The following is a 230686-nucleotide window of genomic DNA, read 5'->3' as shown; positions in this document are numbered from 1 at the left end:
TCGGCACGATTCTGGGCACCGTGATCGGCGTCTTCATCCCCGCGGTGCTGCAGAAGGGCTTCAACATCATCGGCGTGCAGCCGTACTGGCAGATGATCGCGGTAGGGGCGGTCCTTGTCGCCGCAGTGTGGTTCGACCAGCAACGCAGGCGGGCCAACAACAAACGATAGTAGGAGGTTCGTAGTGTCAACGAGGACGCTCACTCTGGTGCTCGCCACAGGCGCGTTACTGGCCGGTTGCGGCGGTCAGATCGGCCAGAACAACGCACCGGCCCAGTCCGGCAGCGGCACGGCGCCGTCCAACAAGAACCTCGAACTGGTCGTCGGCGTGAAGAACGAGCCGTTCTACACCTCCATGCAATGCGGCGCCGAGGCAGCGGCCAAACAGGCCGGTTACACGTTGAACACCCAGGCCCCGGACGAGTTCGACCCGACCATGCAGGGCCCGATCGTGACGGCGCTCGGCGCCAAGAAGCCTGCCGCGCTGCTGATCGCGCCCACGGACGACAAGACCATGGCGCCCCAGATGAAGCAGATCAAGGACATGGGCGTGAAGATCATCGAAGTCGACACCGCCCTGCAGGACACCTCGGTCGCGGCCTCCTCGATCTCCTCGGACAACACCCAGGGCGGCCAGCTCGCAGCCCAGACCATGGCCAAACTGAACAACGGCAAGACCGGCTCGGTACTCGTGCTGGACACCAAGCCCGGCACATCGACCACAGCCGCCCGCGCCAAGGGCTTCGAGGAAGAACTGAAGAAGGTGGCGCCGAACCTGAAGTCGATCGGCATCCAGTTCACCGACAACGAGCCCGCCGTGGCCGCCCAGAAGGTCACCGCGGCCGTCTCCAGCACCCCCGACCTGATCGGCGTCTTCGCCACCAACCTCAACAGCGGCGAGGGCGCCGCCACCGGCCTGCGCAGCGCAGGCAAGGTCGGCCAGGTCCAGCTGATCGGCTTCGACGCAAGCCCTTCCGAGGTGGAGGGCCTCCGCAGCGGCGCCTTCCAGGCCCTCATCGCCCAGGACCCGGCCACCATCGGCAAAGCCGGCGTCGAACAGGCAGTCGCCGCCATCGAAGGCAAACCCACCCAGCGCAACATCTCCGCCCCGCTCATCGCCCTGACCAAACAGGACATGGACACAAAGTCGGAGTTCTTCTACAAGACCAAGTGCTGAGGATCTCTCTCCAGCAGGGGGTGCGCCCGAGCCGGGTGCACCCCCTGCTTATTTTTGGCACGCCGAAACACCCACAATGCCAGCAGCTCATCGGACATAACATCGGGACCGGTGTACCACCCTGGCCGCCGCTCGTTGCGCCGGGCGGGCCTGAGCGATCTGCCGGATCAACGCTGGTTACTCGCATGTCTCTTGAAGGACATCGGGTTCAGGGGATCAGCCGTGGTACCGGAACTTCTGAGTTCGGAGCGAACAAGTGGTGCCAGATCCGCCCCGGGTCTGCGAACTCGGACCCGTTCGACGGCGCCACATAGACGTCGCCTTCGGTACCGCGTACAAACACGACGATGTCGTCCTTTCCGTCACCGTCGAAGTCACCGACACCAGGGATCTCGTCGTCGATCGCGAAGTAGTTGTGCCACAACGGCGCGAACGGGGTGTCACCGAACTTGGACCCAGTCGACAGCGCCACATAGACGTCGCCACGCTGTGCATTGCCAGCCTGGCCCCGGAAGAAGGTGACGATGTCGTCCCTTCCGTCGCCGTTGACGTCGCCGACAGCCGGGAACTCGGCGTTGAACGCGAAGTTCTCGTGCCACTTCTCGGACGTCATGAACGCGCTGCCGGTCGACAGTGCCACGTAGACATCACCGCTGGAGCCCTGGGTGAACACCACGATGTCGTCCTTGCCATCACCGTTGACGTCACCGACCGCGGGAACTTCCGAGCGGAAGGCAAAGTCTCCGTGCCACAACGTCGTGGGCTGGAAGCCTGTACCGGCGGACAACGACACCCAGGCGTCACCAGTGTCGCCACGGGTGAACGCGACGATATCCGCCTTGCCGTCGCCGTTGAAATCACCGGACAGCGGGAGTTGTCCTGGTTCCGCGAAGAAGTCGTGCCATATCTGGTTGTCCTCTATGAAGTTCTGGCCGGTCGAGCGGGAGACATATACGTCCGAGCTGCTGCCTTGCACGAAGGTGGCGACATCTTCCTTGCGATCACCGTTGAAGTCGGACTGCAGGGCACCGGTCGTCTTCGCGGACACCACCGGTGAGACGGGGCCGTCCAAGCCGGTGGCGGGATCGACCATGACGACCTTGTAGTACCAGGTCTGCTTCGGTTTGAGGCCCTGGTGTGTGAAAGCGGTCAACCGGCCGGGACCAGCCAGCAGTGTCTGCTGCCCGATCGGCACCGCCGGGTCGGTCGATCCGTGGAGTTTCAGGTTGGGGACGAGTCCCGAGACAGTCGGCACCTTCCAGCTCGCGGTGATCGACTTCGCCTGCGGGACGGCAACCGGGTCGAATTGGTTGGTCTGGATCCAGCTGACGATGTCGTCGAGCCGGGTGGCCACACCGCCGCGACGGGTCTCCGTCTCGCCGAGACAGCCGCCCTGCCACGACGTGCTCGTGATGCCGATCAGCTGGAAAGTCCCGTTGTTCTCACGGAAGACCGGGCCGCCGCCATCGCCCCGGCAGATCGACGGCTGCCCAGTAGCCGCACTGTCGACCGCGAACGTAGTGGGAGTCACGTTCTGCACCGTGAATGTCCCGGCGTGCAGCCGATCCGGCAGCCATTCGGTGTTGGTGCGGCCGTAGCCCGCGATCCTCAGTACGTCATTGGTCGCCGCGGGTGAGGAGCCGAACTGCAGCGTGGGGACGTTCACCGGTCGCGCCAGCTTGGCCAACGCGAGGTCTCGGTCGCCGCGGGGGATCACGTGCACGACGTCGACGACCTCGCCGGCTGACGACGACAGCCTGGTTTTGCCGATAGTGGCCTTCGTCGCGTGCGCGGGCGCGCCTGGAGCGGTGTTCTCCACGAAACATTGTTTCGCCGTAAGCAGCCAGTCCTGCGAGATCAACGCACCCGAACAGTTACGGACACTGTTGCCGACCTCGATCTTGGCCGTGAACCGGTAATTGCCGTCGGCGACCTCGTCGCCGACGAGCGCCTGCGCGGAGCTCGCACCCAGCACGATCGCCGCCGTCGCCGCCACCAGACTGGCGACGCGCACATTTCCACCCCGCACCGGGCACACTCCCCTATTTGTTGTCATGGCTGCACGCGCCTGGACCGAAGCGGTCACACGCTTCCAGAAGTCGGAATGTGTCCCCCCGAATCAGCCAGAACGATGCAGACCCTACCGCTGCCCTCACGAAAAAGGAGCGGCCAAACGGTGTTTATACAGCTCCAAACGGGACAGGCGAACGGCCGACATACACTGCACCGTTCAGTGGATCACTACCATGTACAGCATCACCGATAGCCACCCGAGAGCTGCCTTGACCGGCTTGTCCACCTCGACCGAACGACGCGAACGTCTCCCTGTCGAGCGGCTCACAACTGCAGGCTGCGGCGCTGTGGCACGACTGGTTCGCCCCGTTCACAGAAATACCCCAACCACGATTCGCCCCGTTGACGTGAATCAGATAGGGATTGGCGGAGGTTCACTCGATACGGCTGCGATTGCAGGTACCACAGGCACAACCGCCTTACGATTCAGGACTACCGTGCTGCCAGTCAACTGTGCACTGCCATGATGCTTCGCGTGACAGCACCTGGAACACGACGGTTGCTGCTGATCGGGGGCCTGGTTGCGGTTGTCGCGGGAGCCATCGCCGCGCTGCTGCTGTTCAGATCAGGCCCTGATTCGGCGGAATCCCGCGGGCCGATGCCACTCGGCGATCACCAACCCTGCACCGACCAGGTCCTTCTCTATTTCAGGGAGGACGTCGAAATGACGCGTGCCGCTGCCATGCTGGCAAACGACACACAAATCGCGAAGATCTACACCGAGACCACTCAGGAGGCTGACGACCGATTCCGGCGAGTCTTCGACTTCCGGCCGGACATCCTGGAAACGACCCCAAAAGGCCTGATGGGCGCCATCCTCCATGTGGCGCCGGCATCCCAAGTCGGCACGCGCGACCTCGCGGACCGACTACGCAACCAATTCCCGGAAGCGCGGCAGGTCGGACGAGGACAGACCGTCAGATCTCGATGGTCGGGTTCGCCGGCGACAGGAACGGGTCGTCATGTTCGGTGACAACGCCGCGAGCAAGCCTCCTGACCCGGAACGCGTTCCCGCCAGGAGGCTCAGTCATCTCGTCGTCCCGCTCGTACATCAGACCGTACGAACCCGGCAGATGCTCGGCCAGGAACGCCAAAACGTCGTCCACTGTGGCCGCTTCGCCAGGGAAACGACGACGATTCGTGGATCCGTTGATCCACAGGTAGTACTCGCCATTAAGAGCCTGGATCTCAGCAACCGCGTTCAGACTGCCGTCGAACTCAGCTACCACAGTCCTCAGCCCGTCGACGCCGTCCTCCAGCGGCGTGCCATCAAAGGTGTCCTCGACTGTGTCCCGCAGTTGGAACCAGCCATGGAATTGATACATGTCAACCTCACAACGGTCGGACGTCGAGTACATAGCCCACCCCGTACCTCGAGGCGTACTCGTCCAGCTTACGGATGACGCCCGGGTCCGGCGGTCCTTCAAAGTGGAAATACGGTTGTCGTTCGGTACTCATCGCGTATTCGAAAGTGGCCTTTGCCTGGTCACGGAACTTGGGGCCGACAACGAAGCCGGCTGGCTTGGTCTGGGCGATGTAGAGGTCTGAGATGGTATCGAACTCTCGCCGTTTTGGATCTGCCTGGAACGCCACTTGTGCCTCGCCACCGAGCCGCGCCGCCAGCTTTTGGGCCGCCTCGTCAAGCTTGTCACCGGTTTTGACCACCGTGCCGAGCAGATCCCAGGCATGCTCGCCGGCCTTGAGCAGATGTGTGAACTGCCACCCAAGGCCAACGCCCAGGTTAGGACCGGAACCAAAATCCGCCAACGGAATTGTTGGCAGGTTCATCGACTTGAGCGCCTGGCGCAGCACATCGCTGCATTTGCTGTCGCGGTCCCTACAGTACAGCTTGAGCACGATGGCCGCGGCGTCGTCTCGATCCTTGATGCTGTTGAAGTCGAAGAACGGTCCGATGTCGCTCAGAAACTTGTCGAAGGACGCTGCGAACTCGTCGCAGTTGGCGACGCCGACCGCGTGCACCCCGTTGACGAAACACTGACCGTTGAGAACGGCGGCCATGACGCCATTCTCGTACGTACGGACCGAGACGGTGCCGATCGGATCGTCACCAGGAGGGCCGTTCTGGGCCGCCTGACTAGCCGCTTCTTCCCTCTGCTGCAACGCTTGCGCCGCTTTCAGAGCGCCCAGGGCCGCTTCAGCTGTCAGGATGAGATCCTGGCTGGCCTCCCATTTCGCGATACGCGCTCGCTCAGCAGAAGCCGCGGCGTTCGCGGCGTACGCCCGCGCCTGGCCCGCTGAGGCTTCCGCACGAGCGGCCGCCGCTGCCGCTTGGCGTGCTAACTGTTGCGCTGCAGCAGCAGCGTTACGGGCGATTCTCGCCGACTCGGCGGCACTTGCCGCGCTCGCCTGAGCTTGATCGGCGGAGGCCTTGGCTTCGTTGGCGGAGTTCGCTGCCTGGTTCGCCCATTCGAGTGCGTCCTTGGCATGCTCGGCAGCTTCGGTGGCGGCGTTGCGTGCTTCGGCGGCCACCTTCGCGGCCAACGCCGCGTTCTGTTGCGCAGTGTCCACGATCTTCGTCGCCTCGGCGAGGTACTGGCCGACCTCAGCGACGTGTGCCGCGGCGTCTTGGTCACGGCGCCGCGCCTTGTGTTGCTCGACGTCCAGGAACTGCTTCTGGTAAGAGGACGGGCCCAGCATCGCTATCCGGCCGGCGGCCCGGACCTCCGGCCCACCCGCACTCATGATCTGCGTGATCTTGATCCGGTCGTCCTGTTCCGCGGCGATGTACTGCCCGGTGCGCAGGAAGTACTCGCGGTCCACAGCGGACCCTTCCATGGCGCGCCGTCCAGCGGCCTTGAGGGCCGGCCCACCGTCGGACATGATCTGGGTGATTCGCACCCGGTCGTCGATGTCCTTGCCCGGGTAGTCCAGAGTCCGCAGGAATTCCTTGACCGCGGCATGGTTGCTCGCAAGCGCCGCCACAGCGGCCGTTTTCAGCGGCGCGACTGTGGTGGTGGCGGCAATGTGGCTGACCCTGGTCCGGTCGTCCTGTTCGGCACCCAGTGCCAGACCAGAGGTGACGAATCGGCGAACATCCTCGCTGGTGCCAGTCAGCGTCGTCTCCGCAGCCGCCCTGGTCCACTGGGCGCCAGTGTGCAGCATTCGGACCGCCACCCGCCGACCATGGCCCACGACCACCTCGGTGGGCGCACCAGGTGCGGTGGCCTCGGCCAGCAGCCGTCTGGTCTCCTCGTCGCGCCGCGTTTCCTCGGCCTCTTCCCAGGCCTGCGTCGCCTTGCGGTTCTGCTCGGCTTCCTTCGCCAGCTCCGCTTCCTGGACTGCTTTCTCGGTCTGTGTGGCGAGTCGTTCCGCGTCGGCCCTACGGGCTGCTTCCTGAACCTGGTGCGCCTTCTCGGAGGCAACCTCAGCCGCGTCGGCGGCGGCTTTGGCTGCCGCAGCGTGGTTGGCTGTCCCTTGGGCCATCTGATCGGCGTGAGTGGCTTGATCTGCTGCCAGTTTGGCTGCCGTTGCGGCTGCCTCGGCATGCGTGGCAGCGTCCAATGCCGCCTGACGGGACTCGTTCGCCGCTTGTGCCGCTTCGCGAGCGAGCGTCTCGGCCGCATTTGCCGCCTGCGACGCCGTTTGCGCCGCCTTACGGGCCTGTTCAGCAGCCCGACGGGCCTTGGTGGCGTCACCGCCTGCCGCTGCCGCGTGCCCGGCCGCCGCGTCAGCTGCAGCTGCGGCCTGGTCCGCATACGTGGACGCGTTCTTCGCGGCACCGACCGCGGTATTCAGCTGGCTGAAGGCCTCATGCACCGCCGTCCACGACGCGGCCGCGTCCCGGGCAGACTGAGCCGCCTTCTGTGCGTTCTCCGCCGCTACCCGAGCCTCGCCAACCTTGCTCCGGTCCACCACCGCACCGGCAGCCGCGTTGTATGCGCGAGCAGCGGCGTCACGAGCCAATACGGCTGCGGCGGCCGCTCGAGCCGCGAGAGAAGCCGCCGCACGAGCGGCCCGTGTGGCCGTGCTCGACGCTTCGATCGCGATCCGGACAGACTCTGCCGCCCGCTCGGCTGCGCTCGCCGCACGACCTGCGGCATCGCTCGCCTGCCCGCAGAGTCACGTGCGGCAGCAGCCTCGACAGCAGCTTGCTCAGCAGCCTTTTTGGCCAACGCAGTGGCCTGGACGGCCTGCGTCGCGCTCTCCTTAGCCGCCTCGGTCTCCGCAGCCGCCTGGGCGCCGGCCTCCCTGGCCAATGTGACCAGGTGTTGGATGGTCACGACTTCCTGGTCACGCTCCCGGGCGACATACTGACCAACCTCAAGGAACTCGACGTCGTCGGGCGTCCCCTCCAACAGCGCGGTCCGGGCAGCGCGTTGCACGGCCGGACCGCCGTTAGACATGATCTGCACGGCACGGACCCGGTTGTCTTGGTCGCGGGCCGTGTGCTGCCCGGACACAAGAAAGTCGAGTAGGTCGTCGCGGCTGCCATCCAACGCGGCCTGCCCCGCGAGGCGCACACCGCGACCGCCCGCATTCATCACCGCGACAGTCCGGACCCGTTGATCCTGCCAGTACGAGTCCTGCCAGCCGGTCGCCAGGAACTGGTGAATATCCTGAGACGAGCCGGCGAGTGCCTGCTGGGCCAATGCCCGAAGACCACGACCGCCCACACTGAGCATGTAAGCGACCTGGAGCCGTTCGTCATGCTCGCGTGCCGCATGCTGACCGGTGGTCAGGAATGCCCGCACGTCGGCGTCCGACCCGATCAAAGCGGTCTCCGCTGCGGCCACCAGCCCAGGACCGCCGGACTTCAGCAACGCCAACGCTTGCATACGTTCTGGCGCAAGTTGTTCCGTCGGCCACCTGGTGGAACGTACTTCACCACACAATATTTCCGCATATCGCGACAGAACAGCCCTCGGGAAACTTCAAAACTCGACAAGTGGCGGTGGGATGACCGAGTGGGAGTTACGGCAGTTCGAGAAGCGTGGACTGCTCAAGTACCTTGACTTCTACTATGGCGCCTATGGCGGCGGGCCGTTGCCGAATCCCTACAGATAGGTATATCGAAATGTCGGAAGAGAACATCGCGTTGCCGCTCCAGTTCGGGCGGGAGTTCGAGCTGTGGTCCTACGGGGTGTCGCACTGCCTGCTCCTGCTGCGCAGCAAGAGGAACATCGACGACCCCAACTCCACCAGGTTGGATGTGTTGTTTCGCGGTGTGAAGGAGATGAAGGTGCCGCGCTCGCTGAACAACATCTCGATCGACCTCATCCACAAGGGCGATCCGCTGCTGGACAAGCTCGGAGTGGAGCGTGAGCCTGAGTTCTATGTGTTCTCGCTGACCGCAGATGACTACCAAAGCGGCTATGTGGTTGCCTGGAGTGTGTCCTTTGCCGAGGACGACTTGGATTTCGAATATCCGTGCGCGATCGAGGACAGCACCTTCTGGCCACACGTGATCAAGTACGGCCAGTACCAGTAACCGACGCAGGGGTAGGGATAGCCCCACCGCCAACTCGGGGGTTTGAGCCATTCAAATGGGTCTGCCCTGGTCAATAGCGTTGGCGGTATGAGAACTGAGGCGACACTGCAGGCGCCGGTGGGCACTCCCGCGCTCAGGATGAACGGCGTGAGCAAGGTCTACGGCTCCGGGGATGGGGTTGTGCACGCGCTGCGGGATGTGAGCATCGAGTTGAGGCGGGGCACGTTCACCGCGGTGATGGGGCCGTCGGGTTCGGGCAAGAGCACGTTCCTGCACTGTGCGGCCGGGCTTGACAAGCCGACGTCGGGGCAGGTGTGGCTGGGGGACGCCGAGCTGTCGCGGTTGAAGGAGACCCAGCTGACGACGCTGCGGCGGGAGCGGATCGGCTTCGTCTTCCAGGCGTACAACTTGCTCACCACGTTGACTGTGCAGCAGAACATCACGTTGCCGTTGCGGCTGGCGGGTAGGAGGGTGGACAAGGCGCTGCTGGCGGAGGTTGTTCGCGCGGTTGGGCTCAGTGATCGGTTGAATCGGCTGCCGAGTGAGTTGTCGGGTGGTCAGCAGCAGCGTGTGGCGATCGCGCGGGCCTTGGTGACGAGGCCTGACGCGGTGTTCGCCGACGAGCCGACGGGGGCGTTGGACACGCGGACCGCGCGTCAGGTGCTGGAGCTGCTCCGGCACGTCGTCACCGGTATGGGGCAGACGGTTCTGATGGTGACGCATGATCCGGTGGCGGCGTCGTACGCGGACTCGGTTGTTTTCCTGGCGGATGGGCAGTTCGCCGGCGAGATGCACCGGCCGACGCCGGAGCGGATCGCCGAGCGGATGACTCATCTGGGTGACCGCGCGACGTGATTTGGTGTAGCCCGTACCACTGTGCCGGCGGAACTCGGGCGGCAGACTGGGGACATGCTCAAACAGTGGGGGCGAAGCGCCGGGTACATGGCGTTGGCCGGGTTCAGTGCACCGTTCTCGATGGCGTTTTTCCTGCTCATCCTGATGTGCGGGGTGGCGCTGTTCGCGGCCGGGCTGGGGTTTGTGCTGTTCCCGATCGTCATCATGACCATCCGGCTCTGGACGGACATGCACCGCGGCCTTGCCGGCTGGGTCCTGGGGGCGGAGATCCAGCCGGCGTTCCAGCCACTGCGCGGGGGTGTGCTGGCCCGGGTCCGTCAGGTGATCACCGACTCGACCACCTGGCGGGACCTGGCGTGGCTGGTCGTCCACATGTTCCTGGGTTTCGGTCTCGGCATCCTCACGATGATGCTGACCGTCTTCGCGGTGTTCACCACGTGGATGACGGTCTTCTGGTGGACCTTGGCGCCGCAGGACACCGGGCAGATCTTCGACATACGGATCGACAACTGGGCGATGGCGCTGGCGGTCGGGGCACCGATTGCGGTTGGGGCGCTCGGCCTGGCCTGGTTCGGGGTGCCGTTCATCGCTCGTGTGCACGCGATCATGTCGAAGTTGCTGCTGTCGCAGTCGAAGCTGGCCGCACGAGTGGAAGAACTCGCCGAGACCCGGGCCGGTGCGGTCAACGCACATGACGCCGAACTGCGCAGGATCGAGCGCGACCTGCACGACGGCACGCAGGCACGGCTCGTGTCGATCGCGATGCGGCTGGGCGTGGCCGAGAAGTCCCTCGACGACAAAGATCCGGTGTCACACCTGGTCAGGGAGGCGCGGGAGGGCGCCGAACAGGCCATGGGCGAGCTGCGGGACGTGATCAGGACGATGTATCCGCCGATCCTGACCGACCGGGGCCTCGACGGAGCACTGGCAGCTTTGGGGGCGCGCTGCCCGGTGCCAACCGTGGTCGAGACGTCGGATCTGGGCCGGGTTCCCGCGCCGGTCGAGGCCGCCGCGTACTTCGTGGTTGCCGAGGCGTTGACCAACGTCACCAAGCACAGCCATGCCACAGCAGCGGTCGTACGTGTGACACGCGATGAATGTCTGCGAATCACGGTGTCCGACAACGGGTTCGGCGGCGTGAACGAGTCACATGGGACAGGCATTCTCGGGATGCGGCGACGAGTCGCGGCGCTGGACGGTACGTTGGCCGTGGACAGCCCGCCCGGCGGGCCGACTGTGATCTCCGTGGAGGTGCCTTGCGTGTCGTGATCGCGGAGGACAACATCCTGCTCTCCGAAGGCCTCAACCTCTTGCTGCGCTCCGCGGGCATAGAGGTTGTCGCCACAGCAATCGACGGCAAGGCATTCGTCGCGGCAGTCCGCGAACACAAGCCGGATGTGACCATTGTGGACGTCCGGCTGCCACCGAGCTTCCGCGACGAGGGCCTGCGCGCGGCCCTGGAGGTACGGGCCGAAATGCCCGGCCTGCCGGTACTGGTTCTCTCCCAATATGTGGAAGAGACCTACGCGGGCGAACTGTTGGCCGACGGCGCAGGTTCGGTTGGCTACCTGTTGAAGGACAGAGTGAGCAGGGTCGACGAATTCGTGGACGCGTTGCGGAGGGTCGCGGCTGGCGGAACAGTGATGGACCCCGAAGTGGTCGCCCAGCTACTGGTCCGCCGCCGCACCCAGGACCCCGTCGGCACCCTCAGCCCCAGAGAGCGGGAAGTCCTCGGCCTGATGGCAGAAGGCCACGCAAACGGAGACATAGCAACAAAACTGACGGTCACCGAAAGAGCCGTGCACAAACACATCGGCAACATCTTCGCCAAGCTGGACCTACCACCCAGCGACGGCGGCCACCGAAGAGTCCTGGCGGTCCTCGCCTACCTCAACCGCTGAGGCCGCCCAGGAAAGATCGCCAAGCCCCATCGGGGAAGGCAAGCATCCCGGCAGCCGGATTCTTCGAGTCGCGGACTGCAGCAGCCAGCGGTAAACACGCGACCTCAACACAGTCAGCGTTGCCGCCGTCGTCGCTATAGGTGCTCTTCCGCCAGGTCAGTCCGGAGTGGTCCACGTGCATGCCTCACTTGTCGGGGGCCATACAGCTCGGTCGCCAGTCGCTCGATCAGTGCAACCGAATCGGTGGGGCTCAGTGCATGGATTCGCAACTGGTCGAACACAAGTCTACCTTCGCGCACCTTTGGCGCCTCCTCAATGTGGTGGGCTCCGCCGGGGTGCTCGATGTAGAGCAGCTCAGGATCCTCTGGATCTGGGAATCTCAGCAGATTGAACGGCCCATACGGCACCATGTAGCTGCCTTCGTCAAGCGGAATCACCTGAAGAGTCACGGTGGGAAGTGCGGCTGCCTTCACCAAATGCCGCATTTGCTCGCGCATGACCCTCCGGCCGCCCACGACGCGACGAAGCGCGGCCTCGTGCACGACTGCGACCAGTTGCAACGGCCGCTCCTCACTGGTCAACCGGAGCTGCCGGATCCCCCGCACCTTGACATCACAGTCCAGCTCCTCCGGGCTCCGGCTGCGACCAACGTGGAACAGCGCTCTTGTGTATGCCTTGGTTTGCAGGAGACCTGGTATACCAACCAATTGTACCTGGTTGACTTCCTCGGCCTCAGTTTCGACATCGACGTAGCCCTTGTCCTTCACTCCGTAGGCCCTGTACCAGGGAGGTTTGAGGGCGTGCCTGGCTTCGTCGAGGAGGTTTGGGTCGAAACAGTCGTAGATGTCCATCATTGTGCGTACAAGATGTACGTCCGCTTTTGTCTCGCCGGTTTCCACACGATGTAGTGCGCTTTTTGTCCTGTCCAGTCTTGGGGCCGCGTCGGCCAGCGTGAGCTCTGCCCGCTCACGCAGGCGACGGAGTTTGGCGCCCAGCTTCCGGCGCACGAAGATGGGTCGTGCCGGTTCTGTCATGAGAACTCCCCTAATGGTCACCCGGGGTGTTCATTGTGGCATTTGGGACTCACATGACTGGGATTTCCAGTTTCAGCTATCGACGTCGAGTTCGAGAATCGCGCTCGCTACCTCTGATGGGAACAGTGTCGACCAGATGATCTCGCCTGGCGACGGGTCCATCGCCGCAAGCTGAGATGGCTCAGGCTGCCATTCGTCCGGTGCGATGCCGGGAACACAGTCAAGGAGCAGAGCAAAGATCGCAGGGTCGGGGATACCTTCGGCAATGATCGCCAAGTAGGCCTCGTGGCCGTCGTCGACACGGACAAGAGCCTTGATGCGATGGTGCCGGAATTCGGCCACTGCAAGACTTCCCGTTGTGAGAGACATGGCGATAAGGCGGGTCACGATTCGCTTCATCTCGCGTCGCCAGGCAACCGCTTGCTCGGCGGTGAAGCGCTTCCAGTCCCAATCGTCAGGGAGGAGGCGAGCGGTCGAGACAGTCTTGCCGACGGTGCACTCGCGCCTGATCGATTCGTAGAAGTCGCGCTGTGGACTGTCAGCCTGACGGTGTCCGGCCGCGCCGATCCACCACGTGCCGGCACCCCACGGAACTCCGTCCGGCACGTCGTCACCATTCATTTGGGTGACAACGGCTCGCTGATCGCCGGTCTTGACCTTGAACCACACACGGTCGCTCAATGACAAGATCCGTCGGGCTCCGCCGGCGTCCCGCTGTACCGGGACCGCCTGGGCGGCGGCAACGACGGAATTCTCCATCTCTTCGAGAGGTTGGCCAAGGTCTGGCAACGATAGGCCGAGATCGGCAAGGCATCTTTTGGTTGGGCGTACACCGACCGGGACCTGAGTCATGTTCTGAATGCTAGAGAACCCTGCCGTGACAGAATCGACCGCCATGCGCCAAGCTATTTCGGCAGGCCACCGAGGTCGTCAAGTTCGTCAACGCTGAATCCGGTCATCATGGAGATGGCGGCAGCATCAGAGCCATTGAGCTGACCGAGCGCAGCTTTGATCCCAGCATTGATCTCGTCGCGGTGAGCGTCGATGTATTCGCGTACGGCAGCATCGACGATGTCCTTCTTCGAGCGCGACAGGAAATGAGCTGCGTGGGACACGAGTTCATCGGTCGCGATGTCTACCTTGATAGGCGCGGTGGCGGCGGCCATGACCGAACCCTCCTTGGGCGATGCGAGCGACCTTGCCGGGTACCAGAGTACCAGCGACTACCCCAGAAGGGTAGTGAGCGTGCTCCCACCGGTGCCCTGCTTGCAGAAACACACAGGTCACGGCATGAGCCGCCTCAGTCTCGCCGCCGCACACTCAACGTGCCGATCCGATCGTCGTAGCGGCACAACTGGGGTTTCAGCCTCGTTCATAATCGGACACTTTGGCGGCGTACTCGTCGAGCAATTTGAGGGTCTCGTCACGCGGACGAGTCGGCAAGAACAGCGCCACCTGGCCAAAGCCGAGAGCCGCGCAGGCACGCCAGTAGTCCAAGTCCTTCGGCGAGCCGAACATGGCCAGGGGGACATCGCGGCCTGCACCGTCACGCATCTGGGCAACGGTTTTTGTGAGCACCTCTACGGGGAACGGATTCGCGATCCAGCCTGCGTCGTGCTTTATCACTCGACGCACTGTGACGTCGGAGGCGCCGCCGATGTAGATCGGTGGGTGTGGCTGCTGGACTGGCTTCGGGCGGGAGAAAACCGGGTCGAAGTCGACATATTTTCCGTGGTATTCCGCCGGTTCTCCGGTCCAGAGGGCCTTGATTGCCTCAATACGTTCGTCCAGCAGGGCACCGCGCGCGCGAGGGTCGGTGCCGTGGTTACGCATCTCTTCGAGGTTCCAGCCAGCTCCCACTCCGAAGACGAGCCGACCGCCGGAGATCAGGTCGAGAGTCGCGGTCTCTTTCGCCGTGATGATCGGGTCGCGCTGGATCAACAACGTTATGCCCGTGAACAGCTGGATCTTTGTGGTCACGGCGGACGCCGCGGCCAGCGTCACGAACGGGTCCAGGGTCCTGTAGTAGACCGGCGGCAGGTCGCCGCCTCCCGGGTACGGGGTTTCACGACTTGCCGGGATGTGGGTGTGTTCTGGGACCACGAGTGAGACGAACCCGCGTTCTTCGACCGCTCGCGCCAGGTCTGCTGGGCTGATGCTCTCGTCGTTGACGAACGTGGAGATCCCGAACTTCATCCGCCGCCCCAATCTGCCGGTTTCCTCGGTGCGACGACGGTCAGGGCCGGGATATTCCCGCTACCAGCCGATCGGCCGCCGCGTACGGGTCCAACTCCCCCGAGGCTACCCGTTTGGCCAGGTCAGCCAGCACGTCCTCACCGGGCCCCGCGAAACTCGCACGCACGGACTCCAGGGCGATCGCCTCCACCTCGGCGCGGGCCCGGCGGTCACGGCGCTGCTCCAGTTCGCCGTAGGAGGTCAGCCAGTCATGATGCTTGTCCAGCGCGGCGACAACCTCCTCTACACCATCCATTTCGGACGCAATGGTCCGGACAATGGGCTGACGCCAGGAAGTTCCACCAACTCCTCGACGGGCCATGGCGACCATGTTCTTCAGGTCTCGCACGGTCGCCTCGGCGCCGTCACGATCTGCCTTGTTCACCACGAACAAGTCCGCGATCTCGAGAATGCCCGCCTTGGCGGCCTGGATTCCGTCTCCCATTCCCGGCGCCAGCAACACAACCGTCGTATCAGCGAGTGACACGACGTCCACTTCGGACTGTCCAACCCCGACGGTCTCGATCAGCACGACGTCGAACCCGGCCGCGTCGAGCACGCGCAAAGCCTGCGGCGTCGCCCAGGAAAGTCCGCCCAAATGCCCTCGAGTGGCCATCGAGCGAATGAAAACACCGCGATCCGTCGCATGTTCCTGCATACGAATCCGGTCGCCGAGCAAAGCACCGCCGGAAAATGGCGAAGAAGGATCCACGGCAAGCACTCCGACGCGTTTTCCTTGCCGCCGAAGGCTAGTGACCAGCGCGGATGTGGATGTCGATTTGCCGACCCCAGGTGGACCGGTCAGGCCGATTACCCGAGCACGCCCGGAGTAAGGCGCCAGCGCCGCAGCCACGGACCGAAGCTGCGGGCTGGCGTCCTCGACGAGCGAGATCAGCCTGGCGACCGCGCGCGGTTCAGCGTCCCGCGCGCGGCTGACCAGGTCGTCTACATCACTTGGGGACACGAATGATCAGCGCGTCGCCCTGGCCGCCGCCACCGCACAACGCAGCCGCGCCGACACCGCCACCACGGCGCTTGAGCTCCAGCGCAAGGTGCAGCGCCAGCCGCGCGCCGGACATGCCGATCGGGTGGCCCAGCGCGATCGCGCCGCCGTTGACGTTCACCTTGTCCGCGCTGATGCCCAGCTGCTCGATGGACACCAGGCCGACCGCGGCGAAGGCCTCGTTGATCTCCACCAGGTCCAGGTCGGCCGGGTTGAGGTTCTCCTTGGCCAGCGCGGCTTTGATGGCGTTGGACGGCTGCTCGTGCAGCGAGGCGTCCGGACCGGCGACCACGCCGTGCGCACCGATCTCGGCCAGCCAGGTCAGGCCCAGCTCCTCGGCCTTTGCCTTGCTCATCACCACGACCGCGGCCGCGCCGTCGGAGATCGGCGACGCCGAGCCTGCCGTGATCGTGCCGTCGCTGGCGAACGCGGGACGCAGCTTGGCCAGCGTCTCCGGCGTCGTGTCGCCACGGATACCCTCGTCGGAGTCCACGATCAGCGGGTCGCCCTTACGCTGCGGGACCGCCACCGGGACGATTTCCTCCGCGAACAAACCGTTCTTGACCGCCGCGGCGGCCAACTGGTGCGAGCGGGCCGCGAACTCGTCCTGCTGCGCGCGGGTCACGCCGTAGCGCGAGTTGTACTTCTCGGTCGACGCACCCATGGCGACCTGGTCGAAGGCGCAGAACAGACCGTCGTGCGCCATGTGGTCGACCATGGTGACGTCGCCGTACTTGAAGCCGGACCGCGACTTCGGCAGCAGGTGCGGCGCCTGGGTCATCGACTCCTGGCCGCCGGCCACGACGATGTCGAACTCGCCCGCCCGGATCAGCTGGTCGGCCAGCGCGATCGCGTCCAGGCCCGACAGGCAGACCTTGTTGATGGTCAGCGCGGGGACGTTCATCGGGATACCCGCGGCGGAGGCGGCCTGCCGGGCGGGGATCTGGCCCGCGCCCGCGGTCAGCACCTGGCCCATGATCACGTACTGGACCTGCTCCGGAGCGACACCGGCCCGCTCGAGCGCGCCCTTGATGGCGAACCCGCCGAGCTGGGTACCGGAGAAATCCTTGAGCGACCCGAGCAGCCGCCCCATCGGCGTACGTGCTCCAGCGACGATGACGGAACCGGCCACAACTTCCTCCCAATGCAAGCGCTCGTTAACTCTGGACGATACCCACGTCCAACCATCTGCACCGATTCCGTGTAACGGCTTATGTCACGCACACCACAGAAGTCTCGCTCACAAGCCGCCGCGCATGCCTATTCTCAACGGCATGCCGAATGAACCTGCCGCTCGTGCCAGCGCCATCGACCACGTGGGCATCGCGGTGCCCGACCTGGACGAGGCGATCGAGTTCTACCAGGCGAAGTTCGGCCTGGAAGTCGCCGTACTGGAGGTGAACGAGGAGCAGGGCGTGCGGGAGGCGATGCTGCGCGCACCGGGTGACGACGGCACAGGCACCGCGATCCAGCTGCTGGCGCCGTTGAGCCCGGACTCCGCGATCGGCAAGTTCATCGCCCGCAGTGGCCCGGGGCTGCAGCAGCTGGCCTTCCGGGTGAACGACGTCGCCCAGGCGGGCGACGGACTGCGGTCCGCCGGGGTGAAAGTGCTCTACGACGAGCCCCGGCACGGCACCTCGGACAGCAAGGTCAACTTCGTGCACCCGAAATCCGCAGGTGGAGTACTGGTCGAATTGGTAGAACCGGCAGCGGCCGACTAGGTCTCTGAATCGGTCCGGGTGGCGCACCTCTCACATTTGTGGTGATCTCTGATTACTCGTGGGTAACCTCCGGAAATTCGCGACGTTGGAGGAGATCGTGGAAAAGATCCGTGACGCCATTCTTTCGGGTGATCTGGCCGCCGTCGCCGGCCTGGACGTGCCGGATCACTACCGTGCGGTGACAGTGCACGCCGACGAGACCGGGATGTTCGCCGGACTGTCCACTCCGGACAAGGACCCGCGCAAGTCACTGCACGTGGAGGACGTGGCCACGCCGGAGCTGGGGCCGGGTGAGGCACTGGTCGCGGTGATGGCCTCGGCCATCAACTACAACACGGTGTGGACGTCGATCTTCGAGCCGCTGGACACGTTCGGCTTCCTGCGCCGCTACGGCAAGACGTCCGAGCTGGCCAAACGGCACGACTTGCCGTACCACGTCGTGGGTTCCGACCTGGCCGGCGTGGTGCTGCGGACCGGTCCGGGCGTGGGCGCGTGGAAGCCCGGCGACGAGGTCGTCGCGCACTGCCTGTCGGTGGAGCTGGAGCACCCCGACGGCCACAACGACACGATGCTCGACCCTGAGCAGCGGATCTGGGGCTTCGAGACCAACTTCGGCGGCCTGGCCGAGCTCGCGCTGGTCAAGTCCAACCAGCTGATGCCCAAGCCGGCCCACCTGAGCTGGGAGGAGGCCGCCTCCCCCGGCCTGGTCAACTCCACGGCGTACCGCCAGCTGGTGTCCCGCAACGGTGCCGGCATGAAGCAGGGCGACACAGTGTTGATCTGGGGCGCTTCCGGCGGCCTCGGCTCGTACGCCACACAGTTCGCGCTGAACGGTGGCGCGACGCCGGTGTGCGTCGTGTCCAGCCCGCAGAAAGCCGAGATCTGCCGCAAGATGGGCGCCGAGCTGATCATCGACCGGTCGGCAGAGGGCTACGAGTTCTGGTCGGACGAGCACACCCAGAACCCGCGTGAGTGGAAGCGTTTCGGCGCCAAGATCCGCGAGCTGACCGGCGGTGAGGACCCGGACATCGTCTTCGAGCACCCAGGCCGGGAAACCTTTGGTGCCAGCGTGTTCGTGACCCGCAAGGGCGGCACGATCGTCACCTGCGCGTCCACCTCGGGCTTCATGCACTCCTACGACAACCGCTACCTGTGGATGAGCCTCAAGCGGATCGTCGGCTCGCACTTCGCCAACTACCGTGAGGCCGCCGAGGCGAACCGTTTGATCGCCAAGGGAAAGATTCACCCGACCGTGTCGAAGGTGTACCCGCTGGCCGAGACCGGTCAGGCCGCCTACGACGTGCACCGCAACGCCCACCAGGGCAAGGTCGGCGTGCTCTGCCTGGCCCCCGAGGAAGGCCTCGGGGTGCACAACACCGAACTACGCGCCAAGCACATCGACGCGATCAACGCCTTCCGCGGCGCCTGATCCCAGGGCTTTCAGCCCTTTGCCAGGAAAAGCGAAGCCTGGCCGGAGAGTGCTCCGGCCAGGCTTTCCGCGCTGCAGGTTCAAGGTCGAAATCTATGTGGTGACAACAATTCTGTCGACCGCGGGAAGAAAAGCCGGCGGCTCATCCCCGTACCAAGCATATTCGAGCCCGGACAGCGCACCCGACTGAGTCCAGAGAATGATCTCTCCGACGAGTTCGCCGGACTGGTCAACCACCGTGGCCTCCACTGGAGCGACTCCCGACGGGACCGGGGCCACGGGGAAGTCCCCTCGAACCACCAGGTCCACACTCACCGATCCGACCCCCCATTGCGCCACCACCTCGACGTTGTCGAGCTGACAGCGCAGCTCTTCGGAACCGGGGAAATCCGCCGACAGCACATGCCCCATCACTGCCCGCTCCCCGGAATTCAGCGGTCGAGGCTCAACAGGAACGGACATCAGTCACACCACCAGTTCGTCCCCCGGCTCTCACCCCGGGAATTTCCCAGGAATGAACGCCGTTCCCAGCCTGGGAACTCCATCGACCACAGCCCCTCGAATTGTGACGCTTTCACCGTCGATCACCCGGCCGACCTCGAATTTCCCGGCCTGCGGCAGATCGTCCACATCGCCAAGACTATCCACAATGCGCCGCATCGCTTGCTCGCGACCACCAGAACGCTGGACCAGGTCGGCGAAGCCGTGCTTCGCCGGGTCGATCACATGTTCAAGCTTTGCCGGGGTACTGGCCGATTTGTAGGCCTGCTCCAGGATTTCCGGAGTGCAGTTCAAGTTGTGGACGAGTACCGGCGTGTTGCCTGCCAACACGTAGTACGTGTGGGTGTTGGCAACCGTCAGGTCGTACATCGTGGTGGCGCCAAGGAAGTTCGCCTTGGCCGCCAGCGTGGCGTGCTGCCCTGACGGCGTGCGGAACCGGAGTCCTGGCCGCAGTTGCCCCGCGGGCAACCACTCACGGGCCGTCTCGTCCCAGATCTCGTGGTGCTGGGTCGTGTGCAGTATCGCCTGGGTGCCTGTCCCGTCGGCGACTGTGAGATCGGTGAGTTCGGTGTCGTGGTTGGTGTGGACAGCGACCACAGGCCGGGAGGTGGTCTCGCTGGTCTCTGGGTCGGTGGCGAGAACCTCGTCACCGGGCTGGATGTCCTTGATGGCCTTGGTTGAGCCGTCGGCCATCAACACCTTGGTGTCCGGGGAGAAGCTCTTGCCACCCAGACATGTCTTGGCGACGTTGGCTGCGCCGTTCTCGGTCTTGGCGCCGGCCTTGAGGGCGTCGTCGATGACGTCGATGCCCTTGACGGTGGCGCCACCGGCGATGACGACGCCGGGTGCCGCGGGAGCGACGGCCATGGGTGGGCCGACGGCCTCCAGGGCGCCGAGAGCGATGGCGCCGCAGGGTTCGACGACGGCGCAGGCGATGCCGGCGACGACGCCGCCGAGGATCAGCCAGCGGGTGCCTTCACTCAACTCCTCCGGCGGGGTGTAGCCAGGCAGGGGGTCGAGGATGCCCTCTTCGCCCTTGAGCGGGTACCACTCACCGAAGTCGTAGTAGAAGTGCCGTTGGAGGTCACGGATCAGCGGCGGCTTGGCGACCTTGGACAGGTCCAGGGCCAGCTTGCCGTTGGAACCGGCCTTCGACGGGTAGTTGCCGTGCGGGGTGGCCCAGCCTTTTCTGTTGTTGCACCCGTCGCAGTAGTGGTCGTAGGTGTTGTTGGACTTGGGACTGCTCGCGGGCGGGCTGCCGCCGCACGGCGGGCAGTCCACGCCGACTGTGCCGCTGCAGCCGTCGCAGAACAGACCCGTCGGGTCGCTGTGGTCGACCGGGTTGTTGTTGGCGTACGCGTAGCCGTTCCACGACTGCGAGTCGGCCAGATCCAGCATCGGGTCGACGGCTGTGAACCGGCCGAGGGACGGGTCGTACTCACGCGCTCCGATGTGGACCAGGTTGGTCGTGTCCTGGTAGCCGCCGATGAAGCCGTGTTTGTCAGGCCACGACAACGGGGCCGTGCCACGGATGTTGCCGTAGGGGTCCTGGTAGCGGCGGGTCACCGACAGGTTGGACGCCAGGATGCTTGCCGTGGATGTGCCGTGGTGGTCGGCGACCTTCCACGTCAAGCCCGTACCGTTGCGGATGGCGACGGACTTGCCACCGTGGTTGTAGAACCGTGTGCCGGTCGCCGTGCTCGTGCCCGTCGCGACGAACAACTCGACGTCGCCGACGAACAGCGTTGTGCCCGTGGGGTCGCGTGTGATGAGGCGGGTGCCGTCAGCGTCGTACAGGTACGACGAGGTCTTGCCTGCCTCGGTCGCGGTAGCTACGCGGCCTTCGATGTCGTAGGTGAAGGTCTGCGTTGCGCCGGCCTTCGTACGCGTGAGCGTGTTGCCTGCGGCGTCGTAGGTGTACGAGTCGTTGGTCGTGGTGAGGCCCGTCGTGGTCGCCGAGGTGACGGCGTGAGGACGGGGCGAACCCGGGTTGGGGTAGGTCAGCGTGGTGACGGTGTCGCCTGCGGTCGCGTGGTCGGTCTCCTTCACGCGGTTGCCGGTGACGTCGTGGGCCCACTCTGTCCAGAACGGTGCCGCGCCACCCAAGGAGCCTGTGCCCTGTGGTGCGGCGCAGTCACCGGAGGCAGGTGTCCAGGCCTGGGTCAGGCGCTGCAGGTAGTCGTACTTGAAGCACTGCGTGTCGGAGACGTCGGAGATCTTCGTGAGCGCACCCGACGGCGTGTAGGTGTACGCGCGGTTGGTCACCCACTGGTCGTTCTCGGTCGCACGCACGGTGGCCGACGAGCTGAGGCGGTTGGTGCCGTCCTCGTACGTCCACGTCGTCGACACCTGCTTCGGGTCGTTGACGTCGGCGTAGTTCATCCGCAACGGCAGGCCGAACGCGTTGTACTTCGTCTCGGATACGAGACTCGTGCCCGCGCCGCCACCTGCGTTGGCCGCGTACAGCTGGCTCGGTTTGCCCAGCGCGTTGTAGGTATGGAAGACCGTTTCCTCAGGCAGTCCACCCACACCGGGTGAGGTCTCTCGAGCCACAGCACCGGTCAACGGGTCGTAGGCCGTGGTGAACGTGTACGTCCCGGACAATCCCGTTTCGTTGCTCGGGATGGTCACCTTCGTACCGGTGGGGCGGCCCGCCGCGTCGTAGCCCGCGACGGCCTTGACGTACGCCTTGCCGGACACGAACCGCACGGAGGTGGTCGGCGCGCCCTTGAGCAACGTGTCGTAGGTATACGCCGTGAGACGCGTTCCTGTGGTGGCGGTGTCGTACGAGCCCGTTTTACGGCCAAGGTTGTCGTAGGTGTAGACGACCTTCTTGCCGCGTGCGTCGGTCGTCGACAGCAGTTGCCCGAGGGCGTCGTAGGTGGAGCTGGACGCGCCCGCGTCCGGGTCGTTCTGCGCGATCTTGTTGCCGCGCAGGTCGTAGTCGAACGTCCAGGTGTTCTGGCCGGTCGCGTCCTTCACCGTGGCCAGCTGACCCGCCCGGTTGTAGGTGTAGGTCGCGGCGTCGGCGGGGTCGTTCGGCCCGGTATGCGCGAGGTCCTTGTAGAGCAGCGTCTTGACCTTCTGGCCCAGACCGTTGCTGATCGCCGTGGATGCCGTACCGCCCGCGGGCGGAATCGTGGTGACGCGGTCGCCGTCGTGCTTGGTTGTCGTGCGCCACTTTTCCGTGCCGTTGAGCAGGAAGATGGACGCGACATTGCGGTTGGCCGAGTCGAAGTTCGACACCGTCGTGTTGGGGACGGCGTTCTCCTGCACGACGAGCAACTCGCCCTGTGGTGCAGCGCTGTTCCAGTACGGGTTGTGCACCTTCCACGGACGGCTCTGCGAGTCGTACAGCGTGTCGACCACAACGCGGCCGCCGTCAGCGTACGAAGTCGGTTCCTGCACCTGGACCGTACGGCCCAGACCGTCGACGATCGTGTACGTCGTGGCGTACTGCCCCGAGGACAGCAACCTGTTGGACGTCACCACGCTCGGCGTGGAGGTGTTGACGGTGTAACCGAACGTTGTCTGCGCGGACTCGCCCGCGGCCTTCGAACGGCCCGGCGCCCAGACCGCGGTGACGCGGCCGAGCGCGTCATACGTCGTGTCGGTACGGAGCCCAGCCGCGTCCACCTTGGATGTCGCGAGGCCGGAAACGGGGTCGTAGTTTGTGCTTGCCGTGAATGATGTGGGTACGCCCGCGATCGTCACGGGTGGGCTGGTGACCGTGACCTGGGTGATCGGGCCGCCAGTCGACGGCGTGTAGGTCGTCGTCGTCTCACGGTTCAGTGGATCGGTGACCGTCAGCGGACGCCCGTAAACCGTGTCGTAGGTGGTCTTCGAGGACTGGAATGTCGGAGGACCGTTGGCGGGCCACTTGTCCACGGTGTCGACCTGGGTCAGCTTGCCCGCGACCGGCGCAGCCTCGAAGTCCTTGCCGTCATAGTGGTTGCGCTCGTACGAGATGATGTTCGCGCTGGTCGCCGGATTGCTGTCAGCACACGGGCCGGCCACCTTTTGCACCGAGCTCGGAGCGCTGTGCAGCCACACATCGGTGTTGGCCACATAGGTGGTGCGCGTGCACGTTGTCTGCGCGGGATCGGCGATGTCGCCGTCTTCCTGCACAGCGGTCGGCAGACCTTTGTCGTTCAACGTGGCCGTGCTGCGGGTCTCCCGCCACGAGTTCGTGGCCGCGATCCAGCTACGCGTGCGGGTGCCGCCCGTCCCGGTCACGAAGGACTGGACACTGTTCGCATCGGTCGCAGTCGCCGCGCTTGACCACGGATCGGTGATCGTGGTCGACATGACGTTGCCGTCCCAGTAGGACAGCGCCTCACGCTTGAATCCCTGGAACTGCTTGGCGTCCGGAATGGACTCGTTCAACGAGTTGCTCACCGAGACGCTCTTGGTGCCGCTCGCCGCCTTGTCACCGTCCATGCCACGCATGAACTTGTCCTTGACGACCGTACGCGGACCGGATGGGTCACCGGGGTTTCCGGTCGTCGTGGTGACGTCGCCGTAGCCATGCCACTGCGACCACGTCCGGTATTTCTCTTCGACAAGGCGGTTCTCGTCGAAGTGCCAGGCGCCACCGCCCTCGTAGTCGTAGTGCGTGCGGTTCTGCACCGAATTGACCGTGCGGCCGTCGGAGTACACGTCGGTGACGACGTACTTGTTGAACCAGTCCAGGATCGGGTCGGTTTTCCCGCCTGGCGTCCAGTACATCGGGTAACAGCGAGTCGTGTTGGTCGCTGGGTCGGGCGCGCCGCCCTGGCAGTCCGGAGCCGAGTAGTCGACCGTTGTCGAACCGCCGAGCTCACCGGTGATGGACGTGATCCGGTAACGCGACAGGCTCGTGTAGTCCTGGCTGGCGAACGTCCGGTTCGACTTGGCCGTACCGCCGAACGTTGTGGCGGGCATGGCGAGCGGGCCACCCGCAAGTCCGGTGTGGACAATGTTGTCCAACCACAAGACCGGATTGTTGCCGTCCCCACTGACCGGGAACGTGTGTGCGAGAGTCCACTTGTCGCGGTTGTTCCAGCCACCCGAGCCGTTGGCGACCTGGGTGGTCACGGTCGTCAAACGCTTGCGGGTGAAGAACGTCGGGGACACGCTCTTGCAGGTCGCGCCCTGGTTGCAGATCTGGTCAGCCGGGACATCCGGCCATGAGGAGGCCGTGCCGGAGTTCAACTGGCCGGGGTCACATGTGATCGTGCCGGACGGCAGGCACCGTTCGGCTGTGTCGAACACGACCCGGGCAGGCGCTTGCGCATAAACACCGCCTGCCTTGGTGTTGAGGCCGTATTCCATCCGCAGCAGATAGCCGCCACGGACGTACGGCGTGCCCGCGGTGGTGGTGTTGAGATTGAGCCCGTAGTAGTTGGTCTCGGGCTGGTAGTAGTAGGCGATCTCGTTGCCGTGGGGATCCACGACGTAGTCAAGGTTCCAGCGGTAGGCCTGCTGACACCAGGACGCGGCGAACGTCGCCTGGTTGCACGGTTCGCCCGCGTGGTTGCCGAACACCGGTGCGGTGAAGGCGGACTGGGTCTCCGGCCTGCCGCTCGCCCAGCCGGGCAGGTGGTTCAGGCCGAAGAAGTACTGCGTGCCGTCGGTGGTCGTGACCTTCCAGTACTCACCGTCGCGAGCGCCGTTCGACGCACCGGTGAGCTTCTCGACCTTGGCACCGTCGTCGCGCTTCGGGTGCCACGCGCCGGTGGTCTGGTCCTTGACCAACGGACCGCTGCGTGCGCCGAGCGACAGCGTGGCGTTGTCCGTGGCCCAGCACTGGTCGCCGGTCTTGGTCTGACTGTTGTTACCGCCGAGGTCTTTGGCGCAGGACTTGTAGGAGCGCTCGATGTAACCGCCGACCGACATACCCCAGCCGTCGCCGACCCAGGAGGGCTGGTTGTTCGTCGCGGAGGTGGCGCCGTCGACGCTGCCCGAGGAGTAGCTCAACGACAGGCCAGGCGCGTCGCCCACAGGCGGGGACGGCATGGTGATCGGGTACTCGTAGGTGAACTCGCCGCTCGACCCACCCGCCGACCACGTTCCCGCCGGGGACAACGAAGTCGCGGTCAGGTCGCCTCCGCCGCCCTTGGTGCCGCCGACCGCGGCGACCACCATGGGTGCGGCGATCGCATTGGCTTCTGGCCGTGCGTTCCCGATCCGGACCGCTTTGCCCGGCAGCGTCACCTCGCTGCGGATGTGCTTGTCCGAGGTGTTGGTGGTGGCCAATGGCGTTGCCACCCGACACTGCGGCTGATCCGGTGCGGACAGTACGCAGTCCGGATAGGACACAAGGGTAAGCCGGTCACCGAAGCCACCGCCGTACGCCGAGGCAATGCCCGCGTAGTCGATGTCCACCGACAACGGCCCCGACACGTCACCCGAGGCCGGCGCGATCTTCATCAGCACACCGGCCACACCGGCACGGTCCGACGCCGCGCGGTCCAGCGTCTCGATCCGGACCCGGCCCGGCAAGTCCTTGGCCGCCTTGCGACCGACCGCCAACGGTGCGACCGTCTTCGCCTTGGCGGCCACGTCGACCTCGACGGACGTCGTGGCAGGCCACGACACCGCCTGCGGGGCCTTCAGCGCCTTCTGCGCGGTCTCGCTGCGCGGCGCCGGACGGGTCGGTTCCGTACTTCCCGGCACGGACTTGGGCTTCTGCAGGCCGGGCAGGTTCCAGCCCAGTCCGTGCCAGCCGCCCCTTGCCGGCGCCGCGATCGCGGTCGTCGTCGTCCCCACCATCAGGACTGAGACGACCGCGGCCAGAGTTCTGCTACGCCACCGTGCTCGCACGGCTCCCCCTCGACAGATCGGTGTGGGTCTCAGTTCTTGATTTCGAAAAGGGCGCCCGGGTCGTCGGCCGTCCGGTCGTCCTTGATCTGGTTGGCGGTGCGAACGCCTGAGTACAACCGGATTCCAGCCAGGCCGCCGCGCCACGGATTGACCAGCTGGCCGCCGTTCCAGTAGCCCGCGCCCGCTACGACCGAACCCCAGTTGTTCTTGGAAACCACGCCCGTGGAGCATCCCTGGACGGTGGTCGCGCCGGAACTGGTCAGCTCGGTGTTCTGCAACTGGCCGTCGACGTAGAAGCACGCACGGTTGGTCGCGGCGTCATACGTTCCCGCCAGATGCGTCCACTTACCCTCGACCGGGCTGGCGTCACTGACCAGAATCCGTGAATCAGCCAGCATGAAGGTCCACTTGCTGCCCCACTCAGGGTGGTAGTCCAGCGATACCGGCATCTTGTCGCCGTCCACAAAGGTCGCTGCAGTCGCAGTGCCACCGGCGAGTGCGTCGTCACGGACCCAGGCCTCGACAGTGAAGGACTTGTCAGTACGGAAGAACGCCGGCCGCGGCCACGTCACCCGCGCACCGATCTCGCCCGGGTACTTCGCGTATGCGGCGCCGTTGTCAGCGACTGGGTTCACCGTTCCGGTCGACGCACCGTCGGACGGACCGTGCTGCCAAACACTGTCTTGATAGGACAGCCCAGCTAGTGCCGCGACCTGACTGGCGGTCAGCGCCCGCTGCCATAGCTGCACGTTGTCGATCGTGCCGTTGAAGAAATGCGTCGCGGCACCGTTCAGCTCGTACGTGCCGACCGTGACGTGCCCGGTGGCGTCCCACGGGACACCAGTGAACGTCCGGGAGCCCATGAGCTTGCCGTCGACGTACAACTGGATCTGCTTGGTGTCGTTGTTGTAGACACCGGTCACCAACGTCCACTTGCCCGTTTCGCTGACCGATTCGCCACGGTAGGTCCACTCGGTGAGCGCGTCGTTCGCGTCCGACCGGTTCAGGCCGAAGATCCACGCCTTGACGTCCGGCGAATAGCGGATCTGGAATCCGGGCCGTTTCGTGCCCGACTGACCGACCACGGCCTGGTAGGCGTTGAGGTCGTCGAGCTTGACCCACGCGGAGACCGTGAACGACTGTGACGTGTTCACCGCGCGACCCGCGGAGTAGCTGTAGCTGCCCGAGGTTCCGTTGTATTTCAGGGCGGTGCCCGTCTTTCCGGGAACCCAGGCAGCGTTCGTGGTGATCAGGTTGTTCTCGTAGCCGGCGCCGTTGTTGCTGGCGTCGGACACCGTGGTCCCCGATCCCTCGTCGAACTTCCAGTAGCCCTGCAGTGAGGGAACCGGGGCGGGCACGTAGTTGCCGTTGAGCTCATCACCGGTCGCACCCGTTGCCAGCTTCGCCCCGGCACCTTCGGCCAGGCCGTAGCCCGCACGAGGAACCGCCACCGTGGCGAGGTCGTGCACGTCCTGCGCGGACAGAACTCGCTGCCACACCTGGACATCGTCGACAAATCCGGGGAAATGGTCCACCCGGCCACCGTTCCATTTCGCGCCGCCGACCACGAACGGGCCATTGGCGCTCCACAGTGGATCTCTCAGTACTGTCGTGCCGACCCGCTTGCCGTCCACATACATGGAAAGCTGCTTCGCCTGCGCGTCATAGCTGCCCACGAGATGGGTCCACGTGTTCAACTCCGGGACAGCCGCGTTGTCCGCCGACGTCGTGCGGTACGGGGTGTCGGTGATGGCGTCGGTCGGCGTGGTGGAGAAGGTCCACTTGCCTACGTCGGCCGAGTACTGCAGGTAGAACCCGCCGACATTGGTGCCGTCCTGCGAGGCGACTGTGTAGTACGAGTTCTTGTTGGTCAGCTGTACCCACGCCGCCACGGTGAACGACTGCGAAGTGTCGATCACCTTCTCCGACGTCTCCATGTAGCCGCTGTTGGTCAGGTACATGCCACCGCGCGTGCCTTGCTTGGCGTCAAACGCATCAGCCTGCGTCCACGAGTTGCCGCGGTTGTAACCAAGCGCCCATGCAGCACCGCCGCGGAGGCTGAGCGGATGCGCGGTCTCGCCCGGGTTCAACGTGGCTACCTGGTCCGACGCTGAGGTACCCCACGTGTCGTCGATAGCCCACGCACCCTTGAGGAACTTGGCGGACGTCAGCGGCGCGACGGTGTAGCCGCACGCTGTGCCGACCGTGACCAACGGGCTGGCGCAGGTGCCATTCGGGCCAGGAGTGCCTGCTTTGTTGACAGCACGGACTTTCACCAGGTTCTGGTTGGCGTTGACCGCGGTCGTGTTCAGCACGGCGGACGCGAAGGCCTTGCCCGTACCGGCATCCACGGTCCGGACTGCCGCAATGCTCGGCGAACCCTGTGTCGACGGCTCACTGCCGTCCGTGGTGTAGACGAACCGGTCGATGTCGTAGAGGCCGTCCGTGGCCAGGTCGACGTTCACGCTGAACGACGCTGTGTCGCCCTGGTTGACCGGCGCGGTGCCCGCCCGGGTCACCTTCGGCGCCAACGGAGGCGTGCTGTCCACATAGAACTCGCAGTCCCAGTCCCAGCGCGGTGAGTAGATCTCGCCGTCGGTGACCCGCATAGCCCACTTGTAGATGCCGTCCGTGGTGATCCAGTCCGGCGGGATCTGGACCTGCGCCAAGGCCTGCTGGTTCTGGCCCGGTGTACCGATCCACGGCAGCGCGCCACCGTTCTCATGCCAAGTTCCAGGCACGTCGGCGCCGTAGGGCCCGCCGGTGGTCGCGACGTTCACGCCGAGGCTGCCACCGTCCGGATCGGACACACGGGCCTGCACAACCGGCGTCCTGGTGGCGATCCACGGCCGGTTGTCACCCTTCACGCACGGCACCGTGCCGTTCTGCATGGCGTGCCCGACGGGGTCGTTCGGGGTCGAGTTGTAGCGAACTTCGAGATACGGGTTGAGGCCGAATCGGCGCCACGAGGTGGTGTTGTCCTCTCGGCTGCCCTTGAGCAGGAAACTCACCGAACCCCAGGACTTCGAGGCGGCATAGGCCACCGCACCGGTCGCGCCGAACTGCATCGACACGTTCGACGCCTTGCCCTGGTTGGTCACGTTGCTCGACGACTGGTACGCGGGAACGTTGGGGATGTTGGCCACCCAAGGCTGGGTGTTCCAGTCCGTGCCCCCGCCGAACCCGTTGGCCAGGTACAACTCTGTGTGCGTTGCCGAACCGTCGCCCCACCACGAGTAGAGCAGCGTCGTGTTCAGCGTGGCCCACTTGATGTTCTTGCCCGCGAGCGCACCGGTGTACATCTCGACGTAGGAGCGGGAGGTGCCGGACGAGTCGGTCGTCTGGAGTCCCGCTTTCAGGTCGTTGAGGGAACCGCTGGTGGCGTCGTAGTTCTTCGCGGTCTTGTAGCCCGACTGCACGACGATGTGGTGCGCCTTGCCGCACGCGGTGCAGGAATACTCGGGATCGAGGTAGACCGGGTACTTCGTGGCCTTGTCCGCCAGGAAGCCCTGGTCCGGAATGATCGACACCTTCTCCGGCGTGACCTCGGTTCCCATCACCGCAGCGCGCTTGCCCTCGCCCTTGCCGGCCAAATGCTCGGCCGGCGTCGAGTCCCCGCTGGAGTCCCACATCCGGGTGGCGTCACCGGTGAAGAACGGCGTTCCCTTGGCGTCGACCACCTCAAGGTTCGGCTTGGCCGCCGCGGTCTTCTGCCGGACCTGCGTGTTGCGCGTGTGCGAACCGAAGGTGACCTTCTTGAGGCCCGGGTTGCGGGCCGCCTCAGCCGACTTGATCACCAAGACCTCGGAGAACCCGAGCACGTCCGCGGTGACCTTGAGATCGACGCCGGGCAGCACCTCAGGGTAGGTCGCGGTCGAGCCGTCGAGCACGGGTTCGGGCAGGTCGGACTCCCAGTTGAGACCGATCTCGTTACCCTGGTGCGCCAGCCTGGCCAGCGGACGTCCCTTGCCACCACCGGAAAGCGCGATGTCCACAACGGTCGCTTTGGGTGCGACAGTCCCATCAGGACGTTTGACCAGTGTGGTGTCCACCGGCGTCCACTCGCTACCGCGCTTGATCCGGACCGGACGCTCATGCTGCCGATACGTGAAAGACCCGTCGGGGTTGGCGAAGAACTCCTCGGTCTGCGACGTCTTGCCGGTGATCTCCACCGGCTTGCCGAGTTTACGGGCCGCGACCTGCGCGGACGCCTCGTCAACAGCCTTGTCGGAGACCGCCGGTGCGGCCGTGGCCGTCACCCCGGACTGGACGGATGCCAGCACGACGGCCGCAGAAAGAAGTACCGACCAACGGCGGCGCGATCTGGACGCGCGCATGCCAGAACGAACGATCACTTAGAAATCCCCCACGTTTCACGGCCCGCCCCCCACCGGACGGATATCAGCCACGCGCACTAAACCACGCCATAAGCCAAAAGTAACTAGGCCAAAAGGCGTAAGAGTCCACTGTGAACCGTCAAATCGGACATTCGAATCGGACGTTGCCAGAACGCCACACCCTTCCTTGATCAACCGAAAATGGGCCACCGCAGCGTGCCGGGGCGGCCACCCGCAACACCGGCTTGAGACTTTCCCTGGAATCACCCCTCGGTTACAGGGAAAAGTCTCCGGGACGGCTTCAATGACAGCCTGGATGACATGGGTGATCTTCAAGAGCTGAGCAGCCCGCCGCGGTGGCGCGAGCTACTGGGCGCCGGGCATCTCGGCGCGGTGACCGTACTGGCGGGCGGAATTCTCGTCGGTGCGGTGAATATCTATCTGGCGTCCAGCCTTTTGCCGACGGCCGTGGCGGAACTCGGCGGTGCCGGTTTCTACGCCTGGAACATGACGATCTATCTCGTCGCGATGGTCGTCGCGACGATGCTTGTCAGCCGGGTGCTCGCGCGGTGGGGCAATGTCGGCGCGTACCTCGCCGGGTTCGGTCTTTTCCTTGTGGGCTCGCTTGTTTGCGCGCTGGGTCCCGCGATGCCGGTGTTGCTGGTTGGTCGTGGCGTTCAGGGAATCGGCGCCGGTTTGCTTTCAGGGCTTGGGTTTGCCGTGATCCGCTCTGCCTTGCCTGCCAGGTTGTGGACACGCGGCAACGCACTGATGTCGGCGATGTACGGAGTTGGCAACTTCGTCGGCCCCGCGCTCGGCGGCCTGTTCTCACAGTTCGGTTCGTGGCGCCTTGCTTTCGTGGTGATGGCGATCTTCGGCGCGGTGTTCGGCGCGATCGTGCCACGGGTGTTGCCTCGCGGCGAACGCACTGACACACGCGTGCCCATCCCTGCTATATCTCTGGCGTTGGTCACAGCTGCAACGGTCGCTGTCAGCGTGGCGAGCGTTCTTCCTGGAACGCCGACCAAGATCGGCGTGGTCAGTATCGGGCTTCTTCTGCTTGCCGGGCTCGTCGTTCATGAGCGCCAGAGTTCACAGCGAGTGTTCCCGCGCTCGGCCTATCAACCAGGCTCGCCACTGAAATGGGTCTATCTGACGCTCGGGCTGCTGGCCTTCGGTGTGGCCGTCGAGTCCTTCCTGCCGCTGTTCGGGCAACGGCTGGGCGGCCTGGCCCCGCTCGCGGCCGGCTTCTTCGGCGCGGCCATCTCGCTGGGCTGGTCCACGGCCCAGATCGTCAGCTCATCCGCCGTTCACGAACGGGTGATCAGGCGTTTGCGCATGCTCGGCCCGATCCTGCTCGCATCCGGCTTTCTCATCTTGGGCCTGCTGCAACGCGAGGACGCGCCGCTCTGGCTGGTGATCACATGGGTGCCGGTGCTGTTCCTGGCCGGGTGCGGCATCGGCGTCGCCTATCCACACCTTTCCGTCGCCGCGATGGCAGACGGCCAGCAAGCAGCAGCGGCCGTCGCCACCGTGACGACTTTGTCGACCGCGTTCGGCACAGCCGTCGCCGGAGTCCTGATCAACATGGGCGAGCCTGCACTGCTCGATTCGGCCCGCTACCTGCTGTTCGGCTTCGCGGTCGTCTGCGCTCTCGGCGTTGTCACGTCTTCGCGCCTGCGCCCAGCGTCAGAGCGTCGGCAATGAAGTCGACCTCGCGGTCCATCATCGGGGTGTCCTCCGGGTGGCGGGCCACCGAATGCCGGTAGCTCACCGCCAGGGCGAACAGTCCCGACGCGCTGTCGACGTCCGACATCGCGATCGTGCCCGCCCCAGCCGCGATGATCACCGCTTTGACCTGGCGGACAATCGACTGGAAGCGGGACTGCAGTGCCTCACGGACATCCTTGTGGGTGTCCGCCTCACGCCACAGCAGATGTGAGAGCAAGTGGGACTCGTTGAGCCGGGCGTCCAGTTCGGCGACCAGGCGGCGCAGGCTCGCGGCCACGTCACCGGGCACGACCACCCGTGACGGTTCGATCCGTTCGTCCGGCAGCCGCTTGACCAGCGCGGTCAGCAGGTCGGACTTGCGGCGGAAGTAGTAGTGCACAAGGCCTTTGGGCACTCGTGCGGCTTCGGCGATCCGGGAGGTCGGCGTGGCGTCGAACCCCGTCTCGGCGAACAGTTTCTCGGCTGCGGCGAGGATCCGCTCCCGCGCGGAGGGATCGTCGTCACCGGATTTCGACCGGGCCACTGGCCACCCCCTCAAGCGGAAAGCGCACCGGAATCACACCAAGTCCGGTGCGCTGTCCGCAAGGGCTGGAACTCTCAGTGCTGGCCCGCCATACCCTGGTGTGCGGTGTTGGCAGCCGGCAGTGCGGCCGCGCCGGCGATGATGGTCAGCGCGCCGATGATGAACGCACTCCACATGGCGCCTGTCATGTCAGTGAAGCCCATCACCCATGGCGAGATGAACAGCAGCACTCCGAGCACCACCTGGACGTACTCGCCGTAGACCACACCCGGCATGGCCAGCGAGAACAGACCGTCGAGGGCGATCAGGGCGCCGAGCACGATCATGGTCCACATCACGGTGTTCGTCGTGTCCATCCAGAGCGGCGAAAGCACCGCGACCACTCCGAGCACCACCTCCGCCCAATCCTGCCAACGGGTCCACGCGCGGGCTGGGGCTGACGTGTCGCTCATGGCGATCACCTCCATGAAGGAGAAAGGTCCTACCAATTCATGGTGCGCTTGGTTGGCCGGCCGGTCAAGACTTGTGACGTGGTATACGGCGATGGGTTTGTGGGCGGCCGACGCGCGGTAGGTTGTGGGTATGGCTCTAGGCGAGGAGCGCGAGCTCGTACCACTCGGCGTCGGCTTCGACATCACGAAGCGCGGCTACAGCAAGATGCAGGTCGAGGAACACCTCGAACGCGTGGAACGGGATATGCGCCTGCTCGCCGCCGACCGGGACGCGGCGGTCTCGCAGGCTGCGGATCTGGCCCGGCAGCTGGAGATCTCCCGCTCGGAGATCGACGACATGCGCGGCCAGATCGAGCGGCTCTCCCTGCCGCCGACCACCCTGGAAGGCCTGAGCGAACGGCTGCAGCGGATGCTGCGCCTCGCCCAGGACGAGGCCACCGAGACCAAGGCCCGCGCCGAGGCCGAAGCCGGGCACATCCGGGCCAAGGCCGAGACGGACGCCAACGCGCTGCGGGCCCGTTACGAGGAAATGCTGCGCGGCCTCGACACCCGCCGAGCCGAGATGGAAGCCGAACACCGCGACGTGCTGGCCAAAGCCCACGCCGACGCCGCGGAGATCACAACCAAGGCGACCGACGAGCGTAAACGCCTCGACGCGGAGTCCGAACAGCGCCGCGCCCAGGTCGAAGAGGACTTCGACATCGCCATGGCCTCCCGCCGCACCGAGTCGATGCGCGCCCTCGCCGAGCAGGAGGCCACCAGCAAGTCCGAGGCCGAACGCCGCGTCCGCGAGGCAACGGAAGAAGCCAACCGCCGCCGCCACGACGCAATCACGGAATCCAAGGCCCGCCTCCAGGAAGCCAGCGAAGAAGCCCACCGCCGAGTCCGCGAGGCAACAGAAGAGGCCAACCGCCGCATCAGCCACGCAGCCCAGCGCGTCGCCGCCCTACGGCAGCTCCGCACCCGAGTCGCCAACCAACTCCGCCAGGCCCGCAGCCTGATCCAGGACGCGGACGTAGTCCTGGAGAACGCGACCCCGGTCCTCGACCCACTGCCGGAAGAACGCCGCCCCTCGGAGTCCCCGACCACAGCCTTCAAGGTCCCCTCCCAAACCGAAGCAGCCGGCGGCCCACCCAAAGAGCACTGGGAACCAGCCGAACCAGAAGACGCAGTCAAAACAGCAACAAAAGGCGACCTAGCCGACAAAACCAAGCCCGTCGCAAAACCAGTCCAGAAACCCCGCCCCTGAGACCCAGCCAGTCGGCGAGGTGAAGGTCCGGCACCCCTGCTCAGCGCCCCTGAGCAGGGAGCGAGCCCGGTTGCTGAGCTGGAAGGTGTCTGGCGTGCCCGGTCAGCGCCCCCGGACGCAAACCCCAGCCCCGGTTACCAAGCCCCAGCAAGGAAAAAGCGCGTCAGCGCACCAGAGATCGGCTCTGAGTGTCCTCACCCTCGGTCGGCAGTGCGAAGCCTGATCACACAAGTCCAGGGCACCACAGAACGACGGCGACCAGCCCAAGCTCGGCGCCCCGCAACGAAACCCGGCCCAAACTGGTGTCGCCTTCTCGGTGGAAAGCCTGGTGATGGGAGGCGCCGGCGAGCGCACGCGTGCGGTGTCCTGGGCTTGTGTGGTTACCCTGGGGCAGGCCGACCGAGGGTGCGAACCGCTTTTCCGTCCTCATCTAGGGAGGTTTGCCCGCCCGGCCAGGGCACAATCCCTCAAAGAAAAGGACCCACAATCACCAGCGCCCAAGCCCCACGCAAACCAGCCATGACCAGCGCAAAATACGAACCCACCCAGCCCTTGCATAAGTAGACAGCCCCCACCCGCCACTGGGGGGCGTCCCTGCTCCAGTCTACAAGGGATGGCGGGTGAGCAGGGGTTTTCAAGAGGCGAACCCGCGCGAAAGGGCCGTTCGTACGGGAAGTACACAACCGGGTGAGCCTGAATCCAGTGCGGGCGTCTGAGGGCAGGGCGAGGGCACGGTGGCGGGTGAGACTGACGCGATCTCCGGTCCGAGTGTCAAACGAGGCTACGGCAGGGTAAGTTACTGGCAGTAGCTTGCCCGAGGAGGACTCGAGATGGCCGCCTACCAGACCATTGTTGTCGGCACGGATGGTTCGGACTCGTCGTACCGTGCAGTTGACAAAGCCGCTGCGGTGGCTGCTGCGACGGACGCGACGCTGGTGATCGCGTGTGCGTACCAGCCTGCGAGCCAGCGTGAAGTGGAGCACGCGCAGGATGAGCTCGGCAGTGATGTGGCGTATCAGGTTGTGGGCTCCGCTCCGGCTGAGGACACCGTCCGGACTGCGTCCGAGCGGGCGGCGAAGGCCGGGGCCACGAAGGTCGACACTCAGATTGTGATCGGTGACCCGGTGCCGACGCTGACCAAGCTGGTACGGGATCGGGACGCCGACCTTCTGGTGGTGGGCAACCGCGGCTTGAACACGCTGGCGGGCCGGTTGCTGGGTTCGGTCCCGTCGGAGGTCGCGCGCAAGTCCGGGGTCGACGTGCTCATCGTGCACACCACTTGACGTCCTCCCCACGGTTGAGCCGGGGATTCCAACCCACACCCAGCACTCAAGGAGCGAGGGATGCGAGTTGAGGTTCGCGGTTCATGGCCCCGCCCAGTGGCTGGAGGGCTCCCCGCGCTGTCACCGCCCGCCCGGCGGCGATGTTGCGAGCCGCGTTCACATCAGCATGGCAGGTGAACCCACAGGCGACACACTGGAACACCGCTTGGCTCTTGCGGTTCTCCGGCGCGATATGCCCACAGGCCGAACACTGCTGCGACGTGTACGCGGCCTTGATCTTCTCCACCCGACCGGGAGCCTTGTGCTCCAGCCGAGTCACCAACATTCCCCATCCATTGGCCAAGATGCCCTGGTTAAGTCCGGCCTTCTGCCGCACACCACGGCCTGGATTCTCCACCGTGCCCTTCGCCGAACGAGTCATGCCCCGAATGGAGAGGTCTTCCACCCGGATTACATCGAACCCGCGCGCCAGACCCGTGGATGTCTTCTCTACCCAATCCTTACGCTGATCCGTGATGCGCACGGTCAGCCGCGCGATCGCGCGTTTAGCTCGTCCGCGCCGGTCCGATCCGCGCTTGCGGCGGCTCAGCGCGCGGCGCACGCGATCCAGTCGTTGCTGCTCGCCGGGTGTCAGGCCGGGCACAGTCAACAGCTCCCCGGTCGACAGTGCCGCCGAGACCACCACACCCCGATCGACCCCCACAACCTTGTTGTTGCCGGGCGCGGGGATCGGAGCGGGAACCGCGGTGAACGCCAGATGCCACTGGCCCGCCCGATCTTGGGTGACCCGATACGACTTCACTCCGTCGGGCACGGCACGCGTCCAACGAAACCGGACCCACCCGACCTTCGGCACCCACACCCGCCCCCATCGGCGGTTGAGCCGCTGAATGTGCTCTGGTTTCACCGCCACCTGCCGGAACCCCTCATGCCGGTCGGCCTTGCGCCAGGTGGGCCTGCGGTGTGTACCACCAAAGAAGTTTCGCATCGCCTGGGCGAAATCCCGCAACGCCTGCTGCTGCACCGTCACCGACCCGGCACGCAACCACACGAACTCCGCCCGTGCCTCGGTCAACTGCCGCGATTGCTCGACATGCCCCGGTGCCGCGGCGCGCCCTGGTCGCCACCACGAGTGTTGCTCGACAGCCAGATTTCACACGAACCGAGCGTGCGCACAGTGTTCCAGCAATCCCGACTCCTGCTCAGGCGTCGGCAACAACCGGTAACGCGACACGCACTCAACGTTAACAGTCGGTACCGACAACTCCGGACACGCCACGCCCGGACCGACCGGCATCGGCTTCCTCCCCACATCTGAAGGCGGAGCCCCGCCAATCGGAGTCACGATGAACGAGTCCCTGCAGGCACGGATCGAGCGGGTCCTGCTGGGCGGCCGTCGCAAGTACACGCGTCATGAGGTCGCCGAAAAGGCCGGGGTTCCGCTGGAACGGGCGACGGATCTGTGGCGCTCGTTGGGGTTCGCGAGTGTCGCCGATGACGAGGTTGTGTTCACCGAGAACGACGTCGAAGCGCTGCGCATGGTGCAGGAGCTGGCTGATCTCGGCTTGTACGACATCTCGGTGCAGAACTCGATCGCGCGGGTGCTCGGCCAGCATGTGTCGCGGATCGCCGAGATGGAGATCCATGTTCTGCGGGAGCTTGTTGCCGCGGAGCCGTCTCTGCTGGCGGACGAACGCGGCTTCGCCCGGTTCGTCGACCGGCTGATCCCGGATTTGGAACGGCTGCACAGCTTCACCTGGCGCCGTCAGCTCGCCGCGTATGCCGGACGAGCGCTCGCGGTGCCTGAGGAGGACTTGGAAACCGCGAGCCAGACTGTCGGCTTCGCCGACATGGTCGGGTATACGAGCCTTACGCGCCGGTCCAGCGAGTCCGAGCTCGCGCATGTGCTTGAACGGTTTGAGACGACCGTGTCCCAGTCGATCGCCGAGAATCACGGCCGCGTGGTGAAGATGCTCGGTGACGAGGTCCTCTTCATCGCCGACAGCCCGGCCGCCGGCGCGGAGATCGCGCTCACCCTGGTGGAACTCGCCGAAGCCGACGAGGACTTGCCGTCCCTGCGCGCAGGCTTGGCTTACGGCCGCGTGCTGAGCAGGTTCGGCGATGTCTACGGCTCGACGGTGAACATCGCCAGCCGCCTGACCTCGATCTGCAACCCCGGTGCTGTGCTCATCGACGCCGAGCTGGCGGCCGCGCTGAAAAACACCCCGGGCTACTCGGTCCGTCACCGGCGGCCGGTGTCGGTGCGCGGCTTCTCCCGGCTGAAACCGTCCGTGCTCAGGCGCGCCTAGTCGGCTTACGCCGCAAACGGGCCTCCCAGCAGGCCCGATGCCAGTGACGCCGCTCGTCCACGCTGCCGTACTCAGCCGCAGGCCACGTGACGAGGTGCGGTGTTCCCGGCCGGATCTCGTGGTCGCAGCCGGGACAACGGTACGTCTTCGTGGTCGCGGTCCCCGAGATCGCCCGGACGTTCCACTCGCCGTCCGGCCCGGATTCACTGTGTTGCGTCAACCCGCCGCCCGGCTGGCGGGGTTCTTCGCGTTTGGTCCGGTTTCGGCGGGGCACGGGCAAGAACTATATTTCCAGCTGTGCCCATGTATGAGTTCAAGTGCCGCGACTGCCACGACACGTTCGAGGTCAACCGGCCGATGAGCGAGTCCAGCGCGCCCGCGACCTGCCCATCGGGCCACTCCGACACAGTGAAACTGCTGTCGATGGCCGGGCTCGCCGGCTCCGCGTCCGCCGCCGGGCCCGCTGCCGGCGGTGGCGGGGGTTGTTGTGGCGGCGGCTGCTGCGGCTAGACCGGTCAGGAATCGAGAAGCACGATCACCGGGCCGCATCTAACGTCTTTCCCATCAACGAGCTGCCCGCTTCGCGGATGGAGACCTGAAGAGCATGGCCACGAGGAAAAAAGCTTCTGAGCAGCATGCCGCTGACAGTCACGATCTGATCCGCGTGTACGGCGCGCGCCAGAACAACCTCAAAGACGTCAGCATCGAGATCCCCAAGCGCCGGCTGACGGTGTTCACCGGCGTCTCCGGCTCGGGCAAGAGCTCGCTGGTGTTCAACACGATCGCGGCGGAGTCGCAGCGGTTGATCAACGAGACCTACAGCACCTTCGTGCAGGGTTTCATGCCGACGCTGGCGCGGCCCGAAGTGGACGTCCTCGACGGACTGACCACCGCGATCATCGTCGACCAGCAGCGCATCGGCGCCGATCCCCGCTCGACGGTCGGCACCGCGACCGATGCCAACGCGATGCTGCGCATCCTCTTCAGCCGGCTCGGCAAGCCGCACATCGGCGGTCCGCAGGCGTTCTCCTTCAACGTCGCGTCGATCAGCGGAGCGGGCGCGGTCTCCATCGAGCGCGCCGGACGGACCATCAAGGAGCGTCGCAGCTTCAGCATCACCGGCGGTATGTGCCCGCGTTGCGAAGGCCGCGGCCGGGTCAACGACATCGACCTGACCCAGATCTACGACGAGAACAAGTCGCTCAACGAGGGCGCCGTCACGATCCCCGGGTACAGCATGGAGGGCTGGTACGGCCGGATCTTCCGCGGTTGCGGCTTCTTCGACCCGGACAAGCCGATCAAGAGGTTCACCAAGAAGCAGCTGAACGACCTGCTCTACAAGGAGGCGACCAGGATCAAGGTCGACGGCGTCAACCTGACGTACCTCGGTCTGGTCCCGCAGATCCAGAAGTCGTTCCTGTCCAAGGACGTCGACGCGATGCAGCCGCACATCCGCGCCTTTGTGGAGCGGGTGGTGACCTTCATGACCTGCCCGGAGTGCGACGGCACGCGGCTGAGCGAGGAGGCCCGTTCGTCGAAGATCAAGCGGATCAGCATCGCCGAGGCCTGCGCGATGCAGATCAGCGACCTCGCCGAGTGGGTGCGCGACCTGAAGGAAGCATCCGTCGCGCCGCTGCTGACCGCGCTGAGCGACACCCTCGACTCGTTCGTCGAGATCGGACTGGGTTACCTGAGCCTCGACCGGCCGAGCGGCACGCTCTCGGGCGGCGAGGCGCAGCGCACCAAGATGATCCGGCACCTCGGGTCGTCGCTCACCGACGTCACCTATGTCTTCGACGAGCCCACGATCGGGCTGCACCCGCACGACATCCAGCGGATGAACAACCTGCTGCTGCGACTGCGCGACAAGGGCAACACCGTGCTGGTCGTGGAGCACAAGCCGGAGGCGATCGCGATCGCCGACCACGTCGTCGACCTCGGCCCGCGCGCCGGCGCAGACGGCGGTGAGGTGATGTTCGAGGGCACGATCGAAGGGCTACGGGCAAGCGGAACCCTCACCGGGCGGCACCTGGACGACCGCGCGGCCCTGAAGCCGTCGGTCAGAACGGCCTCCGAGGTACTGGAAGTGCGCGGTGCCAACACCCACAACCTGCAGAACGTCGACGTTGACATCCCGCTCGGTGTGCTGGTCGTCGTCACCGGGGTGGCCGGCTCGGGCAAGAGCTCGCTGATCCACGGCTCGGTGGCCAAACGGGACGGGGTGGTGGCTGTCGACCAGACCCCGATCCGTGGCTCACGTCGGAGCAATCCGGCGACATACACCGGATTGCTCGATCCGATCCGCAAGGCATTCGCCAAGGCCAACGGCGTCAAACCGGCATTGTTCAGTGCGAACTCCGAGGGTGCCTGCCCCAATTGCAACGGCGCGGGCGTGATTTACACCGACCTGGGGATCATGGCGGGCGTCGCCATCACGTGCGACGTGTGTGAGGGCAAGCGGTTCGACGCATCGGTGCTGGACTACCACTTCGGCGGCCGCGACATCAGCGAGGTGCTCGCGATGTCGGTGACCGAGGCCGAGAAGTTCTTCGGCGCGGGCGACGCGCGCACGCCGGCCGCGCACGCCATCCTGGACCGGCTTGCCGACGTCGGGCTCGGCTACCTCAGCCTCGGCCAGCCGCTCACCACGCTGTCCGGCGGCGAGCGTCAGCGGCTCAAGCTGGCCACCCACATGGGTGACAAGGGCGGCGTGTACATCCTCGACGAGCCGACCACCGGTCTGCATCTCGCTGACGTCGAGCACCTGCTCGGCCTGCTGGACAGGCTCGTCGACGCCGGCAAGTCGGTCATTGTCATCGAGCACCACCAGGCCGTCATGGCACACGCCGACTGGATCATCGACCTCGGTCCCGGTGCAGGTCACGACGGTGGCCGGATTGTCTTCGAGGGCACCCCGGCCGATCTGGTCGCCGGCCGCGACACACTCACCGGCGAGCACCTGGCCGAATATGTCGGCGCCCGGGCCAAGACCGCACGCAAGCGATAAACCACCTTTCTTTCTCGATACTGAGGTGTAGTTCACGCGATTTGAGGCGATCCGCGGGGCATGGTTGTTACCGGACGGTAAGACCCGGCCTTGGAGGTTTCGGTGAGTCGTGAGTTCAGGCAGATCGGCGTGGTTGGTCTCGGCGTGCAGGGGGCCGGGGTCGCGGAAGTGTTCGCGCGTGCCGGGCTTGCGGTAGTCGGCGTCGAAGTGGACAACGACGGCGTCGGCCGGGGCCGCGGCCTTGTCGAGCACTCGACGGAACGTGCTGTGGCCGGCGGGAAACTGACCGAGGACGAGCGCACCGAGTTGCTCGGCCGGATCAGTTACACCACCGACATCGCCGATGTGTCCGAATGCGACATCGTGATCGAGGCGGTGACCGAGCAGCTTGAGCTCAAGGCCGCGGTGTTCGCCGAGCTGGACCGGGTGACCAGGCCGGAGACCATTCTGGCCTCCAACACGTCCTCGCTGTCGGTCACCGAGATCGGCGTCCACACTGGACGGCCGGAACGCGTGGTCGGCACCCACTTCTTCAACCCCGCCCCCGTGCTCAAGCTGGTCGAGGTCGTGCGTACGGTGGTGACCGAGCCGGACGTCATCACCGACGTGACGGCGTTGATCGAGCGGGTCGGCAAGACCGCGCTGGTGATCGGCGACCGGGCCGGGTTCATCTCGAACTCGTTGCTGTTCAGCTACCTCAACCACGCGGTCATGATGTTCGAGCAGCGCTACGCCACGCGCGAGGACCTGGACGCGGCGATGCGTTACGGCTGCGGCTATCCGATGGGCCCGCTCGCCCTGCTCGACCTGATCGGCCTGGACATCGCGTCGGAAATCCTTGACACGATGTACAAGCAGTCACGCGACCGGATGCACGCGCCTGCCCCGCTGCTCAAGCAAATGATCACTGCCGGTCTGCTGGGACGTAAAAGCGGCCGTGGTTTCTACACCTACGAAGAGCCTGGATCGCCGGTTGTCGTGCCGGACGCATGGACCCCGTCAGAGTCCACAGAGGACTCAGTGCGACCGCGGGATATCGCCAGGGTCGGCGTCATCGGCACTGGCACGATGGCCACGGGCATCGCTGAAGTGTTCGCCAAGCGCGGCTTCGATGTCGTGCTCCGCGCCCGCAGCGAGGACAAAGCGACCGCCTCGATCGCGAAGGTCCGCAAATCCTTGGACCGGGCGGTCGCGAAAGGCCGTTTGTCCGAAGAGGACCGCGACAGCACACTCGCCCGGATCGTGCCCGCGGTCGAGTTCGAGGAACTGGCCGACTGTGATCTCGTGATCGAGGCTGTGGCCGAGGACCTGAACGTCAAACGTGCCGTGTTCGGTGCATTGGACGAGGTCTGCAAGCCGGGCACAGTGCTCGCGACCACGACATCGTCCCTGCCGGTGATCGAATGCGCGGCAACGACCGCACGCCCGGCGGACGTGATCGGCCTGCACTTCTTCAACCCGGCCCAGGTGATGAAGCTCGTCGAGGTCGTTGCCACGATCGCGACCAGTGCCGATGTCGTGGCCACCGCGCATGCGATCTGCCAGAAAGTCGGGAAGCACCCGGTGCATTGCGCCGACCGGGCCGGGTTCATTGTCAACGCATTGCTCTTCCCGTACCTCAACGACGCGGTCAAGATGGTCGAGGCGCACTACGCCCCGGCTCAGGACGTCGACACGGCGATGAAAACCGCGTGCGGCCTGCCGATGGGCCCGTTCGAACTGCTCGATGTGGTCGGCCTGGACGTGTCGCTGGCGATCCAGCGCACGCTGTACAACGAGTTCCGCGAGCCCGGATTCGCACCGGCTCCGCTGCTGGAGCACCTGGTCACGGCGGGCCGGCTGGGCCGCAAGACGGGCAAGGGGTTCCGCGACTACACAAGTTCCTAGCAGGTACTTTGGGCGGCGTGCAGCAAAGGTGGATCGCAGCTGGGCTGGCGCTGGTCGCCACCGTGGCCGTCGGGTGCGCGAAAACAGTGCAGGGCAACGCCTTGAGCGGGCCGGAGCCCGTGCGTACCCGGACGACCACACCGACCGAGAACCCGCTGGAGAGCGCACCGCCCAGCGCACCGCCGAAGATGGAGCAGAAACTGTGCTCCCTGCTGACGTTCGACGATCTGCCGTTCAAAAGCCAGGGTGACAACGCCCAGCAGCCGATCGCGCAGACCAACATCGACGAGGATTTCGACCAGTCCTGCCGCTGGACCTACGAGATCCAGAAACCGCAGATCAAGGTCGGTGCGCAGCTCTACTACCGCAAGACCCGCGATCTGACGGTGAAGGACCCCACCGGCTCCTTCACCGTCGGCGGCCGCCAGCTGACCTACGCCCAGACCGGCCCGACCTCGTGCGTGCTGTCCATGAAGTACTCCGACGGGCACGTCGGAGTCGGCGTCATCGACGGTTCCGGACTCTTTGGACCGCAGTGTGAGATGGGCAAGAAGCTCGCCGAGATCATCGTGACCCGCGAGCCGCAGACGTTGTCCTAACGCAGGATCACCGGGAGCTCGTGCACGTCGAAGATCAGAGAGTCCGCACGCACCCGCAGGTCTTCGAACGGCACCGCAAGGCGCATGTCCGGGAACCGGTCGACCAGGCCACGCAACGCCACTCGCATCTCGATCCGGGCCAGTTGCTGGCCGAGGCACTGGTGGACGCCGTGGCCGAACGCCACGTGGCCGCTGCTCTGTCGCTGCACGTCAAGCACATCCGGAGCCGTGAACTGGGCAGGGTCGCGGTTGGCGGCCTGAAGCGACAGCGTGACTGTTTCGCCTGCCTTGATCTCGTGCCCGTCGAGTTCGACATCTTCCAGGGCGACACGCACCAGGAACGGGACAATGGTCAGATAGCGCAGGAGTTCCTCGACCGCCTGGTCGGTGTTCTCCCGCATTGCCTCGAATTGCTCCGGCTGCTGCAGGATGGCGAGCGTTCCCATCGTGAGCATGTTCATCGTCGTACCCAGGCCTGCACCCAGCAGCACGACCGCGATGGTCGCGAGTTCCTCGTCGGTCAAGTCGCTGGTGACCAGGCCGCTGAGGATGTCGTCGCTTGGTTCGGCGCGCTTGGCCAGCACCAGGTTGCGCAGGAACTCCTGCAGCCGGCCGTAGGCCGCGTAGAGCTCCTCGGTCGGGTCGCTCGACCCAGTGATCAGCTCGGCGTCGTGCTGGAAGATCTCGCGCTGGTCGTACGGAACGCCCAGCAGTTCGCAGATCATCAGCGCCGGAATCGGCCGCGCAAACGCTTGCACCAGGTCGACTACCGGACCGGTGCGGTCCATCTCGGCAAGCTGCTGTGCGGTGATCTGCTCAATGCGGTCGGTCAGCGTCCGCATCCGGCGGACGGTGAACTGGCCGGTGAGCAGTCGCCGGTAGCGGCTGTGCCGCGGGTCGTCCATCCCGGTGAAGTCGCCGGGCTCGGCAGGCGGCGGCTGCGCGCTCGTCGCTCCCGGTGTCGGCAGATTCATCAGTTCGGTGCGGGCGCTGAAACGCGAATCGGCGAGTACCGAACGGACAGTCGCGCGGCCGGTGGCGAGCCAGCCGACGTGCCCGCTGGGGTATTTCATCCGGCTGAGCGGGCTCACGTCCCGGATCCGTGACAGGTCCCCCGGCGGATCGAACGGGCACTTTGCGTTGCGTGTCATCGGCATTGCGTCCAACATGTCCTGTCCTCCCTTTAGACATTGCCGAACGCTACGTTGCATTCACCAAACGGGCAACGAAGTTGCCCTGCGTATGTACTATTTTCGTGGAATCATTGCAACGATATTGCGAGTGAATGCAACGGCCATTGCAATGACGGTGACACTGAATGCACGGAGGCGGGTATGCCGGGTGGCCGACTGACCTACGAGGACCGGCTGCGGATCGCCGCCGGGCTCGCCGACGGACTCGGGTACGCCGAGATCGCCCGGCACCTCGGCCGTCCGACGTCCACGATCAGCCGCGAGGTGTCCCGCAACCTGGGCACCGACGGCTACCAGCCCGAACGCGCCCATCAGGCCACCGAGCAGCGCGCCCGCCGCGACAAACCCGTCCGGCCGGAGGCGCCGCTCGCGACCGGCGAACGCTACGGCCGCGATCCGCAGGCCATCCAGGATTTCGCCGGCCAGTTCACCGGCCTGATGGTGGAGACCGGTATGCCACGGATGATGGCCAGAGTGCTCGCCTGCCTGCACATCACCGACAGCGGCAGCCTCACCGCGGCCGAACTCGTGCAGTTGCTGCAGGTCAGCCCGGCGTCGATCTCGGCGGCGATCAGCTACCTGGAAGGCCTCGAACTCGTCGAACGGCACAAAGATGCCAACCAGCGGCGGGAGCGGTACGTCATCGACGACGGCATCTGGTTGCGTTCCCTGCTGGCCAGCGCGAAAGCCACCGGCTCATGGTCGTCGGTCACCCGGCGCGGCGTGGCGATCTTCGGCCAGGACACACCCACGGGCACCCGGCTCGACGAGATCAGCCAGTTCTTCGACTACATGACCGAGCAGATGGTCAAGGCCGTGCACGACTGGCAGGAGCGACGCGGACAGAGCACTATGGACTGATCAGGAAGGCGCCGGAAGTTTGCTCCACACCTCGGCGGCGACGCCCCGGGCCGCCACACAAGCGGCCTCCTGACTGCCCGGGGCAAGGCGGACGATCACTTGCGCGAGCTCCCGGCCGGTGCCCTGCTTGACTTCCGCGACACAGAGCGTCCGGCCGTTGACGTCGACGTTGTAGACGCCGGTCTGCCGGCCGGAGATGTTCTCGTGCTGGACGTTCGAGGCAGTCGACGGTTCACTGAGGACATACCGCAGCGTGAGCGAAGGCACAGTCTCGCTGCCCCACCGGCATTGGTGCGTCGCGGGGTAAGTGGTGACCTCGCCCGCGGCCAGACCCGGGACTTGAGGCAGCGAAACGGTCACCGCCGCACAAGCATTCAGCGGGCCCAGAGAAGACGCCGCGTACTGATGATGTGTGACCTTGCGGGCGGCGACGTTCTCGGCAATCACGGTCGCTGCCTTCTCGGTCACCGAGCACAGCTGAGAGATGTTCTTGCCTGGCGTGTCACGGGTGTCCGCGGACACAGCCAATGTGACGTTGTCACTGAACAAAATGTACCGGGCGCATCGGTCCGGCAACGGCGGCTCCTCGAAGATCCGCAACCCGGCCACCGGTTCGACCTCTTTGGCCTCCAGATCGCCGACCGCACGAATCCGTTCAAGCAGTCCAAAACGGACCGCCACACTGGACTCACCGGCCTTCATCCGCAGCCAGCAGTAGTCGTAGGACTCCTGTAACGGCACCTCGGCCGTGCCGAACTGGGCCAGGGCAGCGGGTTCCAGCAGGCTGCACGCGTCCAGCGTGTTCGGCGTGCCGATCAGGGCGGAGGTGCTGCCACCACGTTTGGGCGGCAGGTACCCGGGGTCGGACAACGCCGTGCCGTCGACCTGGTTGGTGCAGCCTCCCAGGAAAACGGCAGCGACCAGCACCGCCAGCCGAGCCCTCCGCATCGCGCCCCTCATTCGTCGAAGCCGCGGTCCACAAGGTCATGGACCCGGCGCAAGGCTTCCGCCGCATCAGGGCCGGTGGCGGACACCTCCACCCGGTCACCGCCCCGCGCACCCAACCCCATGAGGGCGAGCACACTGGCCGCGTCAGCCTGCTTCTCGCCGAATCGTACGGTGACTTGAGCGTCCAGTCCGCCAACAGTTCGGGCAAGCAGCGCGGCAGGCCGCGCGTGCAGGCCGATCTCGTTGGTCAATATGAATTCCGTGCCGGATCCGCTTGCCTCCTCCACCGGAGGCGCCCCCGCGGACACGGCCGCCTCGATCACCGCGTCGAGATCTCCGCCACCTTGCGCCGCAACGGCTGCGGCCACAGCGCCTTCGACAAAAGGGGCGTCGACCACGGCGGCCCGGTTCGGGTCGCCCAGCATTTCGACCGCCAGCTCGGCGGTCATCCGTGCGCTGCCAAGGTCGTACAGCAACGCCACACCATCGCCGGACTCGGCACGGTCCAAGGCGTTGGACACCGCGTCGAAATCCGTGCCCAAAGTGCCGTCCGGCAAGCCGCCCGCGGGCACGATCTGCACGTCCGGCGCCATCTGGCCGGCCAGCTCGGCGAGCCCGGCGGCCAGATTCGCGCTGTGGGACACCAGAACTATCCCGATCACGAGGCCGCCTGCGCGAAAGCACGCAGCAGCAACGCGGTCGACCGCGCACCCGGATCCATGTGACCCGCACTACGTTCACCGAGGTACGAAGCACGGCCTTTGCGTGCGACCAACGGCACAGTGTCCTGCGCGCCTTGGTCGGCAGCGTCGGCCGCAGCCGTGAGCACCGCGGCGATATCCGTTCCATCCGAATCCCGCGCGGCTTTCACCGCCGGTGCCAGGGCGTCCACCATCGTCTTGTCGCCGATTTCGGCCTTTCCCCGGGCGACCACGCCATCCAGCGCGGCCTGCAACGCGTCCACAACAGACGAAGCGGTCAACTCGCTCTCCTGACCGAGTTTCGCCGCCGCACGCAGGAAAGCCGTGCCGTACAGCGGGCCTGCGGCACCACCGACCGTGGAGATGAGCGTGCTGGCGACCAGTTTGAGTACAGCACCTGGCGTGTCGCCTGCCGTATCCAATTTGGACACCACTGCGGTGAAGCCGCGCTTGAGGTTCTCGCCGTGGTCACCGTCACCGATCTCACGGTCCAAAGTGACCAGTTCGTCCCGGTGCTCGATGATCACATCGGCCGCCGACCGCACCGCGGCCGCCACCCCGGCGGCGTCGCACGACGTGCCCATCAGACTCCCCATCGCAGCGCGGCGGTCCGCACCGGGGCGTCCCAGAAGCGCAGCATCTCTTCGTCCACTTTCAACACCGTGAGGCTCATTCCCTGCATTTCCAGGCTGGTCACGTACGGCCCGACCAGTCTGCGCTCCACCACGATGCCACGTTCGGCCAGCAGGCGCTCGGCGATTCCATGCGCCAGGTACAGCTCGACCAGCGGTGTGCCGCCCATCGAGTTGGTGAACAGCACCACCCGGTCGCCGGACTCGAACGGCAGGTCCTCGACGATCGGATCCAGCAGCGTCCGGACGAGTTCGTCCGCGGGCTGATGCGGAACGCGGCGACGGCCGGGCTCGCCGTGGATGCCGATGCCGATCTCGATCTCGTCGTCCGCCAGCACGAAGCTGGGCTCCCCCACATGAGGGACCGTGCATGCCGTCAGCGCGACGCCCATCGACCGGACGGACGCGATCACCCTGCGTGCCAACGCTTCGACCTCGTCAAGGCTGTAGCCGGCCTCGGCGGCCCCGCCGACGATCTTCTCCAGCAACGCCGTACCGCCGACACCACGCCGTCCAGCTGTATACAACGAGTCCTTCACGGCGACGTCGTCGTCGATCACGACTGTCCGCACGTCGACATCCTCTGCCGCGGCGAACTCCGCGGCAGTCTCGAAGTTCAGCACGTCACCGGTGTAGTTCTTGACGATCAGCAGCACTCCGGCGCCGCCGTGCACATGCCCGACCGCGGCCTGGACCTGGTCCGGTGTGGGCGATGTGAACACGGCACCCGGTGCCGCGGCGTCGAGCATGCCCAGCCCGACGAACCCGCCGTGCATCGGCTCATGTCCCGAGCCGCCACCGGAGATGATCGCGACCTTGCCCGCTACGGGCGCGTCGGCCCGGTAGATCACGGCCGGGTCGGTCTGCACTTGGAGAATGTCGCCATGCGCGGCGGCCAGGCCCCGCAGCGATTCTTCGACGACGTTCGACGGATCATTGATGATCTTCTTCACGACGGCCTCCAGACGCTGGTGGGCACCGTCTTCCTACCTGATGGGCTGCGATCGCGAAAGTGCGGTGATCAACTTTTGGCCAGTTTTCCAGCCACTGCCCTGGCCGCCTCCAGCGTCTTGGCGCACGGGTCCTCTTTCGGGTCCTCCGGCGTGCGCTCGAACGCCACCCGGACGTTCTCGTTGCGGTTGCCCGACAACGCCCGGTGCACCCATTCGATGACACACCTTTTCTGCGAAATGATGCTGCGGTACTGGGCGGCGCCCTTGATCTTGTCGGTCACGTCGACCCGGACCGCACCACGCGCGCTGTTGCTGGTGTACGGATCGGAATCGATCGTGTAGTCGAGCGCGACCACGGTCAGGTCTGCCTGGTACAGACACGACCTGATGCCGTACGGCGTCTTGGACGCCGCCGCGCCGAAGATGGTCCTGGCCGTCGCGTCGTCGATCGCCGCACACGGCTCCAGCTTCACCAGGCTACCCGGAGTGTCCTGGTAGACCGGTGGATTCCCGGCGATCTGCCTGATCGCCGACTCGAGCAGCTTGGTCGCCGAGCCGCACGTGTCGCCGCCCTCCCAGAACACCTGGGCGGTGATGCCGGTCTCCTTGTTGGTGATCGCGCTCTGCGTGCAGCTGGACGACGCGCTGGTCTCGAACACACCGAGACCGCGGATCGACTTCGAGGTCTGCTTGGGCGCCCCGAGCAGACCGGCTCCGACCTTGATCGTCAGGTTGATGGTCTGCTTCTCGGTCGCCTTGTCGGTGATGGTCATCGAGCACTCCGAGTAACCGGAGCGGTTGGTGTTGCTGCTCGACCGCTTCTTGCCGATGCTGTCGACCACCTGGTCGGTCAGCAGGCCGCACGGCTCCACCATGCGCAGCGCCTCGTCCTCGAAGGACCCACTGGCCTTGACCGTCGTGCGAGGCGTGACCGTTTTGGACAGATCGACCTGGCCGGCACAGCCGGCGAGGGCCGTCACCAGCGCAGTGGCCAGCCAGATACGAGCAGATCGGGACACAGCGTGCACGGTAGCGACCCGAACCGGGCCGCGTGCACGGAACACCTCATTTCGCCTCGTCGGGCACCTGCAGCGGGCGGAGCAGCGCCCACACGGCCATCAACGCGGTGAAGACCAGCATGCCGATGCCGACCCACAGGTTGACGTTGAAGCCGCCGGTCTTCACCCGGTCGGCGTCGGTCTCGAAACCGATCCCGAGCACGAGCAGGACCACGCCGTACACCCCGAACAGCAGGGCGATGATCCATCGCAGGTCGAACAGGCTGCCACGAGCCGCCATCGTGAATCCTCCTCACCAGAAGATGATGTTCAGAACCAAGGTCAGGGCCAGCACTCCGGCGGCGAGCACGCCTGGTTTGCGGGTAGGCCGCGATGAGTGGTGTCCGTTTGGCGGCCGACATGCTCTTCGCGGAGAGTCCACGTTGGACCTCAGCGAAGTTAGTTGTCCAGTAACCGAAGGAGAGTACAAAACCGAGGCCGAACACAATGCCGAGAACCGAGAGCGTTGCGTCGCCGATGCCGGTGATGTTGGTGCCGGGCCAGGAACTGAGCTCGTTGGTCTTGTCGGTGATCCGGTCCACGAGCCCTTCCCAGCCGCCGACCCGGTGCAGGCCGACGACAGTGAGCGGGATGAGCATCGCGATGATCACGAAGAACTGCAGTACCTCGTTGTAGATCGCGGCCGACAGCCCGCCGATCGCCGTGTACGTCAGCACAATCGCAGCCGAGATGACGATCGAGAGCCACAACGGCCAGCCCAGCAGAACGTTGACCACCGAGCCGAGCGCGAACAGGTTGATCCCGGAGATCAGCACCTGCGCGGTAGCGAAACTGATGCCGTTGACCAGATGCGAGGCCGGGCCGAACCGCCGGCGCAGGTACTCCGGCACACTGCGGACCTTGGATCCATAGTAGAACGGCATCATCACGATGCCGAGGAACACCATCGCCGGAATGGCGCCGATCCAGTAGTAGTGCACCGTCGGGATGCCGAACTGGGCGCCGTTCGCGGTCATCCCGAACACCTCGACCGCACCCAGGTTCGCCGACACGAACGCCAGGCCCGTCACCCAGGCCGGCAACGACCGCCCGGACAGGAAGAAGTCCAGACTGCTCGAGATCGACCGGCGCGCCAGCACCCCGATCCCGAGCACGATCACAAAATAGAAACCCAGCAGCACATAGTCCACGGCCTGCGCGTCAAGGCGGAAGTTCGCGTCAGCCAACAGCATCCACTCAACCTAATCACGCCACCCAGTCCCCGCACGACGAAACGCACCGACCGTGACCTTTCACCCAAAACGGTCACACACCCCCGTCCGGACCGACTGTCCACTTCGGTCAGCCCCGCAGCTCCTGACAGAAGTCGACCATGGTGCGCCAGGCTTGCGCGCAACACTGTCGGACCCCACCAGTACCTTGGCTTGACAGGGGGTGCATCAAATGGCGGTATTTGTCACCTTTCGTGCATCAGGAGCATCGCGTAGGCCGCGATCGACTGGGAGTCGGTGACTTCGCGGCGCTGGATCATCTGCTCGAACTCCGAGCGCAGGATCCAGGCTGTGCGCATGTCCTGTTCCTCGTGTTCGCGTTCGTGGGGGCCTTCGGTGAGGTCGGTGGCGAGATAGACGCGGCCGCGCTGGCTGGAGATGCCGGGCGCGACGTCCAGCAAGCCGAGTTCGGCCACGCGGCCCGCCCGCAGGCCGGTTTCCTCGCGCAGTTCGCGGGCGGCCAGTTCGAGCGGGTCGCTTTGGGCCATGCCTGGGGCTGTGCCCTGGGGGAACTCCCAGCGACGCAGGCCCAGCGGGTAACGGAACTGTTCGACCATGTGCAGACGATCGCCGTCGAGCGGGATGATCAGGGCGTAGTCAGGTTTGTCGACGACGCCGTACACGCCCTCGGAGCCGTCCTGGCGCTGGATCTTGTCCTCGCGGACCCGCATCCACGCGTTTTCGTAAACCTGGCGGGTGTCGATCGTCTGCATACGGCCAATCGTGTCAGACCTGGCCGACGTAGATCGCCTTCGCCGATGTGAAGTCGGGCTGGAACGTCAACTGCATCTCGCCCGGCTCGGCGCCGACCGCGAACGCGATCTCGAACGAGTACGTTTTGCCTGGCAGCACAGTCGCGGTGTCCAGTCCGGTGTCCTTGCACGGCCCATCGACGTCGGTCACCTTCTCAGCCTTGGCACCGGCGAACTGGCCGTCGCTGCCGATGGCGAGCATGCCCGCTTCGAACGGCTTCTTGGAGTCGTTGACCACCAGGACCTTGAACTTCGCGGCGCGCTTGATGTCCTCGGGCAACGAGAACTCGCCGGGCTTGCACGCCGCCGGTGCCGCGACCTCGATCGCCACCCCGTCCGGCCACGTGAATCTCTTGCCCCAGGTCGGGTTCTCGGCAGGCGCGGCCGACTTTGCCGAGCCCGACGAGTCGCTGACCGTGCCCGGCTTCGGCGTACAGGCCGAAAGCACCAGAACAACCAGCGTGATCAAGGCGGCGAAGCGCATAGGGATCCTCCCTCGAGTCAATGACACGAGGGATACTGGCGGCGGCCACCACACGCACCATCCACGCAACCGTTACCCTGCCCCGGTGCGTCTAGTGATAGCTCGCTGCCAGGTCGACTACGTCGGACGACTGACCGCCCACCTGCCGATGGCCCAGCGTTTGCTGATGGTCAAGGCGGACGGCTCAGTCCTTGTGCACTCGGACGGCGGTTCCTACAAACCGCTGAACTGGATGAGCCCACCGTGCTGGCTGACCGAAGAAGAAGGCCTCTGGACCGTCCAGAACAAGGGCGGCGAAAAGCTGATCATCAGCATCGAGGAGGTCCAGCACGACTCCAAGCACGAACTCGGCGTGGACCCCGGCCTGATCAAGGACGGCGTGGAGGCCCACCTGCAGGAACTGCTCGCCGAACACGTGATCACCCTCGGCGAGGGCTGGACCCTCGTGCGCCGCGAGTTCCCCACCGCGATCGGCCCAGTCGACCTGATGTGCCGCGACTCCGACGGAATCTCCGTAGCCGTGGAAATCAAGCGCCGCGGCGAAATCGACGGCGTGGAACAGCTGACCAGGTATTTGGAGCTCCTCAACCGCGACCCACTACTGGCCCCGGTGAAGGGCGTCTTCGCCGCCCAGCAGATCAAGCCACAGGCCCGCACCCTGGCCGAGGACCGCGGCATCCGGTGCGTCGTCCTCGACTACGACGCACTACGCGGAATGGAATCCGACGAGTTCCGCCTGTTCTGAGGAAACTCACTGGCAGTGCAGCTCTTTCAAGCTCCCAGGGTGCGGCCGGCCTGCTTGTCTGAGTCGATCACCTGTGCGTTACCGGGGCTGGGTGGGTTCGGTCCGAAGCCACGCGAGGTCGTTCACGTCCAGTTCGGGAACGTCGTCGGCGCGCTCGACGGCCAACTGGCGCATCTGCTCTCCGCTTGGTCCGCCAGTCCACTGCACGCCGTACCGGCCGTCTTGCCGGTAGTAGCGGACGATCACGTCGACGCGGCTGGCCGCGGTGAGGATGGACGCCAGTCGCCGCGCATGGCGTGCCCGGACGCTCACGACGCATCCCCGTGACGGTGGTGGTCCTCGGGTATCTGCTCGCCGACGGCGATGAGGCAGGGCAGGCACCACAACTGCTTGCCGGGGTTCTCCTCGATCCGGCTGCGCAGGACAGTGTGTTTGCACGCCGCTTCGAGGTAGGGCGTTTCGGCTTTGAGGCCGAAGGCGTGGACCTTCTTGCCCCGCTGCTCCGGCGCGAGCCACCAGGTCCAGTCTGCTTCGATCATGCCGCGCTCCTGGTTGCCGGTGCAGCCTGCTTGTGGTCAGCCGCTCCGGCGGCGTCCGGTGCCATGTCGGGGGCACGGCACCGGACGCCTGCTTGTGGGCCCGCGCCCGGGTTGGACAGTGAGGAGGGCCCAGGCGCGGGCTGAGGCTCCACGCTGGCTGGGGGGTCAGCGGAGCCTCGCCGGGCCGCCCGATCGACCCGGAGTTCAGGACCCGCGGCCGGCGCACCGCAAGGCGCGGGGGATCCGGTCGCGGGCTTTCCTCGAGCCTCTGCCCTGGCCCGAAGCTTGCGGTGCGGCACACGGTGGTGTGTGCGGTACCGGCGGACACTGAGGTGGACAGCGATGATCAGATCGGCGACGGCGCCGCCGATGGCCACGGCCAGGAGGTCAGTCAACGCTGTCGCCATCCGCTCGGCGCGGTTGCTGGTGTCACCCACGCCATGTCGTTGGGGGACGTGGACGGAGACCATTCCAGTGTCGTCGGCCTCGGCGAGCCTGACTAGGGGGCCACTGGCCAGGTCGACCGGTTGACATCCGCGATCGGACTTGCGAATGTCCGGATCGGCATCCTGCCCGCGTACCGGCCGATCCCGCACCTGCTGCCGCACGGATTCTGGATCATCGGCACCGAGGTCCGTTCGAAAGCGTGGCCGGAGAGCATCGCACCAACGATCCGGATGAAGTCGCGCTGTACAGCAAACTCACCGACCGGCTGTGGGCGGTTGCCGCGGAAGGTGACGAGGCTCGGACGAGGCTGCTGCGCGTTCTCGATGCCATCGGATCAGGTGGCTGAACGTAGCCCAACCGGCTCGACTGGTGGTTGCCGGCCATTGTCGAGTTCGCACCGATCAACGGGGCGATCCCCGCGACATGGTGGTAGGACCTCCACGTGAGCGACGAGGACATCCCGGCGGCCACTCGACTGCCGGCCAGAGCGATCCTGGCCGAACTCGGCCACCGGCCGAGTTCGCGGTTCCGGCTCATCCACTTGTTCGACACCATGGTCGTGGTGGATCCGGCCACGTTGCCCGATCGCCTCGCCAAGGCCGGGTTCGCCGATGTCGACGTCAAGACGACCGAGACTCGGTTCCGTTTCCACGCAAGGAAATCCTAGTCCGGCCAGACCGGCGGACGCTTCTGAAGGAAAGACGCCATGCCCTCTTTGGCGCCCGGCAGCTGGGACGCGGCCGCCATGACCTCCAACGCGATGGCGTACGCGTCGGCTTCGGGCCTGTCCAGCTGGGCGTAGATCGTCTGCTTGCCCAACGCCTTGCTTGCCCGGCTTCCCTTGGTTGCCCTGGCCAGCAACGAGTCCACGGCCTCGTCGAGCTCGTCGTCCGGGACGACGCTGTTGACCAGGCCCCAGTCCAGCGCTGTCCCGGCTGGAATCACGTCTCCGGTCAGCGCCATCTCCATCAGTCGTTTACGGCCGATGGAGCGGGCGACGGGCACGGCCGGGGTGTGGCAGAACCAGCCGCCTTTTCCGCCTGGCAAAGCGAATCCGGCCGACGAGGCCGCGACTGCAAGGTCGCACGACGCGACAAGCTGGCACCCGGCCGCGGTCGCGAGGCCGTGCACCCGGGCGATCACCACCTGTGGGACCGACTCGATCGTCCGCATCAGGTCGGTGCAATGCCGGAGCAATGCCCGGACGCCGACGAGGTCACGGGCCGCGACGTCACCGAAGTCGTGGCCCGCTGAGAAGACCGGCCCGGCGCCGGCGAGCACGATCCCGGTCGCGTCCGTGTCGCCTGCGGCCCGGAACGCGGTCAGCAGCTCGGTCAAATGCGCGAAGGACAACGAATTGCGCCGAGCGGCCCGGTTCATGGTGATCCGGACCGTGCCGCCCTCGGTCTTGACCAGGATGTGCTCGTAGTCGGTCATGCCCCGACGCTAGCCCGTTCCGCCAGGGCCGCCAACACCGACAGCCGGTCGGCCTCGACGATGCCGCGGGTGGTGATCCGGTCCGGGTAGCAGCGCATGAACATGTTGGTGAAATGCGTTCCGTAGTGAATGTACGAGTCCTGGTCCGAGCCGAGCAGCGGCCTCATACCCGCATCGAAATTGGGCTCATGGAAGTACGCCATCGTGTAACGCTCGCGATCGTTCAGCCGCACTTTATGCGGTGTCGAAAGCAAGGCCCCGCCTGTCAGGAATTGCAGGATATCGCCAGGGAAAACCGTCAATGTGTCGGCGACCGGCCGGACGAGGTTCCACGGCTCGTCATTCTCGTACATTCCGGCCGAACTTTCCGATTCCAGCCAGTTCCGATTTCGTTTCTCACCTTCGACCGGAGGCCTGATGTACAGCCCGCCTACATCGTCCTGCGCCGCTATGACCAGCATTCCGTAGTCGGTGTGTGCCCCGATACCGCGTTCGGTCTGCGAGCTGCGCGCCGGGAAACGCAGTACTCGCATATGGTGCCAGCCATTGTCGGTGAGCCGGGTCAGTGTGTTGATTCCGGGAAGGTCGAGTCCAAGCGCGATCAGCCGCAGAAGTTTCTCGCCCATCATGCCCACTTCGAGCATGTACGCCTGCATGGTCCGCCGGTACTCCGCGCTCGGCCAGGGCACCGGTCCGTGGCACGGCCAGTTCCCACGCACCCTCGGGTCGTCGAGCGAAATGTCCTGACAGACGGTGAATATCTCGGAGTAATCGGCTTCACCGGCGGTTACTTCTTCACCCGATGCGATATATCCGGCGTAGCTGAGCGGGCTGACACATCGTGACTTCATCCCCGCGGCCAGCGCGAAGAATTTTCTGCTCGCCTCGAACGCGTCCTGGATCTTGCGGGCCTGCCACCGGTCGCAGGCGATCTGGAAGATCCCGTCCGTGCGCCACGCGTCGATCATTTCCTGGGCCAGCCGGACATCCGGCGCACTGCCTTCGATGCAACCCGGTAGCCCGAATGTACGAAGATCGGCCATTGCCTTTCCCTTCGTGTCCCGACAGGGTGATCGACACACACGGGCCGCAGGCAGGATCGGTTCACAGATTTGTGTCAGGCCCCGACACTGGCACGTTTCGACAAGCTCGCCAAGATCGATAACCGGTCCTCCACCGCGATCCGGTGGGTGGTCATCCGGTCGGGATACCGGCGCATGAAAACACCGGTGAAATGCGATCCATAGTGGATGTACCCGGTGGCCGGTTCGACCACCGGCCGCATGCCACTGTCGAAACTGGGCTCGTGGAAGTACGTCATGACCTGCTGTTCGCCCTCGCCGACCACGACCTCCAGCGGGGTGGCCACCAGCGCGCCGCCGGTCAGGAACTCCAGGATCTCGCCGGGCGACACCAGTACCGCGCCCTCGTGCAGGGTGATCACCAGCAGGCCGTGGCTGCTGATGTCGCCGGACCGGTTGGCCGGGATCTGCTGGGTCAGCAGGTGGTGCCAGCCGTCCTCGGCCAGCGCGGTGAACGTCTCGAAGTCGGGCAGTTCCAGGCCGATCGCGATCAGGTGCAACAGCCGCTCGCCGATCCGGGCCAGTTCGTCCAGGAATGTCCGCATCGCCCGCCGGTACTCGATGCTCGGCCACGGCACAGGCCCGTGACACGGCCACTGCGCGCCGACGCGCACGTCCTCACGGGGGATGTCCTGGCAGATGGTGAACGTCTCCACGCCGTCCGCGGCGGAGTAACCGGCGTAGGTCAGGTCGCTCACGCATCTGGTCTTGATGTCGTCGGGGAGCGTGAAGAACCTTCTGCTCGCCTCGAACGCGTCCTCGACCTTGCGGGCCTGCCACCGGTCGCAGGAGATCCGGAAGAGGCCGTCGGCCCGCCACGTCTTGACCAGCTCGTGGCCCAGCCGGACGTCAGAGTCAGTCCCCTCGACGTAATCCGGTAGTCCGAACGTACGAAGATCGGTCATTGTCCCTGCCCTTCCTTCCCTTACGGGGCAAGGGACATACGAAGCGGTGAACACGTTCGGTTCACCGCCCCGCCACTACCCGTGGGTAGGTTGCTAGACCTCCTCCAGCACCGAGCGCAGGAAGGACTTGGTGCGGTCATGCTGCGGATCGTTGAACATCTGCTCGGGCGGGGCCTCTTCGAGGATCTTGCCGTCGCCGAACATCAGCACCCGGTTCGAGACGTCCCGCGCGAAGCGCATGGCGTGGGTGACGCAGAGCATCGTGACGTCGCTCGACCTTGCCACGTCCCGCAGCACGTCCAGGACCTCGGCGGCGATCTCCGGGTCCAGGGCCGAGGTGACCTCGTCGAGCAGCAGGATGTCCGGTTCGACAGCCAGCGCACGGGCGATGGCGACCCGCTGCTGCTGGCCGCCTGACAGCTGGGACGGGAAGAAACCGGCCTTGTCCTGCAGGCCGACCATCTCCAGCAGCTCCCGGCCACGTTGCTCGGCCTCGTCCCGGGATTTGCCGAGCACGTGGATCGGCGCCTCGGTGACGTTGCGCAGCACCTTCATGTTCGGGAACAGGTTGAACTGCTGGAACACCATGGTCACGCGGCTGCGGACCTTGCGGATGTGCGCCTCACTGGCCGGGACGAGTTCATCGCCCTGCTTCTCGTGGAACAGGAACTCGTCGGAGATCGCGACCGTGCCGGAGTCCGGTTTGGTCAGCGTCATCAGCATGCGCAGGATCGTGGTCTTGCCCGAGCCGCTCGGGCCGATGAGCGTCACGCGTTCGCCGTTGCCGACCTTGAACGACAGGTCGTCGAGCACGACGTTGTCCCCAAAGCGTTTGCTCACTTGGGAGAACTCGATGAAATTCATACCGCCACCCCCTTGTACCGGCGCTCGACGATCCTGCCCAGGTAGGACAGCACGAGCGCGACGGCCAGATACAGCAGGCCGGCCATCGTGATCGGTTCGAACGGCCGGAAGGTCTCTGAGATCACTTCACGCCCCACGGTGAACGGTTCCGCCACGGTGATCGCCACCAGCTGCGGAACGTCCTTGAACAGCGCGATCGAGTAGTTGGTCAGGGCCGGGATCGACCGCGGCACCGCCTGCGGCAGGATCACACTGGTCCAGACCCGTCGTTTCGGCAGGTGCAACGCCACAGCCGCGTCCCACTGTCCAGGTGGGACACCTTCGATGCCTGCCCGGTACACCTCGGACGTGTAGGTGGCGTAGTGCAGTCCCAGCCCGATGATGCCCGCCGCCAACGGCGACAGGGCCAGACCCAGTTGGGGCAGCACGAAGAACAGGAAGAACAGCTGGATCAGCAGCGGTGTCCCGCGAATGAACTCCACCAGGATCCCGGTCGGCACGCTGATCCACGGCTGGTTGCTGCGCCGCAACAGGGCGAAGACCAGGCCGAGCACCAGCGCGACCGCATAACCGATGACGGTGGCGATCAGTGCGGTCAGCAGGCCGTCGAGCAGTCGCGGCAGGATTTCCACGGCATAGTTCCAGTCCCAGTTCATGCGCGTGCCACCATCCGCTTCCACATCCCCGGCGACGGCGTCCGGCCGGTCGCGGCGGCGACCTTACGTTCGAGCAGCCGCACCAGGACCATGAAGATCAACGCCATCAGGCCGTAGCCGATCAGCAGACCGCCGAAGATCGCGGCCGCGCGGCCGTTGCCGCTCCAGATCAGCTGGCCGTTGAAGGTCAGTTCCGGGATCGACACGACCGCGACCACCGCGGTCGCCTTCAGCTGCTCGATCACGTTGTTGCCGAACGAAGGGATCATCGCGGCCACGGCCTGCGGCAGAACCACGCGCCGCATCCGTTGGGACGCCGTGAAGTTCAACGCGATCGAGGCCTCGATCTGGGCAGGCGGCACGGCCTGGATCGCGCCCCGCACGACCTCACCGGAGTACGCGCCCATGTTCAGGCCCAGCGCGAGAATCCCGGCGAACGTCGGATCGAGTTGCCAGCCCAGGGAAGGCAGCGCGTACACGAACCAGAACGCGAGCACGAGAACAGCCGCGCCCCGGAAGATCTCGACGTACACAAAACCTATGGCACGCAATATCTTGCTGTTGCTCACGCGAGCAAGGCCGACCAGAAAGGCCAGAACTATCGCCAGAGCCATCCCGCCCAGAGTCAGCAGAATGGTCTGCCACGCGCCGTAGAGCAGAAGGCCTACCTGTGCACTGGACATCAGGCCTCCGGCGCTTTGCAGAGATCACGGGCCTTCATGTCGGTCATCTCGGCCTCGGTGAATCCGAACGGCTGCAGGATGCGCAGCAGCTCACCGGATGTTCGCAGGGCCGCGAGTTCCTTGTTGAACGCGGCGACGATGTTGGCCTGGTCAGGCAGGAACGCGAACCCGCCCGACGTCAACTGCGGTTTACCGTCCACTTCGGGTACGAACGGCGTGGTGACCTCCAGTGGCGCACCGGGATTCTTACCCAGCACGTCCCGCAACGAGATCGAGGTCAACGCGAACGCGTCCTCCCGGCCGGTGTTCACCGCCTCCAGGCCGCTTGGCTGGTTCTGGTAGGCCGTGATCCGGTTCTCCGCAACGCCGTTCGCCATGGCGTATTCCTTCTCCACCGCGCCGATCAGCACGCCGAGTCGCAGATTCTGTTGCGCCACTTCGGCGAACGTCTTGATCCCGCGGGGATTTCCCTTCGGCACCAGGAACGCCGCCGGCGCGATGAAGTCCGGATCGGTGAACAACACCTGCTTGCAGCGCTTGGGCAGGATCGACATGCCCGCGCCGATGACGTCGAACAGGCCGACCTTCAACCCCGCGATCAGCGATCCGAACTCCGAGGGGATCGGCGTGAGCCTGGGCACGCCAAGCCGCCGGAACACGACCTTGGCGACCTCGGCCGCCTCGCCGGTCAGTTCCGCGTCGGAGTTGATGAAGCTGTACGGCGCCTCGTTGGCGAAACCGATCCGTACCTCACCGTCTTGTCTGAGCCTGTCGAGCAATGTGCCGCCGTCCGGCTCGGCGGACAAGTCCACTCGGGTACAGCCTGGCAGCACAAAGGACAACGCCCCTGCCGCAGTCGCCTGCAACAGCAGTCTCCTGGAAGCCACGCCCCGACCGTAAGGGGTCGGTTGGACACAGGTCAACACAGTCCACTGTAGACACGTGAAGAACTGCCAGGTCAGAGCGGCAAACCCCGGGTTTCCCGGATCAGGTCCACAATGCCCGACATGATCTCGGTGAGCTCGTAGTCCTTGGGCGTGAACACTCGCGCGATTCCGTTGTCCAGCAAGGACTTGGCGTCTTCGGGCGGCACGATACCGCCGACGACGACGGGAATGTCGTCGGCTCCGGCCGCCCGCAGCCCTTCCACCACCGCGGGCACGACTTCCAGATGTGATCCGGACAGCACTGACAGCCCGACCACGTGGACGCCTTCCTGCACAGCGGCAGCCACGATCTGGTCCGGCGTCAACCGGATACCCTGATACACGACTTCGAAACCAACATCCCTGGCACGCACCGCGACCTGCTCGGCACCGTTCGAGTGGCCGTCGAGCCCGGGCTTGCCGACCAGCATGCGCAGTCGCTCCCCCAGCTCGGCATTGGTCGCCTGCACGCGCTCGCGAACGCGCGCCAACTCGGCACCGGCCTCGCTGCCGACTGAGACGCCGGACACTCCGGTCGGGGCGCGATACTCACCGAACACCTCGCGCAGCGCGCCGGCCCACTCACCGGTCGTCACACCTGCCTTGGCACAGGCCAATGTCGCGGGGACCAGGTTCGCCTCGGTCTTCGCCGCCTCGCGCAGGGCATCCAGCGATTCGTCCACAGTGGCCTGATCGCGGCCGGACCGCCAGCGCTGGATCGCCGCTTTGGCCTGCTGCTCGACCAACGGGTCGAGCTGTTCGATCGCATTGGCACCCTCGGCCTGCAACGGCGACGGCTCGGTGGTGTCGAACTTGTTGACCCCGACGATGATCTCCTCGCCGGCCTCGATGCGCATCCGCCTGCCGGCCAGCGATCCGACGAGCTGGGTCTTCATGTACCCGCTCTCGACCGCGGCCACCGCGCCGCCCATCGCCTGCACGCGGTCGATCTCCGCGCGGGCGCCGCGCAGGATCTCGTCCACTTTGGCCTCGATTACCGGCGAACCTTCGAAAATGTCCTCGTACTCCAGCAGATCCGTCTCGTAGGCCAGCACCTGCTGCATCCGCAGCGCCCACTGCTGGTCCCACGTGCGCGGCAGGCCGAGCGCCTCGTTCCACGCCGGAAGCTGGATCGCACGGGCGCGAGCGTTGCGGGACAACGAAACCGCGAGCATCTCCAGCACGATCCGCTGGACGTTGTTCTCCGGCTGTGCTTCGGTCAGCCCCAACGAGTTCACCTGCACGCCATAACGGAAGCGGCGGTGCTTGGGGTCCTGGACTCCGTAACGCTCCAGCGTGATCTCGTCCCAGAGCGCCGCGAACGCCCGCATCTTGCACATTTCCTCGATGAACCGCACACCCGCGTTGACGAAGAACGACATCCGCGCGACGACCGGGCCGAACTCCTCCTGCGGCACCTGACCGGAGTCACGCACCGCGTCGAGCACCGCGATGGCCGTGCACATCGAGTACGCGACCTCCTGCACGGGGTTGGCCCCGACCTCCTGCAAGTGGTAACTGCAGATGTTGATCGGGTTCCACTTCGGCACGTTGGTGACCGTCCACGCCACCATGTCCGTGATCAGCCGCAGCGACGGCCCCGGCGGGAAGACGTATGTGCCGCGGGACAAGTACTCCTTGATGATGTCGTTCTGCGTGGTGCCGCTGAGCGCCGAGATCTCCGCGCCCTGTTCCTCGGCGACAGTGACGTACATCGCAAGCAGCCACATGGCCGTCGAGTTGATCGTCATCGAAGTGTTGGCCTCGGCCAACGGGATGCCCTCGAACAGCTGCCGCATGTCCCCGATGTGGCTGATCGGCACACCGACCTTGCCGACCTCGCCGCGGGAGAGCTCCTGGTCCGGGTCGTAGCCGGTCTGCGTCGGCAGATCGAACGCGACCGACAGTCCAGTCTGGCCTTTGGCCAGGTTGCGGCGGTACAAGGCGTTCGACGCCGTCGCCGACGAATGGCCGGCGTAGGTCCGCATGACCCACGGCCGGTCACGTTCGCGGTCGGTCGGGTACGGCATGTCTACCTCCGGTAACGCGGGGATTCCCTTACGGTACTGGCCGGTAATCGCCGAATAACGTGCACTGACTCACATGGATCGAGAAAGCACACGACCGGGTGGCGCCCTCAAAGGCCACTTTTGAGGGCGCGTGACCAGCTAGCGGCTGGGAGGCGGACCACCCGGGCCACCGCCGGGTCCACCACCGGCAGGAGGCGCGCCGCCGCCGGTCGGTGTCGTCGTGGTGTCCACGCCGACGGAGAGAGTAACGGCGTAACCGCTGTTGATGTCACCGGTCACGGTCGCGAGCTGCAAGGCGCCGCTGTCGTCACCGAACACGTTGTCGCTGCTCAGGCTCACCTTTTTGAGGTTCGACACGGACTGCTCGTAGCCGGTCTGGGCATACACCGTTTCGCACACGTTCTGCGGCAACGCGACCTGGGAGGTGGCGATCGCCTTGGTGGCGTCGGTGATGCTGGCCTCGTCGGGGTAGACCTCGAAGTGGATGTGCGGCCAGCGGCCGTCGTAGCAGGCCGGGAAGATGCTGGTGTACTTCACGCGGCCGTCGCTGCCGGCGATCTGCACACCGCGCAGGTAGTTCTGGTTCTCGATCCCTTGTGAATAAAGGGAGTAACCGCCGGCGCGGTCGCAGTGCCAGACGTAGACGGCCACGCCGGCGAACGACACGCCGCCCTTGGCCAGGTCGGAGATCACCAGTTCCAGGGTCATCGGCACGCCCTCGGCGGTGCCGCTGAAGTCGCCGAAACTGGAGCGGAGGTCGCTGCGCACCACGCCGCTCTGCTCGAGCACATCCGGCCCGTTCGAGCCGTCGCCCGGGTACGGACCGGCTGTCTCGTCCGGGATCTCACCGGACGAACCGGCCGAAGACGAAGCTGTAGTGGTTGTTGTGGTGGTGGAACCGCCGGCGTCGGCGCCGCACGCGGTCAGCGCGACACCGGCCGCGCCGAGACCGAGAACCCGCAGTGCACGACGACGGCTCAACAGCGTTCCGATGTCGAAACCGAGGCCCTGGTCGACGACCTCGTCCTGCGGGCGGGGCAACCGGCGGCCCTGGTAGGTCAGCTCAGGTTCTGTCATAGGCCCATCGTCACGGGACGGGATTTGAGCCTTCTGTGCGACACCTGTGCGCCCGCTGTGGGGTGCCCCCAATGCCACATTGGGGGCATCTGACGCCCCCAATGTGGCATTGGGGGCACATGAAAACCGGCTAGCGGGAGGGGGCGGCGGCTACTCGCTCGACCTGGGCGCCCAGACGGTTCATGTTCTCCACGAACTCCGGGTAGCCACGGTCGATGTGGAACACGTCCCACACCTCGGTCACGCCGTCAGCGCACAACCCTGCGAGCACAAGCCCTGCGCCTGCGCGGATGTCCGACGCCCATACGGGAGCGCTCGACAGCTTCTCCACGCCACGGATCACCGCGTGGTGACCGTCAGTCCGTGCGTCCGCGCTGAGCCGCATCATCTCCTCGATGAAACGGAATCGCGCTTCGAACAGGTTCTCCGTGATCATGGCGGTGCCGTCGGACACCGCGCACAACGCGATCGCGAACGGCTGCAGGTCCGTGGCGAACCCGGGGTACGGCAGCGTGACGAAGTCCACCGACTTCGGGCGCTCGTTCATCACAACCCGGAACGCTTTGTCGTCGTAGACCGTGATCTCCGCGCCCGCCGTACGCAGCTTGTCGAGCACGAGGTCCAGGTGATGCGGGTCGACGCCACGCACGGTGATGTCGCCACGCGTGATGGCCGCGGCGAATGCCCAGGTCGCGCCGACAATCCGGTCACCGATCACCCGGTGCTCGGTCGGCTGCAGGGACGTGACTCCGTGCACGGTCAGGGTCGACGTGCCCGCGCCGTCGATCTTGGCGCCCATCTGCTGCAGCATCGTGCACAGGTCGACGATCTCCGGCTCACGGGCCGCGTTGTCGATCACTGTCGTGCCGTCCGCCAGAACAGCGGCCATCAGGATGTTCTCGGTCGCGCCCATGGAGGGGAAGTCCAGCCAGATCTGCGCGCCGTGCAGCCCCTCGGCCTCGGCGACGACCGATCCGTGCTCGATTTCGCTTGTGGCGCCGAGTTGACGCAGACCGTTCTGGTGCATGTCCAGCGGGCGCGAGCCGATCGCGTCACCACCTGGCAGCGCGACGACCGCGCGTCGGCACCGTCCGACAAGCGGGCCGAGAACACAGACGGAGGCACGCAGTTTGCCCATGGAGACGGCGTCCGGGCGGTGGTTGAGCTCTGACGGTGTGGTGATGACGACCGTGTCGCCGTCGACCGACACCTCGCAGCCGATGCTGCGCAGCACATCCGCCATGTACGGCACGTCAAGGATCTGCGGGCAGTTGGTGATGGTGGTCGTGCCCTCCGCGAGCAGCGCCGCCGCCATCAGCTTGAGCACACTGTTCTTGGCGCCGACGACATCGACCTCGCCGGCCAGTCTCGCGCCGCCGTGAACCCGGAAGTGCTCAGACACGCACCCTCCTGACAGATGAACCCCTTGGATTGGCGCCAATCGTACGGCTCAGCCGGATTCCGGTACGCCGGCGGCCTCGACTCGCTCGCGCAGCCGCAACATCGGTTTCTCGGCCAGCTCCACGAAGTGGTGCATCGTCAGTTCCGCGGCTCTGGCGGCATCCGAGGTCTCGATGGCGTTCGCGATCTGCCGGTGGTCGTCCAGCGCGCGCTGCCTGATCTCCGCGTCATAAGGCAGTGAGTCCGTCCCGAAAGTGAGCTGGATACGCAACTGCGAGTCGATGCTCACGTAGTACGGATTGCCGGTGGCCTCGGCGATCGCCGAGTGCAACGTGTGGTCGGCCGTACGCATCACGTCGCGGTCCTCGGCGTGCTCGTACGCCTCGACCGCGGCCCAGATCTTGCGGATGTGCTGCTCGGTCCGGCGCTCCGCGGCGATCCCGGCGATCGTCGGCAGCAACGTCCTGGTCAGGTCGAACAGCCAGGTCAGATGCTGCCAGCGCGGCAACAGCATGCTGCGGATGTGCGAGGACGACTCCGGGCCCCATGTGCTGTGCACACGCACGCCGCCGCTACGCCCACGCGTGATGCCGACGTATCCCAGGGATTCCAGCTGGTGCAGGGCGTCACGCAGGGTGGTGCGGCTGACGTTGAGGCGGGCGGCGAACTCACGCTCCGGCGGGAGCTTCTGCCCCGGCAGCAACGCACCGAGGGCGATCGCCGTGATCAGCCGGTCGACCAGCTGTTCGGCCGCGGACTTGACCTTCATAGGTCCGGACGGAGCCATGTCGAGGCTCAGGCGAAGGGACGGCCCGTCGCTCGCACGAGTTCTCAAATTCCAACGCTCCCCATGACGCCGAAAACAGAACATAACCCATCAGGTGATCTCTTCAGAGGACCCTAAAGTTAAGGACCAGTATTTGGCCCGAAAATGGGTGAAGTACCTCGCCACCGGGCCCCTCGGCATGCCTGAGTTGCATAAAGTTCGGGGTATGGCAGTGCACCTGACGCGCATCTACACCCGGGTCGGCGACGACGGCACCACCGGATTGGGCGACATGTCCCGGGTCTCCAAGACCGACCCGAGGCTCGCCGCGTACGCCGATGTCGACGAAGCGAACTCGGCCATCGGGGTGGCCCTGGCAATGGGCGCGCTGCCCGACGACGTCCGCGACGTGCTGCGACGCGTGCAACACGACCTTTTCGACGTGGGTGCGGATCTGTGCACGCCGATCGTGGAGAACCCGCCGTGTCCGATGGACCGGATCACCCAGCCCTATATAGAGCGTCTGGAAACCTGGTGCGACGAGTTCAACGCCCGGCTGACCAAGCTGAACTCGTTCATCCTGCCCGGCGGGACGCCCGGCGCGGCGTTGCTGCACGTGGCGCGGACGGTGACGCGGCGCGCGGAACGCGGAACGTGGGCCTTGATCGAAGCGGAGCCCGAACGGACCAATCTGCTGGCCGCCAAGTACCTCAACCGGCTCTCTGACCTGCTGTTCATCCTCTGCCGCGTGGCCAACCCGGAGGGTGACGTGCTTTGGCAAAGGGGTGGTGGCGGACAAAATACCGAGGACATGCACGCTTGAGGAACGGTTAGGTCTTAGAGTGTTGGTCGCACTCGAGCGCCGAGACGGAGGTGACCATGTCCACGGGTGAACCCGCTGGCAGTGGTCCCACCGCGCGCAGGATGGTGCTGGGCAGCCAGCTCCGCAGGTTGCGCGAGGCCAAAGGCATCTCCAGAGAGGACGCCGGCTACGCCATCCGCGGCTCCGGCTCCAAGATCAGCCGGGTGGAGCTCGGCCGTGTGTCGTTCAAGGAACGCGACGTCGCCGACCTGCTGACGCTCTACGGCGTGACCGACACGTCCGACCGGGAGATCTTCCTGCACCTGGTCCGCGAGTCGAACCAGCCCGGCTGGTGGCAGCGCTTCAACGACCTGATGCCGCACTGGTTCCAGGACTTCGTCGGCCTGGAGGAGTCCGCGTCCCGGATCCAGACCTACGAGGTGCAGTTCATCCCTGGCCTGCTGCAGACCGAGGCCTACGCCCGCGCAGTGATGTTGCGAGGCAGACCGGACGCGCCACCGGAGGAGATCGACCGCCGCGTGAACCTGCGGATGCAGCGGCAGAGGCTGCTCGCCTCGCCGCAGGCGCCGAGGTTGTGGGCGGTCATCGAGGAAGCGTGCATCCATCGGCAGATGGGCGGCCGCAAGGTGCTTCGAGGTCAGCTCGAGCACCTGATGGAGCTCACCCGGATGTCCAACATCTCGCTGCAGATCCTACCGTTCGAGCTGGGCGGGTCGGCCGCCGAGACGCCGTTCACGCTGCTGCGGTTCGCCGAGCCCGAACTGCCGGACATCGTCTACCTGGAGCATCTCTGCGGCGCGCTGTACCTGGACAAGACCGACGAGGTCGAGGTGTACAGCAAGGCCGCGCACCGGCTCGTGGTCGAGGCCGAGACGCCCGAACACACCCGCCGCACGCTCGGCAAGGTCCTCAAGTCGCTGTAACAACGTCCTGTATCCGGGCGTGCCTGTCTGTCTCCACCCCGGCGCACTTGCGCGGTCTGAATGTGGCATAACCCACTACCTACGTCGGCGTAGATATGTAAACGTTCGCACCGTCCGTGACCAGCGATTACGGACTGTCGAGAAAATCCGTGAAGATCTCAGATTTTTATCCAAGTGTGAAATTCGTGCAGATGCACGTGCATGCGCCCGTGCAGTCGCTCGTGCTACCTTGCTTGTGCACGAAGATCCAGACGTGCCGCCGCCAAGGCAAGTCGGGGAACAGGTGGGAGCACTTCATGAGCGCTGTACACAACGGGGTATCCGCAGACCGCCTAGGCGGTGTGGACTGGCGCAAGAGCCGCATGAGCGGCGCGGTCGGCAACTGTGTCGAAGTCGCCTCGCTCGAGTCCGGTGAGATCGCGGTCCGCAATTCCAGGTTTCCGAACGGCCCCGCGCTGATCTACACGCGCGCGGAGATGGCCGCGTTCCTCGCAGGCGCGAAGGACGGCGAATTCGACGACGTCCTGTTGTGAAGCGGGTGGCGACATGGACCAGTTCGAAGAGCAACTCCGGGAGCTGATGGCCCGCGGTTTCAGCTTCGCGCACCCGCGCGACGCGGACGGCGAGATCGCCGCCGTGGTCGGTGTGCGTGTGCACCACGGCGTGATCGATGTGGTGCAGATCTACGGCGAGCAAGATGCCGACGCCACCCGCATCCCGGGTGACGAGTCCGACATCTTCTTTCCGTACAAGGTTTTCTGGCGCTCCAGCGGCCCGTCCGCCGAAGTCGTCGCCCAATTGCTCACCCTGCCGGATCCCGAGCCCGGGGATGTGCCGAACGTCAACGGGTGCTGGGTTCCGGCCCGTCCTGGCAGGTCGAAATGGCTGTCCGCGTCCGCGTGAGCCCAGCCGTGCTGCCACATGATGGCAGCACGGGTCCTCGAGTGTTCATCAGAGAGCTGGGGGTTCGTCTTGCCGCAGGAGTGACCCGGCTCGGGCGCACCCGCGGCAAGGCGGCCTCCGCCGAATCCAGATAGCCCGCGCCGCGTCCCATCCACTAGCGTCTGTGCCTCCGGATTGGCCCGACTGAGACCAATCCGTTCGCCCGTACGGAGCGAATCTCCGGCGTGCAGGCAGAATTGCTAGGAGGGGTGAGGATGCGAGAGCGGGCGCAACGATCACCGCAGGCCGGCGGGGCACAACCCGCCACCCTTGACGACCTCCTGCCGCGGGTGGCCCGCGGCGACGACGTCGCGTTCGAACAGCTCTACCGTCATCTCTCCGCCCCGGTTTTCGGCCTGGTACAGCGGATTCTGCGAGACCCCGCGCAGTCGGAAGAAGTCGCGCAAGAGGTCTTCCTCGAACTTTGGCGCTCTGCCACGCGTTACAGCCCGGACCGCGGCTCGGTGTTGTCGTGGGCGATGACCATCGCGCACCGCAAAGCCGTCGACCGCGTCCGCTCCGCGCAAGCCAGCACAGACCGCGACACACGCGCCGCCCGCGCTGAAAGCGCCCGTCCGTTCGACGAAGTCACGGAAGTGGTCGCGGGCAGGCTCGAGCGCGAACAGGTGCGGCGCTGTCTCGGCAGTCTCACTGATCTTCAGCGCGAGTCGGTGATGCTCGCGTACTACCAGGGCTACACCTACCGGGAGGTCGCGCACCTGCTCGATTCCCCGCTGGGGACGGTCAAGACACGACTGCGGGACGGGCTGATCCGGCTCCGTGACTGCATGGGGGTGACGGCGTGAACAACGATGTGCACACGCTGACGGGTGCGTACGTACTGGACGCGTTGTCTGAAATGGAACGCAGGGCGTTTGAGGACCACATGTCCGGGTGCCCCGCCTGCCACCAAGAAGTCGCCGAATTGCGGGAAACGACCGCGCGCCTCGGCACAGCCACGGCCGCGTACCCGCCGCCACAGCTATGGAACAAGGTGCTGACAGCCACCGTGCAGGCGAGACAGCTCCCCCCGCTGGCCGTAGACCGCGTTGTGGTGCGGCCAAAGCGTTGGGGCACGCGTGTCGCTGTGTTCGCGGCAGCCGCGAGCATCGTCGGGGCCGCAGGTGTCGGCGTCGGGTGGTACGTCAGCAACAACAACCTGCAGGAGCAGTTGGCGCAGTCCCAGAGCGAGTTGAACAAGCTGCAGTCCGTGTTGATCGGCCCGGACGTCAAAGTCCTCGCGTCACCCATCGACGGTGGCGGCACTGCGGTCGCCTTGGTGTCCGCACGCCAGAACAAGATGGTGATGTCCTTGGTGAACGCGGCGCCGCTGCCATCGAACAAGGCCTATCAGCTGTGGTACGTCAAAGGCCAAGGCCAGCCGACCTCTGCGGGACTGATCCATGCTTCCAATGGCAGCATCGCCGCCAATGACCTCTCACCCGCCGCGGGAGCCACTGCGCTGGCGCTGACGGTCGAACCTTCGAACGGCTCGACGAGCCCGACGACCAACCCGGTGATGCAGGTCAAACTCTGACCTAAGACGCGTAAGGAAGGCGACGGCCCGGAGGCGCGGATTCCAGCCACGACAGGAAACCGGTCAGTGCGTCCGGGGTCATCGCGATCTCGACCTCGGTGTCCGGGCCGCCGAAGGCCTTCTTGGAGCGCGGCGGGTCGAGTTCGGCCCGGCAGCGCAACACGATCGCGCCGTTGGGCACGCCGTAAAGCTCCTGGGGATCCGGCTCACGCCGGTCGTCGATCTCGAACCCGTCCCGCTGGATGATCCGGTTCGGGCCGTTGCGCAGGCTCAGCGCCCGGTACCAGGCGAACTCGTCGCCGTGATAGCGGGCCACGCCAAGATGCCAGCCGCGCGGATTGTCCAGATGCGTGCGCAGCGCGACATTGATGCCGCCCATCCGGATCAACCGGAGCCGACGCACCGCCAGCAGGATCAACGTGGCCGCCGTGACGGCCAGGAGCGTCCCGATCAGCCAGAGGATCTCCACGGCCGCTCCCACCCAGTCCCGCGGCCAGTCAGACCGTCTGTCCGGCGGCGCGAAGCCGGCCCGCTGCTCTGGCCCGCTCGTCCTCGTCCTGCGCGCCGGTCACAGCCGCACGCGCCTGCTCTACGTTGATCTCCTCAGCCAGCTCGGCGGACTCCGCGAGGATGCTCACGCCGTCACCGGTGATGGACAGGAAACCGCCGTGGACCGCGGCCACGATCGTCTCGTCGTCGGCCGTCCGGATCTTGACGACGCCACCCTCGACCAGCTGGCCGAGCAGCGGTTCGTGACCGGGCAGCACGCCGAGCTCACCCTCGGTGGTCTGCGCGATCACCATCTTGGCGGTGCCCGACCAGAGGCGCCGCTCGACGGCGACGAGTTCGACGGAAATCTCGGCCACGCGTTTCTCCTTCGTGTCCTGGTGCCGCCAGTCTAAACGCCAGGACTTCGCAACCTCGACGCCCCTCCCGGTGTGATGCCGGGTGAGGATGGCCGTAAGGGGGTTCACCGGGGTGAATGACAAGGGTGAGTTCGAGCTGTTCGTAGCCAGTCGTTCAGCAGTCCTGCTGCGCACAGCGTACTTGCTCTGCGCGGGCGACCGGGGCGCCGCTGAGGATCTGCTGCAGGACGTGCTGGAACGGATGTACCCGAAGTGGCGGCGGCTCAAGGGCCATCCCGAGGCGTACGCCCGGGCGGCACTGGCCAACGCCTCCGCAAATCGATGGCGCAGCAAGTCCAGACGCGTGCATGAGACACCCCTCACATCCGCACCGGCACCCGTCGTAGACGGTCCGGAGAAGGACGTGGTGGACCGCGATCTGGTGGTCCGTGCTCTCGGCGAACTACCCGAGCGCATGCGCGCGGTGATCGTGTTGCGGTTCTTCGACGATCTGAGCGAAGCCGACACCGCCGCGGCGCTCGGTTCCTCGATCGGCACGGTCAAAAGCCAGACATCGCGAGGCCTCGCCAAGTTGCGGGACCTGCTCGGCGACAACGTGGGGAGCAAGCCATGAACACCGAGGAACTGCGGGCTGCTCTGCACGGAGCCACAGCCGAGTTGGAGACCGCACCGGACTTCGCCGGGAAGGTGGTTCGCGGCGGTGCCCGCCGGGTCCGCCGCAGAAGGCTGGTTGTCGCGGGTGTGGCCGCTGCCACAGCGTTGGCCGTCGGCGGCACGGCCGTCTTCGGCTGGCAGTCTCTGTCCGAACCGGCGCAGGTCGCCACCGATCCGCGACTGGACCAGCCGACCCGGGGCGATCTGGCCAAAGACACCGCTTTTCTCAGCGAGGCGGTGCAGGTCTGGGAGAAGGCGATGCCGGACTTGGTCCGCAACGGGGTCCCGGCGCCGCGGCGTGTGACCGGCCGGCCACATGTGTACTGGGCCGGCAACACACCAGCCGGGCGCGCGGCGATCGTGATGCAGTCGGCCCAGGACTTCGCACTCCCAGGACGCGAGACGATCCGCGTGCTCATCGGCATCGATGTCCGCACGGGGATGTTGGGGATGCTGGCCACCTACAGCCAGCCGGTCGAGGGGCCTGGTAACGACCACGCGTTCCGCTTCGGGCCAGGCCTGCGGACTGTGCTCGCGATCGAGCAGGACCAGCCGCTGTCGTTGTCCGCCAAGGCGGACTACGACAAGTCGCCGAAGCGGACCTGGCAACCGATGGCCCCTGCCGATGGCGTGGTGCTCGCGCAACTACCGGACGGCATCGGTGCAGAGGACCCCGCTGTCGCGGTGGGCGACCCGGGCCAGGTCAATTTCCCCGAGAACGTTGTGCTGTTCATCGTGGTCGACGACGGCAGCACGGCGATATCGCCCAGGAGACCGCGCAGGGGTCTGCCCTGGAACAATCCCGGCGAGAGCCACATGATGTGGGCGGGTATCGAACCCGATCGCTGGCGGGACAAGGCCGCGGCAGTCTCGCGGTTCAATGCCGCGGTTCGGATCTCGCCCCTGATGGACCGTGCGACGCCACCTTCCAATGATTCAAGCTCGTGGTATCTGACGGTGGGACTGTCCGACGGACGGATGGCTGTCGTCAGCGAGTACCAGGCACCCAATGAGGCACAGGCCCGAATCTACGTTGTAACCCGCAAGTCCGCCGATGTCTCACAGAGAGGGATCCGCGGCGTCTCGCTCGTCGGGCCGGCCGACCCCACGAAACTGTTGCCCGTGCTTGCCCAACTTCCGGACAACGAAGGATGGGTCGCCGCAGCCAAGGACACGAAGCTCAGCTATAGGACCACTGTGGACGGTCCATGGCAGGGTGAGCGTGCCGAATCCTTGCTGGCGCCGGTCGGCACTGTTCAGATCCTCGTACAGCGGGCCGGCCAGGCACCAGCCATTGTGGACGTCAAGTGAGAGTGGGTGACCCGCACCATGCAGGGCGGCGCGGGTCACCCTTTTCTCAGGAGCCGTCGGCGTTGTAGATGCCGCTCGGCGTGATCACCCAGAGCACGTTGTTCGGTCCCGCGACCTCGTCACGGGTCCGGCCCAGGTTGGTGTAGAGCTTTCCACCCGCGCCGCTGGTGTTCAGCTTGTAGGTGCCGCCCTTGAGGGAAGCCATGAACAGGCTGCCCTTGTAGTAAGTCAGGCCGCTCGGCGTCGCGCTGGACGTGGGCCACGTCTTCACCGGGTTGGTGAAACCCGTGTTGTTGCAGGGGCCTTCACACGTCGGCCAGCCGTAGTTGGCGCCCGGCGTGATCTTGTTCAGCTCGTCCACCTTGCTGGCGCCGATGTCCGCGACGTACAGCTGCGATCCAACCCATGCCAGGCCCTGCACGTTGCGGTGGCCCATCGAATAGACGCGGCTGTTGAACGGGTTGCCCTGCGCCGCTGCGCCGTTCTTGTCCACGCGGAGAACCTTTCCTCCCAGGGAGTTCTTGTTCTGCGCGTTGTCGCCGTTCTGGCCGTCACCGGTTCCGGCGTAGAGGTAGCCGTCCGGGCCGAACTTGATCCGGCCGCCGTGGTGGTACTGGGAGCCGCGCGGAATCCCGGTGACGATGGGAGTCGGGGCCTGACCGAGCTTGAGTTTGGCTATCCGGTTGTCGGAACTTGTCGTGTAGTAGATGAAAACCAATTGATCGGATGAGTACGTCGGTGACACCGCGATGCCGAGCAGACCGGCCTCCTTGGTGACACTGACACCCGAGATGGTCTGCACATCCGAGATCGCGCCGTCCGGGGCGATCTTGCGGATCTTGCGGGAGTCCTTTTCAGTGAACAGAGCCGTTCCGTCCGGCAGGAAGTCCACCGACCAGGCCTGGTTGAGTCCACTTGCGACCTGACGGATCGCCAGTGGCGACACGTCCGCGGACGCGGCTGGGGCCAGTACCGTACCCAGCACAGTCGCCGCCGACACAGCGGCAGTGGCGACTTTTCGACGAATTGTCATGAGTTTGCCTCCTGGAGCATCCCTTGGGCTTCACGGGCGGCAACTGCATACAAGCACACAGAGTGGTGACCGACCTACCTCCGACCGAGTTAAGGATGCCGGAAACATCCGATCACTGCCGTTACAATCGGTGACAAGCAGGACAATGGATGTCCCGTTCACAGGGATCAACGCGTCACCGGAACACAGAAAGCCCTAGAAGACTAGCTTTGCGGCCCGATCAGCTCCTACGCTCAGGATGCTTGACACAAGCCCTTTGGACGACGGTCCACCAAAGACCGTCACCGATCCGAGGAGTGCACAATGATCGAAAGCACGGAGCGCGAGGTCTGGACCACTCCGGACTTCGTCGAGTATGAGACGCCGATGGAGGTCACGGCCTACGCGGCTCGGATGGACTGAGAAAACGTCCTGGTGGCGGGGACCGGTCGCGCCCCGGTCCCCGCCCTTCCCGTCCTGGAGGAACGTGTGTCCACTTCGAACTCTCCGATGCCGGCCGACGAGTTCGTCGGCGCGCTGCGGGGCCTGTCGCACCGCTACTGGGGAAGCCATCCGTTTCACCGCAGACTGCACGACGGCAGCCTCTCGGAGTTCGAGCTGCGCACCTGGGCGGCCAACCGCTGGTACTACCAGAGCATGCTGCCGCAGAAGGACGCCGCGATCATCAGCAACTGTCCCGTGCCGCAGATCCGCCGGGACTGGCTGGCCAGGATCGTCTACCACGACGGCGGCGCCGAGGGCGAAGGCGGCCGTGAGCGCTGGCTGCGGCTCTGCGAGGCCGTCGGCCTGACGCGTGAGGAAGTTCTCGATGAGCGGCACGTCGCTCCCGGCGTCCGGTTCGCCGTCGACGCCTACGTCACCTTCGCCCGCACCAAGCCGTGGGTCGAGGCGATCGCGTCCGGCCTGACCGAGATGTTCTCCGGGCACCTGATGCGTCAGCGGGTCACCGACATGCTGGCGAGCTACTCCTGGATCCGGCGTGAGGACCTGGCGTACTTCACCAACCGGATCGACGCGGTGTCCGGTGAAGGACAGGCCACAGTAGACATTGTGGTCGAGTACAGCAGAACCCTTGTTGAGCAGGAGAAGGCGATCGCCGCACTGTCGTTCAAGTGCGACGTGCTGTGGTCCATGTTGGACGCGATCGAGCGAGCAGCCAGGAAGGAGTGACGCCGGTGACCACGATCGGGCTCGACTCCACGCCAAGATTGCGCCGAGGCGTCAGGCTGACGTACGACAAGACCCGTGAGACGCACGTTCTGTTGTTCCCAGAAGGTGTTCTCGTACCGAACAAGACCGCGGCAGCCGTGCTCGAGCTGTGCGATGGAGTCACCACGGTCGCCGAGATCACTACTTTGCTGGGCAAGAAGTACGAGGGCGTCCGGGCGCAGGACGTGCAGGACGTCCTGACCAGGCTGGAAGATCGGCGGGTCGTGTCGTGGACGTGACCGCGCAGCCGCCGCTGGGCATGCTCGCCGAGCTGACCCACCGGTGCCCGTTGCACTGCCCGTACTGCTCGAACCCGATCGAGCTGGTGACCCGCGACAACGAGCTGTCCACCGCGCAATGGCTGTCGATCATCGAGCAGGCCCGTGAACTCGGTGTCCTGCAGGTGCACATGTCCGGCGGAGAACCGCTGGCCCGCCCAGACCTGCCAGAACTGGTCGAACGCGCGTCAGACCTGGGCTGTTATGTCAATCTGGTGACCAGCGGCCTCGGTCTGACCGAGAAACGCCTGGCAGACCTGGCCGACCGCGGTCTCGCCCACGTACAACTCTCGGTACAGGGCGCCGACGCCGAGATGGCCAACAAGATCGCCGGCGTCAAGGCACACACGCACAAACTCGCGGCGGCGCGAGCGGTCAAGAAGCTGGACATGCCGCTGACGGTGAACGTAGTGCTCCACCGCGCGAACCACCACCAGGTGGCCGACCTGATCGCCCTGGCCGAACAGATGGGCGCCGATCGTCTGGAACTGGCCAACACCCAGTACTACGGCTGGGGCCTGCGCAACCGCGACGCCCTCATGCCCACAGCCGCCCAGCTCGCCTCAGCCGAACCAATCGTGCGCGCCGCAACAGAAAGACTGCGCGACACAATGCAGATCGTCTACGTGGTTGCGGATTACTACTCGCCTTATCCCAAACCTTGCATGTACGGCTGGGGTTCACGTCAGTTGACCGTGGCACCGAACGGCGACGTCCTCCCGTGCCCAGCCGCATCCGCGATCACAACTTTGAAGCTGGACAACGTACTCTCCACGTCCCTTTCGGACATCTGGTACAAGTCATCATCCTTCAACGTATATCGTGGCGAAGACTGGATGCCAGACCCATGCCGCAGCTGCTCACGCCGCGGCATCGACTTCGGCGGCTGCCGCTGCCAGGCATTCCTGCTGACCGGCGACGCGGCGGCCACAGACCCAGTCTGCTCGAAGTCACCCAACCGAGCGACGATCGATACAATCCTGGCCGGAAGCCCGGACACAGCACCGGACTTCGTGATGCGCAAGGTGGTGCGGTGAAAGCCCTGCTGCTCGGAACGGCGGCCGGCGGCGGATTCCCCCAGTGGAACTGCGCCTGCCGAATGTGCAAAGCAGGCCTGCCACCCCGAACCCAGGACTGCATAGCGATAAGCGCGGACGGTGAGGGCTGGTACCTGATCAACGCCTCCCCCGACATCCGCGCCCAGATCCTTGCCGCGAAGCAACTGGCCCCCGGCCCAGGCCCCCGCGACACCCCCATCCGAGGAGCCCTGCTCACCGACGCCGAACTCGACCACACCCTAGGCCTGACCATGCTCCGCGAAGGCGCGGGCCTCCGCGTCTGGGCCCCGGCCGCGGTGTTGCACGCCCTGCAGCACGATTTCCCCTTGCAGGAGATCGTTTCCCGTTACGGCGCGTGGAACTGGCAGCCAGTGACCTCCGCCTTCGAGGTGGACGGCCTCCAGGTGAGCATCCTCCCGATCAGTGACAAGCAGCCCAAGTACGTCCGGTACACAGTGAATGGACCATGGGTGGTCGCCTATAAGATCACCGACCCGGCCGGCGGTATCCTGGTCTACGCCCCCTGTTTGAAAACCTGGCCCCCAGAGTTCGACTCCTTCATCGCGGACGCATCCTGCGTAATCCTCGACGGCACCTTCTATTCCCCTGACGAAATGTCCAGCACCACAGCCAAGGGCATCGACACCAAAGCCCAACACGCCATGGGCCACATCCCCATCGCAGGCCCGGATGGCAGCCTCACCCACATCGCCCGCCACCCCGGCAAGCGCTTCCTTTTTACCCACTTGAACAACACCAACCCGGTTCTCGACCCGGACTCCCCCGAACACCAGGCAGTCCTGACCGGCGGTGCCGAGGCTCCCCCAGACGGCATCGAACTGTCCATCTAGTACATCGCGTCGACGACACGAAAGCTACAAGTAGGCAATCCAACTAGCGCTGACGTCCACCTGACACCTCGGTTGGACCGCCCAGCACCTGCGATTACTCGCCGAAGTCCTGGCCTGTTCGACCCCTGTGACATCTGCCAGGCCCTCCAGCTGTAGCAGTCCATGCTATAGGCCCCCGCGTGTTATGCCACTAGTTGAACATTCGGCCATTAAGGTGTGCTCGCATGACCAGCTCAGCCCTGATCGACCTAGAGTCGGTGACTCTGCGTGACCTTCGCAACCTCCGGAATCCGGAGTTCATAGCAGCTGTCCGGCAGACCATCGACGCCGCGGCCAGGGATTACGCCACCGCTATCCAGATGCAGGATCAATAGCCTCGGATGCGCATACATTCGCTGTCTACCGCCATCCTGGACGAGATCTTCGCCGGACCGGTCCCCGAAGCGACCATGGCCAAGCTCAAGTCGACTCAGTACAGCCTGCGCAAACTGCGCTTGGCCGCACTCGTTCAGGTCATTGCGTCTGAGACCGACTGGGAACACGCCTGGCAGATCCTTGCCGACGCGGACGAAGACCGGCCCGACGTAGTTCGTGACGTCCTGATGCACCCACCAGTTGGCGTGTGGCTGGTCAGTGCTCTGCGCTCGGGCAAAGGGCTGGAGTACTTCGATCGCTTGACCGAGGCGGTCCGGACCGGAATTCCCGGGACACTACATCGTACACAGTCCCAAGGCATCGAGCTCGATGTCGTGATCGACGACTCGGATCCTTATCGGGAGTTCGGTGAACCGCTGCAGCCGCAGCCTCTCGGCCCTGCCGAGCTGGCTGGATGGAGACGCCTGCTCGACGAGGCCTGGGATCTGCTCACCGAACGACACAAGCCCTACGCCAGGGAACTGTCCGCGGGCCTGAGTGCCATAGTCCCCATTTCCTCTGGCCGGAGGATCGCGGGTGCGTCATCGCGAGCAGCCTTCGGCGGAGTTGCCCTGTCTCCAAAGGACAATGCGACCGCGCTCGCCGAGGTGCTCATCCACGAGATGCAGCACTCGAAGATCAACGCCGTGCTCGATCTGCTTCCCCTGCAGGACGGCGATTCCGGCCGGATGTACTACGCACCTTGGCGGTCGGACTCCAGGCCGCTGATCGGTACTCTGCATGGCATCTACGCGTTCGCCAGTGTGGTGGAGTTCTGGGAGGTCGAGCGGTTCGCCGACCGTACCGCCGAGTTCACGTTCGCCTATCGCAGGCATCAGGTGAGTGAAGCGACGGCGAACATCGCTGGGGCACCGGATCTGACTGAGCACGGCCGGCGCTTGGCCGACGCGGTCTCGGCGCGGATGGCCAGGTGTCATGAATCCACTGTGGACCCTGAGCTGATGGAGATCGTCACGCAGATCACTGACGACCATCGCGCGATCTGGGAGCTGCGGCACAACGAGCGGGACCAGGCCGCGGTCGAGCACATGGCGAGTGCGTGGCTCAGTCATTCGACCGCTCCAGAACTTCCCAAGGTCGTCCGGGTCCGGCCGGGCGAGCAGACCATGTCGACGTCGGTCCGGCTGGAGATGTTGAAGGCCAAGGCGCTCGAACAGGATCATGCAGACACCGACGGCCCCGATGCTGCTTACGTGCGTGGTGACCATGATGGTGCCAGGGCCGGCTATGTGGCCAGGATCCGTCAGGAGCCCGGGGACATCCATGCGTGGGCCGGTCTCGCGTTGACGACGAAGTCGTTCGTGCCTGACGCCACTTTCGCTGTGTACCAGCAGATCAGGGCGCGGGGGTGGCAGGCGCCGGACCCGGTGGAACTCGCGGCCTGGATGAACTCAGAGCTGCATCGTGTCGGTGTCGCAGTTGGCGCGGATTGATTGGACGGCCAGTGAAATGGCTGGATGACCGTCGCCGAGTACCCGGCGGAATCCGGCCAGTGTTTTCGTTCGCATGATCGCGGCCTGGTCCTCGTATCCGAGACTGGCCAGGTCGAATGAGAGGTTCAGCTGGATGGCCAAAGTGGACGGATGCTCGGCTCCCAGCATCCGGCTGGATCTTTCGAGTGTGTCGGCGTCCATGTCACGGGCTGCCGAGACCTCACCGAGGGCGGCCAGGTCGCTGGCTGTGTTGGTGGCACTGACCAGGGTGAACGGATGGTCGTCGCCGAAACTCTGCCGGAGCTGGGTCAGGGTTGCCTGGTCCAGCTCGTAGGCGTCGTGCACCTCTCCCATCAAGCGGAGTGTTGTCGCCAGGTTGATCGCGGAGATCAGCGTATAGGGATGAGTCGAGCCATGGGTCTGCACGAACAATTCATGGCTGTGCCGGGCGATCTTCTCAGACTCAGCCAGCTCGTCGAGCCTGCGTAGATCTGCGGACAGACTCATCTCGGCGGTGATCGTGTCGAGGTGACGGTCGCCATGCCTGCGCCGATAACGCTGCACGCATTGTTCGGAGAGGTCTCGGGCTTCCTCGTGGAATCCGGCCATTCGACGGGCGACCGCCAGATTTCGCATGGCGCCGATGGTTCTCGGGTGATCCTCGCCGATCGCGGCACGCTGCCGGATGAGCGTCTCCTCCTGCAGCGTGCAGGCGGCGGACCACTCGCCGCATTCTCTCTGGTCCATCGCAAGCGCGTTGAGCGAGAGGAACGTGTCCGGATGGTCATCCCCCAGCACGGTTTGCTTGCGGAGCAGAGTTTCCTCGTCAACACGTCGTGCCTCGGCGAATTTGCCGTTCAGTCGTAGGCAGGCCGCAAGATTGTTGGCATACCTCAATGTGTCCGGATCGTCCTCGCCCAGCACGCGCCGCGAGCGCTCGAAGATGTCCTGCTGCATCCCAAGCTCTTTGCCGAACAGGCCTTGCGACCGCATGTCAGCCCGGACTGTGTTCGCCACAGTCAGTGTCAGCTCGTCATCCTCACCGAACGCTTGCTTGGCAAGATCGTAGATCCGTTGGTTCAGTGTCTGCGCCTCGACCAGACGGCTGAGGCGGCGCAGCGACTGGCCGCGACGGTTTGCCATCCTCAGTGTGTCCGCGTGTGTCTCACCGAGAGTCTCCCGCCACAGCGACCAGGTGGTGCGTGCGAGTTCCTCAGCGCTGCCGAAATCACCACGGTTCATCAGATAGAGGACCAGGTTGAGCAGCAGGCGGCGGATCCAGTTGTCAGGACGGCTGCAGGTGGCGGCGCCAGAGTTGGTGGCGTGCGACAAGAGCTCGGCGTAGCGCGGCCACGACGAGGGCGGCGCTGGGTCCTGGGGGTCGCCGTTGGCTAGCAGGACGTGGACGGCGTGGGACATGTCGGCTTGTTCGGATGTGGTGAGTTTGCTTTTGACGACGGTTTGGACTAGGCGGTGGATTTGGATGGTTTTGTTGCGGTGGTCGATTTTGGCGAGGCTGTATTGGCTTAGTTCGCGGATCGCGCGGTTGAGTTTGATGGGGTCGTTGAAGGCTTCGGCCAGGGCTTCGGGCATGGGGGCGTCGCGGATGCCTGTGAAGAGGTTGCGGGAGATCGGTTCTGGGCCGAAGAAGGCGCATACCTGCAGCAGTTGCAGGGCGGCCGGGTGTTCGTTGCGTAGGCGGTTGAGCGATACGTTCCAGAGGGCGACTACTGAGGGGCGGTAGCCGGCTGGGCCGAATTCGTCGGCTGGGTCGGCGCCGAGCAGTTCTGGGAGGTGTTCTTCGAGTAGTTGGAGGATCTCGTCGACCGGCATTCCGGTGAGGGCACGCCAGGCGGCGGCTTGTTCGATTGCCAGGGGGAGGTCGCCCAGGGCTTCGGCGAGGCGGTCGGCGTCGGTCTCCGTGATGTCGCCGCCACGGCGGCGTAGCAGTTGGATGCTTTCGTTGCGGGCGAAGACGTCGACCTCCACGGTGCGTGCGACGCTTGCCCATTCGGAGTTGCGGGAGGTGACGACGATATGGCCGGAGGCGGGGAAGAAGGGGCTGACCATGTCGGGACGGTCGGCGTTGTCGAAGACCAGGAGCCAGCGGCTGAAGGGGGGTTCGCCGCGGCGCAGAGCGTCCAGGACGGCCGGGATCGCCACTTCGGCTGAGCCTGAGGGGAGGTCGAAGCGGCGGGCCAGTTCGACGAAGCTGCTGGTTATCAGGGACGCGTGTTCGGCTGGGACCCACCAGACGACGTCGTATTCGGCGGCGTGGCGGTAGATGTATTCGACGACGGTCTGGGATTTGCCGACGCCGCCCATTCCGTGGAGGGCTTCGGGGAGCACCGCTGTGGCACCAGGTTCGATGAGGCGCCTGCGGAGTTGTTCGAGGAGGCCGTCGCGGCCGACGAAGTCCGGGTTGCGCAACGGGACTGCGCCCCAGATTTGGGGTCTGCTGGCGGGGGCACGGGCGGATTGTGCGGGGGCAGGAGATCCGGTCACGCGTTCTCCTCCGGAACTGGCGATCTGGATGGCTTCACGTAGTCGCGCCGCACGAAGGGCGTACCGCCCGCTCAAGGCCCGGAAAGTGACCTGCTGGACCTGGAGGTACGGCAGGTTCGCGGTGACTGGTTCCAGCAGCGGCACTGTGTCGGGATCGTCGATGGCGTCGCGGAAGTTGCGTGCCTCGGGACAGGACGGTTCGTGGCCGAGCACCCGCACGACTCGGACTGTGTCCGCGCGTCGCTCGCCGGCCAGCAGTTCCTGCCGGACGCCGTCGACGAAGTCGAACGTGACCTGGCCTGCCGCGACTCGGCGTAGCATTCCGCCGAGCAGGATCTCCGACAGGATCGACGCGTCCGCCTTGGGGAGCATTTCGCGTTGGACGCGGCGCATGACCGGGATGTTCAGCGGCACCGCGGCCAGGAGTCCGGCCAGCTGGAATGCCTCCACCGATGCGAAAGTGCGGAACGTCAGCACACGTTTGCGGGGTGACAGGCCGACCGGCATCTCGGCCGGTTCCGAGAGGATCTCCATGTCTGGGCGGACCGATTCGGCGGTCATCAGTAAGGGCCGTCCGTAGACGAGCAGGTTTGCCCAGCCGGACCACCAGGCCGGTGCCAGGCCGAGAACCGGCACCGCCTCCCGTTGATTCTTCGCTGTCAGCCGCATGCGTTGCGGTGACAGGCCTCCCCAAGGCCACAATCGTTGTGGGAGAACGTTCACGACCGCGACCGGCATCGCTCCGGCCCACTTCGCCAGTTGTCTTCTCATCGCTCCGGAACGCCAGCCGGGTGCGATCGTGTCGGTCACGACGAGCACCACCTGCCTGCCTGCCGGTCCGCTGCCGGATTCCACGGTCGCGGTCGTACAGTTGATGCGTCGCGTTCGGACAGTGCGGAAACCGTCCTGCCGGGCCAGGATGCCGCAGAGTTCGGCCACCACCGGGTGCCAGATCTCCATTGACGAACCCGAGTCGACCACCACCAGCACATCGAGGTGCTGCCCGGCGACCGGCCTGAGCGCTTCGGAGATACCGGCAAGATTCATTCCGCCTCCCGCACGTCGTGCCAGATCGACGTGGCCACATTCGGCGGCACCACCCGCGCCAGGTGGACGGCGTTGAGCAACTGGTCGGCGCCCAGGTTGTCGCGGGCCAGGAACTCGGCCACGAGCTTGTCGACATCAAGCCCTTCGACATCCCCGGCCTGGGCGGCCACGAGTGCGGTGAGTTGTTCCGGGGTCGCGGCGGACAGCCGCAATCGCAGGCACTGACGCAGGAAACTCGGCGAGAAGGCGCGTTCGCCGGTACCGGTGACGATCACCACCGGGAACTCCCGGCATCGCACCAGCCCTTCGGCGACCGGAATGGGCACGTTGTCATGGGTGAACGCCCGCGCACCGTCCACAATGTATTCACCGGCATAGAGCGTCGCGACGATCTCTTCCGGCAGGTCCAACGGTGCCCGGTCGAGCCCGGTGATCAGCAGGACACGCGGCCGTTCGTACGGCAGCAGAGCTGTGCCGAGCGGGCCGAGCCGACCGGGCCGGCATAAGCCGTCGGCCAACGTGGATCGCGCGGTCATGTTCCACCGCAGCACCGGGCCGAGCGCCAGCTCCCGAGCGATGACATACGCCAGGCTCGCCTTCCCGCTGCCGACCGGACCGGTGACCACGAGCGGGCGGCGGAGCAGGATCCCGGCGTTGACCACGTCCACTTCCTCAGCGAAGGGCACTCTCGGCTGGGCACGGCCGAGCTGCCGATCGGTTTCGCCGCCGTCGTCCACGGGCAGCTCTGTCGATCCCGTGCCGGTGTACCGGCGCCACGGCGGAGCATCGGGAATTGCCGGAATCGGTGCGCGCGCCACCCCGGTGCCGCTGTAAACCTGCCAATCGTGCTGCGCTGTCACGCGACCTCCTCCGGCGGGGCCGGCCGGTCCGGCACCACCACTCGTTTCGGGTCATCCCAGAGGACAGTCATGTGCGCGCCGACATGGCACTGATCAGATTCCACGAAGGCGTTCGACCGGACCACGCGGACCCGGTCGAGCAGGTGCCCGGTGCCCGCAGCATGTAGAAATGCATTGACAGTTGCGACGAACTCCTCGTCAGCGGCGCCCTTGCGGTGCCACACGACAACCGGAATACCGGCTCGCAGGCCGACCATGAGCTCGTCGAAAGCCGGCGGCAATGGTGGTGCGCAGAGCATCAACGCCACGACGTTGCCATGCCGCTCGAAATAGGAAGTGAGCTCACGCAGACCGGGCAGGTCCGCAGCCCGGCTCCAGTAGCCGCATTCCGCGATGACCGAATTGCTGGAATAGACCTGGGATTCCAGCTCGGCCCACCGGGCATACCAGTGCCGGTGCCATTTACGCCATTGCATTCGTTCGAGACTACGGACCACGACCGAGAACCGGCAGCCCATCGGCTGCGGCAGCGGGCTTTCGACCTCCCATTGCCATTGGTCGACCGCGAGATTCAACAATGTCAACGGCAGGACGAACTCGACCCGGATGTCCGGCACGTAGTTCGCCCATTCGGACTCCACACATTCGATGAGCGCGGCGACATGGTGTTTGATCTCGTCCAGGGTGCCGATGAAATCGTCGCCGCGTTCGGGATACCACCCGCCGGTGACGTCGAGTTGGCGCCAGTAGGACAGCCGGTACCGCGAGCCGAGACCTTCGTACTGCAGCAGGAAGACGATGTACGCCGGCAGCCTCGGCTGCAGTGACGTGGGGATTGCCGCGCGGCCCAGCTGCCTGCGGACCTCCTGCAGCTCAGCGAACAGGTTGATCCTCGTGGCCTGCAGGTCGACCCAGTTGCGCAGTTTCGTCGCCAGATCCAGCCGGACCCGGGCGGCGAGGTGTTCGACGAAGACCAGCGGCCGTGGCAGGCCGTCGACGCCGGCATTGAGTGTGTCCAGCGCGAGGAGCATTTCCTCGAAGGTGGTCTGGTCACCCAGTTTCGGGGCGTTCGGCCCGGCCACGAACCGGTAGACCTCGACGATGTCCGGCACGATGATGCCGGCCAGCAGCGCGAACAATTCCCGCTGTTCCTGATGCGTCCAGGAATCCAGCGGAACCATCTGGGTGACGATCTGCCGGACGCCATTCGTCGACAGCGCGCCAGGCTCGACATATTCCAGCGCTTTCACCAGCGCCCGCAACCCTTCCGGCGATTGCCGGCAGGCATCGACAATGCTGAACAAATGCATGGTCGTCTGCGAATGCTCGTCGACCATGAATGGTCTGCCGAGCTCGTCACCGATGATCCTCAGAACCAGCCGTCTGCCATTCGCGTCGGCCATACATGGGACCTTTTGCAGGGCCTCGACGAGTGGCCACAGAACGCTGCGCGCGGGGATCTCCTGGTATCCAGCCATCGTGGCCTCCCGCCTGCGGCAGTGGTCAATATGATACCGACGGGCAGGCACAATGGCACAGATACAGACGACCGTTGCTCAGCGTCACGCGCTTACTCCATCCGCTGGGGCAAAGCCGTAAAAATGCAGATTCACTCCCCCTTTAGGGACGGCAAACCCGGATATCAGGAGGCTGTCCGTACGGGGAGCTGGTAGAGCACCTCGGGCGGGGCGGCGAGACCGGCTTTGACCTGACGGCTGATGTCATCGGCGACGACCTCGTAGGCGCCGGTTTCGATGGCTTCGATGGTCTGTGCGGCAACAAGGGCGGGTGCGGTTTTGGGGCCGTCGACGTGGGCGGCCATGTCGGTCTCCATGTAGCCGACGTGGACGCCGACGACGTGGGTGCCCTGGTCGGCCAGCTCGAGGCGGGAGGCGTTGGTGGCAGCCCAGGCAGCGGCCTTGCTGGCGGCATAACCGCCGACGGCGCGGTGGATCCAGGAGAGCACCGAAAGAACGTTGACCAGTGTTCCGCCGCCGTTCGCGCCGAGGATCGGGGCGAAGGCGCGGGTCACACCGACGAGGCCGAAGAAGTTCGTTTCGAAGTGCCTGCGCAGGGCCGTTTCGTCACCCAGAACCGGGTCGCCCAGCGAGATGCCGGCGTTGTTGATCACGATTGTCACGTCCTGGGCCTGGGCGGCGGCCGCGGCGATCGAGGCCGGGTCGGTGACATCGAGCTGGATCGGGGTCAGCCTGGGGTCGGTGATGGCCGAGATGTCCCTGGCGCCCGCGTAGACCTTTGCCGCGCCCTGGTCGAGCAGGGCCTGGGCGAACTCCGCGCCCAAGCCTCGGTTTGCCCCGGTGACCAGCGCGACTGCACCTGATACCCGCATCGGAGAGTCCTTTCACGGAGTCAGTTCGTTGATGAGACTGACTGTAGCACCAGCCAGTTCGATGACAGGACCGACTCGGTCACACAAAAGACCCCCGTGAGCGGCCTCACGGGGGTCTCGTGCGGTCTCCCCTAGATGACCAGGAGAGTGCCCTTCAGCTGACCATCAGCGGTCTGCGCGCCGGTCCACTCCGAGGAGAGCAGCAGCTTCTCGCCCTGGAGCAGCGTGATCGACGCCGCGTCCTTGCCGAACAGCTCGGCCTTGCCGGTGACCCGCAGCGTCAGGCCGGTGGCAACGGTCTTGGGCCGCCAGTGGTCGGTCACGTCCACCAGCTCCGCCCTGCCGCGGTAGTCCAATGTGGCCAGACGACCGGCCGTCTTGGCACCAAAGGACTCCACGTTGGTGCTACGGATCTGGTAGCGCTTGCCACCGGACTGCAACGACACCAGCGTCGCACCGGAAGTGTTCTTCACGTGGGCGATCGCCAGGCTCAGGCTGGCCTTCGAGCCCTGGTCGGCCGCGAACGCCCCGGCGGACTTGACCGGAGACAGCGTGCCGTCACCGATCACGACCTTGCCCTGGTTCTTGACCACCTCGACTTTGCCAGTGGCAGTGCCGGTGTAGTTGCCACCGACGGTCGCGGTGACGTCGTGCACGCCGACAGGAAGCTGCGCCGTGCAGCTACCCGACGCATCCGTCGCAGCGGTGCCGAGTTCGCCCAGTGTGGCCGTGCAGAGCGTCTGCCCGCCCGCACTGAACGTCAACGTTCCACTCAGGACATTGCCAGGACTGCCGTCCGAGATGTCCTGCACGGTCGCCCGGAGCAACGCGGAATCGCCGTACACCAAGGCATCCCCTGTGTACGTCGCCTGCGCGTCCTCCGGCTTGACCTTGATCACGAACGAGGCCTTGCCCGAGACGCCCGTCGAGTCGGTCACGGTGACCGAAACCGGGTAGTCACCGGGAGCGGCCGTGGTCGTGCCGGACACCGCCCACGCGCCGTCCGCGGACTTCCCGAAGGACAGCCCGGCCGGCAGTTCCGAGGCCGAAGCGGTCAGCGTGTCGAGAGTGCTGTCCGGGTCGGTCGCGGTGACCGGGAACGAGGCCGCATCGCTGTACTGCACGGTCGCGTCCGTCGGCACGGTGATCCGCGGCGAGGCCAGGATGGTGAAGTCGGCCTCGTTCAGGTCGAAGAAGACGTTGCCGACCGCCTCGATCTTGATCCGGGCCTTCTGCGTGGCCACATCCGGGATGGTCAGCGACTCGCTGCCGTCGTTCGGCGTGCTCTCCGCCAGCACATGCGGGAAGGTCACGCCACCGTCGGTCGACAGCGAGATCTTGACGTTCTTCGCGTCGACCGGCGCGACATCCGTACCGGCCACGTTCCACGTGATCGGCTGAGCCGAACCACCGGGGTACGTGGTGCCCGCGCCCTGCGAGGTCACCAGGAACGGGCCGGTGTTCTGCGCCAGCACCAAAGCGGTGTCGCCGAACCCGATGCCGCCGCCGCCTGCGCGGTAGTCTCTGGCAGTGAGCCGGAAGTGCAGCGTCCGGTCGTTGGTGAAGCCCACCCAGGCCGACGTCGGCAGGAACTCCGAGTAGCAGTCCACAAGCGCGGCCGGAACCACTGCGGGCGCAGCCGGAGCGGCCGGGCACGTGCCGGTTTGGGCGTTGGTGTTGTTCGACGCGATCTGCTGTATGTCCGGGAACACCCGCGTGGGGTTGCTGTTCACAGCGTTCTCGCCCGGCGAGTAGTACTTCAGAGTGTCCTCTGCGGACACAATCGCGGCCGTGCCGAACTGACGGAACAGCGGGCCGTTGGTCTTGGTGTTGTTCACCAGAGCCGTGCCGCTCGCGCCACCACGGTCGTTCTGTTCCCACATGTAGGTGAGCTTGTCGCCGTCGGCGTCGGTCGCGTTACCGGTCAACGAGAACGGCGTGCGCAGCGGGATCGTGTACTGCGGAGCAACCGTCACCACGGGAGCGTGGTTGGTGGTGTCCTCGACCTTGATGCCGGTGTTCTCCTGCGGGCCGCCATCAACGGTCTCGCCGACGACGGCAGTGGTCCCGGTTCCGGCGAAGACGAGCGACGCGACGTCCACCGCGGCAACAGGTCCACTTTGGAACGTAACCTGGAAGCCGGTGTCGTTGAGGACACCCGCGCCGAAACCGGTGACGGACACGGTCGCACCGGCGGGCCAGCCCGGGATGCCCTCGATCGCTGCCTTGATACCGGCGGCCGTGTAGTTGGTGCCGCGCGTGATCGGCGCGGAAACCTGACCGTTGAAGGAAAGCGTGAACGAGTCCGTGCCGTCGAAGTCACGCAGACCGATGTTCTGCACCTCGTTGATCGGCGCACGGGGCGTCGAGGTGAACGTGGTGATCTCGGTGTAGCTGCGCTGCGACCAGTACGGGTCGCTGTGCGGCTGCAGGTTGTCCTGCTGGCAGATGCCCGCGTACGCCATGATCGACGAGCCACTGCCCGGCTCGACCGACGTGCCCGGGTTCCGGTTGGAGCCGGAGCAGTTGACCTGGGTGCCGTTGAACGTGTGGTTGCCGGCGAACTGGTGACCGATCTCGTGCGCCACGTAGTCCACGGCGTAGAAGTCGCCGACCGGAGTCGGCAAACCTGTGCAGCCACGGGCCTTTCCGCTGCCACCGACCACGCCGAGGCCGGCAACGCCGCCACCGTTGACGCCCAGACCGATGTGGCCGACGTCGTAGGAACCCGCGCCGACGAGCTGGCCGAGCACAACCTGGTTGCGGTTCAGCAAGGCGCTGGTGCAGCCGGCGATCTGCGACGTCGTGAAGCATGCCGCCGCGCCACAGGGACCGTTCGCGCCGGTCGCTTCGGCAGCGGTGTTCAGGTTCGTCTTGTCCGTGTCGTTGATCAGCACGAGCCGGATCGCGGTCTCGTCCTCGTAGATCTGCGCGACCCGGTTGATCAGCGTCACCTTCGCGGCAGTCACGTTCGCCGCGCCGAAATAGGTCGCGTACGACGGGTCCGTCACGAACGCGAGCCGGTAGGTTCGCAGCTTCACGATCGGGCCAGCGTCAGCCGGGACGGCGTCCTGGACGAGCTCCTCGAGGTCCTCGTTCTCCACCAACGGCCCGGCCGGGTTCTGCAGGTCGTGGCCGTAGTAGCTGGCATAGACGCTCTGGTCCTTGTGGTTACGCGGATCGACGTACCACTGACCGCGCTCGGACCGGACCGAAGCGTGGAACCCCAACGGGGTCAGGTCCGCGCGCACGGTCGCTGTCGGGTCGTCGAGGCCCCGGCCGGAGTAGGTCTTGATCTCCGGGTGGGCGGCGGCGAGCTTCTCCTCCATCACCGGGGCGTTCACCAGCGAGAACCGCTGGAACTGGCCCTCCGGCGTCGGCAGCAGCACCTCGAGTGCCTGAGCGCCTCGGGCCGCGATGCCCGGCGCACGGTCCAGTTTGGACTTCATGAGCGCCCGGTCCAGAGTGAACCCGGCGAACTTGTTGGTCCGGATGTCGCTCTGCTGGACGGACCGGGCCGCGACACCATTGCTTGGGGCCTTGACCCATGGGTTCTCGGGCGCGGCCGGGGCCGTAGTACCGATCACCGGCAGCAACGCGAGCGACATGCCCGCGATCGCGAGTGCGGCGATACTTCTGCCGCGAGAGGGTAACGAGGATCTCGCCAAGTGAATTCTCTCCCTGTGAAGGCGAAAAAACCCTCGTGTGTGGCCGGCCCTGTCAGCAGGACCGGCCACACACGAAGGGACAGGCATGTGCCCCCAATGCCACATTGGGGACATCTGATGCCCCCAATGTGGCATTGGGGGCACAACAACTAGACGATCAGGAAACCGCCGGTTCGCAGCGAGGTCTCCTGGGTCCTGGCTCCCGTCCAGTCGGACGAGAACAGCAACTTGTCACCCTGCAGAAGGGTGATGGCAGTCTTCCCGCCGGACGCGGTCACCCGCAGCGTCAGGCCGGAAGCCACCTGGGCCGGGTAGCCGGTGATGTCCACAAGCGACACCTTCGCCCGGACGTCAAGCACGCCGGATGTCTTGGCACCGAAGGATTCGAAGGAGGTGCCGTGCGCCAGGTACTCCTTGCCGCCGGACCGGAACTTCACGAAGCCGAGTCCGGTCGTGCGGGAGTTGCTGTGCGACACGAGAACCGACACATCGACCTTGGTTCCGTGGTCGGCCTTGTACGCACCGGCCGAACGAGTCGCGGTCAACACCCCGGCTCCGAGCACAGTCCGGCGTTGCGAACGCTGTGTCTCGACCTGAGCCTTGGCGTTCGCGGCGTAGTTGCCGCCGACCGAGACCGCCACCGAATTCACACCCGTGGGCAGCTTGGCCGTACAGCTTCCGGAGGCGTCGGTGGGCGCGGTGCCGAGCAGGCCGACAGTGGCCGTGCAGAGTTCCTTGCCACCGGCGGAGAACGTGACGTTCGCCGTCTTCACGTCACCCGGGCTGCCATCGGTGTTGTCCCGGACAGTCGCCCGGAACTGCACGGAATCGCCGTACACCAACGCATCCCCGGTGTACGTGACCTCAGCGTCCTCCGGCTTGACCTTGATCGTGAACGCGGCGTTCCCGACCACACCGGTGTCGTCGGTGACCGCGACCTTGACCGCGTAGTCACCCGGATTCGCCGTGGTGGTACCGGAAACAGTCCACGTCCGGGTGTTGCCGTTGGCCGCACCCGCCGCCAGCGTCAGGCCCGCGGGCAGACCGGTCGCGACCGCGTTCAGGCCGGTCCCGGCGCTGTCGGGGTCGTTCGCGGTGATCGTGACCGGCGCCAACGCGTCGCTGTACTGGACTGAGACATTGGTCGGCGTGGTCACGCGCGGCGAGGCGTGGATCGTGAAGTCGGCGTCGGACAGGTCGAAGAAGACGTTCCCGACCGCCTCGACCTTGATCCGGGCCTTGGTGGTGGCCACGTCCGGCACAGTCAGCGACTCGCTGCCGTCGTTCGGCGTGCTGTTGGACAGCACGTGCGGGAACGTCAGGCCGCCGTCCACCGACAGCGAGACCTTCACGTTCTTGGCGTTGATCGGCGCTGCGTTGGTACCGGCGACATCCCACGTGATCGCCTGCTTCGAGCCACCAGCCACAGCGGCCGAGGACGCCTGCGAGGTAACCAGGAACGGACCGGCCGTCGGCGCGATCGTCACAGCCGTGTCAGCGATGCCGATACCGCCACCGCCTTGCCGCGCATCCCTTGCGGTCAAACGGAAGTGCATGGTCCGGTCGTCGTTGAAACCGACCCAGTCACTGGTGGGCAGGAACTCCGAGTAGCAGTCGATCAATGCCTGCGGCACGTTGGTCGCGCCGCCCGAGGCCGGAGGTGGCGGCGCCTGCGGGCACGCACCGGTCTTGGCGTTGGTGTTGCCGCTCGCGATCTGCTCGATGTCCGGGAACACGCGCGTCGGGTTGCGGTTCACCGCGTTCTCGCCCGGCGAGTAGTACTTCAGCGTGTCCTCGGCCGAGACGATCGCGGCCTTGCCGAACTGCCGGAACAGCGGACCGTCCTTCTTGACGTTGTTCACCAGGCCGGTACCTTCGGCCTTGCCACGGTCGTTCTGCTCCCACATGTAGGTCACGACGTCGCCATCGGCGTCGGTCGCGCTACCGGTCAACGAGAACGGCGTGCGGGCCGGGATCGTGTACGACGCCGGAACCTTGACCACCGGGGCGTGGTTCGAGGTGTCCTCGACCTTCCAGCCCTTGTTGTCCTGCGCGCCACCCTTGATCGACTCACCGGTGAACCCGGTGCCGCCGGTCACGGTGATGCCGAGCGAGCCGACGTTCTGGCCGGCCAGCGTGCCCTCGAAGGTCACCTGGAAACCGGTGTCGTCGAACGGCATCTCCCGGTAGATCGCGGTGTTGCCGAAGCCCGCGACGGTCACGGTGGCGCCGGTCAGGCCCTCGACCGCGGCCTTGATCGCCTCCGGCGTGTAGCTGGTGCCGCGAACAATCGGAGCGGAGGTCTTTCCCTTGTAGGACAAGGTGAACGAGTCCGTGCCGTCGAACCCGCGCAGCGACACGTCCTGGACCTCGTTGATGGCGGGCAGATCAGCCGAGGTGTACGTGGTGATCTCGGTGTAGCTCTTGTGCGACCAATAAGGATCGCTGTGCGGCTGCAGGTTGTCCTGCTGGCAGATGCCTGCGTACGCCATGATCGACGAACCGCTGCCCGGCTCGTACGAAGTGGTCGGCTCGCGGTTGCCGGTGGAGCAGTTCCACTCGGTGCCGTTGAACGTGTGGTTACCGGCGAACTGGTGGCCGACTTCGTGCGCCACATAGTCCACGGCGTAGAAGTCGCCGACCGGAGTCGGCAAACCGGTGCAGCCCACGGCCTTCTCCGTGCCACCGACCACACCGAGACCGGCGATACCGCCGCCGTTCACGCCCAGGCCGAGGTGCCCGACGTCGTACTTGTCGGCGCCGATGAGCTGGCCCAGTGCGACACCGGTCGCGTACAACGACGGAATATCGCAGAATTCCAGCTCTTCAGGCTTGTAGCACGGCGCGGCACCACACGGGCCATTCGGCTCAGAAGCCAGCGCCGGGGTGTTCAGGTTGGTCTTGTCGGTGTCGTTCACCAGCAGCAGCCGGATCGCGGTCTCGTCCTCGTAGATCTGCGCGACCCGGTTGACCAGCGTCACCTTCGCAGCGGTCACGTTCGCCGCGCCGAAGTAGTTCGCGTACGACGGATCGGTGATCAGCGCGAGGCGGTACGTCCGCAGCTTCACCAACGGGCCCTTGGCCGCGAGCGCCGCGTGCACCTGCTTCTCCAGGCCTGCCTGGAAATCGCGCTCCTTCAGCGGGCCGACCGGGTTACGCAGGTCGTGGCCGTAGTAGCTGGCGTAGAGGCTCTGGTCGCCCTTGAAGTACGGGTCGACGAACCACTGGCCGCGCTCGGAACGGATCGAAGCGTGGAACCCCAAGGGAGTCATGTCAGCGCGGACAGACGCAGTCGGGTCGTCGAGCCCCTTGCCGGAATAGGTCTTGATCTCGGGGTGTGCGGCCGCCAGGCCCGGCTCCATCACCGGCGCGTCCACCATGGCGAAGCGCTGGAACGTGCCTTCGGGCGTCGGCAGCACCATCTCCAGGCCCTGCGTCCGAGCAGCCGCTGTCTTCGGCGCCTTCCCCAGTTCGGACTGCATGGCCGGACGGTCCAAGGTGAACCCGGCGTACCGGTCGGTGCGGATCTCGGCCTGTCTGGCCGATCTGGCCGCGATCGAATTCCCCGAAGGCGCCTTCGTCCACGGGTTGTTCGGCGCGGCAGGTGCCGTGGTGCTCAGCACCGGCAAGAGCACGACCGCCAGAACAGCGATCGCAAGAGCGACCAGACTCCGATACGAAGCCGGCCGTAACGACGAAAAGCCCAACTCACCCCTCCTAAGAACGCGTGCACCCGCATTCTTGTCCCGGGAAGGGCCGCTCATAACAGCCGAAAGTAGGCACCCGAACAGCAGAACGGCGTGGTGATCGGCGTGTCACCGCTGAGCGCTCGCCACCGGCCACTGATGCGCTCCGCGCTTCGCACTCTTGAGCTGCAACTTGATTCCCGCCGTGTGCCGTACCGGCAGGTTCAGACCTTGAAAGAAGTACTGACCGCGGCCGTCGTCACCCACTGCCACATCGACGCTGAAGTTCGGATCCCCGCTTTCGAAGCCCACCGGCTCCCAGTACGCCTCTTGCCCTGCCGGCAGAACGATCTTGTAGCTGACTTTTTCGACTTGTTGCTGGAAGAAGGTGAAACTGAACTGGTCGGTGATCCCGTTCATCAGTGGCGCACACTTGCGGGGCCAGTCAAGGAGCACAATGAACCGAACCTCACTGCCCACAACCGGGGGCGTCGAGAAATGGATCATCGCATCGATCTTCCCGTCCGCCACCCAGGAGAACGTCACGTCCGGACTGGTTCCCAGCACATCAGTGACCAACAGATTCCGGACATTCACTGTGACGCCCCGGCGATAGCGGGCCGGTTGACTCCAGCCGCAGCTGAAGACCAGCCGGACGACCCACATATCCGGCCGTAAGACCCTGGCGCGAATAGTGACGACTTCTTTTGTGTCACCACTGGAATTCGCAACATGCGCAACCTGTTCCCAGGACAACACCTGGTACCGGGGAGAGAGCTCATCGACCTGTTTGGAATACCGCGATACAAGCCGTTTGTGCAGGTTCAGCTGACCGTGCAGTGACCGGCGATCTGCCAAGAGCAACAAGGCAAGGCTCAGCAACGTGAGAAGAACAGCGACAACAACACCGGCTTTGACGGCCACGCTGCCCAACAGCGCACCCAGCAGCGCCGCGAAGGACAGCAAGCCTACGATCCCCCGCACGATCGCGGTTGACCCCTCACCCGCGAGATGGTCGTCCAACCACACGACAAAGCTCCGTAGCATGCTCCCGAACCTCCCTGATCTTGGAGCATGTCCGTAAGCTGCGTGCCTCCCCGACCCGACTGATTGAAGATTACCGGGTCACTCCAGACCCACGTGCAAAGTTGGTACGAACGGGCGAGTGTCGCACCAGATCAAAGGTCTACGGCCATCGACCGGATTCCATCAGGGGCAACGCTCGACCCGATGGCCGCATCCCGTCCTCCACTATCCCAAGGCCACCAGAAGTACAGAATCAGCTTCCGCCGCAGGCATAAGTCCGTCGGTACCATTCTCGCCACCACCCTCGCCTCCCAGTCGGAATAGCAATTCCGCCAACGACATCGTGCATCGCATTATTTCCTCCTTGGACAACCCGACTCCGGGTTTCTTCTCAACCACAAAACCACCGCACCCGGCACTGGGTGCGGTGGAGCCTGCGAAACACAGCACAAATGAGTGCAAAATGCTGGAGAGGTCTTCGCTGGCCGACTCACCAGCGAAGACCTCTCCGATTACTCCCCGCGCTTACTTGCCGGAGAGTTCCTTGGCCTTCTTCTCGAGATCCTCGAGGCCGCCGATGCCCAGGAATGCCTGCTCCGGGACGTGGTCGAACTCGCCCTTGGCGATCTTGTCGAAGGACTCGACGGTTTCCTTGACGGGGACCGTGGAGCCGGGCTGGCCGGTGAAGATCTCGGCGACCAGCATGTTCTGCGACAGGAAGCGCTCGATGCGCCGCGCCCGGTTGACCGTCAACTTGTCCTCTTCGGACAGCTCGTCCATGCCCAGGATGGCGATGATGTCCTGCAGCTCCTTGTACTTCTGCAGGATTCGCTTGACTTCCTGGGCGACGCGGTAGTGCTCGTCGCCGACGATGTTCGGGTCCAGGATGGTCGAGCTGGAGGCCAGCGGGTCCACCGCCGGGAAGATACCCTTGGAGAACACGCCACGGGAGAGCTCCGTGGTGGCGTCCAGGTGGGCGAACGTGGTGGCCGGCGCCGGGTCGGTGTAGTCGTCGGCGGGCACGTAGATCGCCTGCATCGAGGTGATCGAGCGGCCACGGGTCGAGGTGATGCGCTCCTGCAGCTCACCCATCTCGTCGGCCAGCGTCGGCTGGTAACCCACGGCCGAGGGCATACGACCGAGCAGGGTCGAGACCTCGGAGCCGGCCTGGGTGAACCGGAAGATGTTGTCGATGAACAGCAGCACGTCCTGGTTCTGCACATCGCGGAAGTACTCCGCCATGGTCAGCGCGGACAGCGCGACCCGCATACGCGTGCCGGGCGGCTCGTCCATCTGGCCGAACACCAGGGCGGTGTCGTTGATGGTGCCGTCCTCGCTCAGCTCGAGGATGAGGTCGTTGCCCTCACGGGTACGCTCGCCGACACCGGCGAACACCGAGGTGCCACCGAAGTTCTTGGCGACACGGGTGATCATTTCCTTGATCAGCACCGTCTTGCCCACGCCGGCACCGCCGAACAGACCGATCTTGCCACCCTGCACGTACGGGGTGAGCAGGTCGATCACCTTCAGGCCGGTCTCCAGCACGTCGGTGCGGCCTTCGAGCTGGTCGAACGCCGGCGGCTTGCGGTGGATGGTCCACCGCTCGGCGTCCGAGGCGTAGCCGGGCTGGTCCAGGCAGTCACCGAGGGCGTTGAACACGTGGCCCTTGACGACGTCGCCGACGGGCACGGCGATGGCCTCGCCGGTGTCGCGCACCGGGGTGCCGCGGACCAGGCCGTCCTGCGGCTGCATGCAGATCGTGCGGACCAGGTTGTCACCCAGGTGCTGGGCGACCTCCAGGGTCACGGTCTTGCGCAGCTGCTCGAACTCGATGTCGGCCTTGAGCGCGTTGAACAGCTCCGGCACGGCGCCGCGAGGGAACTCGACGTCGACGACCGGGCCGGTCACGCGGACGATTCGACCGGTGGCAGTTGCTTCTTGGGTGGCAGTCATCGCTTAGTCATCACTTCCTGCGGCGGCGGCGAGCGCGTTGGCGCCACCGACGATCTCGCTGATCTCCTGGGTGATCTGGGCTTGGCGCGCCTGGTTCGCCTCGCGGCTGAGAGTGAGAACCAGCTCGTTGGCGTTGTCCGTGGCGGACTTCATCGCGGTGCGGCGGGCAGCGGATTCCGACGCGGCCGCGTCGAGCAGCGCGGAGAAGATCCGGGTGTTGATGTACTTCGGCAGCAGCGCGTCCAGCAGTGTGTCCGCGCTCGGCTCGAACTCGTAGCTCGGCGGGACCACGTCCGGCTTGCCCTGCGAGTACTCCACCGCCAGCGGGGCGACCCGCTTGACGGTGGGCACCTGCGAGAGCATCGACCGGAACTCGGTGTAGACGACGTGCAGCTCGTCCAGGCCCATGATCCCGTCCGGGCCCGGGTTGCCGCGCTCGTCGTCGGCGCCGTGCAGGAACGCCTTGACCAGCATGTTGCCGGCCACGACCGCGTTCTCGTATTTCGGCGTCTCGGAGAACCCGGTCCACGAGGCCTCGAAGGCGCGCTGGCGGAACGTGTAGAACGAGACCGCCTTGCGGCCGATCAGGTACAGGACCGGCTCCTTGCCCTCGGACCGCAGCAAGGAGACGAGCTCCTCGGCGGCCCGGAGCACGTTGGCGTTGTAGCCACCGCACAGGCCACGGTCGCTCGTCACGACCAGCACACCAGCGCGCTTGGCGTCGGTGCGCTTGGTCAGCAACGGGTGATCCAGGGAGGTGGCTGCCTCGGCCAGCGCGGTGAGCACGTTCGTGATCTCCGTCGCGTACGGCCGGGCGGCCTGAACCCGAGCCTGCGCCCGGCTGATCCGTGTGGTGGCGATGACCTCCTGGGCCTTGAAGATCTTGCCCAGGCCCTGGGTCGAACGGATCCGTTGGCGTAGTTCGCGAAGCTGTGCGGCCATGTGGCTACCCGATCACTTCTGGGGCTCGGGCCGGTGAACCTTCACCGACTCCTGCCCCACCTTGTCGGCTTCCATCGCGTCGGCCGGCGTGTCCACGACCGCGGAGCCGTCGGAAGCGGTGAACTGCTGCTTGAACTTGTTGACCGCCTCGTTGAGCCGGTCGATCAGCTCGTCGGACAGGTCCTTGGTGTCGCGGATCTCCTGCAGGATACCCGCGTGCTGGCGGCGGATGTGCTCGACGAGCTCACGCTCGAACTTGCGCACGTCCTCGGTCGGCACCGAGTCCAGCAGGCCGCGGGTACCGACGAAGATCGAGATGACCTGCTCGTCGACCGGCACCGGCGAGGAAGCGTTCTGCTTGAGGACCTGGTAGAGCCGGTCACCGCGGTCCAGCTGGGCGCGGGAGGTGGCATCCAGGTCGGACGCGAACGCGGCGAACGCGGCCAGCTCACGGTGCTGCGACAGGTCGATACGAAGCGAGCCGGAGATCTTGCGCATGGCCTTGATCTGCGCGGCACCACCGACTCGGGACACCGACACCGACACGTTGATGGCCGGGCGCTGACCCTGGTTGAACAGGTCCGCCTCGAAGAAGCACTGGCCGTCGGTGATCGAGATGACGTTGGTGGGGATGTAGGCGGAGATGTCGCCCGCCTTGGTCTCGATGATCGGCAGACCGGTCATCGACCCCCCGCCCAGCTCGTCGGACAGCTTCGCGCAGCGCTCCAGCAGACGGGAGTGCAAGTAGAAGACGTCACCGGGGTAGGCCTCGCGGCCCGGCGGGCGGCGCAGCAGCAGCGACAGCGCGCGGTAGGCCTCGGCCTGCTTGCTCAGGTCGTCGAACACGATCAGGACGTGCTTGCCCTGGTACATCCAGTGCTGGCCCAGCGCCGAGCCGGTGTACGGGGCGATCCACTTGAAGCCCGCGGAGTCCGAGGCCGGGGCCGCCACGATGGTGGTGTACTCCATCGCGCCGTGGTCCTCGAGCGTCTTCTTGACCGCCGCGATGGTGGTGCCCTTCTGGCCGATCGCGACGTAGATGCAGCGCACCTGCTGCTTCGGGTCGCCGGTCTCCCACGCCTGCTTCTGGTTGATGATCGTGTCGACGCAGACCGCGGTCTTGCCGGTCTTGCGGTCACCGATGATCAGCTGGCGCTGGCCGCGGCCGATCGGCGTCATGGCGTCGATCGCCTTGATACCGGTCTGCAGCGGCTCCTTCACCGGCTGGCGCTGGACCACCGTGGCGGCCTGCAGCTCCAGGACACGGTTGTCGTCGGCGACGATGTCGCCGAGGCCGTCGAGCGGCGCGCCCAGCGGGTCGATGACCCGGCCGAGGAAGCCGTCGCCGACCGGCACCGAGAGGATCCGGCCGGTCCGCTTGACCTCCTGGCCCTCTTCGATGCCCTCGTAGTTACCGAGGATGGTGACACCCATCTCGCGCACGTCGAGGTTCTGCGCGACGCCGAGGACACCACCGGGGAACTCGACCAGCTCGTTGGCCATGGCCGAGGGCAGGCCCTCGACGTAGGCCACGCCGTCACCGGTCGAGGTGACGGTGCCGACCTCTTCCTTCGTCACGTCCGGTGTGTAACCGGAGACGTAGTTCTCGATCGCACTGCGGATCTCGTCCGACGAGATCGTCAGCTCCGCCATGTCTTCCCGCTCTCGCTTTCGTTACATCAATGCTTGGGGTTCAGCCGGCCAGCCGGCGTCGCAGGGCGTCGATCCGCCCTGCCGCGCTGCCGTCGATGATCTCGTCGCCCACCTTGACGACCAGGCCACCGAGCAGCTCGGGGTCGACCTCGACATGCAGCGCGATCGGCCGCGAATAGATGCGCTGCAAGGTGGCTGCGAGCCTCTCCTGCTGCTGTTCGGTGAGCGCGACCACCGAGGTCACGTGCGCGACCGAGCGCTCACGGCGCTTGGCAGCCAGATCGGCCAGTTCCTCGAGCCCTTCCACGGCCCGACGGCCGCGCGGGTAGGCCACCAGTGCCTCGGCCAGCTTGGCGGTGATCGCGTCGACCTTGCTGGCGACCAGCGAGCTCAGCAGCGTCAACTTGCCTTCGACCGGAGCCGCCGAGTCCGACAGCAGCCGTTCCAGCTCACCGTCGGCCGCGACGATCCGGCCGAGCCGGAACAGCTCGTCCTCGACCGTGTCGAGCTTCCCGGCGCGCTCGGCGTTGACCAGCAACGCGGTCCGGGCCAGCGACTCGACACCGTCGACCAGCTCGCGCGGGCTGGACCAGCGCGAGGCGACCACGGCGGCGAGCAGTTCGACACTCTCGTCGGCGAGCTTGCCCGCGAACAGGCTTCGCACCAGGCCGGTACGGCGCTCCGGGTCGGCCGACGCGTCGGCCAATGCCCTGCGCAGCCCGGCTTCCCGGGTGAACAGGCCGACCACGGCGAACAGGTCGTCGCCGACTGTGCCGAAATCGCTCGCGTCGAGCAGCTTCAGCTCAGCCGAGGCGAGCGCCTCACGGCTCGCGGCGTGCAGCAGCGTCATCTTTGCCGTCCCCTACTTCTTCGCGGGTGCCGACACGGAGTCCAGCTCTTCGAGGAACCGGTCGACGGTGCCGCGGCGGCGGGCCTCGTCCTCAAGGGACTCACCGACGATGCGGCTGGCCAGTTCGACCGCGGTACGGCCGAGCTCGGCACGCAGTTCCGCGACGATCTGGGCCCGCTGGGCCTCGAGCTGGTTGCGGCCCTGCGCCACGATCCGGGTCGCTTCCTCCTGCGCCTGGATCCGCAGCTCCTCACGGATCTGCTCGGCCTCGATCCGCGCGTCGTCCCGGATACGGGCGGCGGCGGCGTTGGCGTCGGCGAGCAGGTCCTTGTACTTCTGCAGGTTCTCCTCGGCCTGAGCCTGAAGCTTCTCGGCCTTGTCGATCCCGCCTTCGATCTTCTCGGTGCGCTCCTTGTAGGCGGCCTCGAAGCGCGGGACTGCGAACTTCCACATCACGAAGAGCAGCGCGACGAACGCGACAAAACCGATGATGATCTCGGAAGTGTGCGGAAGTACCGGGCTCGGAGTCTCCTCCGCGGCGAGATAGAGCTTTGTCAGCATGACGTCTCCCAACGCTTCCCGGGCCGGATCAGCTGGTCGGGCCGGTGCCCGCGATGAAGAAGAACACCAGGCCGATCAGGGCGAGCACCTCGACCAGAACGAACGTCATCCACGCGATACCCATGAGCTTGCTCTGGGCCTCCGGCTGACGGGCGGTGCCGTTGATGACCGCGGCCCAGATCAGACCCACACCGATACCCGGGCCGATGGCGCCGAGGCCGTAACCGATGAGCGACAGACCGGGGTTGAGGTTGCCGTTGAACGTGTTCTGTGCAAGGACGACAGCTGCACTCACTTGCTTTTCCCTTTCATTCGTCTCCGCGAACTCTCGCGGATCGGGGGTCTTGATGGTGCCGGCGGACTTTCTCAGTGCTCGTCGGCCAGGGCCATACCGATGTAGTTGGCCGTAAGCAGAGCGAAGATGTACGCCTGCAGAACCATGACCAGCGCCTCGAGGAACGTCATGGCGATCGCGAAGGCGAACGAGATCAGCGCGACGGGCTTGAGCGGGCCGCCCGCCTCGATGAGCAGGTATTCGCTGGCGATGGAGAACACCATGATGATCAGGTGTCCGGCGAACATCGCCGCGAAGATCCGGATCGCGAGGTTGATCGGGTTCATGATGAACTTGACGAAAACCTCGACCGGGGTCAGCAGGAAGTAGATCGGCCACGGCGGGCCCGACGGCATGACCTGGTTCTTGACGTACCGGCCTAGCCCGTGCCGGCGGATACCGGCGTAGTTGAAGACCGGGTAGACGATCAGGATCGCGATCGCGAAGGCGTACCCGATGTGCGACATCGTCGGGAACTGCACGATCGGGATCAGGCCGTAGATGTTGTTCACCAGCATGAAGGTGAAGATGGTGAAGATCAGCGGCACGAACCGCTTGAAGTCCTTCGAGCCGATCTGGTCGCGGGCGATGGAGTTGCGCGCCACGTCGTAGATGAACTCGGCGGCGAACTGCACCCGGCCCGGAACCAGTTTCATGCGACGTGTCGCGATCAGGAAGAACGCCGCGATGATGATCACCGAGAGCACGACGAGGATCATCGGCTTGGTGACGCCCGCGAAAATCGGCGGCAGGAAGAAATCCTTCACACCAGGCGGTGTGAACTCGCCACCCTCAGCCAGGAGCATCTGCGCGCCCAAGTGGGCTCCTTCCGGTTCTCCCGGCCGGCCGTTTCACACTGCCGGGGGAATCGTCACGTTCGGGACTTAACGTACCTGACGTACTGCAGGCACTTCGCAGCGGCTCCCCGCTAGTCAGCCGGGAGGGCCGCGGTGCCCTTCACGCGCACGTTACCAACTCGCATAACGGGCGTACGGTTAGGGGTCTTTCCAGCACTCAGCTGGGGATGATCGTAGGCAGGTTGGTCTTGCGGAAGGCCATCATGTCGGCCGCCGCGGCGGTCAGGATGCCCACGAGCATGGTGATGGCCAAGGAATACGAGTGAACGGCCTCGACACCGCGCAGCGGCAGGAACACCACCATCAGGATGATCATCTTGACGATGAGGCCGCCCAGTGCCGCCGCCAGACCGGCGTGCGGGCCGTGCTTGGCTGAAATTCTCATCAACCAGAAGGTGAACATTGAGGACGCGCACGCGGCGACCGCGCCGATACCCGCGCCCAGCAGGCCTGCCATGCCGTTGAGCACCGTGAAGACGACGACAGCCACCAGCAGCGCGGGCACCATCACCTTGGCCTGCCAGCGCAACATCGCCTCGGCCAGCCGCTGCAACGCCTCGGTGTGCGTCTTGGGCAGGTCCGGTACCTCGAAGTTCTCGCTCATCTCGCCCTGAGTCTAGGGATGGCCGAGACGAGCAACGCAACCAGGAGGCCGATCGCCACCCCCCACACCACGACGAGCCCGTCGAACAGGCTCAGCGAGACAGCACCGAACGCGAGCACCGCGGCCCACAAGTAGATCAGCAACACGGCCCGGCGCTGGGAATGCCCGATCTCCAGCAGCCGGTGGTGCAGGTGCATCTTGTCGGCGTGGAACGGGCTCAGACCGCGGCGAGTCCGGCGGATGACCGCCATCAACAGGTCGAGCAGCGGCACGAACAGCACGGCGGCGACCACGATCAGCGGCGACAGCACGGCCAGGGTGTTCGTCGGGCCCAGCTCGTTGGGCACCTGCCGGCCCGCGGCCGACGTGCTGCCCGCGGCCAGGGTCAGACCGATCAGCATCGAGCCGGAGTCGCCCATGAAGATCCGGGCGGGCTGGAAGTTGTGCGGCAGGAAGCCGATGCACGCACCGGCGAGCGTGATCGAGATCAGCGCGGGCGCGTAGTTGACCACGTCGTTGCCGGTCTGGGAAAGCAGGTGGAACGAGAACGTGCAGGTCGCCAGGGATGCGATCACACCTATGCCGGCGGCCAGGCCGTCCAGTCCGTCGACGAAGTTCATCGCGTTGATCAGCACCAACGCCAGCAGCACGGTCAGCAGGCCGCCCTGGTTCATGTCCAGCGAGATGAGTGAACCCGTTGGGCCGTAGTCGTTTCCGCCCCACGGCACCCACACCAGCACCCACTGGATACCGAACAGCACGATGATCCCGGCCGACATGGTCTGGCCGGCGAACTTGGTCAGCGCGTCCAGCTCGAACCGGTCGTCGAGCATGCCGATCAGCATGATCACGCCGCCGCCGACGAGCACCCCGACGGGATCCAGCAGGTAGTCGAACGAGCGGCGCAGCAACGGAAGCTGGTGCGCCAGCAGCATCCCGCCGCAGATACCGAGGTACATGGCCAGGCCGCCCAGGCGCGGGATCGGCTGGGTGTGCACGTCCCGGCTGCGCGGTATGGCCACCGCGCCGATCTTGAACGCCAGCAGCCGGACCGGGCCGGTCAGCAGGAACGTCAGGGCGAGGCTGGTCAGGCCGACCAGCAGGTACTCCCGGATCGGCAGGCCGTTGAAGGGGATGGCGGTACTCGGCACGTTCAGCTCCGTGGATACGCCGGCCGGTCGGTGGCCAGGCGGGACACGCCAGCGATCACCCTCAGGCCGGCCCGCCCAGCGTACGCGGCGGACCCACCGATGATGATCTTGGGGCAGAACGCCACCCAGTACTCCCTCATGCTCAAGCCGGGCTGAGAACCTCGACGCCGAGGGCGTCCGAGACGTCCTGGCGACTGACCGCGCCCTCGCGCAGCAGGACCGGGTCGCTGCCGGTGAGATCCACGATCGAGGACGGCACCGGATCCCCGGTCGGTCCCCCGTCCAGGTATACCGCGACTGACTCGCCTAGCTGGTCACGGGCTTCCTCAGCCGTGGCAGCAGGCGGGTGCCCGGACCTGTTCGCGCTGGACACGGCCATCGGGCCGACATCCCGCAGCAGTTCGATGGCGACCGGGTGAAGCGGCATCCGAAGCATGACAGTGCCCCGCGTCTGCCCCAGATCCCAGGCCAGGCTCGGCGCGTGCGGCAGGACAATGGACAGGTCTCCTGGCCAGAACGCCTCGACGAGCTTGCGCGCGTGATCCGGCACGGACAGCACCAGACCGTCGATGGCCGTCCAACTGCCGACGAGAACACCGACCGGCATGTCGGGGCCACGGTTCTTGGCCTCCAGCAGCGCTCGCACCGCGCCACCGTCGAACGCGTCGCAGCCGATCCCGTACACAGTGTCCGTCGGGATGACCACAAGCCGCCCGGACCGCACCGCGCCCGCGGCAGCCGCGAGCCCATCCTGCCGGTCCTCGGGCAAGGAACAGTCGTACAGGGTGCTCACGCCCCGAACTCTAGTCCTCACCCCACAGCTCGCCGCGACAGCCACCCCAAGTCCAAAATAGCCAAGTGACCACGTACAAGGACCTGTCGCCCTACTCGTACTGGAGGGCCGACGAGGAGCCCGACAGCATGGCGGATCTCAACGTCGGCTGGCTAGGTGGCGCGGGCTTCGACACCGGTCCGGTCGACGCAGCGTTCCTGGCCGCGCTGCGAACGCGCCCGCAGACCAACCAGACGCGCGGATTCCACGTCTGTGGACTGTGCATGCAGTCGGGTTCGGCCGACGACGCGGCGTACGGCAGCGCCGAGATCCACGTCCGTGGCCAGAACGGGGTCGTCTACGGGGCACCGACATTGATCGTTCACTACGTCGAGGCGCACAACTACCGGCCTCCTCAGGCCTTCATCGACGCTGTCCTGGCGAGCTAGGCGACGCCGCGTCGCCACACCACCTGCGCGATCTCTGCCGCGCGGATCTGCCACGCCTGCCGCCGGAACGCCATCACGATTCCGTAGATGGCCAAGCAGGACCTGCTCGATCAGCTCGCGGCCCTACGCACCCAGGTCGAGCCGCTGGACAGGCCCGAGGCCATCACCCGCATCGACGACCTCACCGAAGAGGCGTCGGCCGAGGAACTCGACGAGAAGGGCGGCATCAAGGCGTTCGACCGGCTCAAGGGCGCGCTGGCCGGGGTCGCCGCGGTGACGGGCCTGCTGGCCGGCATCGAGGACCAGGTCAGGGCGCTGTTCTCCTAGCGGTGGCGAAGCGAGGACGGCCGGCGAGGTCCTTGTGGTCCTGGGCTTCGGACAGGACGCGGCGGGTCCTCAGCAGCGCTGGGACGGATTCGCCCTGGGTGTCGTCGTGTTCGATGCCGAGGAAGCCGCCAGGTTTGAGCAACCGGGCGGCGCAGGAGACGACGCTCTTGATCACGTCCAGGCCGTCCGGGCCGCCGAAGACCGCCAGGGCCGGGTCGTGATCGGCGACCTCGGGCGGGACCTCGGTACCGGCAGGCACGTAAGGCGGGTTGCACAGCACCAGATCCACCGTGCCTTCCAAGTCTGCCAACAGTTTCGGGTTGGTGACGTCACCGGAGTGCAGCCGGATCGGGGTGTCGCCGGCCTCGACGCGGAGATCAGCGTTGCGACGCGCCCAGGACAGCGCGACTGAGTCGATCTCGACGGCGTGCACGACCGCGTCTGGCCGGGTATGGGCGAGCGCCAGAGCCAGAGCGCCGGATCCTGTGCAGAGATCGACGACCAGCGCACAGTCCGGCAACACCGAAAGTCCCCACGCCAGCAGCAGATCCGTCTCCGGGCGGGGGATGAACACGCCGGGACCGACATTCAGCGTGATCTCACCGAGCCAGCCGATGCCGGTGATGTGCTGCAGTGGCTCACGTTTCGCGCGTCGCGTGACAGCCTTGCCCAGAGCGTCCACAACGGACGGATCGATCAAAGGTATCAGCGGCAGGCGATTGCGCTCCACACCGAGCACATAGGACGCCAGCAGTTCCGCGTCGGTCCGTGGACTGTCCACACCGGCCTCGAGGAGAATCCGTTCGGCCTCACGGATAGCCAGTCGCAGCGGGGTTCGCGTCATGGCGTCACAGCATAGGTCAGCCGCCCGCGGCGGCCAGACGCTCGGCCCGGTCGGCCTCGGCGAGCGCGTCGAGCACGCCGTCGAGTTCGCCTTCGAGGACCTGGTCGAGGTTGTAGGCCTTGTAGTTCACGCGGTGATCGGAGATCCGGTTCTCCGGGAAGTTGTACGTGCGAACGCGTTCCGACCGGTCGACGGTGCGGACCTGGCTGCGCCTGTCGTCGGACGCCTTCTTGGCGGCTTCCTCGTCGGCGAGGGCCTGCAGGCGGACCTTCAGCACGTGCATGGCCTGCGCGCGGTTCTGCAGCTGGGACCGCTCATTCTGGCAGGAGACGACGATTCCGGTGGGCAGGTGCGTGATCCGGACGGCCGAGTCGGTGGTGTTCACGCTCTGGCCGCCGTGCCCGGACGAGCGGAAAACGTCCACCCGCAGGTCCTTCTCGTCGATCTCGACCTCGGACTCCTCGATCTCGGGGTAGACGAGCACGCCCGCGGCCGAAGTGTGGATCCGTCCCTGCGACTCCGTCACGGGCACGCGCTGAACGCGGTGCACGCCGCCCTCGAACTTCATCCGGGCCCACACGCCGTCCGGGTCCGAGCTCTTGGATTTAACCGAAAGTGTGACGTCCTTGTAGCCGCCCAGGTCCGACTCGTTCGCGTCGAGCACGTCGATCTTCCAGCCGCGGCGTTCGGCATACCGGGTGTACATCCGGAACAGGTCGCCGGCGAACAGCGCGGATTCCTCGCCGCCTTCACCGGACTTGATCTCGACGAGCACGTCCGAGCCGTCGTGCGGGTCACGCGGCAGCAACTGCTCGGAAAGACGCTCCTCCAGCTCAGGGATGCGCTTTGTCAACGCATCGGCCTCAGCGGCGAAAGCCTCGTCCTCGGCGGCGAGTTCCTTGGCCGCGGCCAGGTCCTCGCGGGCGCTGTCGAGCTCGCGAAGGGTCTTCACGATGGGGGTGAGCTCCGAGTACCGGCGGCCGAGCTTGCGTGCGCGCGCCTGGTCGGCGTGCACAGCCGGGTCAGCCAGCTCACGCTCCAGTTCGGCGTATTCGTTCAGCAATTCGTCCACGGTTCACCCTCCTTCGCGAGATCAATCTCTGGACACGACAACGGCGCCCGCCCCAAAGGGGACGAGCGCCGTGGGCGTCGCTACTTCTTGCGCTTGCCGTAACGGGCCTCGAAGCGCGCGACCCGGCCACCGGTGTCCAGGATCTTCTGCTTGCCCGTGTAGAACGGGTGGCAGTTCGAGCAGACCTCGACGTGGATGGAACCGGAAGATTTGGTGCTACGGGTGGTGAAAGTATTCCCGCAGCCGCAGGTCACCTCGGTGGTGATGTACTCCGGGTGGATACCGCTCTTCATGGATCTCGCCTCTCGACTACTACACAGTGGCCGCCGGGTCCCCGCATGGTGTCTGGGGTGAACCGGAGCCGGACTCGACCTACTAGTTTGCCAGACGCGCTGACCAGCTTGTACAACACCTCCCCCGAGGTGTTCATTCCCGCTCGCCCGCTCGTCGCGGGCAGGTCACCAGTCACCGCACAGCCGCGTGTCCTGGCCGCCCCAAGCTTATGACCTGAGGCGACAGCGACCACACTGACCTCGTGCAATGCGCCGTACGCCGTCCGCTCCCGCTGCTCTCCTGGGCAGCGCTCCCGGTCGTGTTCACGGCAGCTGTGCTCGGTCTCACATCACTGGGCCAGCTGTTGCTCGGCCTGCCCGGTGAGGTGCTGGTGACCAGTGCGCATCTGGGCGCGGCCGCCGGTGTGACGGCCATGGTGGGTTACTCGATCGAGTGGCCGCCGCGCTGGCGGTGGGTCCACTGGCCCTATTCGATCGCCGTTCTGCTCGCCGGGCTTGCCCTGCACGGGCTGATGATCCCGGCGGTCATCATGATCGCCGCCGCGATCCCCAGCGGCGCCGTCCTGCTGCGAATGGCGTGGGTACACCGCTCGATCCGCAGGCCACGAACCGTCGTGAGTGGCCAGCCAGGCTGACTGGCCACTCACAAGGGCCGTTCTCAGTCGTCGCCCGCGCCCGGGGTGGTCTTGGCCACCTGCATCAGGAACTCGATGTTGGTGCGGGTCTTGCGCAGCCGGTCGAGCAGCAGCTCGATGGCGGCCTGCGGCTCCAGGGCGTGCAGCACGCGGCGCAGCTTGTGCGTGACCGCCAGCTCGTCCGGCGAAAGCAGCAGGTCTTCCTTACGGGTGGACGACTGGTCGACGTCCACGGCGGGGAAGGTGCGCTTGTCGGCGATCTTGCGGTCCAGCTTGAGCTCCGCGTTGCCGGTGCCCTTGAACTCCTCGAAGATCACGCTGTCACCGGCGGAGCCGGTCTCGACCAGCGCGGTCGCGAAGATGGTCAGCGAGCCGCCGTTCTCGATGTTGCGCGCGGCACCCAGGAAACGCTTCGGCGGGTACAGCGCGGTCGAGTCGACACCACCGGACAGGATCCGGCCGGACGCCGGCGCGGCCAGGTTGTACGCACGACCCAGACGGGTGACCGAGTCGAGCAGGACGACCACGTCGGTGCCCATCTCGACCAGGCGCTTGGCCCGCTCGATCGCCAGCTCCGCCAGCATGGTGTGGTCTGACGGCGGGCGGTCGAAGGTCGCGGCTATGACCTCGCCGTCGACGTTGCGCTGCATGTCGGTGACTTCCTCAGGACGCTCGTCCACCAGGACGACCATGAGGTAGCACTCCGGGTTGTTCTTGGCGATCGCGTTGGCGATCTGCTGCAGAACAGTGGTCTTACCCGCCTTGGGGGGCGACACGATCAGCGCACGCTGGCCCTTGCCGACCGGCATCACCAGGTCGATCACACGGGTCGACAGGATGTGCGGCTCGGTCTCCAGGCGCAGTCGCTCGTTCGGGTAGAGCGGCGTCAGCTTGGTGAACTCCGGCCGGGCCTTGGCCTGGTCGGGGTCCATGCCGTTGACGGTCTCGACACGCACCAGCGGGTTGAACTTCTGCCGCTGCTGCTCGCCCTCACGCGGCTGGCGGACCAGACCGGTGATCGCGTCACCACGGCGCAGGCCGTAGCGGCGCACGAGCGACAGCGAGACGTACACGTCGTTCGGGCCTGCGAGGTAACCGGAGGTACGCACGAACGCGTAGTTCTCCAGCACGTCGAGCACACCCGCGACGGGCAGCAGGACGTCGTCCTCACGGACCTCGGTGTCAGTGCCACCGCCACCGCTGCGGCCTTCACCCTCAGCGCGGCCACCACGACGGCGACGGTCACGGAAGCGACGGCCACGACGGCCGCCCCTCTCGTCGTCGTCATCGTCGTCCGGCGCGTTGTTCTGGTTCTGGTCCTGCTGACGGCCCTGACCACGATCACGGTCACGGTCACCGCGGTTGTTCCGGTCGCCACCGCGCTCGTTACGGTCCCCGCGCTCGTTACGACGGTCGCGGCCCTGGCGCTCACCGCGCTCCGGGCGGTCCTCGCGGGCGGCCTGGGGCTCAGCCTTGGGCTCGGCGGGGGTCTCGGCCTTGGGTTCGGCCTTCACCTCGGCGGGCTTGTCCTGCTTGGCCTCCGAGGACGGCGCTGACGGCGCTGACGGCACGGCCTCGGGGCTGCCCGCGGGACGGCCTGCGCGGCGGCGACGGGGCCGGCTGGGTGCCTGCTCCTCGTCGGCTCCGGCCTTGTCGGCCTTCTCCTCCGCGGCGGCGGGCTTCTCGATGGCCCGCTTGGGTTCCTTGGCGGCGGACCTGGGCGGCTTGGCGGCCGGCAGGTTGTCGAGCGGCAGCGTGTCCGCGGTGCCCCCACCACCGGACCCGCCCTGCCGCTCCTTGATAGCAGCGATCAGATCGCCCTTGCGCATCCCGGTCGTACCGGTGATGCCGAGCGTGCCGGCCAACTCGCGCAGCTCCGCCAGCACCATGCCTGACAGCCCTGCACGGCGGCGCGGGGCACCGCCGTTGGAGCCGGCGACCTGGGACTTGTCGGGAGTGCCCGCAGCCGTATCGCTGCTCAACAGATCGGTGTTGCTCACTAATGTCCTTCCTGACCGGTCCCCGCCTCCTACGTGGACCAGCGGACCGCCGCCCGACGGAACGCGGAACGGCTTGTCTCTCCGTCCTCGGCGAGCCCGGGTCAGCGCGTCGGCCACGAATTGAGCCAGGCGCGAGACTCGGTCGCCAATACGGAGCATCGGTCACCACAGCTGTCGGGAAACCCTTGGACATCGACTCCAGCTTGGTGGGGCCGACATCCTTTAGGCAGATGCGACCCAGGAAGAATTCCCTGGGAAGACACCGGGCGCCCGTGCGCGCGGTGACTGAACGCTCCCGAGGGTAGACGGCGACGCGACGAGGTGCAACAACCACCCCCCGGCGCGTCGCGGCCACTCAGAGCGTCCTGACCTGCACTCCGAGCCGATCCGGTGGCAGCTGAAGGACATCGAAGCCGGTCAGGTCCACACCATCGGGCAATTTCCCGTCCTGGGTGAGCACCATCACTGTCGGCCCGGCACCGGAGACACAGGCCGCGAGGCCGTGCTCCCGCAAGATCCGTACCAGCCGGGAAGTCGCAGGCCAGGCGGCCTCCCGGTAGTCCTGGTGCAGGCGATCCGCGGTGGCCGCGAGCAGCAGATCGGGCCGTGTGGTGACGGCCTGGACCGCGAGTGCGGACCGTCCCGCGGCGAACGCCGCGTCGGCGTGCGGGACACGATCTGGCAACAGTTGCCTGGTCACGGCCGTCGCCGAGGATTCACCCGGAATGAGCAATATCGGCCTGAGTTCCGAATGCGGCTCAAGCCGTACAGCCCGGTAACGATCGTCCTCGGTCCACGCCACGACGAGGCCGCCGAGCAGGCTGGCGGCCGCGTTGTCGGCGTGGCCCTCGAACTCCGCAGCAACCTGCAAAGCCCGGTCGTCGACTTCCAGCCCGGCCAGGCCGTAAGCTGCCGCGACTCCGGCCACGGCGGCGGCGGCCGACGAGCCCAGGCCCCGGGAGTGCGGGATCGCGTTGCGGCAGCGCAATTCCAGGCCAGGTGGCCGCAAGCCGAGCAGCTCGCCCATCGCCCTGATCGCCCGGACGACAAGGTGTCCCTCGCCGTCATCGACCTCGCCGGCGCCCTCGCCCTCCACGGTGATCTTCAGACCGGCGTCGGCCACCCGGACCTCGACCACGTCGTAAAGCCCGATGGCCAAACCCAAAGCGTCGAAACCGGACCCGAGATTGGCGCTGGACGCCGGGACAGTGACCTCGACAGCTGTCACGTCAGGCCCAAAGCGGCAGCGACGGCACCGGCGTCGACCGGTACGGGCTCGACCTCGTGCATCGCCAGCAGAGCTGTGTCCGGGTCCTTCAATCCGTGCCCGGTCACCGTGCAGACCACGACCGATCCGGCAGGCAGCCGGCCGTCCTGCGCGACGGCGAGCAGTCCCGCGACGCCGGCTGCGGACGCGGGCTCGACGAAAACGCCCTCACGGCCTGCGAGCAGGCGATATGCATCCAGAATTTGCTCATCTGCAACCGCGTCGATAAGTCCTCCGGACTCGTCGCGGGCCTTGATCGCCCCGGTCCACGACGCCGGGCTGCCGATCCGGATCGCGGTCGCGATGGTCTCCGGGTGGGTCACCGGCTCACCGCGCACCAACGGCGCGGCACCGGCTGCCTGGAAGCCGAACATCCTTGGCGCGGCAGGGAGTACTCCATCCGTGGCGTATTCACGGTAGCCACGCCAGTACGCGGTGATGTTGCCCGCGTTGCCAACCGGCAGGCAATGCACGTCCGGCGCCCGGCCGAGCACGTCGCAGATCTCGAACGCGGCGGACTTCTGGCCTTCCAATCGGACCGGGTTGACCGAGTTGACCAACGCCACCGGGTGGTCGGCCGCGGTCTTGCGGGCCAGTTCGAGGCAGTCGTCGAAGTTGCCGTCGACCTGGAGGATCTTGGCGCCGTGGACCACCGCTTGAGCCAGCTTGCCCAGCGCGATCTTGCCGCGCGGGACGAGCACCGCACAGGTCAGCCCAGCGCGTGCGGCGTACGCGGCGGCCGAGGCCGACGTGTTGCCGGTGGAGGCACAGATGACGGCCTTGCTGCCTTCGGCGAGCGCGTACGTCATCGCCACGGTCATGCCGCGGTCCTTGAACGACCCGGTCGGGTTCGCGCCTTCGACCTTCAGCAGCACGCGGCTGCCGGTCAGCTCCGACAGGTGCGGCGCCTCCACCAACGGGGTACCGCCCTCGCCGAGCGTGATCACCTTGGCGCCCGCGGGCACCGCGATCCGATCGGCGTAAGCGTTGACGATCCCCGGCCATGCTGGGCTGATCACTGACGTGGTCACGATTCCTCGCCCTCGACGCGCATCACACTGACCACCTCGCGTACCGCGGGCAGCCCGGCAACCTTGTCCACTGTGGATTTCAAGGCGGCGTCGGGCGCCGCGTGGGTGACGATCACCAGGCTGGCGTCGTCGGTCCGCCCTTCCTGGCGCACAGCCGCGATGCTCACGTCGTGCTCGGCGAACACCGCGGCGACGCTGGCCAGCACACCGGCCTTGTCGGCCACGTCCAGACTGAGGTGGTACCTCGTCGAGACCTGCCCGATCGGCCGTACGGGCAGTGCGGCGTAGGCGGATTCCCGGGGCCCGCGGCCGCCGTGGACCCGGTTGCGGGCCACCGCGACAAGGTCGCCGAGCACCGCACTGGCCGTCGGCGCGCCGCCGGCGCCCTGGCCGTAGAACATCAACTGGCCGGCGGCCTCAGCCTCGACGAAGACGGCGTTGAACGCGCCGCCCACGCTGGCCAGCGGGTGGCTGCGCGGGATCATCGCCGGGTGGACGCGGACCGAGACCGAGTCGTCGACCTGCTCGCAGATCGCCAGCAGTTTGATCGTCCGGCCGAGTGTGCGGGCCGCGACGATGTCCGCGGAGGTGACCGCCGAGATGCCCTCGCGGTACACGTCGTTGGCCGTCACACGGGTGTGGAACGCAATGGAGGCAAGGATCGCGGCCTTGGAGGCGGCGTCGTAACCGTCGACATCGGCTGTCGGGTCCGCTTCCGCGTAGCCAAGACGGCTCGCTTCTTCCAGTGTCTCGCCGTAGTTCGCACCGGTCTCGTCCATTGCGGACAGGATGTAGTTGGTGGTGCCGTTGACGATTCCCATCACGCGCGTGATCCGGTCGCCGGCCAGCGACTCCCGCAGCGGGCGGAGCAACGGGATCGCACCGGCGACCGCGGCCTCGAAGTAGAGGTCCGCGCCGGACTCGTCGGCCGCGGAGAACAGCTCGCCGCCGCTCTCGGCCAGCAGCGCCTTGTTCGCCGACACCACGGACTTGCCTGCCCGCAAGGCATCCAGCAACAGGGTGCGGACCGGCTCGATCCCGCCGACCACCTCGACCACAACGTCCACATCGGACGTGACCAGCCCGGCCGCGTCCGCGGTCAGCAGCTCTTTGGGCACCTCGCGGTGGCGGTCCGGCCGCCGTACCGCGATCCCGGCGAGCTCGACCGGCGCGCCGACCCTGGCTGCCAGGTCGTCGGCCTGCTCATGCAGCAGCCGGACCACCTGGGTGCCCACGGTCCCGCAGCCGAGCAGCGCGACCCTGATCGGTTTCACTGGACCTCCAGAGCGAACAGGTCGTCGGTCGTTTCCCGGCGCAGCAACAGCCGGGCCTTGCCATCCTTGACTGCCACCACGGCAGGCCGCGGCAACCTGTTGTAACCACTCGACATCGCGTAGCAGTACGCGCCCGTCGCGGCCACGGCGACCAGGTCGCCCGGCGCGATCGTCTCGGGCATCCAGCAGTCGCGGACGATCACATCGCCTGCCTCGCAATGCTTTCCGACAATCCGGCTGAGTGTCGCCTTTGTGTTGCCGGAGCCTTCGTCGCTCGTCCGCGAGACCAGCCTGGCGTCGTAGACCGCGTCGTACAGCGCGGTACGGATGTTGTCGCTCATTCCGCCGTCCACACTGACGTATCGGCGGTACGCGCCCGCACCGAGCGTGATGTCCTTGATGGTCCCGACTTCGTAGACCGTGACCGTGCCTGGGCCGACGATCGCCCGCCCAGGCTCGACCGCGATCTTCGGCATCTCCAGGTTCTCGTGCTCGCACTCCTTGGACACGATCGTGCGCAGCTGCTCGGCCAGCCAGGCGGGCGGCGGCGGGTCGTCCTGCGGCGTGTAGGCGATCCCCAGGCCGCCACCGAGATCCACAGTGGACAGCCCGGCGATGCCCTCGGCCCCGTGCTCGTCGCGAAGCTGGGCCAGCAGCTTGATCACTCGGTGCGCGGCCACTTCGAAGCCGTCGACGTCGAAGATCTGCGAGCCGATGTGGCTGTGCAGACCGACAAGCTTGAGGCCGCCGGACTTCAGCGTGCGCAGGGCGGCTTCGGCCGCGTCGCCGGAGGCCAGGGAGAAACCGAACTTCTGGTCCTCGTGCGCGGTGGCGATGAACTCGTGGGTGTGCGCCTCGACACCGACCGTGACCCGGATCAGCACCGGCTGCACCACGTCACGCTCCCGCGCGATCTGGTCCAGCCGCGCGATCTCGTAGAACGAGTCGACCACGACCGCGCCGATCCCCGCGTCCACCGCCGCGGTCAGCTCGGCGACGGATTTGTTGTTGCCGTGCAACGCGATCCGCTCCGGCGGGAACCCGGCCCGCAGCGCGATGGCCAGCTCGCCACCGCTGCACACGTCCAGGCTCAGACCCTCCTCGGCGACCCACTTGGCGATCTCGACGGACAGGAACGCCTTGGATGCGTAGTGCACCAGCGACGGGTCGCCGAACGCCCGCGCGTGATCCTGGCAGCGGGACCGGAAGTCGTCCTCGTCCATCACGAACAGCGGCGTGCCGTACGTCTCGGCCAGCTCACGGACATCGACACCGGCCAGGCGGACCGCGCCGTCGTCGCCACGGGTGGCGTTGCGCGGCCAGACCTGCTCGGGCAGCTCATCGATCTCCGCGACGCCGGCCGGGCGCGGCCCGGCGGTGTTCCCGGGCAGCAGGACGTCCGCGTGCCGTGGTCCAGCGGGGTGGGCTCTCACTTCTCACATCCGTTCAGGGGCCGAGACGCCGAGCATCTCCAGGCCGTTCACCAACACTTGGCGTACCGCCAGGGCCAGCCGGAGCCTGGCCAGGTACACCGGGACGACCTCGTCGTCGCCCTGGGGCAGAGTCGTGCATCCGGGAGTGTCGTACCAGCGGTGCAGGCCGGCCGCCAGCTCCTGCAGATACCGCCCGACCCGGTGGGGTTCGCGCAGCTCAGCGGCGGTGGCCACGACTTCGGGGAACTCGCCGAGGGTCCGGATCGCGGCCCCCTCGTACTCGTGCGCCAACAACCCTAGATCGGCCCCGGCGGGTTGCATGCCGAATTTTGTGGAGTTCTCCACCACTCGGCAGATCCGGGCATGGGCGTACTGCACGAGGAAAAGTGGATTTTCCCGGACGCGCCGATCGAGCAGTTGCGGGTCCACCGGCGGCCTGCGGACCTGCGCGAACCGCTCCGCGTCGGTGTCTCCGCCGATCAGAGCCCTGATTGCCGGATGACGGCCGTACCCCGCGCCCGCGCTCTCGACGGCCACCACGATGCTGCCCAGGGCAGCCGGGGCGAGCCGGAGATTGAGGAACCCGGGACCCGCGACCTGCGCTTCGGCGATGTCACCGGTCGAGGTCAGCGCCTGCGCCAGCCAACCGGCCAGGTCCCGCGACGGCACCCCGATCTGGGTGCTCACCTGCAGTGCGAGGTTGGTCGCGTAGTCGCCGTGCGACGGGTTACGGGGCCGTTCGACGAAGACGGTTTCGGGCAGCACGGTACTGTCGAGTCCTCGGTCGGCGAGGACCTCGACGGCGGCAGCCCGGACCTTCCCGGCGAGCACGGCGGGGTTCACTCCGCGAAGTCTAGGTAGAGCGCCCCGACCAGGACGAACCGGCTCTTGATGAAGACGTGACGAAAGGGTGTCGGCAGCGTGCGTATCCCCCCTCTCCGGGTGGCCGTCATGGCCGCTGTCGTCCTGCTCGCCGGTGCGTGCAACTCGTCGGTGTCGGGTCAGCCCAGCAGCGGCTCGAACCTGCCCTCGTCGAACTCGTCCCCGCCGGACGCGTCCATGACCGAGAGCACCGGGACCCCCGAGGCCGCCGGGGACAACGACCCGTCCACGAAGATCAACGGGATCGAGATCAAGCAGTACAAGGGCGGCGACCACGTCCAGGCGCCGCAGCGCGTGGCCTACGACCAGAGCCCGCCGTTCGGCGGTGCCCATGACGGCATCTGGGCGGCATGCAACGGGGTGGTCTACACCAAAGCGGTCCGGTCCGAGCACATGGTCCACACGCTGGAGCACGGCGCGGTGTGGATCGCCTACAACCCGGACACGCTGCCGGCCGCCGGGGTCGAGACGCTGGCCAAGAAGGTCACCGGCGTCCCCTACATGGTGATGTCGCCGTACCCTGGCCTGGACAAACCGGTCTCGCTGCAGTCCTGGGGGCATCGTCTCAAACTGGACGATCCGGCCGATCCGCGTGCCGATGAGTTCATAAAGGCTTTGAAACAGAACAAGTACACCTACCCAGAGCCTGGTGCCACGTGCGATATTCCGACGAGCGCGTTCGACCAGGACAACCCGCCGCCGTTCGACCCCAGCCCTGCCCCTGCCGGGTCGAAGCCGGTCGGTAGTTGACATCCAGCAGACACCTGGTCCTTACACTGTGCTACGGGGTCCTGGGCAAGCGGTGAATCAGTAACGAGAAGAGGTCCGAGAGCGGCATGGCCAGCGGCACGAAGAACAAGAGCGGCGGGAAGTCCGGCGGCTCCAGGGGGAAGTCCGGCAGCGTCAAAGCGGCCCGGTCAGCCGCCGCGGTCAAGAAACCCAAGCCATGGGGCACAGTGGGGATCGTGGTGGCCCTCGTCGCCCTGGCCGTCGTGGTGTTCGGCTACGCGTACATCAAGATCGACGCGGCCACCGCGTGGAAGCCGTCGGACAGCAACAAGGACCCGTCGACTGAGATCCCGGGCATCGTGAAGGTCGACTACAAGCCGGCCCAGCACGTGACCGCGACCCAGCGCGTCGCCTACGACCACTCGCCGCCGTTCGGCGGGCCGCACGACCAGACGTGGGCCAGCTGTGAGGGCATCGTCTACGCCACCCCGGTGCGTAACGAGAACATGGTGCACATGCTCGAGCACGGCGCGGTCTGGGTCGCCTACAACCCGGACCAGGTCAAGGGCGGTGACCTGGACGTGCTCAAGGGCAAGGTCTCCGGCCAGGACTTCATCTCGATGTCGCCGTACCCGGGCCTGGACAAGCCGATCTCGCTGCAGTCGTGGGGCCACCAGCTCAAGCTGGACAACGTCAACGACGAGCGCATCGACCACTTCATCCAGGCGCTCAAGCGCAACGACTACCAGTACCCGGAGCCGGGTGCCCGGTGTGACGCCGGCGCGGAGTTCGACCCGAACAACCCGCCGCCGTTCGACCCGGCCCCGGCGCCGGCCGACGCGGTGAAGATGGACGGCACCGGCTCGCAGCAGGCCCAGGTCAGCAACGGCATGGAGGTGCCGCCGGCATCGGGCGCCACCCCGCCTGCCTCCGGCTCACCGGCCCCGTCCGCGCCCGCCTCCGGCTCGCAGCAGCCAACCCGGTGACAGTGGACGACCGGCTGGACGACGAGGTCTCCGTCGAGGACGACGAGGCCCCGTCGGGCAGCCGGACCCGGATCATCATCTTCTCGGCCGCGGCGCTGGCGATCCTCGTCGTCGGTGCCGCGATCGGGATGCTGATCACACTGGCGACCACCGGGCAGAACCCGCCGCCCGCCGCCGACTCGGTCGACGTCGGGTTCGCGCAGGACATGACCACACACCACCTGCAGGCGGTGTCGATGGCCAGCTGGGTGCGTGACCACACCGCGGACCCGACGATCAAGACGCTGGCGTTTGACATCGAGGGCACCCAGAAGACCCAGGTCGGCATGATGGCCGGCTACCTGGACATCTGGAACCAGCCGGAAAGCCGGCCGCCCAACCGCCAGGCGATGAGCTGGATGGCCACGGACGCCGCGGGCTCCCACAGCCACGGCAGCGTGAGCAACCACCCCGGTATGGAGCCGGGCCAGTTGATGCCCGGCATGGCGACCCAGGAAGAACTGGCCAAGCTGCGCAAGCTGACCGGCAAGGACCTGGACGTCTACTTCCTGCAGCTGATGATCCGCCACCACGAGGGCGGTCTGTCGATGGCCACCTACGGCGAGACGCACGTCCAGCTGGACCCGCTGCGTAACCTCGCCCGGACCATCGTCACCTCCCAGACTGGTGAGGTCTCGTACATGACGAGCCTGCTCGCCGAGCGTGGCGCCAAGCCACTGCCGCCGAACTAAGAGGTTTTCAAGGCCAGGGTTCGGTCGAACACGACTTCACGGGCCGAACCCAGGCCGACGGCGATCGCGCCACTGAGGACCGCGGTCTCGCCCAGCTCCCCGGCCACGATCTTCGGCCGGAGTGGCGTGGTGGCGCGCAGGGCCTGCTCCAACGGCTCCGCGAGCAGATCCGTATTGCTGCCGATGCCGCCGCCGAGAACGACGAGCTCCGGGTCGATCACGGCGGCGACAGCGCCGACGACGAAGGCAAGCTGCTTGGCCTCCTCGGCAACGGCTCGCTGGGCCGATTGGTCGCCGCGCCTGGCCAGTTCGAAGACTTCCTTGGCGGACTTGGCATCCAGGCCAAAGGCATGCGCCTTACGGACCACAGAATGGCCGGAGACCTCGGTTTCCAGCATGCCGCGCTCGGGCGGCTCTTCGCCTTCCGGTCGGCCGTACGGGAGGTAGCCGACCTCGCCCGCGGCTCCGTGGGCGCCTCGGAAGAGCTGGCCGTTCACGACGATGCCCATACCAATGCCCGTGCCGACAGTGATGCACACGAACACCTGCGCGCCACGGGCAGCGCCTGCCGTCAGTTCGCCGACAGCCGCGAGGTTGGCGTCATTCTCCACGACCAGCCCTGGCCCCAACGCGGTCGCGAGCTCCTCCAGCAGGCCTTTGCGGCCCCAGCCGGGCAGGTTCGGGGCGTGGTGCAGCGCGCCGGTCTCCGGGTCAGGGACTCCTGGACTGCCAACGACTTTCGACACGACGTCACCGAAACTGATGCCCGCGGTCGCCACCGTCTGCTCGGCCAGGTCACGGACCAGTTGGACCAGACTGCGGGCAGACCGGCAGCGGTTTCGTTCGTCCACACGGGACACAGTGGCGCCGGAGAGATCGGCGACCGCGAGCCGGATACGTTCCCGCCCGATGTCGACACCGAGCACAAAACCGGCGGCCGGATTCTCCTCGTACACCACCGCGCTTCGCCCTGGCCCGGCCGACGTCCGGCCGACTTCCCGGACCAGGTGGCGTCGCTCCAGGTCAAGCAGGGCCTGCCCGACAGTCGGTTTGGAGAGGCCGGTGTCCTTGGCGACCTGCGGGCGCGTGGCCGGGCCCGCGGAGCGCAGCCGGGCGAGTACCGCGCGTTGGTTCAGCTCACGCATTCCGGACGGTGTGCCCACCTGCGGCGTTGTGCCCACGTATCACTCCTTCAACAGCCTCAGGAGAGTCTACGGGTCGGCGGGGCCGGACGTCGTCCAGCGCGTTAGGAAACCTTCTTAACCATTCTCACCAGCTGAGCTCGCGGCATTTGGCCGACGGCTGCTCAACCTGCAGGGTGGCATGCTCGATGTGATAGCTCTGCGACAGAAGCCCTTGCGCGGCAACGAGAACATCGGCCTGATCAGCACCGTCCACCATGGTCAGATGAGCCGAGACAACCTCCATACCAGAGGTGAGCGTCCACACATGCAGATCGTGAACCTCTGACACACCAGGCAGTTTGGTGAGATCCGACGTCATCTGCGTGACATCGACCCCCTCGGGGGCATGCTGGAACAGAATCCGCAACGCACTGCGACCGAGCCGCCACGCTCGCGGCAGCACGAACAACCCGATGGCCACACCGATGACGGGGTCGGCATACCGCCACCCGAACAGAAGCATGAGCAGGCCGCTGACAAGGACCCCGATGGACCCGATCATGTCCGCCATGACCTCGAGGTAGGCGCCCCGCACATTCAGGCTCTCCTTGGCCCCATCCCGCAGCAGCAGGAACGCGGCCACGTTCATGACAAGCCCAACGGCAGCCACAATCGTCACAGGCAACCCAGGCACCTCAGGCGGAGCCCCAAACCGGCCGATGGCCTCATAGAGCACCCACCCAGCCACCCCGAAAAGAAGCACGGCATTGACCAAGGCAGCAAGCACCTCGGACCGATAAAGCCCGAACGTACGCCCCCGCCCCCGCCCAGACCGCCGCGCGACCACGATGGCCACAGCAGCCAGCGCCACCCCGAACACATCAGTGAAAACATGCGCGGAGTCAGCCAGCAAAGCCAACGACGACGTCGCAAGCCCAACAATCAGCTGAAGCACGAACGTGACGAGCCCAAGGCCCACCGCGATCCACAACCGCCGCAAATGCCGACTCCCCGCCGACACAGCCTGCTCCGCGGACATCCCATGCCCATGTCCCTGCCCCATCAGACCTCCTCACTCCCCCGCAACATATAGCGACATGCGCATGAATGCAACCCGACCATGACAAGGGACACCCCCAACCCACCCCCTCCACCCATACGCTAAGCTTCCCCACGTCCCAAAGAGCCCCCGTAGCTCAGGGGATAGAGCACCGCCCTCCGGAGGCGGGAGCGCAGGTTCGAATCCTGCCGGGGGCACCATCGCTGGCCAGCATAGAACGCTCTCTGACCAGCAACAAAGGGGCCAGAGAGCGTTCTCGCAAGTCCAACCGTGTCCGACTGAATCCGGTGATCTACGGCTGGTTGTGCCAAATACGTGCCAAAGTTCAGCGGACCGGCTGGTGACCTAGAGCTGCCTCGACGCGCCGCTGGACCGTGGCTGTCTCGCCGTCCAGGCACTTGGCGTAGATCTTCAGCAGCACCTCAACCGAGTGACCTGCCCACCCGGCCACCGTCGTAGCCGGGACACCGCCATTGAGCCACGTAGACACCGCTGCATGCCTCAGGTCGTACGGAGTCCTTGCCAGCGGCCCGGCGGCCACTTCGGGCGTGAGCACTGCTGTCCGCGCTCTCTTCCACGCCCGTGTGATGGTGAGCTTCGGCAGCTCCCCCGCGTTCGCTCGCCCGTGAACAGCCGCCCGTCGGCAGCCGTGCCGAACTGGCGCATATGGGAGTGCAGCAGCGTTGTCAGCTCGGGCGGGCAGGGCACCGTGCGGCTCTCACCACGTGCACGTTGCTTGAACTGCCGCCGGTCGCGGTTGTTGCCGCTGTCGGTCCACTCCCGGCCGGCATATGGCTCGGCGGTGTCAATCGTCAGCTCTCCCCACCCCTCCTCAGGCAGGGACAGGTTGTGTTTGGACAGGGCAACGGCCTCCTCAGGCCGCATGGCAGCGAAGTAGAGGCATCCGAAGAACGCCACCAGCCGTGGCCCGCTCCGCTGCTGGCAGCCCACACCAGCAAGGTGACACGTCGGTAGGTGGGCTGTCACCGGCCGACATCGGGACGAAGTAGCGGCCGGTGCCGTCCTTGGTGAGCTGCCCGTCATCCGCCATGCGGAGACAGGTTTGCTTGACGTTGTCGTACGACAGGCCAGTAGCCGTAGCGATCGCCTTTGGCTGGCTGCCAGGGTGTTCCCGGAGATAGCGCAGAATGACCGCCCGCGTATCCGCCACGAGGTGATCGATCGCAGGGCCTTCGAGCATGTTCCACGCACCATGCGCGGGATCGAAGGAAAGCGCGTATTCGCACTCTTCGACGTCGCGGCCGGTGACGTGCAGCTGCCCGTCCGCGTTGTTCCTGCCGCGCTGGAGAACGAGCACAGCGTCTGCTGCTCCGGCGATGCCGTTCGTGCCTGACACGGTCGCCAGGAAGTCCTCCGCAGCAGCCTTGCGGACGTGCGTCACCACGAGCACGGCTACCCCGTAGTGGTCCGCAATCCTTTTGATACGGCCGATTGCGGCATAGTCAGCGGCGTACTGGCTGCCTCCTGAGCTCTCTTGACCACGCACCTTGGCCAGAACGTCTATGACGACCAGGCGGGCGTCCGGGTTGCGGTCGAGCCACCCGGCAATGGCACGGTCACCTCCGTCCGCCAATGGCGGGCACTCTGTGACCAGTGTCAGCCCACGGGGCGCACGTTTCCCGGCAAGCAGCTTCCCCATGCGGGACTGCAACCGCCGCGCAGTGTCCTCAAGCGCGAGATACAGAACCGGCCCGGCTTCCGTTGCGATAGAACCGAATGCCGGTTCCCCAGCCGCGATGGACAGCCCAAGACCGAGCGACAACCACGACTTCCCAACCTTCGGCGGCCCGGCAACAAGGTTGACGCCTTCACAGATGACACCCCGGACTGCCCATTTCGGCTCAGGAAAGTCAGCCGCCATGAGCTCATCGGCTGTCCACGCGGTACGCAACGCGGGAGCGTCATCCCGGGGGCACAGTGAGGTAGACCTCGGGTCTCCGCCTCGGGAATCCGGTCGGTGCGGTACACGTTGGTGTCCGGCACATCGCCGAGTGCCGCCACCTCCTGCCCCGGCTCGATGCGGCGGATCATCTCCACCGACTCGGTTGGCAGCGCGGCGGTCTGGCCCGACATCGTGCTGCCGGGCGCCACGGTGAGCAGGTTCGCGCCGAGTGCGGCGAGCTGGCGGTCCAATTCGGCACGGCTGGAGGACGACACCCCGACCACCGCGGTCATCGCGGCGATGCCGATCGCGATACCCAATGCGGACAGGAACACCCGCAGCGGACGGGTACGCAGGCCGGCGCTACCGACTCCATCCCGGTCATCGTGGTGCTGCTGGAGGTCTGCAACGAATTCGAGCTACCACTGCCCGTAGCTCAGGACCACGACGTCGCTGCCCTGACCATCCTGGCCATCCAGATGCTCGACACCGCCCACGACATCATCACGTGCCCGCGAGACGTCCACCTCGGAGACGAGGGCAACCTGGCCGTCATCCTGGCCCGTGAGAACAACACCACCATCCAGGAAGGGATGGAACTCGCCGAGACCACTGCCGGGGTCGTCGGCTCTCTCTGTCATAGCCGGACGGCGGGCGGGAGTTGTCAGGACTCGTAGAGGTCCGTCTCGCTCAGGACCGGGTTGCTGTTGTATGAGCGTTTCAGGCGGGCCGCTGAACCGAACATGGGGCCTCGGGCGCGCTGGATTCCGGCGAAGCGTCCAAACCCCAGTGGCTTGGGCACATCGTCGTAGACGGCTTCCATGCCGCCTTTGACCGAGTACGTCTCGTGCCAGAAACCTGTGCCGCCTGAGTCTTTCAGGAAATCCAGCCACCACTGCCGATGTGGCTGCGACCGGGCGAAGTCGAGCAGTGAGGGCAGGTCTCGCCAGTACTGACGCATCCCCATGTTCATGGGGAAGAACGAGTAGTAGACGGGCTCATGCAGCAGCAAGCCGTCGGGCTCGTCCGCGACCGACTTGCTGATCTTGCGGCCGAAGCTGAAGAAGGTCCGGATGCCGTACAGATGGTTCACCCGCATGCCGAGGTACAGCACGATGAGGTCCGGGTAGGCGGACAGGTCGACGGTTTGCCGACTCACTTGGGTTGGCATCCAACGCTCCTTGGCTTGGCCTGAGTTCGTTCCGTGCGATCCCAAGGTACGAATGTGCTCTTGACGAACAGTGGACGACGACTTACCTCCGGCTTCGGGAAACAAAAATCACATGATCGCTTGAGCTGCGGAACGGTGGATTGACCGGCTGCGGAGTGCCGGAGAAAATTCGCCATGGACTCCCCATGGCTCCTGGCCAGCCTGCCTTTCGCCCTCGGCGTCGTCATGTTCGGCTTGGGCCTTGCCCTGAGGATGGATGACTTCCGACTGGTGGGCCGGCATCCGAAGGCGGTCGTGGTCTCGCTGCTGTGCCAGGTCTTGCTGCTGCCGGTCATCTGCTTCGGCCTGGTGCTCGCGTTCCGGCTGCCGCCGGAGCTGGCGGTCGGGATGATGCTGCTCGCGGCGTCCCCGGGCGGTCCCACGGCCAACCTGTACAGCCACTTGTTCGGCGGGCATGTCGCGCTGAATGTCACGCTCACCGCGATCAACTCGGTGTTGGTCGTGGTCACCATGCCGATCGTGGTGAACCTGTCGGCCCGCTACTTCTTGTCCGGCGAAGCCGACATCGGGTTGCCGCTCGGCAAGGTGCTGCAGGTCTTCGCGATCGTGCTCGTGCCGGTCGCCATCGGGATGCTCGTCCGCGCGCGAGCGCCCAAGGTGGCGCAGTGGCTCAACCGGCCGGTCCGGGTCCTGTCAGTGGTTGTCCTGGTCGTGGTCATCTCCGCCGTGCTGTACGGGGCGCGGGAGGACCTCGCCGACTATTTCGTCGCGGTCGGGCTGGCCGTGCTGGTCTTCAACATCGTGAGCCTGTTGATCGGCTACGGTGTGCCGCGCCTGGCCGGCGTCGACCACCATGCGGCCACCGCGGCCGGGTTTGAGATCGGCATCCACAACACCGCGTTCGCCATCACGATCGCGCTGAGCCCGGCACTGTTGAACAATGCCGAGATGGCGATTCCGGGTACGGCGTACGGCATTGTCATGTTCTTCACAGCGGCCGGGTTCGGCTGGCTGATCACCCGTCGCCGCACTCAGGAGCCCGTTCCCAGCGCACAGACGCCGGTTGAGCCCGCATGAACTCACATCGGCTCGACCGCGAGGATCCCGCCGGTTTCCCGCGCCTGCTCATCCTCGGCCCGTTACGGGTGTGGCGTGACGGTGCCGAGCTTGATGCCGGCCCCCGGCAGCAGGCCTATCTGCTGGCCCTGCTCCTGGCCCGCGTGGGCCGGCCGGTCACGACGAGCGAGTTGATCGGCCTGATCTGGGGGGACGATGTCCCCACCAGCGCGCTCAACGTCATCCACAAGTACGTCGGAGCGCTGCGGCGCCTGCTCGAACCCATGAACCCTGCCCGGGGTGCCGGCTCATACCTCCACCGCCGCGGCAACGCGTACCTGTTCAGCGCCGGCTCTGACACGCTGGATCTGGTCGCCTTCCGGGAACTCGTCGAAGCCGCCAAGGCGGCTCTGGCGCAGCGTCATCACGAAGCGGCGCTCGATCACTACGTCGAAGCGCTCAGCTTGTGGCAGGGCCCTGCGGGGGACGGATTCACCCACGGAACAACCGCGATGGCGATCTTCACCGCCCTCGACGACGAGTTCCACGCCGCCTGCGAGGCCGCCGCCGACCTGGCCGTGTCGCTGCGCCGGCCGGAGCGGGTGCTCCCGGCGTTGCAGCTCGCCGCGAAGATGGCACCGTTCCACGAACCTGTACAGGCCAGCCTCATCTCCATCCTCGGCGCCACCGGACGACAGGCCGAGGCGTTGTCGACGTTCCGGATGCTCCAGGGCCGCCTGGCCGACGAGCTCGGCATCGCCCCTGGCCCGGCCCTGCAGGACGCCTACCTGCGGGTGCTGACGCAGACCCCGGCGTCCGCACTCAAGCCAGCACCCGCGCGAAGGACCAGCGGTCTGGTCGGACGGGCCGAGGAACTCGCCGTGCTGCGGCAGGCAATGGAGGCGGCGTTCACCGGCCGCACCGGGCTCGGCATCGTCGAGGGCGAACCGGGCGTGGGCAAGACCCGCATCCTTCAGGAGGCCGCCGCGGACGCGAACCAGCGTGGCGCGCTCGTCGTCTGGGCCTCCTGCCTGGAAGGCGATGGAGCACCCTCGATGTGGCCGTGGGAGCAGGCGCTCACCACTGTCCTCGACAGCCTGCCCGCACCCGCGCGGGAGAAGTGGCTGGGCGGCGAACTCGGTGGCCTCATCGAGGCACGAAACGATCACGCCGCACCGGCGGCGTCCGGCAGCCGTGCCCAGTTCCGCCTGTTCGAGCAGGTCGTCACCGTCATCGGCCAGGCCGCGAGCCAACGGCCCATGCTGCTCATCATCGACGATCTCCAATGGGCTGATACCGCCTCGCTCCAGCTGTTCGGCCATCTGGCGACCCGGCTGCCTGCCAGTTCCGCGATCATCGGCGCACTTCGCGACCGCGCACCCACACCCGGCTCCGAGTTTTCACGAGTCCTGGCCGCCGCCAGCCGGCAGCCCGGCCACCGCAGGATCCGGCTCGGCCCGCTCAGCCTGACCGACGTGATCGAACTCGTCCGGCGCGAAACCGGCCACGAGCCCAGTGCGGACATCGCCCGCACAATCCATGCCCGCACCGCCGGCAATCCGTTCTTCGTCCGCGAGCTGTCGCGGCTCCTCAGCGACAGCGGCGCGCTCAGTGACAGCGCTGATGCGTCAGCCGGGGTCCCGTCCACAGTGCGAGACGTCGTCCGCGATCGGATGGCAGGCCTCGACGACAACGCTCGCGACGTGCTGCGGATCGCCGCGCTCATCGGCCGCGACGTCGAGCTAGGTCTGCTCGCCCGCGCCGCCGACATCGACGTCACGGAATGTCTCGAACGCCTCGAACCGCTGCGTGCGCTCGGTCTGCTCGAACCAACGGCGGCAGATCCGTTCTCGTTACGCTTCGCACACGACCTGGTCCGCGAGTCGATCAGTGAGACAACGGCGCAGCAGCAGGCTATCCGGCTGCATCTGCGCATCGCAGACGCGCTCGAGGAACGTCACGCGGACCACGAGTCCATCACCGAACGCCTCGCCTACCACCTGCAGGCCGCCGGCCCCCTCGCCGACCCAGTTCGCACTGCGGAGGCGCTGAAACGCGCTGGCCGTCGCGCATCGGTCAAGCTCGCGTTCGCGACCGCCGACCGGCACCTGCAGTCAGCCGCCCAGATCGCACGGACCGCCGGGCTCCCGGAACTGGAGCTCTCCGCTCTCTCGCTGCTCGCCATCGCCCCGCGCCGGCAGGCCGGGTACGGCGGCACCACGTTCGATCTGCTGGAGCGGGCGGAACACCTGGCCCGCCAACTCGGCCGGGAGGTGGAGGCCGCCGGCCTCCTCTTCGCCCGTCTGTTCGGGGCCTACACCTTCCTGGAGTGGGACCGGGAACGCCTGGTCCGCCGGCTGTACGAGCAAGGGGAGGCGTCCAGCGATCCGGTCGTCCGGGTGTACGGCCGGCAGGCCTGGGGCCTGCATCAGTGGGACATCGGCAACATCGGCGAGGCTTACCGGTGCTTTGAGGCGAACAACCCCGCCGTTCTCGACGGTGTCGTCTCCTCGCACAGCGAGACTCCGATCCGGCGTGACGTCTCAGGTGAGTGGCCCGGCTGGCGGGCCGTCGTGACCGCGTTGCACGGTGATGTCGAGACGGCCAGGACCATGATCGACGAATGGAACGGCCCTGACGACCCGTACGCGGTCGCGACCTGGGCCTACTACCTCACCATCATCGGTTCCATGGCCGGTGACGCGGGCTTGGTGATACGCACGATCGAACGGTGGATCGCCGTGGGCACCGGCCGTGCCGCGGTCCAACAGGAGCACTATGTCCGGCTGAACTGGTTCTGGGCCCGTGCCCTCACCGGCGACGACCCGGCCGGGATCGCGGCGGAGGCCGATCAGCTCCTGGCCGCGACGCTGGTCGACCCGCCGAGGTGGGGCGTCGCGTACCACTATGGACTGATCGCCGAGATGTGGCTGGCCGCCGGGATGACGGACAACGCCGGCGTCGCCATCGAGCGGGCGGACAAGGCACTCGAGGCCAACGGCCAACGCTACGCCGAAGGACTTGTCCGGCTGCTACGGGCGCGCCTGCTGCAGGCCCGTGGCGAGCCCGTTGACGTCGTACGGGCCGCCGCCGAAGAGGCCCGCGCTTGGTCCACCGATCGCGAGGCCCATCTCTTCGCCCGCCGCGCGCAGGAGTTCTTAGCCGAGCTCGACCTGTCCTAGTGCGACGGTCGCTGGAGTACTGGCCGGGCTGTTCAGCCGGGCGACGGTGACCACGTACAGGAGCAGGCCTGCGGCGGTGAGGACGAATCCGGCCCAGACGGTGGACAGGGTGCCCCAGCCGGCGTCGAGGACGATCGCACCCCCGATCGCGCCCAGCGAGTTGGCGAGGTTGAGGGCGGCCAGATTGAGGGCGCCCATCAGGGCCGGGGCGTCCGGGGCGAAGCGGGTCAACCGGACCTGGATGGTGGGGATCGCGAACATCATGGTCGCGCCGACGCCGAACAGGCAGAGCAGCAGGATCGCCAGGTCGCTGCCGGCCACACCGATCAGCGCCAGGAGCACCAGGACCCCGCCATAGCCGTAGGTCAGCCCGCGGTGCTCGTACCGGTCGGCGACGCGTCCGCCGAGGTGGTTGCCGACCGCCATGCCGATGCCGAAGACGGCGAGTGCGATCGGGATGAGTGTGGCGTCGCGCTGGGCGGCGTCGGTGACGAACGGCCCGATGAACGTGTAGACGGCGAAGATGCTGGAGATTCCGAGCGCCGCGACGGTGACCATCAACCAGACACCCCGCCTACGGAGGGCGCCCAGCTCGTTCGTGATGGAGCCACCGCGCAGGTCGTCCGTGCGTGGCAGCCAGGCCACGAGGGCCGCGCCTGCGAGCAGACCGACGGCGGCCACGGTCCAATACATGACGCGCCATCCGGCGTTCTGGCCGATGAACGTGCCCAGCGGCGACCCGAAGATGGTGGCGAAAGTGAGTCCGCCCATCACGGTGGCGAAGGCTTTGCCGCCCTTGCCCGGGCCATATACGTACGCGGCGACGACGGCCCCGGCGCCGAAGAACGCGCCCTGCACACTGCCGGTGAAGAACCGGCAGACGACGAGCAGCGCCACGTTCGGCGCCAGAGCTGAGAGCCCGTTGCCGATCAGGAACAGCGCAATCAGGCCGAGGAGCAGAGCGCGCCGGTTGACCCTGGCGGCCAGCAGGGTGATCGCCGGAGAGCCGATCATCACCCCGAAGGCGTACGCGGTGATCGCGTACGTCGCGACCGGAATCGACACGTCCAGATCGGACGCGAACAGCTGGATGACGCCGTTGCTGCCGAACTCGCCAGTGCCGATCGCAAAGGTACCCAGTGCCAGGGCGAACAACGCCGGCTTCGGATTGCGGATGGGTGATCTCGCGCTGGTGTGCCGCTTTTCCTCGGCGGCGCACTGGCCTTCGTAGGCGTGCTGATGCATCGTCTCGTCCTTGGTAGGAGGAATCCGCGTCAGCACGCGGCGCGCTTGATGAGGTCAGCCGTCGCGGCGGGTTGCGAGATCATCGCGACGTGTGAGGCACCGACCTCGACAGTGCGTGCGCCGGCCCGCCGCGCCACAAACCGTTGCGCCGCAGCGGGAAAGACGTTGTCGTCGCGGGCGACGAGGTACCAGGAAGGAATGGTCTTCCAGGCCGGAACGCCCGACGGCTCCCCCAGTGCACGCACGTCGACTGGCCGCTGGCCGGCCCACATCAGGTCGGTGGTCGCTCTGGGCACGTCACCGGCGAACACGTCGCGGAACACTTCTTTTTTGATGTACGCGTCGACGCTCGCACCGTTGGGACGGAAGTCCAGCGCCGTCTCGTCGACCTTGCTTCCCGGGTACTTCGTCTGCAGGCCTTGCAGCGACTCACCCGCATCGGGTGCGAACGCGGCCACATAGACCAGCGCCTTGACGTTCGCGTTGCCGGTCGCGGCATTCGTGATCACGTTGCCGCCGTATGAATGTGCGGCGAGGACGAGCGGACCGTTGAGGGTGGCGAGGACGCTCGCCAGGTAGGCGGCGTCGGCGGCCACGCCGCGCAGCGGGTTCGCCGGGGCGAGGACCGGATAGCCGGCACGGATGAGCTGAGCGGCAACGCCGTACCAGCCGGAGGCGTCGGCGAACGCGCCGTGTACGAGCACCACAGTGGGCTTCTGCTTGCCGTCGGGCCGGGGATTTGCCTGCGCCTCCGGCGCTCCGACAGCGGCACCGGCCGCGACCGCGGCGGATCCGGCCAGCAGGCTTCGGCGAGATGTGGTCATCGATGTACCCCTCATTGTCCGTTGTTCTCAGCTGTGATCGCGGATCAGCATGCAACCGGGTACTTGACGAACACTGAACGAGCCGACGGGCCGGGTTTCCGTAGTAATTCCGTCCCCGTCAAGTGCGTCGACCTGACTTGTGGCAATGCGATCGAAACAAAAGCGAAACGCCCGGAAATGGGGCGTGCGTGCGCGATCCGCTCGATCGGCGGCCGCCCATGGGGAGCGTTCACCGAGAACGGCCGGCCCGGGTGCTGTCCGCGGTGGTCGTTGGCCTGCCGCTGCGCGGCGTGTTCAGCACGTTCGCCTGCGGTCGGCACTGGTTACTGGCGCACCAGGTCGTGTGGCTGCACGGGAATCGATTCGATGATACTGTCCGGAAGGGGATCAAGGAGTCAAAACGGATCACTCGTTCGGACTGCTGAACGGCCGAATGGTTTGATCCGGATGCCGCGGCTGCCGGGCTTTGATGCGGACAGTGATTGACGTGGCACGCTTGGACAGCAAAGTTGTTCACAACTTTTCTGGGGGAAGCGCAGTGGATCGTGGTTTCGGAAAGTTACTGTGGTGTCACGCTTTCGGGTAGGTGGCACCGATGATGCGGGTGGCGAATGGGTGGCGATCAGCTCGCTTCTCCCTGCGGATTCGCCGAGGCTGGCGGGTGAGAGCGTCGAGCACATCCGGACACTCGCCGCGTCGGATGCGGCGCTGCCGCCGATCGTTGTGCAGCGGGCGAGCAGGCGAATCGTCGACGGAATGCACCGGGTGCAGGCGGTCAAACTCCGCGGCAACGACGAGATTCGAGTGCTGTTCTACGACGGCGACGACGAGGACGCGTTCATTGTGGCTGTGGCGGCCAATATCGCGCACGGTCTGCCGCTGTCGCAGACCGATCGGACTGCCGCCGCCGCTCGCATCCTCGGAATGCGGCCGCAATGGTCAGACCGGAAGATCGCCTCGGTGACAGGTCTTGCCGCGACGACTGTCGGCGGCATCCGCAAGCGTTTAATTGATGCATCTGGACGGTTGAACGCGCTCGAGCGGGTCGGCAAGGACGGCAAGGTACGCCCGGTCGACGCGAAAACCGGCCGGTTGCGGGCCAGCGAATTGATCGCACAGCGCCCGGACGCCCCCATTCGAGAGATCGCCAAAGCCGCGGGTGTATCGCCGGCGACAGCTTTGGACGTACGAAACCGGTTGCGTGACGGCCTGGATCCGATCCCCCGCGGGTACCAGAAGCCGCCTGCGAGTCCACAGGTCAGCTACGACATCCTGCTGAAGGATCTCAAGCGGGATCCATCGCTGCGCTTCACCGATTCCGGCCGCGCGTTGCTGCGCTGGCTGGACGCGCACTCAGTGGACCAGGAGCAATTGCGGCAGTACGCCGATACCATCCCGGCGCATTGCACGCGGGTGATTGCCAGACTCGCGCAACACAACATCACCTGCTGGAAAGACCTTCTCCAGCACATCGAAAGTCGCGACCTCTAGCACATCACCCGGTCCCGCTCTATCTGTTCTCGATGCGCCTGCCTCACGATAGGGACGCCCCTGAACGGAGGAACCGGGATGACCGCAGTCGAGCATTGGAAGAACTCGTCCAGCGTGAGTGCCTACGACCGAGTGGTCGGGCACGAGAAAACCGCTCGGATCGCTGCCCGGTTGCTGTGGGGCACTCGCCTGAAGAAATGGTACGACCAGATCAGATCGCTGAACGAGGACGCACGTGGCAAAACGGTGCTCGACGTGCCGTGCGGTGGTGGCGTCACTTTCCGTGGCCTGACTGGCCTGCCTGCCGAGGAAATCGATTACGTCGCCGTCGACATCTCGAACGTCATGCTTGACCGCGCGCGGGACGAGGCACGCAAACGGGGACTGACAGGAATCACGTTCACCCAGGCGAGTGTGGAGCAACTGCCGTTTCCCGATATGTCGTTCGACATGTGCCTGACCTACAACGGCCTGCACTGTTTTCCTGACCCGGTGGCCGCACTGACGGAGATGACCAGAGTGCTCCGGTCCGGAGGCAGACTGCAGGGAACAGCCATCGTCCGTGGCGCGGGCCGCCGGCAGGACAAGATCATCGAGGTGAACCAGCGGCTCGGAGTGTTCGGCGTGACAGGCACCTATGCGGACCTCGAGCACTCCTTGCACCGCGCTGGTCTTGCCGGCATCCGGATCGAGCGCAGCGGCGCGATGGCGTTCTTCACAGCCACCCGGCCGATGCCGGAATCCGCTGATCAGGTTTCGGACGGAAACGAGAGATAAGGCTTGACCATCGCGGTGGCCGGCCGGTTGTTGCCGAGGATGGACCGGTGCAACTCCTGCAATTCGACGGCCGGTTCGATCCCGAGGTCGTTACGCAGAGTGCGCCACAACGACCGGTAGACCTGGAGCGCTTCGCCCCGCCTACCCACTTTCGCGAGTGCCCGCATGAGCTGTGCGTAGAAGAATTCGTTGAGCGGGTGATCGGCGACGAGCTCCTTCAACTCCCCGATCATCTCACGATGTCTGCCCATCGTGAGGTCCACTGTGATCCGTGTTTCCAGCGCCTGCATCCGGAGTTCGTTCAAATGCGTCACCTGCGCCGAAAGAACCGGCCCGAGCGACACGTTCTCCAACGCCGTACCCCGCCACAACCGCAACGCGTCGTGCAGCAGTGGCGCCGCCTGAGCGGGATTTCCCGCGTCAAGAGCGGTGCGGGCACGCTCCATCAGGTCCTCGAAATCGTTCAGGTCCAGCTGCCCGGCGCCGACATTGAGCATGTACCCGGGTGGCACCGTGGACAACAGTTCTTCGGCACCGCGAAAGCGTCCGATCTCCTTTCGGATCTGGTAGACGTACGTCTGCGCGGTGGTCGACGCGCTACGCGGCGGGACTTGGTCCCACAGCTCTTCGATGATCGCCTTCAGTGGCACCACCCGGTTGGCCCGAAGCGCCAGCAGCGCCAATACCTGGCGCTGCTTCGGCGGATTCGGTGTGTAGGTGACCCTGGGTAAGTCAAGTTCCAAAGCGCCAAGTATTTTCGCCCTCAACATATGTCCCCCAACGCATTTGTTCGAAGCTCAATCCTTCCGCGCGACCGGCAACACCGCCAGAGACTGGCCCCAAGACTACGGCCGGCCAGGCCGGACGATAACTCCGCCAAGTCGATCCAAGCAGTGTATTAATCAGGGGATGACGCGTCAAGCGTTCGCCGAGCCATTAAGCACGGACTGAAGTCGTCAAGAAGTACACGCGCGCAAACACAGCGCAGTCGTGTGGAACTAATCGTCAGGCGCCGGTCATCACCGGCGGCCGGTTGGACTGCCGCAAAATCTCGGGAATCAGCGCCGTTGTGTGCTCGCCACTTCGATAAGCGGGATGCGACAGTACTTCCAGGAGGAATTCCTTGGTCGTCCGCACGCCATTTCCGCCGACGTGGAATTCCGTGAGAGCCCGATTCATTCTGGCCAGCGCCTGGTCACGGTCGGCTCCCCACGTGACGACCTTGGCCAGCAACGAGTCGTACTCACGAGGCACGACGTAACCGGCGCACGCGTGCGTGTCGACCCGGACGAATCCTCCACCGGGCGGCGTGAAAGTGGTCAACGTCCCGGGGGCCGGCGCGAAGTTCAGCCGTGGATCCTCCGCGTTGAGCCGGCATTCGATTGCCACACCGCTTGCGCGCACATCTTCCTGCCTGACGCGCAGAGGGGCACCCGCGGCAATACTCAGTTGTTCGGCGACGAAGTCGATTCCGGTGATCATCTCGGTCACCGGATGTTCGACCTGAATGCGGCAGTTGATCTCCATGAAGTAAAAGCGGGAATCCTCGTCGACCAGGAATTCCAGCGTGCCCAGTCCGGTGTAACCGGTTCCGCGCGCCCCGTCGACAGCGGCTTGTGCCATCAGTGCCGGCAAACCGTCGGGCAGTGTGGGAGCGGGCGTTTCCTCGATGAGTTTCTGATGCCTGCGCTGAACGGAGCAGTCCCGCTCGGGAAAATGCACCACCGAGCCACTCTGGTCGGCCAGCACCTGCACTTCGATATGGCGGGCATTGTCGACATAGCGTTCCAGATACACCCGGCCGTCCCCGAAAACGGCGGCAGCCGTGGCGCGGGCATCGCGATATGCCTGGGTGAAGCCGGCGGCGTTGCGGATCACGCTCAACCCGCGCCCGCCGCCACCGGCGCACGCCTTGAGGATCACGGGAAACCCGATGGCATGGGCAAGATCTCGCGCATCGGTGCTGTCCACGGCGTTCTCGCTGCCGGGCAGCACCGGCAAGCCTGCCTCGGCCATCATCCGGCGAGCTCGCGCCTTGTCACCGAGCGCGGCGATGACCGACGCACGCGGACCCACGAAGACAAACCCCTCGGCCTCGCAGACCTCGGCGAAATCCGGGTCCTCGGAGAGGAAGCCGTACCCAGGGTGAATAGCGTCGACTCCGGTGAGCCGCGCGGCTTCGATGATCGCGGGTACGTTGAGGTAACTCTGTTTGACCGGTGGCGGCCCGATGTGCACGGCCTCGTCGGCGAACCTGACCACCGCCGAGTCCCGGTCCGCGGTCGAGTACACCGCGACCGTGCGCAGCCCCAGCTCCCGGCAGGTGCGGGCGACTCGCATGGCGATCTCGCCACGGTTGGCGATCAGGACGCTGCCGATCATCTCAGTCCGTCTCCTGACCGGTTTCGGCACTAGGCCGGATCATGACCAACGGCTGGTCGAACTCGACCCGCGTCGCGTCGGCCACCAGCACCTTGCACACGGTGCCGGCCACACTCGCGGTAAGCGGCGTCATCAGCTTCATCGACTCGATGATCCCGATCTGCTGGCCGACGCCGACGACATCGTCCTCGGCGACAAAAGGCTGGGCACCCGGCTGTGGTGCCCAGTAGAACGTGCCGACCATCGGCGCACGGATGTAGTCGACGTCCTCATCCAGAGGAGTCTCATCGGGGCTCTCCGGTTCCACCGGGACGGGCTGCGCGGTGCCGCCGGACGATGGCCATTCGATCTCGATGCGTGTCGTCCCGCTGCCGACCTCGATGCGCTGCGGGCGGACCGGCAGTTTGCCGAGCAACTCGATCGCGCCACCGACGACGGCTTCGATCGGATCCTTCTCGTAAGGCTCATCGCGCAACGGGACTCGTTCCCATTGGCTCATGACCGTGCTCCTTCCACGTAAGCCTGCGAACCGAAACCCGCGAACCGCCGTCTGCGGGTCCGGACCAGATCGTCCGGGGGTACGGTCGCGAGTTCGGCGAGGCATGTGGTGACCGCCGCCCGGACGGCATCGGCCACATCCGGGTGATTCACGTGCGCGCCGCCCGGCGGCTCCGGGATGACTCCGTCGACCACGCCGAAACGGAGCAGATCCGCCGGGACGAGCCTGAGCGCCGCGGCGGCTTGACCGGTCGCGGACGGCGTGCGCCACAGAATGCTCGCGCAGCCTTCCGGGGAAATGACCGAGTAGACGCCGTGTTCGAGGATGAACACGCGGTCGGCCACGCCCAGCGCGAGTGCACCGCCGCTGCCTCCCTCACCGGTGACCACCGCGACGATCGGGACACGCAGACTGCACATCAGCCGTAGATTGGCCGCGATCGCCAGCATCTGGCCCTGTGCCTCGGCTTCGACACCTGGATACGCCCCAGGGGTGTCGATCAGCGTCACCACCGGCAATCCCAGCTTCTGTGCCAGCAGCATGAGCCTGGCCGCCTTGCGGTAACCGGCAGGCGTGGCCATCCCGAAGTTGCGGCTGGTCAGTTCACTGGCGTCGTGGCCTTTCTGGTGCCCGATCAGCACGACCGCACCGCCCGCGAGTCTGCCGATCCCGGCCACAACGGCCGGGCAGTCCGCGGACATCCGGTCGCCGTGCAGTTCCTTGAAGCTGTCACACAGTTGGTACGCGTAGTCCAAAGTGGTCGGACGACCGGGATCGCGCGCGGCCCGCACGGGTCGCATCGGGTCCGCCTCGGCCAGCGCGGCCGGATCCGTGATCACCGGCGTCGGGTCCATGGCCACAACGGTTCCTGGCCGCCCCAAAGTGAGCAGCCGGGAAAGGACCGCCCGCAACCGGCGGCGTGGCACGACGTCGTCGATCAGGCCGTGTTCCAACAAGTACGGCGCACGCTGGAAACCTTCCGGCAAGCCCGTGCCCAGGGTCTGCTCGATGACTCTTGGCCCGGCGAATCCCATTCGCGCGCCAGGTTCAGCGAGGATGACGTCGGCCTGGGTGGCGAACGACGCCGCCACTCCGCCGAACGTGGGATCGGTGATGAGGCTGACGGTGAGCACACCGGCTTCGTCCAATGCCACCAACGCCTGGCTGGTACGCGCCATCTGCATCAACGCGAGCGCGCCCTCCTGCATCCGCGCGCCACCGGACGCGGTCACCATGAGCAGCGGAGTCCGCTCCGCGAGTGCGGTCTCGGCCGCCCTGACGACGAGATCGCCGACGCTGGTGCCCAAGCTGCCACCCAGAAACCGGAAGTCCATCACGACGACCACAACCGGATGGCCGCCGATCCGGCCACGCACTTGAATAGCCGCGTCGTTCAGACCAGTCGCTTCCCGCGCCTCGGCAAGCCGTTGCGGATAGGGCATTCGGTCGGCGAAACCAAGCGGGTCGCCGGCTGGTTGCGCATGGTCGATGTCACCCCAACCGGGATCGAGCAGTTGCTCCACCCGCTGGATCGCCGACAGTGGTGCGTGCACACCACATTCGTGGCAGACCCGCAGATCACGGGCGAACCGGTTGGAGTAGATGAGATGCCCGCATCCGGTGCAGCGCACCCAGACCGATCCGTTGCCGCTCACGTCGCCGAGTCCTCGTCAGCCCTTTGCGGGGGCGGGAGAACCACTGCGCACCACGCGGCGCCGAGGCTGATCAGTCCACCGAGGACGAATTCGCCGACGGTACGCAGGATCGGGCGGGGTTTGCTTTCCTGGTCACCGGCAACGCCGGGCATCGTGCCCTGCCCGGTCACGGCAGCAGCGCGACGACCGCGACGTTGGCCGCGAAGGCGACCAGGCCGCACACCGTCCGGCCGAGGTTCCACGCTGCCCATTCCCGACGCGGATCCGTCTGCTCCCAGTCAGGCGGCAGGTTGTGCGGATCCAGTCTCATCACCCGGCGCTTGAGCGGGACGTTGCGGAACTTCGAGATGACGATCACCCCGAGCGCGGTGGCGGCACCCACCACGAAGAGCGACTTGGTCAGTGCGTTCGGTGCGGCCACGGCGAGCACCACGTCGGCGACCAGCGTCGCGGTCACCAGCAACGGCTGCAGGCCGTCGAACCGGCTACCCCAGAACTGGTGTGTTTCGACATATCGTTCCGCGGGCAGGCTGAGCAACAGCGGCACACCGCCGATCACCGACCACAGCAGCACGCCCGCGGCGACGCCACTCATCAACAGGGTGACCGACAACAGGATCGGGAGCAGGTCGCTCACTGGTGCCTCCCCGCAGCCGCCTCGACCTGCTGCTTGATCCGTGCCATCTGGATCGGGGTGTTGCGGTCGATCCGCGCGGCCATGGTCTTCTCGTCCACCGGCGCGTCCGGCTTCATCGCGAACTCCTGGAACCACCGCATCTCGATGCCATCGCCGGTTTCCTCGTACTCCCAACGGATTTCCATGTACTGGAAGATCCCGGTCTCCACACGTCGTGCGTTGACTGTCCGCGTGACCGGGTCAGCGACGCGTTCGGACACCCAGCTCCACTGTTTGCCGTTCTCGTCGGGGTGCATGGTCAGCCGGAACCGGACCTTGTTCGCCGAGGTCTCCAGCACCTCAGCGGCGGAGTACTCGCTGAACAGGTGCGGCCAGGACGCGACGTCGTTGGTCATGCTCCAGACCAGGTCCATCGGGGCGTTGACGACGACGCTGTTCTGCGTGCGGGCGGCCATGGTCAGGCCACCCCCGTGAGTCTGCGGTTGAGGTAGCCGATGGCGGCGCGTGGTGTCGGGAACTCACTGATCACGTCGGACACCTCGACGCCGAACTCGGTCTCGATCCTGACCGCGAGGTGCAGCAGGGCGAGTGAGTCGTATCCCAGTTCGATGAACCCGGTGTCCATGATGTCGCCGCGCAGGACTGCGGGATCGTCCAGTCCCCCCAGGTCAAGCAGGATTCTCCGTAGGTCGTCGAGCGTGCACTCTCGCATCTGTCTCTCCCGAATCGCTGTTCCCCCAACTCGTCGGCCGTCAGCCGATGAGAAAGATCCTGACAACCGGCATTCGGTCCTCGTTCGAGAACCGTTGGGGCACTGTTCAGCTGGTCGCCACCACCGTGGCGGCGTTGAATCCGCCATATCCGCGAGCAAGCACCAGCGCCGTGTCCAATGCGGTCTTGCGAGGCGAACCGACCAGGTCAAGACGATCGTGATACGCGGGATGGCGAATGCCGACAGTCGGCGGGATGACCTGGTGGCGCAGCGCCAGCAATGCCGTGGCCAGATCGAGGGCCGCGCCACCCGCGTACAGCCGGCCGGTCATCGTCTTCGGCGCCGTCACGGGGACTCCGGACGGGCCGAAAACCTCGCTCAGCGCCTCGATCTCGGCCCGGTCAGCGTCAACAGTGCCGTGTGCGTCGGCGAACACGGCGTCAACGTCGTCAGGGCCGATGCCCGCGTCGTCCAACGCGAGTTCCACGCATCGGCGGAGATTGCGTGGCCGTCCGCTGCACGGGGGCGGGTCGAACGTCGCCGCGTAACCCGCTATCACGCCGTATCCGGGTCCATGGGCCTGCCCGGGATCCTGGATGATCATCATCGCGCCGCCTTCACCAGGGAGGTAACCGCGAGCGCGGCGGTCGAACGGCACGTACGCACCAGCTCTGCTGAGCTGCCCGTTGGCCGTCTGCGCGACAAGGCCGTACGGGCACAAGGACGCGTCCGTACCGCCGGCGACCACCATCGGAGTACCGCGGCCGATGACCCGCCGAGCTTCGGCGACGGCGTCGAGCCCGCCTGCCTGTTCGGTCGCGATCACTCGGCAAGGACCACGCATTCCGTGCAGGATCGACACCTGCCCGGTCGTCGCCGCGTAGAACCACGCGATGGACTGATACGCGCCGACCGCACGGGGGCCGGTGTTCCACAGCCGTTCGATCTCGCGCTGGCCGAATTCGGTGCCACCAGAGGAACTCGCGGTCACCACTGCCATGTCGTACTCGTCGAACGCGGCGGGATCAGTCCCAGCGTCGGCGAGCGCCATCGCGGTTGCGGCCAGGCCGAAATGCGTCCACCGGTCGGTCTGGACCACGATCCGGCCCGGCACGTGGTCCTCGGCGACGAACCCGTCGATCTCACCGCCGAACTGCACCGGATAGCGGTCCGCGTCGACCCGCGTAAGCCTTCGGATTCCGCTTCGAGAAGCCAGAATCGCGTCCCAGTACGCCGCGGTGCCGATGCCGTTCGGTGCCACGATCCCGATCCCGGTCACCACCGGCCGGATGGTCATGGCAGCCGTCCTGGCCGCGTGAGGACCATCGCGCTCTGGAATCCGCCGAAGCCACTGGCGACGCTCAGCACCACGTCGGTCTTCTGTTCGCGTGCGGTGAGCGGCACGTAGTCCAGATCGCACTCCGGGTCGGGGGTGTGCAGGTTGGCGGTCGGTGGCACCAGTCCCCGGTCGATGGTCAACGCGCAGGCCGCCGTCTCGATGGCGCCGATCGACCCCAGCGAGTGCCCGATCATCGACTTGATCGAGCTCATCGGCACCCGGCGGGCGTGCTCGCCGAGGCTCGTCTTGACGGCCGAGGTCTCATGCCGATCGTTCTGTTTGGTGCCTGAGCCGTGCGCGTTGACGTAGCCGATGTCCTGCGGCGCAATGCACGCTTCCGCCATCGCGTGCCGGATCGCCTCTGCCATCTCGCGTCCGTCAGGGCGTAGGCCGGTCATGTGGTACGCGTTGCTACGGGTGGCAAACCCGGCCACAGTGGCGTAAACCCGCATTCCGTCGCGGCGAGCGCGTTCTTCTTCTGCAAGCACGAACACCGCCGATCCCTCGCCGAGTACGAAGCCGTCTCGGTGCAGATCGAACGGGCGTGACGCGTGCTCGGGATCCGCATTGTTCGGTGACGTCGCCCTGATGGCGTCGAAACAGGCCACCGTGATCGGCGAAATAGGTGCGTCGGTGGCACCCGCTATGACCACGTCCGCGCTGCCCTGCTCGATCAGCCGCACACCGTGACCTATGGCATCCACGCCGGACGTGCAGCCTGTGGAGATGAGCGCCACAGGCCCTTCGGCACCACACGACCAGGCAACCTCGCAGGCCAATGTGCTAGGCACCATGTAGTCGTAGAGATGCGGCACGGCATAGGCGGGGTCCACTTCCCATTGCCTGCCACGATCGCTCAGCACCACGTACTCGTCTTCCAACCGCATGGTGCACCCGACCGCGCTGCCGATACTCACACCGATCCGATGTGGTGAGATCCCGTCAAGAGCGTTACCCGCGTCCGCGACGGCTTCACGTGCACTGAGGACCGCGAGTTGCGCGGCCCGGTCCATGCGGCGGATCTCCCGTACGCCAAGGCCGAGTTCGGCCGCGTCGAAGTCGCACTCGGCGGCCACACGCGAGCGGAACCCGGAAGCGTCGAACAACGAGATCGTGCGGGTCGCGGTCTTGCCCGAGGTGATCAGGTCCCAGAACGCCTCCCGGCCGGTGCCGCCGGGTGCCATCACACCGATGCCGACGATTGCCGCGCGACGCCTGCTCAAGCCTGTTCTCCCGCACCGGGAAGCGGCTCGGTGTCCACGTGCCCGAGTTCCGGGCGAGGCGCGAGCGGGCACAGGTGGAAGGTCAGCTCGGCCTCTTCGGTGCCCGGGTTCTCCAGCCGGTGCTTGATCCCCTTGGGCACCAGCACAGCTTTGCGCGGGGCGAGCGGGATCGGGTGACCGTCCACTTTCAAAACCGGGTTGCCGCGAATGACATAGATGTACTCCTCGGAGTACGGGTGGTAGTGCTCGCTGACGAACTCACCGGGCGCCAGCAGCACGACACCCATCAGGCCGGTGGTGGAGTTCCCGCTTTTCGGGCTGAGCAGGATATGGATCTCCCCGCCCCGTTTGGTGTTCGTGATCGCGTCCTCGAAGGCGATCGCCTCGGTCGTGGTGGACATGGTCATCCCCTTGGCTCAGGTCGATTCCAGCCAGCCTCGCGACTGTCGTTCGAACTCCGTTGGGGATCCGTTCGGGTGCCCGCTCGAACGCAAGCCCATCGGGACCCGAACCCCTGCTGGTGCAATCCGGGCGAGACGAACAGGAGCGACGAGATGACCTCAGAGGCGTTCGACGTGGTGATCGCGGGCGGTGGGCTCGCCGGTCTGTCGGCGAGTGCTTTCCTTGCCACGCACGGTGTGTCGAGTCTGCTGGTGGAGAAACACCGCGGCCTGTCGATCCATCCGCGAGCACGTGGGCTCAATCCGCGTGCCATGGAGTTGCTGCGGTCACTGCGACTGGACCGCCAGCTGATGGCGGCGGCCGCAGGATTCGCCGGATTCGTGACGCGAGCGCAGGTGGAATCCCTTGCGGGCAGGGAACTCAACAGTGTCACGTTGCCGACTCCTGCGCGGTTGCGCGATATCAGCCCGGCGCAATGGTGCCTGTGCAGTCAGGATCGGGCGGAACCGTTCCTGCGTGCCAAGGCGGAATCACTCGGCGCCAGTATGCGTTTCGGCGTCGAGCTCATGGACTTCGAGCAGGACTCGGACGGTGTCGTGGCCCGGATCCGCGACCGGGACAGCGGCGCCGAACAGCCGGTGCACGCCCGCTACCTCATCGCCGCCGATGGTGCACGGGGAACCATCCGTGAACGGCTGGGCATCGGACTGACCGGGCCGGGCGTGCTCGCACACCAGATGAGCATCCTGTTCCGGGCTGATCTCCGGCCATACCTGCGTGATCGTCGATTCGCGGTGTGTCAGATCCAGAACCAGGACGTACGCGGCATTCTCGCGCACGACGACACACTCCAAGTCGGTACTCTGATCGTTCGCTTCCAGCCGGAAGCAGGGCAACAGCCTGCGGACTTCACCGACGAACGATGCCAGTCGTTGATCCGCGCCGCGGTCGGTGATCCGGATCTGCACACCGAGTTGCTGGCCGTGCTGCCGTGGGAGATGGCTGCCACGTCGGCGGATCGCTACCTCGACGGCCGCGTTCTGCTGATCGGCGACGCCGCGCACGTATTGCCGCCGGCCGGTGGATTCGGTGCCAGTGCGGGGATGCAGGACGCGCACAACTTGGCATGGAAGATCGCGTCAGTACTGCGCGGCACGGCCGGCCCCAGCTTGCTGACCACCTACGACACTGAACGCAGACCAATCGGCGAGTTGACCATGCGGCAGAGTCACCTGCGGATCGCCAGCGGCACGGGAGTGACTGTACGAGCAGCACCTGCCGAGCTCCTCGACGAGCTCACGCTGACGTTCGGCTATGGCTACCGTTCGCCCGCGATCTGCCTCGAGGACGATTCCGACCCCAGCGCGCCGGTGGATCCACGCACCCTCAGCGGAATCCCAGGAACCCGTGCGCCGCATCTCGAATTGAACGACGGCGTCGACCAGATGTCCACACTGGACCTGTTCGGTCCCGGACTTGTCCTGCTGACAGGCAAGGACGGCGAGCAGTGGCTGCACACGGCAGCGGCGGTGACGCGCCGCCTCGGCGTCCCCATCGATGTTCACCTGATCGGCCGTGAACTCACCGATGTGACAGGCGCTTGGGACCAGGCGTACGGAGTCGGTGGCGACGGAGCGGTGCTTGTCCGGCCGGACGGATTCGTCGCGTGGCGGACTGCGCAACCTGGCGCCGGACGCAGCGCGGAAGTCGCGTTGGCCGGCGCGATCAACCACGTGCTGTGCCGAGGACAGGAGACCACATGACGTCAGACGTGAGCATACTCAGATTTCCCTTCCCCTCCGCCTATCCCGGTGAACCCGCGCCGGAGTTCGCACGGCTGCGTGAGACAGAGCCCGTCGTACGCGTGCTCTTGCCGACTGGCGACACCGCTTGGCTGGTCACCGGCTACGAGGACAACCGGACGGTACTCAGCGACCCCCGATTCAGCAGGGCCGCCACAACCGTGCCTGGTGCACCACGCCTGCAACCCATTCCGCCCGACCCGACAGCACTGTTCAGCATGGATCCACCCGCACACACCCGAGTACGCAGGCTCGCATCGCGCGGCTTCACCCCGGGCCGCGTCGCGGCATTGCGCCCGACGACAGAACGAGAAACAGATCAGCTGATCGACGAGCTGCTCGAAACAGGTCCGCCCGCGGATCTCGTCGCCGGGTTCGCCCGGCGCCTGCCGATCGCGGTGATCTGCGAACTACTCGGCGCTCCCGCGGCCGACCGCACTCAGATCGCGGGCTGGGTGGATGTCCTGTTGAGCCTGACCGCGTTCGCACCAGCGGAGATCCGCGCTGCGCGGATGGCTCTCAAGCAGTACATCGCGCAACTGGTGGCCACCAAGCGCCGCTCTCCCGGCGACGACCTGATCAGCGAGTTGATCAAGGTACGGGACGAGCAGAACGACCGGCTGAGCGAAGACGAGCTGATCATGCTCGGATGCACCGTGCTCACCGGTGGTTTCCTCACCACAGCGAGCCAGATCGCGTTGTCCTGGCTGTGCCTGCTGCGGCATCCCGCCGAACTGGCCAGGCTGCGGCGGGAACCGGACCTGCTCGACGGCGTGGTGACGGAACTGCTCAGGTACAACGCGTTGACCACCGGTGGCGGCCTGATCCGGATCGCGCTGGAGGATGTCCGGCTCAGCACGGCGACCATCGCCGCGGGCGAGGCCGTCCTGCCAGCGATCGCGGCGGCCAACAGGGATCCACGTGTCTTCGCCGACCCCGATCGTTTCGACCCGGCACGGACCGACAACCGGCACCTGACCTTCGGTCTCGGTGTGCACTACTGCCTCGGGGCGCAGCTGGCCAAGATGGAGCTGGAAGTCGCGGTGAACGCGATCGCCCGGCGGATGCCCGGACTGCGACCGGCCACCGATGTCACACTGCTCGGCGTCCAATCAGGACACCTCGTACGTGGATTGCCGGAACTACCAGTGAGCTGGTGACCGCGGAAGCCGCGGTCACCAGCAGTGGTCACGAACAGCCGCCGTGCTCCGCGAGCAGGGCGGCTACCGCGTCGTCCGCGGCATCCAGGCCGTCGCTCACATTCGTGGCGGCTTCCCGCGCTTGCGCTTCGGTCATCCCGATGTAGTGCACGACCACCTCGTGGTTGGTCGACGGGATCACGTTCTGCGCACCGGTCCGGTAGTAGAGATCAACCGTGATTCCCGTACCGCTCAGATCGGGTTGCGTGCCGGAGCGCAGAGCCGTGACGATGGCAGGCACATCATGGGCGAGTTCGACGTTCGCCCGGACGAAGAACTCCTCACCCGCGAGTTCGAGGACCGGCAAGGGCTCCATGTGCTCAGCAGCCTTGGGGTGCTGGTACACCGGCAGCGTCAGCAGGTCGTACCGGAAGATCTCGGCAAGCACCGGCGCGTTCTGCTGACTCAGCAACGGCTCGATGGCCTCGGTCCACCATCTTCGCAGCATGCGTTTCGCGGCCGGGTCACCGAACAGGTAGCTCACCGCTTCGCCGTACGCGACATCGCTGTTGGCCTCGATGGCATCGGCCAGCAGCCGACGCAACGGGATCGCTGCCGGATCGTCGGTTTCATTGATCCAGTCACCCAACGCACGCAGCACAGTGGACTGTGTCGTGCCGCCGAGCTCGCGAATCCCGACCCAGATATTGCGCAGCACGGCGTTCTCGGCGACCACCCGGGCCCAGAAGAGGAAGATCTTCATGTAGTCGTTGTCCGCGAATGACACCGTGTCGTGCGCGAGGATGTATTCGAAGTCGTCGGTGTCGCCGCGGACCGAGATGATGCCGTACTCGGACTTCTGCTCCGCGTACTTCGTGTTGGGCAGCAGGTGCAACGGATAGACAGCGATCCGGGACACATGCCGTGACAGCCGGTCGTAACCTTCCATGAAGGTCTTGATCGTCTCGCCTGGCGCGCCCCAGATCAGCTCGGCGTAGGAGTCGAGTCCTTCCTTGTCGAGCCATTCGGCGAGGTCTTCCCAGTCGTTGACCTTCATGTTGCGCCGGTTCATCTGTTTGAGCGTGTTGTCGTCCAGCGTCTGCAAGGCGAGGGTGAACGAACTGCGCAGCCCCGCCTGCTTCATCGTGCGGACGATCTCGTAGAACACTTTGGACTTGTTCTTCGCCCACGAGGTCTCCAACGCCCGTGGGAATCCGAACGCCTGGCGTACTTCCAGGAGGTCCGCCACGAACTCGGCGTCGGTCGGCAGCATGCCGAAGTTGGCGTCGCACAGCACAATCGTGTGGACTTTCAGTTTGGCGAAGAGCTCCAGCTCGGCACGCAGGCGCTCCCTGGAGAAGGCGCGCACCCGCTGCCCGACCGCCCCGCCCCAGTAGCAGAAGGAACACTTGTAGGGACAGCCACGGTTGGTTTCCATGAGCGCCACGTCGTACCGGAACTGGCCGCCGTCGTCGAGAAGTTCGATCGCTCCGGTCAATGTCGGTGACGGGATGACGTCCAGGTCCTCCAGACGTGTCCGTTCGGCGGTGGTCACCACCTCACCCGCACTGTTGACGAAGGAAATTCCCTCGATCCCGCCCAACTGCGAGCTGGGTGTTCCGGCCAGGTGGGCCTTGAGCAGCTCGACGAAGACCTCTTCCCCTTCACCGTTGACGATCACGTCGACTTCCGGGTAGAGCCGGAAGGTGCGTTCTGCCTGGTTGGCGACGTGCGTACCGCCGAAGATGACCAGGCCGTGCGGGTTCATCTGCTTGAAGGTCTCGGCCAGCGCACCGAACTCCCGGAAGTTCCAGCCGAAGACCGAGAAGGCCATCACGTCGGGCGGGCCCTCGGCGAAGACGTCGTTGGCCATCTTGAACAGGGTCACCCCACCGCGGAAGTTGCGGATCCGCACGTCCACCCGGGTGCGCAGGTAGTCGTCGGCGAGTGCCATGGCCTTGAGATAACCGGAAGCCAGCGGCATCGACTCCATGGGCATGTCCCACACGCCCTGCTGGAGTATCTGGACGGACAGTTTGTCCTCTGTGGTCATTGGCCATCTCCCTGACCTCGGCGGAGTGGCTTCACCCCTGAAACCGTTGTATGGATGAACAAGAAAGGCCCGCCCGGCTGTGCTCAACTGGGCGAGACGAAGTCACGAAACCGGCGGGCGACCTCCGACGGATGCACTGTCGGACGGCCGGTACGCCGGGGCGAGCCCGGACGGATCGCGAGGTGGATGAAGCACGGACCGTCGTTGGCCAACGCCAGACGAATGGCGTCGGCCAACTCGCCGACGTCGGCACATCGATAGACCCGCCGATAGCCACAAGCCTGCGCCACCGCAGGAAGATCGATCTGTCCGGACAACGTCCGCTGGCCACCGGTCGAGTCGTGCACGCCGTTGTCGAGCACGACGTGCACCAGGTTGCCGGGCTGCGCCGCGCCGACAGTCGCAAGCGCGCCAAGACGCATCAACGCGGCACCATCGCCGTCGATGACAACGACCGGTCTCGGAGTGTGCAGGGCCACTCCGAGACCGACCACACCGGCCGACCCCATGGCTCCGACGAGGTAGAAGTGCTGCGGTCGATCGGCCAGCTCGAAGAGTTCCCGGCTGGTCATCCCGGTGGTGGAGACGATCGCGGCCTTCTCTGGCACCGTTTCGAGCAAGCACGTCAGCGCGTCCGTCCGCGAGGGCCAGCCGTTCGGTCCTCCGGCGCGCGTCACCCATGCGGCCGGATCCGGCGGTGGTGGTGACGCTTCAGTCAGTTTCTGCTGAGTCATCGTCCCTTCGGAGACAATGAAGGCATGGGGCAGTTCGGATCGCGCCAGCCGTTGCCATCCGTCTTCCAGGACGGCGTCCAGTTCGGCTGCCTCGGCCGGAATCCGGCTCCAGCCCACCTGCATCTTCTCGAGCAGGTGCGTGGTGATCTCCCCCATCAGTGTGTGCTGCGGCTCATCGCGCCGGCCGGGCTCACCGCGCCACGTGACGATCAGTGGAATCGGTATGCGATGCGGGAAAGCAAGTGACGTGAGCGGGTTGACCATGTTGCCAAGGCCGGAGTTCTGCGACAGCACACATGCCGTACTGCCGGCCAGCCAGCATCCCGCAGCGATCGCGAGCGCCTCGCCTTCCTGGGTGACCCGCACGTACCCCACATCCGGATCACCGGCCACATGGTTGAAAAGCGGGATGAGATAAGAGCACGGCACCCCGGTCACCGTCGCCACACCTCGGTTGCGCAGGCCGGTGACCAGCTCGGCGGAATCGATCACAGCGGGTTCCGGTGTTCGTACGAGCCGTAGAGCTGCTCATCGCGTTCCAGTGCGTCGTAGTCGAGCAACGAGAAGACCTCTGGCAGGGAACTGATCGACGAGTCGATGCCGGCCGGCCCGTCGTGCAGTGCCGCGCACACCCGTTTGACGGCCGCCACCGCGGCGCGCATCGCCTGGTTCGCCCAGATCACACCGGAAATGCCAAGCCGCTCGAACTCGGCGATCGGAGTGCGGTGGTACGTGGTCGGCGCGATGATCAACGGCAGCTTGTCGTTCCAGCCAAGGGTGAACTCCGCGATCTGGGCGACGGTCGGCATTCGCGAGTGGATGAAGATGGCATCGGCCCCAGCCGCACGGTAGGCCTCGGCCCGTTCGAGCGCGACGCCCATGCCGGCACCCGCGATGAGCGCCTCCACCCTCGCCACGAGCACGAAGCTGGAATCGCGGACCGCGTCCTTGCAGGCGGCGATCTTGCCGCAGAACTCGGGAATCGGAGCCAGCGCGTGGCCGTCGCCGACGAACGAGTTCATCTTGGGGAAGACCTTGTCCTCGATGCACACGCCTGCGGCGCCCGCTCGTTCGGCGCGCATGGCGAACCTGCGCGCCGTGTTGAAGTTGCCGTACCCGGTGTCCCCGTCGACCAGGATCGGCAGATTGGTCGCCTCGACCATCCGGGCCGTGATGTCGAGCAGTTCGGTCCATGATGCTTCGTCACAGTCACGCAGGCCCAACGCCGTCGACATACCGAGTCCGGATGCCCACAGCGCCGGATAGCCGCAGTCGGCCGCTATCCGCGCGCTCAGTGCGTCGTGAACCCCCAGAAACGTCGACACGCCAGGGGATTCCAGGATCCGCAGCAGCCTGGATCCCGGACTGTGAGTGACCTTGTTGGACAGTTCGTCAACGGTCACGTTTCCTCCCTGAAGTCGCTGACAGCGCACCAGTCTGCGAGCGCACCATCGAGTTTCGATCCAGGCTGAACCTTTGCCGCGTCGGACGAAGTTTTCTCGACCACCGCTCGAACCGGCGGCCCGACGATCAGGCGATGTTCGCACCATTCCGTGGAACACGAGGGAGGCCGACCGCATGGGCGGCATGGCTGGATGGGTCGATTACACAAGGGATCTCAGGGCAGACCGCGACATCGTGGCGACGATGGCGGGCACGGTCGCCTGGCGTGGTCCCGACGCCTCAGGGCTCTGGGCGTCACCGCGGGCGGTGATCTGCCATCACCGGCTCGCGATCATCGACCGCGCCGCCGGAAATCAGCCCATGGTGGCTGAGGAGAACGGCACACCACTGGCCGTTCTCAGCTACGACGGCGAGGTCTACAACTACCGTCAGCTCAGGGACCAGTTGTCCACGCTCGGCCACAAGTTCCGCACCGAGGGTGACACCGAGGTGGTCCTGCGGGCGTACCTGCAGTGGGGCGAGTCCTGTGTGGACCACCTGGACGGCGTGTTCGCGTTCGCCGTGTGGGATGCCCGCACCGAGGAGCTGCTGCTGGTCGGGGACCGGCTCGGGCTGCGGTCGATCTACTACCAGGTGACGCCCTCCGGGGTCCTTTTCGGATCCGAGCCGAAGGCGATTCTGGCGCATCCCTTGGTGGACACCGTGGTCGACGAGGACGGGCTGCGCGACGCGCTGTCGTTCACCGTGGTACCCGGCCAAGCGGTCTACCGCGACATGCGACGAGTCGAGCAAGGGCAATTGGTCCGGATCTCCCGGTCGGGCCGGACTGCCCGCCGTTATTGGGAACTGGTCGCGGCACCGCACACCGACGACACCGCGACAACCGTCGCCACCTGGCGGGAGTTGCTGGAACACGCGGTGGCTGAGCGGCTCGTCGGTGAAGTGGACCATGGCGTGCTGCTGTCCGGTGGCGTGGATTCCAGCGCGATCGTGGCATTGGCAACCCGCGTGCTGAAGGAGCGCGGCGGTCCGCCGTTGCGCACGTTCACCCTCGACTTCACCGGCCCACTAGGCGGCCCCGCGCTGCTGCAGAAGTCGCGTGACCTGCCGTACGCAGCCGAGATCGCGGCGCACTTCGGCACCGAGCACACCGAGATCGTGCTGGACGCCGCCCAGCTGAGGGACGCGGTGCTCGAAGGATCCATGCTGTCGGCCCAGCAGGACCGTCCGACACCGACCGCAGACTTCGCGGTGGCCCTGCGTTACCTCTGCCGCACTGTCGGTTTCACCACGCCCGCCATCCTCAGCGGGCAACAGGCCGGCCTGATGTTCGGCGGCGCGCTCGGGATGAGCGACCCGGCCAGCACCGATTCGGGCACGATGCCGTGGATCGCCTTCACCCAGGGCCGGACCCACAAGTCCGGAATCGGCACCGGCCTGCTTGATCCGGGCCTGCTCGACCGGCTCGACCTGCCCGGCTACTGTCAGCACCGCTACCGGGAGACCGTCAGCACGGTGCCCGTTCTCGACGGCGAGTCCGAAGCCGCTCGCAAGAGAAGGGAAATGCGGTACCTGAGCCTGGCCGGCTGGCACGAGTACGTGACGATCTTCGACACCGCGCTCACCCAGACCGCAGGCGTGATGACCCGGTGGCCGTACTGCACGCCGCAGATGATCCAGTACTGCTTCAACATTCCCGGCGATCTGCGCGACGACGAGGGAAACCCGCTGGAAGTCGCGACCGCCGCACTGGTGGACGTCCTGCCGGACAGGATCCGCAACCGGTCGGCGAGCCCGTTCCCGATCGGCGTTGATCCGGGCAGTGTACCCGTACTTCGCGAGAGGCTGTCGTCCATAGTAGACGATCCAGGCAGCCCGGTGCTCGACCTGATCGATCTGGACGCCGTCAAGCGGATGCTCGCCGGGGCGTCCACGCCCGCCACCGCGTGGCGCGACCGCACCGACATCCAGATGGTGCTGCAGATCAACGACTGGCTGACCCAACGCCGCATCCGGCTCGTCTGAGCCCACGAATCGAGACGAGGACGAATGTCCACTTCCGACTACGACGTCGACCCATCGCCCATCCACCACTTCGGCGACTTCTACTTCGCCTACAACGCGATGCTCGCGGGAATCGAAATAGGCCTGTTCGACCTGCTCGCAGGCGCGCCCGCCACCGCTGAGCAGATCGAGCAACGGCTCGGACTGCACCCGAGGCTGACCGGGGACTTCCTCGACTCCCTTGTGGCGATGGGATTCCTGGAGCGGGACGGCGAACAGTACACAAGCACCTCGTTGAGCGACCACTACCTGCGGTCCGGGTCACCGACCACGATCGTCCGGTATCTCAAAGGCGCGCAGTCACGGTGGCAGCGTCTGCCGGAGGCGTTGAAGACCGGCGAGCCGCTCGTCCGGGTGCCCACTCCCGGTGCGACCATGGACAACCTGCGTGAAGGCAAGGACGACTGGCGACTGTTCTTCGCTTGGGCCGACTACCTCGCCGAACTGCGCAACCGCTGGCTGGCCGGCGAGTTCGACTGGTCGGGGATCACCGATCTGGTGGATTTCGGCGGTGGCAACGGAAGCGCGGCCGCCTACATCGCTCGCGAGAACCCGCACATCCACGCCACTGTGTTCGACCTGCCGAACGCGAAGGTGCCGTTCGACGAGCGCATGGCAGAACTGGATATGACCGACAAAGTCAGCTTCCACGCGGGCGATTTCTTCGTCGACCCGCTGCCGGAGGCCGACGCCGTCCTGCTCGGCGGCATGCTCATCGACTGGAGTGAAGACCAGCGCGCCGACATGCTCCGGGCGGTGTACGACGCGTTGCGGCCGGGCGGGCTGGTGCTGTCCGGCAGCCACCTGATCGACGACGACCGCCGCGAGCACCTCGCGAGTATGACCGCAAGCCTGAACATCGCGCTGGTCTCCCAGCACGGCCGGGTGCCCAGGATCGGCGAAGGCATGTCGTGGCTGCAGCGTGGCGGTTTCCTCGATGTGCGGGCCCAGCCGCTCGGCGAGTTCGAGACCCTGCTCATCGGCCGCAAACCGCAGGGGTCGAGCCGATGACGGGAGTAGCGGACATCAACGGCCGGGACGCGATCTGGCGGCTGGGGATCTCCTTCTTCGGCTACCACGCCATGCTGACCGCGGCCGAACTGAACCTGTTCGACCTCGTGCATGACAAACCGGCCACCCGCGACGAGATCACGCAGTCGCTCGACCTGCATCCGCGGTTCACCGCGGATTTCCTCGACTCATTGGTCGCCATGGGGCTGCTGGCCAGGACGAACGAGCTGTACACGACCACTGCGCTGAGCGCCGAGTACTTCCGGACCGACTCGCCCACCAGTATCGTCCGGTTCTTCCTTGGCGCCCGGCGCCGGTGGGAGCGGCTGCCGGAGGCGTTGAAGACCGGTGAGTCGCAGGCGCTGCGCAAGCCGGGCAGCGACATGTTCACGGCCGCGCACCGCGGCGCGGAGGCCTGGCGTTCCCTGATGTCGTGGTTCGACTACCTCGGCGCGATGAAGAACAGCCAGCTGGCCAAGGACTTCGACTGGAGCGCGGTGACCGATCTGGTCGACGCGGGCGGCGGCAGCGGTACCGCGGCGGCACATGTCGTGCTGGAGAACCCGCATGTCCGGGCCACTGTGTTCGACCTGCCGCACGCCGAACCCGCGTTCGACGCACGGATGGCCGCACTCGGCGTGAACGGCCAGGTAACGTTCCGGCCAGGGGACTTCTTCACCGATCGCCTGCCGGAAGCCGACGCGATCCTGTTCAGCGCGGTGCTGCACGACTGGGACACCGGCCAGCGCGATGCCCTGCTGCGCAATGCCTTCGACGCGTTGCGCCCCGGCGGTGTCGTGCTGGTGACCAACCACATGATCGACGATGACCGCCGCGGCAAGTTGTCGAGCCTTCTGGTCAGTATCAACATGATGCTGGTGACGCCGGGCGGTCGTGGTTACACCACAGGCGAATGCCAGTCCTGGCTGCGTGACGCCGGCTTTGCCGACACCGGCGTCACACAGCTCGGTGAGTTCGAGACGCTGGTGACCGGGCGCAAGCCGGCCACCACGCCTCAGAACACGTGATCGCACCGCCGTCACCGCTGGGCTCGCTCACGCTCCTGGTCGAGCCTGCGGTGTACGGCGGTTTCCCGTGCCGAGATGAACAGGACCTTGCCGAGCCACTTCGGCATCCACCACGTCCGTTCTCCGGTCAGCGCCACCAGTGCGGGCACGAGCAACGCACGCAGAATGGTCGCGTCCAACAGGATTCCCGCGCCGAGGCCGGTCGCCGCGATCTTCAGATCCACCACGGGCAACGCGGCCAGCATGACGAACGCGAGGAACAGGATCAGTGCCGCACTGGTGACCAGTCTGCCGACCCTGCCAAGACCGGTCGAGATCGCCGCGTGGGTCGATCCGCTCACGTCGTATTCCTCCCGCATTCGTGAGAGCAGGAAGACCTCGTAGTCCATGGAAAGCCCGAACAGGAACGCGAGAACCACCAGCGGCACCCACAGCGCGATCGCGCCGGTCGCGTCGATCCCCCAGATCAGGCCCGAGCCATGGCCCTCCTGCCAGATCAGGACAAGCAGGCCGAACGCCGCGCCGATCGAGATCGCGTTGAGCACGATCGCCTGCAACGCCAGCAGAACGGAGCGGAACACCCTGGCCAGCAGGATGAATGTCAGCACCAGCACGACGATGATCATGATCGGCACCTGGTCGTAGAGTGCTTCGGCCGCATCGAGCGTCAACGCTCCACGCCCGCCGACCTGGACACCCGGAGGCAGTTCGGCCACCGCGTCCCGCACCAGCCGCACAGTGGTCTCACCATCGGGCGTGCTTGTTTCGGCCACGGGCAGAACTTCGACCAACGCCGTGCCGTCGCGGCGCCATTCGGGCAGGTCCGGGGCTGACGCCGTGAACACGCCGGGTACGTTGCCCAGCCGATTCGCCACTGATTGCGGGTCGGTTCCACGCGGCACGAGCACCTCGATCGGTGTCATCACGCCACGCGGAATGCCGTTGCTGTCCAGTCTCGCCAACGCCTCGCCCGCGGATCCGTTGGCGGGCAACGAGGACGACGGTGGATCGCCCAGTTTGATGGTGAACGCGGCGGCTGTGAGCGGCGCCAGGATGAGCAGGCCCACCACAAGCGCGATCACCGGGTGGCGGGTGACCACACCGGCCCACCGCGTCCAGACCTTGCCCACGCTTTCCGACTTGTGCAGCCGCGGCCATTCCAGGCGCATCCCTATGGTGCGGAGCAGAACCGGAACGAGCGTCAGCGTGACGACCGTGCTGACCAATGGAATCAGCATGCTGCCGTAGCCGATGCTGCGGATGTACGGCACCGGCAGGACCATCATCGTGCCGAGGCTGACAGCGACGGTGAGCCCACTGAACACCACGGTCCGGCCGGCCGTGCGCATAGCCCGGTGTATCGCCTCTTCCGGATCCGCGCCGGCCGAGCGTTCCTCCCGCCATCGCTTCACCAGCAACAACGAGTAGTCCACCGCGACACCGAGACCGATCAGGGCGACCAGGTACTGGATCGTGGAGTTGATGTCGGTGATCTGGGTCAGTCCCAGCACCATCAGGAACGTCACCAGGATCGACACCGCCGCGATGATCAACGGCAGCAGGGCGAGCAGCGAGCCGAACACCCAGGCCAGCACGATCAGCGCACCGAGCCCACCGATCAGCGTCTCCGCGACGACCCCGCCGCTTGCGCCGCCTTCGATCTGGTCCTCCAGCACGCCCAGCCCGGCGAGGTCCACTTTGGAGCCAGAGGGAAGGGCGCGTTGCAGCACGTCCGAGACGGTCTTTTCGATCTTGCCTTTCCCGCCCCAGCTGCCGGGCGGGAACGCGAGCGCGACCATCGTCGTGCCGTCGGACGAAACGAGGCGCCGGTCGCCGGTATCGGCGTACGACAACATCCGTATCCGGGCCGAAGCCGACAGTTCCGCCGCCGCGGATCTCAGGCCTTGGCTGACCGCCGGACTGTCGGCTGTCGTGCCACTGGGCAGGACGATCACCGGCGCCAACGGCTCGGTAGCCCCACCGTTGCCGTAAGTCCGGGTGATGGCGGCACTCGCCTGGTACGACGGCTCGTCAGGGAACGAGTAGTCGTCGACGAGCCGGTCCGGCACCACAGACGACGCCATCCCGCCGCCGATCGTCGCGGCAAGCCAGAACAGGATCACCATGAGCTTGTGCTTGAGGACAAACGTCGACAACCTTCGCATGACCGTCCACGCTAGGGACGGATGCGGTGGCTGACGTCCGCCTCACGACGTCGCCCACGTACTCCAGTTGTGGTAGTTCAGAGCCAGCCAGGCCGCACAAGTCCCACCTCGTAGGCCAGGATCACCAGCTGTGCACGCTCATGCGCGTCGGTCTTCGTCATGATCCGGCCGACATGGGTTTTCGCCGTCGCCGGGCTCATCCCCAGTTTCTCCGCGATCTGTGCGTTGGACAATCCCTCGCCGACCAGCGACAACACATCCCGCTCCCGCGCGGTGAGGCCGACGAGCCTGTCCGAGCCGCCCGACTCGCCACGTGTGAACTGCGCGATCAGCCTACGAGTGACCGAAGGCGCGAGCAGGCCGTCGCCACGGATCACGGTGCTCACCGCCCGGCGCAGCTCGTCCGGTTCAACGTCCTTGACCAGGAACCCGCTCGCGCCCGCGTGCAGCGCCTCGAAGACGTACTGGTCCATCGCGAACGTGGTCAGGATGATCACCCGGACGTCGCCGAGCGACTTGTCCGCGGTGATCTGTGCGGTCGCCTGCAACCCGTCCAGCACAGGCATCCGGATGTCCATCAACACCACATCGGGCCGGAACGCCTTGGTGGCCTGGACAGCTGCGGCGCCGTCCTGGGCCTCGGCCACCACCTCGATGTCGTCGCTGTTGTCCAGCAAGGCCCGCAGACCGGCCCGGACCAGCGGCTGGTCGTCGGCGATCAGCACCTGGATCATGGTGATTCGTCTCCGGTCGTGGGAGTGGGCAGCCAGGCATGTACTCGGAAGCCCGCACCGGCACGCCGTCCGGTGGTCAGCTCGCCGCCGATCGCGGTGGCCCGTTCGGCCATGCTCAGCAGCCCGAAGCCCGGCCGGTTGGGCGCTTGTCCTCCTGCGGCAGGACTTGCGCGGCCATCGTCTTCGATCACCAGCTCGATGCCATCGGGCCGATAGTCCACACCGACACGCACGCACGACGCCTGAGCATGCCGCAGGGCGTTCGTCAGGGATTCCTGCACGATCCGGTACGCGGTCAGGTCGACCACCGCGGGCAGCGGCCGTGGTTCCCCGCTGACCATGAGATCCGCGGGCAGACCTGCGTCCATTGTAGACGCAATGAGATCGTCGAGTTGTGCGAGGCCGCTCGGCGGATTGCGTGGGCCCGAAGGGTCTCCCGTGTCCCGCAGGACCCCGATGGTGGCCCGTAGTTCCGACAGCGCTTCCTTGCTGGCCTTGCGGATCGTGGTCATCGCCGTATAAGCCTGCTCAGGGCAGTCCGGGTAGTCCTTCATCGACTCGGCGGCGACGCTCGCCTGGATCGCGATGACCGAGATGGTGTGCGACGTGATGTCGTGGATCTCGCGTGCGATCCGCATCCGCTCCTCACCGGCTCGCCGGTGGGCTTCCTCTTCCCTGGACTTCTCCGCCGCGAGCATGCGCCGTTCGATCTCCGCGAGGTACCTGCGCCGGACGCGGGCGTTCTCGCCCAGGACGACGACCGCGAGCATGATCAGCACCCACACCAGAACCGCCGCGGCGGAGCGTTCGTTGGTGAGCACCTCGGGGATCAGCTCGACGATCGGGTATCCGGCCAGCACCCCGGCAACGCCGAACGCCAGCAACCGATCACCGCGACCGCCGGCGGAGACCACCGTGTACGTCGCGATCAACGCAGCCAATGGCGCGGGCCCATAAGGGTAGCCAAGCACGTGGTACGTCAACGCCGCGCCCAACGTCACCAACAAGGTCATGGCCGGATGCCGGTGGCGCAGGGCCAAGGCGAGTGCCGCGGCGCCGAGTAACAGGTACGCGATGCCGTCGAGCGGTGTGCGGTCTGGCTGCCTGCTGGCCGCGAGTACGGAGCCGACCACCCCGATCACGCCGACGCACAACACCAAAGCGACCTCAGCGGCCGCGCTGCGCACTGCCGTCGGAGCTCTCCCGCCCATCTGGCCAGGGTACAACGGCCTGTCCGCGTGCGATCTCCAATCATCGCCGACATTTCCTCGAAGGCCGGCAGGCAGGATCTCCCAGCAGGATTCGCCGCTCTGTGAGGAGAAGCCCTTGACACACCGCACACTGATCGTGGCGAGAATGGACCCGGACAACGTGGAGAACGTCGCCGGTGCGTTCCGCGCATCGGATTCGACGGAACTGCCGCACATGATCGGCGTCACCCGCCGGACCCTGCTGCGGTTCCACGGTCTCTACTTCCATCTCGTCGAGGCGGAGGACGACATTTCCGAGCGGCTGTACCGTGCTCGTTCCCACTCCCGCTACCAGGAACTGAACACGGAACTGGCGCGCTACATCCGGCCGTACGATCCCGGTTGGAAAGAGCCGAAGGACGCCATGGCGCAGCCGTTCTATTCATGGACGGCCGACAACGCGGCTCACGCGCGCTCATGTTCCTCGTGCGATTGCCGGTGACCCGGAGATGTTCCGAGTGATCCTTCGTATCGACGTCAAACCCGGGTCGGCGCAGGAATTCGAAGCCGTGTGGCGAAAGATGGCCGGCACCGTGTCCCTGCGGCCGGAGAACCTGGACCAGTGGCTGCTGCGCGGCACCGAGGACGACACGGCGTATTTCGTCGTCACCGATTGGACCGACGAGGCTTCGTTCCGCGAATTCGAGCACAGTGCCGAACACCTGGGCCATCGGGCAGCACTGGCCCCGTTCCGGCGCGGCGGCTGGATGGAGACAACCCAGGTAGCCGAGCACGTCACGGGGACACGCTGATGGACGACGAACTGATCCTGCTCAACCCCGGCCCCGCGGGGACGTCCAAGCGAGTCCGCGACGCGCTGCTGCGTGGCGACATGTGCCACCGCGAGCCCGAATTCACCTCATTGCTCAATCGAATCCGGGAAAACCTGCCGCACGGCCTCGGTCTTGGTGACACGCACGAATCGATTGTCGTGACTGGTTCCGGGACCGCGGCCATGGAGATGGCCGTCATCGGCTCCGTGCGCGCCGGACGCTCGGCGTTGATGGTGAACAACGGGGTTTACGGCGAGCGCATGGTGAAAGTCGCTGCCGCGCACGGCATCAGCGTGCACGAGGTCGCCGGTTCGTGGAACCAGCCGATCGATCCCGAAGCGGTCTGTGCCGAGCTCGCCGCCCACGACGATGTCGACGCTGTCGTGTGTGTCCAGCACGAAACCACTACCGGGCTGATGAATCCGGTCGCCGAACTGGGTGCATTGGTCGCGAAGACCGCCGCGGTCTTCGTGGTGGACGCCACCAGCAGCCTGGCGATCGAGGATCCGCAACCGGCGGGCATCTCGGCCGACATCATCTGTGGCTCCGCCAGCAAAGGGCTGCACGGCTTCCCGGGCGTCGCTTTCCTGCTGTGCAGCGCGAAAGGGCTGGCCAGAATCGAAGCGGCGCCACCGCGATCGGTATACCTGAGCCCGGCTGCCTATCTCGCGCCACAGCGCAAGGGCGAAGTCCCGTTCACCCCGGCCGTGCAGATCCTGTACGCGCTGGACGAAGCACTGGCCGAGCTCGCCGAAACCGGCGGCCCATCCGCGCGAATCCAGCTGTATCGGGAACGTGCGGCCTTGGTCAGGGCGCAGTTCACGCGAGTCGGTCTGTCCACATTGGTCGATGAGCGACATCGATCGAACAGCGTCACGTTGCTGCGCCTGCCGCTCGGGGTGTCCTACAAGGCCTTGCATGCGCAGCTCCGGCACCGCGGATATGTCAGCTATGCCGCGCAGGGCAAACTCGCCGCGGACTTCTTCCGGATCTGCACGTTGGGCGAAATCCCCTGGCACAGACTGGAAGAACTCGAGGACGCGCTCGCGGCCTCGATCAGCGCGGCGCGTTAGTACACGGTTTGGGCGCGGCGGAGTGCTGTGCTGAAGCGGACTTGGCGGCAGGCTTCGACGAAAGCACAACTTGTCATAATCGGCATGACGAGGACAAGGTAGACCGCCGGCTGGCTGATCAGGTCGGTGCCGATCGTGGCCGGCAGCACGATCATCGCCAGCAGCGTCATGGCCAGTGTTGCGACGCAACTCCATGCCAGTGGGCCGACCCACCGATGGGCGGAGTTCATCCCGATGGTGGTGAGCAGTGTCGCAGTGAACAGCAGGCAGGCCGAGGGGGCGTACTGCACCGTGAACGTGCTCAGGTTGAACAGGGTGCGGGCGAGATCGCTCGTCGGCGCGGCCACGGGCCTGCCGATGGCCACCATGTATGTCAGCCAGCCGGCCAGAGCCGACAGCAACAACACCAGAATCCGGCGACCACCCACTTTGGTGTCACGCAGGACGGTTTCCGGGGAGTGCGCGACCGCGACTTCCCTTGCCGTGCCGAACTCCTGGACGGCCGCGTGTTGTGCTGCAGTGATGGACAGACCGCGCCGATGGTACGTGTCCGCGGCGCAGCGCAGGCCTTCGCGCAGCTCATCGAGGACATCGCGGCGCGCGGCACGGCTGCCGATCAGGAGGCGGTCCACGTCAGCGAGGTAGCCGTCGATCGCGTTCATGGGGTGCCGCCCGCGGTCAATACCCGGCTGATCAGGCGCGAGAAGGTATTCCAGTTGTCCCGTTGCGCTGCCAGGTCTTTGCGCCCGGTGGTGGTCAGTGCGTAGATCCTTCTCTTGCGTCCGGCACCTTCCGACCATGTGCCGGCGATCAGGCCTCGTCGCTCAAGCCGGTGTAGTACGGGGTAGATCGTGCCGGCGGGCAGCTCGAGCGCGCCGCTGCTGTGCTCACGCAGGGCCGTGATCACCGCGTAGCCGTGTAGCGGACCTGCTTCGAGCATGGCGAGGATCAGCCCGTCGAGGTGGCCTTTCAGCTCCTGAGGTCCCACTGGGGCAGGGTATCCCGAAATATATCGCAATGCGATATATAGCAATGCTAGTGTTGGGTGATCCGAGAGAGCGAGGGGGGAAATCGCATGTCGGTCGCTGATACCGCCGTTGCGGTGAAGAAACCGCGCGTCACGCTGTGGGTGCTGCGAGTGCTCGTCACCGGTGTCGCGGCGATGATGGCAGCGCAGCCGATCCTCGCGGGGATGTACTTGTCCGGCGATTTCGACGCTCTCGACGTGCACGGCGAGATCGGCACAGCATGGCTCGGCGGCGGATCGATCTTCCAGCTCGTCGCGGCCATCGTCTACACGTGGGCCGGCCGCGGGTCCTTCCTGCCACCCGTCGTGGGCGTGGCGGTGCTGGCGTTGGTGGTGGTGCAGTCGGACCTGGGCACCAACCGTATGGTCGGCTGGCACATCCCAGTCGGTGTCAGCCTTGTCCTGACCCAGATCCTGTTCGCCATCTGGGTGTACAAGTCCGCGGCCGGACGGGCACGCCGATGAACTCGTCACGTCGAACGTTCCTCACGATGCTGGCGGGCGGTGCGGTCACGATCGGGGCGACCGGGTGTGGCATCGACCTGCGCCCCGGCCAGACCGGGGAGCTGGTGCGCAGCCGGATTCCCCTGCCACAACCGTTTGGCGTTCCGCTACCGATCCCCGCGGTGAAGAAGCCCGTGCGGTCCGACGCGAACGCCGACTACTACGAGATCGTGCAACGCGAGGCGTCGGTGGAGATCCTGCCGGGTGTCCAGACGCGGATCTTCGGCTACGACGGCACTTTCCCCGGCCCGACCATCGTGTCCCGCAGCGGAAGACGCAGCGTTGTCCGGCACCGCAACCAGTTGTCCGTCCCGGTCACTGTCCACTTGCACGGCGGGCACACCCCACCGGAGCACGACGGATACCCGACTGACCTGTTGCCCGCGGGGACCGGGACGCACGACTACGACTATCCGATGCGCCAGCGAGCGTCGACCTTGTGGTACCACGACCACCGGATGGACTTCACCGGACCGCAGGTGTACCGGGGACTGGCGGGTTTTCACCTCGTGCACGACGACGAGGACGACGCCTTGCCGTTGCCGAAGGACAACCGGGACATCCCACTGATGATCGTCGATCGCGCGTTCGAAGACGACGGCTCGTTCGCCTACCCGACTGACCTGTTGCCCGCGGGGACCGGAATGCACGGCGTGCAGCAGGACTTCATGGAAGGCGTGCTCGGTGACGTCATCCTCGTCAACGGGGCGCCATGGCCGTCGCTCGAAGTCGACGCGGTCCGATACCGATTCCGGATCGTCAACGCATCCAACGCCCGCCGCTACGAACTCGCCCTCGACCCCGGGATGCCGCTCATCCAGATCGGCAGTGACGGCGGCCTGCTCGCCGCGCCGGTCACCCACCAGACCCTGGTCATCGCACCGGGTGAACGCTTCGACGTCGTGGTGGACTTCTCCGGCGTCGCACCCGGCACCCAGGTGACGATGGTCAACCGCCTCGGCGATTGCGACACCACCTCCCATGTGATGCGTTTCGTGGTCGCCCGCCAGGCGAAGGACGAAAGTACTGTGCCATCAAGGCTTTCCGACGTACCCAAGATCGATCCGGCGCAGGCGGTCCGGACCCGCGAATGGCGGTTCGAACGCAAGTTCCTCGACAAGCACGGCATGGAAGGCTGGGCGGTGAACGGACAGGCGTTCGACCCGGAGTCGACCGGCGCCACGATCAACCGGGGGCAGCTGGAGATCTGGCGGTTCAGCACCGATCTGCACCACCCGATCCACGTCCACCTCGCCCCTTTCCAGGTGGTCGGTCGCAGCGGCCACAAACCCGGCCCGTACGACGCGGGCTGGAAGGACACAGTGGACATCCGCCCAGCCGAGTTCGTCGACGTGGCAGTGCGATTCGAGGCCTTCTCCGGCCGATACCTCATACACTGCCACAACCTCGAGCACGAGGACATGGCCATGATGGCCAACTTCCACGTGACCTGAACCCAGGCACTATTAAGGCTACAGATGTAGGTTTATCGACGACTGTGCGGGAATGTACGCTCGGAGCTATGGCCACGACCGAGAGCAGTAGTGCCGCTCCTGTCGATCGGCGCGTGCGGCGCACCCGGGCGACACTGCAGCGTGCCCTGATCGATCTCGTCGAGGAGCGGGACCTGTCGCAGATCAGCGTCGCCGACGTCGTCGAGGCGGCCGAGGTGAGCCGGTCGACGTTCTACGATCACTATCGGGACGTGCATGAGCTGGCCGAGGCCGCCAGCACGTCGATGATCGACGACCTGATCGGGGTCGTTGTCGATCTCGATGCCACCCGCGACCAGCCGTCCGAGTCCTCCAAGGACCCGGACCCGACGCTGACGGCCTTCTTCACGCATTTCGCCGAGCACGCGGGCCTCTACCGCAGCCTGCTAGGGCCGACGGGAAGCGCACGCGTCATCGAGCATGTGCGCCGCCGCTCCACGGCAGCCGCCCATGTCTCCCATTACCTGACGCCGACGGACGACGAGGCCGACGCGCACGACGTTCCCGCGGCGTTCGTCGCCGGGGCACTCATCGGTGTGGCGACAGACTGGCTGCAGCGCGGGTGCCCGCGAACGCCGCTCGAGATGACCATCCTGACCAAGCCGCTCCTGGTCGCCCTGTCAGCCGACGCCGGCACACCGTGACTGGGTCGTTCTGGTGGGATCTGGTTCTCGGCATCGCCGGGGCGCTCTTGCTGGTCTGGGTCGCCCTGGTTGTTGTGCTGCTTGTCGCCTGCCCGCGCGGTGGGCTGCTTCGGGAGGCTCTGCGGGTACTGCCTGATGTGCTGCGCCTGGTTCGGCGACTTGCCGCGGACAAGACGTTGCCGCGGGGTGTACGCATCCGGCTGGGGTTGCTGCTGGCTTACCTGGCTATTCCGATCGATCTGATTCCCGACTTCATTCCTGTGCTGGGCTACGCCGATGACGCCATCATCGTCACCGCCGTGCTGCGAGGTGTTGTCCGGCGCGCCGGCATTGACGCTGTGCGCGCACACTGGCCGGGCACTGACGACGGCTTCGCCGCTGTGACTCGGCTGACCGGGCTCGACCGCGCGAACCCATGATCATCGTTTGTCCACTATGGACATAAAGGTTTCCGGTGGACCTTTGACCCGAAGAGGGGGTGCGCCGCCCAGCCATCGCCCCTAGTGTGGAAAGCGCCGGTCTGCGATACAGCCTGGAATTTTTCGGCAGAACAGGGAGATGCGCGACGAGGCAAGGGCGGTTCGCCACGATGAGGGATGCACATCGGCTTGAGCCCAACCAGGGCAACGGTTCCGTTCTCGCGGCCTGGGAACGGTTCGTGCAGGGCGAGGATCTTCTTCCGGGTGTCCGGCCGCTGGTGGCCATCTCCTGGCATCGCTGCCGGGAGCAGTATCGGGTCGATCCGCTGCTCACCGAGGCCCCGATCGCCGTCGCGGAGCTCGATCGCACGCCTGAGCACGATGTCGTGTTCGCCGAGCTGGGCTTTCGCGCCGCGTCCGTGGCGCATGAGGTGGGCAATCTCGGCGGGGTCGTCACCATTGCCGATGCCACCGGCCGGATTCTGGCCGAGTGGGGTGACCAGGCCACACTCGCCAAAGCCAGCGACTCCAACCTGGTGCCGTGGTTCTGCTGGTCGGAGTGCGCGGCCGGGACCAACGGCATGGGCACGGCGCTCGAGGCGCACGGCCCTGTGCTGATCAGGGGCGCGGAGCACTGGTGCCAGGCGTTCCACAACTGGGTCTGTGCGGGCGTCTCGGTGCGTGACGTGGTGACCCGGGAGCCGATCGCGGTCCTGAACATCTCCTGCTGGCGAAGCCAGCTCCCTGCCTCCGCGGGCGGCTGGCTGGCGAACGCGGTCACCAAGACCCAGCACACGCTGAAAAGACGTGCCCGGGACAGCGGCTCCGAGTTGGTCGCGGCCTACACCCAGGCCAGGGCACGCTCCACCGCGGCGCTCGCCGCGGTGGACACCGGGGGCAAGGTCGTGATCGCCGACGACATGGCAAGCGTGCTCCTGGGCGTCCCGGCATCCACCCCGGCGGTCGACCCCACGCTGCGATGGAACTCCAGGCTGCCGGAACTGATCGCGGCCGCCCGGTATGCCAGCAGGCAGGCGGCCCGCGATCCCGGCTGGGTCGGCTCGACGCAGATCTTCACGCACCTCGCCGACGAGCCGACGTCGATCAGCATCCGGCCCGTCTTCTCAGCCGGGCACCTGATCGGGAACCTGGTCTCGTTCGGTGCTTCCGAAGGGGCGCAGGTGCCCCAGGCTGAGGGAACCGCGCACCCGGGGGTGCGGCCGCGCCGGCTGGTCGCGATGCGCGACAACCGGATGGTGCTGCTTCGGTTGGCGGAGGTCTTCTTCGCCGAGTCACAGGGAAACGACGTGTGGCTCGCCACTGATCAGGGGCGACTACGCGCCGCCTCCGCGAGCCTGGACAAACTCGGCAGCGAGCTGGCGGACGCCGGCTTCCTGCGGGTGCACCGCAGATATGTGGTCAACCTCAGCCGGATCCGGGAAGTCGAGCGCGGGGTGAAGGGCGAGCTGTCTCTGGTCATGGACGACCGGGCCAACGAGATGGTGCCGGTTTCCCGGCGGAACGCACCGGCCGTGCGTCGCGCGCTCGACATCTGAAAACCCCTGTCCCGGAAGGATTCCCGTGTCTGACAGCATGAACGCCGGGCCTGCGGGCGGCCTCGGCCTCTCCGGGACGGCCGGGCAGCGCAGTCGTCCGATCCAGGGTGCGAGCAACCGCGACTGGTGGCCGAACCAGCTCGACCTGTCGATCCTCCGCAAACACCTTCCCGCAGCCGACCCCATGGGCAAGGACTTCGACTACGCCGCGGAGTTCGAGACCGTGGACCTCAACGTCCTGGCCGCCGACATCGACGCGGTGCTGACGACCTCGCAAGAGTGGTGGCCGGCCGACTTCGGCCACTACGGGCCGCTCGTGATCCGGATGGTGTGGCATTGTGCTGGGACGTACCGCATAGACGACGGCCGAGGCGGCCCGGCCACCGGCATGCAGCGTTTCGCGCCGTTGAACAGCTGGCCGGACAATCGCAACCTCGACAAGGCGCGACGGCTGCTCTGGCCGGTGAAACGCAAGTACGGGCGCAGGATCTCCTGGGCCGACCTGATGGTCTTCGCGGGCAACCGCGCGCTGGAGACGATGGGCTTCAGGACTTTCGGTTTCGCCGGCGGCCGCGTGGACGTCTGGGAGCCCGACGACGTCTACTGGGGTCCCGAGCGGGCCTGGCTCGGCGACGAACGCCACGGCGGCGTCCGGGATCTGCGCAATCCGCTTGCCGCTGTCCAAATGGGACTGATCTACGTCAACCCGGAGGGCCCGAACACCGTCCCGGACCCGCTGACCGCGGCCCGGGACATCCGCGAAACGTTCCGGCGGATGGGGATGAACGACGAGGAGACCGTCGCGCTGATCGCGGGCGGGCACACGTTCGGCAAAACGCACGGCGTGGCCGACCCGGACTCCCACCTCGGGCCCGAACCCGAGGACGCTCCCCTTGAGGAGCAGGGCCTGGGCTGGAAGATCAGCTACGGCACCGGAAAGGGCACCGACACCATCACCAGCGGGCTCGAGGGTACGTGGACACCCACCCCGACGACGTGGGACAACAGCTTCCTCGAGACCCTGTTCGGCTACGAATGGGACCTGGTGCTGAGCCCTGCCGGTCTGTGGCAGTGGATCCCGGCAGACGGCGGCGGGGCCGGCACCGTGCCGGACGCCCACAACCCGTCGAAGACTCATGCCCCGACGATTCTGACGACCGACCTCTCGCTGCGGTTCGACCCGGCCTACGAGCAGATCTCCAGGCGTTTCCTGGAGAACCCTGACCAGCTCGCAGACGCTTTCGCCCGGGTCTGGTTCAAGCTGACACACCTGGACATGGGCCCGATCCAGCGCTACCTCGGCCCCCTGGTGCCTGAGGAGAAGCTGCTCTGGCAGGACCCGATCCCCGCAGTGGACCACGAACTCATTGGGGCGGAGGACATCGCCGCGCTCAAGAGCCAGATCCTCGCCTCGGGCCTGCCGATCTCCCGGCTCGTCGCCACGGCGTGGGCGTCGGCCTCGACGTTCCGCATCAGCGACAAGCGCGGTGGCGCGAACGGAGCACGTATCCGTCTGGAGCCTCAGCGGAGCTGGGAGGTCAACGAACCAGACGCGCTGGCACACGTACTGCGTACCCTGGAAGGCATTCAGAAGTCCTTCAAAGGCAAGAAGGTCTCGCTGGCGGACCTGATCGTGCTCGGCGGATGTGCCGCGATCGAGCAGGCCGCCGGTCACGAAATCGAGGTCCCCTTCACCCCAGGGCGGATGGACACGTCGCAGGAATGGACCGACGTGACGTCCTTCGCCTCGCTTGAGCCGAAAGCCGACGGATTCCGCAACCACCGAGGGAGGGGAAACCGGCTGCCGTCGGAGTATCTGCTGATCGACCGTGCGAACCTGCTCAACCTCAGCGCGCCCGAGATGACCGTCCTCGTCGGCGGGCTGCGTGTCCTCGGCGCCAACTACAAGCAGTCCTCGCTGGGCGTCTTCACCGCTACGCCTGGGGCACTGACCAACGACTTCTTCGTGAACCTGCTCGACCAGAGCACGGAGTGGACGCCGGCGAACGGCGGTGGATTCGAGGGACGCGACCGCGTCACGGGTGAGGTCAAGTGGACCGGCAGCCGTGTCGATCTTGTCTTCGGCTCGGACTCCGAACTGCGTGCCGTCGCAGAGGTCTACGCGAGCGACGACGCGCGGGAGAAGTTCGTGCAGGACTTCGTGGCCGCGTGGGACAAGGTCATGAACCTGGACCGGTACGAGCGGTAGCTGATCAGGTACGAACGGTGGCCACTCCGGGGCGAACGGCACGTCTCTTGTCGGTGTGATCCACCCGGCGTAGCGTGCTTTTCGACCGCCGATTTCCCCCCTTTTCGCTGTGGTCGAGCCGGCGAGCCGCAAGACAATTCGAAGGATGTTTCTCCGGAAGGAGTGAAAACCCGATGACGACCGCGCAGGAGCGATCCGACCTGCTCAACAAGCTGGGGCTGGACGCACAGAACAAAGCAGCGCTTGGTCGAGTACTGGGAACCGGGAACATTGGACAGGCCTCCGAGGGATCGGATGGCCGTATGCACGCCACAATTCGCATCAACCCGGATGAGCTGGCCTGGGATCCGTCCATTCTGGTCATGCCACACGGTGGCGATATCGAACTCGAACTGATCAATGACGACCTCAACACGCACTGCGCGCTCCTGCCGAGCAATGGCGACCGGAAGTTCATCTGGCTGGTGAACCACTCGAAAGGACGGGCGAGTCTCAATCTCGACGGGCCGGGCTACTACTGGTTCAGCTCGCCCACCGGAAATGACGAGGGCCGGGGGCTGACCGGCGCCATCGTCGTGCTCGGGGACGCTCCGCCGGAGGCCCGCCTCGACCGTCCCGAACAGCCGCGGCCATAGGAAGGAGCAGGCACGATGACCGTCGAGTACGTGGACGCGGGCGAGGCTATCGACCAGGGAAAACTGAGCGGCAAGGTCGCGGGCGGGGAGATCGCGCCGCCGGTGGTGGCCGGCGTCGACTACGAGCGCATCCTCAAGGCCCGTGAGGAGCCGCAGAACTGGCTCACCTACTACGGCGCCTACAACGGGCAGCGGTTCAGCCCGCTGGACCAGATCAACACCGAGAACGTCAATCGCATCGGCCCCGCGTGGATCTTCCAGGCCGGCACGACCGGCCTGATCGCGGGTGCGTCGACCTACTCGTTCGAGGCCGCCCCGATCGTCGTCGACGGGGTCATGTTCCTGTCCGGCTGGGACGGCTGGGTCTGGGCCCTCGACGCGAAGACGGGCGTGGAGATCTGGCGGTACAAGCACGCGGTTCCGTTCGACGTGTCCCTGTGCTGCGGGAACGTGAACCGTGGGGTTGCCGTGGCGCAAGGGAAGGTCTTTTTCGTTACGGCGAATGCCCGTGTGCTCGCGCTCGACGCGACCACCGGCAAACGGGTCTGGGACCGGACCTACGGGGACGTCCGGGCCGGTGAGAGCGCCACGGTCGCACCGCTGGTCGTGAAGAACATGGTCATCGTCGGGAGTTCCGGCGGCGAGTTCGGCGTACGCGGCCACCTCGACGCGTTCGACCTGGAAACCGGCGAACCCCAGTGGCGCTGCTACATGGTGCCCAAGCCCGGCGAGCCCGGCTCGGAGACCTGGCCCGCCGACGGCGAGGCCTGGGCCCGTGGCGGGGCGAACTGCTGGCTCACCAGCACGTTCGATCCGGAGACGAACCTGCTGTACGTCGGTACCGGCAACCCGGCGCCCGACTTCGACGGAGGTGTCCGCGAGGGCGACAACCTCTTCACCGACAGCATCGTCGCCGTCGACGTGGACAGCGGCCAGATCCGCTGGCACTACCAGTGCACCCCGCACGACCTGTGGGACTACGACAGCATCGCCGAGTGCATCCTGTTCGAGCAGGGCGACCGCAAACTGCTCGGGCACTTCGACAAGAACGGCTACTTCTTCGTCCTGGATCGCACGGACGGCTCGCTGGTGCAGATCACTCCCTTCGTGGACCGCATCACGTGGGGCGCGATCACCAGGGACGGCAAGGTGACGGCCAAGATCTATCCGGACAAGGAGGGCGAACCGGTCCACTTCTACCCGGGCCCGGCCGGCGCCAAGGAATGGACCCACGCGGCCTACAGCCCGAAGACGGAACTCTTCTACGTCCCGGTCCAGGACACCGGTGCCACGGCCACCCGGCGGCGCCGGGAGTTCAAGGAGAGTATTCCGTACTGGGGCGCGGGCGTTCAGGTGGACATCGAGGACATGGCGGGGTCCATCAGCGCGTTCGACGCCAACGGCGAGGAGAAGTGGCGCTGGCGCAACGAACTCCCGATGTGCGCCTCGGTGCTGGCCACCGGCGGTGACCTGGTGTTCGCCGGTGAACCGTCCGGGGAGTTCAACGCCCTCGACGCCCGCACCGGCCAGCTGCTGTGGCAGTTCCAGTGCGGAAGCGGCCACCACAGCAGCCCGACCACCTACATGGTCGACGGCAGGCAGTACATCGCCGTGCCGGTCGGCTGGGGCGGATGGGCCGAGGGATTCCTGCCCGGCATGCTCGGCGCCGGCCACGGCAGCGCGCTGATCGTGTTCGCTCTCCCGGAGACGCCGTAGTTCCCGAGAAGAGGTGAATCCGTGGAGTCTCAGCTCGCTGTGTGGGAGACGCCCGACTTCGATGAGATCGCAGTCGCGCCCGAAGTGACCATGTACGTCGCGCAGCTGGACGACTGACAGAAACATTGGGAAGGGCGCCGGAGCCGGCGCCCTTCCCCTAGCCTCCGAACACCAACGGCAGTGCCACCGCGGCAACCATCAGGGTGACTCCGCTCAGGAGGTCCGCGCGGATCTTGATGAAGCGCGCCGCTGCTCGCCCGAGCTGCAGCCCGGCCAGCGACAACATCGCCGTCATGACGCCGAATACGGCCGCCGAGAGCCACGGCGGGAATCCGAGGATTCCCAGGCTCGCCCCGGCGAACAGGTTGTCCAGGCTCAGCGCCAACGGGATGCCGAACAGCGCCCACGGATGGTCCAGCTCGTCCGGCTCCGGATTGCGCAGGGCCGAGATGACGAGGTAAAGACCGTACCCGCCGAGTGCGACCGCACCCACCAATTCGGCGACGTCCCCGACGGATTCCCCGATCTGCCGGCCGATCAGCAACCCGATCAGCGGCATGATCGCGTCCCACAGCCCGAAGGTCAGCGCGACCTGTACCGCGCGCTTGAGACCGAATGGGACAGTGCCGAGTGCGACCGAGACCCGGAAATTGTCAAGACTGAGCACAAAACCGAGGACCAGCACTTCCCAGATCATGGCATTCTCGCCGCCCGATGACGACTTGCGCGGGCAGCAACGACTCTGTCTCGGCCAGCATCCGCCATAGTCATCGATAATATCCCAGATGACCCGGGAACCATACCCGTCAAGCCGATTTCCGACGGTTTTCGTTCACCTTTTTCACTATTCCGGTAATCGGCTTCGGTCTCATTTGCGGGTTGTCGGCAGGTGGGCGCGTTCTCCCTGAGGGCCGAACAGGATGAGCAGTTCCGCGGGCTCGTCGCCGGCGCTGCCGATCCAGTGCGGCAGGCGGGTGTCGAACTCCGCGGCCTCGCCGGGACCCAGTCGCAGGTCCTGGTCGCCGAGCACGAACCGGACATGTCCATTGAGGACATAGAACCATTCGAATCCCTCATGGGTCTGCAGGTTCTTCTTCGGTGCGCGGCCCGCGGGTGGATGGATCACCTTGTACGCCTGGATTCCACCCGCCCGCCGGGTCAGGGGCACCACGGTCAGGCCGAAACGCCGCACCGGCCGCAGGTGGATACGTGGGTCGCCGGTCAGCGGCGCCTGGACCAGATCGTCGAGCGGGACGCCGTGCGCCCGGGCCAGGGGCAGCAACTGCTCCAGTGTGGGGCGGAGTTTTCCGGTTTCGAGACGGGACAGCGTGCTCGCGGTCAGGCCGGTCTCGACGGCCAGGTCCATCAGTGTCGTGCCACGCGCCTTGCGCAGGGCCCGCAAGCGGTCCCCGACTCCGGCCAGTACGTCATGTTCGATGTCGCCCATCGGCTGATTGTGCGGATCCGCAATTTTTCTTGCAAGAGCGAAACGCTGCCGGTGATGCTGGAGCCACTGGAAAGGAGATCGATGGAAACCGAAGCAGAGTTGTTCTGGGAGAAGCGTTACCGCGCACACCGCAAGTGGGGCGAGCGCGTCAATCCACTGCTCGCCGAGGCGGTCGAGCCGCTGCGTCCGGGCACAGCCCTGGATCTGGGCTGCGGTGCCGGTGGCGACACGATCTGGCTCGCCCAGCAGGGCTGGCAGGTCACCGGCGTCGACATCGCCACCACCGCCGTGGCCAAAACACTGGAGCGTGCCCGTGAACTCGGCGTCGGAGACCGGGTCGTCACCGAACAGCACGACCTGGCCTGGACTTTCCCGGCCGGTGAGTTCGATCTTGTTTCCGCGCAGTACTTCCATACGCCGTTCGCACTGGCCAGGTCTCAGGTGCTGCGCACCGCGGCGAACGCGCTACGGCCGGGCGGCCTGTTGTTGATCGTCGACCACGGTAGTGCCGCACCCTGGTCGTGGAACCAGGATCCCGACACGCATTACCCGACACCCAGCGAGGTCTCCGCCGAACTGGACCTCGATTCCGACCGGTGGCGGATCGTACGCAGCGACAAGGTCCAGCGGACGGCAACCGGACCCAGCGGCGAGACAGCCACTGTCACCGACCACGTACTCCAGATCGTCCGGACCACCGGCCGCTGATCAACGTGGCCCCAGACCGCGCAATGCCGTGTCCACCACGTGATCGACGTAGTCATGGGTCAGCGGGCCGGTGTGTTGCAGCCACCGGTTGAGGACCGGCCCGAACAGCATGTCGACAGCCACGTCTAGGTCGACATCCTCGATCAGCTGTCCCACACGCTGAGCGGCACGCAGCCGCTGCTTCTTCAACTCCCGCATCGGCTCGTCCAGGCGCTTCACGTAGTCGGCGGCCAGGACGGGGTCGTGGACGATCTCGGTGTGCAACGCGCGCATGGGCTGGTCGAAGCGCGGGTCGTTGAGTTCGTCGACCGTGGCCCGCAGAACCATCTTCATATCTGCCGCCAGATCGCCGGTGTCGGGCAGGGCCGTGGCCTCGCCCTCACCGGCGAGCGTGAGGAACGCGTCGAAAAGCAGCGAGCCCTTTGACGGCCACCACCGGTAGATCGTCTGCTTGCCGACTCCAGCAGCATGCGCGATGCCCTCGATGCTGAGCTTCGCGTAACCCACTTCCGCGACGAGGTCGAGGGCGGCGGCGAGGATGGCTCGCCGCGCGGTCTCGCTGCGGCGGCTGGCATCAGGGGCGGCCTTGTTCGGCATCGATCCACTCTAGCAAAGCTGAGACGAGACGGTCCGTCTTGACAACCGGCGCCGACTGGTCCAGGCTTGCGTCATCAACGAGACGGACCGGTTCGTCTCGACAGCCGGAAGGAGCCCATGGAAACCTCAGCGGAATCCCGCGTCTGGTTCATCACCGGAGCCAGCCGCGGCCTCGGCCGCGCGTTCACTGAGGCCGCGCTCGCCGCTGGTGACCGGGTTGTCGGCGCGGCCCGCAACGTCACCCCGCTCGACGATCTCGCCGCCCGGCATCCAGACCGCCTGCTGGCACTACGCCTGGATGTCACCGATCGCTCAGCGGTCTTCGACGCCGTCGCCCAGGCAGTCCAGCACTTCGGACGACTCGACATCGTGGTGAACAACGCCGGGGCACTGTTCGCCGGAATGGTCGAGGAGTTCACCGAAGCCGAGGCCCGTGCCCAACTGGAGGTCAACTTCTTCGGCGCGCTCTGGGTCAGCCAGGCCGTCCTGCCGCGGCTACGGGCCCAGGGCAGCGGGCACATCGTGCAGATCTCCAGCATCGGCGCGCTCGGTGGCTTCCCCAGCACCGGCCTCTACAGCGCGAGCAAGTTCGCGTTGGAAGGCATGAGCGAGGCCCTGGCCGCCGAAGCCGCCGAGTTCGGCATCAAGGTCACCATCGTCCAGCCGGGCGGCTACTGGACCGACCTCTACACCTCCAGCACCGCAGCCACCCCGGACCCCGCCTACGACTCACTGCGCGCGGAGCTGGAGAAACAGTGGACGGAGGGATCGATCGACAGCGAACCGGAACTGGCGGCCAAAGCCTTGATGACACTGGTCGCCAGCCCCAATCCGCCGCTGCGGCTCCTGCTCGGCAGCATGGTCTACGACCTCGCCTTCGACATCTCCGGACAGCGCATGGACACCTGGGCCGGCTGGGAACGGGTCAGCCGCGCCGCGGAAAAAGCCGTCCCCGCACCGATGAGTTCCAGCCTCGGGACGGGTCCAACTTCCGGGACGACGATGAGGAGTTGATCCGCGTGGACTTGTACAGCGTCATGCCGGTTCGGGACCGGGCCAGGGCACTGGAGTGGTTCGGGGTGTTCTTCGGGCGCCCGGCCGACGAGGTCATCGGTGCGGAATACCTGTGGCAGGTCGGCGAGAACGCGTGGGTTGTCATCGACGATCGGGATGTGCGGGCAGAGCGGGTAGGCGGGACCATGATCACGCTCGGGGTGACCGACCTCGACGAGATCCTGGCCCGCCTCGCCGCGCACGGCATCGAGCACGAACCGGTGGAGACCTACAGCAATGGAGTGCGCCACGTCGTCATGCTGGATCCGGACGGGAACAGCCTGTCGCTAGCCCAGGCGCCGGCATCTGTTATTCAGGTGCCGTAACGGGTTCGAGCAGTGCGACGGTTTCCAGTCGGTGGAAGTGCCGGGCCCAGTCGAGTGGGGTCGCGTTGAAGCGCCGGTCGCGAAGATTGGGATCGGCACCGAGATCCAGCAGTCGACGGGTCAGCTCGACGTTGCCTTCACCGGCACTGTGGTGCAGTGCGGTTTCCCAAGTCGCCTCGACCGGGGCGTCACCACGGCCGAAGGCATTCACGTCGAATCCCAGCTCTGCCAGCAATGTGACCGTCTCGACGGTTGTCTTAGCCGCGGCCCACACGACTAGTCCGGGTCGGGCGCGACGGGCTTCCGTTACGACGTCAGGGTGTTCAGCGCAGACTTGGTCTACTGTGGATCGGTCAGCGCGGAACGCAGCGGCGATCAGGTCGTGCACCGGGTCGGGGCCGGGCAGCGGGGCGCCTTGGGCGACAAGGTAATCGGCGATTTCGGCGTCGCCGTTGAGCTGGGCCAGTTCGACTGGTGTGCGGCCGTCGCCGGGGCTCCACGCGGGCCCGTCACCTTCGAATGGCGAACAGAAGTCGACGCCGTGCTCGACCAGCAGCCGTACTCGGGCGGGTTGGTGGTGCTCGACTGCCCAGCGCAGTTGGATTCGCAGCATCTTCTCGGGTGTGCTCAGCTCGCTGATCCGCGTCTTCCACGGGCCGCCGTCGCCGGTACCGAGGCCGTATTCGAACAGCAGGTCCAAGTGCGAGTTGTCCTGCGCGAACATCCGGTTGTACAGGGTCTGGGCGTCGTTGGGGTCGGCGCCCGCGTCAAGCAGCAGCCGGCCCAGCTCCTGCCAGTGCGGGTGACAGGACTGGCTGGACTGGCCCAGTTCGCCGTGGCCGAACACGCCGGTCAGCAACGTGAACGGCGACGGCAGGCCATCGAAAAGGTAGCCGTCATTGGGGTCTGCGCCCGCGTCGAGCAGTTGCCGGGCGACCGTGAGCACGCGTTCGTTGGGAACGTCCGGGTCGAATCGCGAGTAGACGAGGTAGTACAGCGGCCGCCAACCGAACGGGCCGCCCCGCTCGGTCACCAACCGCGGCTGCTCGGCGAGCAGTCTGCCGACATCGTCTGGGCGTGCGGCCGCTGCGGCGGCCCAGATGTTCGTCGTGGTCAGATCGGGATGTTCGGCCAGCAGCCGACGGGCCTGGGCCCAGCGTTCCGGCCCGTCCTCGCGGCTGTACGTCAGGCAGGCGAGGCGGCAGAACTCCTCCGCCGGGTCGGTCGTGGGCGCTGCGCCGAGTCTGGTGTCCCAGCCGTGTTCGGTCACGGTTTCCAGGTATTGCGTGAGCCTGGGCCAGCTGGCGAAGCCGTATTCACGGGCGACGACCAACTGCGCCACGCTCAACTGCAAGTCGTCGGGCACTGCACCGGGATGCTGACGGTCCAGCCGCGTGAGGGCGTCAGGTTCGCCGGCCCGCGCAGCCCGCTGCAAGGCACGGGCCTGCCGACGGAAGTTGTCGATGTGGGGACGGTCGGGCATGCCGAGGGTCGGCACGATGGTCTCCTCTCGTCTGCCTGATGTCCGCTTGGTCAGGCCGAAAGGAGAGCGATGGTGACGCGTGGTGCACACGCCAGGTGGGCTGAGCCCATTCCCGCGGACCGGTGGCTTCCTGGCAGCCACCGCCACTGTAACCCAGTTCTCAGAGGAAGGTGCCGATCACCATGGCGCCGACCCACACGACCACGCCTATCGAGATGAGCACGAGCACCGCGACGGCGATGGCCAGCTTCTTCTTCCGCGCGGCGTCGTTGACCGGCGGTTTCGTGGTCCACTCCGCGCCGCTCTGCTTGGTGCCGGGAAGGAGCTCGTCGTCGTCGGGTGCGGCAACAGGGTTGGCGCTCTCGGTCACCTGCCGCAGAACCTGCACGATGCTGTCGCTCGTACGGATGCCGCCGGCACTCACATCGGTGAGGCTGCGCACCACGACGTCGGACAGCTCGGCCGGGACCTCCGGCTGCAGCTCCCGGGGCGGGACGATCCGGCCACCCGGCGCCGGCCAACGGCCGGTGAGCAGGAAATACAGGATGGCGGCGAGACCGCGCACATCGTCGATCAGGCTCACTCCCGCCGGTGGGCCGGGGAACGCCAGCCGCAACCTGCCTGCCGGAGTGACCCGGACGCGATGCGGATGTCCCACACCGAGCATCACGCCGCGCCGATGGGCCTGCGTCACCGCGTCGGCCAGGGGTTCGAGCAGCAGGCAGGCATGCAAGGGCGAGACCGGTTCACGTGCGACGACATCGGACATGCCGGTGCCCCGGGTCCATTCGGCGGCGACAAGGCCCACGATGCCTTCGCTGCGGCCGACGCCATCGCCGACGCTCAACACGTTCAGCACTGCGGCGATGCCGGGATGCATGAACCGGGTAGCAGGCGCGACACGCTGCAGGGTGTTCCGCACGGCCTCGGGATCCGAGGAGTCACCACGCAGGATGGTCAGCGCGACATCACGGTTGAGCTGGCCGTCACGCGCCCGCCACAGGTGTGCGTTGTCCCGCTCGTCGACTCCGACAGGGTCCAGCAACCGGTAGCGCCCATCGCCGACCACTGTGCCCGGCGCCAGCAATCCGTCCACCACTCGCACTACGTCCACCCTGTCCAGTATCCCTGCTCTGGCCGGTGCTCCGGGTACCCGAAACCACCGGGACCGAAACGTCGAAATGATCTTCAAACCCGCCGCCGGGGAGATCGATTGCCCGGCCGTGAACACCGAGAACATTGTCCCGGTGGTCCGGGTTGACGATTCACGGTGCCCGCTCGATCATTTCCCGTAGCAGATCCACGGGTCTCCGCGATATGTGTGGGCAAGGGTGCCGGCATGGGGAGTATCGCGATGTTCGATCCGGTTTCGTTGATCGTCGGCGCTCTTGTGCGGGGAATGCTCGCGGGTGTGGAGTCCGTGGGCCAGGAAGTGGTGGTCGACGGATACCACGCGCTTCGGCATTACCTGGTGCAACGGTATGGCGGGCAGGTCGCCCGAAGTGTGGACGAATTGGCTGCCGATCCGCGGTCGGGGCCGTTGCGCGCGAATGTCGAGGCGGCTTTGCGGCGGGCCGGCGCCGAGCGGGATCCGGAGCTTGTCCGGCTGGCCCGGCGGCTCACCGATTTGGTGGACAACCCCGAACGGGTGCTTGCCGACGCCCCGGTCGACCCGGTGGAGCAGTTGAAGCGGTTCTCCGGGCTGCGGGCGATCGCGCAGATGCTGGACCAGCACATGACCAAAGTGCTGGATGTGCGGTCCCGCTACAGCGTGGAGGACACCGATCTGCTCACGCGCAACGTCGATGCCAGCCGGGTCGTCCCGCCTGCCGACCGGGCCGGCCTGACCGGTCTGCATGCCGGTATTCGCACCGTGATCGAGTCCATCGCGAGGCAGATCGAGGAAGGCCGTTACCAGGAGGTCGAGCGCGGGGTCGGGCACCTGCAGATCGGGCTGGCCGAACGCAATCGCGCCCAGCGCCTGATTCTCGCGGAGAAACACCTGCATATCTCGTACGAGTCGCTGCGGCTCACGGTGGAATTCCTCAGTGAGCTCAATCGCGGGATTCTGGAACGTATCGAGCTCGAACCGGGAACGCACCGGCTGACGAACATGATGTTCGGCAACGCCGTGCTCATCTACGAACTCGCCGACTTCGTCATCGGATACGTCCAGGGCTTTGTGCTCAACGACGGACTGGCCGAGTTGCACCGCGAGGCGCAGGACCGGATCTCCTCGGCCAGGACCGCCCAGCAGGCGCTCAGGCCCAGCTGGACACGAACCAGGTGGACGAGATGGTGCGTCAGCACACCCTGGAGAGCATTCTCGGCCGGGAAAGCGCGCTGGACGAACTCGAGCGGGAATGGTCGGAGTACATGGGCGAGGTCGACAACCTGAAATCGGCCGTCACCCAGGTCCGCAACAAACTGCCCACGCTCGGGATCATCCGGGAGAACGCCCGGATCCAGATTGTGACGCTGCAACTCGTGGCGCTGCTGAGCCTGTTGAAACAGAACGACCGGTCCATCCGGGGCGCGGTGGAGGCGCTGGAGGGATTCCAGCTGGCGCCGCTCACTTCGTCCCGGGTCCGCCGATTACTCGGAATGTAGGAGGCGAAGACCCATGACCTCGCCGAACGCGGGCCGTTTCAGCCACATGCCGACCACCGAGCTGGAGAAGCTGTTACGCCGCAACGGCCTGCCGCTCGCCGACTTCCAGTCGGTCCAGGCGGAGCTGACCAGGCGCTACACCGCGGACGTCACCTCCACTCCACCACCACCGCCTCCGGTGGCCCCGCCGCAATGGCCACACACCCCGCCGCCACCTGCGCCGGCCCAGGCACCGATGCCGACGCCCGCACCACCGCCCCGGCCGGTACACCAGCCCTCGGCCGGGGGTTCGGTGGGCAAGGCGGTCCTGACAGTGATCCTGGTCCTGGTCCTGGTGATCGGCGCGGTGCTCTATTTCAGCGCCGGTTCCGACGACGGTTTCGACACCTGGCAGCCCGCGAGGTCGACGACGTGCATGGCCACCCTGGGCCCGTGCCAGTTGCCTGCCGCGGTGGCCGTCGGGTCATCCTGCACCTGCAGCGACCAGTACCAGACGTACCCCGGGACGGTCCAATAAGGACTTATCGCGACGGGAATTCACAGCCAGTCGATGTGATATCCGCCCACATGCGCCATTCCGATCAGGCTCTGGCATTGCGCTTGCGATGAATCGGAACCGACATGCCCGAATGTTCCGTAGTCGATCCACGAGCTGATACCGGACTCGCAGTGGGCGATCACCCGGAAGCTGTCCGACGGCCCGGAATCGCACAGTACGGACACGCCTTCACCGTTGACCAAGCCGTAGTAACGCGAGTCGCATCGAGGTGGCCGAGGTTGCTCGGCAGAGGCCGGACTGGCGAAAAGAATTGAGGAAAACAGCATTGTCAAACCGAAGGCGACGACCCTGATCATACATTCTCCGTTGGTTCGCAGATACGTAGAACGTACCGGGCTGCGCGCGGCGTGGGCAATTAACCGCACGGGTGGCCCGATTATCGCGGATGGTCACGGCATTAACTCCACAGAGGGACGTCCATCCCTCAGCAGTGCCCAATAAGCGCACGAAAGAGACCCATCAGTACTTGACCGGAGCGTGGCACAGGTCACTTTCGTGATTCACCAGATCGCCTGCTCAGGGCCGCCGGGAGTCAAGGTGATCGGCGACACAGGCCAGGTAGAGCTTGAGGACAAAGCGGGCATCGCGGGTGCTGTGGCCGGTCAGTTCTTCGATCTTGTTCAACCGGTAGACCACGGTGTTGCGGTGGATCCGCAGCTCCGCGGCGGCGCGGACCAGGTTGAAGCCGCACTCGCACCAGGTGATGATCGTCTGGCGCAGGATCGGCCAGTCGGCAAGGGCGCTCAGCTCGCCCGCCAGAGCCCGGACGAACCGGGCTCGTAGCTGCCGGCCGCTGGAGGCGACCAGTTCGTGCACGCGCAGGTCGTCGATGTGCACCACCGAGGCCGCCCCGGCGAGCCGTTCTGCCAGGTACAGCGCGGTCGACGCGTCCTGATACGAGTCGTGCAGTTCGGGAACCGACTGAGCGCGGCCGCCGATCCCGGCTTTGCAGCCGGTCCCGATCTCGCCGGGCACTCGGGCGCATCGGTCGGCTACCGGGACTTTTTCCATGTGCAGCACGACAAACCGGCCGGAACTGGTACTGCCGACGATGTCCTGGGGATCGTCGAACACCCGGCGTAAGGCCCGTACGACCTTCGTGGGCTCCGCCGGAGTCTCGACGTCCACCACGACGACGACTCGCCGCTGGCGCAGGTCGTACCCGAGTTCGTGAGCGCGGAGGGTCAGCAGCCCAGGATCCGCGGTCTCCCGGTCGTAGTGCGCCACGTTGCGCAGCAGATCCTCGACAGCCTTCTCCCGGAACAGGCGCGAGGACAGCAGGACCGACTCGCGCAGGAGGATCTCGGTCTGGTTGCGCACCAGACGGCCGAATCGCTCGACTTGGCCCGGTGAGCCGGTGATGCCCACAGTGCCGACTGCCTCACCGTCGAGCACGAGCGGCAGCGTGATCCCCGGTTCCACGCCGACGAGCCTGCGCGCCGCATCCGGATCATGGCTCATCGCGGTCTGCCGGCGCACCACCTCGACCGACGCCTCGTGGAAACTGCCCACCCGGCTGGGGTCGCCGCTGCCGATCACCATGCCGTCCCGGTCGGTGATCAGGACGTTGAATCCGATGATCGCGCTGGTGTCGACCGCGATCTCGTTGGCGACCGAGGACGTGAGCATCGCCGTCACCCCTTTGTACGAGTCGTACCGCGAGCTGTCCAGGATAGGGCTCATTTCTGGTCAGAGTAACCAGTGACCGGCAGGATTCGGCCGCCTAACGTGTGACCAACCTCATTCGCCAGTTAGGACGTGTGCCATGTCGAGAACCGCAGTGCTCGCTGTGAGCGGCGTGCTGGTCGCCGCGTTGACTGCCTGCTCGGCCAGTGAGGCCGGCAGCGGCGCGACGAACGACCTCGGCACCCTCGAACCCGGCGTGCTCAAGGTCGCGATCCAGCCGTACGCCCCGTACACCGACTACAAGGACCGCAAGCTGACCGGCCTGGACAGCGACATCCTCAACGCGGTCGCCGCCAAGCTGAAGCTGAGGGTCGAACCCGAGGTCACCGACTTCGCGGGCATGCTCGCCGGAGTCCAGTCCCGGCGCGTCGACATCACCGTCGGCGGGGTCGCGTGGTCGGCGGACCGGCAGAAGCAGGGCCTGTTCACCGACCCGCCCTACTACTCGCCGCCCGCGATGGCGGTGAAGTCCGGCAAGCAGTACAAGACCGTCGCCGACCTGGCGAACCTCCGCCTGGGCACGGTGGAGGGCTACGTCTGGGTCAAGTCGATCCAGGCCGTGCCGGGCGCGAAGCTGCAGGCCTACCCCGACGGCAACGGGGTGATCGACGACCTCGGCGCAGGCCGGGCCGACGTCGGCTTCCTCGACCCGCTGATCATCATCGCCGCGCAGCAGGCACGGCCGGATCTCGGCCTGCAGACCGAGTACCTGACCCCGCCGACCGATGCCGACATCCAGCAGCACCCGGCCTACGAGTACTTCCGCTCCTACATGACCAGTTTCTACCTGCCCAAGCAGGCGACCGCGCTGGAACAGGCCATCTCCAAGGAGATCAGGGCGATGTACGCCAGCGGTGAGATGACCGGACTGGTGAAGAAGTACGGCGGCGACCCTGCGCAGTTCCTCAAGCCCGCACCGCACATCGCGCCGCTGCGGCGAGGCGTCGACCGGCCGCAGGACTGGACCCCACCGTCGATCTGAGGAGTGTGACCGTGTTCGAGGTTCCGTGGTCGGAGTATCTCCCGGATCTGTGGGAAGGCCTCCTGAAAACCTTGTCCTACACCGTGGTCGGCTTCGCCGGTGCGGCACTGCTGGGACTCGCGGTCGCCCTGATGCGGCTGAGCGGCCGTCGCCTGGTGCGGATTCCGGCGGCCGTCTACACCGAGGTGTTCAAGAACGTGCCGCTGCTCGCGGTGATCTTCCTGACGTACTTCGGGCTCGGCTCGATCGGGCTGAAGCTGGACGTCTTCCAGGCCGGGACGCTCAGCCTGATCGTCTTCTACGCCGCGTACCTGTCGGAGATCTTCCGGTCGGCGATCCACGGCGTGCACGCGGGGCAACGCGAAGCCGCCGAGGCGCTGGGCCTCGGCCGGATCAGCACCTTCGGCAAAGTCGTTTTCCCGCAGGCGATGCGCCTGGCGCTGCCGGGCACGAACACCATGCTCGTGGACCTGCTGAAGTCCACATCGCTGCTGGTGACCATCTCGGCCGCCGAACTCATGTCGCAGGGCAGGCTGATCACCTCGGCGACCTTCCGCGCACTGGAGGTCTACCTGGTGATCGCGGTGATCTACTTCGCGCTCTGTTATCCGCTGTCGCAGGGCCTGTTGTGGTTCGAGCGGCGAATCCGGGCGGGCACACCGTTGTCGGCCCGGCGGCGACGACGGCTTCGCGCGGCGAAAGCGTTGCTGGCAAAGGAGATGACGACATGACGGACGTGACTGAACGGACCGGCACCGACGTCCTGACCATCACCGGGCTGAGCAAGTCCTTCGACGGCAGGCTGGTGCTGGACGACGTGTCGTTGTCGGTCCACCACAGCACGATCACGGCGATCATCGGGCAGAGCGGTGGCGGCAAGACCACGTTGCTGCGCTGCCTGAATCTGCTCGAACGACCCGACAGCGGTGTCATCACCGTCAACGGCACACCCATCTTCGACCAGCGAGTGGTGTGCCCGGATCTGCCGAAGCTGCGCCGCTCGGTGGGCATGGTCTTCCAACGGTTCAACCTTTTCCCGCACCTGACAGCCGTCGAGAACGTGATGCTGGCGCCGCTCGACGCCGGAGTACCCGAGTCGGAAGCTGTTGAGCGCGCGGTAGAACTCCTGAGCCGAGTACGGCTGACCCACCGCGCGACGGCGTACCCGGAGCAGATGTCCGGAGGCGAACAGCAACGCGTGGCCATCGCGCGAGCGTTGGCGCTACGCCCGTCCGTGCTGCTGTTCGACGAGCCGACGTCCTCTTTGGACCCTGAGTCGACCGGTGAGGTCCTGCGGGTGATGCGGGAGCTGGCGACCGACGGGATGACCATGGTCCTGGTCACGCACGAACTGTCCTTCGCCAGGGACGTCGCCGACCACGTGGTGTTCGTCGACGGCGGGCGGATCATCGAGCAGGGCGAGCCTGCGAATGTGCTCGGTAATCCGTCGCAGCAACGCACGCGTGAGTTTCTGTCGCACCAACGGGAAGGGTGATCATGCCTTCGGACTCCCCGGTAATCGTTGTCGGCGGAGGTGTCATAGGCCTGTGCATCGCCCATTACCTGACGTCCGCCGGCGTTCCGGTCGAGGTGACCGAGCGGGCGTCATTGGGATCGGGCGCGTCGTGGGGCAACGCGGGTTGGGTATGTCTGAGCCATTCCGCGCCCGTGCCCGCGCCGGGCGTGACCCACTACGCCCTTCGGTCGCTGGGCAAGCCGGAGTCGCCGCTCTATCTCCGGCCGCCGCTGGATCCCCGGTTCCTGGTGTGGTTGTGGCGTTTGTGGCGCAACAGCAACGAATCCGCGTTCCGCCACGGCTACGCGGCGGTCGCCGCGCTGAACCGGCCCACCTTCGACCTGTTCGAGGGACTTGCCGAGGCCGGCGTCGACACCACGTTGCAACGTCCTGGCCTGGTGCACGCTTTCCTGTCTGCCAGTCAGGCCCGGCACCACCTGGACGTCCAGGGCGAAATGGCCGACGGTCACTACCACCTGCCCGAGCAGGTGACCGTCGGACCTGACGCGCACCGGCTCGACCCGGCGCTGTCCGCCGAGGTCCAAGCCGCGTACCTGGTACGCGGGGAAGGCGTCGTGGACCCGGTCCGGCTGGTCACATCGCTCGCCCAGGTCGTCAAAAACGCGGGTGGCCACATCCGCGAGAACGTCACTGTCACAGGGTTTCGAACCGTCAACGGCAAAGTGACTGCGGTCCGCACCGCCGAGGGCGACCTGCCGTGCCGAGCTGTGGTCGTCGCGGCAGGCATGTGGTCGCAGTCGCTCATGGCACAACTGGGCGTACAGCTGTCCATGCAGGCAGGCAAAGGCTACAGCTTTTCTGTCGACCTCGATCCCGCGCCGAGCCACGCGCTGTATCTCGGCGACCGGCGAGTCGTCGCGTCCCCCATGAACGGGACCACCCGTATCGCGGGAACCATGGAACTCAGTGGCAACAACCGGAAACTGGACTGGCGCCGGATCGTGGCGATCGCCCGCGCGAGCCGTCACTACCTCGGCCGCTGGTTCGACGACCCCGACGACCTGCCCCGGCGAATCCGTGATCCCTGGGTCGGCGGACGCCCGTTCCTGGCCGACGGGCTACCCATGATCGACCGCACTCCCAGCCATGACAACGTGTTCGTCGCCACCGGCCACGGCATGCTCGGTGTCACCCTCGGTCCGGCGACCGGCCAGGCCCTTGCGGACTACTTCCTGACCGGCCACCGTCCCGACGTCCTCAACGCCTTCCAGCTGCGCTGAACTAGCTGGGTACTATTCGGACAGTGAGGTTGGGGTCGCGAGCGATCTCCTGTTCGGTGAAGAGACCCGTGACCCATTGTTTGTTCGCATAGAGCCGGGTTTGATCGGTGTGATGCGGTGACGCCTGGTTGGCGGACTGGCTGTAGACCAGCAGCGAGCGCATGCGTGGCCCGGTCTTGGTCAGTTCCGCGGCCATGATGTAGCTGGTGCCGTGGCTGATCTCGGAAGTCCTCCCGACAGCGCCGGGCACTGAGATGACGTTGAAGCAGCCTTCAGGCCCGCTGCAGCCGTGGATCGGGATTCCGGCGTAGCTCTGGATGGCGTCCAGCGGCACGTCCACCGGGACACCGGCGGCCGCAAAGAGCTGCGCGGCGTCAGCAAAGGCTTGCCGGACATCGGGATTGCCGGCGTTGACGTCACGCGGGGTGCGTGCTGGGTCGGCCGGGTCGAAAGGCACCTTCCACAGGTTGATGTCAGGTCGGCGAGCCATGTTCATGAAGACACGCCATAGGAATGCGCCGCGGCCTGCTTCGCCGGTGTCGCCTCTGCCGTTCCACGCCGCCAAAGCCGCACACGCGGCCCGGACGTCGACAGGCCGGCCATCGTGAGCGACCAATGTCGGGTTCGCCTGACACATGGCCACAATGGACTGGCGGCCTTGTTCGGCGGTGAGGTTGCGGTTGCCGAACATCGTTGCCTGCAATGTGGACAGTGTGAAGCCAGGAGTACCGAGGCCGTCGCTGCCGTCGAGGCGATCGGCGATCATGTCCAGGCCCAGCCGGGTCCGGGGCGAACGTTCGGTGCCGGCATTGCCGACGATCGCGGGATAGCCGGTCAGCGGTGCGGCCGGGTTCGCCAGCCAGGGGCTGTTGTTCATGTTGCTCACGTAGTCCTGGCGAGTCAGGCTGGGCAGCTTGCTGGGGCTGAGCAGCCCGGGGGCCACAGTGCCCGGGTCGCTCCCCCAGCCGCACGCGGAACGACTGCCGTCGAGAACCACCCTCCCGATCTCCGGCCCCGTGCCACACCGTGCTTGTAGCTCGTCGGTGACGTGCGGGACCACCTGGATGTCGCTGTAGTACGAGGTTCCGGTGTCGTCCGCGGCGATCGTGTTGACCCAAGGCAGGCCTTGGTGGCGGATGAGCGCCGCGTTCAGGTCGGACACGTTGCGGGATCGGGCGATGGCCAGCCATTGATCGATCGTCCGCAGGTTGCCGGCGTTGGCGTCGTGCAGCACAAAGGCGTTGGTGCCAGACCATTCCAGGGGACCGCTCGCCTCGAGAACGGGGCCTTCCGGCGTGCGGTACAACGTCCGGGTCACCGGTGCGATGCTGCCGTCGGCCTGCCGCGCGGAGACAGTCACATGCTCGGCCACCATGGGGTGCATTTGGCCGTCCACCACGTAACTCGTGTTGCTGCCCGGGGCCAGCGTGAGCTTGGTGATCGTGGCCGTCTGCACGGTGGAACTCGTGTGGCTCCAGGCCATCCGGTCGTTGTGCCCGATGTTGACCAGCGGCAGGCCCGCCAGCCCTGCCCCGCTGACGTTCAGCTCGCCGGGGATGGTCATCTGCTGCTGGTAGAAGCGCCAGTCGTCCGGCCAAAGGAAGTGCGGGTTGCCCAGCACCATCCCGGTGCCACCGGCCGTGGCCGCCTTCCCCACGGCGATCGCGTTGCTGCCGATGTCCTCGGGACGGCGCAGCGGGGCTGCCGCCGGGGCAGGTACGGATGCTCCGGGTGGCTGCGCCGACACGATCATGTCCTGAAAAGCCTCGCCACCGTCGAACGCGGCGACCTGATAGGCGCGCCGCCACACATCGATCTCGGTGATCGGACGTACCCATTGCGCGCCACGGCATGCAGCGTCAGGCAGGTTGGCCGCACCCGTCTTGGCGAGATAGCGGTTGAAGCCGTCCGCGTAGCCGCGGACCAGATCCCTGGCCGGCCGCGACGGACCTCGCGGAGCGGCAAGCAATCGCTCGATCACCTGGGATTGGTTGATCCGCTGGTGATAGAGATCGCTGACAAGGTTGTTCTCGCCGGACTTCGTGGCCGCCTCCGGGCCGAACCAACGCGACCGCTCAGCCGACAACGTCACCGCGATGTCAGCCATGACACAAGCGTTGTCCTCAGCGAACGCGTACCCGAGCCCTACCCCCAGACCCTGATAGTCCGCCGCCTTGATGTGCGGGATTCCGTAGGACGTTCTCCGGATCACCGGCCCCTGGCCGGCGTCGGCAGGCAGGCTGGTCGCCAGCACCCCTGCCAACGCGAGTAACGCTCCACCCCAGCGCCTGATCATTGCTGCCCTTTCATTCGTTGTGCAGGACGGTGGCGATCGAGATCCGCGCCGCGCCCCTGGCCGGAACGAGGGCGCCGAGTACCGCGATGACGATTCCCGCCAGAGCCAGCAGGACGAGCGTCGGTGCGTGGTAGACGTTCATGAACACGTCGATGGCATCGGCCTGACCCGCGGCCGCCATGGCCGGGACGATCAGCTCGTGCACGGCGACCCCGACGGGCAGGCCGACCAGTCCGCCGACCACGCCCAACGCCGCCATGGAGGTCACCATCATCACGGTGACCTGGCGCGGGGTCATCCCGATCGACTTGAGCATGCCCAGGTCACGCCGGCGTTCACGGGCATTGAGGAGCACGGTGTTGAAGACACCGAGCGCCGCGACCGTACCCAGCAGGAGCGTCAGGATCGTGGCAGCACTGATGATGATCACGGCGCTCGAGGACTGGCCGTCGCGCGGTGGCAACGCCCGCAGACCCGGGTCCTTGGCCCGGACATCGGCTGTGTAGGTCGCCCGGTCCGTGTCCGGCTTGAGTTTGACCTGATAGGAGTCTGCACGCGTACCCGGCGCCAGAAGGTCCACTGTGGACCAGTCGGCGAAGATCTGGTCGGCGTTGTTGGTCAGCACGACCCCGACGATCTTCAGCTGGGTCCGGTTGCCCCGCAGCTCCGCCGTGATGGTGTCGCCGACCTTGAAGCCACGCTGGTTGAGGAATCTCGATGGCGCCACCACCTGGCCCGGCGCGTCCGGCCAGTGCCCGGTCACCACACGGGGGCCCAGAGCAGCGGTGTCTCCCCGGTAGAAGTGGACATCGGCGTTCTGGCTGCCACCGGCCACCTGGACCATCAGCTCGGCCGTCGCCAACACGTTGGCCGTACCTGGCAACGAGCGCAGCATCGACTCGTCCTCGGCATCGCCCAGCACCGCATTGGGCTCCGTCTCCTCACCGGGTTCGACCGCCACAGGTCCGCCCCGTGGCTTGCCCGCCAGCAATTCGACCCGGTCGGTGTACGACGGCCTGACGGCATCGGTGTACGCGGTCATCGACAGCGTCACGCCGACTGCGAGCGTCGCAACCGTGACACCAAGGACAACGGAGGCCATGGTCAGGACAGTGCGGCCCGGACGGGCGAACGGCACGCCCAGGCCGAGACTGACTGAACGCGGCAACCGGGTACCGCTGAGCCAGCGCTGGACCCGCAGCGCCCGCCCGACATGTTGCGTGCTGCCGGCGCTGATCGCCTGAGCAGCCGACAGCCTGCGTGCGCGCAGTGCGGGAACGAGCGCGGCCAAGGCGACAATGAAGGGCATGCCCAGTATCGCGACGACATTCACCCACGGCGCGAAACTGATCTCGTCCAGCCCGAAGCCCTCAAGCGCGTCCTGCACGATCGGCTGAGTGAAGATGTTGCCGGTGACCGTGCCGAGCACGCAGCCGATCACCGACGGGATCAGGACCATGGTCAGGTAGATCGCCATCACCTGGTTGGAGGTGAAGCCGATCGACTTGAGCACCCCGATATGCCGGAATCCGGCCACCACCGCGCCGCTGACCACGTTGGCGACGATCAGGACCGCCACCGTCAGGCCGAGAATGCCGAAAACCATCAGGAACGGGATGAACACGCCCACCTCGGTCGTGGCCTTGTCCCTGACAGTCAGATAGGAGAGCGAACCCATCAGGGCGTTGGGCGCCAGTCCCGCTGTGACGGCGGCCTCGCCCGCACTGATCTCCGCTGCCGTCCCGGCGTGGGCGAAGCGGTAGAGCATCTGCGATGCCGTCGGCTGAAGGTCTTTCACCTGATCAGGGGTGACCCAGGCATCGGCGGATCCGCTCACCGAGTAGGCGAATCCGACAATCGTCAGCACGGGACGCCCAGGAAGCGAAAGCTTGAACCCGATATCGGCCCGGCCGCCCATGGTGCCTGGGGCGCGGTTCAGGACGATCTCTCCCGGGCCGGTCGCCCACCGGCCGTGCCATACGTTCAGCCGGTCGACCGGACCACCGGGGTCAGCCCTGCCCACCGTGGTCAACGTGCCCAGGAAGACGTCGCCCTCGGACGCGTCCAGAGTGGCCTGGCCGAACGGTCCGGCTGCCGCCTCCGCCTGCCGGGCGTTCTGGGTGAGCTGGGTATCCGTCGCTTTCGTCTGGTCGAACGCGGCAACCAGGTGCGCGCCGTTCTGCTGGGCGAAAGCGCGGTCGAACGGCGCGGCTGACGCGTCCAGCAGGCCGAGTCCCATCACGATGGTCGCCGTGGAGACCCACACCACGACGCCGATCACGATCGTCTGCAGCCTCCGGCGTCGCACAGCCGCACGAGCTGCCCGCCACACCGCGTTCACGGCGTGCGCTCCAGGCTGTTCTCACGTGCGATCCGGCCGTCGACGACTTCGATCACCCGGCTGGCACACCGGGTGGCGAGCCGCTCGTCGTGCGTGACCAGCAGCAGCGTCTGGCCGATCTGGTTGAGGTCGAGCAGCAGGTCCATCACCTGCTCGCCGGACCGGCTGTCCAGCGCGCCGGTCGGCTCGTCGGCCAGCAGCAGGGCCGGCCGGTTCATCAGGGCCCTGGCCACCGCGACTCGTTGGCGTTCCCCGCCACTCAGCTGCGCCGGATAGATGTTGCGGCGACTGGCGATGCCCAGTTCGTCGAACAGCTCCAGCGCGCGGTTGCGGGCCTGGCCTGCCGGGGTTCCGGTCAGCTGCGCGGCCAGCGCCACGTTGTCCAGCGCCGAGAGGTCGTCGAGCAGGTTGAAGAACTGGAAGATCATGCCGATCTTGTGCCTGCGGAACAGGGCGAGGCCGGTTTCGTTCAACGCCGTCAGGTCGGTGCCGTGCACGACCACTGACCCGGACGTCGGCCGGTCCAGACCGGCGACCATGTTCAGCAGCGTGGACTTGCCACTGCCGGACGGTCCCATCACCGCGACCGCTTCCCCGGCGCGGATGGTCAGCGACACTCCGTCCAAGGCGACCGAGTCGCTGTATTCCTTGCGCACGGCCGCCAGTTCGACGACCGGATCTGCACTCTGCATGGACGCAATACTGCGCAGTGACAGGCGGAACGGCATCAGTCCGGCGAGGTAACCTGCCGGACAGGGTCATCCTGGGGATGTAGCCCCTGCATCCGGGGAGTGATGCGTCCGCCCGGTCGCTCTGGGACAGTGGTCCCTGTGTGGGATCTCGGGGCCGGCTGGCTGCTCGTGGCCGTGGCCGCCTGCCTGGCCGCGGTGTTCTTCGCGGTACGGCTGGCAAAGGCCAGGCGTGCTTACGTCCACGCGATGCAGGAGCGCGGCTGGCTGCTCGAACGGGAGCGTGAAAGCGCCACCCGCAACGCCGTCGACGCCGAACGAGCTCGGATCGCCCGTGAACTGCACGACATCGTCAGTCACAACGTAAGCGTCATGGTGGTACAGGCCGGAGCGGCCCGTCAGGTGCTCGCCACCCAGACCGATGAGGCGACCGACGCATTGCTGGCAGTCGAAACCGCCGGACGCGACACGATGACAGAGCTGCGTCACATGCTCGGCCTGCTCGCACCCGCACCCGAGGACTCCGACCACCTGGCGCCGCAACCCAGCCTGAGCCGGCTCAGTTCCCTGATAGACCGCATCAGTTTCGCCGGGCTGCCAGTGGAAGTCCGCCTCTCCGGCGAGCCACGGCCACTACCGTCCGGTGTGGACCTCACGGCGTACCGGATCATCCAGGAGGCGTTGACCAACGCCCTCAAACACAGCGACGGCCAGAAAGCGGAGGTGACCGTGCGGTACGCGGATCACTACCTACGCATCGAGGTACTCAACACCGGCCCGAGTGTGTTGTCCGGAGACCGGACCTCGCCCATGGACAGCGAAGGAGAAGGGCGCGGATTACTCGGCCTACATGAGCGCGTGGCCGTCCTCGGCGGCGACCTGGATGCCAGGCGACGGCTCGGCGGCGGATTCCGTGTCCGCGCCCGGATTCCGCTCGAACGCCCATGACCGCACCACGAGTCGTCATCGCCGACGACCAAGCCCTTGTCCGCACTGGCTTCCGCATGATCCTGACCTCAGGCGGCATAAACGTCGTAGGCGAAGCCTCCGACGGAGCCGAAGCAGTGACAGCGGTGTCCTCACTACAGCCGGACGTAGTGCTCATGGACATCCGCATGCCCAACATGGACGGCCTGGAAGCCACCCGCCGCATCCTCAAGCAGTCGAGTGATTGCCGCGTGCTGATGCTGACCACATTCGACCTCGACCGCTATGTCTACGACGCCCTCGCCGCCGGCGCCAGCGGCTTCCTGCTCAAGGACGTCACCCCCGAACACCTCGTGGCCGCGGTACGTCTGGTCGAAACCGGCGACGCCCTGCTCGCCCCCTCGATCACCCGCCGACTCGTCGAACGCTTCACCGAACCACAGCCCCAATCCCCCGCCATCCACCAGGACCTGGCAGCGCTGACACCCAGGGAACGAGAAGTCCTGTCCCTGATCGGCCAAGGCCGTTCCAACTCCGAAATAGCCGACGACCTCACCCTCAGCGAGGCAACCGTCAAAACCCACGTCGCCCGCATCTTCGCCAAACTGACCCTCCGCGACCGCGCCCAAGCCGTCGTCCTCGCCTACGAAACCGGCCTGGTCATCCCCTCCACCCGCGGAGACCAGGCCTAGATCAGGATCCGAGTGCGGTGAGTTGGGCGCGTACTCGGGCCACGCCGGGGTTGCCGAGGTCGGTGAGCATCGATTCGGTCACCTGGTAGTGGTGGCGGGCCTGGTCGTGGTCGCCGGTCTTTTCGTACAGCTCGGCGAGGGCCCAGTGGGTGTCGGCTTCGCCGAGAGGGGAGTTGACTTCGCGCATTGCGGTGAGGGTTGCCTGGAGGTGGGTGTGGGCGCCGGTCCAGTTGCCGGCGCCGGTTTCGGCGCGGGCAAGGGCGAGCAGTGCACGGGCTGAGTTGTATGGGTCCGGGATGGGCAGGGCGGTCAGTTCGGTGTGGGCTTCGTGCAGGTGTCCTGTGGCTTCGGTGTATCTGCCTGATTCGATGAGGGCGCGGCCGAGGCTGATGAGGGCGAGGCCGGTGCTGCGGCTCTCGCCGGCTTCCCGATAGCCCGCCAGGGCGCGGGTGAAGTGGTCGATGGCCAGGTCCGCGCGGCCTTCGTCGAGGTGGGCGAAGCCGAAACGTTCGGTGGAGCCGGCGATGCGGTGGCGTTCGCCCAGTTCACGCCAGAGCTCGGCGGCTCTGGCCATGTGTGTCAACGCTTCGTCGTTGCGGTGCAGGGCGTGGTAGAGCAGGCCGAGACGGTCCTGGGCTTCGGCTTCCGCGGCCAGGTCTGGGCCTCCCCGGGTGGCTTCGACGGCGAGCAGGTCGAACTGCATCCAGTCGTGGTAGTGGGTGCGGTACAGGAACAGGCCCCACATGGCGTCGGCCAGTTGCCACACCTTGGTGGGCATTCCCCGCTCTGCTGCGGCCCGGGCGGCGGCGAGAAGGTTGGTACGTTCCCGATCGAGCCAGTCCAGGGCGTCGGCGTGACCGTCGAATGTGACCTGGTCGACTGGGACGTGCTCGATGTCGCGGCGGAGGCCCTGGCGGTGCGGGGTGACGACGCGCCCCGCGGCGGTCGCGGTGTCGAGGTACCAGTCGAGCATCCGGTGCACGCCCAACGCCCGGTCCGCGCTGGATTCATCGGACTCTGCGATCTCCATGGCGTGCAGCCTGATCAGGTCGTGGAACCGGCAACGGTCCTCGGCCACCTCCTCCAGCAGGTTGGCGTTCACCATCTCGTCGATCAGCCGCTCGGCTTCCGGCCGTGATGTCCGCAGGGCCGCCGCGGCCACGCCCGCGTCGAAATCCGGCCCGGGATGCAGGCCGAGCAGCCGGTACAGCCGGGCCGCTGGCATCGAAAGCGCTTGATAGGACACGTCGAACACCGCCTTCACCGACAAGTCGTCGCCGAAACTGAGCCGGTCCAGCCTCCCGTCGAGATCGGCGACGAGTCTCTTGACTGTCCACTTAGGATGAGACACCAGCCGGGCGGCGGCAACACACAGTGCGATCGGCAGGCCACCGCAGAACGTCACCAGCTCACGCGCCGAATCCAGCTCGTTCTTGATCCGTACCGCTCCCACCGCCCGGCTGAGCAGTTCCACCCCGTCCGGGACGCCGAGCCGGTCGATCTCGACGAACCGGGCGCCCTGAGTAATGAGTCCACCAAGCCGCACCCGGCTGGTCGCGACCGTGACACTCGATTCGGACGCAGGCATGAGCGCGCGAACCTGATCAGCGGAAGCGACATTGTCCAGGAGGATGAGCAGGCGACGGCCCGCTGTGAGCGACCGGAACATCGCGGCCTGTTCATCGGTGTCGACCGGGACTCGCGCGGCCGCCACTCCCAACGCCCGGAGAAACCGGCCGAGAACCTCGACAAGCGCGACCGGCCGGCCAGGACCGCCGAGATCCGCGTAGAACTGCCCGCCGTCGTATCTGGCCCGGACCCGATTGGCCCAGTACAAGGCGAACGCGGTCTTGCCGACGCCAGGCGGCCCGATGAGCACGACCAACTGTCCCTGGCGACCGGCCTGATCAAGCGTGCGCAGTTCCCGTTTGCGGTTGACGAACGTGCCCGTGGCCGCACGCAACTGCCGTGGCGAATCCGACGGCGGGTCCTCGCGATCGATGACAGGCGGGATGCTGGTGCCCGGAAGATGAATCCAGCCGTGCAGCCGGTTTCGTTTCACCTTCACCGCGACCGGGTGGAACGCGGCGGGATCGATGTTCCGGAAACCGTGTCGCACAATGCTGTCGTAAATGCCGTCGGACACGATCGCGGCGAGCGGCACGGGTGAGTGCCGTAACGCGATTCTCAACTCCTCAGCTTCAAGGAGCCGGCACGCGGCCAGGAGATCCGTGCCGGACAAGCCGTAGTCATCAACACCGACTTCACCTGCGTGCACCACGAGCCGCAGCCGGATCCGTTCGGACAATCGCGCGTGCCGGTTGTAGTCCACCAAAGCGGCACACAGCCCGCTCAGCAACGGATCCAGCAGCAGCACCTTCGAAACCTCGGGCGGCACCACAACAATGGCGCCGTCGCCTCGGTCCTCATGGACGCACAGGTCCCAGGGGATGCCCGCGGCGGCGAAGGAGTCCTGAACAACCCGGTAGATCCCAGCCCGGACAACAGTCTGAGCGCTGTCGTCGCGGTAGGGGTCGGAGAACCCCTCCACGTCGAAAGCGAGGACAGACTGGTGCGTCGGGTATGGATGCATCAGCCGCCAGATCTACCCGCCCGGGCGGACCGGACTCCATGTCAGATGACACAGTGAGCCGGAACGTCACCCGGCTGGCCGAACCGCTCAGTGGATCCAGCCCAGCCTCAGGAAGACCGACTCACCGGGCGCGTCATCGACGCCGTCGTTGTCCACCACGCCGACCAGGCGGCGGAACAGACCTTCGCCCACGACCGCCAACCCTTCAGGCTTGTCATGCACGGCCCCGCTGCCTGCCGCGAGTGCGGGCATCAGGTCGTATGCGAGAGTCTTGGATACCAACGGTTTCGGCTGGCCGGCAGCGACCGGGGCCACTTTGCTGATGTCCACGCGGTACACCTTCTTGACCTTCGCCGCATCACCGCGTTGGTTGTCACGCTCCAGTACCAGCAATGTGCGGTCGTTCAGCGCGGTCACTTCGGAAAGCCCGATCCACGCTCCTGCCGGGGCCGCGTCCAGCGGATACGCCACGAACGCCCATTCGCCGGTGGCTGGCGTGAACCGTGCCAGCGTCACCTGACCAGCCTTGTCGGTCTTCCATTCTCGTTGTACCGCAACCCATACGTGCTCCCCCGCAACGGTCACGCCTTCAAAACCATTGCTGGTGGCCGTAGCCGCCACTGCGGCGGGCAACGGAACCTCGCGGACAACGGCTCCGGACGCGGCCACTTCCACCAGGAGGTTCGGCAGTTTCTTGCCGTCGCCCTCGGCCGCCAGCCAGTAGCCACCGCCACGGCGTGCCGCGATGCCCTCGCCGTCGTAACCGACCGGCTGGCCGTTCTTGGTCAGCGTCAACTCCCCGCGAACGCGGGCGGGTGAGGCGAGAGTGTCGATGGTGAGCACACGCGTCGGGCTGTACGCCGCATCGGTCACGGAAACCACATTGCGGTAGTCGCCCGGGATTCCGGAGAGCCCTGACAACGCACCGAATCCGATGCCGTCAGAGACGATCGACGGCGCCGACAGCGGCGTGCGAGTCAGACGGTACGAGCTAAGCGAAGACCGCACGCTGTCTTTAGCGGCATCCTCCTCAGCGGAGACGACAAGCGTGCCGGTCGCGGGAATCGGAAGCAGCCCTTCAGGCCCCACGCCGGTTGGCACTGCTTGTAGGAAGCGTGGGCGGCGCGGGTTGTTCACGTCGTACACCGCAACGAGGTTCGCACGTTCCATACCGACGAACGCGTACCGGTTGCGGCCGAACGTGGCCACGGCCAGGCCCTCCGGCTCGACGCCCTTGTTGTCGGAGCGACCATCCGGGTACTGGCCCTGCGTGATCGCGACCTGCTGGAGTTCGTTGCCCGAGGAGTACACGACGTGACCGGTACTCGCGTCGAAGACCGTCCACGTACGCGAGCCGCCCAGATAGTCGCCCTCGTCGGCGGTGCCGAGCGTACGGTCGTCGAGCCAGGCCACCGCGTCCGGCTCGCGCGCTGCGGTGATCGTGCCTGTCGGGTCGATCCGGCCGTCATCCTCGGTGTCGACGCCGTTTACCGTCACCGAGCCCGCGGAGAAGTGGTTGAGGATCTTGCCCGAGCGCAGGTCCACGACCGCGATGTGGTTGTTCTCCTGCAGGGTCACGGCCACCTGATCACGCCCGTTGATGCTGACGTACTCCGGCTCCGGGTCACTCGGCGCGACCGCGGCAAGGCCCGTGAGCTCGACCCGTCGCAGTCCCCAAGCCGCCGGGGCGCTCTTCAGGTCGACGATGGCCAGGAAACCGGCGGGCAGCTGCGGGATCTCGCCCTCGTTGACGTCCTCGTCGCGCTCGTTCTCGATCGCGATGGCGGCGTACCGGCCGTCATGCGAGATGTCGATAGAGTCCGGCTGCCCACCCAGGTCGTGTGTGGCCACCACGGCCCGGCTCGTCAAGTCGACGACCACCAACACCCCGGAAGGCTCGGTGAACGACTTCGACGTGTTGACCGCGACCAGCGCCAACCGGCCGAGGATGTCCACCGACGTCGGCTCACCCGGCATCGGCAGCACACCGTCCGGCGCGAGCTTGCCGTCCCGGCCGACCTTGGTGAACCCGATCCGCTTGGCCGGCGAGTCGGTGTAGACCACGGTCTTGCCGTCCGGCGTGGCGGCCGCGATCTCCGCAGCCGTGTGCTCGTCAACGGAGCTGTTACGGAACACGGGCATGGTGTCGACGCGCTGGAACCGTTCGGGCACAGTCGCCATCGCTGGCGACGGCAGAGCAGACAGGGTCAGCACAACCGCGAGTAACCAGACCGGACGGGCCACGGAGCCTCCTACCTCGACATTGGGCGCGCGCATTGTGGCCCGCCCAGACGACGAAAAGATGAACAACTGGCCTGGTTCTGGGATGATGCTCCCGGCGTTGGGCCCATCCGCACAAGGAGCGCGCTATGGCCGGTGGTCAGTTCGAGGCGACTGTGGAGATCGACCGACCGGTGGCGGAGGTGTTCGCCTTCCTCGCCGAGGGCACGAACGATCCCAAGTTCAGCCCTCGGGTGCAGCGGATCGACAAGAAACCGGCTGGTCCGACCGCGGTCGGCACGGTGTTCGTGAGCACGGTCAAGGACGCCGGGATGAAGACCGGCCGGGAGTTCGAGATCACCGAGTTGCAGGAGAACAGCCGGATCCGCTGGGCGGAGCGGAGCAAGAACCTGGTCACGGCGGCCGAAGGCGGGTACGACTTCGAGGCCGTCTCCGACAGCAGGACCCGCGTGCGGATCTTCAACGTCCTGGAAGGCCATGGTTTCGGCAAGGTCATCGTCGGGCTCGCGCTGGGCGCGGCCCGCAAGGACGCGCCGGCCTTCGGCAACCGGATCAAGGCCGCCGTCGAGGGAGCCACGCCTTGACGCCCACGGCCGTCACGCCGAGGTAGCCGGAGCCTGTCCTGGTCGTTGCCGGTACGGCGTCCTGAGTGGCCTTTGCCGCGCGCGGCAGGTCCACAGCTGTTACACAGGTATGCCACAGCTTGCCCATACCCGCAGCACCGAAAGTACATCCATGACTCCGCCGACTCCCGGTCCTGACCTGCGAAGAGCCGACGGCCAGCCGATCCGTGCGCTGGTCGTCGACGACGAGCTGACGCTGGCCGAACTGCTCTCGATCGCGCTGCGGTTCGAAGGCTGGGAGACCGCGACCGCCACCGACGGGTTGAAGGCGGTCAAGACGGCCAAGGAGTTCCGGCCGGACGTCGTGGTGCTCGACATCATGCTTCCCGACCTGGACGGTCTCGAGGTCCTGCGCAGGCTGCGCGCGGACGAGCCGAACCTGCCCGTGCTGTTCCTGACGGCCAAGGACGCGGTCGAAGACCGCATCGCAGGCCTCACCGCGGGTGGAGACGACTACGTCACGAAGCCGTTCAGCCTGGAAGAGGTCGTGCTGCGGCTGCGTGCGTTGCTGCGCCGGACCAGGGTGGTCGCGGCCGACGAGGGATCGGTGCTGACGGTCGGCGACCTGACGATGGACGAGGACAGCCGCGAGGTGACCCGTGGCGGTGACCTCATCGAGCTCACCGCGACCGAGTTCGAGCTGCTGCGCTACCTGATGCGTAACCCGAAACGGGTGCTGAGCAAGGCGCAGATCCTCGATCGCGTCTGGAACTACGACTTCGGCGGCCAGGCCAACGTGGTCGAGCTGTACATCTCCTATCTCCGCAAGAAGATCGACGCCGGGCGGCAGCCGATGATCCACACGATGCGAGGCGCCGGGTATGTCCTCAAGCCGGCCACGTAAGCGCTGGACGCTGCGGGCACGGCTGCTGGCCCAGCTGATCGGCCTGCTCGCGCTGATGTCCGTGCTGATCGGCGGGCTCACCGAGCTCGCGATCAGCGGCATTCTGATGCAGCAGCTCGACACCCAGCTGTCGGGCGCGCGCAGTCGTGCCTCAGACGCCCTCGAACGAAGCGTGCCGCCGCCGCGCGGCGGCGGTCCACGCTTCGATCGTCGGCCACTGACACCCGACACGCTGCTCGTGCAAGGGCAAGGGCCCGGCACCCTGGGCGCTCTGATCCGCGATAACAGCATCCAGGCCAGCGTGATCACCACGGCCGGCGCGCCCCAAGCCGTGCAGGTGCCCGGCTCGGTGCGCAACATCCCGCTCAACCAGCAGCCGCAGACCCTGGATCTCGGCGGCTCGCTGGGGAGCTACCGGGTGACGGCCAGCCGGACCAAAGAGGGTGACGTGATGGTGGTCGGGCTGCCGTTGGACGACGTGAACACGATCCTCATCCGGCTCGCGCTGATCATGGCCGCGATCGCGTTGACCGGGCTGCTCGTCGCAGGCGTGGTGGGCGCGTTCATCGTCCGCCGCACGCTGCGCCCGCTCAACCGGGTAGCGGACACCGCCAGCCGGGTCGCGGAGATGAAGCTCGACGTGGGCGAGGTCGCGCTGTCGGAACGTGTTCCGGACACCGACTCACGCACCGAGGTCGGCAAGGTCGGTGACGCACTGAACCGCCTGCTGGGGCACGTTTCCGCCGCGCTCGCCGCCCGGCAGGCCAGCGAAACCCGGGTCCGCCAGTTCGTCGCCGACGCGAGCCACGAACTGCGGACACCGCTCGCGGCCATCCGCGGCTACGCCGAACTGACCAGGCGCAGCAAGGACGTGGTGCCGCCGGACGTCGCCTACGCCATGAGCCGCGTCGAATCCGAGTCAGCCCGGATGACAACCCTCGTGGAAGACCTGCTTCTGCTGGCCCGTCTGGATTCCGGCCGGCCACCAGTGCACGAGCCGGTCGACCTCTCCCGAGTGGTCACGGACGCGGTCGCCGACGCCCACATCGCAGGCCGCGATCACCACTGGGTACTGGACGCACCCGGCGTCCCGGTCATGGTCTTCGGCGACGCCGGGCAGCTGCACCAAGTGATCATGAACCTGCTGGCCAACGCCCGCACCCACACCCCACCCGGCACCACAGTGACCACCTCACTGTCCATACAGGGCAGACAAGTAATGATCATGGTGGCCGACAACGGCCCCGGAATCCCACCCGAGCTGCAGCCCAACATATTCGAACGCTTCGCCCGCGGCGACAGCTCAAGATCCCGGGCCGCCGGCAGCACCGGCCTCGGCCTGGCCATCGTCGCCGCAGTCGTCGGCGCACACGGCGGAACGATCGAGGTCCACAGCCAACCCGGAAACACAGTTTTCACGATCAGACTGGGAAGCTAACCACTGCAAAGGATTTCGCCGTGGGTGATGGTGAACCAGGCGTCTCTGTCGGCGCTCCATTCGCGCCAGCCTGCGGAGATTCGTTCGAGGTCGGCGGGGGTGGCGTAGCCGTATTCGACCGCGTGCTCGGCGATCGCGGTGTGCAGGATGCGGTCGGCCCACATTCCGCCCCACCACTCGCGTTCCGCTCGCGAGGCGTAGCACCAGACTGACGAAGATGCTGTCACCTCAGCGAATCCGGCTGCGTTCGCCCACGAGAGCAGGCGGCGGCCAGCGTTGGGTTCGCCGCTGTTATGCCGTGCGACCCGCTGGTACAGGGCCATCCATTCGTCCAGGGCGGGCAGCTCGGGATACCAGGCCATTGACTTGTAGTCACAATCCCTGACCGCCACCACGCCACGCGAGACGCGCCGCATTTCCCGCAGTGCGCCAACAGGGTCGTGAACGTGTTGAAGCACTTGATGGGCATGCACCACGTCGAACGAATTGTCCGCGTACTTGAGCGTGTGCACGTCCGCGATCTCGAATCGGACGTTGTCCAGATTTCGTTCGGCCACATAGCTTTCGCCCACGGCAAGGGCGTCGGCGACCGGCTCGATCGCTGTCACCCGGCCTGGCGCGACGATCTCGGCGAGGTCGGCCGTGATGGTGGCCGGCCCGCTTCCGACGTCCAGAAGCGACAGTCCGGAACGCAAGTGCGGCAGCAGGTATGCAGCCGAGTTGACTGCCGTCCGGGACCGGTGCGATCGGAGGACGGCTTCGTGGTGTCCATGCGTGTAGATCGGCACACTACCGAGACTAGAACCTTGTCTCGAATTATGGGAGCTATTTCTCAATATATGGAAGCCCCTCCAGCTCTCGGGCCATGTTCGCCCTGGCCTTGCTGTCCCAGTGGGCCTTGGCCTGTGGCGTGACGAACAGATCTTCACGGTCCAGCAAGCGGCCCAGGACGGCCGCCCGGCCTTGCTGCCAGAGATCGTCGGGGACGGATGCGTACTCTTTGCGGACTGCGGCCGCGTAGCCGTCGTAGATGTCCGGGTCTGCACCAAGGATGGACAGGTCCGCGTCCAACAACAGGTGGGCGAGCTCGTCGTCCGACTCGTGTTTGAGGGTCGCCAGGATCAACTGCTCGACTCTGGCGATGTACACCTCATCAACGCTCGCCTCGCTGAGTTTTTCGCGGGCCCATTGAGCGCTCGCACGCTCGTCGTCGCCGGGACGGGCGTCGTAGACCACGTCGTGCGCGCAGATCGCCAAGGTCAGGATCGCCCGGTCCTCGCCGGTGAGCTCGCCGAGTGTCCGGGCTTCTCGTAGCACGGCTTCGATGTGCGTCGCGTTGTGATAAGCCCGGTGGCTCTCGGCGTACCGGCGGGCCAGGTCGTCGGCCGCGTCTGTGGCGACGCCGCCGAGCAGACGGACCGCTTCGTCCCACTGCTGCTTCATCCGGCCAGGGTAGCCGGGCGCATAAACCCGAACTTGGTCTAGACAACTGACGAACGTTGTCCACACAATACGAGTCCGGTGGCACCCTGCCTCGCCACCGCCCTGTGGAGGTCGCGATGACTGCCCTTCGTCGAAGATTATCCGCTCTGATCACCGCGATCGCGGTGATCCTGACGGCCTTCGCCGCCCCAGCGAGCGCGGCGAATCTGCTGACCAACCCCGGCTTTGAAGCCGGCTCGTTGTCGGGCTGGTCGTGTTCGGGTGGCACGGTGGTGACAAGCCCTGTGCGGACCGGGAGTTACGCCCTGGCCGCGACCGCGTCCGGCATGGAGATCGGCAAGTGCACACAGACTGTGTCGGTCGTGCCGAACACGACGTACACGGTTTCCGCCTGGGTGCGCGGGAATCCGGTCTACCTCGGCATCACCGGCGGGCCGTCGACGTGGACGAACGCGCCCAGTTACACGCAGCTGTCACTGACATTCACGAGCAGTGCCTCGCAAACTTCGGCACAGCTGTACCTGCACGGCTGGTACGGCGCCGGAACCTACAACGCCGACGACATCGTCCTGGATGGACCTGGCGGCGGGAATCCCGGAGCGCCTGGAACGCCTGGGAATCCGAGCATCGGCGCGATCACGAACACCTCGATCGCCTTGTCCTGGAGCGCTTCGAGCGGGACCGTGACCGGTTACCGCGTGTACGAAGGCAGCACTGTCCGTGCGACCGTCACCGGCACATCGACCACGATCACCGGACTTGCCACGTGCTCCAGCCACAGCTACACGGTCGCCGCCTACAACAGCGCGGGCGAGTCAGCGAAGACCACACAGGTTTCGGCCACCACAACAGGTTGTGTGTCGACCGGTCTGCCGAAGCACGCACTGATCGGGTATCTGCACACGAGCTTCGCCAACGGTTCCGGCTACATCCGGATGGCCGACGTGCCCGACACGTGGGACGTCATCAACCTCGCGTTCGGCGAACCGACCTCGGTCACGTCCGGCGACATCCGGTTCCGGCAGTGCCCGGCCGCCGAATGCGCGGGAGTCGAGTCCGAAGCGGACTTCATCGCCGCGATCCGCGCCAAGCAGGCCAAGGGCAAGAAGGTGCTGATCTCCATCGGCGGCCAGAACGGCCAGGTCCAGCTGACGACGGCCGGGGCGCGGGACGCGTTCGTCAACTCGGTCAGCGCGATCATCGACAAGTACGGCCTGGACGGGCTCGACATCGACTTCGAGGGCCACTCGCTGTACCTCAACGCCGGTGACACCGACTTCCGCAACCCGACCACGCCGGTGATCGTCAACCTGATCTCGGCCCTGCGCACGCTCAAGAGCCGCTACGGCGCCAAGTTCGTGCTCACCATGGCACCGGAGACCTTCTTCGTCCAGGTCGGCTACCAGTTCTACGGCGGTGCGGGCGGCGGCGACAACCGGACAGGCTCGTACCTGCCGGTCATCCACGCCATGCGGGACGCCCTGACCGTGCTGCACGTCCAGGACTACAACTCCGGCCCGGTCATGGGCCTGGACAACCAGTACCACACCATGGGCGGCGCGGACTTCCACATCGCGATGACCGACATGATCAAAGCCGGCTTCCCGGTGGCCGGCACCGGCCACACCTTCCCAGGCCTGCGCGAGGACCAGATCGCGTTCGGCCTACCGGCCGCAGTCAGTGCAGGCAATGGCTACACAGCCCCGGCTCAGGTGCACACAGCACTGAACTGCCTGGCCCGCAACCAAAGCTGCGGCGGTTACACCTTGCGCGGCGGCGCCTCACCGGCCATCCGCGGCCTGATGACGTGGTCGATCAACTGGGACCGTTACTACAACTGGGAATTCCAGAACAGCCACGAACCGTTCCTCAACGCCCTGCCGTAACTATCCAAGGGCCCAGGCCCGGACCATGTCCATGTGATCTGGCCGCATGCCCGTGCTGGGGTCGACATGGACCAGCAGCGTCGCCTTGCCCGCCCGGCTTTGCTCAAAAGCCTGGCGGGCTTCGGCGTACATCGGGTCGTCGTGTTCGTCGTCCAGCCAGGCCAGCGGACGGCCGCCGGCGAACTCAGCCACGCCGGACCATTTCCAGCTCCCGTCACGCCGCCAGTGATGGCCACCCGCGACCGGTTGCAGGTCGGACTCAGGGAACTCGACCACCGGCAGGTCCGGCAACGCCAGCACCGGCGCGACATAGGCGTTGGCCTGGTGCAGCCAGGTCGTCGCCCAGGCCAGTGTCAGACCGGTCTCCTCGGCCAGCGCCCACAGCTGTTCGCCGTGGTCAGGGTTCAGCCAGACGCGCATTCCTTTGCGGCGCCTGGCATCTTTGCCGGTCAGCCATCGGCCTTGCGGCGTCAGGCGGTAGGTGGAGTAGCCAGGTGGGCGGCGTGTCGCTTTCGCCGCATAGGGATTCAGGGGGCCGTCCACGTCCAGCAGCAGTAACCCGCGCATCCCGCCTCCCTTCTCCACAGTGGAGACCCATCCGGGAGTCGAACCCGGAATCAACTGCTTTGCAGGCAGTTCCACGACCGTCGTGACATGGGCCAGGAGTGCCCCCAGCAGGAGTCGAACCTGCATCTCCGGCTTCGGACGCCGGTGTCCTGTCCATTGAACGACAGGGGCTGGCTTTTCTTGGTGGGCCGCCAGGGACTTGAACCCTGAACCCGCTGATTAAGAGTCAGCTGCTCTGCCAGTTGAGCTAACGGCCCGCGGAGGATGCAGGATTTGAACCTGCGCGGCGCTCTCGCACCGACTACCGTTTTCGAGACGGATGCCTTACCAGGCTCGGCCAATCCTCCTTCTGCTTTCGCGCTCCCGGTCCAGGGTTCGAACCTGGATAGACGGATCCAAAATCCGCCGTGCTGCCAGTTGCACCAACCGGGAATGCCGTACCCCTAGTCGGGTAGCCCGGGGCATCTCAGCCCCAGGCTCCCGCAGATCCGTACGTGAACCTCTCGGTTCATACGGCTCTTGTCACCTTGATCACCAGACAGAAGTGACCCATTTCCAGTGCACGAACAGCCGGGGATACGAACGCGTGACCCCTTCAATGCACTGGCGGGCCTTCTTGACTGCCGCCAACCGTCTGTACTTGTCGCGGATCCAGCGCACCAAGTAGGCGTTGATGCGCCCCAAGAGCGGATACAGCTTGGACTGATAGAACCGGCCGTAATACTGCATCCAACCCGCCACGATCGGATTGATCTCCTTGGCGAGTCCCGAGAAGGTGTGATTGCCGCGCAGGTGAAGCCCCCACTTGCGGACCTCACCACTGATCTTCTTCAAGGCTTCCTTGCTGATCGCAGGCGAGAACGACAGGAACATCGCTCCCTTCTTATCCCGCGCACCACGTGCCTGGAACGTATAACCGAGGAAGGTGAAAGAGGTGTGTTCGTACGAACCGCGCCTCTTCCCATCCTGGCAATACACGATCTTGGTCTTGTCGGGATGCAACGTCAGCCCGACTTCGGCCATCCTGTTCCTCAGCGCCCGCAGAACCGCACGGGCCTGCTGCTCGCTCACGCAGTGCACTACCGCGTCATCGGCGTAGCGCTCGAACTCGACCGTCGGGAATTCCCGGGTCAGCCACATGTCGAACGCGTAGTGCATGAACAGATTCGCCAGCACGGGAGAGACCGCCGATCCTTGCGGCGTGCCCCGGTCTCTCTCCTGCAAGGAACCATCCGGGAGCTGCAACGGGGCAGCAAGCCACCGTTTCACATACAGCAGCACCCAACTGGCGTCGGTGTGTGCTTCCACAGCCTTGACGATGAGATCCCACCGGACGCTGTCGAAGAACTTCTGGATATCGAGGTCGATAACCCAGTCGCGCTTCCAACACCGCTTCCGGCAGCGTTCCACCGCTTGCAGGGCGGACCGCTTCGGCCGGTACCCCCAGGAGTCATCGTGGAACGCCGGTTCCACGCGTTCTCCCAGATGACGGGCCACTACAGTCTGTGCCACCCTGTCGGCGACCGTGGGCACGCCCAACAGGCGCACCCCGCCACCGTGCTGCTTCGGAATTTCCACCGCGAGCACTGGAGGCGGAAAGTACGATCCCGAGGACATGCGATTCCAGATCTTGTACAGATTGTTCTTCAGATCGGCCTCGAACTCCTCGATGGACTGCCCGTCCACCCCTGGCGCTCCCTTGTTCTTCCTCACCTCCTGGAAGGCCTCCCAGACCTCCCACTTCGAGATATCAAACGGTCTGCCTTGCGACTTCAGTTTGTTCACGTAGCTCCTCCCAGGCACATGCCTGGTTGACTAAAAGAACAGAACCACAGATGACCCAGCCCCTTCGCTCCACCTCCATTACAGAGGCTTCGGCACTACTACGAGCTGGTCCGCCAGCCGACCCCGCGTCGGTACTCAGTCTCTTACGGTTTAGCCGCTTGAAATTCTCCCTCTCGCCGTCCACAAGGGACAGCAGTGTCGGGGCAAGCCTTCTCACGTTCCCCGTGGAAGCAGCAGATCAGGCTCACGTCGCCTCCATGCCGGACACCACCTGGCCAGTCGACGGGCACCCGCCAGGCTCATCCCGGGATTTCCTGGACACCCCGGTTTTGATGTCAACTGATTCGATTTCGACACGTCAGCAGCGATTCGCTTGCGCTCGTCTTCCTGATCCCTACCTGACACCTATCTGATGCCTTTTCCTCATCGCTCACCACGACAGTCTTCAGCTAACGCAGCATGAGGCGGTTTGAAGCCTCCCCCCGCAGGGCGGCTCCGAAGGGCCACAACCTTCATCTTCCACGTGGCATCGCTTCGGGAACTCTGCCTACATCCAAGCTCCTTCCACGTTCGTGACACACCCAGGATTCGAACCTGGACCGGACGTGTTCTGAGCGCGTTGCCTCTTCCGTTGGGCTATAGGGGCTTGTTCTGCGTACGGCTCCGGGGAGTCGAACCCCGACTGGACAGGCCCTCAACCTGTTGCCTCTACCTGTTGGGCTAGAACCGCTGGACACTGCGCAGCGCGTACGGGATTTGAACCCGTGTCTTCGGTGTGAGAGACCGATGTCCATTCCCCTGGACCAACGCGCCTCAATTGTTTTCGGGCATCGCCGAATAAAGAAAGCCGCCCGGATCGGTTCCCCGATGGGCGGCTCCCTGGAAAACGAGACCTCTAGGGAGCCTGTTCGAGTTGCGACGACAGACAGGACAGCAGCACGACGGACCGCTCAAGCTGCCGCTCAGAGCTCCGCTTCGTGATCATCGTTTTCTCCTGTCATCCCGAATTGCCTGCCAACAACTATGCCGAGTATTCGCAGAGGAGTCAATGCCATTTATGAGCGATCGGCGATCTTGCCTCACTGGTTTGGACCACGTAGGGTCCTGGCGACCGCCCGTGAGGGCGCCGCCGCCGGTTTCAGCTCAAGCGAGGAGACCGGTATGCGCAAGTTCAGGGCGGCCGTGTGCACGGCCGCCGCGTTGACCCTGATCGGCACAGCCCAGACGGCCGTCGCGGCGCAGGACACCGCAACCATCACGATCGACAGTGCGAACCCGGCAGGCCGGCTGCCGCGTGACTTCGTCGGCCTGTCGTACGAGATCCGTGAGCTCGGCGTCGGCAATCTGGATCCCGGCAAGGGCAACGTGCTGGCGATGTTCAACACGTTGGGACGCAACAGCAACATCCGGCTGGCGGGCAACACGCTGGACCGGGACACGCTCTGGGTGCCGCGCGGCCATCAGCCGCCCAACCCGCTGCCAGAGTGGGTCGCCAACACCCTGACCCCCGCTGACATCGAGCGGCTCGGCCGGCTGCTGTCGGCCACCGGGTGGAAGGCCGAGGTCGGGATCAACGTCGGCCGCTGGGACCCGACCCTCGGCCCGGACCAGGCCAGGGAGATGGTCAAAATCCTTGGCACCAAACTGACTGCGGCCGAGTGCGGCAACGAGCCCGAGCAATGGGCGCAGCGCGGTTACAAGCCGACGGGCTACGCGTACGCCGACTACCGCGCGGACTGGGCCGTCTGCGCGGCTGCGGTCGGCAACAACCGCATCGCAGGCCCGGACACCGCGAACCCCTCGTCGGTATGGGCGTCGAATCTGGCGAAAGACGAGCACGACAAGCTGTCGATGCTGACCGTTCACCAGTACCCCGGCGGTTCCGCGACCACGGCTCAGGCGCTGCTTTCCCCTGAAACTGCCGCGAAACAGCTCAAAGCCGTGTCTGCGAACCTGGCTGCGGCCAAGGAACAGAACCTGCCGTTCCGGGTGGACGAGGCGAACTCGACGTACAACGGCGGCATCGACGGCGTAAGCAACAAGTACGCGTCAGCCCTGTGGGGCATGGACTACGCGATGCAACTGGCGCAGGCAGGCGTGTCCGGCATCAATATCCACAGTGGCCTCGGCGTGTGCAACGAGCCGATCTTCAACGGCAAGTTCCAGCGCTACACCCCGTTCTGCGCGGCGACAAAGCAGGACGAACTCGCCCAGGTGTACAAGGCGATGCCGATCTACTACGGCTTGTGGATGGCCCGGCAGATGGGTTCCGGCACGTTCCTGCCGTTGAACCTGACCACCGACCGCAACATCACGGCATACGCGGTGAAGGGCGACGACGGTAAGACCAGGATCGCGGTGATCCAGAAGGACGACACCACCGCAGCACCGGTCAGCCTGAGCATCAGCGTGGGCAACCGCGTTCGCAACGCCGAAGTACTGCGGATGACCGGCACCAACCTGGCCGACGAAACCACAACCGTCCAGGGCTCTACTGTGGACCGTAACGGCCACCTGAAGCCCATGCGGCCCGACCAGGTGCGCGTACGCAACGGCTCGCTCGCGGTAAACCTGGCCGCAGGCAGCGCGGTCGTGATCACACTGAACAGGTGATTTTGTGCCCCCAAAGTGGCTTTCGGAGCGCTGGATGCCCCCAACGCCACTTTGGGGGCACACCCGATGCCGCTCACACGTTCAGCGATTCCAGCATTGTCCGCAGCATCTTGGCCAGTTCCGCCCGTTGTGCCGCGGTCAGCCCGGACAGCAGGCGGAAGCACCGTGTCTATTTCGCGTGTTCTCATTCGTCGTATGAGTGACGAAGGAGGTCGGGCGTGAAGTACATGCTGCTCATCTGTGGTGCCGAGGGCGTTCCGGACGGTATGGAAGAGGGCTGCGGCGGCTGGAGTGACGAGATGCGCCGCCGCGGTGTGTTGTTGGAAGGTGGCGTCGGGCTACGGCCTCCGTCGGATGCGACGACTGTGCGTGTGCGTGAGGACTCCGTGGTGCTGACCGATGGCCCGTTCGCCGAGACCAAAGAGCAAATCGGCGGGTTTGTGCTGGTCGAGTGCGCTGATCTGGATGAGGCCATCGAGGTCGCCGCGCAGCATCCGGTCGCCGCGTACAGCGCGATCGAGATCCGCCCGCTGCTGCCATGACCTCCCCGGTGGCGGCTGCCGTGGCAGCGGCCTTCAAGGCGGAGTGGGGTCAGGTCGTGGCGACCTTGATCCGGATCACGGGCGACTGGGACCTCGCCGAGGAGTGTGCCCAGGAGGCCTTCGCCCTCGCACTGCAGCGCTGGCCGCGCGATGGCGTGCCGTCGCGGCCTGGCGCATGGCTCACCACAACTGCACGCAACCGGGCCATCGACCGGTTGCGCCGGGACGCGGTCGGTGCCGCGAAACTCAAGGAGGTCGCGGCCATGGCGTACACACCCGAGACAGAGGAGTCCGCGGTACCCGACGACCAGCTCCGGCTGATGTTCACCTGCTGCCATCCCGCGCTGTCGATCGAGGCCCAGGTCGCGTTGACGCTCCGCACGCTCGCGGGCCTGACCACCGCCGAGATCGCGCATGCGTTCCTGGTCACGGAACCGACCATGGCCAAACGGATCGGCCGCGCCAAACAGAAGATCAAGAACGCCGGGATCCCCTACCGCGTGCCGCCGGACCACCTGCTGCCGGAACGCACCCCTGCCGTGCTTTCGGTGATCTACCTGCTGTTCAACGAAGGCTATTCGGCGAGTTCGGGCGCCGATCTGATCAGACGGAACCTCAGCGCCGAAGCCATCCGCCTGGCTCGGGTACTAGTCCGGCTGATGCCTGACGAACCCGAAGCGGTCGGGCTGCTGGCGTTGATGTTGCTGCACCACGCACGCCAGGCGACCAGGCTCTCCCCCGACGGCGATCTGGTGACGTTGGAAGACCAGGACCGGACCCGGTGGGACGCCGCCGAAATCACAGAAGGTGTTGCGCTGCTGGACAATGTGCTGCGCCGGGGCCAAGCCGGGCCGTATCAGATCCAGGCCGCGATCGCCGCGTGCCACGCCACCGCACCCAGTGCTGAGGAGACCGACTGGGTGCAGATCGCGGCGTTGTACGGCAGGCTCTCGCGGTTCGTGCCATCCCCGGTGGTGGAGTTGAATCGCGCGGTCGCCATCGGGATGGCGGACGGCCCGGCTGCCGGGTTGCGCCTGATCGAGGCGTTGATCGCGTCCGGCCGGCTGACCGGGTATCACCTGCTCCCGGCCACCAGAGCGGATCTGCTCCGCCGCCTGCGAAGACACGACGAGGCCGCCGAGGCCTACCGTGAGGCCCTGTCGCTGACCAGCACCGCACCCGAACGGCGATATCTCATGAAGCGCCTCGCAGAGGTGTCCATCTAGCACTCTCGCGTTCGTCGGGAGGGCATGAACACAGTTACTTCTCCGGATGGCACCAAGATCGCGTACGACCGGGCCGGCGCGGGGCCGCCGATCATCTTCGTGACCGGCGCGTTCAACGACCGGTCGACGTGCGCCGCACTGGTGAAACTGCTGGAGCCGAAGTTCACGGTGATCACGTACGACCGGCGTGGCCGCGGCGACAGTGGCGACACGCTCCCGTACGCGATCGACCGTGAGGCCGAGGATCTGGAGGCGTTGATCACCGAAGTCGGTCCGGCATACGTCTTCGGCTACTCGTCAGGTGCGCGGCTTGCCCTGAAAGCCACAGGAGTCCGGAAGTTCGCGCTGTACGAGCCGCCCTACGAGCCGCAGAACACCACTTTGGTACAAGAAATCGCCGCGTTGATCGCTGAAGGCCGCCGGGGTGACGCGGTCGAAGCCTTCCAGACCAAGGCAGTCGGCCTGCATGCCGACATGGTCGCGCAGATCCGCCAGTCGCCCTACTTCCCCGCGCTGGAGGCAATGGCGCACACCTTGGTGTACGACCTCATGCTCACAACCGAGCAGAAGATCGAGCCCGCGCGAGTCCCGGCTCTGGTCCTGAGCGGCGCCGAAACGTGGCCGAACCTCACCGAGACGGCCCGTATTGTCGCCGAACGAACCGGTGGCCGGCACGAAATCGTGCCCGCAGGCGCGAACCATCACATCGAGCCAGAGACAGTCGCGCCTGTGCTCGCTGGTTGGTTCACTCAGGACTGAGCCGGACCGCCAGGTCACCGGGTGGGCAGGCGGGGCCGGAGAGGGCGCCGATGGCGTAGTCGGCTCCCGCCATCCTCCACCAGTCGGCCTGCTCCTGCGTGTGCACGCCGTCGACGATGACTTTGGCACCGGCTCGGTGCACAAGCGGCACCGAGGTCGTCAACGCGGCGGTCAGCGGCGCGTGGACGGGCGAAAGTGCCTGGCGCTCAACGAGTCTGCGAGCAAAGCGGACGTACGTCGCCGGCACATCCTCGAGTGATGCGAGCTCGTCCGGCGCGGTCCCGAAGTCGTCGAGCATGGTCTGTATGCCCATGTCCGCGAGAACGCCGAGGTTGTCGGCGGCTTCCGACGCGCGCAACGCGGTCACCGGGATGCCGACGATCAGTTGATGCGACTGGCCTTCGACCTTGCGCAGGACGCGGGACACCAGATCGGCGTCGGTGCTCTGGTGCGCGGTCAGCCCGATGAGCAGCGGCAGGTCCCGGCCGGTCCGTTGCCGCCACCAGCCGGCCTGCCGGCCACCCTGCTGCAACAGCCATTCGCCCAGCGGCAGGATCAGGCCGGTCTGCTCGGCCAGTCCGACGATCTCTTCATGGTGCAGGGTCCCGACTTCCGGCCGGTCCCAGCGCAGCAACGCCTCGACAAAGACGATCCGGCCCGTCGCCAGCTCGGCCACCGGCCGGTAGACGACAGTGATCTCGCCGATCTCCCACGCGCCCGGCATCGCGGCGGCCAGCGTGTAGGTCTGCCGGTCACGCGCGTCCTGGTCGGCATGGAACAGTTCCCACTGACCACGGCCCGCGGCTTTCGCCCGGCGCAGCGCGAAATCCGCTGCCTGCAACAGTTCCGCCGGATCGGAGTTCGCCGGCGGGCGGTGCACCACACCGATGCTCGCCGACACCGCCACACCGTGACCGTCCACATAGACCGGTTCGGCGAGTTCCTCGTTGAACTTGGCCACCATGCTGGAGACAGCAGGAGTGGATGCCGTGTTCTCCACCAGGATCCCGAACTCGTCGCCGTCGAAGCGTGCGACCATCGCCTTTTCACTCGCGAGGACACCCCGAAGCCGCTGCGACACCGATACCAGCAGGTGATCGCCGATCCGCCGGCCGAGCCCGTTGCAGATCATCGCGAACGCGTCGAGATCGAGGTGGAACAGGGTCACGCCGAACTCCGGGTTGGCCCGGCGCAAGGCGATCTCCACATGCGTACTGAAATACTGCCGGTTCGGCAGGCCGGTGAGCACGTCGTGCAACGCCTGCCGGTTGAGTTCTCCTTGCAACAGCATCAGTTCCGTGCCGTCTTCGATGACTGTCACGAAGTGGCTCGGCCGGTCGCCGTCACCGCGCAGGACGGACGCGGTGAGAGTGATCCGCGCGATCTCGCCGTCCTTGCGCAGCAGGCGTTGCGGCTGTTTGATCCGCTCTTTCCGGCCCGTCAGAAGGTCCTGGTAGTCGTCGCGCAGCACCTGCCGGAGATCCGGGTCGACGAGGTCGAACAACGTCAGGCCGGTCAGTTCCGTCGAGCTGTGGCCGAGGATGCCGGCGATCGCGCCATTCGTGCGCAGCAGCCGGCCTTCCGGGTCGGTGATGATGATCCCGCTGGCCGAGGACATCGCGACCTCGTCGAACCGGGCCTCGCTCTCGCGCACCTGCCACTTGGCATCCCGGACCGCCTTGAGCAGCGACAGTTTCATGTTCTCCTGCTGCTCGAACGTCAGCATCCGGTTGGCCTCGGCGAACCCGCTCGCCATCGCGCCGAGCCCGAGCACGATCGGCTCGGCGAACCGGTCGACGGGCTGAAACTCCGGCAGTGCGAGCAAACCTTTACCCAGAACGTCCATTGTGCACGGCAGCGCCTGGGCGTTGGTGCAGCCGAGCTGGACCAACCGGGCACCGGCCTCCGCCGCGGCGCTGGGGTCGAACGGATCCGTGCGGACCACCGCGCAGATCACCTCGAGCAGCTCGCTCAGCCGGAGTTCCAGCTCCTGGACGCCGATCGACAGGAAGACGTTGTCCTGCATGACGTATGCCCATTTGCGCGCCAGGATCAGCCGGGCACGGGCCTCGTCCCTCGGTTCCGGGACGTCCGGACTGTGTCTGAGTTCAGGCATGTCATCGAGTCCTATTCGGACTTACGCCCCACACCCGCGTAGACCAGCATGTTCATGTCCGGATCGTCGGAGATGTCCCCCGGCCCGCCGGGCCGCCACATCGCGCAGCCGACCAGTCCCGGCTCGACCAGCTCGAACGGGCCGAACATGGCCTTGATCTGCTCGCGGGTACGCAGGTTCATCTGGTCCGGGCTGTTGCTGCGCCGGATCACGCCGGTCGCCTCGGCCAGATGTTCGCCCTGGTTGTCGCCGGTGGCATGGGTGACCGCGAAGTAGCTGCCGGCCACCAGGGGCGCCCAGTAGCGGTCCAGCAGGCCACGCGGGTCGTCCTCGTCGGGAACCCAGTGCAGCATCAGCAACATCAACAGGCCGACCGGCTGGGAGAAGTCCAGCAGCTCCCGCACCTGGGGGCTGCCGAGAATCGACTCCGGGTCACGCATGTCGGCCTGTACGACCGCGGCCTTGTCGTTGCCGGCGAGCATCAGCTCACTGTGCGCCACCGCGATCGGATCCCGGTCGACATAGACCACCCGGCAGTCCGGGTGTTCGTGCTGGGCGATCTGGTGGACGTTGCCGACCGTCGGGATGCCCGAGCCGATGTCGAGGAACTGCCGGACGCCCTGGCCGGCCATGAACCGCACGACCCGGCCGAGGAACGCCCGGTTGACCCGGGCGGCCTGCTTCAGGCCAGGCATCAGCGACTCGATCTTGATGCCCACTTCCCGGTCCACAGCGAAGTTGTGCCCGCCGCCGAGCATGTAGTCGTACGTCCTGGCCATGCTCGGCACGGAGGTATCGACGCCAGGCGGGACCCAGTCCTGTTGTTGCTGCGACACCGGGAACACCTCTTCATGATTGTGAAAGCTAAGAGCTTACCTACTGCGAACGAACGATTGTTAACCCATAGGTGTGACCACGCTCCACCCGATCGGGTGCTGTCAATCTGCGCCGAATGGGTCCTATTGTGTACCGTCTCTCATCTTCTCCGCGAGGAGTACGGATGCCCGTCCCTGTGGCACCGGGTCGCTGGCCTGTGCTGGGGCACACGCCGTCGATGCTACGGCATCGATTCGGATTCACCGCCGGTCTGCCGAAACACAGCGACGTGGTGAAGATCTTCCTGGGCACGATGCCCACCTATTTCGTGACCAGTCCCGAACTGACCTACCAGGTGCTCACCGATGGGAGCAATTTCCGGAAAGGAGCCATGTTCGACAAGTTCCAGCCGTACATCGGGACTGGCCTGCTGCTGTCGAACGGCCCCTTTCACCTGCGTCAACGCCGATTGATTCAACCCGCTTTCCGGCACGAGCGGATCGCGCACTACAGCGCCACGATGGTTCGCGCGGCACGGGAGATGGCTGAATCGTGGCGGCCCGGCGAGGTCCGGCAAATCGATCACGACATGCAGGGCCTGGCCGTGACGATCGTCGGCGAGACGCTGTTCTCCACCGAGCTGGGAAAACAGGCGACAGACGAGGCCCGGCGCTCCATTTTCATCATCATCAAGCAGGGGATGATCCGCGCGCTCTCGCCCGGTTTCGTCGAGCGGCTGCCCATTGCCGGCAACCGGGAGTTCGACCAGGCGGTGGCCCGGATGAAGGCGGTCGTGTTCAAGGTCATCGCGGACTGGCGGGCGCAGGGCGTGGACCGCGGCGACCTGCTGTCCACCTTGCTGCTGGCCGCCGACGATGACGGCGAAAGCATGAGTGACCAGCAGGTTTACGACGAGGTGCTGTCGATGCTGACCGCGGGCATCGAGACCACCGCGCTGGCACTGGCCTGGCTGTTCCACGAGATCGCCCGGCACCCGGAAGTGGAGCGGCGGCTGCACGCCGAGGTCGACGAAGTGCTCGGCGGACGGCCGGTGACATTCGCCGACGTGCCGGAACTGACCTATACCCGGCAAGTGGTCAACGAGGTACTGCGGATGTATCCGGTCTGGATTCTGATGCGCCGATCGACCGCGGCGGTGGATCTCGGCGGCGTTGCGATCCCGGCCGGTGCCGAAGTCACCGTCAGTCCGCATATGCTGCATTTCGACTCCCGGTTCTACGGCGAACCGGACCGTTTCGACCCCGACCGATGGCAACCGGAAAAGATGGAAAAACTTCCTCGTGGCGCGTTCATCCCGTTCGGCGCGGGTGTTCGCCAGTGCATGGGAAACACATTCGCGCAGACCGAGATCGTGATCGCGGCGGCGACCGTGGCCGCGCGCTGGCGGCTGGTCCCGGTCGCGGATCAGCCCGTCCGGGTGAAGTTCACCTCCGCCGCATATCCGAGCCGGATGCCGATGACCGTGACCGCCCGTAATCAGTAGGTTTTCACAAGAGTGTTCTTCATAGGAGGTCGTTCTGTCGTGCGTTGGTTCCATGCTGCCCGAAAACGCCGGCAATTCCGCCGGTTCATGGCCACCGCGTTCACCACATTGGGTGTTTGCCTGGCATTGTCGCCGCTGCCCGCACAAGCCGCGGTAACGTGCCAGGACCTCAATTTCCCGGTCACCCTCGGCACAATGTACGGAAAGCTGTGCAAGCCGAGCGGTGCGACCACGGTACAAGTCCTGATCCCCGGCGGGACGTACAACAGTTCATATTGGGACATCGAATTCTCGCCGGACACCCGTTCGTACCGGGCGGCGATGAACAAGGCCGGGTTCGCCACCCTGGCTCTCGACCGGCTCGGCACCGGACGCAGCGCCAAACCGCTGAGCCTGCTGGTCACCGCCTCCGCGCAGGCCCAGGCCGCGCACGAGGTGATCCAGCAGGTGCGGCCCCAGTTCCAGAAGGTGATCATCGGCGGGCACTCGATCGGCGCGGCGATGGCGATGATCGAGGCGGGCAACTACCGCGACGTGGACGGTGTGCTCGTCACCGGGATGACCCACCGGATGAACCTGATCACCGTCCTTCCGGTGCTGGCCAACATGATCCCGGCGCCGCTGGGCCTCGGCGGCGGTCTGGACCCCGGCTACCTGACCACCAGCCCAGGCACCCGCTACACCTCGTTCCACGCGCCGGGCCCGAACATCACGGGCGCGATCACCTTCGACGAGACCACGAAGGACGTCTTCGCGGCGACCGAGGCGATCGACACTATCGCGCTGACCAACGTCGTCATCCCCGCCACGCGCCGGATCAACGCACCGGTCATGCTGATCGTCGGCAACGACAACCACTTCTGTGGCGCGCCGCTCGGCAGCGACTGCTCGTCGGCGGAGGCGTTGCGCGTGTCCGAGGCGCCGTTCTTCGCACCTGAGGCCCAGTTGAGGACGTACATCCTCAACGGCTACGGCCACTCGATCAACTACGCCCCCAACGCGCCGGACTACCACGCCGTCGTCAGCGCCTGGGCGAAAGAGATCGGCTGAGGTTTCTCCCCCGGCTAACGGAACAACAAGCCCGAGAGCCGTCCCAAGCCCACTTTCCCGCAACCGCATCCGGTGAACCAGGCCGACCTGAGCCCAACGCAACCACCACACCAGCCACAAGAGAACTTTCAGCAACCGAAAACGAGCACCCCGGCGGCCTCGGCCCCCGAAACCCAGCCTACGGGCGATATACGACAAGTTTCGGCCAAGCCCGCCCGCACTGTGGACAACTCCCTGCCTGTGGACAGCTCACCCGCGCACGCACGCAGGCAACGCTGAATGTCAGACCTCGTCGATACGCTGGATTCCGGGGGCCGGAGGCGTCCGGCGACCTGGGAGGGCGGGTGTTCAGGTCCCGCGGGTGAGAGGCCGGACACAGGCTTGGCGGGTTGCTGAGCGCTGGTAAGCAGCACCATCCGAAACACGGCCGCTGATCTGGCCGGACCGCGGTCGGGCTCTCGCGACCTGGGGCGGGAAGACCTAACCTGAAGCTGAAAGTCAGGGCTCGTGATCACTTGCCGGGCCTTTCGCCGGGCGAGCGGACTGGGTACCGTTGTGTATACCGTATGCAGATGTATCGTTGGGAGATGAGCATGACGCCCGAGCCAGCAGTATCGGTTTCACTGGCCGACCGGGTGCGTGCGGTGGTCGACGCGCATCGCGGCGACCGTGGTGCGCTGATGCCCATCCTGCATGGCATTCAGGCCGAGTTCGGTTATGTCGGGCCTGAGATGGTGCCGATTCTCGCCCGCGAGCTGAACATCTCCCGGGCCGATGTGCATGGCGTGATCAGTTTTTACACCGATTTCCGGGCTGAGCCTGCTGGGCGCACGGTGGTCAAACTGTGCCGGGCGGAGGCCTGCCAGTCGGTCGGCGCCGAGAAGCTCGCCGAGCACGTCCAGCAGGTGTTCGGGGTCAAGCTGGGGCAGACCACGCCGGATGGCTCGGTCACCCTCGAGCAGGTGTTCTGCCTGGGCAACTGCGCGCTGGGGCCCGCTGCCCAGATCAACGGCCGGATGCACGGCAAGCTCGACGAGAACCGGTTGGACGCTCTTATTCTCGGTGCGGAGACGGGGAAGGCATGACCACGATCTATGTCCCGCGGGATTCGGCCGCGGTTTCGGTCGGCGCTGACGCGGTCGCTGAGGCGATCCGGCGCGAGGCCGAGGCCCGTGGCCTGGATGCCCGCGTGGTCCGCAACGGCTCCCGGGGCATGCTCTGGCTGGAGCCGTTCGTCGAGATCGACACCCCGGAAGGCCGCGTCGGCTACGGCCCGGTCGCACCGCATCAGGCCGCCGAGCTGCTGGACAACCCGGACCACGACTTGAAGGTCGGTCTGGTCGACGACCTGAAGTGGATGAAGGACCAGACACGGCTCTGCTTCAAACGGGTCGGTGTCACCGATCCGCTCTCCGCCGACGACTATCTCGCCAACGGTGGCATGGCCGGGCTGCGCAACGCTTTGGAGCTTGAGCCGCAGGCGGTTGTCACGCAGGTGACCGATTCCGGGCTGCGCGGCCGGGGCGGCGCGGGATTCCCCGCCGGCATCAAGTGGAACACGGTCCTCAACACTCCCGGCGAGCTGAAGTTCGTCTGCTGCAACGCCGACGAAGGCGACAGCGGCACGTTCGCCGACCGGATGCTCATCGAAGGTGATCCGTTCTGCCTCATCGAAGGCATGACGATCGCGGCATACGCAACAGGCGCGACCGAAGGTTACGTCTACCTTCGCTCCGAGTACCCGGATGCCGTCCGCACGCTGCGCCAGGCCATCGAGATCGGCTACGCCCGCGGCTGGCTCGGCGAGAACATCCTCGGTTCCGGCTTGAAGTTCGATCTGTTCGTCCGGGTCGGCGCGGGCGCTTACATCTGCGGCGAGGAAACCTCGATGCTCGACAGCCTCGAGGGCAAGCGCGGCATGGTCCGAGCCAAGCCGCCGATCCCCGCGATCACGGGCCTGTTCGGCAAACCCACGGTCGTCAACAACGTGCTTACGCTGGCCTCGGTGCCCGCGATCCTGGCCGATGGCGCGGAGGCTTACGCCGCGCTGGGCATGGGCCGCTCGCTGGGCACGCAGGTTTTCCAGCTGGCAGGCAACATTGCGTGCGGTGGCGTGTTCGAGACCGCGTTCGGCATGTCGCTGAGCGAACTGATCAACGATTACGGCGGTGGCACCCGGTCCGGGCGCCCGGTACGAGCGGTGCAGGTCGGTGGCCCGCTCGGTGCGTACCTGCCAGCCGACCAGCTTGACCTCCCGCTCGACTACGAGGCGTTCGCCGCTGCGAACGCGATGCTCGGGCACGGGGGTATCGTGGTTTTCGACGACACCGTTGACATGGCCGCCATGGCGCGCTTCGCGATGGAGTTTTGCGCCGAGGAGTCGTGCGGCAAGTGCACCCCGTGCCGGGTGGGCTCGGTGCGTGGCGTGGAGACCATCGACAAGATCGTCGCCGGACAGGACCCGGACTCCAACCTGGCCGTGCTGAACGACCTGTGCGAGCTGATGATCGACGGATCGCTCTGCGCGATGGGCGGCCTGACGCCGAATCCGGTGCTCAGCGCGCTGAAACACTTCCCGGACGACTTCACACGGGCACAGGAGACCAAGTCATGACCCTGATGAAGGAACCCGATCTGGGCACACCCGCCCAGCCAGGCGAAGCGACAGTCACAGTAGAGATCGACGGCATGCCGATCACGGTGCCGCCGAACACCTCGATCATGCGGGCCGCAGCCATGACCGGAATCGATATTCCCAAGCTGTGCGCGACCGACAGTCTCGAAGCGTTCGGTTCGTGCCGTCTCTGCCTGGTCGAGATCGACGGCCGCAAAGGCACGCCCGCCTCCTGCACCACGCCCGTCGCCGAAGGCATGAAGGTGCGTACGCAGACGCCCAGGGTGGAGAAACTCCGCCAAGGCGTCATGGAGCTGTACATCTCCGACCACCCGCTGGACTGCCTGACCTGCTCGGCCAACGGCGACTGCGAGCTGCAGGACATGTCCGGCGTGGTCGGCCTGCGGCAGGTCCGCTACGGCTACGAGGGCGAGAACCACCTCGACCTGCTCACCGACAGCAGTAACCCGTACTTCGACTTCGAGGCGTCCAAGTGCATCGCGTGTTCGCGGTGTGTCCGGGCCTGCAGCGAGGTCCAGGGCACGTTCGCGCTGACGATCGAGGGCCGCGGGTTCGAGTCGAAGGTCTCCGCTGGTGGCGTGGACTTCATGAGCTCCGAGTGCGTGTCGTGTGGCGCGTGCGTGCAGGCGTGCCCGACGGCCACGCTGCAGGAGAAGTCCGTGGTGGAGCTGGGAATGCCGACTCGCAGCGTGGTCACCACGTGTGCGTACTGCGGCGTCGGCTGCTCGTTCAAGGCCGAGCTGCGCGGTGACGAGCTCGTCCGGATGGTGCCCTACAAGGGCGGCGACGCGAACGAAGGCCACTCCTGTGTCAAGGGCCGTTTCGCGTTCGGCTACGCCACACACCCCGACCGCCAGATGAACCCGATGATCCGTGAGTCCATTGAGGACGAATGGCAGGTCGTCGACTGGGAGACCGCGATCTCCTACACCGCCCGCAAACTCCTTGAGGTGCAGGCGAAGTACGGCTCAGGCTCGATCGGCGGCATCACCTCTTCGCGTACCACCAACGAAGAGGTCTACGTGGTGCAGAAGATGGTGCGTGCCGCGTTCGGCAACAACAACGTCGACACGTGCGCCCGCGTCTGCCACTCGCCGACCGGTTACGGCCTGAACCAGACGTTCGGCACCTCGGCGGGCACCCAGGACTTCAAGTCCGTGGCCAAGGCCGATGTGATCGTCGTGATCGGCGCGAACCCGACCGACGGCCACCCGGTGTTCGCCTCCCGGATGAAGAAGCGGCTGCGCGAGGGCGCGAAGCTGGTCGTGATCGACCCGCGCCGGATCGACCTGGTCCGCTCGCCGCACGTCGAGGCGCAGTACCACCTTCAGCTGCAGCCAGGCACGAACGTGGCCATCGTCAACGCGTTGGCACACGTCGTGGTCACCGAAGACCTGGTGGCAAAGGACTTCGTGGCCGAGCGGTGCGAAGGTTACGAGGAGTGGGCCGAGTTCATCGCCCGTCCGGAGAACAGCCCGGAGGCCACCGAGTCGATCACGGGCGTGCCCGCGGCGGATCTCCGTGCGGCTGCGCGGTTGTACGCCACCGGTGGCAACTCGGCGATCTACTACGGCCTGGGCGTGACCGAGCACAGCCAGGGTTCGACGATGGTGATGGGCATGGCCAACCTGGCCATGGCCACCGGCAACATCGGCCGTGACGGTGTCGGCGTGAACCCGTTGCGCGGTCAGAACAACGTGCAGGGTTCGTGCGACATGGGCTCGTTCCCGCACGAGCTTCCCGGCTACCGGCACGTGTCCGACGACGCGGTCCGCGAGACGTTCGAGGCCGTGTGGGGCCGCACGATCCTGCCGGAGCCCGGCCTGCGGATCCCGAACATGTTCGACGCCGCGATCGACGGCTCGTTCCGCGCCTTGTTCGTGCAGGGCGAGGACATCGCGCAGTCCGACCCGAACACCAAGCACGTGTTCGCGGCGCTGGAATCCCTTGACCTGCTTGTGGTCCAGGACCTGTTCATCAACGAGACCGCCAAGATGGCGCACGTCTTCCTGCCGGGTACCTCGTTCCTGGAGAAGGACGGCACGTTCACCAACGCCGAGCGCCGGATCAACCGCGTGCGGCCGGTGATGGCGCCCAAGACCGGCAAGCACGAGTGGGAAGTCGCCTGCGAGATCGCCCAGGCCATGGGCTATCCGATGAGCTACAACCACCCGCGCGAGATCATGGACGAGATCGCCGCGCTGACCCCGACGTTCGCCGGTGTCTCGTTCGACCGGCTGGACAAGCTCGGCAGCATCCAGTGGCCGTGCAACGAGAAGGCCCCTGAGGGAACGCCGATCATGCACGTGGACGCCTTCGTCCGCGGCAAGGGTCACTTCGTGCCGACCACGTTCGTGCCGACCGACGAGCGCAGCACCCGCAAGTACCCGCTGATCCTGACCACCGGCCGGATCCTCAGCCAGTACAACGTCGGTGCCCAGACCCGCCGGACGGCGAACGTGGCCTGGCACCCCGAGGATCTGCTGGAGATCCACCCGCACGACGCGGAAGTCCGTGGCATCAACGACGGCGATGAAGTCTCGTTGTCCAGTCGTGTCGGCGAGACGGCGCTGCGCGCGGTGCTGTCGGACCGGATGCCGGTCGGCGTGGTCTACACAACGTTCCACCACCCCGTGACCGGCGCGAACGTCGTCACCACCGAGAACTCCGACTGGGCGACCAACTGCCCGGAGTACAAGGTGACGGCTGTCCAAGTCGGACTGCGTACCCCCGTGCCGCCCAAGCAGGGCGCGGGTTTCGACCAGATCCCCGTGACGGTATTGGACTGAGATGGCCCATTCGATGTCGCCGCAGGTCAGGATGGCCAACGAGATCGCGGTGCAGTTCCACCACCGCCCCGCCGACGAGGCGGCGGCCGCGATCGCCAACCACATCCGCAAGTTCTGGGACCCGCGGATGAAGGCCGATCTGCTCGCCCGCGTCCAGTCCGACGCGGCCTCGCTCGACCCGCTGGTGATAGCGGCCGCGCGCCAGATAGCGCCACCGCAGTAAGACGAACACCCTGGCAGGCCCTCGTGTACGCACGAGGGCCTGCCGTGCTCATCCCATGGTGATCGTGGTCGTCAACGTGCCGTTGTGTGGAATGCGCAGAACGTGCATACGCCGGGCGGCGTCGCGAGACGCCGGCAATCCGCGCCACCTGTGCCTGTGTGACACGTCCCGCCATCTCCTCCCCTTTCGGTCCGCCTCGTGAGTACCACTTTCCGGCTCACGGTACTCAGGAGGAAAACCGGCCCGGGCACGGTGGGTCTCACCAGGTGACGGGGAGCTTTCGCAGGGCGCGGATGGACGTGCCCTCCCGCCAGGTCAGCTCGGATTCGGCGACCGCCAGCGAGAAATCCGGGAGACTGGTCAGCAACGCGGTCAGCGCGGTGGTCAGTTCGAGCCGGGCCAGTGGAGCGCCGAGACAGTAGTGGGTGCCGTGCCCGAAGGTGACGTGCTGGTTCGCATTCGGCCGGGTGATGTCGAGCTTGTCCGGCGCGGTGAACATGACCGAGTCCTGGTTGCCCGCGCCGGGCAGGGCGAGGACACCTTCGCCTGCCTCGATCACCTCACCGCCCAGCGGCACGTCCTCGACCGCGACCCGGGGCAGCAGCGCGGAGTTGAGCCTGGCGTACCGCAGGAGTTCCTCGACGGCTTGGCTCATCAATTCAGGTCGCTGTCTGAGCAACGCGAACTGGCCGGGATTGCGCAGCAAAGCCAGCACCGAGTTGCCTAGCTGGTTCACGGTCGTCTCGTGTCCCGCGATGAGCAGCAACTGGAGGTTGGCGACGAGCTCGGTCTCGCTCAGTCCGCCGTCCTCTCCGGTGACCGCGATCAACTCGGTGGTCAGGTCTTGCGCGGGCTGCGCGCGCTTGGCCTCGATCAGACCGCCGAGATACGCCCGGATCTGCTGCACCGCTTCGCCGATCTCCTCGGCGGTGTGCGCCGTCGACATCAACCGCTCGGCCCAGCCACGGATCGCGGCCCGGTCGGCGTACGGCACCCCGAGCAGCTCACAGATCACCATGATCGGCAACGGCGCGAAGTACCGCTGCACCAAGTCCACCGGCGGCCCATCAGCGAGGATACCGGTCAGCAGATCGTCCACAATGTCCTGGATCCGGGGCTCCAGCAGGGCGACGATCCGTGGGCTGAACGCCTTGGCCATGAGCTTGCGAGTGTGTCTGTGCCGCGGTGGGTCCTGGCTGGTCAGGATGTCCGGGTCGTACGCGGACCGTACGGTGACCGGCGCGTCCGGGCCCATCGCCGCCTCGCGGCTGAGCCGTTGGTCGGAAAGCACCTGCCGGACCTCGTTGTGGCCAAGCGCCAGCCAGACGTCCGTGTCGCCGAATTTCGCGCGGAGGACTGACGCCTCAGCCAGCAGGGCCACCGCCTCGGTGTCGATGTCCTCGGATTTCGGTGTGGTCAACGGGTATCTGCGCACACCTTCAGACGTACTCCGCTGATCCGGCGGTATCAATCGGCTGAACGGCGCTCGATGTAGGCCGCCATCCCGTCCAGGTAGATCTCCAGGCCGAGATCGAAGTAGGGGTCCATGCCGGTGTCGTTGTCCTCCCAGAGCGATTCCGTGTCGAACACACCGGCTGAGACGAGTTTGCTCAACGCCGGATACTCCCGCGGATCGACCAGCTGGGTGAGCGCGTTGTTGTACTGACGGCTGAACGCCACCGGGTTCTGCGCGAACCCGATGGCCAGTTCCGCGTTCATGCGGTAGCTGCCGCGCACGTAGGTCATCAGGCCCATCACGATCCCGGCCTTCTCGGCCTCGGCAAGTTTTGTTTCGGCCAATGTAGACAGTGCCCGGTCGAACCACCGCAGGTTGTTCGGGCCGAAGGGCGGCGCGTTGATCGGAATGGTGGCGAACCAGGGGTGCCTGCTGACCGCCAGCATCACCGCCTGGGCCCAGGCCCGCAGGTTGGCGCGCCAGTCACCGCCCGGCGAGAAGTCCGGCGGCTGTTCGAACGCGATGTCCGCCATCAGCATCAGCAGGTCCTGCTTGCTCTTCACATGCCGGTACAGCGCCATCGTGGAGTTGCCCAACTGTGCGGCGACTCTCGCCATGGGGACCGCGGCCAGTCCCTCGGCGTCGGCCACCTCGACCGCGGCCTTGACGATGTCGCCGACCGTGAGCGAGGGTTTCGGGCCGCGGCGTGGTGTTTCGCGCGTGCCCCACAGGAGGGCTATGTCCGGCGGCAGGCCGGTCTCGTCGGTCATCCACGCCCTTTATGCCGCAGGCATCCCGGTCGCGCGGGTGTCCTCGCACCGCCCGACACTCGACGACGTCTTCATGAGCGTGACGGCAAACCGTTCCCCCGCAAAGCAAGGAGCGAGCGCATGAGCGTGGCTGTGAACCATGGGGGTATCGGCAACGCCATCAGCGACTCGCTCACCATGATCGGCCGTTGTAACCGGCTCAGCCGGCGCAACCTGGACACCCTGATCATGTCCATCGTGTTGCCACTGCTGATGATGGCCCTGTTCGTGTACGTCTTCGGCGGCGCGATCAACACCGGCACGGCCTACATCAACTACGTCGTACCCGGAATCATCTTGCTGTGCACCGGATACGGTGCCGCTTCGACGGCGATGGCGGTCGCCGACGACATGCACAGCGGCATGATCGACCGGCTGCGGTCCCTGCCGATCCGGAGTTTCGCGCTGCTCACCGGGCACGTGACCGCCAGCGTCACCCGCAACGCCATGTCCACCACGGTCGTGATCGGCGCCGCGATCGCGATGGCATTCCGTCCAAACGGGACGTTCGGCGAATGGCTGCTCGCCGCCGGTCTGCTGCTGCTCTACGTCCTTGCCCTGTCCTGGCTCGCCGCCGGACTCGGCGTGATCGCCGGCAGTGTGGAGTCGGCCAGCGTCCTGAGCTTCTTCATGCTCTTCCTGCCGTACCTGAGCAGCGCTTTCGTGCCCACCCACACAATGCCGTCGCTCCTGCACGCGGTCAGCCAGCACCAGCCCATCACGCCGATCATCGAGACCACTCGCGGCCTGCTGACCGGCACCCCGATCGGCAACCAGGGCTGGATTGCCCTGGCCTGGTCGATCGGGCTGCTGCTGGCCTCCTTCACGTTCGCCACCTGGCTGTACCGCAGCCGCACCAGGAAGTGACATCGCCTCACTGATGGTGCGGTGCCGCGATCCTTGCCTGAAGCAGTGCGAAGTCCAGGGGAAGTTCGTGGCTTGCGGCCAGCGTGAAGCCCGCCTCGGCGAGCATTTCGCGGTAGTGCTCCATCGTGCGTTCACGGCCGCCGACGTTGCAGAGCATGTGGACATCCCAGGCGAAGGCGAGGGAAGGCGACGAGTCCTCGGGCAGCAACCGTTCGATGATCAGCAGTTCCGCGTCCTCGGGCATGGATCCGGCCAGCTGCCTGAGGATCTGCCGGCACTGCTGGTCGTCCCAGTCGTGCAGGACGCGCGACAGCAGATACACGTCGCCACCCTGGGGAACACCCGTGGTGAAGTCGCCGGCCACGAGCTCACATCGTTCCCGACGGCGCAGCGAGCCGATCACGTCCGGCCGCTCGAACAGCACACCGTGCACGTGCGGCCGGACGTCCAGGATGTGGTTGAGCAGCTCGCCGTTGCCACCGGCGACGTCGACGACGACCTTCGCCGAGGAGAAGTCGAAGACCTCGGCGACCTGCCCGAAGATCGAGGCGCTGGACGCCATCGCCTTGTTGAACCCCAGCTCCGGGCGCTCGGCGAAGTAGTCGAAGTGGTGTTTGCCGAAGACGTGCGCGAACGACTCCCGGCCGGTGCGCACCGCGTGGCTCAGCTCGCCGAACGACTGGTAGAACGAGCCACCGTAGAGCAAAGCCAACGCGTGCAACGAATACCGCGCGTCGGTGCGCAACAGCTCGCCGAGCTCGGTCAGCTCGAACTCCGGGCCACGCAGCACGCCCAAGCTGGCCAGGTAGCGCATCAGGCGCAGCAGGCTGTCGTGACAAGTCCCGGTTCCGACCGCAATGTCCTGAGTGGACATGCCCTGCGCCAGGTAATCGGCGATCCGTAGCTCGGCGGCGACCGCGATCGCCTGCGTCTCCCACGCTCCGGTCATCATGCTCAGCAGGCGGTACGCCGGTTGCTGCCGGAGGTGCGTGGTGAGCGCCTCGGCGTGGTACCCCTGCGAAATCAGCTCCAACCGCTGCGCGGCCTTGCGGAAGTACAGCACAGTCGAGTCGACGTGCGCGTTGTAGCCACCACCGTCCGGGGTGAGCCCGGCCCGGTCGAGCGCAGTCGTCAGTCCTGAGAGGACAATCGGGTCCGGCGTGACGACCTGCAGCGCCACATGGGTTTCGTGCTGCTCGGCACGCTCGGCGAGCTCGATCTCGCGCGGCGCCGACGGCAGCGCGAAAATCTCTATCTCACAAGGGGAATCACCGGCCGCGGTGACCGGAGCCCGCAGGATGGCCACCTCAATGTCGGTGTATCCGTACCGGCGGCACAGCCGGTCACGCACGACGACGCTCGGCACGGCCTCGCCAGGCGCCAGCCCGTGCTCACGCAGTTCGGCGCAGAGTTCGGCCACAGTGGACGGAAAGACCAGCACCGCGCCGTGGTCGAACCTGCAGTGCGCGGCCACACTCGGATCGATTCCGAACTGCCGCAGCACGCTGCCGGTGTCGTTGGCCCGGATGAATCCGAGCATGCCCTGGAGCAGATCCAGATCAAGTCTCATGAAAATTCAGATCCCGACGTAGTTCTCAGCGAAGAAGTCTTGGTGGGTACGGGAGTTCTGCAGGCTTTCCAGCCGGGCCCGCTGCAGCGACCGGGCGAAGAAAGCGTCGTGGCCGTCCCCGGAGGGACCGTGCAGCAGGTTGATCATCCAATGGGAGAACTCCTGCGCCCGCCAGATCCGGGGCAGGCAGTCCTGGGAATACCTCGCCAGCAGGCGTTCGTCGCCGTGATTGACCGCGCGTGCCAAGGCATGCGCGAGCAGCTCGACCTCCATCAGCGCCAGGTTCGCGCCTTTCGCGGCGGACGGGCTGATCAGGCTGGCCGCGTCGCCCGCGAGGAACAGCCGTTCGTGCTGGATCGGGTCCAGCACGTCGGAGGTCATGTCCACCACCCGGCGCTCAATGAACCGCCCCTGTTTGAGTTCGCCGTACTCGTCGGCCCGCATTCGCAGGTGCAGCTCGTCCCACACGCGATCGTCGGTCCACATCTCCGGATCGGTGCCGCGCGGAACCTGCAGGTAGTAACGGGTGATTGTGGCGGTTCGCGCCATATGCCCGGCAAATCCGTTCGGGTGGATGGCATACATGACCGCAGCCATGCTGGGCGGGGCCTCGGCCAGCAACGCAAGCCAGGAAACGCCATGGTCCCGCTGAAAACGCCGGCCCGGAACGGCCTGCCGCGAAACCCCATGCCGGCCATCGCAGCCCGCGACGTACCGCCCGCTCAGCTGCCGCCCGTCGCGCAAGGTGATTCGCGCCTGGCGGGCGTCGACCGACGCGACGTCGGTCTCGAACAGGATCTCGCCACCCCGGTCGAGGAACTCCGCGATCAGGTCGCGAACCAGATCTTGTTGCGGGTAAACGGTATGAATCTCACCGCGGCCCAACTCGCCGTAGTTGAGCTCGAACTGTCCACGGTCACTACGAAAAGCGCATGTGTCGTGCTGCTGCCCGGCGGCCAAGAGCCCGGCGGCAAGGCCGTTCCCAGCCAGGATACGTACGCTGTTGGCGGCGAGAAATCCAGCGCGCGCACGGCTTTCCACGTGTGCACGGCTTTGCCGCTCCACGATCACACAGTGGATGCCTTCCGCCCGAAGCATGTTGCCCAGCACCAGACCGGCCGGCCCCGCACCGATTATGAGCATGCAGGGCTCAGCAAATGCTTGCAAGTAGCTAAGTTTCTGACGTCCATAGTGGACGCTATCAGCCGGGGCCGCCCGCCCCGGACAGGTGATCATGAAACCCGACGGACCGAACGCCGGTCATACCGCCAGTATCACTGCACGGCAGCGTCTAACCCGGACAGGCGAATACCCGGTCACCCAATCCTGTAACGGAAAGGGCCCCCGGGTACACGACCATCGGGCCGATCAGGGCGACAGCGCAGGTGGGCTTCGAAACGGTTCCCGGTCGTCGACGTTTGTCGAGCCGAACAGGCGCGGACGCGGCTTGGCCTGCCGGGCGTGGTTGCGCTCCAGGCCGTAGACCAGGAGTGCCAGGACGATGACTGCGAGGATGATTTCAACCATGGCAGTAATTCTGCGCTGATCGATTTCCTGCCAACAGTGGCAGTACTGACCTTGTTCGACAAAATCCTGCCAACTAGGCTGGGGGCATGCTCAGAACCGTGGCCGCCGTGCTCGTCGAGGACCTGGCGATGTTCGAGTTCGGCGTGACCTGTGAGGTGTTCGGCATCGACCGGACCGACGAGGGGGTGCCGGCGTTCGACTTCCGCGTCTGCGCCGAGCAGCCGGGTGTCCCCTTACGCACCTCCATCGGCGTGACACTGACCCCTGACCACGGGCTGGACGCGCTGCTGGACGCCGATCTGATCGCGGTCCCCGCGGCCAACATCCGCGACGAGTACCCGCCCGCGATCCTGCAGGCCCTGCGGGACGCGTCCGCCCGCGGTTCGATCCTGCTGTCGGTCTGCAGCGGCGCGTTCCTGCTGGGCGCGGCCGGCCTGCTCGACGGCAGGCAATGCACCACCCACTGGCGGCACGCGGCCCAGTTCGCGGCCCGGTTCCCGGACGCCAAACTCGATCCGGACGTGCTCTACGTCGACGACGGCGACATCGTCACCAGCGCGGGCACGGCCGCAGGCATCGACGCCTGCCTGCACCTGGTCCGCCGGGAGCTGGGCTCAGGCCCGGCCGCGGCGATCGCGCGGCGGATGGTCGTCCCACCGCAGCGGGACGGCGGCCAGCGCCAGTTCGTCGAGCTGCCGATCCCGGAGTGCACCGGCGACAGCCTCGAACCGGTGCTCACCTGGATGCTGGAGAACCTCGCGACCGAGCACACCGTGGCGGCGCTGGCCGGCCGGGCACGGATGTCCGAGCGGACCTTCGCCCGGCGGTTCGTCGGCGAGACCGGCACCACACCGCTGCGCTGGCTGTCGGCGCAACGCGTGCTGCACGCCCAACGGCTGCTGGAAGAGACCACGATGAGTGTGGAGGAGATCGGCCGTCAGAGCGGTTTCGGCAGCGCGGCCCTGCTGCGTCATCACTTCCACAAGGCCGTCGGCGTTGGGCCGACCGACTACCGTCGTACGTTCGCCGCGCGCCCAAAAGGGCGGAATTCCGGGTGACCGGGGCCACTATCCGACACGTTCGAGTGATCATCAGCTATATCGGCATCAGACAGGCCATGGGGAGGCGTCTCATCGCCGCAAGGCCACGGAGCTGAGGCAGGGAGGCAGCGATGACACGCGAAGACCACCACGAGATCACCACCAAGGTCCAGTTCGACCTGGTGTCGGACCACCCGGTGCCGGTGGACGTCGAGCTGCGCTACGACACACGCGACCCGTTCGCGGTGTACGCGCTGTTCGAGCCGGAGGGTGCCAGGGCAGTGCAGTGGATCCTGTCGCGCGACCTGCTGGCCGACGGCCTGATCGTGCGCAGCGGCGACGGCGATGTGCGGATGTGGCCGGACCCGGAAGACGCCGAGATGGTCATGATCGAGTTCGTGACGCCCAAGGGCCAGGCCCGGTTCGAGGCGTTCGCCCAGGACATCGCCGACTTCCTGGACACCACCTACGAGGTGGTGCTGCCCGGGGCCGAGGACAACTGGTTCGACTTCGACCACGAGATCCAGCGGATGATCGCCGCGGGCTGATGTCCAGCGAACACCGGACCGGCGAACACCAGAGCACCGTCTCCCGCGGTAAGCAGGTCCGCGGGTACCACCGGCACACCACAACGGCGCAGTTTTCTACCGCCAAGCTTCGGGGATCTTGGTAGTAGAAAACCGCCCGGTCCGTGGCTGCCGGTGGTACTTGCGGGCCATATCAGTCCTCAGATGCGCGGGACGGCGATGCCGACACCGGCCAGCTGGCTGTACAGGGTGCGCACCGAGACGTCGTCGCCGTACTTCGACAGCCTGCGGACCACCGAAGTGAGGCAGACCTGGTCGCGAACCGGCCGGATGGGGGCCACCCGGGGCACCACCTGGGACGTGGTCGCGCAGGCTTCCTCGATCTTGCGTTGGTCGGCCAGCGCCGAGGCCAGCAATGTCCTTGTGCACAGCCGGACTCCTGGCCACCGTTCGCTCAACTTGACCGCCGTACGCGCGAAGCCCTCGGCCTCCCGTGGCCAGCCCAGGAACCGGAACGACAGCGCGCAGCCGGACGCCAGGTAGAGCCGGTCGGTCGGGTCGGACGAGCCGATGGCCTCCAGTGCGCGTTCTGCCCGGCGCAGCACTGTCAGGCACGTGTCGCGGTCGCCCATCATCGCGTAGCAGGACGCCGCCATCGAGGCCACTTCGACCTTCAGCTGCGTCAGCCCGCTCTTCTCGGCGGCCTGCTCGGCCATCCGGATCACCGGCACCGCGGACTCGAGTGTGCCGTGGAACAGCGACTGGAAGCTCAGTGCCGCCAGGATCTCCGCCGACAACGCGAGCTCACCCGAACGCCTGCTCAGGTTGAGCGCGATCCGCATCCGCTGGCTGCCCAGCGCGACCTCTCCCTCGTCAAAGGCGTACCAGCCGCCGCGCAGGTACGACTCCGCCGCTGCCCGGAACACGTTCTCGGTAGCGGTTTCGGGCTCGTCGGTCACCTCGTTGCCCAGCCACCGGAAGAGCGATCGCATGCCCAGGCCCACCTGGTCATCCGAACGGCTCACCGTCCGCAGGGCGTTGAAGGAACCCTCAGCGCCCGCGAACTCCGTCGGCCGGGCGCCCGAGAGCTGGAACCACAGCAGCCGCTGCGGGATCTTCAGCGCCTTGGCCCAGCGCTCGAGTTTGTCCAGATCGTGGACCTGACTTCGGTCCCGTTCGATCCGGCTGATCTGGCCCTGGCTGACACCCAGCCACTGGGCCACTTCGGCCTGGCCGACGTTGCTCGCTCTGCGGTACTCCCGCAGCAGCTGGCCGAAGTGCCGTTCCGAGGACGCGGCCCGCATCGCGGCGGCATCCCAGAACTCGTCCGGGCGGGTCGGCGCGCCGGCCCGGCCGGATCGCCGCGTGGTGGTCTCCACCCCGCCGTGGGCGCTGGACCGCCCACTCAGTTGTTGTTTCATGTCTGACTCCGCTCCTTCTTCGCGGCCGAGGATCAGGGGTAACTCAGCACCACCGGAGCGCCATCGGATCGCAGTTCGTCCCGCTGGATCCTGATCCGAACGAGGACCAGTCCGAATACCAAGTTGTCGCGGGCCTGACCGCCGGCTGCGGGGTGCCGGCTGCGGCCGTCGCGGGGGCTTGGATCTGCCCCGAGGCGTTGGGAGATGAATTTGTCTCGTTTTTTGTCTCGCTGGCACCCGCGAGACCGTTCATCAGCGTCGCGGCGACGGTCGCTGTCGCCACTCCCGTGACGGTCAAAACGATCACCCGGGGGTCAACACGGAGCTTCCCGCGCTCGCCTACAGCACGAGATCCACGACGGCTTGCTCTATGCCGTGCGCGCATATGTGAACCTGCCTATCAGCTCAAATGTTGCACCCTGGTCAGGCGGCGGCGCTTACACCATGACTTCAACTGACGTAGAAGATCTGGTGTATCACCCCCAACAGGAGTAGAAATACGCCGACCGGAGCATAGGGCTGCGACGCACAGTGTTCAACCCTTGCCTGAGTGTTTCGAACGAGTACATTGTCGACGCAAATGAGTGAGGAGGGGGATATGACCCGAGTCGGGGAGGGTCTGTTCGCCGCGGTCCTCGATGATCTGTGCCGCCACCCACCGGGGCGGCGCAGGCGACTGAGCAACGTAGAACTGTCCGCGGCCATCCGGGACCGCGGCGGTGACATGGGACACGCCTACATCGCCCAGCTTCGTAAGGGGCAGAAGGACAATCCGACGCGTCAGGCCATTGAGGACCTGGCAGGCGCACTGGACGTGCACCCTGCGTACTTCGTCGGCGGCCGCCGTCAGCTGGCCGAAGGCGAGGCACCACACTGGCGGCACGACGCGCTTCGAACGCTGTTCGAAACCGCGCACGGGACCGTCTCGCCGGAGGACGTGGCCAGCGCCATCAGCGCCAACGGCCGCTTCGGCTCCATCTCGGCCAGCTACATCCGCGAGCTGCTCAACGGTGTCAGCGACAACCCCAGGTTGAAACACATTCTCGGGTTATCTGAACACTTTGACGTGCCTCCTGCGTACTTCTTTGATGACAGGCTGGCGCGCTGGGTCGACAGCGAGCGTGCCGACCTGGTGCAACTGCGAGAACTAGGAGTGGTCGAGTTCGTGACGCGGCTGGCCGGCAAGGTTCCGGAGCTGTCGCAGCAGACTCGAAGGGCTACCATCCAGGCGATCGCCGATGCGCTGGAGCCCGGGAAGTACGAGGGCTGGTTCATTCGGCGGGACCAGGAGTCAAGATGAACAAACGCACCCGCCGTGCACTGGTCACCAGCGTCACCGCTGAGCTGAAACTCGCTCCGACGGCCACGTACCAAGAGGCCGCGCGGCGCGTGTGCGAGCTGATGGGCCAGCATCTGGGCAAGCACGTCGAAGTCCGGTTCGCCCCGCTGCCGGACGCCCGGCTGACCGGGGTGTCGGCGTTGCTTGCCAACGGCAACTACCTGGTGATCTGCGCCGACTCACCACGCTGGTATCACCGGCTGCAGATCCTGCTGCACGAGTTCGCCCACCTGATGCTCGGCCACCAGCCACTCACCCTGTCCAAGGCCGAGAGCCTGCGCCGCCTGGCGCCCGGCCTGCTGCCCAACATGGCGCGCTACGTCGCCGGCCGGACCTCGTTCAACGACCAGGACGAACGGGCCGCCGAGGAGCTCGCCGACGAGCTGCTCGAGGCCATCACCGACCACCGCACGTTCAGCGACGCCGGCATGCCCGGGCACGTCCGCCGGATCGTCGCGTCGTTCTCCACCGCCGGTGAGGACGCCCATGACGTCTTCATTTGACGTCATCTTCCTCTGCGGCGCCGTCCTCGGCGGGCTTGCCTTGGCATACAAGGCTTTCCGGCTCCACCGGCATGGCGGCCACGCCCGTTCGTGGGCCCTGACCATCACCTTGGCGTACGCGGTGGGTACCGCGGTGATGTCCGTGCCGACGTTCACTGTCTGGTTCGACCACGCCGTCGGGATCCCCAGCTTCTCCACCCTGCTCGAAGCCTGCATGGAAGCCGGTTTCGCCTGCGGCGCGCTCTCGCTGGTGACCTACTGGCGTTACCCCATCCGCCGGGCCTGCCAGCTGGTGTGGCTGTTCAGCAAGATCTTCTTCGGCATCGTGGCGATGCTGGCGTTGCTGTTCGCCCTGTCGTCGTTCCCGGGCGGCCACATGGTCGACTTCATCAGCCAGTACGCCCACCAGCCGACGGTCTCGGCTTTCATCCTCGTCTACCTGATCCCGACCACGATCGCCACCGCGGCTTCGACGCGTGGCTGCGGCAAGGCGGCCAAGGACCCGGACATCTCCGGTTTCCCTTGGCTGCGGCGGGTCTTGCGGTGCCTGCAGATCGCGGTCGGCTTCGCCCTGCTGCACCTGCTCGGCCAGTACGTCGGGCTGTTCGCGG

At 66.2% G+C, this 230686-nt stretch carries 216 protein-coding genes, 8 tRNA genes and 2 pseudogenes (2 of these 226 cut by a window edge); 97 read left to right on the top strand and 129 right to left on the bottom strand.

The genetic code is table 11. The annotated features are described in order from the left end of the window. Together JOF56_RS18210 and JOF56_RS18205 are read left to right on the top strand one after the other, a co-directional pair. On the top strand, positions 1-170 hold the end of the coding sequence (locus JOF56_RS18210; RefSeq protein ID WP_209639421.1) for an ABC transporter permease. Its footprint begins 862 nt before the window's first position; only the last 170 of its 1032 coding nucleotides appear in the window; its start codon lies beyond the left edge, outside the window; it ends in the stop codon at positions 168-170. Positions 171-183: 13 nt separating this feature from the next. After that, positions 184-1176 carry an ABC transporter substrate-binding protein gene (locus JOF56_RS18205; protein ID WP_209639419.1) on the top strand — a complete coding sequence of 331 codons (993 nt, stop codon included), beginning with the start codon at positions 184-186 and terminating at the stop codon, positions 1174-1176. A 208-nt stretch (positions 1177-1384) separates the two neighbouring features. On the opposite strand, the gene JOF56_RS18200 is transcribed toward JOF56_RS18205, so the two are convergent. Beyond that, positions 1385-3190 carry a trypsin-like serine protease gene (locus JOF56_RS18200; RefSeq protein WP_209639416.1) on the bottom strand — a complete coding sequence of 602 codons (1806 nt, stop codon included), beginning with the start codon at positions 3188-3190 and terminating at the stop codon, positions 1385-1387. Positions 3191-3748: 558 nt separating this feature from the next. Here JOF56_RS18200 and JOF56_RS18195 point away from each other — a divergent pair. Further along, positions 3749-4222 (top strand): hypothetical protein, encoded by a 474-nt coding sequence (locus JOF56_RS18195; RefSeq protein WP_209639412.1) that lies wholly within the window; start codon positions 3749-3751, stop codon positions 4220-4222. On the opposite strand, the gene JOF56_RS18190 is transcribed toward JOF56_RS18195, so the two are convergent. From JOF56_RS18190 to JOF56_RS18180, 3 genes are read right to left on the bottom strand one after another with little or no spacing between them, the layout of a single operon-like run. Next, positions 4167-4574, bottom strand: a complete 408-nt coding sequence (locus tag JOF56_RS18190) for an Imm7 family immunity protein (RefSeq protein ID WP_209639409.1) — start codon at positions 4572-4574, stop codon at positions 4167-4169. The two genes, JOF56_RS18195 and JOF56_RS18190, sit on opposite strands and share 56 nt — an antisense overlap. Before the next feature lie 7 nt (positions 4575-4581). Next, positions 4582-7122 carry a restriction endonuclease fold toxin gene (locus tag JOF56_RS18185; RefSeq protein ID WP_209639406.1) on the bottom strand — a complete coding sequence of 847 codons (2541 nt, stop codon included), beginning with the start codon at positions 7120-7122 and terminating at the stop codon, positions 4582-4584. Further along, the gene (locus JOF56_RS18180; RefSeq protein WP_209639403.1) at positions 7089-8045 is read right to left on the bottom strand and encodes an ALF repeat-containing protein; all 957 of its coding nucleotides are present in this window, start codon (positions 8043-8045) and stop codon (positions 7089-7091) included. Before JOF56_RS18180 ends, JOF56_RS18185 begins: the two co-directional genes overlap by 34 nt. Positions 8046-8284: 239 nt before the next feature. On the opposite strand from JOF56_RS18180, the gene JOF56_RS18175 reads away from it, so the two are divergent. From JOF56_RS18175 to JOF56_RS18160, 4 genes are all read left to right on the top strand, one after another. Further along, positions 8285-8698 (top strand): hypothetical protein, encoded by a 414-nt coding sequence (locus tag JOF56_RS18175; protein WP_209639400.1) that lies wholly within the window; start codon positions 8285-8287, stop codon positions 8696-8698. An 87-nt stretch (positions 8699-8785) separates the two neighbouring features. Then, positions 8786-9553, top strand: a complete 768-nt coding sequence (locus tag JOF56_RS18170) for an ABC transporter ATP-binding protein (protein ID WP_209639398.1) — start codon at positions 8786-8788, stop codon at positions 9551-9553. 54 nt (positions 9554-9607) lie between these two features. Then, a complete protein-coding gene (locus tag JOF56_RS18165) occupies positions 9608-10822 on the top strand; it encodes a sensor histidine kinase (RefSeq protein ID WP_209639395.1) in 1215 nt (404 codons plus the stop codon). Beyond that, positions 10810-11454 (top strand): response regulator, encoded by a 645-nt coding sequence (locus JOF56_RS18160; protein WP_209639392.1) that lies wholly within the window; start codon positions 10810-10812, stop codon positions 11452-11454. Before JOF56_RS18165 ends, JOF56_RS18160 begins: the two co-directional genes overlap by 13 nt. On the opposite strand, the gene JOF56_RS18155 is transcribed toward JOF56_RS18160, so the two are convergent. From JOF56_RS18155 to JOF56_RS18125, 7 genes are all read right to left on the bottom strand, one after another. Beyond that, entirely contained in the window at positions 11444-11635 is a 192-nt protein-coding gene (locus JOF56_RS18155; protein ID WP_209639388.1) for a DUF397 domain-containing protein, read from the bottom strand. The genes JOF56_RS18160 and JOF56_RS18155 overlap by 11 nt on opposite strands. After that, entirely contained in the window at positions 11589-12488 is a 900-nt protein-coding gene (locus JOF56_RS18150) for a helix-turn-helix domain-containing protein (RefSeq protein ID WP_209639385.1), read from the bottom strand. The genes JOF56_RS18155 and JOF56_RS18150 overlap by 47 nt, the downstream gene beginning before the upstream one ends. A 72-nt stretch (positions 12489-12560) precedes the next feature. Beyond that, the gene (locus JOF56_RS18145) at positions 12561-13340 is read right to left on the bottom strand and encodes a hypothetical protein (protein ID WP_209639383.1); all 780 of its coding nucleotides are present in this window, start codon (positions 13338-13340) and stop codon (positions 12561-12563) included. 53 nt (positions 13341-13393) lie between these two features. After that, on the bottom strand, positions 13394-13654 hold the full coding sequence (locus JOF56_RS18140) for a hypothetical protein (protein WP_209639380.1): 261 nt from the start codon (positions 13652-13654) through the stop codon (positions 13394-13396). Between the two features lie 196 nt (positions 13655-13850). Further along, the gene (locus tag JOF56_RS18135) at positions 13851-14684 is read right to left on the bottom strand and encodes an LLM class F420-dependent oxidoreductase (RefSeq protein WP_209639377.1); all 834 of its coding nucleotides are present in this window, start codon (positions 14682-14684) and stop codon (positions 13851-13853) included. Between the two features lie 40 nt (positions 14685-14724). After that, positions 14725-15687, bottom strand: coding sequence for a methylmalonyl Co-A mutase-associated GTPase MeaB (gene meaB / locus JOF56_RS18130; protein WP_209639374.1), 963 nt, complete (start codon positions 15685-15687; stop codon positions 14725-14727). Next, on the bottom strand, positions 15674-16858 hold the full coding sequence (locus JOF56_RS18125; RefSeq protein ID WP_209639371.1) for an acetyl-CoA C-acetyltransferase: 1185 nt from the start codon (positions 16856-16858) through the stop codon (positions 15674-15676). Before JOF56_RS18125 ends, meaB begins: the two co-directional genes overlap by 14 nt. A 142-nt stretch (positions 16859-17000) precedes the next feature. On the opposite strand from JOF56_RS18125, the gene mce reads away from it, so the two are divergent. Further along, positions 17001-17447, top strand: a complete 447-nt coding sequence (gene mce / locus JOF56_RS18120) for a methylmalonyl-CoA epimerase (RefSeq protein WP_245378295.1) — start codon at positions 17001-17003, stop codon at positions 17445-17447. 97 nt (positions 17448-17544) lie between these two features. Next, positions 17545-18876 carry a crotonyl-CoA carboxylase/reductase gene (gene ccrA, locus JOF56_RS18115; RefSeq protein WP_209639365.1) on the top strand — a complete coding sequence of 444 codons (1332 nt, stop codon included), beginning with the start codon at positions 17545-17547 and terminating at the stop codon, positions 18874-18876. A 93-nt stretch (positions 18877-18969) separates the two neighbouring features. Here ccrA and JOF56_RS18110 read toward each other — a convergent pair whose 3' ends face one another. The 3 genes from JOF56_RS18110 to JOF56_RS60140 are packed head-to-tail and all read right to left on the bottom strand — an operon-like array spanning position 18970 to position 30536. Continuing rightward, complete coding sequence (locus JOF56_RS18110) at positions 18970-19338, bottom strand: hypothetical protein (protein WP_209639362.1); 369 nt, start codon at positions 19336-19338, stop codon at positions 18970-18972. 30 nt (positions 19339-19368) lie between these two features. Continuing rightward, positions 19369-26181: a polymorphic toxin-type HINT domain-containing protein gene (locus JOF56_RS60145; RefSeq protein ID WP_209639359.1), complete on the bottom strand. Its 6813-nt coding sequence runs from the start codon at positions 26179-26181 to the stop codon at positions 19369-19371. A gap of 29 nt (positions 26182-26210) precedes the next feature. Beyond that, entirely contained in the window at positions 26211-30536 is a 4326-nt protein-coding gene (locus tag JOF56_RS60140) for a LamG domain-containing protein (RefSeq protein ID WP_209639356.1), read from the bottom strand. A 303-nt stretch (positions 30537-30839) separates the two neighbouring features. On the opposite strand from JOF56_RS60140, the gene JOF56_RS18095 reads away from it, so the two are divergent. Next, positions 30840-32225: an MFS transporter gene (locus tag JOF56_RS18095; RefSeq protein ID WP_209639353.1), complete on the top strand. Its 1386-nt coding sequence runs from the start codon at positions 30840-30842 to the stop codon at positions 32223-32225. Here the strand turns inward: JOF56_RS18095 and JOF56_RS18090 are convergent. Together JOF56_RS18090 and JOF56_RS18085 are read right to left on the bottom strand one after the other, a co-directional pair. Then, the gene (locus JOF56_RS18090) at positions 32182-32772 is read right to left on the bottom strand and encodes a TetR/AcrR family transcriptional regulator (RefSeq protein ID WP_209639350.1); all 591 of its coding nucleotides are present in this window, start codon (positions 32770-32772) and stop codon (positions 32182-32184) included. The genes JOF56_RS18095 and JOF56_RS18090 overlap by 44 nt on opposite strands. A gap of 74 nt (positions 32773-32846) precedes the next feature. Next, positions 32847-33224, bottom strand: coding sequence for an SPW repeat protein (locus JOF56_RS18085; RefSeq protein ID WP_209639347.1), 378 nt, complete (start codon positions 33222-33224; stop codon positions 32847-32849). Positions 33225-33354: 130 nt separating this feature from the next. Here JOF56_RS18085 and JOF56_RS18080 point away from each other — a divergent pair, with 130 nt between their 5' ends. Next, positions 33355-34473 carry a chromosome segregation protein gene (locus JOF56_RS18080; RefSeq protein ID WP_209639344.1) on the top strand — a complete coding sequence of 373 codons (1119 nt, stop codon included), beginning with the start codon at positions 33355-33357 and terminating at the stop codon, positions 34471-34473. Between the two features lie 830 nt (positions 34474-35303). After that, positions 35304-35756 carry a universal stress protein gene (locus JOF56_RS18075; RefSeq protein ID WP_209639341.1) on the top strand — a complete coding sequence of 151 codons (453 nt, stop codon included), beginning with the start codon at positions 35304-35306 and terminating at the stop codon, positions 35754-35756. Between the two features lie 46 nt (positions 35757-35802). Here the strand turns inward: JOF56_RS18075 and JOF56_RS18070 are convergent, their stop codons facing one another. Both JOF56_RS18070 and JOF56_RS60705 read right to left on the bottom strand, forming a co-directional pair. Further along, positions 35803-36906, bottom strand: a complete 1104-nt coding sequence (locus JOF56_RS18070) for an RNA-guided endonuclease InsQ/TnpB family protein (protein WP_281065710.1) — start codon at positions 36904-36906, stop codon at positions 35803-35805. Between the two features lie 3 nt (positions 36907-36909). Continuing rightward, the gene (locus JOF56_RS60705) at positions 36910-37053 is read right to left on the bottom strand and encodes a helix-turn-helix domain-containing protein (protein ID WP_209639335.1); all 144 of its coding nucleotides are present in this window, start codon (positions 37051-37053) and stop codon (positions 36910-36912) included. Between the two features lie 49 nt (positions 37054-37102). Between JOF56_RS60705 and JOF56_RS18060 the strand changes: the two genes are divergently transcribed. Then, positions 37103-38065 (top strand): adenylate/guanylate cyclase domain-containing protein, encoded by a 963-nt coding sequence (locus JOF56_RS18060; protein ID WP_209639332.1) that lies wholly within the window; start codon positions 37103-37105, stop codon positions 38063-38065. On the opposite strand, the gene JOF56_RS18055 is transcribed toward JOF56_RS18060, so the two are convergent. Then, positions 38052-38339: an Rv1322 family protein gene (locus tag JOF56_RS18055; RefSeq protein WP_209639329.1), complete on the bottom strand. Its 288-nt coding sequence runs from the start codon at positions 38337-38339 to the stop codon at positions 38052-38054. The two genes, JOF56_RS18060 and JOF56_RS18055, sit on opposite strands and share 14 nt — an antisense overlap. A gap of 23 nt (positions 38340-38362) precedes the next feature. Between JOF56_RS18055 and JOF56_RS18050 the strand changes: the two genes are divergently transcribed. From JOF56_RS18050 to JOF56_RS18035, 4 genes are all read left to right on the top strand, one after another. Next, positions 38363-38575, top strand: coding sequence for an FmdB family zinc ribbon protein (locus tag JOF56_RS18050; RefSeq protein WP_209639326.1), 213 nt, complete (start codon positions 38363-38365; stop codon positions 38573-38575). A 94-nt stretch (positions 38576-38669) separates the two neighbouring features. After that, the gene (locus tag JOF56_RS18045; RefSeq protein WP_209639323.1) at positions 38670-41072 is read left to right on the top strand and encodes an ATP-binding cassette domain-containing protein; all 2403 of its coding nucleotides are present in this window, start codon (positions 38670-38672) and stop codon (positions 41070-41072) included. 102 nt (positions 41073-41174) lie between these two features. After that, complete coding sequence (locus JOF56_RS18040) at positions 41175-42959, top strand: 3-hydroxyacyl-CoA dehydrogenase family protein (protein WP_209639320.1); 1785 nt, start codon at positions 41175-41177, stop codon at positions 42957-42959. 17 nt (positions 42960-42976) lie between these two features. After that, entirely contained in the window at positions 42977-43558 is a 582-nt protein-coding gene (locus tag JOF56_RS18035) for a DUF3558 family protein (RefSeq protein ID WP_209639317.1), read from the top strand. Here JOF56_RS18035 and JOF56_RS18030 read toward each other — a convergent pair. Further along, positions 43555-44709 carry a cytochrome P450 gene (locus JOF56_RS18030; RefSeq protein ID WP_245378293.1) on the bottom strand — a complete coding sequence of 385 codons (1155 nt, stop codon included), beginning with the start codon at positions 44707-44709 and terminating at the stop codon, positions 43555-43557. The genes JOF56_RS18035 and JOF56_RS18030 overlap by 4 nt on opposite strands. 183 nt (positions 44710-44892) lie before the next feature. On the opposite strand from JOF56_RS18030, the gene JOF56_RS18025 reads away from it, so the two are divergent. Then, positions 44893-45612 carry a helix-turn-helix domain-containing protein gene (locus JOF56_RS18025; protein WP_209639311.1) on the top strand — a complete coding sequence of 240 codons (720 nt, stop codon included), beginning with the start codon at positions 44893-44895 and terminating at the stop codon, positions 45610-45612. On the opposite strand, the gene JOF56_RS18020 is transcribed toward JOF56_RS18025, so the two are convergent. The 8 genes and pseudogenes from JOF56_RS18020 to JOF56_RS17985 all read right to left on the bottom strand — a co-directional run bounded on the left by JOF56_RS18020 (position 45613) and on the right by JOF56_RS17985 (position 52372). Further along, the gene (locus JOF56_RS18020) at positions 45613-46560 is read right to left on the bottom strand and encodes a DUF3558 domain-containing protein (RefSeq protein ID WP_209639308.1); all 948 of its coding nucleotides are present in this window, start codon (positions 46558-46560) and stop codon (positions 45613-45615) included. 8 nt (positions 46561-46568) lie between these two features. After that, a complete protein-coding gene (gene dhaM, locus JOF56_RS18015; protein WP_307855146.1) occupies positions 46569-47222 on the bottom strand; it encodes a dihydroxyacetone kinase phosphoryl donor subunit DhaM in 654 nt (217 codons plus the stop codon). After that, entirely contained in the window at positions 47219-47845 is a 627-nt protein-coding gene (gene dhaL, locus JOF56_RS18010; RefSeq protein WP_245378292.1) for a dihydroxyacetone kinase subunit DhaL, read from the bottom strand. Before dhaL ends, dhaM begins: the two co-directional genes overlap by 4 nt. Then, positions 47845-48846, bottom strand: coding sequence for a dihydroxyacetone kinase subunit DhaK (gene dhaK / locus JOF56_RS18005; RefSeq protein WP_209639303.1), 1002 nt, complete (start codon positions 48844-48846; stop codon positions 47845-47847). The genes dhaL and dhaK overlap by 1 nt, the downstream gene beginning before the upstream one ends. 68 nt (positions 48847-48914) lie before the next feature. Continuing rightward, positions 48915-49865 (bottom strand): hypothetical protein, encoded by a 951-nt coding sequence (locus tag JOF56_RS18000; RefSeq protein ID WP_209639300.1) that lies wholly within the window; start codon positions 49863-49865, stop codon positions 48915-48917. Positions 49866-50221: 356 nt separating this feature from the next. Beyond that, positions 50222-51097 (bottom strand): annotated as a pseudogene (locus tag JOF56_RS17995) (sodium:solute symporter family transporter); the annotation flags it as partial. Positions 51098-51321: 224 nt separating this feature from the next. Next, entirely contained in the window at positions 51322-51849 is a 528-nt protein-coding gene (locus JOF56_RS17990) for an NUDIX domain-containing protein (RefSeq protein WP_209639297.1), read from the bottom strand. Positions 51850-51862: 13 nt separating this feature from the next. Next, on the bottom strand, positions 51863-52372 hold the full coding sequence (locus JOF56_RS17985) for a hypothetical protein (protein WP_209639294.1): 510 nt from the start codon (positions 52370-52372) through the stop codon (positions 51863-51865). Between the two features lie 85 nt (positions 52373-52457). Here JOF56_RS17985 and nucS point away from each other — a divergent pair, with 85 nt between their 5' ends. Continuing rightward, entirely contained in the window at positions 52458-53117 is a 660-nt protein-coding gene (nucS, locus tag JOF56_RS17980; RefSeq protein ID WP_209639291.1) for an endonuclease NucS, read from the top strand. A 78-nt stretch (positions 53118-53195) separates the two neighbouring features. Here nucS and JOF56_RS17975 read toward each other — a convergent pair whose 3' ends face one another. From JOF56_RS17975 to JOF56_RS17965, 3 genes are read right to left on the bottom strand one after another with little or no spacing between them, the layout of a single operon-like run. Next, positions 53196-53429, bottom strand: coding sequence for a hypothetical protein (locus JOF56_RS17975; protein ID WP_209639288.1), 234 nt, complete (start codon positions 53427-53429; stop codon positions 53196-53198). Continuing rightward, positions 53426-53656: a hypothetical protein gene (locus JOF56_RS17970; RefSeq protein WP_209639285.1), complete on the bottom strand. Its 231-nt coding sequence runs from the start codon at positions 53654-53656 to the stop codon at positions 53426-53428. Before JOF56_RS17970 ends, JOF56_RS17975 begins: the two co-directional genes overlap by 4 nt. After that, the gene (locus JOF56_RS17965; protein WP_209639282.1) at positions 53653-54264 is read right to left on the bottom strand and encodes a hypothetical protein; all 612 of its coding nucleotides are present in this window, start codon (positions 54262-54264) and stop codon (positions 53653-53655) included. Before JOF56_RS17965 ends, JOF56_RS17970 begins: the two co-directional genes overlap by 4 nt. 38 nt (positions 54265-54302) lie before the next feature. Between JOF56_RS17965 and JOF56_RS17960 the strand changes: the two genes are divergently transcribed. Together JOF56_RS17960 and JOF56_RS58005 are read left to right on the top strand one after the other, a co-directional pair. Continuing rightward, positions 54303-54449 (top strand): hypothetical protein, encoded by a 147-nt coding sequence (locus tag JOF56_RS17960; protein WP_209639279.1) that lies wholly within the window; start codon positions 54303-54305, stop codon positions 54447-54449. Between the two features lie 96 nt (positions 54450-54545). Then, a complete protein-coding gene (locus JOF56_RS58005) occupies positions 54546-54770 on the top strand; it encodes a hypothetical protein (RefSeq protein ID WP_245378291.1) in 225 nt (74 codons plus the stop codon). Here the strand turns inward: JOF56_RS58005 and JOF56_RS17950 are convergent. The 11 genes from JOF56_RS17950 to JOF56_RS17900 form a co-directional block, all read right to left on the bottom strand. Then, positions 54767-55540: an enoyl-CoA hydratase-related protein gene (locus JOF56_RS17950; protein WP_209639276.1), complete on the bottom strand. Its 774-nt coding sequence runs from the start codon at positions 55538-55540 to the stop codon at positions 54767-54769. The two genes, JOF56_RS58005 and JOF56_RS17950, sit on opposite strands and share 4 nt — an antisense overlap. Next, the gene (locus tag JOF56_RS17945) at positions 55537-56583 is read right to left on the bottom strand and encodes a 2-oxoglutarate and iron-dependent oxygenase domain-containing protein (RefSeq protein ID WP_209639274.1); all 1047 of its coding nucleotides are present in this window, start codon (positions 56581-56583) and stop codon (positions 55537-55539) included. Before JOF56_RS17945 ends, JOF56_RS17950 begins: the two co-directional genes overlap by 4 nt. A 74-nt stretch (positions 56584-56657) precedes the next feature. Then, entirely contained in the window at positions 56658-57527 is an 870-nt protein-coding gene (locus tag JOF56_RS17940; protein ID WP_209639271.1) for a 2-oxoglutarate and iron-dependent oxygenase domain-containing protein, read from the bottom strand. A gap of 93 nt (positions 57528-57620) precedes the next feature. Further along, the gene (ehuA, locus tag JOF56_RS17935; protein WP_209639269.1) at positions 57621-58391 is read right to left on the bottom strand and encodes an ectoine/hydroxyectoine ABC transporter ATP-binding protein EhuA; all 771 of its coding nucleotides are present in this window, start codon (positions 58389-58391) and stop codon (positions 57621-57623) included. Further along, entirely contained in the window at positions 58388-59047 is a 660-nt protein-coding gene (gene ehuD / locus JOF56_RS17930) for an ectoine/hydroxyectoine ABC transporter permease subunit EhuD (protein WP_209639266.1), read from the bottom strand. The genes ehuA and ehuD overlap by 4 nt, the downstream gene beginning before the upstream one ends. Beyond that, the gene (gene ehuC / locus JOF56_RS17925) at positions 59044-59730 is read right to left on the bottom strand and encodes an ectoine/hydroxyectoine ABC transporter permease subunit EhuC (RefSeq protein ID WP_245378290.1); all 687 of its coding nucleotides are present in this window, start codon (positions 59728-59730) and stop codon (positions 59044-59046) included. Before ehuC ends, ehuD begins: the two co-directional genes overlap by 4 nt. Continuing rightward, entirely contained in the window at positions 59730-60617 is an 888-nt protein-coding gene (gene ehuB, locus JOF56_RS17920) for an ectoine/hydroxyectoine ABC transporter substrate-binding protein EhuB (protein WP_209639263.1), read from the bottom strand. Before ehuB ends, ehuC begins: the two co-directional genes overlap by 1 nt. Before the next feature lie 71 nt (positions 60618-60688). Continuing rightward, positions 60689-62686, bottom strand: a complete 1998-nt coding sequence (locus JOF56_RS17915) for an ethylmalonyl-CoA mutase (RefSeq protein ID WP_209639260.1) — start codon at positions 62684-62686, stop codon at positions 60689-60691. 138 nt (positions 62687-62824) lie between these two features. Further along, positions 62825-63763, bottom strand: a complete 939-nt coding sequence (locus JOF56_RS17910; protein ID WP_209639256.1) for a peptidase associated/transthyretin-like domain-containing protein — start codon at positions 63761-63763, stop codon at positions 62825-62827. A 130-nt stretch (positions 63764-63893) separates the two neighbouring features. Beyond that, complete coding sequence (gene murA / locus JOF56_RS17905) at positions 63894-65165, bottom strand: UDP-N-acetylglucosamine 1-carboxyvinyltransferase (protein WP_209639252.1); 1272 nt, start codon at positions 65163-65165, stop codon at positions 63894-63896. Positions 65166-65213: 48 nt separating this feature from the next. Further along, positions 65214-65933 (bottom strand): FadR/GntR family transcriptional regulator, encoded by a 720-nt coding sequence (locus JOF56_RS17900; RefSeq protein ID WP_209639249.1) that lies wholly within the window; start codon positions 65931-65933, stop codon positions 65214-65216. A gap of 223 nt (positions 65934-66156) precedes the next feature. Here JOF56_RS17900 and JOF56_RS17895 point away from each other — a divergent pair, with 223 nt between their 5' ends. From JOF56_RS17895 to JOF56_RS17870, 6 genes are all read left to right on the top strand, one after another. Then, the gene (locus JOF56_RS17895) at positions 66157-66753 is read left to right on the top strand and encodes a cob(I)yrinic acid a,c-diamide adenosyltransferase (protein WP_209639246.1); all 597 of its coding nucleotides are present in this window, start codon (positions 66157-66159) and stop codon (positions 66751-66753) included. A gap of 56 nt (positions 66754-66809) precedes the next feature. Then, a complete protein-coding gene (locus tag JOF56_RS17890; RefSeq protein WP_209639243.1) occupies positions 66810-67676 on the top strand; it encodes a Sco1979 family transcriptional regulator in 867 nt (288 codons plus the stop codon). A gap of 296 nt (positions 67677-67972) precedes the next feature. Beyond that, the gene (locus JOF56_RS17885; protein WP_209639240.1) at positions 67973-68209 is read left to right on the top strand and encodes a DUF397 domain-containing protein; all 237 of its coding nucleotides are present in this window, start codon (positions 67973-67975) and stop codon (positions 68207-68209) included. Positions 68210-68222: 13 nt separating this feature from the next. Next, positions 68223-68579, top strand: a complete 357-nt coding sequence (locus tag JOF56_RS17880) for a hypothetical protein (protein WP_209639237.1) — start codon at positions 68223-68225, stop codon at positions 68577-68579. Between the two features lie 254 nt (positions 68580-68833). Continuing rightward, entirely contained in the window at positions 68834-69424 is a 591-nt protein-coding gene (gene sigK, locus JOF56_RS17875) for an ECF RNA polymerase sigma factor SigK (RefSeq protein ID WP_209639234.1), read from the top strand. Further along, on the top strand, positions 69421-70155 hold the full coding sequence (locus JOF56_RS17870) for an anti-sigma factor (protein ID WP_209639231.1): 735 nt from the start codon (positions 69421-69423) through the stop codon (positions 70153-70155). Before sigK ends, JOF56_RS17870 begins: the two co-directional genes overlap by 4 nt. A gap of 1 nt (position 70156) precedes the next feature. Here JOF56_RS17870 and JOF56_RS17865 read toward each other — a convergent pair whose 3' ends face one another. Together JOF56_RS17865 and JOF56_RS17860 are read right to left on the bottom strand one after the other, a co-directional pair. Next, a complete protein-coding gene (locus JOF56_RS17865; RefSeq protein WP_209639228.1) occupies positions 70157-70624 on the bottom strand; it encodes a DUF2550 domain-containing protein in 468 nt (155 codons plus the stop codon). A gap of 28 nt (positions 70625-70652) precedes the next feature. Beyond that, positions 70653-71021, bottom strand: coding sequence for a F0F1 ATP synthase subunit epsilon (locus tag JOF56_RS17860; protein ID WP_209639225.1), 369 nt, complete (start codon positions 71019-71021; stop codon positions 70653-70655). 112 nt (positions 71022-71133) lie between these two features. Here JOF56_RS17860 and JOF56_RS17855 point away from each other — a divergent pair, with 112 nt between their 5' ends. Further along, entirely contained in the window at positions 71134-71634 is a 501-nt protein-coding gene (locus tag JOF56_RS17855; RefSeq protein WP_307855145.1) for a SigE family RNA polymerase sigma factor, read from the top strand. Next, the gene (locus tag JOF56_RS17850) at positions 71631-72986 is read left to right on the top strand and encodes a hypothetical protein (RefSeq protein ID WP_209639218.1); all 1356 of its coding nucleotides are present in this window, start codon (positions 71631-71633) and stop codon (positions 72984-72986) included. Before JOF56_RS17855 ends, JOF56_RS17850 begins: the two co-directional genes overlap by 4 nt. Before the next feature lie 46 nt (positions 72987-73032). Here JOF56_RS17850 and JOF56_RS17845 read toward each other — a convergent pair whose 3' ends face one another. Next, entirely contained in the window at positions 73033-74019 is a 987-nt protein-coding gene (locus JOF56_RS17845) for a PQQ-dependent sugar dehydrogenase (protein ID WP_209639216.1), read from the bottom strand. A gap of 303 nt (positions 74020-74322) precedes the next feature. Here JOF56_RS17845 and pqqA (JOF56_RS17840) point away from each other — a divergent pair, with 303 nt between their 5' ends. The 7 genes from pqqA (JOF56_RS17840) to JOF56_RS17810 all read left to right on the top strand — a co-directional run bounded on the left by pqqA (JOF56_RS17840) (position 74323) and on the right by JOF56_RS17810 (position 79283). Then, complete coding sequence (gene pqqA / locus JOF56_RS17840) at positions 74323-74421, top strand: pyrroloquinoline quinone precursor peptide PqqA (protein WP_209639214.1); 99 nt, start codon at positions 74323-74325, stop codon at positions 74419-74421. An 87-nt stretch (positions 74422-74508) separates the two neighbouring features. Continuing rightward, positions 74509-75189 (top strand): pyrroloquinoline-quinone synthase PqqC, encoded by a 681-nt coding sequence (pqqC, locus tag JOF56_RS17835; protein WP_209648318.1) that lies wholly within the window; start codon positions 74509-74511, stop codon positions 75187-75189. Between the two features lie 5 nt (positions 75190-75194). Continuing rightward, a complete protein-coding gene (gene pqqD, locus JOF56_RS17830; RefSeq protein ID WP_209639212.1) occupies positions 75195-75467 on the top strand; it encodes a pyrroloquinoline quinone biosynthesis peptide chaperone PqqD in 273 nt (90 codons plus the stop codon). Continuing rightward, positions 75458-76543 carry a pyrroloquinoline quinone biosynthesis protein PqqE gene (gene pqqE, locus JOF56_RS17825; RefSeq protein WP_209639210.1) on the top strand — a complete coding sequence of 362 codons (1086 nt, stop codon included), beginning with the start codon at positions 75458-75460 and terminating at the stop codon, positions 76541-76543. Before pqqD ends, pqqE begins: the two co-directional genes overlap by 10 nt. Then, positions 76540-77415 carry a pyrroloquinoline quinone biosynthesis protein PqqB gene (pqqB, locus tag JOF56_RS17820; protein ID WP_209639208.1) on the top strand — a complete coding sequence of 292 codons (876 nt, stop codon included), beginning with the start codon at positions 76540-76542 and terminating at the stop codon, positions 77413-77415. Before pqqE ends, pqqB begins: the two co-directional genes overlap by 4 nt. A gap of 224 nt (positions 77416-77639) precedes the next feature. Continuing rightward, the gene (locus JOF56_RS17815; RefSeq protein ID WP_209639207.1) at positions 77640-77789 is read left to right on the top strand and encodes a hypothetical protein; all 150 of its coding nucleotides are present in this window, start codon (positions 77640-77642) and stop codon (positions 77787-77789) included. Between the two features lie 6 nt (positions 77790-77795). Then, positions 77796-79283 (top strand): aKG-HExxH-type peptide beta-hydroxylase, encoded by a 1488-nt coding sequence (locus tag JOF56_RS17810; RefSeq protein WP_209639205.1) that lies wholly within the window; start codon positions 77796-77798, stop codon positions 79281-79283. On the opposite strand, the gene fxsT is transcribed toward JOF56_RS17810, so the two are convergent. The 17 genes from fxsT to JOF56_RS17725 form a co-directional block, all read right to left on the bottom strand. After that, on the bottom strand, positions 79242-82835 hold the full coding sequence (fxsT, locus tag JOF56_RS17805; RefSeq protein ID WP_209639203.1) for an FxSxx-COOH system tetratricopeptide repeat protein: 3594 nt from the start codon (positions 82833-82835) through the stop codon (positions 79242-79244). The genes JOF56_RS17810 and fxsT overlap by 42 nt on opposite strands. Further along, a complete protein-coding gene (locus JOF56_RS17800; RefSeq protein ID WP_209639193.1) occupies positions 82832-83695 on the bottom strand; it encodes a MoxR family ATPase in 864 nt (287 codons plus the stop codon). Before JOF56_RS17800 ends, fxsT begins: the two co-directional genes overlap by 4 nt. Beyond that, positions 83692-85173: a VMAP-C domain-containing protein gene (locus JOF56_RS17795; protein ID WP_209639191.1), complete on the bottom strand. Its 1482-nt coding sequence runs from the start codon at positions 85171-85173 to the stop codon at positions 83692-83694. The genes JOF56_RS17800 and JOF56_RS17795 overlap by 4 nt, the downstream gene beginning before the upstream one ends. 164 nt (positions 85174-85337) lie before the next feature. Further along, positions 85338-86045 (bottom strand): SDR family oxidoreductase, encoded by a 708-nt coding sequence (locus JOF56_RS17790; protein WP_209639189.1) that lies wholly within the window; start codon positions 86043-86045, stop codon positions 85338-85340. A gap of 131 nt (positions 86046-86176) precedes the next feature. Further along, positions 86177-89653, bottom strand: a complete 3477-nt coding sequence (locus JOF56_RS17785) for a reprolysin-like metallopeptidase (protein ID WP_209639187.1) — start codon at positions 89651-89653, stop codon at positions 86177-86179. A gap of 209 nt (positions 89654-89862) precedes the next feature. After that, positions 89863-93348: a reprolysin-like metallopeptidase gene (locus JOF56_RS17780; RefSeq protein ID WP_209639185.1), complete on the bottom strand. Its 3486-nt coding sequence runs from the start codon at positions 93346-93348 to the stop codon at positions 89863-89865. A 180-nt stretch (positions 93349-93528) separates the two neighbouring features. After that, positions 93529-94446: a hypothetical protein gene (locus JOF56_RS17775; RefSeq protein ID WP_209639183.1), complete on the bottom strand. Its 918-nt coding sequence runs from the start codon at positions 94444-94446 to the stop codon at positions 93529-93531. Positions 94447-94950: 504 nt separating this feature from the next. Beyond that, positions 94951-96378: a F0F1 ATP synthase subunit beta gene (atpD, locus tag JOF56_RS17770; protein ID WP_209639181.1), complete on the bottom strand. Its 1428-nt coding sequence runs from the start codon at positions 96376-96378 to the stop codon at positions 94951-94953. Between the two features lie 3 nt (positions 96379-96381). Then, a complete protein-coding gene (locus JOF56_RS17765; RefSeq protein WP_209639179.1) occupies positions 96382-97320 on the bottom strand; it encodes a F0F1 ATP synthase subunit gamma in 939 nt (312 codons plus the stop codon). A 12-nt stretch (positions 97321-97332) separates the two neighbouring features. Then, entirely contained in the window at positions 97333-98973 is a 1641-nt protein-coding gene (gene atpA, locus JOF56_RS17760) for a F0F1 ATP synthase subunit alpha (RefSeq protein ID WP_209639177.1), read from the bottom strand. A 40-nt stretch (positions 98974-99013) separates the two neighbouring features. Then, the gene (locus tag JOF56_RS17755; RefSeq protein WP_209639175.1) at positions 99014-99823 is read right to left on the bottom strand and encodes a F0F1 ATP synthase subunit delta; all 810 of its coding nucleotides are present in this window, start codon (positions 99821-99823) and stop codon (positions 99014-99016) included. Between the two features lie 12 nt (positions 99824-99835). Further along, on the bottom strand, positions 99836-100384 hold the full coding sequence (locus JOF56_RS17750) for a F0F1 ATP synthase subunit B (protein WP_209639173.1): 549 nt from the start codon (positions 100382-100384) through the stop codon (positions 99836-99838). Between the two features lie 28 nt (positions 100385-100412). Further along, entirely contained in the window at positions 100413-100679 is a 267-nt protein-coding gene (locus JOF56_RS17745; protein ID WP_209639171.1) for an ATP synthase F0 subunit C, read from the bottom strand. 71 nt (positions 100680-100750) lie between these two features. Further along, complete coding sequence (gene atpB / locus JOF56_RS17740; protein WP_209639169.1) at positions 100751-101536, bottom strand: F0F1 ATP synthase subunit A; 786 nt, start codon at positions 101534-101536, stop codon at positions 100751-100753. Between the two features lie 196 nt (positions 101537-101732). Continuing rightward, a complete protein-coding gene (locus JOF56_RS17735) occupies positions 101733-102179 on the bottom strand; it encodes a Cg1360 family ATP-synthase-associated protein (RefSeq protein ID WP_209639168.1) in 447 nt (148 codons plus the stop codon). Continuing rightward, positions 102176-103330 (bottom strand): glycosyltransferase family 4 protein, encoded by a 1155-nt coding sequence (locus JOF56_RS17730; RefSeq protein ID WP_307855144.1) that lies wholly within the window; start codon positions 103328-103330, stop codon positions 102176-102178. Before JOF56_RS17730 ends, JOF56_RS17735 begins: the two co-directional genes overlap by 4 nt. A gap of 142 nt (positions 103331-103472) precedes the next feature. Continuing rightward, positions 103473-104123 (bottom strand): L-threonylcarbamoyladenylate synthase, encoded by a 651-nt coding sequence (locus JOF56_RS17725; RefSeq protein ID WP_209639166.1) that lies wholly within the window; start codon positions 104121-104123, stop codon positions 103473-103475. Between the two features lie 65 nt (positions 104124-104188). Between JOF56_RS17725 and JOF56_RS17720 the strand changes: the two genes are divergently transcribed. Both JOF56_RS17720 and JOF56_RS17715 read left to right on the top strand, forming a co-directional pair. Then, complete coding sequence (locus JOF56_RS17720; RefSeq protein WP_209639164.1) at positions 104189-104551, top strand: DUF7919 family protein; 363 nt, start codon at positions 104189-104191, stop codon at positions 104549-104551. 87 nt (positions 104552-104638) lie between these two features. Next, positions 104639-104878, top strand: coding sequence for a hypothetical protein (locus JOF56_RS17715; RefSeq protein ID WP_209639162.1), 240 nt, complete (start codon positions 104639-104641; stop codon positions 104876-104878). Here JOF56_RS17715 and prmC read toward each other — a convergent pair. From prmC to rpmE, 3 genes are all read right to left on the bottom strand, one after another. Next, positions 104859-105722, bottom strand: coding sequence for a peptide chain release factor N(5)-glutamine methyltransferase (gene prmC / locus JOF56_RS17710; RefSeq protein WP_209639160.1), 864 nt, complete (start codon positions 105720-105722; stop codon positions 104859-104861). The two genes, JOF56_RS17715 and prmC, sit on opposite strands and share 20 nt — an antisense overlap. A gap of 16 nt (positions 105723-105738) precedes the next feature. After that, positions 105739-106794 carry a peptide chain release factor 1 gene (gene prfA / locus JOF56_RS17705; RefSeq protein ID WP_209639158.1) on the bottom strand — a complete coding sequence of 352 codons (1056 nt, stop codon included), beginning with the start codon at positions 106792-106794 and terminating at the stop codon, positions 105739-105741. An 80-nt stretch (positions 106795-106874) separates the two neighbouring features. Beyond that, positions 106875-107087, bottom strand: a complete 213-nt coding sequence (gene rpmE, locus JOF56_RS17700) for a 50S ribosomal protein L31 (protein ID WP_209639156.1) — start codon at positions 107085-107087, stop codon at positions 106875-106877. 242 nt (positions 107088-107329) lie between these two features. Here rpmE and JOF56_RS17695 point away from each other — a divergent pair, with 242 nt between their 5' ends. Beyond that, positions 107330-107722 carry a hypothetical protein gene (locus tag JOF56_RS17695; RefSeq protein ID WP_209639154.1) on the top strand — a complete coding sequence of 131 codons (393 nt, stop codon included), beginning with the start codon at positions 107330-107332 and terminating at the stop codon, positions 107720-107722. Positions 107723-107745: 23 nt separating this feature from the next. Here JOF56_RS17695 and rho read toward each other — a convergent pair whose 3' ends face one another. From rho to JOF56_RS17665, 6 genes are all read right to left on the bottom strand, one after another. Continuing rightward, a complete protein-coding gene (gene rho / locus JOF56_RS17690) occupies positions 107746-109722 on the bottom strand; it encodes a transcription termination factor Rho (RefSeq protein WP_209639152.1) in 1977 nt (658 codons plus the stop codon). Between the two features lie 355 nt (positions 109723-110077). Beyond that, positions 110078-110950 carry a homoserine kinase gene (gene thrB, locus JOF56_RS17685; RefSeq protein WP_209639150.1) on the bottom strand — a complete coding sequence of 291 codons (873 nt, stop codon included), beginning with the start codon at positions 110948-110950 and terminating at the stop codon, positions 110078-110080. Continuing rightward, a complete protein-coding gene (gene thrC, locus JOF56_RS17680; RefSeq protein ID WP_209648316.1) occupies positions 110947-112008 on the bottom strand; it encodes a threonine synthase in 1062 nt (353 codons plus the stop codon). Before thrC ends, thrB begins: the two co-directional genes overlap by 4 nt. Positions 112009-112016: 8 nt before the next feature. Next, a complete protein-coding gene (locus JOF56_RS17675; RefSeq protein ID WP_209639148.1) occupies positions 112017-113294 on the bottom strand; it encodes a homoserine dehydrogenase in 1278 nt (425 codons plus the stop codon). Next, positions 113291-114727: a diaminopimelate decarboxylase gene (gene lysA / locus JOF56_RS17670; protein ID WP_209639146.1), complete on the bottom strand. Its 1437-nt coding sequence runs from the start codon at positions 114725-114727 to the stop codon at positions 113291-113293. Before lysA ends, JOF56_RS17675 begins: the two co-directional genes overlap by 4 nt. A 3-nt stretch (positions 114728-114730) precedes the next feature. Further along, on the bottom strand, positions 114731-115570 hold the full coding sequence (locus JOF56_RS17665) for a DALR anticodon-binding domain-containing protein (protein WP_209639143.1): 840 nt from the start codon (positions 115568-115570) through the stop codon (positions 114731-114733). Between the two features lie 78 nt (positions 115571-115648). Between JOF56_RS17665 and JOF56_RS17660 the strand changes: the two genes are divergently transcribed. The 3 genes from JOF56_RS17660 to JOF56_RS17650 all read left to right on the top strand — a co-directional run bounded on the left by JOF56_RS17660 (position 115649) and on the right by JOF56_RS17650 (position 118055). Continuing rightward, on the top strand, positions 115649-116359 hold the full coding sequence (locus tag JOF56_RS17660) for a thioredoxin-like domain-containing protein (RefSeq protein WP_307855143.1): 711 nt from the start codon (positions 115649-115651) through the stop codon (positions 116357-116359). Positions 116360-116445: 86 nt separating this feature from the next. Beyond that, positions 116446-117324: a thioredoxin-like domain-containing protein gene (locus tag JOF56_RS17655; protein WP_209639141.1), complete on the top strand. Its 879-nt coding sequence runs from the start codon at positions 116446-116448 to the stop codon at positions 117322-117324. Then, on the top strand, positions 117321-118055 hold the full coding sequence (locus JOF56_RS17650) for a DUF305 domain-containing protein (protein ID WP_209639139.1): 735 nt from the start codon (positions 117321-117323) through the stop codon (positions 118053-118055). Before JOF56_RS17655 ends, JOF56_RS17650 begins: the two co-directional genes overlap by 4 nt. Here JOF56_RS17650 and JOF56_RS17645 read toward each other — a convergent pair. Together JOF56_RS17645 and JOF56_RS17640 are read right to left on the bottom strand one after the other, a co-directional pair. Then, positions 118052-119200: an ROK family transcriptional regulator gene (locus tag JOF56_RS17645; protein ID WP_209648314.1), complete on the bottom strand. Its 1149-nt coding sequence runs from the start codon at positions 119198-119200 to the stop codon at positions 118052-118054. The two genes, JOF56_RS17650 and JOF56_RS17645, sit on opposite strands and share 4 nt — an antisense overlap. Before the next feature lie 124 nt (positions 119201-119324). Continuing rightward, positions 119325-120242 (bottom strand): cation diffusion facilitator family transporter, encoded by a 918-nt coding sequence (locus tag JOF56_RS17640; protein ID WP_209639137.1) that lies wholly within the window; start codon positions 120240-120242, stop codon positions 119325-119327. Between the two features lie 122 nt (positions 120243-120364). Between JOF56_RS17640 and JOF56_RS17635 the strand changes: the two genes are divergently transcribed. After that, positions 120365-120439, top strand: a tRNA-Arg gene (locus JOF56_RS17635). A gap of 125 nt (positions 120440-120564) precedes the next feature. Here JOF56_RS17635 and JOF56_RS17630 read toward each other — a convergent pair. The 3 genes and pseudogenes from JOF56_RS17630 to JOF56_RS59500 form a co-directional block, all read right to left on the bottom strand. After that, positions 120565-120729, bottom strand: a complete 165-nt coding sequence (locus JOF56_RS17630; protein ID WP_209639135.1) for a site-specific integrase — start codon at positions 120727-120729, stop codon at positions 120565-120567. 384 nt (positions 120730-121113) lie between these two features. Next, the gene (locus tag JOF56_RS17625) at positions 121114-122151 is read right to left on the bottom strand and encodes an AAA family ATPase (RefSeq protein WP_245378289.1); all 1038 of its coding nucleotides are present in this window, start codon (positions 122149-122151) and stop codon (positions 121114-121116) included. A gap of 125 nt (positions 122152-122276) precedes the next feature. Then, positions 122277-122435, bottom strand: a pseudogene (locus JOF56_RS59500) (ABC transporter permease); the annotation flags it as partial. Between the two features lie 93 nt (positions 122436-122528). Here JOF56_RS59500 and JOF56_RS17615 point away from each other — a divergent pair. Further along, positions 122529-122819, top strand: a complete 291-nt coding sequence (locus JOF56_RS17615; protein WP_209639131.1) for a terpene synthase family protein — start codon at positions 122529-122531, stop codon at positions 122817-122819. On the opposite strand, the gene JOF56_RS17610 is transcribed toward JOF56_RS17615, so the two are convergent. Then, positions 122807-123313, bottom strand: coding sequence for a monooxygenase family protein (locus tag JOF56_RS17610; RefSeq protein ID WP_209639129.1), 507 nt, complete (start codon positions 123311-123313; stop codon positions 122807-122809). The genes JOF56_RS17615 and JOF56_RS17610 overlap by 13 nt on opposite strands. Positions 123314-123487: 174 nt before the next feature. Here JOF56_RS17610 and JOF56_RS17605 point away from each other — a divergent pair, with 174 nt between their 5' ends. Further along, entirely contained in the window at positions 123488-124390 is a 903-nt protein-coding gene (locus JOF56_RS17605; RefSeq protein WP_209639127.1) for a bile acid:sodium symporter family protein, read from the top strand. After that, positions 124387-127551 carry an ATP-binding protein gene (locus JOF56_RS17600; RefSeq protein ID WP_209639125.1) on the top strand — a complete coding sequence of 1055 codons (3165 nt, stop codon included), beginning with the start codon at positions 124387-124389 and terminating at the stop codon, positions 127549-127551. The genes JOF56_RS17605 and JOF56_RS17600 overlap by 4 nt, the downstream gene beginning before the upstream one ends. On the opposite strand, the gene JOF56_RS17595 is transcribed toward JOF56_RS17600, so the two are convergent. Continuing rightward, positions 127528-128796, bottom strand: coding sequence for an MFS transporter (locus JOF56_RS17595; protein ID WP_209639123.1), 1269 nt, complete (start codon positions 128794-128796; stop codon positions 127528-127530). The two genes, JOF56_RS17600 and JOF56_RS17595, sit on opposite strands and share 24 nt — an antisense overlap. 29 nt (positions 128797-128825) lie before the next feature. Then, positions 128826-129620 carry an alpha/beta fold hydrolase gene (locus tag JOF56_RS17590; RefSeq protein ID WP_209639121.1) on the bottom strand — a complete coding sequence of 265 codons (795 nt, stop codon included), beginning with the start codon at positions 129618-129620 and terminating at the stop codon, positions 128826-128828. Positions 129621-130187: 567 nt separating this feature from the next. Here JOF56_RS17590 and JOF56_RS17585 point away from each other — a divergent pair. Both JOF56_RS17585 and JOF56_RS17580 read left to right on the top strand, forming a co-directional pair. Further along, positions 130188-131111 carry a ParB/RepB/Spo0J family partition protein gene (locus JOF56_RS17585; protein WP_307855142.1) on the top strand — a complete coding sequence of 308 codons (924 nt, stop codon included), beginning with the start codon at positions 130188-130190 and terminating at the stop codon, positions 131109-131111. 78 nt (positions 131112-131189) lie between these two features. Continuing rightward, complete coding sequence (locus JOF56_RS17580) at positions 131190-131888, top strand: class I SAM-dependent methyltransferase (RefSeq protein WP_209639117.1); 699 nt, start codon at positions 131190-131192, stop codon at positions 131886-131888. On the opposite strand, the gene JOF56_RS17575 is transcribed toward JOF56_RS17580, so the two are convergent. The 11 genes from JOF56_RS17575 to JOF56_RS17525 form a co-directional block, all read right to left on the bottom strand. Beyond that, positions 131861-132631 (bottom strand): AfsR/SARP family transcriptional regulator, encoded by a 771-nt coding sequence (locus tag JOF56_RS17575; RefSeq protein WP_209639115.1) that lies wholly within the window; start codon positions 132629-132631, stop codon positions 131861-131863. The genes JOF56_RS17580 and JOF56_RS17575 overlap by 28 nt on opposite strands. A gap of 262 nt (positions 132632-132893) precedes the next feature. Further along, positions 132894-134270, bottom strand: coding sequence for an acetyl-CoA carboxylase biotin carboxylase subunit (locus tag JOF56_RS17570; RefSeq protein ID WP_209639113.1), 1377 nt, complete (start codon positions 134268-134270; stop codon positions 132894-132896). A gap of 1 nt (position 134271) precedes the next feature. Beyond that, on the bottom strand, positions 134272-134769 hold the full coding sequence (locus tag JOF56_RS17565; protein ID WP_209639111.1) for an acetyl-CoA carboxylase biotin carboxyl carrier protein: 498 nt from the start codon (positions 134767-134769) through the stop codon (positions 134272-134274). Further along, positions 134766-136424 carry an acetyl-CoA carboxylase carboxyltransferase subunit alpha/beta gene (accA, locus tag JOF56_RS17560; protein ID WP_209639109.1) on the bottom strand — a complete coding sequence of 553 codons (1659 nt, stop codon included), beginning with the start codon at positions 136422-136424 and terminating at the stop codon, positions 134766-134768. The genes JOF56_RS17565 and accA overlap by 4 nt, the downstream gene beginning before the upstream one ends. Next, the gene (locus JOF56_RS17555) at positions 136421-136594 is read right to left on the bottom strand and encodes a hypothetical protein (RefSeq protein WP_209639108.1); all 174 of its coding nucleotides are present in this window, start codon (positions 136592-136594) and stop codon (positions 136421-136423) included. The genes accA and JOF56_RS17555 overlap by 4 nt, the downstream gene beginning before the upstream one ends. Beyond that, a complete protein-coding gene (locus JOF56_RS17550; protein WP_209639106.1) occupies positions 136591-137061 on the bottom strand; it encodes an anthrone oxygenase family protein in 471 nt (156 codons plus the stop codon). Before JOF56_RS17550 ends, JOF56_RS17555 begins: the two co-directional genes overlap by 4 nt. Beyond that, positions 137058-137516: an SRPBCC family protein gene (locus tag JOF56_RS17545; RefSeq protein ID WP_209639104.1), complete on the bottom strand. Its 459-nt coding sequence runs from the start codon at positions 137514-137516 to the stop codon at positions 137058-137060. The genes JOF56_RS17550 and JOF56_RS17545 overlap by 4 nt, the downstream gene beginning before the upstream one ends. 2 nt (positions 137517-137518) lie before the next feature. Beyond that, positions 137519-137773, bottom strand: a complete 255-nt coding sequence (locus JOF56_RS17540) for an acyl carrier protein (protein WP_209639102.1) — start codon at positions 137771-137773, stop codon at positions 137519-137521. Between the two features lie 106 nt (positions 137774-137879). Further along, complete coding sequence (locus tag JOF56_RS17535; RefSeq protein ID WP_209639100.1) at positions 137880-139070, bottom strand: ketosynthase chain-length factor; 1191 nt, start codon at positions 139068-139070, stop codon at positions 137880-137882. Beyond that, positions 139067-140335, bottom strand: coding sequence for a beta-ketoacyl-[acyl-carrier-protein] synthase family protein (locus tag JOF56_RS17530; protein ID WP_209639098.1), 1269 nt, complete (start codon positions 140333-140335; stop codon positions 139067-139069). The genes JOF56_RS17535 and JOF56_RS17530 overlap by 4 nt, the downstream gene beginning before the upstream one ends. Then, positions 140332-140736, bottom strand: a complete 405-nt coding sequence (locus JOF56_RS17525; protein WP_209639096.1) for a cupin domain-containing protein — start codon at positions 140734-140736, stop codon at positions 140332-140334. The genes JOF56_RS17530 and JOF56_RS17525 overlap by 4 nt, the downstream gene beginning before the upstream one ends. A gap of 153 nt (positions 140737-140889) precedes the next feature. Between JOF56_RS17525 and JOF56_RS17520 the strand changes: the two genes are divergently transcribed. Next, on the top strand, positions 140890-142500 hold the full coding sequence (locus tag JOF56_RS17520; protein ID WP_209639094.1) for an FAD-dependent monooxygenase: 1611 nt from the start codon (positions 140890-140892) through the stop codon (positions 142498-142500). An 8-nt stretch (positions 142501-142508) separates the two neighbouring features. Beyond that, entirely contained in the window at positions 142509-143699 is a 1191-nt protein-coding gene (locus JOF56_RS57990) for a cytochrome P450 (RefSeq protein ID WP_307855141.1), read from the top strand. 28 nt (positions 143700-143727) lie between these two features. On the opposite strand, the gene JOF56_RS17510 is transcribed toward JOF56_RS57990, so the two are convergent. The 3 genes from JOF56_RS17510 to JOF56_RS17500 all read right to left on the bottom strand — a co-directional run bounded on the left by JOF56_RS17510 (position 143728) and on the right by JOF56_RS17500 (position 147868). Further along, the gene (locus JOF56_RS17510) at positions 143728-145731 is read right to left on the bottom strand and encodes a KedN5 family methylcobalamin-dependent radical SAM C-methyltransferase (RefSeq protein ID WP_209639090.1); all 2004 of its coding nucleotides are present in this window, start codon (positions 145729-145731) and stop codon (positions 143728-143730) included. A gap of 83 nt (positions 145732-145814) precedes the next feature. Then, positions 145815-146957, bottom strand: coding sequence for a phosphonopyruvate decarboxylase (gene aepY, locus JOF56_RS17505; RefSeq protein ID WP_209639088.1), 1143 nt, complete (start codon positions 146955-146957; stop codon positions 145815-145817). Then, positions 146954-147868, bottom strand: coding sequence for an isocitrate lyase/phosphoenolpyruvate mutase family protein (locus JOF56_RS17500; RefSeq protein ID WP_307855140.1), 915 nt, complete (start codon positions 147866-147868; stop codon positions 146954-146956). The genes aepY and JOF56_RS17500 overlap by 4 nt, the downstream gene beginning before the upstream one ends. Before the next feature lie 175 nt (positions 147869-148043). Between JOF56_RS17500 and asnB the strand changes: the two genes are divergently transcribed. Genes asnB through JOF56_RS17485 form a run of 3 tightly spaced genes read left to right on the top strand, consistent with a single transcriptional unit; the run spans position 148044 to position 151972 of the window. Then, positions 148044-149894: an asparagine synthase (glutamine-hydrolyzing) gene (asnB, locus tag JOF56_RS17495; protein WP_209639086.1), complete on the top strand. Its 1851-nt coding sequence runs from the start codon at positions 148044-148046 to the stop codon at positions 149892-149894. Between the two features lie 24 nt (positions 149895-149918). Continuing rightward, entirely contained in the window at positions 149919-150944 is a 1026-nt protein-coding gene (locus JOF56_RS17490) for a methyltransferase (RefSeq protein WP_209639084.1), read from the top strand. Then, the gene (locus JOF56_RS17485) at positions 150941-151972 is read left to right on the top strand and encodes a methyltransferase (RefSeq protein ID WP_209639082.1); all 1032 of its coding nucleotides are present in this window, start codon (positions 150941-150943) and stop codon (positions 151970-151972) included. The genes JOF56_RS17490 and JOF56_RS17485 overlap by 4 nt, the downstream gene beginning before the upstream one ends. 11 nt (positions 151973-151983) lie before the next feature. Here JOF56_RS17485 and JOF56_RS17480 read toward each other — a convergent pair whose 3' ends face one another. The 3 genes from JOF56_RS17480 to JOF56_RS17470 form a co-directional block, all read right to left on the bottom strand. Then, on the bottom strand, positions 151984-154137 hold the full coding sequence (locus JOF56_RS17480; protein WP_209639080.1) for an MMPL family transporter: 2154 nt from the start codon (positions 154135-154137) through the stop codon (positions 151984-151986). Between the two features lie 77 nt (positions 154138-154214). Further along, the gene (locus JOF56_RS17475; RefSeq protein ID WP_209639078.1) at positions 154215-154871 is read right to left on the bottom strand and encodes a response regulator transcription factor; all 657 of its coding nucleotides are present in this window, start codon (positions 154869-154871) and stop codon (positions 154215-154217) included. Further along, complete coding sequence (locus JOF56_RS17470) at positions 154868-156082, bottom strand: sensor histidine kinase (RefSeq protein WP_245378288.1); 1215 nt, start codon at positions 156080-156082, stop codon at positions 154868-154870. The genes JOF56_RS17475 and JOF56_RS17470 overlap by 4 nt, the downstream gene beginning before the upstream one ends. 115 nt (positions 156083-156197) lie before the next feature. Between JOF56_RS17470 and JOF56_RS57985 the strand changes: the two genes are divergently transcribed. Genes JOF56_RS57985 through JOF56_RS17455 form a run of 3 tightly spaced genes read left to right on the top strand, consistent with a single transcriptional unit; the run spans position 156198 to position 157967 of the window. After that, positions 156198-156563, top strand: a complete 366-nt coding sequence (locus tag JOF56_RS57985; RefSeq protein WP_281065447.1) for a TcmI family type II polyketide cyclase — start codon at positions 156198-156200, stop codon at positions 156561-156563. A 7-nt stretch (positions 156564-156570) separates the two neighbouring features. Then, on the top strand, positions 156571-156873 hold the full coding sequence (locus JOF56_RS17460; RefSeq protein WP_209639074.1) for an antibiotic biosynthesis monooxygenase family protein: 303 nt from the start codon (positions 156571-156573) through the stop codon (positions 156871-156873). Further along, on the top strand, positions 156873-157967 hold the full coding sequence (locus JOF56_RS17455; RefSeq protein WP_209639072.1) for a pyridoxal-phosphate-dependent aminotransferase family protein: 1095 nt from the start codon (positions 156873-156875) through the stop codon (positions 157965-157967). The genes JOF56_RS17460 and JOF56_RS17455 overlap by 1 nt, the downstream gene beginning before the upstream one ends. Here JOF56_RS17455 and JOF56_RS17450 read toward each other — a convergent pair. Both JOF56_RS17450 and JOF56_RS17445 read right to left on the bottom strand, forming a co-directional pair. Then, a complete protein-coding gene (locus JOF56_RS17450) occupies positions 157964-158629 on the bottom strand; it encodes a permease prefix domain 1-containing protein (RefSeq protein WP_209639070.1) in 666 nt (221 codons plus the stop codon). The two genes, JOF56_RS17455 and JOF56_RS17450, sit on opposite strands and share 4 nt — an antisense overlap. Next, complete coding sequence (locus tag JOF56_RS17445) at positions 158626-158955, bottom strand: PadR family transcriptional regulator (protein ID WP_307855139.1); 330 nt, start codon at positions 158953-158955, stop codon at positions 158626-158628. The genes JOF56_RS17450 and JOF56_RS17445 overlap by 4 nt, the downstream gene beginning before the upstream one ends. A gap of 87 nt (positions 158956-159042) precedes the next feature. Between JOF56_RS17445 and JOF56_RS17440 the strand changes: the two genes are divergently transcribed. From JOF56_RS17440 to pqqA (JOF56_RS57980), 9 genes are all read left to right on the top strand, one after another. Then, positions 159043-159459 carry a hypothetical protein gene (locus JOF56_RS17440; RefSeq protein WP_209639068.1) on the top strand — a complete coding sequence of 139 codons (417 nt, stop codon included), beginning with the start codon at positions 159043-159045 and terminating at the stop codon, positions 159457-159459. After that, a complete protein-coding gene (locus tag JOF56_RS17435) occupies positions 159456-160952 on the top strand; it encodes a multicopper oxidase family protein (RefSeq protein ID WP_209639067.1) in 1497 nt (498 codons plus the stop codon). The genes JOF56_RS17440 and JOF56_RS17435 overlap by 4 nt, the downstream gene beginning before the upstream one ends. 68 nt (positions 160953-161020) lie before the next feature. After that, a complete protein-coding gene (locus tag JOF56_RS17430; RefSeq protein WP_209639065.1) occupies positions 161021-161635 on the top strand; it encodes a TetR/AcrR family transcriptional regulator in 615 nt (204 codons plus the stop codon). Further along, entirely contained in the window at positions 161632-162054 is a 423-nt protein-coding gene (locus tag JOF56_RS17425) for a YkvA family protein (protein WP_209639063.1), read from the top strand. The genes JOF56_RS17430 and JOF56_RS17425 overlap by 4 nt, the downstream gene beginning before the upstream one ends. 170 nt (positions 162055-162224) lie before the next feature. After that, positions 162225-163610 carry a DNA-binding protein gene (locus tag JOF56_RS17420; RefSeq protein ID WP_209639061.1) on the top strand — a complete coding sequence of 462 codons (1386 nt, stop codon included), beginning with the start codon at positions 162225-162227 and terminating at the stop codon, positions 163608-163610. A 37-nt stretch (positions 163611-163647) separates the two neighbouring features. Next, the gene (katG, locus tag JOF56_RS17415) at positions 163648-165819 is read left to right on the top strand and encodes a catalase/peroxidase HPI (protein WP_209648310.1); all 2172 of its coding nucleotides are present in this window, start codon (positions 163648-163650) and stop codon (positions 165817-165819) included. Positions 165820-165992: 173 nt separating this feature from the next. Further along, positions 165993-166454, top strand: a complete 462-nt coding sequence (locus tag JOF56_RS17410; protein ID WP_209639059.1) for an MSMEG_3727 family PQQ-associated protein — start codon at positions 165993-165995, stop codon at positions 166452-166454. A gap of 15 nt (positions 166455-166469) precedes the next feature. Continuing rightward, positions 166470-168170, top strand: a complete 1701-nt coding sequence (locus JOF56_RS17405; RefSeq protein WP_209639057.1) for a PQQ-dependent dehydrogenase, methanol/ethanol family — start codon at positions 166470-166472, stop codon at positions 168168-168170. Between the two features lie 21 nt (positions 168171-168191). Continuing rightward, positions 168192-168287, top strand: coding sequence for a pyrroloquinoline quinone precursor peptide PqqA (pqqA, locus tag JOF56_RS57980; protein WP_209639055.1), 96 nt, complete (start codon positions 168192-168194; stop codon positions 168285-168287). A gap of 40 nt (positions 168288-168327) precedes the next feature. Here pqqA (JOF56_RS57980) and JOF56_RS17395 read toward each other — a convergent pair whose 3' ends face one another. Beyond that, entirely contained in the window at positions 168328-168867 is a 540-nt protein-coding gene (locus tag JOF56_RS17395; protein WP_209639053.1) for a manganese efflux pump MntP, read from the bottom strand. Positions 168868-169038: 171 nt separating this feature from the next. Continuing rightward, entirely contained in the window at positions 169039-169617 is a 579-nt protein-coding gene (locus JOF56_RS17390; RefSeq protein ID WP_209639051.1) for a helix-turn-helix domain-containing protein, read from the bottom strand. Between the two features lie 81 nt (positions 169618-169698). Between JOF56_RS17390 and JOF56_RS17385 the strand changes: the two genes are divergently transcribed. Beyond that, complete coding sequence (locus JOF56_RS17385) at positions 169699-170325, top strand: class I SAM-dependent methyltransferase (RefSeq protein ID WP_209639048.1); 627 nt, start codon at positions 169699-169701, stop codon at positions 170323-170325. On the opposite strand, the gene JOF56_RS17380 is transcribed toward JOF56_RS17385, so the two are convergent. Beyond that, the gene (locus tag JOF56_RS17380; RefSeq protein ID WP_209639046.1) at positions 170326-170922 is read right to left on the bottom strand and encodes a TetR/AcrR family transcriptional regulator; all 597 of its coding nucleotides are present in this window, start codon (positions 170920-170922) and stop codon (positions 170326-170328) included. A 117-nt stretch (positions 170923-171039) separates the two neighbouring features. Between JOF56_RS17380 and JOF56_RS17375 the strand changes: the two genes are divergently transcribed. Further along, complete coding sequence (locus JOF56_RS17375) at positions 171040-171936, top strand: SDR family oxidoreductase (protein WP_209639044.1); 897 nt, start codon at positions 171040-171042, stop codon at positions 171934-171936. Between the two features lie 5 nt (positions 171937-171941). Further along, entirely contained in the window at positions 171942-172301 is a 360-nt protein-coding gene (locus JOF56_RS17370) for a VOC family protein (RefSeq protein WP_307855138.1), read from the top strand. Here JOF56_RS17370 and JOF56_RS60135 read toward each other — a convergent pair. Both JOF56_RS60135 and JOF56_RS17360 read right to left on the bottom strand, forming a co-directional pair. Next, positions 172285-173799, bottom strand: coding sequence for an ankyrin repeat domain-containing protein (locus tag JOF56_RS60135; protein ID WP_209639042.1), 1515 nt, complete (start codon positions 173797-173799; stop codon positions 172285-172287). The two genes, JOF56_RS17370 and JOF56_RS60135, sit on opposite strands and share 17 nt — an antisense overlap. A 145-nt stretch (positions 173800-173944) precedes the next feature. Then, positions 173945-174898, bottom strand: a complete 954-nt coding sequence (locus JOF56_RS17360; protein ID WP_209639039.1) for a protein kinase family protein — start codon at positions 174896-174898, stop codon at positions 173945-173947. Between the two features lie 225 nt (positions 174899-175123). Here JOF56_RS17360 and JOF56_RS17355 point away from each other — a divergent pair, with 225 nt between their 5' ends. From JOF56_RS17355 to JOF56_RS17345, 3 genes are read left to right on the top strand one after another with little or no spacing between them, the layout of a single operon-like run. Then, positions 175124-176182 carry a Het-E N-terminal domain-containing protein gene (locus JOF56_RS17355; protein ID WP_209639037.1) on the top strand — a complete coding sequence of 353 codons (1059 nt, stop codon included), beginning with the start codon at positions 175124-175126 and terminating at the stop codon, positions 176180-176182. Continuing rightward, positions 176161-176394, top strand: a complete 234-nt coding sequence (locus JOF56_RS17350) for a hypothetical protein (RefSeq protein WP_209639035.1) — start codon at positions 176161-176163, stop codon at positions 176392-176394. The genes JOF56_RS17355 and JOF56_RS17350 overlap by 22 nt, the downstream gene beginning before the upstream one ends. 13 nt (positions 176395-176407) lie before the next feature. Next, on the top strand, positions 176408-176911 hold the full coding sequence (locus JOF56_RS17345; protein WP_209639032.1) for a hypothetical protein: 504 nt from the start codon (positions 176408-176410) through the stop codon (positions 176909-176911). A 20-nt stretch (positions 176912-176931) separates the two neighbouring features. Here JOF56_RS17345 and JOF56_RS17340 read toward each other — a convergent pair whose 3' ends face one another. Both JOF56_RS17340 and JOF56_RS17335 read right to left on the bottom strand, forming a co-directional pair. Further along, positions 176932-177117: a hypothetical protein gene (locus JOF56_RS17340; protein ID WP_209639031.1), complete on the bottom strand. Its 186-nt coding sequence runs from the start codon at positions 177115-177117 to the stop codon at positions 176932-176934. Between the two features lie 352 nt (positions 177118-177469). Beyond that, positions 177470-178636, bottom strand: a complete 1167-nt coding sequence (locus tag JOF56_RS17335) for a CdaR family transcriptional regulator (protein ID WP_209639028.1) — start codon at positions 178634-178636, stop codon at positions 177470-177472. 82 nt (positions 178637-178718) lie between these two features. On the opposite strand from JOF56_RS17335, the gene JOF56_RS17330 reads away from it, so the two are divergent. From JOF56_RS17330 to JOF56_RS17315, 4 genes are read left to right on the top strand one after another with little or no spacing between them, the layout of a single operon-like run. Then, complete coding sequence (locus tag JOF56_RS17330) at positions 178719-179621, top strand: substrate-binding periplasmic protein (protein WP_209639026.1); 903 nt, start codon at positions 178719-178721, stop codon at positions 179619-179621. Positions 179622-179632: 11 nt separating this feature from the next. After that, positions 179633-180352 (top strand): amino acid ABC transporter permease, encoded by a 720-nt coding sequence (locus JOF56_RS17325; RefSeq protein WP_209639024.1) that lies wholly within the window; start codon positions 179633-179635, stop codon positions 180350-180352. Further along, positions 180349-181116, top strand: a complete 768-nt coding sequence (locus JOF56_RS17320; RefSeq protein ID WP_209639022.1) for an amino acid ABC transporter ATP-binding protein — start codon at positions 180349-180351, stop codon at positions 181114-181116. The genes JOF56_RS17325 and JOF56_RS17320 overlap by 4 nt, the downstream gene beginning before the upstream one ends. Before the next feature lie 2 nt (positions 181117-181118). Beyond that, a complete protein-coding gene (locus JOF56_RS17315; RefSeq protein WP_209639020.1) occupies positions 181119-182378 on the top strand; it encodes an NAD(P)/FAD-dependent oxidoreductase in 1260 nt (419 codons plus the stop codon). A 1-nt stretch (position 182379) separates the two neighbouring features. Here JOF56_RS17315 and JOF56_RS17310 read toward each other — a convergent pair whose 3' ends face one another. The 3 genes from JOF56_RS17310 to JOF56_RS17300 are packed head-to-tail and all read right to left on the bottom strand — an operon-like array spanning position 182380 to position 187707. Beyond that, a complete protein-coding gene (locus JOF56_RS17310; RefSeq protein WP_209639018.1) occupies positions 182380-184674 on the bottom strand; it encodes a penicillin acylase family protein in 2295 nt (764 codons plus the stop codon). A 10-nt stretch (positions 184675-184684) separates the two neighbouring features. Further along, positions 184685-187015, bottom strand: coding sequence for an ABC transporter permease (locus JOF56_RS17305; RefSeq protein ID WP_209639016.1), 2331 nt, complete (start codon positions 187013-187015; stop codon positions 184685-184687). Further along, entirely contained in the window at positions 187012-187707 is a 696-nt protein-coding gene (locus tag JOF56_RS17300) for an ABC transporter ATP-binding protein (protein ID WP_209639014.1), read from the bottom strand. Before JOF56_RS17300 ends, JOF56_RS17305 begins: the two co-directional genes overlap by 4 nt. 138 nt (positions 187708-187845) lie before the next feature. Here JOF56_RS17300 and JOF56_RS17295 point away from each other — a divergent pair, with 138 nt between their 5' ends. Continuing rightward, positions 187846-188652: a sensor histidine kinase gene (locus JOF56_RS17295; protein ID WP_307855137.1), complete on the top strand. Its 807-nt coding sequence runs from the start codon at positions 187846-187848 to the stop codon at positions 188650-188652. After that, complete coding sequence (locus JOF56_RS17290) at positions 188649-189323, top strand: response regulator (RefSeq protein ID WP_209639010.1); 675 nt, start codon at positions 188649-188651, stop codon at positions 189321-189323. The genes JOF56_RS17295 and JOF56_RS17290 overlap by 4 nt, the downstream gene beginning before the upstream one ends. 1 nt (position 189324) lies before the next feature. Here the strand turns inward: JOF56_RS17290 and JOF56_RS17285 are convergent, their stop codons facing one another. Both JOF56_RS17285 and JOF56_RS60130 read right to left on the bottom strand, forming a co-directional pair. Next, positions 189325-191916, bottom strand: a complete 2592-nt coding sequence (locus JOF56_RS17285) for an ATP-binding protein (protein ID WP_209639008.1) — start codon at positions 191914-191916, stop codon at positions 189325-189327. 87 nt (positions 191917-192003) lie between these two features. Continuing rightward, positions 192004-194160 (bottom strand): esterase-like activity of phytase family protein, encoded by a 2157-nt coding sequence (locus JOF56_RS60130; RefSeq protein ID WP_209639006.1) that lies wholly within the window; start codon positions 194158-194160, stop codon positions 192004-192006. Between the two features lie 125 nt (positions 194161-194285). On the opposite strand from JOF56_RS60130, the gene JOF56_RS17275 reads away from it, so the two are divergent. The 3 genes from JOF56_RS17275 to JOF56_RS17265 all read left to right on the top strand — a co-directional run bounded on the left by JOF56_RS17275 (position 194286) and on the right by JOF56_RS17265 (position 197062). Then, positions 194286-194741 carry an SRPBCC family protein gene (locus JOF56_RS17275; protein WP_209639004.1) on the top strand — a complete coding sequence of 152 codons (456 nt, stop codon included), beginning with the start codon at positions 194286-194288 and terminating at the stop codon, positions 194739-194741. A gap of 151 nt (positions 194742-194892) precedes the next feature. Further along, entirely contained in the window at positions 194893-195624 is a 732-nt protein-coding gene (locus JOF56_RS17270; protein ID WP_281065446.1) for a response regulator transcription factor, read from the top strand. Beyond that, positions 195602-197062, top strand: coding sequence for a sensor histidine kinase (locus JOF56_RS17265; protein ID WP_209639001.1), 1461 nt, complete (start codon positions 195602-195604; stop codon positions 197060-197062). The genes JOF56_RS17270 and JOF56_RS17265 overlap by 23 nt, the downstream gene beginning before the upstream one ends. Here the strand turns inward: JOF56_RS17265 and JOF56_RS17260 are convergent. Next, positions 197059-197850: a class I SAM-dependent methyltransferase gene (locus tag JOF56_RS17260; RefSeq protein WP_209638999.1), complete on the bottom strand. Its 792-nt coding sequence runs from the start codon at positions 197848-197850 to the stop codon at positions 197059-197061. The two genes, JOF56_RS17265 and JOF56_RS17260, sit on opposite strands and share 4 nt — an antisense overlap. A 37-nt stretch (positions 197851-197887) precedes the next feature. Beyond that, positions 197888-198505 (bottom strand): HD domain-containing protein, encoded by a 618-nt coding sequence (locus JOF56_RS17255; protein WP_209638998.1) that lies wholly within the window; start codon positions 198503-198505, stop codon positions 197888-197890. A 116-nt stretch (positions 198506-198621) separates the two neighbouring features. On the opposite strand from JOF56_RS17255, the gene JOF56_RS17250 reads away from it, so the two are divergent. Beyond that, on the top strand, positions 198622-200391 hold the full coding sequence (locus tag JOF56_RS17250) for a chitinase (protein WP_209638996.1): 1770 nt from the start codon (positions 198622-198624) through the stop codon (positions 200389-200391). Here the strand turns inward: JOF56_RS17250 and JOF56_RS17245 are convergent, their stop codons facing one another. The 9 genes from JOF56_RS17245 to JOF56_RS17205 all read right to left on the bottom strand — a co-directional run bounded on the left by JOF56_RS17245 (position 200392) and on the right by JOF56_RS17205 (position 203556). After that, positions 200392-200958 (bottom strand): HAD domain-containing protein, encoded by a 567-nt coding sequence (locus JOF56_RS17245; RefSeq protein WP_209638994.1) that lies wholly within the window; start codon positions 200956-200958, stop codon positions 200392-200394. 20 nt (positions 200959-200978) lie between these two features. Further along, positions 200979-201052: transfer RNA gene (locus JOF56_RS17240), tRNA-Cys, on the bottom strand. Between the two features lie 5 nt (positions 201053-201057). Next, a tRNA-Arg gene (locus JOF56_RS17235) sits at positions 201058-201129 on the bottom strand. A 10-nt stretch (positions 201130-201139) separates the two neighbouring features. Next, positions 201140-201215 (bottom strand) — tRNA-Lys (locus JOF56_RS17230). Position 201216: 1 nt separating this feature from the next. Further along, positions 201217-201305: transfer RNA gene (locus JOF56_RS17225), tRNA-Ser, on the bottom strand. A gap of 13 nt (positions 201306-201318) precedes the next feature. Next, a tRNA-Gln gene (locus tag JOF56_RS17220) sits at positions 201319-201390 on the bottom strand. Between the two features lie 99 nt (positions 201391-201489). Then, entirely contained in the window at positions 201490-202743 is a 1254-nt protein-coding gene (gene ltrA / locus JOF56_RS17215; protein WP_307855008.1) for a group II intron reverse transcriptase/maturase, read from the bottom strand. 656 nt (positions 202744-203399) lie between these two features. Continuing rightward, positions 203400-203473: transfer RNA gene (locus JOF56_RS17210), tRNA-Leu, on the bottom strand. An 11-nt stretch (positions 203474-203484) separates the two neighbouring features. Continuing rightward, positions 203485-203556: transfer RNA gene (locus tag JOF56_RS17205), tRNA-Glu, on the bottom strand. Between the two features lie 348 nt (positions 203557-203904). On the opposite strand from JOF56_RS17205, the gene JOF56_RS17200 reads away from it, so the two are divergent. The 4 genes from JOF56_RS17200 to JOF56_RS17185 all read left to right on the top strand — a co-directional run bounded on the left by JOF56_RS17200 (position 203905) and on the right by JOF56_RS17185 (position 207883). Further along, complete coding sequence (locus JOF56_RS17200) at positions 203905-205356, top strand: glycosyl hydrolase family 79 C-terminal domain-containing protein (protein WP_209638992.1); 1452 nt, start codon at positions 203905-203907, stop codon at positions 205354-205356. 218 nt (positions 205357-205574) lie between these two features. Then, entirely contained in the window at positions 205575-205898 is a 324-nt protein-coding gene (locus JOF56_RS17195) for a YciI family protein (RefSeq protein ID WP_209638990.1), read from the top strand. Further along, positions 205895-207124, top strand: coding sequence for an RNA polymerase sigma factor (locus JOF56_RS17190; protein ID WP_209638988.1), 1230 nt, complete (start codon positions 205895-205897; stop codon positions 207122-207124). The genes JOF56_RS17195 and JOF56_RS17190 overlap by 4 nt, the downstream gene beginning before the upstream one ends. A 24-nt stretch (positions 207125-207148) precedes the next feature. Next, positions 207149-207883, top strand: a complete 735-nt coding sequence (locus tag JOF56_RS17185; RefSeq protein WP_209638986.1) for an alpha/beta fold hydrolase — start codon at positions 207149-207151, stop codon at positions 207881-207883. On the opposite strand, the gene JOF56_RS17180 is transcribed toward JOF56_RS17185, so the two are convergent. Then, entirely contained in the window at positions 207870-209999 is a 2130-nt protein-coding gene (locus JOF56_RS17180; RefSeq protein ID WP_209638984.1) for a putative bifunctional diguanylate cyclase/phosphodiesterase, read from the bottom strand. The genes JOF56_RS17185 and JOF56_RS17180 overlap by 14 nt on opposite strands. 11 nt (positions 210000-210010) lie before the next feature. Continuing rightward, a complete protein-coding gene (locus JOF56_RS17175) occupies positions 210011-210835 on the bottom strand; it encodes an SAM-dependent methyltransferase (RefSeq protein WP_307855136.1) in 825 nt (274 codons plus the stop codon). Between the two features lie 164 nt (positions 210836-210999). Here JOF56_RS17175 and JOF56_RS17170 point away from each other — a divergent pair, with 164 nt between their 5' ends. The 6 genes from JOF56_RS17170 (at position 211000) to JOF56_RS17145 (ending at position 219016) form a co-directional block, all read left to right on the top strand. Beyond that, positions 211000-212319 (top strand): cytochrome P450, encoded by a 1320-nt coding sequence (locus JOF56_RS17170; RefSeq protein ID WP_209638982.1) that lies wholly within the window; start codon positions 211000-211002, stop codon positions 212317-212319. Positions 212320-212358: 39 nt separating this feature from the next. Next, positions 212359-213369 (top strand): alpha/beta fold hydrolase, encoded by a 1011-nt coding sequence (locus JOF56_RS17165; RefSeq protein ID WP_307855135.1) that lies wholly within the window; start codon positions 212359-212361, stop codon positions 213367-213369. A 587-nt stretch (positions 213370-213956) separates the two neighbouring features. After that, positions 213957-214454: a formate dehydrogenase subunit gamma gene (locus JOF56_RS17160; RefSeq protein WP_245378286.1), complete on the top strand. Its 498-nt coding sequence runs from the start codon at positions 213957-213959 to the stop codon at positions 214452-214454. After that, positions 214451-215983, top strand: a complete 1533-nt coding sequence (locus JOF56_RS17155; protein WP_209638980.1) for a formate dehydrogenase beta subunit — start codon at positions 214451-214453, stop codon at positions 215981-215983. The genes JOF56_RS17160 and JOF56_RS17155 overlap by 4 nt, the downstream gene beginning before the upstream one ends. Further along, a complete protein-coding gene (gene fdhF, locus JOF56_RS17150) occupies positions 215980-218793 on the top strand; it encodes a formate dehydrogenase subunit alpha (protein ID WP_209638978.1) in 2814 nt (937 codons plus the stop codon). Before JOF56_RS17155 ends, fdhF begins: the two co-directional genes overlap by 4 nt. A gap of 1 nt (position 218794) precedes the next feature. After that, positions 218795-219016: a formate dehydrogenase subunit delta gene (locus JOF56_RS17145; RefSeq protein WP_209638976.1), complete on the top strand. Its 222-nt coding sequence runs from the start codon at positions 218795-218797 to the stop codon at positions 219014-219016. Between the two features lie 259 nt (positions 219017-219275). Here JOF56_RS17145 and JOF56_RS17140 read toward each other — a convergent pair whose 3' ends face one another. Then, entirely contained in the window at positions 219276-220436 is a 1161-nt protein-coding gene (locus tag JOF56_RS17140; protein WP_245378285.1) for a cytochrome P450, read from the bottom strand. Between the two features lie 47 nt (positions 220437-220483). Continuing rightward, on the bottom strand, positions 220484-221242 hold the full coding sequence (locus tag JOF56_RS17135) for a TetR/AcrR family transcriptional regulator (RefSeq protein ID WP_209638972.1): 759 nt from the start codon (positions 221240-221242) through the stop codon (positions 220484-220486). 120 nt (positions 221243-221362) lie between these two features. Between JOF56_RS17135 and JOF56_RS17130 the strand changes: the two genes are divergently transcribed. Next, positions 221363-222148 (top strand): ABC transporter permease, encoded by a 786-nt coding sequence (locus JOF56_RS17130; RefSeq protein ID WP_209638970.1) that lies wholly within the window; start codon positions 221363-221365, stop codon positions 222146-222148. A gap of 7 nt (positions 222149-222155) precedes the next feature. Here JOF56_RS17130 and JOF56_RS57965 read toward each other — a convergent pair whose 3' ends face one another. The 3 genes from JOF56_RS57965 to JOF56_RS17115 all read right to left on the bottom strand — a co-directional run bounded on the left by JOF56_RS57965 (position 222156) and on the right by JOF56_RS17115 (position 225245). Next, positions 222156-223718, bottom strand: coding sequence for a methyltransferase (locus tag JOF56_RS57965; RefSeq protein ID WP_245378284.1), 1563 nt, complete (start codon positions 223716-223718; stop codon positions 222156-222158). A gap of 6 nt (positions 223719-223724) precedes the next feature. Then, a complete protein-coding gene (locus JOF56_RS17120) occupies positions 223725-224861 on the bottom strand; it encodes a 4-hydroxybenzoate 3-monooxygenase (RefSeq protein WP_209638968.1) in 1137 nt (378 codons plus the stop codon). A gap of 225 nt (positions 224862-225086) precedes the next feature. Continuing rightward, a complete protein-coding gene (locus tag JOF56_RS17115) occupies positions 225087-225245 on the bottom strand; it encodes a hypothetical protein (protein WP_209638966.1) in 159 nt (52 codons plus the stop codon). Positions 225246-225331: 86 nt separating this feature from the next. On the opposite strand from JOF56_RS17115, the gene JOF56_RS17110 reads away from it, so the two are divergent. Together JOF56_RS17110 and JOF56_RS17105 are read left to right on the top strand one after the other, a co-directional pair. Beyond that, on the top strand, positions 225332-226303 hold the full coding sequence (locus tag JOF56_RS17110; RefSeq protein WP_209638964.1) for a GlxA family transcriptional regulator: 972 nt from the start codon (positions 225332-225334) through the stop codon (positions 226301-226303). A gap of 113 nt (positions 226304-226416) precedes the next feature. Further along, positions 226417-226833 (top strand): SsgA family sporulation/cell division regulator, encoded by a 417-nt coding sequence (locus JOF56_RS17105; protein ID WP_209638962.1) that lies wholly within the window; start codon positions 226417-226419, stop codon positions 226831-226833. Between the two features lie 179 nt (positions 226834-227012). Here JOF56_RS17105 and JOF56_RS17100 read toward each other — a convergent pair whose 3' ends face one another. After that, positions 227013-228233 (bottom strand): helix-turn-helix domain-containing protein, encoded by a 1221-nt coding sequence (locus tag JOF56_RS17100; protein WP_209638960.1) that lies wholly within the window; start codon positions 228231-228233, stop codon positions 227013-227015. A 598-nt stretch (positions 228234-228831) separates the two neighbouring features. Between JOF56_RS17100 and JOF56_RS17095 the strand changes: the two genes are divergently transcribed. The 3 genes in view from JOF56_RS17095 to JOF56_RS17085 are tightly spaced (each overlapping or abutting the next) and all read left to right on the top strand, a layout consistent with a single transcriptional unit that may run on beyond the window. Then, positions 228832-229533, top strand: coding sequence for a hypothetical protein (locus JOF56_RS17095; RefSeq protein ID WP_209638958.1), 702 nt, complete (start codon positions 228832-228834; stop codon positions 229531-229533). Then, the gene (locus JOF56_RS17090) at positions 229530-230075 is read left to right on the top strand and encodes an ImmA/IrrE family metallo-endopeptidase (RefSeq protein WP_209638956.1); all 546 of its coding nucleotides are present in this window, start codon (positions 229530-229532) and stop codon (positions 230073-230075) included. Before JOF56_RS17095 ends, JOF56_RS17090 begins: the two co-directional genes overlap by 4 nt. Continuing rightward, a protein-coding gene (locus tag JOF56_RS17085) for an MAB_1171c family putative transporter (RefSeq protein ID WP_209638954.1) crosses the window boundary here: on the top strand, positions 230059-230686 show its 5' portion. It continues 602 nt past the right edge of the window; the window shows 628 of its 1230 coding nt (coding positions 1-628); the start codon lies at positions 230059-230061; its stop codon lies off the right edge, out of view. Before JOF56_RS17090 ends, JOF56_RS17085 begins: the two co-directional genes overlap by 17 nt.

It is taken from the genome of Kibdelosporangium banguiense (assembly GCF_017876405.1).
Lineage (GTDB): Bacteria > Actinomycetota > Actinomycetes > Mycobacteriales > Pseudonocardiaceae > Kibdelosporangium > Kibdelosporangium banguiense.
Note: the sequence above shows the minus strand (reverse complement) of the source record. Positions and strands in the feature narration are given on the sequence as shown.

Coding starts and splice junctions, on each gene's coding strand:
- JOF56_RS18190 (WP_209639409.1), bottom strand. CDS start 4,574: ATGTATCAATTCCATGGCTGGTTCCAACTGCGGGACACAGTCGAGGAC.
- JOF56_RS18180 (WP_209639403.1), bottom strand. CDS start 8,045: ATGCAAGCGTTGGCGTTGCTGAAGTCCGGCGGTCCTGGGCTGGTGGCC.
- JOF56_RS18175 (WP_209639400.1), top strand. CDS start 8,285: ATGTCGGAAGAGAACATCGCGTTGCCGCTCCAGTTCGGGCGGGAGTTC.
- JOF56_RS18170 (WP_209639398.1), top strand. CDS start 8,786: ATGAGAACTGAGGCGACACTGCAGGCGCCGGTGGGCACTCCCGCGCTC.
- JOF56_RS18165 (WP_209639395.1), top strand. CDS start 9,608: ATGCTCAAACAGTGGGGGCGAAGCGCCGGGTACATGGCGTTGGCCGGG.
- JOF56_RS18155 (WP_209639388.1), bottom strand. CDS start 11,635: ATGCACGTGGACCACTCCGGACTGACCTGGCGGAAGAGCACCTATAGC.
- JOF56_RS18150 (WP_209639385.1), bottom strand. CDS start 12,488: ATGACAGAACCGGCACGACCCATCTTCGTGCGCCGGAAGCTGGGCGCC.
- JOF56_RS18145 (WP_209639383.1), bottom strand. CDS start 13,340: ATGACTCAGGTCCCGGTCGGTGTACGCCCAACCAAAAGATGCCTTGCC.
- JOF56_RS18140 (WP_209639380.1), bottom strand. CDS start 13,654: ATGGCCGCCGCCACCGCGCCTATCAAGGTAGACATCGCGACCGATGAA.
- JOF56_RS18135 (WP_209639377.1), bottom strand. CDS start 14,684: ATGAAGTTCGGGATCTCCACGTTCGTCAACGACGAGAGCATCAGCCCA.
- mce (WP_245378295.1), top strand. CDS start 17,001: ATGCCGAATGAACCTGCCGCTCGTGCCAGCGCCATCGACCACGTGGGC.
- JOF56_RS18110 (WP_209639362.1), bottom strand. CDS start 19,338: ATGTCCGTTCCTGTTGAGCCTCGACCGCTGAATTCCGGGGAGCGGGCA.
- JOF56_RS18095 (WP_209639353.1), top strand. CDS start 30,840: ATGGGTGATCTTCAAGAGCTGAGCAGCCCGCCGCGGTGGCGCGAGCTA.
- JOF56_RS18085 (WP_209639347.1), bottom strand. CDS start 33,224: ATGAGCGACACGTCAGCCCCAGCCCGCGCGTGGACCCGTTGGCAGGAT.
- JOF56_RS18080 (WP_209639344.1), top strand. CDS start 33,355: ATGGCTCTAGGCGAGGAGCGCGAGCTCGTACCACTCGGCGTCGGCTTC.
- JOF56_RS18075 (WP_209639341.1), top strand. CDS start 35,304: ATGGCCGCCTACCAGACCATTGTTGTCGGCACGGATGGTTCGGACTCG.
- JOF56_RS60705 (WP_209639335.1), bottom strand. CDS start 37,053: ATGCCGGTCGGTCCGGGCGTGGCGTGTCCGGAGTTGTCGGTACCGACT.
- JOF56_RS18060 (WP_209639332.1), top strand. CDS start 37,103: ATGAACGAGTCCCTGCAGGCACGGATCGAGCGGGTCCTGCTGGGCGGC.
- JOF56_RS18045 (WP_209639323.1), top strand. CDS start 38,670: ATGGCCACGAGGAAAAAAGCTTCTGAGCAGCATGCCGCTGACAGTCAC.
- JOF56_RS18030 (WP_245378293.1), bottom strand. CDS start 44,709: ATGACACGCAACGCAAAGTGCCCGTTCGATCCGCCGGGGGACCTGTCA.
- JOF56_RS18025 (WP_209639311.1), top strand. CDS start 44,893: ATGCCGGGTGGCCGACTGACCTACGAGGACCGGCTGCGGATCGCCGCC.
- JOF56_RS18020 (WP_209639308.1), bottom strand. CDS start 46,560: ATGCGGAGGGCTCGGCTGGCGGTGCTGGTCGCTGCCGTTTTCCTGGGA.
- dhaL (WP_245378292.1), bottom strand. CDS start 47,845: ATGGGCACGTCGTGCGACGCCGCCGGGGTGGCGGCCGCGGTGCGGTCG.
- JOF56_RS17990 (WP_209639297.1), bottom strand. CDS start 51,849: ATGCAGACGATCGACACCCGCCAGGTTTACGAAAACGCGTGGATGCGG.
- JOF56_RS17985 (WP_209639294.1), bottom strand. CDS start 52,372: ATGCGCTTCGCCGCCTTGATCACGCTGGTTGTTCTGGTGCTTTCGGCC.
- JOF56_RS17970 (WP_209639285.1), bottom strand. CDS start 53,656: ATGATCGAAGCAGACTGGACCTGGTGGCTCGCGCCGGAGCAGCGGGGC.
- JOF56_RS17950 (WP_209639276.1), bottom strand. CDS start 55,540: ATGACCGACTACGAGCACATCCTGGTCAAGACCGAGGGCGGCACGGTC.
- JOF56_RS17945 (WP_209639274.1), bottom strand. CDS start 56,583: ATGGCCGATCTTCGTACATTCGGGCTACCGGGTTGCATCGAAGGCAGT.
- JOF56_RS17940 (WP_209639271.1), bottom strand. CDS start 57,527: ATGACCGATCTTCGTACGTTCGGACTACCGGATTACGTCGAGGGGACT.
- ehuA (WP_209639269.1), bottom strand. CDS start 58,391: ATGAATTTCATCGAGTTCTCCCAAGTGAGCAAACGCTTTGGGGACAAC.
- ehuD (WP_209639266.1), bottom strand. CDS start 59,047: ATGAACTGGGACTGGAACTATGCCGTGGAAATCCTGCCGCGACTGCTC.
- ehuC (WP_245378290.1), bottom strand. CDS start 59,730: ATGTCCAGTGCACAGGTAGGCCTTCTGCTCTACGGCGCGTGGCAGACC.
- JOF56_RS17915 (WP_209639260.1), bottom strand. CDS start 62,686: ATGCCGTACCCGACCGACCGCGAACGTGACCGGCCGTGGGTCATGCGG.
- JOF56_RS17910 (WP_209639256.1), bottom strand. CDS start 63,763: ATGACAGAACCTGAGCTGACCTACCAGGGCCGCCGGTTGCCCCGCCCG.
- JOF56_RS17900 (WP_209639249.1), bottom strand. CDS start 65,933: ATGAAGGTCAAGTCCGCGGCCGAACAGCTGGTCGACCGGCTGATCACG.
- JOF56_RS17895 (WP_209639246.1), top strand. CDS start 66,157: ATGGCAGTGCACCTGACGCGCATCTACACCCGGGTCGGCGACGACGGC.
- JOF56_RS17890 (WP_209639243.1), top strand. CDS start 66,810: ATGTCCACGGGTGAACCCGCTGGCAGTGGTCCCACCGCGCGCAGGATG.
- JOF56_RS17885 (WP_209639240.1), top strand. CDS start 67,973: ATGAGCGCTGTACACAACGGGGTATCCGCAGACCGCCTAGGCGGTGTG.
- JOF56_RS17880 (WP_209639237.1), top strand. CDS start 68,223: ATGGACCAGTTCGAAGAGCAACTCCGGGAGCTGATGGCCCGCGGTTTC.
- sigK (WP_209639234.1), top strand. CDS start 68,834: ATGCGAGAGCGGGCGCAACGATCACCGCAGGCCGGCGGGGCACAACCC.
- JOF56_RS17850 (WP_209639218.1), top strand. CDS start 71,631: ATGAACACCGAGGAACTGCGGGCTGCTCTGCACGGAGCCACAGCCGAG.
- JOF56_RS17845 (WP_209639216.1), bottom strand. CDS start 74,019: ATGACAATTCGTCGAAAAGTCGCCACTGCCGCTGTGTCGGCGGCGACT.
- pqqA (WP_209639214.1), top strand. CDS start 74,323: ATGATCGAAAGCACGGAGCGCGAGGTCTGGACCACTCCGGACTTCGTC.
- pqqC (WP_209648318.1), top strand. CDS start 74,509: ATGCCGGCCGACGAGTTCGTCGGCGCGCTGCGGGGCCTGTCGCACCGC.
- JOF56_RS17815 (WP_209639207.1), top strand. CDS start 77,640: ATGACCAGCTCAGCCCTGATCGACCTAGAGTCGGTGACTCTGCGTGAC.
- JOF56_RS17810 (WP_209639205.1), top strand. CDS start 77,796: ATGCGCATACATTCGCTGTCTACCGCCATCCTGGACGAGATCTTCGCC.
- fxsT (WP_209639203.1), bottom strand. CDS start 82,835: ATGAATCTTGCCGGTATCTCCGAAGCGCTCAGGCCGGTCGCCGGGCAG.
- JOF56_RS17795 (WP_209639191.1), bottom strand. CDS start 85,173: ATGGCTGGATACCAGGAGATCCCCGCGCGCAGCGTTCTGTGGCCACTC.
- JOF56_RS17790 (WP_209639189.1), bottom strand. CDS start 86,045: ATGCGGGTATCAGGTGCAGTCGCGCTGGTCACCGGGGCAAACCGAGGC.
- JOF56_RS17785 (WP_209639187.1), bottom strand. CDS start 89,653: ATGTCGCTCGCGTTGCTGCCGGTGATCGGTACTACGGCCCCGGCCGCG.
- JOF56_RS17775 (WP_209639183.1), bottom strand. CDS start 94,446: ATGCTACGGAGCTTTGTCGTGTGGTTGGACGACCATCTCGCGGGTGAG.
- atpD (WP_209639181.1), bottom strand. CDS start 96,378: ATGACTGCCACCCAAGAAGCAACTGCCACCGGTCGAATCGTCCGCGTG.
- JOF56_RS17765 (WP_209639179.1), bottom strand. CDS start 97,320: ATGGCCGCACAGCTTCGCGAACTACGCCAACGGATCCGTTCGACCCAG.
- atpA (WP_209639177.1), bottom strand. CDS start 98,973: ATGGCGGAGCTGACGATCTCGTCGGACGAGATCCGCAGTGCGATCGAG.
- JOF56_RS17755 (WP_209639175.1), bottom strand. CDS start 99,823: ATGACGCTGCTGCACGCCGCGAGCCGTGAGGCGCTCGCCTCGGCTGAG.
- JOF56_RS17750 (WP_209639173.1), bottom strand. CDS start 100,384: ATGCTGACAAAGCTCTATCTCGCCGCGGAGGAGACTCCGAGCCCGGTA.
- JOF56_RS17735 (WP_209639168.1), bottom strand. CDS start 102,179: ATGAGCGAGAACTTCGAGGTACCGGACCTGCCCAAGACGCACACCGAG.
- JOF56_RS17715 (WP_209639162.1), top strand. CDS start 104,639: ATGGCCAAGCAGGACCTGCTCGATCAGCTCGCGGCCCTACGCACCCAG.
- prmC (WP_209639160.1), bottom strand. CDS start 105,722: ATGACGCGAACCCCGCTGCGACTGGCTATCCGTGAGGCCGAACGGATT.
- rpmE (WP_209639156.1), bottom strand. CDS start 107,087: ATGAAGAGCGGTATCCACCCGGAGTACATCACCACCGAGGTGACCTGC.
- JOF56_RS17655 (WP_209639141.1), top strand. CDS start 116,446: ATGGCCAGCGGCACGAAGAACAAGAGCGGCGGGAAGTCCGGCGGCTCC.
- JOF56_RS17645 (WP_209648314.1), bottom strand. CDS start 119,200: ATGCGTGAGCTGAACCAACGCGCGGTACTCGCCCGGCTGCGCTCCGCG.
- JOF56_RS17640 (WP_209639137.1), bottom strand. CDS start 120,242: ATGGGGCAGGGACATGGGCATGGGATGTCCGCGGAGCAGGCTGTGTCG.
- JOF56_RS17610 (WP_209639129.1), bottom strand. CDS start 123,313: ATGCCAACCCAAGTGAGTCGGCAAACCGTCGACCTGTCCGCCTACCCG.
- JOF56_RS17605 (WP_209639127.1), top strand. CDS start 123,488: ATGGACTCCCCATGGCTCCTGGCCAGCCTGCCTTTCGCCCTCGGCGTC.
- JOF56_RS17600 (WP_209639125.1), top strand. CDS start 124,387: ATGAACTCACATCGGCTCGACCGCGAGGATCCCGCCGGTTTCCCGCGC.
- JOF56_RS17595 (WP_209639123.1), bottom strand. CDS start 128,796: ATGCATCAGCACGCCTACGAAGGCCAGTGCGCCGCCGAGGAAAAGCGG.
- JOF56_RS17590 (WP_209639121.1), bottom strand. CDS start 129,620: ATGACCACATCTCGCCGAAGCCTGCTGGCCGGATCCGCCGCGGTCGCG.
- JOF56_RS17580 (WP_209639117.1), top strand. CDS start 131,190: ATGACCGCAGTCGAGCATTGGAAGAACTCGTCCAGCGTGAGTGCCTAC.
- JOF56_RS17570 (WP_209639113.1), bottom strand. CDS start 134,270: ATGATCGGCAGCGTCCTGATCGCCAACCGTGGCGAGATCGCCATGCGA.
- JOF56_RS17565 (WP_209639111.1), bottom strand. CDS start 134,769: ATGAGCCAATGGGAACGAGTCCCGTTGCGCGATGAGCCTTACGAGAAG.
- JOF56_RS17545 (WP_209639104.1), bottom strand. CDS start 137,516: ATGGCCGCCCGCACGCAGAACAGCGTCGTCGTCAACGCCCCGATGGAC.
- JOF56_RS17540 (WP_209639102.1), bottom strand. CDS start 137,773: ATGCGAGAGTGCACGCTCGACGACCTACGGAGAATCCTGCTTGACCTG.
- JOF56_RS17535 (WP_209639100.1), bottom strand. CDS start 139,070: ATGACCATCCGGCCGGTGGTGACCGGGATCGGGATCGTGGCACCGAAC.
- JOF56_RS17525 (WP_209639096.1), bottom strand. CDS start 140,736: ATGTCCACCACGACCGAGGCGATCGCCTTCGAGGACGCGATCACGAAC.
- JOF56_RS17520 (WP_209639094.1), top strand. CDS start 140,890: ATGACCTCAGAGGCGTTCGACGTGGTGATCGCGGGCGGTGGGCTCGCC.
- JOF56_RS17510 (WP_209639090.1), bottom strand. CDS start 145,731: ATGACCACAGAGGACAAACTGTCCGTCCAGATACTCCAGCAGGGCGTG.
- asnB (WP_209639086.1), top strand. CDS start 148,044: ATGGGCGGCATGGCTGGATGGGTCGATTACACAAGGGATCTCAGGGCA.
- JOF56_RS17490 (WP_209639084.1), top strand. CDS start 149,919: ATGTCCACTTCCGACTACGACGTCGACCCATCGCCCATCCACCACTTC.
- JOF56_RS17485 (WP_209639082.1), top strand. CDS start 150,941: ATGACGGGAGTAGCGGACATCAACGGCCGGGACGCGATCTGGCGGCTG.
- JOF56_RS17480 (WP_209639080.1), bottom strand. CDS start 154,137: ATGCGAAGGTTGTCGACGTTTGTCCTCAAGCACAAGCTCATGGTGATC.
- JOF56_RS17475 (WP_209639078.1), bottom strand. CDS start 154,871: ATGATCCAGGTGCTGATCGCCGACGACCAGCCGCTGGTCCGGGCCGGT.
- JOF56_RS17470 (WP_245378288.1), bottom strand. CDS start 156,082: ATGGGCGGGAGAGCTCCGACGGCAGTGCGCAGCGCGGCCGCTGAGGTC.
- JOF56_RS17460 (WP_209639074.1), top strand. CDS start 156,571: ATGTTCCGAGTGATCCTTCGTATCGACGTCAAACCCGGGTCGGCGCAG.
- JOF56_RS17455 (WP_209639072.1), top strand. CDS start 156,873: ATGGACGACGAACTGATCCTGCTCAACCCCGGCCCCGCGGGGACGTCC.
- JOF56_RS17450 (WP_209639070.1), bottom strand. CDS start 158,629: ATGAACGCGATCGACGGCTACCTCGCTGACGTGGACCGCCTCCTGATC.
- JOF56_RS17440 (WP_209639068.1), top strand. CDS start 159,043: ATGTCGGTCGCTGATACCGCCGTTGCGGTGAAGAAACCGCGCGTCACG.
- JOF56_RS17435 (WP_209639067.1), top strand. CDS start 159,456: ATGAACTCGTCACGTCGAACGTTCCTCACGATGCTGGCGGGCGGTGCG.
- JOF56_RS17430 (WP_209639065.1), top strand. CDS start 161,021: ATGGCCACGACCGAGAGCAGTAGTGCCGCTCCTGTCGATCGGCGCGTG.
- JOF56_RS17420 (WP_209639061.1), top strand. CDS start 162,225: ATGAGGGATGCACATCGGCTTGAGCCCAACCAGGGCAACGGTTCCGTT.
- katG (WP_209648310.1), top strand. CDS start 163,648: ATGAACGCCGGGCCTGCGGGCGGCCTCGGCCTCTCCGGGACGGCCGGG.
- JOF56_RS17410 (WP_209639059.1), top strand. CDS start 165,993: ATGACGACCGCGCAGGAGCGATCCGACCTGCTCAACAAGCTGGGGCTG.
- JOF56_RS17405 (WP_209639057.1), top strand. CDS start 166,470: ATGACCGTCGAGTACGTGGACGCGGGCGAGGCTATCGACCAGGGAAAA.
- JOF56_RS17395 (WP_209639053.1), bottom strand. CDS start 168,867: ATGATCTGGGAAGTGCTGGTCCTCGGTTTTGTGCTCAGTCTTGACAAT.
- JOF56_RS17390 (WP_209639051.1), bottom strand. CDS start 169,617: ATGGGCGACATCGAACATGACGTACTGGCCGGAGTCGGGGACCGCTTG.
- JOF56_RS17385 (WP_209639048.1), top strand. CDS start 169,699: ATGGAAACCGAAGCAGAGTTGTTCTGGGAGAAGCGTTACCGCGCACAC.
- JOF56_RS17380 (WP_209639046.1), bottom strand. CDS start 170,922: ATGCCGAACAAGGCCGCCCCTGATGCCAGCCGCCGCAGCGAGACCGCG.
- JOF56_RS17375 (WP_209639044.1), top strand. CDS start 171,040: ATGGAAACCTCAGCGGAATCCCGCGTCTGGTTCATCACCGGAGCCAGC.
- JOF56_RS17355 (WP_209639037.1), top strand. CDS start 175,124: ATGGGGAGTATCGCGATGTTCGATCCGGTTTCGTTGATCGTCGGCGCT.
- JOF56_RS17350 (WP_209639035.1), top strand. CDS start 176,161: ATGGGCGAGGTCGACAACCTGAAATCGGCCGTCACCCAGGTCCGCAAC.
- JOF56_RS17345 (WP_209639032.1), top strand. CDS start 176,408: ATGACCTCGCCGAACGCGGGCCGTTTCAGCCACATGCCGACCACCGAG.
- JOF56_RS17335 (WP_209639028.1), bottom strand. CDS start 178,636: ATGAGCCCTATCCTGGACAGCTCGCGGTACGACTCGTACAAAGGGGTG.
- JOF56_RS17330 (WP_209639026.1), top strand. CDS start 178,719: ATGTCGAGAACCGCAGTGCTCGCTGTGAGCGGCGTGCTGGTCGCCGCG.
- JOF56_RS17320 (WP_209639022.1), top strand. CDS start 180,349: ATGACGGACGTGACTGAACGGACCGGCACCGACGTCCTGACCATCACC.
- JOF56_RS17315 (WP_209639020.1), top strand. CDS start 181,119: ATGCCTTCGGACTCCCCGGTAATCGTTGTCGGCGGAGGTGTCATAGGC.
- JOF56_RS17310 (WP_209639018.1), bottom strand. CDS start 184,674: ATGATCAGGCGCTGGGGTGGAGCGTTACTCGCGTTGGCAGGGGTGCTG.
- JOF56_RS17300 (WP_209639014.1), bottom strand. CDS start 187,707: ATGCAGAGTGCAGATCCGGTCGTCGAACTGGCGGCCGTGCGCAAGGAA.
- JOF56_RS17290 (WP_209639010.1), top strand. CDS start 188,649: ATGACCGCACCACGAGTCGTCATCGCCGACGACCAAGCCCTTGTCCGC.
- JOF56_RS17285 (WP_209639008.1), bottom strand. CDS start 191,916: ATGCATCCATACCCGACGCACCAGTCTGTCCTCGCTTTCGACGTGGAG.
- JOF56_RS17275 (WP_209639004.1), top strand. CDS start 194,286: ATGGCCGGTGGTCAGTTCGAGGCGACTGTGGAGATCGACCGACCGGTG.
- JOF56_RS17270 (WP_281065446.1), top strand. CDS start 194,893: ATGACTCCGCCGACTCCCGGTCCTGACCTGCGAAGAGCCGACGGCCAG.
- JOF56_RS17265 (WP_209639001.1), top strand. CDS start 195,602: ATGTCCTCAAGCCGGCCACGTAAGCGCTGGACGCTGCGGGCACGGCTG.
- JOF56_RS17255 (WP_209638998.1), bottom strand. CDS start 198,505: ATGAAGCAGCAGTGGGACGAAGCGGTCCGTCTGCTCGGCGGCGTCGCC.
- JOF56_RS17250 (WP_209638996.1), top strand. CDS start 198,622: ATGACTGCCCTTCGTCGAAGATTATCCGCTCTGATCACCGCGATCGCG.
- JOF56_RS17245 (WP_209638994.1), bottom strand. CDS start 200,958: ATGCGCGGGTTACTGCTGCTGGACGTGGACGGCCCCCTGAATCCCTAT.
- JOF56_RS17200 (WP_209638992.1), top strand. CDS start 203,905: ATGCGCAAGTTCAGGGCGGCCGTGTGCACGGCCGCCGCGTTGACCCTG.
- JOF56_RS17190 (WP_209638988.1), top strand. CDS start 205,895: ATGACCTCCCCGGTGGCGGCTGCCGTGGCAGCGGCCTTCAAGGCGGAG.
- JOF56_RS17185 (WP_209638986.1), top strand. CDS start 207,149: ATGAACACAGTTACTTCTCCGGATGGCACCAAGATCGCGTACGACCGG.
- JOF56_RS17180 (WP_209638984.1), bottom strand. CDS start 209,999: ATGCCTGAACTCAGACACAGTCCGGACGTCCCGGAACCGAGGGACGAG.
- JOF56_RS17170 (WP_209638982.1), top strand. CDS start 211,000: ATGCCCGTCCCTGTGGCACCGGGTCGCTGGCCTGTGCTGGGGCACACG.
- JOF56_RS17160 (WP_245378286.1), top strand. CDS start 213,957: ATGAGCATGACGCCCGAGCCAGCAGTATCGGTTTCACTGGCCGACCGG.
- JOF56_RS17155 (WP_209638980.1), top strand. CDS start 214,451: ATGACCACGATCTATGTCCCGCGGGATTCGGCCGCGGTTTCGGTCGGC.
- fdhF (WP_209638978.1), top strand. CDS start 215,980: ATGACCCTGATGAAGGAACCCGATCTGGGCACACCCGCCCAGCCAGGC.
- JOF56_RS17145 (WP_209638976.1), top strand. CDS start 218,795: ATGGCCCATTCGATGTCGCCGCAGGTCAGGATGGCCAACGAGATCGCG.
- JOF56_RS17135 (WP_209638972.1), bottom strand. CDS start 221,242: ATGACCGACGAGACCGGCCTGCCGCCGGACATAGCCCTCCTGTGGGGC.
- JOF56_RS17130 (WP_209638970.1), top strand. CDS start 221,363: ATGAGCGTGGCTGTGAACCATGGGGGTATCGGCAACGCCATCAGCGAC.
- JOF56_RS57965 (WP_245378284.1), bottom strand. CDS start 223,718: ATGAGACTTGATCTGGATCTGCTCCAGGGCATGCTCGGATTCATCCGG.
- JOF56_RS17120 (WP_209638968.1), bottom strand. CDS start 224,861: ATGCTCATAATCGGTGCGGGGCCGGCCGGTCTGGTGCTGGGCAACATG.
- JOF56_RS17115 (WP_209638966.1), bottom strand. CDS start 225,245: ATGGTTGAAATCATCCTCGCAGTCATCGTCCTGGCACTCCTGGTCTAC.
- JOF56_RS17110 (WP_209638964.1), top strand. CDS start 225,332: ATGCTCAGAACCGTGGCCGCCGTGCTCGTCGAGGACCTGGCGATGTTC.
- JOF56_RS17105 (WP_209638962.1), top strand. CDS start 226,417: ATGACACGCGAAGACCACCACGAGATCACCACCAAGGTCCAGTTCGAC.
- JOF56_RS17100 (WP_209638960.1), bottom strand. CDS start 228,233: ATGAAACAACAACTGAGTGGGCGGTCCAGCGCCCACGGCGGGGTGGAG.
- JOF56_RS17095 (WP_209638958.1), top strand. CDS start 228,832: ATGACCCGAGTCGGGGAGGGTCTGTTCGCCGCGGTCCTCGATGATCTG.
- JOF56_RS17090 (WP_209638956.1), top strand. CDS start 229,530: ATGAACAAACGCACCCGCCGTGCACTGGTCACCAGCGTCACCGCTGAG.